This is a genomic window from Ignavibacteriota bacterium (assembly GCA_016713565.1).
Lineage (GTDB): Bacteria > Bacteroidota > Ignavibacteria > Ignavibacteriales > Melioribacteraceae.
Genome location: JADJOX010000003.1, coordinates 230,686 through 404,417, shown reverse-complemented (window position 1 = coordinate 404,417; position 173,732 = coordinate 230,686). Strand labels below are relative to the sequence as shown.

Annotated in this window: 140 protein-coding genes, 1 tRNA gene and 5 pseudogenes (1 of these 146 running past the window's edge); 116 read left to right on the top strand and 30 right to left on the bottom strand. The window is 33.0% G+C overall.

Annotated elements, in window-relative coordinates:
• Nucleotides 1–459: 459 nt before the first annotated feature.
• The 4 genes from IPK06_04515 (at nt 460) to IPK06_04500 (ending at nt 1,983) form a co-directional block, all read left to right on the top strand.
• Nucleotides 460–741 carry a hypothetical protein gene (locus IPK06_04515; protein ID MBK7979271.1) on the top strand — a complete coding sequence of 94 codons (282 nt, stop codon included), beginning with the start codon at nt 460–462 and terminating at the stop codon, nt 739–741.
• 31 nt (nt 742–772) lie between these two features.
• Nucleotides 773–958, top strand: a complete 186-nt coding sequence (locus IPK06_04510; GenBank protein ID MBK7979270.1) for a hypothetical protein — start codon at nt 773–775, stop codon at nt 956–958.
• Between the two features lie 181 nt (nt 959–1,139).
• Nucleotides 1,140–1,541: a hypothetical protein gene (locus IPK06_04505; GenBank protein MBK7979269.1), complete on the top strand. Its 402-nt coding sequence runs from the start codon at nt 1,140–1,142 to the stop codon at nt 1,539–1,541.
• Nucleotides 1,542–1,545: 4 nt separating this feature from the next.
• Nucleotides 1,546–1,983: a hypothetical protein gene (locus IPK06_04500; protein ID MBK7979268.1), complete on the top strand. Its 438-nt coding sequence runs from the start codon at nt 1,546–1,548 to the stop codon at nt 1,981–1,983.
• A gap of 34 nt (nt 1,984–2,017) precedes the next feature.
• Here the strand turns inward: IPK06_04500 and IPK06_04495 are convergent, their stop codons facing one another.
• From IPK06_04495 to IPK06_04455, 9 genes and pseudogenes are all read right to left on the bottom strand, one after another.
• A complete protein-coding gene (locus IPK06_04495; protein ID MBK7979267.1) occupies nt 2,018–2,206 on the bottom strand; it encodes a hypothetical protein in 189 nt (62 codons plus the stop codon).
• 133 nt (nt 2,207–2,339) lie between these two features.
• Entirely contained in the window at nt 2,340–2,699 is a 360-nt protein-coding gene (locus tag IPK06_04490) for a hypothetical protein (GenBank protein MBK7979266.1), read from the bottom strand.
• A 124-nt stretch (nt 2,700–2,823) separates the two neighbouring features.
• Nucleotides 2,824–3,108, bottom strand: coding sequence for a hypothetical protein (locus IPK06_04485; GenBank protein MBK7979265.1), 285 nt, complete (start codon nt 3,106–3,108; stop codon nt 2,824–2,826).
• A gap of 107 nt (nt 3,109–3,215) precedes the next feature.
• Entirely contained in the window at nt 3,216–3,602 is a 387-nt protein-coding gene (locus IPK06_04480; GenBank protein ID MBK7979264.1) for a hypothetical protein, read from the bottom strand.
• An 11-nt stretch (nt 3,603–3,613) separates the two neighbouring features.
• Nucleotides 3,614–3,763, bottom strand: a complete 150-nt coding sequence (locus IPK06_04475) for a hypothetical protein (protein MBK7979263.1) — start codon at nt 3,761–3,763, stop codon at nt 3,614–3,616.
• 284 nt (nt 3,764–4,047) lie between these two features.
• Nucleotides 4,048–5,081, bottom strand: a pseudogene (locus tag IPK06_04470) (DUF4917 family protein).
• A 435-nt stretch (nt 5,082–5,516) separates the two neighbouring features.
• Nucleotides 5,517–5,714, bottom strand: a complete 198-nt coding sequence (locus IPK06_04465; protein ID MBK7979262.1) for a hypothetical protein — start codon at nt 5,712–5,714, stop codon at nt 5,517–5,519.
• Nucleotides 5,715–5,933: 219 nt separating this feature from the next.
• Nucleotides 5,934–6,215, bottom strand: a complete 282-nt coding sequence (locus IPK06_04460) for a hypothetical protein (protein MBK7979261.1) — start codon at nt 6,213–6,215, stop codon at nt 5,934–5,936.
• Nucleotides 6,216–7,778: 1,563 nt separating this feature from the next.
• Entirely contained in the window at nt 7,779–7,952 is a 174-nt protein-coding gene (locus IPK06_04455) for a hypothetical protein (protein ID MBK7979260.1), read from the bottom strand.
• Between the two features lie 680 nt (nt 7,953–8,632).
• Here IPK06_04455 and IPK06_04450 point away from each other — a divergent pair.
• The 26 genes from IPK06_04450 to IPK06_04325 all read left to right on the top strand — a co-directional run bounded on the left by IPK06_04450 (nt 8,633) and on the right by IPK06_04325 (nt 23,851).
• The gene (locus tag IPK06_04450; GenBank protein MBK7979259.1) at nt 8,633–8,959 is read left to right on the top strand and encodes a hypothetical protein; all 327 of its coding nucleotides are present in this window, start codon (nt 8,633–8,635) and stop codon (nt 8,957–8,959) included.
• Complete coding sequence (locus IPK06_04445) at nt 8,914–9,342, top strand: hypothetical protein (protein ID MBK7979258.1); 429 nt, start codon at nt 8,914–8,916, stop codon at nt 9,340–9,342. The genes IPK06_04450 and IPK06_04445 overlap by 46 nt, the downstream gene beginning before the upstream one ends.
• 8 nt (nt 9,343–9,350) lie before the next feature.
• Nucleotides 9,351–9,995 (top strand): hypothetical protein, encoded by a 645-nt coding sequence (locus tag IPK06_04440; GenBank protein ID MBK7979257.1) that lies wholly within the window; start codon nt 9,351–9,353, stop codon nt 9,993–9,995.
• Nucleotides 9,967–10,518 carry a hypothetical protein gene (locus tag IPK06_04435; protein MBK7979256.1) on the top strand — a complete coding sequence of 184 codons (552 nt, stop codon included), beginning with the start codon at nt 9,967–9,969 and terminating at the stop codon, nt 10,516–10,518. The genes IPK06_04440 and IPK06_04435 overlap by 29 nt, the downstream gene beginning before the upstream one ends.
• Nucleotides 10,519–10,954: 436 nt before the next feature.
• Complete coding sequence (locus IPK06_04430) at nt 10,955–11,536, top strand: hypothetical protein (protein MBK7979255.1); 582 nt, start codon at nt 10,955–10,957, stop codon at nt 11,534–11,536.
• On the top strand, nt 11,527–11,844 hold the full coding sequence (locus tag IPK06_04425; GenBank protein MBK7979254.1) for a hypothetical protein: 318 nt from the start codon (nt 11,527–11,529) through the stop codon (nt 11,842–11,844). The genes IPK06_04430 and IPK06_04425 overlap by 10 nt, the downstream gene beginning before the upstream one ends.
• A gap of 19 nt (nt 11,845–11,863) precedes the next feature.
• Nucleotides 11,864–12,319, top strand: a complete 456-nt coding sequence (locus tag IPK06_04420) for a glucosaminidase domain-containing protein (GenBank protein MBK7979253.1) — start codon at nt 11,864–11,866, stop codon at nt 12,317–12,319.
• Entirely contained in the window at nt 12,320–12,664 is a 345-nt protein-coding gene (locus IPK06_04415; GenBank protein ID MBK7979252.1) for a hypothetical protein, read from the top strand.
• Complete coding sequence (locus tag IPK06_04410; protein MBK7979251.1) at nt 12,661–13,020, top strand: hypothetical protein; 360 nt, start codon at nt 12,661–12,663, stop codon at nt 13,018–13,020. The genes IPK06_04415 and IPK06_04410 overlap by 4 nt, the downstream gene beginning before the upstream one ends.
• Nucleotides 13,021–13,266, top strand: a complete 246-nt coding sequence (locus IPK06_04405) for a hypothetical protein (GenBank protein MBK7979250.1) — start codon at nt 13,021–13,023, stop codon at nt 13,264–13,266. It begins immediately after the preceding gene.
• 8 nt (nt 13,267–13,274) lie between these two features.
• Complete coding sequence (locus IPK06_04400) at nt 13,275–13,808, top strand: hypothetical protein (protein ID MBK7979249.1); 534 nt, start codon at nt 13,275–13,277, stop codon at nt 13,806–13,808.
• The gene (locus IPK06_04395; GenBank protein ID MBK7979248.1) at nt 13,798–14,220 is read left to right on the top strand and encodes a hypothetical protein; all 423 of its coding nucleotides are present in this window, start codon (nt 13,798–13,800) and stop codon (nt 14,218–14,220) included. Before IPK06_04400 ends, IPK06_04395 begins: the two co-directional genes overlap by 11 nt.
• 8 nt (nt 14,221–14,228) lie before the next feature.
• Complete coding sequence (locus IPK06_04390) at nt 14,229–14,405, top strand: hypothetical protein (GenBank protein MBK7979247.1); 177 nt, start codon at nt 14,229–14,231, stop codon at nt 14,403–14,405.
• A 23-nt stretch (nt 14,406–14,428) separates the two neighbouring features.
• The gene (locus IPK06_04385) at nt 14,429–15,184 is read left to right on the top strand and encodes a hypothetical protein (GenBank protein MBK7979246.1); all 756 of its coding nucleotides are present in this window, start codon (nt 14,429–14,431) and stop codon (nt 15,182–15,184) included.
• Between the two features lie 3 nt (nt 15,185–15,187).
• Nucleotides 15,188–15,637, top strand: coding sequence for a hypothetical protein (locus tag IPK06_04380; protein ID MBK7979245.1), 450 nt, complete (start codon nt 15,188–15,190; stop codon nt 15,635–15,637).
• A 23-nt stretch (nt 15,638–15,660) separates the two neighbouring features.
• Complete coding sequence (locus tag IPK06_04375; GenBank protein MBK7979244.1) at nt 15,661–15,822, top strand: hypothetical protein; 162 nt, start codon at nt 15,661–15,663, stop codon at nt 15,820–15,822.
• Nucleotides 15,815–15,952, top strand: coding sequence for a hypothetical protein (locus tag IPK06_04370; GenBank protein ID MBK7979243.1), 138 nt, complete (start codon nt 15,815–15,817; stop codon nt 15,950–15,952). The genes IPK06_04375 and IPK06_04370 overlap by 8 nt, the downstream gene beginning before the upstream one ends.
• Nucleotides 15,953–15,960: 8 nt before the next feature.
• Nucleotides 15,961–16,887 carry a hypothetical protein gene (locus IPK06_04365; protein MBK7979242.1) on the top strand — a complete coding sequence of 309 codons (927 nt, stop codon included), beginning with the start codon at nt 15,961–15,963 and terminating at the stop codon, nt 16,885–16,887.
• A gap of 18 nt (nt 16,888–16,905) precedes the next feature.
• Nucleotides 16,906–17,055: a hypothetical protein gene (locus IPK06_04360; GenBank protein ID MBK7979241.1), complete on the top strand. Its 150-nt coding sequence runs from the start codon at nt 16,906–16,908 to the stop codon at nt 17,053–17,055.
• The gene (locus IPK06_04355) at nt 17,036–17,689 is read left to right on the top strand and encodes a hypothetical protein (protein ID MBK7979240.1); all 654 of its coding nucleotides are present in this window, start codon (nt 17,036–17,038) and stop codon (nt 17,687–17,689) included. The genes IPK06_04360 and IPK06_04355 overlap by 20 nt, the downstream gene beginning before the upstream one ends.
• Nucleotides 17,689–18,216: a hypothetical protein gene (locus IPK06_04350; protein ID MBK7979239.1), complete on the top strand. Its 528-nt coding sequence runs from the start codon at nt 17,689–17,691 to the stop codon at nt 18,214–18,216. The genes IPK06_04355 and IPK06_04350 overlap by 1 nt, the downstream gene beginning before the upstream one ends.
• An 8-nt stretch (nt 18,217–18,224) precedes the next feature.
• Entirely contained in the window at nt 18,225–18,665 is a 441-nt protein-coding gene (locus tag IPK06_04345) for a hypothetical protein (GenBank protein ID MBK7979238.1), read from the top strand.
• 229 nt (nt 18,666–18,894) lie between these two features.
• On the top strand, nt 18,895–19,386 hold the full coding sequence (locus IPK06_04340; GenBank protein MBK7979237.1) for a hypothetical protein: 492 nt from the start codon (nt 18,895–18,897) through the stop codon (nt 19,384–19,386).
• Nucleotides 19,387–19,391: 5 nt separating this feature from the next.
• Nucleotides 19,392–19,592 carry a hypothetical protein gene (locus IPK06_04335; GenBank protein MBK7979236.1) on the top strand — a complete coding sequence of 67 codons (201 nt, stop codon included), beginning with the start codon at nt 19,392–19,394 and terminating at the stop codon, nt 19,590–19,592.
• Between the two features lie 148 nt (nt 19,593–19,740).
• On the top strand, nt 19,741–20,736 hold the full coding sequence (locus tag IPK06_04330) for a hypothetical protein (protein MBK7979235.1): 996 nt from the start codon (nt 19,741–19,743) through the stop codon (nt 20,734–20,736).
• Complete coding sequence (locus IPK06_04325; GenBank protein MBK7979234.1) at nt 20,699–23,851, top strand: hypothetical protein; 3,153 nt, start codon at nt 20,699–20,701, stop codon at nt 23,849–23,851. The genes IPK06_04330 and IPK06_04325 overlap by 38 nt, the downstream gene beginning before the upstream one ends.
• A gap of 33 nt (nt 23,852–23,884) precedes the next feature.
• Here IPK06_04325 and IPK06_04320 read toward each other — a convergent pair whose 3' ends face one another.
• Nucleotides 23,885–24,589, bottom strand: a complete 705-nt coding sequence (locus tag IPK06_04320; GenBank protein MBK7979233.1) for a hypothetical protein — start codon at nt 24,587–24,589, stop codon at nt 23,885–23,887.
• Nucleotides 24,590–24,986: 397 nt separating this feature from the next.
• Nucleotides 24,987–25,060, bottom strand: a tRNA-Ile gene (locus tag IPK06_04315).
• A 142-nt stretch (nt 25,061–25,202) separates the two neighbouring features.
• Here IPK06_04315 and IPK06_04310 point away from each other — a divergent pair.
• The 6 genes and pseudogenes from IPK06_04310 (at nt 25,203) to IPK06_04285 (ending at nt 32,492) form a co-directional block, all read left to right on the top strand.
• Nucleotides 25,203–27,139 (top strand): annotated as a pseudogene (locus tag IPK06_04310) (oligopeptide transporter, OPT family).
• 14 nt (nt 27,140–27,153) lie between these two features.
• A pseudogene (locus IPK06_04305) lies at nt 27,154–28,439 on the top strand (MFS transporter).
• 3 nt (nt 28,440–28,442) lie between these two features.
• A complete protein-coding gene (locus IPK06_04300) occupies nt 28,443–28,772 on the top strand; it encodes a PqqD family protein (protein MBK7979232.1) in 330 nt (109 codons plus the stop codon).
• Nucleotides 28,773–28,784: 12 nt separating this feature from the next.
• Nucleotides 28,785–29,747 carry an aminopeptidase gene (locus IPK06_04295; protein ID MBK7979231.1) on the top strand — a complete coding sequence of 321 codons (963 nt, stop codon included), beginning with the start codon at nt 28,785–28,787 and terminating at the stop codon, nt 29,745–29,747.
• Between the two features lie 38 nt (nt 29,748–29,785).
• Nucleotides 29,786–30,193 (top strand): ester cyclase, encoded by a 408-nt coding sequence (locus IPK06_04290; protein MBK7979230.1) that lies wholly within the window; start codon nt 29,786–29,788, stop codon nt 30,191–30,193.
• 123 nt (nt 30,194–30,316) lie between these two features.
• Nucleotides 30,317–32,492 (top strand): annotated as a pseudogene (locus IPK06_04285) (UvrD-helicase domain-containing protein).
• Between the two features lie 73 nt (nt 32,493–32,565).
• Here the strand turns inward: IPK06_04285 and IPK06_04280 are convergent.
• A complete protein-coding gene (locus tag IPK06_04280) occupies nt 32,566–33,771 on the bottom strand; it encodes an ATP-dependent 6-phosphofructokinase (GenBank protein ID MBK7979229.1) in 1,206 nt (401 codons plus the stop codon).
• Nucleotides 33,772–34,037: 266 nt separating this feature from the next.
• On the opposite strand from IPK06_04280, the gene sulP reads away from it, so the two are divergent.
• Complete coding sequence (sulP, locus tag IPK06_04275) at nt 34,038–35,693, top strand: sulfate permease (protein MBK7979228.1); 1,656 nt, start codon at nt 34,038–34,040, stop codon at nt 35,691–35,693.
• A gap of 46 nt (nt 35,694–35,739) precedes the next feature.
• Here the strand turns inward: sulP and IPK06_04270 are convergent, their stop codons facing one another.
• Together IPK06_04270 and IPK06_04265 are read right to left on the bottom strand one after the other, a co-directional pair.
• Nucleotides 35,740–36,012, bottom strand: a complete 273-nt coding sequence (locus IPK06_04270; GenBank protein MBK7979227.1) for a co-chaperone GroES — start codon at nt 36,010–36,012, stop codon at nt 35,740–35,742.
• 14 nt (nt 36,013–36,026) lie between these two features.
• The gene (locus IPK06_04265) at nt 36,027–36,278 is read right to left on the bottom strand and encodes an NrdH-redoxin (protein MBK7979226.1); all 252 of its coding nucleotides are present in this window, start codon (nt 36,276–36,278) and stop codon (nt 36,027–36,029) included.
• 231 nt (nt 36,279–36,509) lie between these two features.
• Between IPK06_04265 and IPK06_04260 the strand changes: the two genes are divergently transcribed.
• The 15 genes from IPK06_04260 (at nt 36,510) to IPK06_04190 (ending at nt 50,985) form a co-directional block, all read left to right on the top strand.
• The gene (locus IPK06_04260) at nt 36,510–37,622 is read left to right on the top strand and encodes a C40 family peptidase (protein MBK7979225.1); all 1,113 of its coding nucleotides are present in this window, start codon (nt 36,510–36,512) and stop codon (nt 37,620–37,622) included.
• 6 nt (nt 37,623–37,628) lie between these two features.
• Nucleotides 37,629–38,636 carry a dipeptide epimerase gene (locus IPK06_04255; protein ID MBK7979224.1) on the top strand — a complete coding sequence of 336 codons (1,008 nt, stop codon included), beginning with the start codon at nt 37,629–37,631 and terminating at the stop codon, nt 38,634–38,636.
• A 192-nt stretch (nt 38,637–38,828) separates the two neighbouring features.
• Entirely contained in the window at nt 38,829–39,905 is a 1,077-nt protein-coding gene (locus IPK06_04250; GenBank protein ID MBK7979223.1) for a hypothetical protein, read from the top strand.
• Nucleotides 39,906–39,907: 2 nt separating this feature from the next.
• Nucleotides 39,908–42,907, top strand: coding sequence for a response regulator (locus IPK06_04245; protein MBK7979222.1), 3,000 nt, complete (start codon nt 39,908–39,910; stop codon nt 42,905–42,907).
• Between the two features lie 240 nt (nt 42,908–43,147).
• Nucleotides 43,148–43,768, top strand: coding sequence for a repressor LexA (gene lexA, locus IPK06_04240; protein MBK7979221.1), 621 nt, complete (start codon nt 43,148–43,150; stop codon nt 43,766–43,768).
• Nucleotides 43,728–43,889: a hypothetical protein gene (locus tag IPK06_04235; protein ID MBK7979220.1), complete on the top strand. Its 162-nt coding sequence runs from the start codon at nt 43,728–43,730 to the stop codon at nt 43,887–43,889. The genes lexA and IPK06_04235 overlap by 41 nt, the downstream gene beginning before the upstream one ends.
• Before the next feature lie 157 nt (nt 43,890–44,046).
• Entirely contained in the window at nt 44,047–44,424 is a 378-nt protein-coding gene (locus IPK06_04230; GenBank protein MBK7979219.1) for a GxxExxY protein, read from the top strand.
• Between the two features lie 58 nt (nt 44,425–44,482).
• The gene (locus IPK06_04225; GenBank protein ID MBK7979218.1) at nt 44,483–44,977 is read left to right on the top strand and encodes a methylated-DNA--[protein]-cysteine S-methyltransferase; all 495 of its coding nucleotides are present in this window, start codon (nt 44,483–44,485) and stop codon (nt 44,975–44,977) included.
• Nucleotides 44,978–45,148: 171 nt separating this feature from the next.
• Nucleotides 45,149–45,568, top strand: coding sequence for a YjbQ family protein (locus IPK06_04220; protein MBK7979217.1), 420 nt, complete (start codon nt 45,149–45,151; stop codon nt 45,566–45,568).
• 115 nt (nt 45,569–45,683) lie between these two features.
• Nucleotides 45,684–46,151, top strand: a complete 468-nt coding sequence (locus IPK06_04215; protein MBK7979216.1) for a DinB family protein — start codon at nt 45,684–45,686, stop codon at nt 46,149–46,151.
• A gap of 178 nt (nt 46,152–46,329) precedes the next feature.
• On the top strand, nt 46,330–47,202 hold the full coding sequence (locus tag IPK06_04210; GenBank protein ID MBK7979215.1) for a DUF72 domain-containing protein: 873 nt from the start codon (nt 46,330–46,332) through the stop codon (nt 47,200–47,202).
• Nucleotides 47,203–47,291: 89 nt separating this feature from the next.
• Nucleotides 47,292–47,444, top strand: coding sequence for a DUF5131 family protein (locus IPK06_04205; GenBank protein ID MBK7979214.1), 153 nt, complete (start codon nt 47,292–47,294; stop codon nt 47,442–47,444).
• A 183-nt stretch (nt 47,445–47,627) separates the two neighbouring features.
• Nucleotides 47,628–47,879 carry a septation protein SpoVG family protein gene (locus IPK06_04200; protein ID MBK7979213.1) on the top strand — a complete coding sequence of 84 codons (252 nt, stop codon included), beginning with the start codon at nt 47,628–47,630 and terminating at the stop codon, nt 47,877–47,879.
• A 70-nt stretch (nt 47,880–47,949) separates the two neighbouring features.
• Complete coding sequence (gene dinB, locus IPK06_04195) at nt 47,950–49,209, top strand: DNA polymerase IV (GenBank protein MBK7979212.1); 1,260 nt, start codon at nt 47,950–47,952, stop codon at nt 49,207–49,209.
• A gap of 108 nt (nt 49,210–49,317) precedes the next feature.
• Entirely contained in the window at nt 49,318–50,985 is a 1,668-nt protein-coding gene (locus IPK06_04190; GenBank protein MBK7979211.1) for a DNA polymerase III subunit alpha, read from the top strand.
• Between the two features lie 31 nt (nt 50,986–51,016).
• Here the strand turns inward: IPK06_04190 and IPK06_04185 are convergent, their stop codons facing one another.
• Nucleotides 51,017–52,693, bottom strand: a complete 1,677-nt coding sequence (locus IPK06_04185) for a hypothetical protein (protein MBK7979210.1) — start codon at nt 52,691–52,693, stop codon at nt 51,017–51,019.
• Nucleotides 52,694–52,958: 265 nt separating this feature from the next.
• On the opposite strand from IPK06_04185, the gene IPK06_04180 reads away from it, so the two are divergent.
• Entirely contained in the window at nt 52,959–53,375 is a 417-nt protein-coding gene (locus tag IPK06_04180) for a hypothetical protein (GenBank protein MBK7979209.1), read from the top strand.
• A gap of 12 nt (nt 53,376–53,387) precedes the next feature.
• Nucleotides 53,388–53,969 carry a thioredoxin family protein gene (locus IPK06_04175; protein MBK7979208.1) on the top strand — a complete coding sequence of 194 codons (582 nt, stop codon included), beginning with the start codon at nt 53,388–53,390 and terminating at the stop codon, nt 53,967–53,969.
• A gap of 4 nt (nt 53,970–53,973) precedes the next feature.
• Here IPK06_04175 and IPK06_04170 read toward each other — a convergent pair whose 3' ends face one another.
• Nucleotides 53,974–54,243 (bottom strand): DUF4342 domain-containing protein, encoded by a 270-nt coding sequence (locus IPK06_04170; protein ID MBK7979207.1) that lies wholly within the window; start codon nt 54,241–54,243, stop codon nt 53,974–53,976.
• A 96-nt stretch (nt 54,244–54,339) separates the two neighbouring features.
• Between IPK06_04170 and IPK06_04165 the strand changes: the two genes are divergently transcribed.
• The 3 genes from IPK06_04165 (at nt 54,340) to IPK06_04155 (ending at nt 57,670) form a co-directional block, all read left to right on the top strand.
• The gene (locus IPK06_04165) at nt 54,340–54,726 is read left to right on the top strand and encodes a hypothetical protein (protein ID MBK7979206.1); all 387 of its coding nucleotides are present in this window, start codon (nt 54,340–54,342) and stop codon (nt 54,724–54,726) included.
• A 134-nt stretch (nt 54,727–54,860) separates the two neighbouring features.
• On the top strand, nt 54,861–56,720 hold the full coding sequence (locus IPK06_04160) for a hypothetical protein (GenBank protein MBK7979205.1): 1,860 nt from the start codon (nt 54,861–54,863) through the stop codon (nt 56,718–56,720).
• Between the two features lie 68 nt (nt 56,721–56,788).
• The gene (locus IPK06_04155) at nt 56,789–57,670 is read left to right on the top strand and encodes a cation transporter (GenBank protein ID MBK7979204.1); all 882 of its coding nucleotides are present in this window, start codon (nt 56,789–56,791) and stop codon (nt 57,668–57,670) included.
• 7 nt (nt 57,671–57,677) lie between these two features.
• Here IPK06_04155 and IPK06_04150 read toward each other — a convergent pair whose 3' ends face one another.
• Together IPK06_04150 and IPK06_04145 are read right to left on the bottom strand one after the other, a co-directional pair.
• The gene (locus IPK06_04150; protein ID MBK7979203.1) at nt 57,678–59,483 is read right to left on the bottom strand and encodes an L-fucose isomerase; all 1,806 of its coding nucleotides are present in this window, start codon (nt 59,481–59,483) and stop codon (nt 57,678–57,680) included.
• A 47-nt stretch (nt 59,484–59,530) separates the two neighbouring features.
• A complete protein-coding gene (locus tag IPK06_04145; GenBank protein MBK7979202.1) occupies nt 59,531–60,550 on the bottom strand; it encodes a LacI family DNA-binding transcriptional regulator in 1,020 nt (339 codons plus the stop codon).
• A gap of 248 nt (nt 60,551–60,798) precedes the next feature.
• On the opposite strand from IPK06_04145, the gene IPK06_04140 reads away from it, so the two are divergent.
• From IPK06_04140 to IPK06_04020, 25 genes are all read left to right on the top strand, one after another.
• A complete protein-coding gene (locus IPK06_04140; GenBank protein ID MBK7979201.1) occupies nt 60,799–61,368 on the top strand; it encodes a D-sedoheptulose 7-phosphate isomerase in 570 nt (189 codons plus the stop codon).
• Nucleotides 61,369–61,380: 12 nt separating this feature from the next.
• Nucleotides 61,381–63,273 (top strand): HAD hydrolase-like protein, encoded by a 1,893-nt coding sequence (locus IPK06_04135; GenBank protein MBK7979200.1) that lies wholly within the window; start codon nt 61,381–61,383, stop codon nt 63,271–63,273.
• A 6-nt stretch (nt 63,274–63,279) separates the two neighbouring features.
• On the top strand, nt 63,280–65,850 hold the full coding sequence (locus IPK06_04130; protein ID MBK7979199.1) for a glycoside hydrolase family 2: 2,571 nt from the start codon (nt 63,280–63,282) through the stop codon (nt 65,848–65,850).
• 13 nt (nt 65,851–65,863) lie between these two features.
• Entirely contained in the window at nt 65,864–67,144 is a 1,281-nt protein-coding gene (locus IPK06_04125) for a DegT/DnrJ/EryC1/StrS family aminotransferase (GenBank protein MBK7979198.1), read from the top strand.
• Between the two features lie 12 nt (nt 67,145–67,156).
• On the top strand, nt 67,157–68,152 hold the full coding sequence (locus IPK06_04120; protein MBK7979197.1) for a Gfo/Idh/MocA family oxidoreductase: 996 nt from the start codon (nt 67,157–67,159) through the stop codon (nt 68,150–68,152).
• Nucleotides 68,153–68,166: 14 nt separating this feature from the next.
• Complete coding sequence (locus IPK06_04115) at nt 68,167–69,009, top strand: ROK family protein (protein MBK7979196.1); 843 nt, start codon at nt 68,167–68,169, stop codon at nt 69,007–69,009.
• A gap of 207 nt (nt 69,010–69,216) precedes the next feature.
• Nucleotides 69,217–71,349 (top strand): T9SS type A sorting domain-containing protein, encoded by a 2,133-nt coding sequence (locus IPK06_04110; protein ID MBK7979195.1) that lies wholly within the window; start codon nt 69,217–69,219, stop codon nt 71,347–71,349.
• Between the two features lie 79 nt (nt 71,350–71,428).
• A complete protein-coding gene (locus IPK06_04105) occupies nt 71,429–72,817 on the top strand; it encodes a peptidylprolyl isomerase (protein ID MBK7979194.1) in 1,389 nt (462 codons plus the stop codon).
• Nucleotides 72,818–72,886: 69 nt separating this feature from the next.
• Nucleotides 72,887–75,799, top strand: coding sequence for a TonB-dependent receptor (locus tag IPK06_04100; GenBank protein ID MBK7979193.1), 2,913 nt, complete (start codon nt 72,887–72,889; stop codon nt 75,797–75,799).
• 22 nt (nt 75,800–75,821) lie between these two features.
• A complete protein-coding gene (locus IPK06_04095) occupies nt 75,822–76,883 on the top strand; it encodes a PorV/PorQ family protein (GenBank protein MBK7979192.1) in 1,062 nt (353 codons plus the stop codon).
• A gap of 40 nt (nt 76,884–76,923) precedes the next feature.
• The gene (locus IPK06_04090; protein MBK7979191.1) at nt 76,924–80,646 is read left to right on the top strand and encodes a hypothetical protein; all 3,723 of its coding nucleotides are present in this window, start codon (nt 76,924–76,926) and stop codon (nt 80,644–80,646) included.
• Between the two features lie 24 nt (nt 80,647–80,670).
• Nucleotides 80,671–82,236 carry a hypothetical protein gene (locus IPK06_04085; protein ID MBK7979190.1) on the top strand — a complete coding sequence of 522 codons (1,566 nt, stop codon included), beginning with the start codon at nt 80,671–80,673 and terminating at the stop codon, nt 82,234–82,236.
• A gap of 17 nt (nt 82,237–82,253) precedes the next feature.
• A complete protein-coding gene (locus IPK06_04080; protein MBK7979189.1) occupies nt 82,254–83,327 on the top strand; it encodes an exo-alpha-sialidase in 1,074 nt (357 codons plus the stop codon).
• Nucleotides 83,328–83,369: 42 nt separating this feature from the next.
• Nucleotides 83,370–84,608 (top strand): hypothetical protein, encoded by a 1,239-nt coding sequence (locus IPK06_04075; protein ID MBK7979188.1) that lies wholly within the window; start codon nt 83,370–83,372, stop codon nt 84,606–84,608.
• Between the two features lie 26 nt (nt 84,609–84,634).
• Entirely contained in the window at nt 84,635–85,846 is a 1,212-nt protein-coding gene (locus IPK06_04070; protein ID MBK7979187.1) for a T9SS type A sorting domain-containing protein, read from the top strand.
• A 249-nt stretch (nt 85,847–86,095) separates the two neighbouring features.
• Nucleotides 86,096–86,893, top strand: coding sequence for a hypothetical protein (locus IPK06_04065; GenBank protein ID MBK7979186.1), 798 nt, complete (start codon nt 86,096–86,098; stop codon nt 86,891–86,893).
• Between the two features lie 24 nt (nt 86,894–86,917).
• Entirely contained in the window at nt 86,918–87,682 is a 765-nt protein-coding gene (locus tag IPK06_04060) for a DUF1080 domain-containing protein (GenBank protein MBK7979185.1), read from the top strand.
• 29 nt (nt 87,683–87,711) lie between these two features.
• Entirely contained in the window at nt 87,712–90,234 is a 2,523-nt protein-coding gene (locus IPK06_04055) for a hypothetical protein (protein MBK7979184.1), read from the top strand.
• 200 nt (nt 90,235–90,434) lie between these two features.
• Nucleotides 90,435–91,034 (top strand): DUF1080 domain-containing protein, encoded by a 600-nt coding sequence (locus IPK06_04050; GenBank protein ID MBK7979183.1) that lies wholly within the window; start codon nt 90,435–90,437, stop codon nt 91,032–91,034.
• A gap of 31 nt (nt 91,035–91,065) precedes the next feature.
• A complete protein-coding gene (locus IPK06_04045) occupies nt 91,066–92,334 on the top strand; it encodes an AGE family epimerase/isomerase (protein MBK7979182.1) in 1,269 nt (422 codons plus the stop codon).
• A 32-nt stretch (nt 92,335–92,366) separates the two neighbouring features.
• Nucleotides 92,367–93,752: a Gfo/Idh/MocA family oxidoreductase gene (locus IPK06_04040; protein ID MBK7979181.1), complete on the top strand. Its 1,386-nt coding sequence runs from the start codon at nt 92,367–92,369 to the stop codon at nt 93,750–93,752.
• Between the two features lie 56 nt (nt 93,753–93,808).
• On the top strand, nt 93,809–94,990 hold the full coding sequence (locus IPK06_04035) for an MFS transporter (protein ID MBK7979180.1): 1,182 nt from the start codon (nt 93,809–93,811) through the stop codon (nt 94,988–94,990).
• A gap of 29 nt (nt 94,991–95,019) precedes the next feature.
• Entirely contained in the window at nt 95,020–96,183 is a 1,164-nt protein-coding gene (locus IPK06_04030; GenBank protein ID MBK7979179.1) for a Gfo/Idh/MocA family oxidoreductase, read from the top strand.
• A gap of 23 nt (nt 96,184–96,206) precedes the next feature.
• On the top strand, nt 96,207–97,202 hold the full coding sequence (locus IPK06_04025) for a sugar phosphate isomerase/epimerase (protein ID MBK7979178.1): 996 nt from the start codon (nt 96,207–96,209) through the stop codon (nt 97,200–97,202).
• An 86-nt stretch (nt 97,203–97,288) separates the two neighbouring features.
• The gene (locus IPK06_04020; protein ID MBK7979177.1) at nt 97,289–98,014 is read left to right on the top strand and encodes a glycosyltransferase; all 726 of its coding nucleotides are present in this window, start codon (nt 97,289–97,291) and stop codon (nt 98,012–98,014) included.
• Here IPK06_04020 and IPK06_04015 read toward each other — a convergent pair.
• The 7 genes from IPK06_04015 to IPK06_03985 form a co-directional block, all read right to left on the bottom strand.
• The gene (locus tag IPK06_04015) at nt 97,979–98,917 is read right to left on the bottom strand and encodes an FAD:protein FMN transferase (protein ID MBK7979176.1); all 939 of its coding nucleotides are present in this window, start codon (nt 98,915–98,917) and stop codon (nt 97,979–97,981) included. The genes IPK06_04020 and IPK06_04015 overlap by 36 nt on opposite strands.
• 6 nt (nt 98,918–98,923) lie before the next feature.
• Nucleotides 98,924–100,516: a TIGR03663 family protein gene (locus IPK06_04010; GenBank protein ID MBK7979175.1), complete on the bottom strand. Its 1,593-nt coding sequence runs from the start codon at nt 100,514–100,516 to the stop codon at nt 98,924–98,926.
• Nucleotides 100,497–101,147 carry a hypothetical protein gene (locus IPK06_04005; protein MBK7979174.1) on the bottom strand — a complete coding sequence of 217 codons (651 nt, stop codon included), beginning with the start codon at nt 101,145–101,147 and terminating at the stop codon, nt 100,497–100,499. Before IPK06_04005 ends, IPK06_04010 begins: the two co-directional genes overlap by 20 nt.
• Nucleotides 101,148–101,209: 62 nt before the next feature.
• Entirely contained in the window at nt 101,210–101,839 is a 630-nt protein-coding gene (locus IPK06_04000; protein MBK7979173.1) for a hypothetical protein, read from the bottom strand.
• A 16-nt stretch (nt 101,840–101,855) separates the two neighbouring features.
• The gene (locus IPK06_03995; GenBank protein ID MBK7979172.1) at nt 101,856–103,745 is read right to left on the bottom strand and encodes a hypothetical protein; all 1,890 of its coding nucleotides are present in this window, start codon (nt 103,743–103,745) and stop codon (nt 101,856–101,858) included.
• A 7-nt stretch (nt 103,746–103,752) separates the two neighbouring features.
• The gene (locus IPK06_03990; protein MBK7979171.1) at nt 103,753–105,093 is read right to left on the bottom strand and encodes a Gfo/Idh/MocA family oxidoreductase; all 1,341 of its coding nucleotides are present in this window, start codon (nt 105,091–105,093) and stop codon (nt 103,753–103,755) included.
• Nucleotides 105,094–105,126: 33 nt separating this feature from the next.
• A complete protein-coding gene (locus tag IPK06_03985) occupies nt 105,127–106,401 on the bottom strand; it encodes a Gfo/Idh/MocA family oxidoreductase (GenBank protein ID MBK7979170.1) in 1,275 nt (424 codons plus the stop codon).
• Between the two features lie 346 nt (nt 106,402–106,747).
• Here IPK06_03985 and IPK06_03980 point away from each other — a divergent pair, with 346 nt between their 5' ends.
• Genes IPK06_03980 through IPK06_03970 form a run of 3 tightly spaced genes read left to right on the top strand, consistent with a single transcriptional unit; the run spans nt 106,748 to nt 110,676 of the window.
• Nucleotides 106,748–107,944: an MFS transporter gene (locus tag IPK06_03980; protein MBK7979169.1), complete on the top strand. Its 1,197-nt coding sequence runs from the start codon at nt 106,748–106,750 to the stop codon at nt 107,942–107,944.
• A 15-nt stretch (nt 107,945–107,959) separates the two neighbouring features.
• Nucleotides 107,960–109,210, top strand: coding sequence for a Gfo/Idh/MocA family oxidoreductase (locus tag IPK06_03975; GenBank protein MBK7979168.1), 1,251 nt, complete (start codon nt 107,960–107,962; stop codon nt 109,208–109,210).
• An 11-nt stretch (nt 109,211–109,221) separates the two neighbouring features.
• Nucleotides 109,222–110,676, top strand: coding sequence for a DUF1080 domain-containing protein (locus tag IPK06_03970; protein ID MBK7979167.1), 1,455 nt, complete (start codon nt 109,222–109,224; stop codon nt 110,674–110,676).
• 50 nt (nt 110,677–110,726) lie between these two features.
• Here the strand turns inward: IPK06_03970 and IPK06_03965 are convergent, their stop codons facing one another.
• Nucleotides 110,727–113,237: a CotH kinase family protein gene (locus IPK06_03965; GenBank protein MBK7979166.1), complete on the bottom strand. Its 2,511-nt coding sequence runs from the start codon at nt 113,235–113,237 to the stop codon at nt 110,727–110,729.
• Between the two features lie 236 nt (nt 113,238–113,473).
• Here IPK06_03965 and IPK06_03960 point away from each other — a divergent pair, with 236 nt between their 5' ends.
• From IPK06_03960 to IPK06_03875, 18 genes and pseudogenes are all read left to right on the top strand, one after another.
• Nucleotides 113,474–114,292, top strand: coding sequence for an aldolase (locus tag IPK06_03960; GenBank protein MBK7979165.1), 819 nt, complete (start codon nt 113,474–113,476; stop codon nt 114,290–114,292).
• A gap of 8 nt (nt 114,293–114,300) precedes the next feature.
• Entirely contained in the window at nt 114,301–116,505 is a 2,205-nt protein-coding gene (locus tag IPK06_03955) for a hypothetical protein (GenBank protein MBK7979164.1), read from the top strand.
• Nucleotides 116,506–116,541: 36 nt separating this feature from the next.
• Complete coding sequence (locus IPK06_03950) at nt 116,542–118,392, top strand: right-handed parallel beta-helix repeat-containing protein (protein MBK7979163.1); 1,851 nt, start codon at nt 116,542–116,544, stop codon at nt 118,390–118,392.
• A gap of 44 nt (nt 118,393–118,436) precedes the next feature.
• Nucleotides 118,437–120,806: a glycoside hydrolase family 95 protein gene (locus IPK06_03945; GenBank protein ID MBK7979162.1), complete on the top strand. Its 2,370-nt coding sequence runs from the start codon at nt 118,437–118,439 to the stop codon at nt 120,804–120,806.
• A gap of 21 nt (nt 120,807–120,827) precedes the next feature.
• Nucleotides 120,828–121,982, top strand: a complete 1,155-nt coding sequence (locus IPK06_03940; GenBank protein MBK7979161.1) for an acetylxylan esterase — start codon at nt 120,828–120,830, stop codon at nt 121,980–121,982.
• Nucleotides 121,983–121,997: 15 nt separating this feature from the next.
• The gene (locus IPK06_03935) at nt 121,998–123,254 is read left to right on the top strand and encodes an acetylxylan esterase (GenBank protein MBK7979160.1); all 1,257 of its coding nucleotides are present in this window, start codon (nt 121,998–122,000) and stop codon (nt 123,252–123,254) included.
• A gap of 2 nt (nt 123,255–123,256) precedes the next feature.
• Nucleotides 123,257–126,661: a family 78 glycoside hydrolase catalytic domain gene (locus tag IPK06_03930; protein MBK7979159.1), complete on the top strand. Its 3,405-nt coding sequence runs from the start codon at nt 123,257–123,259 to the stop codon at nt 126,659–126,661.
• 1,810 nt (nt 126,662–128,471) lie between these two features.
• A complete protein-coding gene (locus tag IPK06_03925) occupies nt 128,472–129,005 on the top strand; it encodes a T9SS type A sorting domain-containing protein (protein MBK7979158.1) in 534 nt (177 codons plus the stop codon).
• A gap of 10 nt (nt 129,006–129,015) precedes the next feature.
• Nucleotides 129,016–130,008, top strand: a complete 993-nt coding sequence (locus IPK06_03920; protein MBK7979157.1) for a Gfo/Idh/MocA family oxidoreductase — start codon at nt 129,016–129,018, stop codon at nt 130,006–130,008.
• 19 nt (nt 130,009–130,027) lie between these two features.
• Entirely contained in the window at nt 130,028–132,235 is a 2,208-nt protein-coding gene (locus IPK06_03915; protein ID MBK7979156.1) for a regulator, read from the top strand.
• 18 nt (nt 132,236–132,253) lie between these two features.
• Nucleotides 132,254–133,405 (top strand): DUF2961 domain-containing protein, encoded by a 1,152-nt coding sequence (locus IPK06_03910; protein ID MBK7979155.1) that lies wholly within the window; start codon nt 132,254–132,256, stop codon nt 133,403–133,405.
• A 7-nt stretch (nt 133,406–133,412) separates the two neighbouring features.
• Nucleotides 133,413–134,789 (top strand): annotated as a pseudogene (locus IPK06_03905) (DUF1080 domain-containing protein).
• A 28-nt stretch (nt 134,790–134,817) separates the two neighbouring features.
• Nucleotides 134,818–135,750 (top strand): sugar phosphate isomerase/epimerase, encoded by a 933-nt coding sequence (locus tag IPK06_03900; protein MBK7979154.1) that lies wholly within the window; start codon nt 134,818–134,820, stop codon nt 135,748–135,750.
• A gap of 18 nt (nt 135,751–135,768) precedes the next feature.
• Nucleotides 135,769–137,772: a hypothetical protein gene (locus tag IPK06_03895; GenBank protein ID MBK7979153.1), complete on the top strand. Its 2,004-nt coding sequence runs from the start codon at nt 135,769–135,771 to the stop codon at nt 137,770–137,772.
• A gap of 2 nt (nt 137,773–137,774) precedes the next feature.
• Nucleotides 137,775–138,569 (top strand): glycerophosphodiester phosphodiesterase, encoded by a 795-nt coding sequence (locus tag IPK06_03890; GenBank protein MBK7979152.1) that lies wholly within the window; start codon nt 137,775–137,777, stop codon nt 138,567–138,569.
• 26 nt (nt 138,570–138,595) lie between these two features.
• Entirely contained in the window at nt 138,596–142,042 is a 3,447-nt protein-coding gene (locus IPK06_03885; protein MBK7979151.1) for a family 78 glycoside hydrolase catalytic domain, read from the top strand.
• Nucleotides 142,043–142,138: 96 nt separating this feature from the next.
• Nucleotides 142,139–144,175: a 9-O-acetylesterase gene (locus IPK06_03880; protein MBK7979150.1), complete on the top strand. Its 2,037-nt coding sequence runs from the start codon at nt 142,139–142,141 to the stop codon at nt 144,173–144,175.
• Nucleotides 144,176–144,211: 36 nt separating this feature from the next.
• Nucleotides 144,212–146,470, top strand: a complete 2,259-nt coding sequence (locus tag IPK06_03875; GenBank protein MBK7979149.1) for an alpha-L-rhamnosidase — start codon at nt 144,212–144,214, stop codon at nt 146,468–146,470.
• A 108-nt stretch (nt 146,471–146,578) separates the two neighbouring features.
• Here IPK06_03875 and IPK06_03870 read toward each other — a convergent pair whose 3' ends face one another.
• Genes IPK06_03870 through IPK06_03860 form a run of 3 tightly spaced genes read right to left on the bottom strand, consistent with a single transcriptional unit; the run spans nt 146,579 to nt 150,696 of the window.
• The gene (locus IPK06_03870) at nt 146,579–148,666 is read right to left on the bottom strand and encodes a HEAT repeat domain-containing protein (protein MBK7979148.1); all 2,088 of its coding nucleotides are present in this window, start codon (nt 148,664–148,666) and stop codon (nt 146,579–146,581) included.
• A gap of 29 nt (nt 148,667–148,695) precedes the next feature.
• On the bottom strand, nt 148,696–150,012 hold the full coding sequence (locus IPK06_03865; GenBank protein MBK7979147.1) for a Gfo/Idh/MocA family oxidoreductase: 1,317 nt from the start codon (nt 150,010–150,012) through the stop codon (nt 148,696–148,698).
• Between the two features lie 24 nt (nt 150,013–150,036).
• Entirely contained in the window at nt 150,037–150,696 is a 660-nt protein-coding gene (locus IPK06_03860) for a ThuA domain-containing protein (protein ID MBK7979146.1), read from the bottom strand.
• A gap of 253 nt (nt 150,697–150,949) precedes the next feature.
• Between IPK06_03860 and IPK06_03855 the strand changes: the two genes are divergently transcribed.
• From IPK06_03855 to IPK06_03810, 10 genes are read left to right on the top strand one after another with little or no spacing between them, the layout of a single operon-like run.
• Nucleotides 150,950–151,807 carry a glycerophosphodiester phosphodiesterase family protein gene (locus IPK06_03855; protein MBK7979145.1) on the top strand — a complete coding sequence of 286 codons (858 nt, stop codon included), beginning with the start codon at nt 150,950–150,952 and terminating at the stop codon, nt 151,805–151,807.
• A gap of 34 nt (nt 151,808–151,841) precedes the next feature.
• Nucleotides 151,842–154,022 carry a hypothetical protein gene (locus IPK06_03850; protein ID MBK7979144.1) on the top strand — a complete coding sequence of 727 codons (2,181 nt, stop codon included), beginning with the start codon at nt 151,842–151,844 and terminating at the stop codon, nt 154,020–154,022.
• Between the two features lie 8 nt (nt 154,023–154,030).
• On the top strand, nt 154,031–155,395 hold the full coding sequence (locus IPK06_03845) for a DUF3748 domain-containing protein (GenBank protein MBK7979143.1): 1,365 nt from the start codon (nt 154,031–154,033) through the stop codon (nt 155,393–155,395).
• 28 nt (nt 155,396–155,423) lie between these two features.
• A complete protein-coding gene (gene nagA / locus IPK06_03840) occupies nt 155,424–156,641 on the top strand; it encodes an N-acetylglucosamine-6-phosphate deacetylase (protein ID MBK7979142.1) in 1,218 nt (405 codons plus the stop codon).
• Nucleotides 156,638–157,891, top strand: coding sequence for a divalent metal cation transporter (locus IPK06_03835; GenBank protein ID MBK7979141.1), 1,254 nt, complete (start codon nt 156,638–156,640; stop codon nt 157,889–157,891). The genes nagA and IPK06_03835 overlap by 4 nt, the downstream gene beginning before the upstream one ends.
• Before the next feature lie 14 nt (nt 157,892–157,905).
• On the top strand, nt 157,906–158,655 hold the full coding sequence (locus IPK06_03830) for a glucosamine-6-phosphate deaminase (GenBank protein ID MBK7979140.1): 750 nt from the start codon (nt 157,906–157,908) through the stop codon (nt 158,653–158,655).
• Nucleotides 158,645–159,607 carry an alpha/beta hydrolase gene (locus IPK06_03825; protein MBK7979139.1) on the top strand — a complete coding sequence of 321 codons (963 nt, stop codon included), beginning with the start codon at nt 158,645–158,647 and terminating at the stop codon, nt 159,605–159,607. The genes IPK06_03830 and IPK06_03825 overlap by 11 nt, the downstream gene beginning before the upstream one ends.
• Before the next feature lie 44 nt (nt 159,608–159,651).
• Entirely contained in the window at nt 159,652–161,985 is a 2,334-nt protein-coding gene (locus IPK06_03820; GenBank protein ID MBK7979138.1) for a hypothetical protein, read from the top strand.
• 11 nt (nt 161,986–161,996) lie between these two features.
• Nucleotides 161,997–164,261, top strand: a complete 2,265-nt coding sequence (locus tag IPK06_03815) for a hypothetical protein (protein ID MBK7979137.1) — start codon at nt 161,997–161,999, stop codon at nt 164,259–164,261.
• Nucleotides 164,262–164,291: 30 nt separating this feature from the next.
• Nucleotides 164,292–165,266 (top strand): metallophosphoesterase, encoded by a 975-nt coding sequence (locus IPK06_03810; GenBank protein MBK7979136.1) that lies wholly within the window; start codon nt 164,292–164,294, stop codon nt 165,264–165,266.
• 8 nt (nt 165,267–165,274) lie between these two features.
• Here the strand turns inward: IPK06_03810 and IPK06_03805 are convergent, their stop codons facing one another.
• Nucleotides 165,275–167,887, bottom strand: coding sequence for a hypothetical protein (locus IPK06_03805; GenBank protein MBK7979135.1), 2,613 nt, complete (start codon nt 167,885–167,887; stop codon nt 165,275–165,277).
• A gap of 172 nt (nt 167,888–168,059) precedes the next feature.
• Here IPK06_03805 and IPK06_03800 point away from each other — a divergent pair, with 172 nt between their 5' ends.
• The 3 genes in view from IPK06_03800 to IPK06_03790 are tightly spaced (at most 21 nt apart) and all read left to right on the top strand, a layout consistent with a single transcriptional unit that may run on beyond the window.
• Nucleotides 168,060–171,092: a VCBS repeat-containing protein gene (locus tag IPK06_03800; protein ID MBK7979134.1), complete on the top strand. Its 3,033-nt coding sequence runs from the start codon at nt 168,060–168,062 to the stop codon at nt 171,090–171,092.
• A 3-nt stretch (nt 171,093–171,095) separates the two neighbouring features.
• Nucleotides 171,096–172,355 carry a family 16 glycosylhydrolase gene (locus tag IPK06_03795; protein MBK7979133.1) on the top strand — a complete coding sequence of 420 codons (1,260 nt, stop codon included), beginning with the start codon at nt 171,096–171,098 and terminating at the stop codon, nt 172,353–172,355.
• A gap of 21 nt (nt 172,356–172,376) precedes the next feature.
• A protein-coding gene (locus IPK06_03790) for a glycoside hydrolase family 3 C-terminal domain-containing protein (protein MBK7979132.1) crosses the window boundary here: on the top strand, nt 172,377–173,732 show its 5' portion. The gene runs 1,017 nt beyond the window's last position; 1,356 of the gene's 2,373 nt are visible here — the first part of the coding sequence; the start codon lies at nt 172,377–172,379; its stop codon lies beyond the right edge, outside the window.

Below are 173,732 nucleotides of genomic sequence, written 5' to 3'. Positions count from 1 at the left end.
TGAACCAAAGAAAATAAATGTTATATATGACGATTTGAATCACCCTACAATTTTGTTTACTAATACTTTAAAGTAGTAAAGGATTGCATTCTAAATTCTTATGATAAAAATATAACGTTTATGAACACAGTAACATTTCCTTATTTACAATTAAAATCCGGGAACCCACGTAGTTCCGGTTTGTCATTAAGGTATATGGTTGACCCAACAAATGGTAATGATGTTTATGATGGGCTAACCTGGAAAACGGCGAAGAAAAACTTTTACAAGGAGCCATTGATGCTATGCCGCATTTTAGATAAATATGATTGTGCTATATTATGTAAAGCCGGAGAATTGGGGGGGCATTTAATTACAAGAAAAGTGTGGAGGTGATGTTGAAATTGTTGAAATGATGCCTGAAGCCTCAAGTTTAGAATTTTATAATAATAATGAAAGTGTAACGTTTACAGCAGATTCATGCACAAGTACCGGTTTTCAACTATACAAGTAACTAATAATGGTTGGTTAAGATTTGGAGCGAGAACAAATGCCGGTTTAGCATGGGGAAAATTTGTATTCAAACCAAATTCATGGGATGGAATTTCAATAGGTAACAGCGCGAATGTTGATTTTATGAGTAAAATTTATAATGTCAATTCATCTGTTAACCATTCAGTTGTGGTTAGTTCTTTGGCTATGTCTATTTCGAAGATTGTTATTTTGGCGGTTACAGTGGAGCATCAAATAGAGCCGCAATAAGATTAAGTCAGCATGCTGATGGATTTTGTCTATGTCAAAACACATAACTTATCATGCGGCTTATCCATCAACTTTAAATAAATATTTTGCTGCGAACAACATTAGATACCCAATTTACGCAATAAGTTCAGCTATAAATAATCGAATGTCGATAGAGCTTGATCTCAATAATTTATCTTTACTGGTTCATACACAGTTCCAGATATTCCAAGTATAATAGCATATTCAAAATTTACCGGAAATTTAGCTAATGTAACTATTAGCGGAAGCTACCGATTAATTACCCGTGATATTGCAAACATATATCTTAAAATTTGCTCTACTTCCGCGCGCCCAATACAAGCGGAGCTTGTAGAGATGCCGCAAGCGGAAATGTAATTAAGGTTGTTCCATAAAAAATGCTTACCAATTCTAAACATGAAAAATCACTCAGACAAGTAAACAAGATCCTTAGTAAAAAAACTAAGGATTTTGAATATTCATTATTGCTGCAGTATAAAAGAGCACTTGAAAAAATCCGAAAAGCTTTGTTTGATATATATGTTAAGTACGGAGAGAATGTTGATTTTGCGGAGATGTCAACATATAATCGTTTGGCAAATTTTGAAAAACAAATAGCGGATGAAATAAAGAAAATTGCAGGAGTATCAATTGAGCTAATAGGTAAAGAAATTAAATATACTTTTAAGGACAGTTATAAAATTACAACCGAAGCCTTAAATGAAGTTCTTACGTTTGAAGTGCAATTCGCAAAATTAAATCCCGATGTAATTGCCGAAGCGGTAAAAGAATCCTTTTGACCGGGTGAAATGGCAGAAAAGGGGAATAGGACATCATGAAGCGGCAATTGACCAAGTTAAAACGGAAATAACGCAAGGATTGATTCAAGGAAAAGGTTACGCAAAAACCGCCGCAAATATTACCGATAAAGTGAACTCTCTCGCAAATAATATGACGCGCATAGTAAGAACGGAATCTCACCGGGTTCAGGTTTTGGGGAATAATACCGCTTTAGATAAATCAATTCAATCCGGGAAAAATTTGGGGATTGAGATGGTGAAAGCAATCCGTTCAATTATTGATGATAGAACACGTGAACAAAGCAGAATTATGGATGGACAAGAAGCTGACGAAAACGGTTTATTTACTTATCCCAATGGAGTAAAAGGATTGCCGGGTAATACAGGTGTTGCTGAATATGATATAAATGATCGGGAAGTTGTGATAATAAAAAGCGTTTAGTTTCTTAATAACATTCGGTTGGAAAGTTATGGTTCTATTTTTCTTTTTCAGATAATATCCTTTTTGCTTCCCTTAAATCTATTTTGGCATGATGACCATGTTTCTGGAGTAAATGCAAAAGATTTGAACCATTAAGTAAAGTTAAAGGTTTACCCTTGGCAAACCCATATGCATCTGGACCATAATCTGCAGTTGAAACTAAAATTCTTTGTAGCTCCCTCATTTACAACCGTGCCATACAAATCACGCACAGCAGAAACACCTCACAGTATTAGTATATCTTTTGCTTGAATTACAATTTTCCACCTCGGATAGGATCCGGATCGAAGGCAATAGCATCAACTCCACCATCTCTACTAGCTTGTGTTACTTTTAACCTCACCACCACTAGATTGAAATTCTTTTTCAAATAATTCTCTGATTAAATGCTCAAAATCTTCCCAATCCATTGCTGCAAGATTAGTTGTAGAGTCAATATTATCAACAACATCATAGCCTTCAACAAATCTTTTATCTGTCTTGCTAATTTGGAGAATAGGTTGAACAGCTGTTAAAGTACTTAATTTACTACTTGCAACGCCCTTTAAATTTTTAAAGCATGTTTTTGGTTCAACGTTTACCAAATCAATTTTGATAAACTCTTCTTTTTTTACTTGAATACTAAGAATACAATTGTTTTCCAATTTTCCCGTGGCTTTATTTATTGCTTGACCCAACCATTAAAAGAAATTGCATCAATTGCTTCAGCTTTATCTGCTTCAAATAGTTCATGAATTGATCTAAGTGCAATTTTGTATATTGCTTCATCGAAAATTTTATTTAATTGCACTTCAGAAATATTTATTTCAATAAGTTCATTTTTGAAGCATTAAATTTAACTTTTAATTTTTGGAAATACATCAATTGAGGAAGCTCATATTCAACAATAAGTATTTTATTATTATGATTATACTCTAATTCAAAATTCTTTGGGAAAGATTCTGGATATTCTGAATTATTTAAGACCATATCACAATATTCTGTGATTGAGTCTGAATTCTTTTCTAAATATTTTGCTTTCATATTATCAATTTTAGAATTGAACTTTTCTTGGTTTTTATAAAATTGTTCTTTTCTTTTTCCCATTCAATCATTTCATTTTATTTATACTTTAGTTTTTTCAACTTGATCTTCATATACTTTAACTGCATTTTTTATATTCTAACTCGGAAATCTGATTTTCTTTATCTATACTATTCCAATCTTTTTTCCCAGTTATTAAGTGATTGATTAAATAAATTTTTAGAATTATCCTCTTTTGCTTTTTTACGTGAAGAAATCATTTTATCAAAAAGAGTTATTTTGGGAATGTATTCTTTATCTGTACTTTGAGGTTTTCTTGGATATTCTTTTAATTCTTTTTTGTGTGGTTTTTTTATTTTAGAAATTAATAAATCCAAACTATTATTTGGATTTATTTCAGAAAATTTTTTTTTTGATTTTAATTTATTCCAATCGATTGTATCGTCAACATCAAGAGTGTGTCTTAATAAATTATCTATTATCTTTAATTCTTTTTGTGCTTGTTCAGTTTTTAAATTTGCGTCTTCTTGGTTTGATTGCCTTTCTTTATTTATCAACCGTTTATTCTCTAATTTTTCCCATTTTCAACCCATTTTTCAATTTGAAGATTAGCTTTATTTTGCATCATATCTAGTTCTGGAGCTGATAGAATTTTATGTTCATTTAAACCTTTATGAAACATTTCAAGAGTATATTTTAAAATTTGTATAATTAGCATTATGATGTGCTTCTGTTTTTCCAATTTTTATTAATTTATCATTCATAAAATCCTCACTTTTAATTTCTTGAAAGTATTTCAAACTAAATAATGGTTTTATTAATTTACTTTAGGTTTATTAAACAAACATTTGTTAATTCTCCTTTTGCATAAATGGAGACTTACTTTTCTGAATTGAATTTCACTTTAACAAAAAACTAAAATCTACTTTCAAACTTTATATTTACAAATCCCCAAGAATTGAACTTAGTGGGCAGTAGATTTGCTAGGTTATGTGCGTTTATTTATTGCCAAACATTTACTGTTTTCGCATCATAAATATTAACTTTACATTGGAATTTATTTCTAATTGATTCAATGTGTCTAAAATCATCTTCTGTATAAACTCCAATATAAATACTATGTAATTTTCTTTCATTCTTGCAATGTTTTGCAGCATTATTAATCGCTTTAATTATATGCTCATCATAAGGGCCAAAATTAAAACCAAAAGTAATTAAAGATCCTTGTATTTTAGAAAGTTTTTCATAACAATAAGACAAATATTTATTATGCATTATATGTGTCAATTTATCGTTACCATTACCAGCAGTTACAAATATGGGATATTCTTGCTGATCTAATCTCGATTTAATTTTTTTCTAAAAGATAATGTCCATCATATTCTTCTTTAATAATATCAATACCACAATCAAATAGTAATAGTGCACCATGCAAATAATGAATTGTCTGTTCTTCTTTACATTTTTCCCCATCGTAATTCTGAAAATTCCATTTCTTCTTCTTGAACATATTCATCTTTAATTTCAGCATCTCTTCCAAATCCATCAATTGCGTTTTTTAGATTATTGCGCATTAAAACCCAATAAAGTAATAAATCGTAATTTGTTGTGAAGATATTACCTTTATCATTTAAGTATTCTGATAAAAAATTAGCACAAGAAGAACTCTCATTTTCCTCTACAATAAAAACATGCTCTGGATGTAATTCTTTTATAGAATTAATAAGACTATTTTTTAATTCACTATTGGCTGCCTTAATTTTTTCAACTAATAATTTGTCCGAACTAAATGCAGCCGCAATTTCACAAAAATTTTCTAATTGTTACATAACAAATTCGAAATTTTTATTATTAATTATGGCAAATAATTTTTTAGAACATCATTTTTAGAATTTGCTATAAAAGTGTTTTAAACATTATAAGAAAAAATTTTGTTGCTATATGATATGCTAAAACCATTACCAAGCAATAAATGCTTAATACGTTTTTTTTCCTGACAAATATTTAAGGATTTCATTATAAGATTGCATTACCAAGCTCACTTTTTATGAATTGTATAAATGGCGACACAAAATAATTGCTACCTAAAAATAGTTTATTTAATTAATTAATACTTTTAAAAGTTTAAATAATTTTTCTTTATGTTCTTTCGAAGTTATAAACGGTAAACGTTTTTCATTTCTTGCTCTACATATAGCGATGCGGTGATTCCTCCAGTAATATTCAATTGATTAATTTTAGTGTCATATTCAATCAATGCTGAGTCATTTTATTACCTTCAACCCAAAATAATATTGCTTTTGCAAGTTTGGTGGGTGTCCTAATTTCAGGTTTTCTTTAATACTTCTTCTACTTTGTTGCGTTAAATTTGCATCAATTTCTGATAAATCAGCTTCTACAAGTATTACTCCGTTGGGAAATTGAACATTGAAAATTCTTTGCTCCGGTCATCCATTGAAAAATGATAATTTTCAAAACTGTAATCCCATTTGATAGTAAAATTCAGCCATTTCGGAAATAGGCAATTTAAAATATTTACTAGACTCCTCATAAATTCGATCTTGTTTTGCAAGTAGATCGCGATCAACTCCATACATTTCAGCACGTATACTTAATTTTTCAGAAGCTGTTAAACTTTCCCAATATTTATCAATTTCTTCAAGATTCATAATTTACATAACTGCACCTGTAACTACCCATAACCCTTATTGATTTATTAAATTACAGTTGATTTGTTAGTTATGGTTTTATTGCTTAAAAATAAATCATATTCTATCAATTCATTATTTTTTATAATACCTTTAATACTCTGATTCCATTTAATATTCTATCATTTTTGTATTCTTAAACTATCAAAAGATTTTATTATAATATTTTCTTCATTCAATTCAATTGCAATCTTTCTTTTTCATCTGGAATAAATAGAATAGTTTTTCTTCATCTATTCTTGGTGTTATATCAACTAAAACATTTCTTCTACTGTTCCACACTGAGTGAAACATTGCTTCAATAAAATTCTCATGTTGATTTTGCCAAATAATCCAACCAAAGACGATCTCGCCACCATCAATACTCTTTTTTATTAGATTATTAATGTGACAATTATTTATTTCTGCTTTAAATTTTTCGAGTATATTTAGAAAAACAGCATTATTTTTGTTTAAACCCAATAATTCAATTAGACTTAAAATTTTGTATCAATTTTTAGGAGGAGTGGATCTCATAATAAAAACTATAATGGCACTGCAAATTACGCGCCACCTAAAAAACAACAATACCGATTTTATTAAATAAATTTTAAAATTAGAAAAAATTTTCATACCAAGACTACATTATAAAATTGCTGAAACGGAAAACTAAATACTAAATTTTGTAAATGCCTAATGCGAATACGCTGTCGGGTTGAAGCCAGATTATAAAGCAATGCCATAAATTATTTTTAATCTTTGCATTAAACCGTGTTTAACTTTTTGGAAGGAAGAACAAAAGATATTCTGCAAGTGCAATAACGAATTCTAATGTTCTTTGCGCATCCGCATCATTTGGTAATGAAACACTTTCATCAGCATGTCTTTGATCATTAGCATCCAATCTTACATCGTGCCCATCTAGCCATTTTCTGATGTAATTAAATGATCCTCGGAAGCCTTATTAATACGTGAATAAAGAGATCCTTCTTTATAATTTTTAACTTTAACATTGAATCTACACTACTAGCACAAAGCATAATACAAACTGGCTGAAAGTGCTGACTATCAATGCTTGAGCCAAATAATCTTTTGCAGGTGATGGAATTGCTTCATTTACTTTTTTTGATTTGGGATAATATTCATAAACTTGACCAAGACTATTTACATTTGAAGCTGCTATTACAACACCACCACATTTTTGACACGCATAAGCTTTCCACCATCTTCTATTTGAATTATTAAGACTAACTGTTTCATTCCCATATCTTTGATAAATTTGGAGAAGCTACACTACAATAGGGACATCTATCTAATTCTAAATTATATTGAAGTTTTAGCATAAAATTTCTCCAATTTGCTTTATAACGACGTTGTCGATAACCCGCTGCCAAGAACAGCAATGCAGATTAAAATGACAAAGCCAAATATTTGGCAAACTGCACTTATCTTTCTTTGCAAGTGCAGTTTGCAACAATGTTAATTAATACAACTACTTAGAACAAAAAACTTAAAACGGAATAACCAAGCCAAAAATTTAAAAACTGCCGAGTGCGAAAAGGTGGTCGGGTTGATTGGCTGGTTAGGTGTTTTTCTTATTTTTATCTAAAATATCTTTTAATACTTGTTCTGAATTTGAATAAATCTGCTCAGTGAGATTCTTCCCATATATACGAATTATATTCATCTACCTTATTAATATCTATATCAACTTGGTTTATTCCATTGTATTCTTGATTTCTGCAATTAGCAATGCTATAGTTGGTGATACTGGATAATATAGTTCTAAGTCATCAACTGGATCTGAAATATTTTTGCAACAGCAAGGTATTTATAACTGGTTGATCACCAGTGATGAAAGGTAAAGTAGTTTTATTATTTAATAAAATTAATCGGTATTCTTCTCGCCTATTCAAATGAAAACCAGCATTTGTAGCATATATATGCCTTAAGACATTCCACATTTTCTCAACATTAAATTTTGTTTGATAACTAGTTGATTTAATTACATTCTGCTTTATTTTTTTGTTCGCATATATTGGGTATTTAAATAATATAAAAATTCCGGGTCTTCCATCTTCTTGATTCATAAAACGATAAATCTTTCTGTAAAATTTGGTCAATATATTTAGTAGAAATTCCTTCAATGTTAGAATGATAATCTTCTTCTAGGTTATTAATTTTCTCATCAACTTCTTTATTAATCACTTCATTGTTCAAACACTTTTTCTCAAGTTCGTTACGAAGCTGATATATTTCTGTAAAACCTTTCAGAAAATTTATATGTATTCGTTTAAGAATATCAGGTGAATTTTTATTGCTACATTTTCAATGAAATTTACTTCATTCTGTGTTAATTCTTGCAATCTATAAAAGTCTCTTTTCATTAGCTATCCCCATTAGATTTGAAGAAAATATTTTATCTTTTCGCAAACAATATAAGCTATCGTTGACTGTCCAAGCTTTCAAATAATAACGCCATACATAATGCTGTTTTCTTTTTTTTCAAATTAATCTCCTTTATTGAAACACCGAACTATTATTTAAGCTAAAGTCGAACATTTATTACAGAATTAAAGCTTAGGTTGGTTTACAGCTTCGCCAGTTAAGTTACATTAATTATAATTCTTTATATAACTAAACAATTTTTTATTTAAATATATAAGAATTTTATCTTATTGTAAATAAGTATAAATACTTACAGTAAGTATAAGTACGTACAAACGTATTTTGCTATCCTCACAAAAGTAGGATGACAAGCCTTTCTTAAAAACTTACTTTTTGGTCAAATAAAATTACCGCTCATTTCAAAGTTGGAGCAATAACTAACATAAGCTATCAGGACAAAGGTAAATGTCCCGTAAACAACCTAAGATAGAAACAAAAAACGGAGTATTTAAATGAAATTTACAGATGAACTAAAGAAAAAAATAGGTGACGAAAATTTTAAGCTGTTGGAAAATGAGCTAAAGGGGAAAGAGGTTTATCTTCTTGATCCTAAAGATTATTTACCGGCGGATAAAATATCCGAGTTAAGGAACGATCAGAAAAAGTTAAAAGCTGATAATGAAAAATTGACATCTGATCTTACAGCTTCAAAAACCGAAGTTGAAACTTTGAAGAAGGAAAAGGAAAACGGAACTCAAACAACCGATCAGCAAATTTCTTCTTTGAAAAAGAATTGGAAGATTTCAAAAAATCCAATTTGGAAAAGGATGAAGCGTTAAAGGTTGAAAGGAAACTCGGTGTTCTTAAATCACAGATTCTTGGTTCAAAAGGGAACGAAAAATACATTGATGTTCTTGTAAGTAAATTTCAAAAAGAAGGGAAGTATGACCACCTTGAAATTGAAAACGGAAAGATTAAAAATTTTGAGGAGCTTCATAAACCTATCTTTGAAGGATTTCCGGAAATGTACGGCGAGTTCAAAATTGAAGGGGCACAGCCGGGCGGAGGTAATGACAAGAATTTTAATTTGGGCGAAACCGAATCAATGAAAAAGTTCAAGGTACTAAATTCAAAAGAAAATTTATCTCCAATTGAGCTTCAGGAAATGAATGAACTCGCGATAAAAATTAAACAAGAAAAAGAATCTAAAGCCAAAACTTAGGAGAAATTATGTTTGTATTTGGTGTTCACACAATGTTTGACGATGCCGTAAGTATCGCGGATCCTACAATTCTTGCGGCAGCAAAGGCAATTAATTTGCCAAGAAATAAAGGGGCTTTTTTCCAAGCAATGGGAGCTCCTCCGGTAGCGATAAATACAGTTGATTTTGAAGTTTACTCAAGAAGCAAATCGGCAAGAGCCGGAACTGTTGGAACGGGAGGCTGGGACAATTCAGCAACCTCCGATTTACCGGTTGACGCTAATGTTGTTAAAGGTTTGACAATCGGTCACGTTATTGAAGTTGAAGCAGAGCAGGTAATTGTTTCGGCGGTTAACAGATCCGCAAATACAATTAATGTTTATGCCAGAGGCGCAGGCGAAACAACCGCGGCAGCACATTCAGCCGCAGTCGCATTTAAGGTTGTTGGTTTCGCGGGAAAAGATTCCACATTGAAAAATGTTGAGTCCGTAAGTGAAGAAACTTCGGCTTATAAAAATTACATTCAAACTATTTTTGAAACTATTGACTGGGAATTCCGTGGGGCGCAGTTAAAAAAGACAAGGTTTGCAGGACGCAAATATCATCTCTCTTTTAACTCAAGAAGCCTCATACCGTGTTGCCGAAATGTTGGCATCGATGGCGGTAAAAGGTAAAAAGCAGCTTGGCTCTAAAACAGGATCGCCTTATATGTCCGCCGGATTGATAGCTCAATTATTGGACAATAACGGCGGCGCACGTCCAACGCTTCAGTACAACGCAAACGGCGCATTAACAGAAACAAAATTGCGAGCCACCTTAGCAGATTTAGTTAAATACGGAAATCCAGATACAATTTGGTGTTCAAACACAATAAAGAGTGTAATCAACGGATTTAACGGTTCATTGACTACTACAATTGAGAGAACCGAACACACCACGGGACAATACATCAATCAATATGATTATGAAGGATTGATTTTAAACGTAAAAGTTGACGCGGATTTACCGGATAATGTACTTCCAATTTTAACTATGTCGAAATGTCAGAAAGGCTGGTCAGCGGGAGATTTCTTAACAAAGAAAGTTGAACCGGCTCAATCAAGCCGTGAATTCAGGGAATCGCTTCAAGGTTCCGTCGGATTCATTATTGAAGATGTTGGGTATGACCATTCAATTATGACGGGAATTACTCCATAATTAGCGAGTGCCTTAATTGGCACTCTTTTTAATTTAAACATAATTAAGGTAAGAAATGCTTAACATAATTTTAGTTTTTACATTATCCGGATGGTGCGAGAAATTACAGAAATCATATTTTGCGGGAAGATACCAGCCAAAAGATAAAAAGAATTTGAAGCGCTTAAAGAATTTGCTTCCGAAATAATTGAGCTGAAGCCGATTGAGGAAAAGAAATCAGAAAAAATTGGTGAAATTAAAACGGAAACAGTAAAAGCGGAACCAAACTCTGAATTAAAATCAACCGAAGAAAGTTCTCAAACTGCCGAATCAAATAAAGAATATACCGAAGAGCAAATAACGGATCTACGAGCGAAAGCAAAAGAAGCAAAATTCATAATTGGCATTCAAAGAATCCAAATACTTTAGCAAAAGAATTAGGGATTGATGAATAGCTATGCCGATTCTTACGCCATCTGAAGTAAAAGGAATTTTGGGGATCGCGGATAATGATTTATCGAAGGATAACATCATTGAAAAGCAATTGCCTTTGGTTGAAAGTTTTTTCTTTCGCGAAACTAATAATTATTGTGAGGTCGCAACCGAAAAAATTTTTCTCGAATCTGACACCATTTCTTTTGAAGGCGGAAATCCGTCACGAATAATTGACTCCTCAAATCAATTTGTTAATTCCGGTTTTAAAGACGGATTGGCGATAAGAATAAAAGGAAGTTATTACAATGACGGCGCAATTCCAATAAAGTCAGTTACGCCGGGTGAATTAATTCCAAAGGATGAAGTTGTTTTGGTTGATGAAGATTTTGGGTTAGATATTCGGATAACAATTATCAGACTACCAAAAGAAGCAAAACTTTTCATAGCAAAGTTAGTTGAGTTTTATTTTCCTAATCGAGCAAATACAAATGGAATTGAATCGGAACGGTTTGATGAATATTCGGTTAAGTACATAATCAAAGAAGATATTCCGGATTCAATAATGAAATTAATTGAAAATTTAAGGAATCTTTCATGGGCTTAGAAGAAACCGGATTTCTTAAAATTAAATACCGGATACTTGAGCGATCAATTGTTGATGACGGAATTGGGAGCAAAGTAAGTAACTGGCTGCCAATTTCAAATTCAAATTACGTTGGGCATCACAGAGGAATTAAATCAACAGAAAGAACTGTTGACGACCGGGAATCTTTTTCATCATCGCATAAGCATTGGTATCCGGCAAATGTTAATCTTAATGAAAATAACAGAATTGAAGTTCTATCAGGTAAAGATTCCGGAAAATATTTGACGTTGTTCCAATTAAGTCGGTTATGGATCATCACAAAGTAGCGGAGTTGAGTTTAGTAAAATGACACCCGAAGAATTTGTTAAAAAATATTTATTTGACGCGGTACAAAGTCAGGCAGCAACCGGAGTTCCGTTTATGGTTACTTTAGCTCAGGCTGCACTTGAAAGTGCTTGGGGAGAAAAAGCTCCGGGAAATAATTTTTTTGGAATAAAAGCCGGAACGTTATGGAAAGGTGAAACGCAATTTTTATGGACTCATGAATATAAGAACGGCAAACGTGAAAAGGTTTTGGATTCATTTAGGAAATATATCAGTCCCTCTCAAAGTTTTGCCGACCATGGTTTACTGTTAAAGAAACGCTGGCCGAAGGCATTCAATTTTTGTGATCCAACCGAGTTTATTAAAAGTGTACAAAATGATCATGATTATCAATACGCCACCGATCCGGATTATGTTATGAAGATTCAAACGTTAGTTAATCTATTAAGTAAAATTATAATAAAATTGGAGTTCTAAATGACACCAAAATTAATTTTTTCTCTAATCGCTCTCATTTTAGCATTTACATTTACTTTTTTTGCTCCGGGCTTACAATATGTAGATCAAATAGTTGTTGTTGTGGGAACTGTAGCGGGATTTTTGGGCGTAACAAATTGGAGAGCAACTTACCAAAACGCGGTTGATTTATTTAAATCAAAAACAATATGGGGAGCGGTAATTGTAGTTATTCCAATGCTGTTACTTGTAATTGTGCCGATATTTTTTCAATTGCCGCATGAAGTAAATGAAGTGTTAATGTGGGTTGTAACGGGCGGCGGCGGACTTACTCTTTATGGAATTTTTGACGCGACAAAAAAATGAACATCGATTTAGACAGAACAAAAATTAATAAAAATGATATTGACGGCGACGGAAAGCCGGACGGAAAACCTTTGGATGAACTTTTTGACGGAGTTGGTTATGAAAAAGAGACGATTCAAAACAAAATTTCCAACAAAGAATTAAAGTTTAAAAACAAAGAATTTCCCCAAAGTATAAATCTTCATTTGGGAAATGGTTTAAGATTGGTTGAAAGATTCATCAATAAATATTTTGGTTATTTGGTCGGGAACAATGAAAATCCGGTGCCGGACCTTAATTGGTTAAGCTCCTCAAGATTGAACATAGTTTATTTAATAATAATTGTTGTATTAATAATTTTCTTGTGGATTAAATAAATGACTTTGGAAGAGAAAAAAGAAAACGCGGAATGGATTAGATGGGTAATCCTTTTGGTTATCAACGTAATGATCATTGTATCATCTGTTATACTTGCATACGGATCATTAGATAAGCGTGTTACGGTACTTGAAACACGACAGGAAAAAAATATAGACGGTGAGGAACTGCAGAAGCAATTAAAAGCTTGGAAAAATGAAATCATTGAACAAATGAAAGAAGAAATTTCAAGACTTCAGAAATAAAAAAATAAATGAGTGAATATCTCGACATATCGAAATCGGAAAAATACACAAATAGTCTAATATTAGACTTTTTGAATTTTACAGGCGGAATAATTGTTTCGGAAATGGTCCAGAATGTTGTTGAGACTTTTGAAAATCAAACCGGAAATTTGGCAAACTCAATTTTCTTTGTTGTTGATGTAAATGAATTTAAAGTTATTGTTTACGCAAATACCGAATACGCGAGAATTCAAGAATTAGGCGGAGATATACTTCCAGTTAACGCAAAAGCACTCGCGATTCCGGTTCACCCGGAAGCAAAAAAAACGGCAATTCCAGACGGCAAAACAATAAGAGATATTTTCCCGGATTTAGTTTTAATTCCCAGAAAAAATGCTCCGGCATTATTGGTAAGAAAAAAGGGAAGAGGATTTAATCACGAGCGGTTTGATATAATGTATGTATTAGTTCAAAAAGCAACAATTCCTCCTCATCCTTACGCGGAACCGGCTTTACATACAGGATTACAAAAATCTTTGGATGCGTATAAAAATGCTGCTTAACGAAATAAAACAATCGGTATATAATTTTTTGATGGTGGATGAAAATCCATTTAAGAATGTTCTTTTAGGCGGATTGCATTATGTGCATAATGATCTTGATCCGGATGATGTTATTTATCCTTATGGAATATACAATTTCGCCGGAGGGAATTATGACGGCGACAGCTGTACTGATTTGGAATTTCCAATATTAAGAATAACGATGTATGATAATAATGACAGCAGTTACAGAATTTCCGATTGCGGCGAAAAGTTAGACACACGATTGAATAACTGCCAAATGAATTTAGTTTTTAACAGTTATTACTCATTATCGGTTAGGAGAGTTTCTCCGCCGATTGAAACAAAAACTGTGCTGAACAATTGGCAGCATTCAAGAAGCTACAAATTAAAATTACAGAGAAAAAATTAGGTGAGATTATGGGACTAATTGAAGTTACACTGAAGCAACCATATACGCAATATGGCGTTGAGTACAATGCAGGCGATAAAATAAAAATTAGAGAATCCAAAATTCCAAGTTTTGTAGAAAACGGATTGATTGACGCTCCCAACAAAATAAACGAGAAAAAGGGTTCATCAAAAACTAAGAATTGAATAGAAATTTTGAGGTAGAATAAATGGAAAAATTATCAGGATTATTATCAAGCTTTTCATTCAAAGGCACAGAAGTATGCGGCGCAAAAAATACAAGGTTCAGCGAAAGCTGGTCGGTTAAAGATGTTACAGATTTTTGCACTTCCGGAGACGGAAAAGAAACAATTAACGGTAGAGCCGAACGCACAATTGAAGTTACAGGGAATTTGAAATATAACAACGCTGTTATTGAAGGAAATTCGGGATTAATGAATCTTGCTTTTGATTCCGCGAATGTAATTCCCACCGATATGACTTTTGAAGAAACAGCAACCGAATTGAACTCTACAGACGGCGGGACAACGGGGAAAGGAACGGAAACGGTTGCCGGATTTAAGGAAAGAAAAAGTTCAATAACTTATTATATGAAAGATACTGAGGATGAACCCGTAAGAGCATCGACAAAAGCGGCAACACTAACATTCGCGACAAGTGTTAATGTCGCGGGAAATTTGAGATTTGATAATCTTGATATTGAAGATCCCAATGACGGTATGATTAAAGTTTCCTTAAACGGAACTTGGCAAGGCGCGCCAACACAAACAAATATGGGTTTACCGGCGGGCGATACCGGAGCAATCGCAATGACTTACAAACCCGGCGGAACAACGGCAAAAGCCATTACCGGAACAGGAATTTTATTATCAAAATCCGTCACTTTGAATTTTGACGGTGAAATGACTTTCACTTACAGATTTAAATTTAACGGCGCAATATTAACTCCAAAATATACTTCTTAAAAAATGAAATTTAACGGCGAATACATTGAGTTATTTGGAGAAAAATTACTTTTACACGAACGAACTTTCAAAGATGCACAAGACTTAGTTGAATGGATAAGCGAAAATAAAAATAAGCAAAGTGCATCTTTTGAAATTACCGTAAAACTTAATTTTCTTATAGACGCGTTGAAGTTCAATGTTATTAAACATCCTTACGCAAGCAAACATTTATTCGCTAAAAAATATTTGTACAGACCTTTCCGAAAAAGAAAATTGAAAAATATTAACTCCGGAATTTTTGAAAATAATTTATCCACAAGAATGGCGGATGAATTAATTCATAAAATAAGATTTGATTTAGAAAAACAAAAAAATACAACAAAAGAGGGAAGCGTTTTAAGCAGAACTCTTATGCTCCAAATGGTTTCTCAATATTCAGGAAATAACTTGGGAGGGAAGCGGAAAATTTAAGTATTTCAGATTTTGAAGCAAGATTGGAGCAGGCGTTTAACATATATAATTCTGAACGAGGCGGCGAGCTGAGAGTAAAATCAAGTGATCAGCTTGAAAGGGAATCTAAAAAGGAAATTGACTATGTAAAGCGGGTAATGAAAGAAAGAGAGGCAAAATTAAATAACGAGGCGACTAATGAATAATGAATTAGTTGCAGGAGCGCTCGCGGTTGTTGTACGCGCAAAACGCGATACTTTGAATGAAGATTTAAGAAAAGCCGAAGAAGATGTAAAAAAGGAAAGGAAAGGATTGAACGAAATTACGCGAACATAAAAGCGACTATGGATGACAGACTTTTAAAATTAAAATTGAATGATGTTGAAAAACTTCATACGAAATTAAAGCAAAGGTTAGAAGAAAAAATAAAATTAAATTATGATGTTTCATTAACCAAAAATACAATTTCAGATTTTGAATTAATGAGAAATGTACTTATCGGAATTGATCTTGGAGCAACAAATGAGCAGTTAAAAATATTCGCTGAATTCGCGCGGTTTGATTCGGTAAGAAAAGGCAACAGCACATTACAAACTTTCAATAACATTTTAAGCGGAGTTTTAAGAGGATCTACAGAGTTACTGGATAATTTTGGAATAAGCATTACTGAACTAAACGGTGAAATTGAAATACTCGCCGCCGAAAAATTGAATAAGACCGGAACCGAGCTTACCGCGGTTGAAAGAAGGATATTAAGCGTTGATGCCGCAACTAATATAATGAACCGAAGATTAAGTGAAACCGGAGATATTGCGTTAAAGAGTTCCGAAAAAATTGACCGGATGGCGGCCAGAGCGGAAAATTTAAAAGTGAAGTTAGGCAACGCATTAATTGAATTAAACGATAAAGCGACTGATGTAGCTGAAACTTGGTTGAACAGTATCGGCGGTTTATATAAGGTTCTGATTGATTTGGTTATTGACATTGATGAAGCAAAGATTGAGGAGGAAGTTAAAAAAGCAAAACAAACAACTCAAAAAACAATCGGTAAAAAGTGGCAGATTTTAGCCGATGGATCAAAAATTCAAGTACTTCCCGGCGGTGAGGAATTATTTAACGCGATCAACAGTTCGTTTGGTCAAATTGAAGAAAGAATAAAACAACTTAAGGAAAAAAGACTAACATTAAAACCAAGCGATATAATTGATGTAAGAAATATTGATACTGAAATTTCTCAGCTTGAGAAGTTTATCAATCCGGAAAAAAAATAAAATTGTAAAAAAGAAAAAGTGCAAGTTGATTTTAATGAGTTTGACGCTATTAAAGAAGATCAGGCTTGGTTAGATGAACAAATTGAACTTGAAAATGAGTTAGCGAAAATTAAGCAGGAGAATTTACAAGTTTATATTGAAGCACGAAATGAATTATCTGGAAGATGAAAAGAAAGAGTTAGAAGAAAGGTTAAAACGGGAAGAGGAAATTCATAATTTACAGATGAATTCTATAAGTGAATTCGGAAACGCACTTGAAGGATTGGGAGCTCACGGTAAAACATTCGTTTCTTATTTTAACGCGGCGCTTCAATCAGCATTAAGAATCGCGGACGCAATCAACTCATTAGAAACTGATCAGCTTTCGGGAATACTCGGAATCGCGACGGGCGGTTTCGGATTCCTCGCAAAATTTATTCCCGGTTTGGCCAAAGGCGGAACAGTAACAAACTTTGGCGGCGGTAATGTTTCTTTTCAACCTCATCAAAAATTCGCAACGGGCGTTTCAAATTTTACGGTCCCACCGGGATTTAACCGCGATGATTACTTAATCGGCGTTCAGTCAGGAGAAAAGGTTACAGTTACTCCGGCGAGCGGGAATAATAATCAAAATACGGACAGAATATTAACGGATGTTTATAACAGAATTGGAGCATTAACCGAAGTAATGCGAAGTCAAGTAAGATCTTCGGGTTCAAATACAATTGTGCTGAAAATTGGAGATAAAACTATCGGTACAATTGTTCAAGAAGCCAATAACAGATTTAACCGACAGAACACAATTCAAACAACGGATTTTTAATGTTATCGGCGCGATTAAAATATAAAAATGATTCTACTTGGTATAATGTTGATAATTTCATTATCAATAATTTGAATATTCCTTTTGTTCAAAGGGATCTTTCCTACAACTTAGATTCCGCGGGGCTTGATGTAGAATTTACTATCAATTATAATTTTGAGAATAAAACAGTAAATGATATTGAGAAAATAAAATTTACAGAAGGCTCAAATTATTTTCACGGCACTCCGGTTTCGATAAGCGAGAATAAAGATAACGACAGAATATCCGTAACATTTTTTAAGGAAATACATTTATTAAAAAGTAAAAAAATAAATAGAACTAATCTTTCATCAAGATTGGCAAACACAGCAAACAAAAGACTTTATAATAATCAAGACGCGAACGGCAATAATTCAACTTCGTTAATGTGGTTAATTAAAAATATGTTTGAGCATGCCGGCTTAGTTGATCCGACAATTACTCTCGGTCCTAAAATCGCGGTTACTCAAAATCCTCATTTACGAATATTTTATTTAGTGAATTAAAAGTTGATATGGATATTACTTACTGTATCAATCAGCAAGTGGCGGTTAAATCCGACAGTTCAATTTCGGAATTGTTTAATCCACAAGCCGAGATTACTTATTTTGATTTTGTGGACAAATTTTGTCAGCTTTTTGGCGTGAAGCTCAGCAATAATAATAACGGTTATTATTTAGATATTGCGAGCGAATATCATTTCGCAATTAGTGATGATTATAAATTCAGTTGTAAAAATTCATATTATGAAAAAGACGGAAATGTTCAGAAATTCGGATTTGCTTTTTTTAACGACAGATATAATTACACGATAAACACCGAATCAAATTTAAATAGCGGATGGTACAGCAATACAAAAAATGAAATTACATCAAATTGGTATGACAATTTAATTTTCGGTTATGAAAACAGAAGTCTAACGGATCTGTTAATGAAGGAAGTATTTATGAGTTAAATTCATTTATAGATTATATCACCGCCAATGATCCCACTTACTATGAAACAAAAATCGGAAATAAAATAAGAAATCGTTCCGAAAAAAATTATACAAAAGAATTTATTACAACTAGAAATCCTTCCTTATTCGTTATTGAAAATATTTTAAAAGGTGTTTGCAATTATTCCAAAAATACAATGGAGCTTCAGATTGAACAGATTACTATTCATAATTAAGGGAATGTAAAATGCAGTGGGGAACCGGAGCTCCTAAGTTTGAAGATCAGCAGGGAAATGTTATTCTTTTGGATAAATCCAAAGTTTTACAGAATGAACCAATTTATCATTATTTAGAACAGCCAAGTGTAATAAACGGATTTATAAATCATATTCATAAAGGCTATTGGTGGCTTTATGTTGTAAGAATTCACGTTTTCAAATATGATGATTCAATCAAAAAAACTAATGAGCTTTTACCATATTTAGGAAAAGACGTTTACTTATACCGACATCGTGAAGCGGATCCTTTTAAGAATTCCGCAGGAGAAAAATTATTGTTTAGAATTCAAGAGGTAACACCGGATCATTTGGACACACCGGATTTTAGGGACATTATCGATATAAAGTTTAAGTCAACAAATTATGTGGATGTTTCAAAATCCATTCTTCCGGAGAATGTGGCAATCGATTCAGATGGAATTATTCAAGTAGATTCAGACGGAAAATATCAATTAGGGTAAATAAAATGAAAAATATAGTATTAATAATTTTGCTTCTTTTTACAACAAATCTTATCGCACAAAGAGAGTACGGAGATCCGGCAAAGTATCCGTATTCAACAAATATACCGGACAATTCAACCGTTCAATTTAGAATTAACGGTACAACAATGATAGTAACTTGGCTAACTGTTAAGAATATTGTTGGGGCGAATTCCACTTATTAAATTCGCAAAACACTTGGACTCAGTTGAACTCGTTTAATCAAGCTGTTCAACTTGCGTCATCACCAACTGTTTCTTTGCAAAGAGGATTTTCTTTTCGGGGAACAAACCAGCTTATTCGATAAATGGTGAAACATTTGTTCTGGCCAATATGAATGATCTTGCAGATGCAGGACTTGGCAGCGGAGCCGGTTACGCACGAACGGACGCAACAAATAATTTTTCCGCAACTCAAAATTTTAACGCCGGCGCTTCAATCGCTGATGGACAAAAATTTAAATTAGGGCGTTCCACATCTCCATTAACAATCGGCAATTATGGTTTTGTTTTAAGCAATTTGGGAGGTTATGTAAATTATAGTTGGGTTGATGCCAACAACGATAAGGGTGTTGATACTTTAGCAACTTTGAGAAAATTAAGACAGTTGGGAGTTGGCACAACATCGGGTCAGTATGCATTGACGAACTCAACGCAGACCGGATTTCAATCGGCATGGACTTGGACGAGCGGTTCATCTTATGGTATTTTGTTTGGCGATGGCAATCAGCTTGGTATCCCTTACTTTTCAAATATCAATAATATTCAATCATATAGATTGGGTTGGACTGGAAGTGGCATTTTATATTTCGGTTATAATAAAATTATGAACGAAAGTGATGTTGATGATAAAGTTAGCGATGTTCTTAGTTATCAATATCCGGCTACGGTTACTGCCATAACTGATACTTTGACGTTTAGAGATAATAACTATATTGCCGCCCGATATACGGTTCCGGGAAATACAACAATTTACGTTTCAAATTCATCACCGGGATGGGTTAGTTTTTGTGTGAACGGAACATTGAATACTGTAACAATTTCAGCTAAAAACGGAAGCGGCGCAAGCACGTGGGGAACTATTAAATGGAGTAACGGGAATGCCCCAAACTTCTCTAATACATACGCGGTTTATCAAATAAATTTACAAAGATTGGATGCTACAACAATATTAGCATCGTGGGGTATTTCATCAATGAGAAAAATTATAATTTTATTTTTATTAGTATCCTCTTGCGCATTTGCGCAAGGCTTTAAAATGCTGATTAGCACTCAATTCGGAAACGAAAGAAGTGAAGAGCTTCTGTCGTCAAATTCAGATACAACCTGATTTAGGCATTTTAACAGCTAATTATATTGATTTTAATTTTACGGTTCATAACATAAATGCTTTAGATACATTAGACATGCACGCTTGGTTGAATCTACAAACTCCGTTTTATCTGACTTCGTTTCCTTCCGGTTGGTACATTTTTCCGGGTGATTCGGGTATTTTCGGAATGAGAATCGACCATCTTGGGGTTGATACTGTATACTCGGTAAATGTCGGATTTGTTGCTTCTAATATTGCCGATACATATAGAGATACTTTGTGGCATACTTTTGTTGTTGATATGCAAACAACAAGTAATACTTTATTAGCATTAAAAAATCTAACTGCAGAAAGCAATAATAGTGGTATCTATTTAAGTTGGCAAGATCCAAATGTTCAGGATACAACAGTTGTTTATGATTTAAATTTTCTCATTTCTTCTGATGTTAATTTATTCACTCCAAATTCGAGTGCGGCAATTTTAAGCTATGATGTGGGAAGAATGAAGATAACTAACAACAATGTATATTCAGCTTGGAATTCCGCAAAGATTGAGATTCCGGTTATTAGTGGTCAAAGATATGAAATTAAATCAGACTACGTTCAAGGAACAGCAAATACCGGCTGGCTTGTTGTTTACGATAAATTAAACTCGGCACTAAAATTAACAACTCAAAGCTCAATAAGTAATACAACTTTCACTTATTCTTTTACTTCCAATTTTACCGGAACAGCAGTAGTATTACTGCAAATTAATGCTGACGTTTTGGGAGAGTATGCATTCTTCGATAATTTCTCTATTCGACAAACTGAACCGAGCTATGATTACATCGCGATAGAAAGGCAACCATACTATTTAGGTTACCCGAACGGAAATTTCTCTGAAATTTTCAGAAGTTCGAATGCTATTACATCTTATTTGGATAATTCAGCAACTGTAAATGAACAATATAATTATCGATTAAAGATTAGTAAAAACGATTATGCGATTTATTCAAATAGTGATACCGCAACTTATAAAATTCTTGATGAAACTCCGGTTTCTGATTTGCATAATATTTATGCTGATGTTTATGTGAAAAATGGAGGATCAACTAATTGGGCTAATCGTTCGGACTCCACAACCGGAATTACTATTGAAACATTATTGAGTAATATTTCGTCGTTGGGAACAAATAAAATAATTGCATTTAAGTCGGGAGATTATTTCCTAAAAGCATTTAAACTAAATGGCTCCGCATATGACAATTTTACTTTTACTACGTATGGCGGCAGTAAAAGAGCTAAAATTGGATTGTATGCTGAATTGCCAGGATGGAATAATTCGGCAAATTGGGTTTCTCAAGGTGCGAAAGATGGCGGATATTTATGGAAATTTGATTTTACTGGTAAAGCTCAAGCTCCGTATTCATTGCAAAGACTATATCTTAATGATGTAGAATATTACTCTCGCGCAAACATAGAGAAATATTTAGTTTCACCGACTTATTATCAATCGCTTGGAACTGTTGATGCAACTGGTGGTCAAGCTCCGGAATTGTTACAAGATTCCGTTTGGGCTCACTATAGTGCTATTTACCCATGGACTAAGGATGTTTGGCAGAATAATCAAGCGTTGCAATTATTATTATGGACACCAACAAATACTAACCCGGCAAATTATTATTATTCGATCAAACAAGTTAGCTATAATAGTGCCGACCCCGAATGGAGCGGACTTATTGAATTCGAAAATATAGACAATTTAACATTGGACTTTTTGGAATTTGAAGGCGGAGAATTTGGTACTATATTTTTAATAAAGACAAATAATGTGTTGTTTAAAAATTGCATACTTAATAAACCGCAGTATGCCTCAATCCGATGTTATGAAGTGAGTGAATCGCATTTTTTGAATAATGATTTCATTGGTTACGATCAACTACCAGAAGGAACAATTATAGCCGATGAAGGTTCTGCAAGAGACGGTATTGGTTTATTTTATAATTCAGACAATAATGTTGTTAGAGGTAACAGATTTTATAATTACAGCACTCAGTCTATAAATGTAAGCGCTATTTTACCAACACAACAAGCTGCCAGCGGTTATGATACTGGAGTTCCAGAGAATAATATTATAGATAGCAACTTTGTTATAAATACAATCGGAAGAAGATACGCGAGACCTTTTCAGGTCAGTTGTAATGAGGTAGCTTTCCCGAATTGGGTAACAAATACATCTTATTCAGCAGGAACAATAGTAACAAATTCATCGGCAGCTTATAGATGCTTGGTAAGTCATACTTCAGGAACATTCTCAACAGATTTAGCGAATGGCAAATGGAATTATGAAGGGGCAAGTCTTTATAACCACACAAGAATGCCAATCAATACCTATGTAACCAGGAATTTGTTTATTAACATGAACGTTGGTGCTAAAGATATGGGTGCTGATTTGAAGTATATGTATAATGTTTATGTCGGAGATCCAGATCCATTCCCAAAATGGATTATTGATCATGGCAAAGTTTATGCAGCAAATAATAGCTCCGTTTTCGAAACAATCGGTGACACAACAAATTCATTGAGACTTTATTTGAATAATACATTTGTAAATGTTAGAAGCGGACTGAGTTATTCAGGTAGTGACTATGGGTTTATAACTTCAAACTATGCTTATGAAAATAATTTATTTCTAAACATGGCAACTTCGAGAAAGTTTAATATTCGTTCATATACTCCGACCATTTACGTAAACAGTGATTTGGATTTCAGATGGTATAGAAATAGAACCAAAGCATCAATTAAGAATAATCTAAGCTTCAATTCAAATTTAACAGATACTGGTGATAGATTAGGATATAAGCTTGATGAATCCTCTTCGAATACGTATACCTATGCTGAGTTTGCAACATTCTTAACTGGGGATGCGAATAGAACTGTAAGCGGAAACATCGTGCTAAGTAACGCAACTTATAATTTGAATTCTATTTTACCAAATTGGCAGAATAGTGATTATAAAATTAATACTTCTTCTCCGGCTCATAATGCCGGAATTGATATAACGAATTATTTGCCTAACTGGTTAACAAAAGATTATTTCGGAAATGTAATAAATAAAACCCAACCGAACATAGGGGCGGTAGATAATTAAAAATTTGCGGAGTAAAATACTCCGCATTTATTTTTAAAAGAATAAGGTTAAACCCATGCGAACGGGAGCGCCTTTTATTTCAAATCCTTTTTCTTTCGATTTATTCGATTCTGAACTTGAATTTGTCGAATAATCAAGAACGCTTGTTGTTTTTTTTGTATAATTATGATCTCTAATAAAATATTGCATCAATAATCCTACTTCAACAGATAATGAAAAATCTTCCGAAAATTTATATTCGGCACCTACTAATCCATCAACACCATATATTTGTATATCTTGTTTTGTAATTTCAGTTTCTCTAAATGTATAAGTTGAATTTGCGCTTTTGTTGACATTATCTAAATTTTCAAAATATACAAACGGACCAAAACCGACTAAAAAATTAACATTCTTTTTATTGAAAAGAAGTCTGTGATATTGTGCTGAGAATCCTAATCCAAACAGCGTTCTATCTCCATTTATAGAATTTTTATAAACAGGAGGTAATTGGTAGTTTTGAATTTGTGAGCCGTTCCTATCCGAGTTGGATATATTAAATAAAAATCCGAATCTAAAACCGCTATTTTTATCTAAAAAATACCTATATGAAACTGTGTAACCATCAAAATTGGTTAGTTGAAAATTTTCGCCAATTTGAAATTGAAGTCCGTGAGGATTTTCTACTTTGCAGCTGTCTTGAGCATAATTTGTAGCAATAATAATTGTAAAAATAAAAAAATAAATAAGAGGTTTCATCTCAACTCCATTTTAGTTTAAAGAAAATTCAGCCCCTCACGCCTCACTGAACTTTATACTAAATATAACTATCCAAGTATGAGTGAATTATAAATATCAGTTTAATACTTTATTTTTGAATTAAAAATAAGCAAATTTCTGATAATAAAATATCGTTTTTAAGATATGATTATTGCATGAATATATATTAATAAGATATATCATGATAAGTTAAAAATGCTTGGCTAGAGTTTTCTTTACGTTTGTTATTAATGGAAATTAAAAACTTTTTATTATTCATGATGTAATTTGAAAGGCGAAAAGTGTTACAAAGAGTGTTACAGCCGAAAAATAAAAATCAAATTCCTTTTAAAATAAAAAAGCCTAAGTTATTTATTTGCTTAGGCTTACAACTTTGTGGGCCCGGAGGGACTTGAACCCCCGACCCTCTGATTATGAGTCAGATGCTCTAACCAACTGAGCTACAGGCCCTAAAAATCTAGATTCAAAAAATAATATATTCATTTTTGTTAAGCAATAGATTTTTACAATTATCAAAAATTCCATTTCAAGTTTTTTTTAATCAGTTAATATTTTTATTTTAGTAAATCGTATCTATTCAAAAGGATGAATTATGGAAACAAATCAAACATCTTTCAAACCTTACATTTCTGCTAAAGATTTTATTCCCGAATTTACACCTAAAGCGGTTATGCTTGGTGCAATTTTGGAATTATTTTTGGAGCCGCAACAGTTTACCTTGGTTTAAAAGTTGGACTTACTGTAAGCGCTTCAATACCTATAGCAGTTCTTTCAATTTCGGTTTTTAAGTATATCGGAAAATCAACAATCTTAGAAAATAATATTGTTCAAACAATTGGCTCGGCAGGCGAATCTGTAGCGGCTGGTGTTGTATTTACTTTACCTGCACTTTTATTTTTACCTGGAGGACAGGAATATTTCAAATATTTTCAGATATTTGTTCTTGCATTGGCTGGGGGAATTCTAGGTGTTCTTTTTATGATTCCTTTGAGAAGATCGTTAATTGTTAAAGAACATGGGAATTTACCTTTTCCTGAAGGTACCGCGTGCGCAGATGTTCTTGTAGCAAGGAAAAAGGAGGATCACTTGCGCAAAAGTATTTTATGGGCTAGGTATCGCTTTTGCTTATAAATTTTTAATGTCGATTTTAGGTTTATGGAAAGATGTTCCAACTTATGTATTTGATAGAAAATCTTCACTTCCAAACGGAACTGTAACTGCCGAAATTACTCCTGAATTATTAGGTGTCGGTTATATAATTGGACCAAAGATTGCAGGAATAATGGTAGCCGGCGGTGTTTTATCTTGGTTGGTTTTAATTCCGCTCATTACTTTGTTAGGCGATAATTTAACTCAAGTTTTCCTCCTGCTCAAAAACTAATATCAGAAATGAGTGCCAGAGAAATTTGGAATAGTTATATCAGATATATTGGCGCCGGTGCGGTAACTTTCGGGGGAATAATTACGTTAATCAGATCTTTCCCAACTATTATAAGTGCGTTTAGCGATTCATTCAAAGATTTAAAAGAATCCAAAGAGAATAAAGCCAAGGAAGTATTAAGAACAGAAAAAGATATTCCTTTAGTTTTTGTCCTAATTGGCAGCGTAGTTTTAATAATTTTCATGGCTGTAATTCCAAATATTCCCACTAATCTTTTATCCGCAGTTATGATAGTAGTATTTGGTTTTTTCTTTGTAACTGTATCATCAAGGATTGTAGGTTTAATTGGTTCATCTTCAAATCCAATTTCGGGTATGACAATTGCAACACTAATGGCAACCGCTTTAATTTTTGTTGGAGTAGGCTGGACGGGAGATATTTATCAACCTATAGTTTTAATTGTCGGTTCTATTGTCTGTATTGCATCAGCAAATGCAGGCGCAACTTCACAAGATTTAAAGACCGGATATTTAGTAGGAGCAACTCCGATAAATCAGCAATTGGGTTTAATAATTGGAGTAACTGCTTCCTCATTTGCAATTGGCGGAACGGTTTTACTTTTAAATAATGCTTTAGGAATTGGAGCTATAACACCCGAACACCCAACTCCTTTGCCAGCGCCTCAAGCGACTTTAATGGCTACAGTTATTAAAGGTTTGTTAAGTCAAAATTTACCTTGGGGTTTAGTAATTGTTGGAATGGGAATTTCTGCGGTAATGGAATTGAGCGGAGTAAGATCTCTGCCTTTTGCGGTTGGCGCATATTTACCGCTTTCAACTACGTCGCCTATTTTCATTGGAGGATTGGTTAAATTAATCTCAGATAAAATGAAAAAAAGCAACAAAGAAGAATCTGAAATTGGTCCGGGAGCATTATTTAGTTCAGGATTAATTGCCGGAGGAGCGTTGACCGGAATTTTAATCGCAATTTTAATAGGTTCAAATTACAATGACAAACCGTTGATAGAATATCTTAATACAGGTGTGGCGGAAGGAATTGGCGCTACTGGCGATTTAATATCAATTATTATTTTTGCTGCTTTAGCGTTCGTTTTATTTAAATTTGCGTCAGAAAAAAACAACAATTAACTTTTGGATAATATATGAATGCGATTTCTGAACAAATAAATTTGGGAAAACCAGAGCCGTCTCCGCTTTTCAGATGGATTGTTTTAGTATTGATCAGTTTAGCAATGTTTGGTAACTATTATGTTTACGATAGTATTGCGCCGATTGCAGATCTTTGAAAAAGACTTAGGGTTCAGCGATGAAAATATTGGGCAGATGTATTCCATTTACAGTATTGCAGCTATTTTTATTCTAATTCTCGGCGGAATCTTTATTGATAAATACGGTACAAAAATTTCCGTTTTATTATTTGGTATTATATGCACTGTTGCTGCCGTTGTTCCAACATTGACATCTGATCTCTCGGTAATGCTGTTTGGAAGACTTCTTCTTGGAGTTGGAGCAGAGCCATTAATTGTAGCAATTACAACGGCATTAGCAAAATGGTTTAAGGGAAAAGAATTGAGTTTTGCATTTGGTATAAACTTAACTATTGCGAGATTAGGCTCTGTTGCTGCGGATAATTCTCCGACTTGGGCGAGCGGTTTCTATATAAATTGGCACGACCCGCTTGTGCTTTCCGCAATAATTTCATTGTCATGTGCCATTGGCGGTATCGCATATTGGCTTTTGGAAACATGGGCAGAAAAAAATTACTCAATGGGTCAGGCCGGCGCAACGGATAAATTTGTGCTATCCGACCTTTTCAAATTCAGTAAATCTTTTTGGTATATTGTCGCACTTTGTATTACTTTTTACTCGGCTATATTTCCCTTCAGAAGTTTTGCCATTAAATTTTTTATGGAATTCCATGGAGCAAGTAGGGAATTTGCCGGTTTCTTAAACAGCTTGCTCCCAATTTCCGCAATGATCGCGACACCACTTTTCGGTTTATTTGTTGATAAAGTTGGCAAACGTGCGTTTTTATGATGGTTGGGTCAATTCTTCTGCTTCCGGTTTATTTAATGTTTATTTATTCCGGAATTTCTCTTTACGTACCAATAACGATGATGGGAATAGCATTTTCATTAATCCCCGCAATTATGTGGCCATCGGTTGCTTACATTGTTGATCAAAAAAGATTAGGAACCGCATATTCAGTAATGACATTAATTCAGCAAATAGGATTAGCCGGATTTAATTGGTTAATTGGAGCGGCTAATGATTACGGCAGCGCGAGCGTTCAAAATCCGGTTGGATATAAATACGGAATGTGGATATTTTCAATCTTAGGATTTTTCGGATTACTTTTTCGTATCTATTAAGAAAATCAGAAACAGGTCCAAATGGCCATGGTTTGGAAAATCCGACAGTTCATTGATTTATGATTGAATTAAATTCATTATACCCAATTCGCGATTGTGATTTCGAAGAAATTGATAGTTTGGTGGTCGTATTCTATCTGAATAAAAAGCCAAGTTTCATTGAAAAAATATTCTTTAAAAAGCAGTTGAATAAACCTTATAAAATTGATCTTGATGAAATTGGAAGTTTTATTTGGCATTTGTGTGACGGTAAAAAAAATGTTGAGGAAATAATTAAGACTGCTCAATCACATTTTAACGAAAAAATTGAACCGGCAGAACAAAGAGTTCATCTTTTTGTTAACCAAATGAATAAAAATCATTTAATAAGACTTTACGAAAAGAAATAAAATAGAGTAACAATGAAATTAACAAATCTTGATAGAGCATCTGTAATTGCAATTAAAGATTGTATGGGAACTAAAAAAAATGAGAAAGTTCTGATAATTTCAGATGAAAATAAAAGAGAGATTGGAATATCATTATTTGAGAATTCTAAAAGATTGGGCTACAAATCTTTCTATTTGGAAATGCAACCGCTCGAGTATAACGGACAAGAACCGCCTAAGTTCATTGCCGAAGCGATGAAGTTGGTGGATGTAATTTTATGCCCGACTACAAAATCATTGACTCATACAAACGCAAGAAGGGAAGCTTCCGCATTAGGAAAAAGAATTGCAACTCTCCCCGGAATTACTAAGGAAGTAATGATCAGAGGGCTTAGCGCAGATTATAAAGAAATTGCAAACCTTTCAATAAAACTCGCAAAAATGATGGATAAAACCAATAATGTTAAAATTACAACCTCATTGGGAACAGATATTACAATGAACATTGAAGGGCGAAAAGCAATTGCAAGCAAAGGTTTATTTCATAAAAAAGGTGAAAGCGGAAATTTACCTACGGGCGAGGCTTTCGCTGCTCCCGTTGAAGGTACGACAAATGGAGTATTTGTTTCTGACGGATCATTTGCAGGTGTGGGCAAACTAAAAACTCCAATAAAAATTGTTGTAGAAAATGGTTATGCGTCAGAAATTTCCGGCGGCGAGGAAGCTCAGCAACTGATTAATATGTTATCGAAATTTGGTAAAAATGGAAGGAACATAGCCGAAATCGGAATCGGAACCAATGACAAGGCTAAGATTAGCGGAATATTATTGGAAGATGAAAAAGTTCTCGGAACGGTCCATATAGCCTTAGGAAATAATTTAAGTATGGGTGGAAAAATTGACGTTCCTATACATGTTGACGGAGTAATTTTAAAACCTACCGTTTACTTTGATAATAAAATAATTATGAAAAACGGTAAATTATTAATTAGCTGATAACTTTAATTAAAGTATCTAAATTATTATAGTATAATATGTTAGACAATCGATCTAAATTCGAATATCTTGCAAACCAATGGATTTCTTTGTGGAATTCACCCCTTGACTTAAACTTATTTGATGAATTGCATTCTGATGATTTTATAGATCTTTCATCTTCCGGAAGACCCAGCGATAAAAACGGTTTTAAAGAAGGCATTCTAAAACTATTAAACGCGTTCCCCGATTTACAAACCAATGTTGACGATATTTTAATTGATTTTGAAAAATCTCAAATTGCCGTTCGATGGCATTCAATTGGAATAAATAAACAGAAATATTTGGGTATTGGTCCAACTGAAAAGCTTACTAAAATAACCGGTATCGAGATTATTGAAATAAAAGAAGATAAAATTGTTAAACGGTGGGGCGAATGGGATATTTTAGACCACTTAAATAAATGATTTTATCCATAAAATTAACGCAAATCTCATCTCATATCTTATAATTATTATCAAAACAATTCTAATTTTTGAAATTGGCATTTAAAATTAGTAAATTTGCCATCTTGAAAAATCGAGGTAAAAGTGAAAATACTTAATGAATTGAACGAAAAACAAAGAGAAGCAGTCGAATTCAATAGTGCTCCCAACATGATTGTGGCAGGCGCCGGTTCGGGAAAAACAAGAGTATTGACGTATAAAATTGCATATCTATTAGAAAACGGTTATGAAGCATCTTCAATTCTTGCGTTAACATTTACCAATAAAGCTGCAAAGGAAATGAAAGAAAGAATTGCAAAACTTATTGGTCCAAAAGCTAATGAATTATGGATGGGAACTTTCCATTCAATTTTTGCAAGAGTATTAAGAGTTGAAGCAAATAAAATAGGTTATGAACCTAACTTTTCAATTTATGATAAAGAAGACTCAACATCTTTAGTAAGTAACTGTCTTCAAGCTTTAAATATTAATCTGGATAATTTAACGGCAAATTCAGTCCAGCATAAAATAAGTTTTTTAAAAAATCAAATGATCTCAGCAGATGAATATTTAAAACATATTGCGAATAATTTGATTGAAAAAAAGGTTGCTGAAGTTTACGTTGAATACAATAAAAGACTAAAACTAAATAATTCAATGGATTTTGATGATTTACTTCTTAAACCAATTGACTTGTTCAATGAAAACCAAAGAATATTAACAAAATATAAAAGTCAATTCAAGTATGTTCTTGTTGATGAATATCAAGATACCAATAAAGCCCAATACGAATTGCTGAAACTTATTACTTCACCCAAAATTAAGATTTGTGTGGTTGGAGATGATGCCCAAAGCATATATGGTTGGCGAGGCGCCGATATCAACAACATGCTGAATTTTGAAAAGGATTTTGCAAAAGCAAAAACTTTTAGATTAGAGCAAAATTACAGATCGACTGGAAAAATCTTAAAAGCAGCCGATTCAATTATCAAAAATAATCAGAATCAAATTAAAAAAACTCTTTGGACAGAAAACAAAGAAGGCGAAGATATTTCTATAATTAGAAGTACAGATGAAAAAGACGAAGCATATTTAATCGCAAAACAAATTAAAAAGGAAGTTACGAGTCGAAAAATTCCATTAAATGATATCGCGATTCTTTACAGAATTAATTCTCAATCAAGAGCTTTGGAAGAAGCTTTAAAAAGAAAAAGTTCCATATAAAATAATTGGCGGCGTAGAATTTTATAGAAGGAAAGAAGTAAAGGACGTTATTGGATATTTAAGAATTTTAGCAAATCAGGAAGATGAAGAAAGTTTGCTTAGAATTATGAATTTCCCTCAAAGAGGAATAGGAAATACCTCAATAAGCAAAATGATCGATTTTGCCAGAAAATTGAATATTTCACTTTTTACTACAATGTCCAGAGTATTTGAAGTTATTGAAGTAAAAGAGAGAATTCAGAAAAATGTTAAACAGTTCAAATTGCTTTTAGATAAATACATCAAACTCAAAAACGAACTTTCACTTTTGGAGTTAACATCCGCGTTGATTGATGATCTTGGAATTCTGAAAGTTTATAAGGAAGAAAATACTCAAGAATCGATGCAGAGATATGAAAATATTCAGGAGTTATTGAGCGGAATTGCCGAGTTTGTTAAGGGAAAACCAGATGCAACTATTGACGACTTTTTAGCTGAAGTTTCACTCATTGCCGGAATTGATCAGTATTCTGAAGAAAACAATTCAGTTACATTAATGACGATTCATAGTGCAAAAGGTTTGGAATTTCCGGTTGTTTTCATAACCGGATGCGAAGAAGATATTTTCCCGTTAAATCCAAAATTCGACAACGATTCTAAAATTGAAGAAGAAAGAAGACTTTTTTATGTTGCATTGACAAGAGCACAATTAAAAGTATTCATTTCGTACGCAAGATCAAGATATAGATTTGGCGAAGTTGCTTATCAAAGTAAGTCGCGGTTTTTGGATGAGCTTGATCCTGATACTGTTGATGACGATAACAAAGGCAGTTTAAGAAAAGGCGGAAGAAGAAGAAAGGCGTTTTATGATGAAATGTATCAGGAAGATTATGACGATTTTAACCAGGAAAGAAGGGCATTTAGAGTTGGCAGCAGAATATCCCATGAATTATTCGGAAATGGAAAAGTATTGAAAATTACCGGTGCTGGAGATATGACTAAAGTAACTATCGCTTTTGAAGAAAAAGGAACCAAAACTCTTTTATTAAAATTTGCGAATATACATTTGGCTTCCTAAACTTATTATAAAAATAAAAAGCCCAATTTCTAAATGAGATTGGGCTTTTTGTTTTAAACATAATGCTAAAATCCTAATCACTAGCCATAATAAATAATGGTTTTGATTCAAAGCTCTTATAATGAGGTCTTAATCGTTCAACATTATAATATTTATCAACGTCAACTACCTTTTTGAAACTCGTTACAATTTCAATCGGAGCATTGTCGTATCTTCCGTTTTTAAGAGTTACCAATCTTCCTGATGTTCCTTCGAGCACTAAATCCAAAGCTAAGTTTCCGTATGCCATAGGTACAATTGAATCAATCGCGTCAGGGTCGCCGCTTCTAACCATATAACCTAAACGTTGATTGATTACATTCACTCTATGTCCTTTATTGTATTTAACAGAAAGGTCTTTCATCTTTTTAGAAACCATGTCACCAATTCCGCCCAATTTCTTATGTCCGAACATATCTGTTTCCTGATCTTCAAATGTCATATCAGCACTTTCTTGCATCATTGCACCTTCAGAAACCAAACATACTGAATATTTGCTCGGATTATTCATGCGGTCGTAAACCATTAATTCTGTTAATCTTTCTACATCGAACTTGTGTTCAGGAATAACGCAGCGGTCTGCAGCTCCGGCCATAGTTGGCAGTAATGCTGAGAATCCTGCGTATCTTCCAAAAACTTCGATTATTAAAAATCTTTCGTGAGAACCGGCACTTGTTCTGAGCGCGTGTGTCAATTCAATTGTTCTTGTTACGCATGTGCTGAATCCAATGCAATAATCTGTTCCCGGAACATCATTATCCATTGTTTTTGGAATTGCAATAACTTTCATGCCTTGGTCATGAAGATGTTTCCCATAACTTAATGTATCATCACCGCCAATAGGAATTAAATAATCTAATCCCATAAAGTCGATATTTTGCATTACTTCAGGAGTTAAATCATTAATTTCATTGGTGTAGCTGTCTTTTAAGTGTTCGGGAACATTCGGTTTTGGAACGTGACTAGCTCGTGTTCTGGACGAATGCAAGAATGTACCGCCGGTTCTTCCAGCTTTATTTACTATCTTTTCTGAAAGTTCAATGAAATTTTCACTATTGTCATATTGCTTATCTCTAACAATATCAATCATTCCACCCCAACCACGGCGAATTCCAACAACACGGTATCCTTCACGTATTGCGCGAATTGTTACTGCACGGATTGCCGGATTTAATCCCGGAACATCTCCGCCTCCAGTAAGAATTCCAATTGTTCCTTTGATTTTGTTAATATTACTCATTCTTTCTCCATTTGGAATTTAATTGGTTTGTTTGCAACGTTAAATCTTAATTTTTCCGACCGTAAATATAACTTATAATTATTTTTTTGCGAAATATAAAATAACCCAATATTCTCTTTTTTAGTTATTGTGTATAATTATTCATATATAAATCAAAATTCTTATATATAGTTTGCATTTAAAAGGGTATTTGTATCTAAATTAAATTAAATTTAAATATAAAAAAAAATAAAAATTACACTCCCAAGAGCTGAACTATGTCGAATATGTCGTGGAAATCATTTTTTCTACCTATACAAAAATTATCATCAAAACAGTTATTATCCGAACTTACTTCAGGAGTAATAGTTGGGATTGTGGCATTGCCTCTTGCAATTGCTTTTGGTATTGCTTCTGGTGTAACTCCTGAAAAAGGCTTGATTACCGCCATAATTGGAGGATTTATTGTTTCCTATTTTGGCGGAAGCAAAGTTCAAATTGGAGGTCCGACCGGAGCATTTATTATAATTGTTTATGGTATTGTTCAGCAATTTGGCGTTAATGGATTGATTATCGCGACTTTAATGGCGGGCATTATTTTAATTGTTATGGGTGCCGCAAGATTTGGGGCTATGATCAAATTTATACCTTATCCTGTTGTGGTAGGATTTACAACCGGAATTGCTGTTGTAATATTTTCAAGCCAAATTAAAGATTTTTTTGGTCTGAAAATTGAAAATGTACCCGCTGATTTTTTGGAAAAATGGACAGTTTTTGTACATAATTTTTCTACTTTAAATCTTCAAACCCTTTTCATTTCTGTTTTGTCTTTAATAATTATAATTTTTTGGCCGAAAGTTTCCAGAAAAATTCCAGGTTCTTTACTTGCAATATTTGTAAGTGTTCTATTGGTCAAGTTTTTCAATCTTAATGTTGAAACTATTGAATCAAAATTCGGAGAAATTCCTTCGGTAATTCCACAGCCAATTTTTCCGGAATTCAGTTTTAAGATTATTAAGGAAATGATAATGCCAGCCACAACAATTGCAATTTTAGCCGCAATTGAAGCACTTCTTTCCGCTGTGGTTGCCGATGGTATGATCGGATCAAGACATAATTCAAATAAAGAACTTATTGCACAGGGAATAGCAAATGTTTTTTCTCCCATTTTTGGAGGAATTCCGGTAACGGGAGCAATTGCAAGAACAGCGACCAATATTAAAAACGGCGGCAGAACTCCGTTAGCGGGTATAATTCATGCATTAACTCTTTTATTAATTATGATTTTTTTGGGAAAATGGGCAAAGTTAATTCCAATGGCTACATTAGCCGCAATTTTAGTCGTAGTAGCTTATAATATGAGCGAATATAAAGTATTTTATCATCTTTTGAAAAGCCCAAAGAGCGATGTTGCTGTTCTGCTTACGACATTTTTCTTAACCGTAATTTTAGATTTAACAATTGCAATTGAAGTAGGAATGATTTTGGCCGGATTTTTATTTATGCGGCGAATGGCAGAAGTTTCTAATCTTGAGATTATAAAGAATGAATTTTCAGATTCTGAAAATATTAATGATCCAATGGCTATTCAAAATAAAGTTGTACCTGAAGGAGTTGAAATTTATGAAATTAACGGTCCTTTCTTTTTTGGCGCCGCAAATAAATTTCGTGAAGTTATGAATGAAATAGAAAACCCGCCGAAGATTAGAATAATTAGAATGAGAAACGTTCCGGCAGTAGATGCAACAGGATTAAAAATGCTTCGAGAAATATACAGAGACAGTAAGGATTTGGATATAATTGTGATTTTATCGGGAGTTAATACTCAACCAAGAAATGCAATTAAACAATTTGGACTTCTTGATGAAATAGGAGAAATGAATGTTTTTGATAATATTGATGACGCATTAAAACGAGCAAATGAAATTTTAAGCGGAAAATAAAAAAGTCCGGTTGAACCGGACTTTAGTATAAAATACAACTAAATTATTAACTTTCGATTATAGCTAAAATGTCGCTTCTTTGGATGATTTTATAATCTTTTCCATCAAAGGAAATTTCTTCGCCACCGTATTTTCCAAATAATACTTTATCGCCGACTTTTAACACTTTTTGTAGTTCTTCGTCTGTTCCTACTGCTTCAACTTTTCCCATAGTTGGTTTTTCTTTTGCTGTATCAGGAATAATGATTCCCGATGCAGTCTTTGTTTCTGCTTCAACTAAAGAAACAAGTACTCTGTCGTCCATTGGTTTAACTTTCATGGTATCTCCTTAATTTATTTTATGTTTAACAAACTATTAATTTTTGGTTTATCAAATCCTACTATTGGCTTATTGTTTATTAAGATAACCGGCACTCCGGTGGTTCCGGCACGCCTCTGCATATCTAAAGCTGCCTTTTGATCTTTTGAAACGTCTACCTCAGTAAACTTTATGTTCTTTTCCCTAAAATATCTTTTTGCGGAAACACAAAAACTACATGTCGGTGTTGTAAACATTATAACTTTTGGTTGTGCAGTTGTACTCATTTTTTTTCTCCGTCAATTATAAAAAATCAATATAATTTGATGAAGAATTCAGAAAAAAGTTTCAAAAAAAATAAAAAAATCCCAAACCAAAATTTAAGTAAAAAATTATAAAAAAATAGTTAAATTTAGTTTAAAAATTACGTTAAAACATTTATTATGAAAAACAGAAACTTTACATATATAATTGCATTTACCTCAATTTTTATTTTTAATTTTTGTCAAGAAAACCAAATGGAACAAATAGAAAACATCATTTTGGAGATTAAAAAAAATTATGCTCCGGATAAAAGAGTTGCCGTCTTTAATATTACCAGCGAAAATAAAAATGGAAATGTTTTATTGAGTGGAGAGACGGATAATTCAGAAGCATTAAATGAATTAGTTTACCAATTAAAATTAAATGAAATAAATTACGAACTGAACGTAAAAATGCTTCCTGATAAAAATCTTGGCGATAAAAAATTCGGAATAATTAATTTGTCGGTTGCAAATCTTAGAACTGAACTTGGACATTCTGCGGAAATGGCGACGCAAGCCTTACTTGGAACAGTTGTAAAAGTGTTAAAATCAGAAAATAATTGGTATATGATCCAAACACCCGATAAATATATTTCATGGGTGGATGAGGACGGAATTTTGTGCGTAACTGAAGATGAAATGAAAAATTGGAAGGAATCTGAAAAAGCAATAATAACAAAAAGTAATTCAGAAGTTTTTTATAATCCGAATGAAAAAAGTGAGAAAATTTCGGATTTGGTTTTGGGAGATATTTTAAAAATAGTTAAGATTGATAAAGAATTTACTAAAGTCGAATTTTCCGATTTGAGACAAGGTTTTGTAAAATCAGAAGATTTACAAAATTTCAAATTATGGCAGAGTGATACAACTGCTTCAGCTGAAAAAGTAATTGCTGATTCAAAAAATTTCATAGGAATTCCATATTTGTGGGGAGGAACTTCATCTAAAGGAGTTGACTGCAGCGGATTTACAAAAACCGTTTTTTATATGAACAGAATTATTTTACCGCGTGATGCTTCTCAACAAGTGAACGCCGGTGAAATGGTAAATACAGACTCAAATTTTGACAATCTTCAACCTGGTGATCTTTTATTTTTTGGAAAGAAAAAAAGTGAAAATCAAAATGAAAAAATTACACACGTTGCTATTTATCTAGGTGACGGGAAATATATTCATTCCTCGGGAAGAGTAAGATACAACAGTCTTTTCAAAGATTCGGATATTTTTAATGAATACAGATTTAATTCGTTTGTTAAAGCAAAACGAATTCTTGGAAATTTTGATAAAGGCGAAAATCTTGTTAAGAATAATTCATTCTACAATTAAAATATTATGAAACTATCATTCAAACCTTATACGCTTGAATTAAAACATACGTTTACAATTTCATCTAATTCAAGAACTACAACTCCGGTCGTGTTGACTCAAATAGAACACGAGGGAAATATCGGATACGGTGAAGCATCAATGCCGCCGTACTTAGGCGAATCGCATGAGTCTGTTTTAAGATTTTTATCTAAACTAAATTTAGAGCAATTTAATGATCCGTTTTTAATTGACGATATTCTTGATTACGTTGATAAAACAGATGAAAAAAATACCGCGGCAAAAGCTTCTGTTGATATTGCTCTCCATGATTTAGTTGGAAAGCTTTTAATGAAGCCTTGGTTTAAAATTTGGGGATATAATAAATCAAAAACGCCGTTTACAACTTTTACGATTGGAATTGACAAAGAAGAAATTCTAAAGCAAAAGATTACGGAAGCCGAACCATATAAAATTCTTAAGATAAAATTAGGCAGCGAAGACGATAAAAAACTTATCTCTACAATTAGAAAATTTACGAATAAACCACTTGCCGTTGATGCAAATCAAGGTTGGAAAGCAAAAGATTTTGCGCTTGATTTAATTTATTGGCTTCAAGAACAAAATGTTCAAATGATTGAACAGCCGATGCCGAAAGATAAATTTGATGAAACTGCTTGGCTGACGGAAAATAGTCCGCTTCCAATTTTTGCGGATGAAGCGGTTCAAAGATTAAGCGACGTTATTTCGGCAAAGGGAATTTATTCAGGAATAAATATAAAATTAATGAAATGTACCGGAATGAGAGAAGCCAATAAAATGCTGAATTTAGCAAAATCATTTGGAATGAAAGTAATGATTGGATGTATGACTGAAACTTCATGCGCAATTTCCGCCGCGGCTCAATTATCACCTCAAGTGGATTGGGCAGATTTAGACGGAAATCTTCTTATTAAAAATGATCCGTATAGAGGTATTGAAATAATTGAAGGAAGAATCGGACTTAATGAAAGTCCTGGAATTGGATTATTATAATTAACTAAATCAAAAAAAAATTAGTGTTTTGATTTCTTATTCCCGTTTAATTCCTTATTTTCTTAGAAATAACTCAAAATGAAATTTTTTTAACAAATTATGTGATAAGTAACACATAAAATCTGCTAATATTACCATTTCTTAGTGTTCGTAAAAATAATTTAAAGTTAATAACTACTGACTCAGCTCTTAATGCAAAAATTTTCCAAAATATTAACAGGGTTTTCATTCTTAGATCAAAAATGGGGCGGAATTTATCCCGGCGGCAATTATTTAATTATCGGTTCAAAAAATGCCGGCAAATTACTTCTTTCATTAAAAATGATCGAAAATTTTATTTCCATAGATTTGGTAACAATTTTAATAACTAATCAAAGATTTAAAAATTTAGAAATCCAGGCTTCTTCTTTAAATTTTAACATTGAATCCGCGATTACAAGTGAAAAGTTATTTTTATGTAATGATGAAGTTTTTCAGCCATTCGATTCTTTAATGGATTTTATCAATGAAAAAAATCCAAAGGTAATTTTTATAGATAATTTGTTGGAAAATTCTTTCTTTAAGTCAAAAGAAAATTATATTCAACTTTTGGAATTTCTTGAACAAAAAAACATTACACTATTATCAACTGCTTCTTTACCGAGCAATGAAATTTCGAAAAAATTATTAAAAGAAATATTTCAATTTTCAACGGGAATAATTTCTCTGCAGAGGAGTTCAGAAAAAAGAAATTATTCGGGACAAATATCCATTAAGCCCAATATCGGTCATATTGAAGGCGAGTTTGAAACAAATTATAAAATTGTTCCAAATAAAGGATTTGTGACCTTGGCGGATAACGAAAATGAACTTCTAAAAATGCTTTCCAAAGTAAATTCTGAATACGATATTCTTTCTCAAAATCAGAAATTTGATTATACAATTGTTTATGATTTTGAAGAATTTAAATTGTTGGTTGAAAGCAGAAAATCATATTCGGCAAAAACTAATTTACAGATAAATATTATTTCATATAAAATTAAAAATGAAGTAGTTGAATCAATTGAATTGAGCAGAATTATACAAAAAGCTTTGAACACCGGTGACAAAATAAGTTATAAAAACAATAATGTTTTTGTGCTTCCTCAAAGTAATGATGCCGAAGAAGTAGAAAAATTAATTAAAACACTTGATAAAAATATATCGGATTCCTTTAAAAATATTCCAGGCATAGAATTTCTAATTACAAAAAGAAAGGAATTCTTAACTCAATCATATAACTTAGAATAAAAATGACTATAACCGAACAAATATTGAATCTTCTTGAACTAAATGAAAATATTCCGGCATTGGTTTTAAATCATAATGCGGATGTTGTCGCTAAAAATGATGTTTGGTCAAAGTTTTTTGGAAAAGCAGAAGCTGGTAAAAGTTTCTATACAGTGTTCGATAAAAATACTTCTTTATTGGTTAAAAGCAGTTTGATTGACGTTAAAACTTTTTTAAAAGTTAAAACTCGCGAAATACGTTTCTTAATTTCTAATGAGATTAAAAATTACCAATTGATAATCTCGCCATTTAAAATTCAAAACAATTTATATTTTTATTTGCTGGTTTATAATGAAAGCCATAAAAACAATTTTATTGTTTATCCAACATTAGATGATTTCAGTTATACCAAAAAGTATGAATATATTTTTAATCTTCTTTCAAGCAGCAAAACTGAAGAACAAGTTTTGGAAGTTCTTAAAGATCACATAGATATTGCAAAAGAACCGATTGCATTAAAAGAAAAATCAGATTTAATTTTAATGAATTTGAGTTTCAAAGCATTTATGATGCCGGAAGAAACAAAAAGTATTGTCCCGTTAAACCATAGAATTAAAACCAGTGAACTTTTATTGCTGCTTTATTCATTAGAAAAAGAAATTTTCGGATCACAAAATTTTTATATAATAGAGAATACTTTTTCTAAATCTAAAAATTATGCCGAAAGCAATAAGATCTTGGTCTTTCCATTTATCAGAAATGAAAAAACATTAATAATCGGTAAAATAAATTTAGATTCCGATCAAGAAGAAACTCCCAAAAGTGAAGTACTGAGCACTGAAATATCGCAAATTAAAAGTGTTAACCCGACAATAATTTATGACGCAAATAATTTTGAAATTTTAGATGCGAACAATGAAAGTGCTAAAATTTACGGTTATAATTTAGATGAATTCAAATCAAAAAATTTGATTGAACTTTTTCCGCCCGAAGAAATGCAGAAATTATTGAGTCCTATTTTAACGCAAATAAATATTGAATATACACAGCTTAAAAAAGACGGAAGCAGAATAAAAGTTAAAGTTCAAAGAGAAAGTGCTGTTTGGAAAAGCAGAAATGCAATGATTGAAACGATACAGATGATTAATGAAAATGATAATATGAATGTTGATGAACAAATTCCAAATGAAATAAAGCAAGTTATTGATAAAAATGAAATTATTGAAATTGCTGAGACTGAAGAACATATTGCTCTTGATGAAGTTAAAGAATTTGATAATAGTATATTAGAAATATCTGAAAATGATAATGTTCAAAACAACGAAGAAATTTTAGAAGAAGAAAATATTGAAGATGAACCGATTGATGAACAGACATTTGAAGAAATTGATACCGAAGAAAAATTGGTTGAGGATATTTTTGAAGAAAAAAAATCAGATATTTTAGAAGTAGCGAATAACGAGTCGGAAGATACCGGACCGGAAGTAAAAGTTGAAGCAATTATTCCGGAAAATAAATCAAATTTATTGGAAGAAAAAAAGGTACGAAAAGAAATTTCCCCCTTTCTGTCATTGTTATTCCATGAATTACTTACTCCGGTAAATGTAATTTTGGGTTTTGTTCAAGAAATTATTGACAGTATTGAAAACCTTACAGAAGAACAGGAAGAATCGGCGAAGATAATCAAAGAAAATCAGCTGCTGCTTCTATCCACAATGAATTCTGCGGTGCAGTATGCAAAATTGGAAGAAAATTTAATCCCGATTAAAATCGAAGATTTCGATTTTAAGAACCATTTGATTGATATTCAAGATAATTTATTTAAAGTTTCCGAAAAGGAAAGCATTAAAGCTGAATTCTCCAAAACTTTTGAACAGCTTTCGCTTAAGAACGACAAACAAAAACTTTTAGTGGCAATAAATTATTTCATAAAATTTGCCGTTAATCTAACTGACACAAAAGAGATTTTCATTTCTTTAACTTCTGAATCTGATAATTTGATTATTTCAGCAAAGGATAAAGTTTCCGGAATTTCTGATAATTTCTTGAAAAATATTCTGGAGATTCTTAACGTTCAAAAAAATTATGAAAAAAATAATTTGGGCATATCTTCAATTGACGTTAAGCTTTCACAAAAACTAAACGAAATTGTTCACGCAAAAGTCATTAGTAAGACAATAGGAAATGAAAATGTTGCCGCGTTTGTTGTACCTGTTAATTATGAAAATTTTGCCAAAGGTGATATAGCTGAAACAATAACTTCAAATATCCCGGTTATTAAAAATGTTGACGTTGAAATTAAAGAAGAAATAATTACCGATCTTAATGAAGAGAATGTTGATAATGCGGTTGAAGTTGTTGAAACCATAAACGAAGAAATTATTGTTGAAAACGAACCAAGTGAAATTGCAACCGATGTTATATTAGATGAAAATTCCGAAGTTAAACTTGAAGATACAAATGTAACTTTAGATGATGCCGTTATTGAAGAAGAAAGTCATGAAATTATTTCTGATCAAATAAATGCCGATGATCAAGGACCGGAAACTGCGCAAGACCTGGAAGAAACAATTATTGAAGATTTCAGCGAAGAAGATAATTTAGGAAAAGAAATTGAAGTATATGATGAGTCCGCGTCTTTAAATAAATTTGATATTAGCAGTATTTCTTGCTTGTTTATTGATGATTCAATAGATTCTCAACTTTTACTTCAATCACAATTGTACGATTTGAAAAAATTAAGTTTAGCTTCTAACTTAATTGAAGCTTTACCGCTCTTGGAAAAATTTACATTTGATCTGATTATTGTTGATGTAAATCTTAACCATAAATTTAACGGATTTGACGCGTTAAAAATCATTCGTCAATTTAATGATTACAAAAATACCCCAATAGTTGCTCTTACCGCATATCCTTTTGAAAACGATAGGGAAAGATTTCTAAAATTCGGTTTTTCAGATTATTTTATTAAGCCTTTGTTGAGAGATAAACTGATGCAGTTTATTGAAAGAATTTTTTCTTAAAACTTAAACAAAGCATCTCCTCCAAGTTTATTCCATTATGAGTTAAATAAATATTTAAACTCAAGCACATTAATCTCATTTTTATTCTTGACAATCAATTATTGTATTCGTAAGTTATGCCATACAAATGTATGGTATTTACAAAACATTCCCATTTTCGTTCGGCGTTCACTGCCAACGAAACATGTACATGTTTTAAGTAGAAATCCTTAATGTAACTAACCAGCCGAAGGTGTGCTTATGCCTAAAGAATTAACAAAAACCCAGCAGAAAATTTTAGAATTTTTAGCTGAATCAAAAACTAATGGTTTTATGCCGACCTTAGCTGAAATTGCGAAAAAGTTTGGTTACAATAACAGATCAACTGCTCAGCAGCATTTGAATGCAATAGAGAAAAAGGGATATATTAAACGTAATTCCAAACTTTCCAGGGGAATTGAACTTTTGCTTGAAGATAAGTTCTTTATTCCCAAACCAATACTTGGTGAAGTTGCCGCGGGAAATCCGCTTACAATTTACCCGGACGCAATTGATACAATTGAACTTCCTACAATTGCGCACATGCCTAAAGATTCATTTCTGCTTCGCGTAAAAGGGGAAAGTTTAAAGGATGCATACATTTTTAGCGGAGATGTGGTAATTGTAAATCCAAATTTGGAACCGGTAAACGGAAAAATTGTTGTTGCAATTTTAGATGATGCCGCGGTTGTGAAGAGATTTTTTAAGAAAGCAAATTCAATTGAATTGCATTCGGAAAATCCGGAGTTTGAACCAATAATAATTAAAAAGAATTATGTTAACTTTAAAATAGTGGGAATAGTTGTCGGAATATACAGAAGTATGGAGACAATGGCTGGGTAAGAAAATTAACCAAAAAAAAAGAAGTAAAGAAAAGCGCGCTAAATTTACTAATGGAAAAATAATGGAAGACGAATTATCGGAAATTGTAATTGGGTTGACAATTAATTTACGCAAGAATTAAGTGCATAGATTATTAGTACCGGCTTATGGAGAATGTTTGTTGGGAAACAAAAAACAATGCTAGGATATAGGAAGGAGTATAATTAGATTTTAGGTGGAGCTCTTGTTTCACGCAGAGCTCGCTAAGAAATAATCGCAAAGAACGCAAAAGAAATAACATGACGGAAAATGAAATTTCTAAAAAGGTAATTGGTCTTGCAATTGAGCTTCATAAAAGAATAGGACCGGGCTTGTTAGAATCTGTATATGAAAATGCGTTAGCTTATGATTTAAAAGAAGAGGGATTAAAAGTTATACAACAAGTTCCAATGCCTTTTGAATATAAAGAAGTGAAATTAGATGTTAGTTATAGATTAGATTTATTAGTTGAAAATAAAGTCATAATTGAAATAAAATCAGTTGAGAATTTAGCTCCTGTACATTATTCACAATTACTTACATATCTCAAATTATCAAACTTAAAATTAGGGTTATTGATTAATTTCAATACTAAATTACTCAAAAATGGAATTCATAGAATTGTTAATAATTTATAAACTTTGCGCTCATTGCGGAGACTCTTTGCGTTACTTTGCGTGAACCAAGAGGACAATTATGCCTAAATACATTACTTCCCTCCGCTCTCCAATCGGTAAAATAAAACTAACCGGAGATGAAGACTCTGTTTCTTCAATACTTTTTGTTTTTGACGATACTGAAATGGAAGCTGAAAATCCAAGCTCGGTATTGCTTCACTGCAAAAAAGAATTGTCGGAATATTTTTCCGGAAAGAGAAATAACTTCACAGTTCCGGTCAAGCAAGAGGGAACGGAATTCCAGCAGAAAGTATGGAGCGAATTGCTTAAAATTCCTTACGGCAAAACGGTATCCTACAATTTTGTCGCGGAATCATTAGGCGATAAAAAAGCAATAAGGGCGGTGGGAGCCGCAAACGGCAGAAATCAAATTTCTATTATTGTTCCTTGTCACAGAGTAATTGGCAGCGACGGAAGTTTAACAGGTTATGCCGGAGGACTGTGGAGAAAGAAATGGCTGCTCGATCATGAAAAAGAATTTTCCGGCGGCGAAGCACAAATGGAGATGTTTTGAGCAACTCACTTATTCGGTAGTTAACAATAAGAATGTAGTAGAAATTAAATTTGATATATTTTAGCTTTGCGTACTCGGCGTATGAAAACTTAGCGATCTCTGCGTGAAACTTTCCCACGCAAAGGTCGCAATGAAATATTCGCAAAGAACGCAAAAAGTAAAAGAGGAGTTATGAATTACCAAACAGAAATAACTTTAAAGCAAGTAAGCCGCGGATTTCACATAGTTACTCGCGATATTGAGAATGCGATTCCCGAAATGAAAAATATAAAGGTTGGATTGGCTAACATTTTTATCAAGCATACATCGGCATCTTTAACAATAAATGAAAACGTTTCTTCCGATGTCCGCAGAGATATGGAAAAATATTTTAATAATATTGTTTCTGAAAAGATCACTTATTTTGAACATACATATGAAGGGCCGGATGACATGCCTGCTCACATAAAAGCTTCGCTGCTAGGACCATCACTAACAATTCCAATTAAAGATGGAAGATTAAACTTAGGCACTTGGCAGGGAATTTATCTTTGTGAACATAGAGATTACGGCGGCTCAAGAAGAATTGTAATTACCGTAATGGGTGAATAATTTTAGCGTAATTTTATAAATAAACACATTATCTTTTTTTTTACAAGCCTTACAAATTCACATAATTTTACTTAACAAACCAACTCACAACAAATTTCTAAAAGGAGAAAATTCCATGAAAGAAGGTTTAATTGAACAACTAAAAACACAAGAACTATTTTTTATGAACACAATTAGTTGTTTGGAAGAAACTGATTCAAGTTTTAAACCAAAAGAAGAAATGTATACAGTGGCTCAGCATATTGGTCATGCAGCAGAAACAATTGATTGGTTTTTAGAAGGAGCTTTTGGCAGCAAAGGTTTTGACATGAACTTTGAAGATTACGGTGAAAGAATGAAAAAGTATAAATCTTTTGATGAAAGCGTAAAATATTTTAAAGACGCAACCGCAAAAGGAATTGAAAATTTAAAAGCTATTCCCGATGCAGAATTAATGGCGCCGATTACCGGAGAAATAATGACCGGTGCGCCAAAAATGGCAGTAGTTGGAGCAATTGGAGATCACACTGCTCATCATAGAGGAGCTTTAGCCGTTTATGCAAGATTATTAAACAAAGTTCCGCAAATGCCATACGGCGGTTAATTTTAATTTATTGTAATTCTCAAGGTAGTCCGTTACTAAGGGGACTACTAATTTGTTTATAAAACATTCTTTTCAACTGTTTCGCTTTGATAGTTAGTCTCTCGAAGTAAAAGCGGGAAATTTTTTTGATATCTTTATATTCTCTATTTAGTTACATAATAAGAATATTTTCCAAATTATGCAAAATCCAAAACTTTACGTAGGCACGGCAGGCTGGTCATATAAAGACTGGGTGCCGAGCTTTTATCCGTGCGAACAATCCAAGGAACTTAGCTGGCTAACATATTATTCACGTTATTTTAATATGGTAGAAGTAAACTCTACTTACTACACATATTTGGCTCCGGGAATTGTAAAAGGCTGGCTGCGGCAAACAGAAGATACCAATGAATTTTTGTTTACCGTAAAACTTCATCAAGATTTTACGCATAAACGTCAATACGGCGATGAACAAATTGAAGCGGTTCACCAAAATCTTAATATTTTGAAAGAAGCTGAAAAACTTGGCGGGTTATTGCTGCAATTTCCTTATTCATTTGATTTTAATGAAGCTAATGTAGATTACTTGCGCGGACTTATAGAAAAATTTGAAGGTTATGAAAAATTTGTGGAAGTAAGACATAAATCATGGAACAACAAAAACGCGAAGACAATAACTTTCTGTACAATTGATCAGCCGCAAATAGGAGAAGCAATTGAGTTTAAGACAATAATAGGGAACAATGCCGCTTATATCAGGTTTCACGGTAGAAATGAAGAAGCGTGGAAAAAATCACTAAGTAATTTTGGTAAGAAGCAAACTTACGAAGAACAAAGCGCACGTTATGAATATCTATATTCTCCCGGAGAGTTAGCGGAGATTGATCAAAAGATTAAAGAAGTATATGATAAAGTTAAAAAAGTTTTTGTCGTTATGAACAACCACCCGCATGGAAATGCCGTTGCAAATGCGTTTGAGATTCTCCATCTTTTAAAAGAAAGAGCAAAAATTAAAATGCCGCCTACAATTATAAAAGCTTACCCGAGATTAAAAGAGTTTGCGAAGAATTAGAGAACAATAATGTCACCTCTTAGGCGGCTATTCTTTACATTCTTATCATGTAAAAGTTTCACACCTTTGGGGTTAAAGAAGAGTGGGCAATAAACATTAAAGATCAATGTGAAGAAGGGAATGTTCCCTTTTTCTTTAAGCAATGGGGAACTTGGGGAGCCGACGAAATCAAAAGGAATAAAAAAGCCAATGGGAGAAAACTTCAAGGCAGAATCTGGGAAAGTTTTCCTAAAGTTGCATAAGTTGCAAAAGAATATTCACAAAAATTAGTCTTCTTTTAAAAAATCAAAATGCAAAATAAAATCTTGTAAATTAATACAAATCTAATTAATTTAATTTTTATACAATATCACTTCGAAATATTGTTTAATAATGATTGTTAGTGCTATTGAATAGATTTATTTATAAACAAATGGAGAGATAAAATGAAAATAAATAGAATGAACCTTTATAACGGCAACAGTAAAACCGCGGCTTTTTTTGATGTAGAAACAGATGAAGGCATTATCATTAAAGGTTTTACTTTGGTGGAAAGTTCAAACGGACTTTTTGTAAGTTCGCCGAGCGAAAAAGGTAAAGACGGTAAATATTACGATAGAATTATAATGTCTGGCGAATTAAAAAATCAACTTAATGATATCGCGGTTTCTCATTTTAATAATCTGCAGAATAATTAAACTATTTTCTGGCTTCGGCTTTGCTTAGGTTTCAACTAAGTTTATATTGATCGCAGCTGAAAGGCTCGGCATGAATGTTTTTATCCCGGGCAGAGCCGATGAATGTATTTTCTTTTCACTTTTTAACTTTGACTTAATTATGCGTACAATATTTCATTTAGATCTCGATTCATTTTTTGTTTCAGTTGAAAGAATCCTTAATCCATCTTTAATTGGCAAACCGGTTATTGTTGGCGCCGATCCTCAATACGGAAGAGGCGTTGTCGCGGCGTGTTCTTATGAATCAAGAAAATTTGGGGTTCATTCCGGAATGCCTATTAAACAAGCTTATCAGCTTTGTCCAAAAGGAATTTATATTAATGGAAGTCATGGTGAGTATGGAAAATATTCAAAGTCGGTTAAACGGATTTTAGAAAATTACGCTCCGTTAATTGAGCAGGCTTCCGTTGATGAATTTTATATGGATTTTACCGGCACAAAAAATATTTATGGTTCAATGTATATGCTGGCGGTAAAAATTCAAAAAGAAATTGAAGCAAAACTTCTGCTGCCGAGTTCAATAGGAATAGGAAGCAATAAAACGATTGCAAAAATTTGTTCCGATTACGCAAAGCCGAAAGGTGTAACTTATATAATTCCGGGAATGGAAAAAGAATTTCTATCACCGCTTCCTATTGAAACAATTCCCGGCGTTGGCAAAAAAACTTTACCCGATCTGCACTTAAAAGGAATTTATAAAATCGGCGATATAACAAAACTTTCGGAAGATTATTTAATTGCCGCATTTGGCAAATACGGCTCGTCGCTTTGGAGAAAAGCAAACGGTGAAGGAAGCGAATATCTTAATCCACCTACCGAAAGAAAAAGTGTTTCAAAAGAAAGAACTTACGGAAAAGATGAAAATAATAGAGCGGAAGCTGAGCATACGCTTTTTAAGTTAACCGGACAAGTATGCCAACTGATACGAAATAAAAATTGGCAAACATCTACAATAAGTATAAAATTGCGCTATTCTGATTTTGTAACTTTAACTAGAGCAAAAACAATTAAGCCTACCGATGATGACAAAATAATTTTTGAAACGGCGGTAAAACTTTTGCGTAAAGCCGATACCAGAAGAGTAAGTATTCGTTTGATTGGAATTCATCTTACAAACTTTAATGAATTTACGGAACAAGAAGAAATTTTTGAAAATGATGAAGTTAAAAGAAAAAAAATGTTTAGAGCGGTTACAAAAATACGCGACAAATTTGGATATTCTTCAATTCAATTGGGCGGAATATTGACCAACAAAAGAAACGTAGACGCTCATTATTTTGGAATGAGATAAAAATTATATTCCCAAACAAATAATTTTATATTTGTCCCAATATCCTCATTTAAATCTAAATACTTTGCTAATTCACTTGATAAATTAATTCAAGCAAAATCGTAAAAAATGCTTTCGCTCCACCATCACTCAAATTATTCAATTCTTGAAGCAACAATCCCAATAGAAAAAATTATTGCTTCGGCAAAATTATACGGTGAAAGGTATGCCGTTCTTACAGATACAAACGGAATGTACGGAAGCATCAAATTTGCAAAAAAAGCAAGCGAAGAAAATATTAAACCAATTTTAGGAGTATTGATTGATGATCCTAATAACAAAAAATTATCTGCGATATTTATTGCGAAAAATCTCAAAGGATATTCCGATATTTCTCAAATTACTACAAGCAGAAAGATAAAAGAAGATTTTTCATTGGAAAGGGTTTTTGATGAAAATTTGGAAAATGTTTTTGTAATTACATCTTCGCTTGAATTGCTTCAACTCATTTATCAAAATAAAAAGTTAAAACAAAATTTATTTGTTGAACTGATAGCAACTAAAAAGCATAAAAGAAACACAAGAGAACTTTATGAGTTTGCAAAAAGTAAAGATTTGCAATTCGTTGCTTCAAATCCTGTTTACTTTTTCAATCCAGAAGATCATTTGCTGCAAAAAGTTGTAACTGCCATAAAGAAGAACACAACTTTGGAAAATTTAACAAACGAGGAAATTATTGATGATGAATATTATTTTAAATCGCCAAGCGAGCTGGAAAAAATTTGGCGGAATTTGCCGGAAGCAATCCTAAATACAAAAAAAATTGCAAACATGTGCAATGTGGATTTGGAATTCGGGAGAAATAAATTTCCAAAATTTGATTTGCCTAAAGGTGAAAATGCTCCGAATTATTTGAGGAAAATTTGCAATCTGGGATTAGCTGAAAGATATAAAAATATTACAGAACAAGCCTTAGCAAGATTGGATATGGAGTTGAACGTAATTGAAGAAATGGGCTTCTCGCATTATTTCCTCGTTGTGCATGATATTGTTAGAGAAGCAAAATTAAGGAGAATGAGAATTCTTGGCCGCGGTTCCGCCGCGAATAGTTTTGTTTCTTATTGTTTGGGATTTACAGATATAGATCCCATAAAATATAATTTATATTTTGAAAGATTTTTAAATAGAGCCAGAACCAGTCCGCCGGATATTGATCTGGATTTTTCATGGCGCGAACGCGATGAAATTGTTAAGTACGTTTATGAAAAATACGGTTATGATAAAGTTGCGATGATATCTACAACCGTCACATTTCGCGCGCGTTCGGCATTCCGCGAAACGGCAAAAGTATTTGGAATTTCCGAACGTGAAATTTCTCAATACAGTAAATTTATTCCTTGGACAAGCGCTCAAAATCTTGTTCAAATTGCGGAAAAATTTCCAGAATCAAAAAATCTTAATTTTAAAATTGAGCCTTGGAAAACCATAATACAAATTGCAAGTCAGCTTTCTTCATTTCCTCATCACTTAAGCATTCACCCAAGCGGAATTGTGGTAACAGAAAAGGCAATTACTAATTATGTTCCGCTTGAATACGCAAAAAACAAAGGACTTGGTTTAATTATTACTCAGCCGGATATGTATGGAATTGAGGATTTGGGACTTGTAAAAATTGATTTGTTAAGCCAACGTTCTCTTGAAGTTTTAAAGAATACAATGAGTGATTTGGAAGGAAAATATTTTCCGGATAAATCTATTGGCAAACTCAATATAATTAATATTGATGTTTCAAAATAAATAGAATAAGGATTTGATTCTCTAATATTAATTATCCTAAATTACCCACATAAGCTTTTTTAAGTTTTTCTCTATCTAAAGAATTTACAATTTCTAATTCTTCCTCAGAAACCTTTTCCACATCTCCGTAATATTTATTTTGAGAGCTGTCTTTTTGAACAAACTCCAATGCTTTCAAATTGGAAAGAACTTCAAGTTTTTCTACAATTATATTATTGCCGTTTTCAATATCCGCTTTTCCTTCAACCAAATACGGACCCATAGACATTGTCGCTTCCGCGTATATATTGTAAGTTTTGGGAAAAAGAACTGCATCAAAAGTTCCGCTTAAATCTTCAAGTGTTAGGAATTTCATAATATCGCCGTTCTTGGTTTTTATTCTTTTGGAAGTCATGAACCAGCCGAGCATTTTAATTTTCCTATTTTTATTTTTTCTCAGATCAGCCGCTTTTATTATTTGAGGAGAATCATAAATTTCTCTTATAAATTCAAGCGGGTGATACGTAACTGTAAATCCAAAGCATTCATACTCCAAAGTACAGATCTCTGCTGAATTGTATTGCAGTTTTGTTTCCACACTTTTTTCTAGCAGAGAAATTTCATTTTGAAAAAGCGGCAAGGAATTATCTTTAAGAAGTTCTTTTGAATGATAATAAATATCAGCCAAGCGTATTAGTGTGGGACGGGTTTTATTCAAACAGTCCATGGTTCCGCATTTGATAAGAAGTTTGGTACTTTCGTAAGTTAATTTCGTCCGTGAAATAAAATCGGCAAGCGATAAAAATTTTCCGTCATGTATTCTATCTTCAATAATTTTCATCAAAGATTCAGTTTCAATGTTTTTTATTGCCATTAATCCAATGCGTACTTCGGAATTGTTTCCTTTGTACCTGTATTCGCTTTCGTTTATTGAAGGAAGTAAAACTTTCAATCCCATTCTTTTGCATTCGTTAATATAAACTCCGGCAGCGTAAAATCCGCCGCCGTTATTAAGAACATTCGACATAAATTCCGCGGGATGATGAGCTTTTAAATACGCAACTTGAAAAGAGAGGAGAGCAAAAGACGCGCTGTGCGCCTTGCAAAACGAATAGCCGGCAAAAGATGAAATTTGATGCCAAAGCTCATTTGCTACTTTGTCGGAAAGATTTTTACTTTTGCACGAATCAAAAAAACGTTCGTATAATTTTTTCATCGCGTCGTGCGAGCGCATTTTTCCGCTCATTGCACGGCGCAAATAATCAGCTTCTTCCAAACTTAAACCAACAACATGATGAGCGATTTTTATTACGTCTTCCTGATAGACCATAACGCCGTAAGTTTCACCCAATATTTCTTCCATTTGCGGAACCAAATATTTCCGGAGATTTGGATTTTTATGACGGGCTATAAATTCATGCATCATTCCGCTTTCCGCAACTCCCGGGCGAATTATAGAGCTTGCCGCGGTAAGCATTTCAAAAGTATCGCAGTTCAATCTTTGCAGCAGCGATCTCATTCCCGGCGATTCAATATAAAAACAACCTATTGTTTTGCCTTCTCGAATCAGTTTTTTTGTTTCTTCATCTTGAAAAAGCATTTCGTAATCATAAATGTCGAAACCGGGCTTTGGGGTTGAACGATAAATTGTTGCGGCAATCTTTTTTGTCTTCGCCGTCTGAGGTAATTTATATTGTGCAAGATTAACTATGCTTGAATGATCAGTCATTTTTAAATATTAAATAGTAAACATACGTACACTATATAATTTATTTTTTACAAAGAAGCAAGAAATTTTATCGCAAAATTATAAAGGCGGATTTTGGGCTAAAAAATTAAAGAATTTATAAAATTACAAGAGCTGTGGATGGTAAAAAAGGTGTTAAAGTTACATGCAAATTTTTGCAAATAATATTATAGTTTTTTACATTTCAATAGGAACAAACTTTACTTAAATTTACACAAGACTATAACTCAATCAAAATGGAGATAAGTTGCAAATTTCAATTCTAGATAAAAGCAATTACTTTAGAGGCTTGTTGGTTTTAATAGGGCAGGACAGAATACTTCATGAAGAAGAAAAAAGAATAATACTTAAACTAGGTAAATTATTCAGTTTTGAAGAAAGTTTTGTTAGAGAATCGATAGAAAATTTATTGGAAAATAAATTCATTAATTTTGAACCGCCGAAATTTTCATCAAAAAGAATTGCGGAAAAATTTATTAAAGATGCGGTAAATATTGCGCTGATTGATAATGATCTGCATTTAAATGAATTGCAATGGCTGAAAGAAGCTGTACTGAAAAATGAAATTGAGCAGAAATTTTTTGACGAGCTATTGCAGAAGAACGAAAATACACGAGATAGTAATATTTTTGAAATTTCTGATTTAGTAGCTGAAAATTTATAGAAAGGAAAAGATTTGTCATTTACATTAGAAATAGGCCAAACAGCGCCAGCTTTTGATCTTCCCGCGACAAACGGAAAAAATTATTCATTATCTCAATTTAATGAAGATTATTTGGTGATTTTTTTTACGTGCAATCATTGTCCGTATGTTTTAAACTCCGATGATATTACGAGAAAGACAGCGGAAAAATTTGAAGTGAAAAATGTGAGATTTGTAGGCATTAATTCAAACAGTAAAAACACCTACGCAGAAGATAGCTTTGAGCATATGAAAATTAGGATGAATGAGAAAAAATTTCCGTGGATTTATCTTCGTGATGAAACTCAAGAAATTGCATTGAAATACGGAGCTTTAAGAACTCCACACTTTTTTGTTTTTGATAAAGAACGAAAATTAAAGTATACCGGTAGAGGAGTTGATAATCCAAGAAACCCTCAGTTAATTACGGTTAATGATTTGGATAATGCGCTTGAAGAATTGACAAACGGCAAAGAAATTACGGTTAACATCACAAACCCAATTGGCTGCAATATTAAATGGGATGGGAAAGATCCGCATTGGATGCCGCCTGACGCATGCGATTTAGTTTACTAAAATATCATTTTTTTACTTCGTAAAATTCTGCGGCTTGGTTTTCATCTTTCTTAATAATTTCAACAGAAAATTTTGAAGCAATTCCAGCTAATACACCAATCAAAGTTACATAAGGCGCGGCTAAAGAGCCGATTGCTCCGATCAAAAGAGGAATTTCTAAATACTTTTCGCCATTCTGATCTCTTACAATTATTCGTCTTAAATTTCCTTCTTTAATCAAATCTTCAATTTTATTTAAGAAGTCGTTAAAATTCATTTGAAATTTATTTGCCATTAATAGTTTCCTTTTTTTTGATTTAGATGCATAAAAAATACATTTTGTTCCATTTTCAAATAAAAATTTTTATATTTAAGAAAAATAAATTAATAAATGACAGCTTATCTTAAAATACTTAATTTAATTTTGCTCTTAGTTTATTCAAGTTATGTATTCAGAAGTGTTTTTCCTCTAGTGGATTATGTGATAAATTTCAATTTTATTGTAAGCGAACTTTGCGAACAAAAAGATAATCCGGAAAATATGTGTATGGGTAAATGCCATCTGCAGAAGGAAATGAAAAAGCAGGTGGATGAAGAAGGCAGTAAAAAACAATTGGTAGTTTTAGAAAATATAAAATTTGACCACATTGCTTATTCCAATGCACAAAGCGGTTCTCAACCCACATTTATAAAATTTTTTATTTCTGATTTCAAATCGGCAAATTTACTTACTTGTGAACCGTTATTGCCGCCGCCGAAAATTCTCTCAAACTCCTAATAATTTTAAAGCTCTTTGTAATTAAAACAAAATCCTTAATGTTTTATTGGAATGCATTTTAAATTCCGCTGGATTATTGTTTCATTAAATAACTTATGTAATAACGAGAATTATTAAACTCAGAGAGGATAAAAGTGTTTAAAAAAAATGTGCTTTTTCTGGTATTATTTGTTACAGCTCAAATATTACCGCAGGAAAATAAACAAGATAGTTTAAAGAATTATTGGCTAGATCAAGTTGAAATAAATTCAAAAAGATTGAACTTAGGTGAAGTTAACAATAGAATATCAAAAGATAATTTAGAAAATGTTTTAGGTAATAATGGATTTAGTTTAATTCGCAAAGGTGTATTTTTTGCGCAGGATATTTATGCCGATGGATTAAAAAGAGGAGATATCAATATAGTTGTTGACGGAGAACGTTATCATTCAGCTTGTCCAAATAGAATGGATTCTCCGCTTACACGAGTAAACCCATTGGATTTGGAATTTGTCCGTTTGAATAAAACAAGTGGCAATATTCAATCGGGATTAGGAGGTGTCGTAAAATTCAACAGATCATCTATTTCGGATGCAATGAGAATTCAGGCGGCAATTTCTGCTTTAGCCGGAGCGCAAAACGGCTTGGATATTGCAACTTCGGCAGATTATTCAGATCATAGAATTTCATTCAGGTATGCTAATGGAACTCCATTTGTTGATGGAAGTAAAAATTCTTTTTCAGATAATTACGGCTTTAAAGATAATTTTAATTTTAAATTAGCTGAAGCTTCCATAAGAGGAAATTTGAATTTAATATCTTACGGAGTATCGGCGGCGTATACAGAAAATGTTTCTTTCCCATATCTTCAAATGGATGAAAGATTTAACAGAGTATACAGCGCCTTTTTAAGGTATGATGATCATAAAATATATTTTAATTATACAAATCATGTTATGGATAATGATCTTCGTGTTAATACAATGTTAATGAGAACTTCGGCAAAAAACTTAACAATTGGCGCAATAGGAAGTTTCTATGAAGTTATTTTCAGAAATTGGGTTGCGAATAATTTTTTCCATAATGCTATGATGCATATTGATAATGATTTAATACCAAATGTTAATTCGTATAATGCTAATTTGTTCAAGTCAATTGATTTTGAGACAATTAGACTTTATGGTAAAATAGGATTTTCATACCAAACGGTAGGTGATAAATCACGAGAAGAATTTTATAAAAATTACTTTAGTGAGGTTCAGCTTTCAAGATTTTTCCCAATCTTCAGCTTGGGATTGTCGCATCTTTATGCTGTGAACAATCAATTGGCAATAGGCGGAATTGTTGAAGTAAATAGCGAAAGTCCTGAAACTGAAAGTTTATTTATTGCTGTTCAAAAACCGATGGCAAAACCATCCTGGTCGGGAAATTCGAATTTAAATCAGCCAATTAAAGGAACTTTACGAGGTTCCATAACTTATGAAAATATAAATTTGGAATTATTCGGATCAAAAGTGTGGAATTATAATAATTTGACGAAACAAAAAATAATGCAAACCTCTTTTTTGACTTACGCCAATGTAGATGCGTTTATGTTGGGTTCAAATTTAAATTTGAATTACAAATTTATTGTAATTGATGCTTCATATATTTGGGCAAAGAATACAACAAACAATTCGCCTTTGGCAGAAATTCCGCCATTGAAAATAAGTACAAAAATAATTTCGCCGGAATATTTCGGATTGGTTGCGTTTTTGAAACATACTTATAACGACGCACAACTAAGAGTGGATGATCTATTAAATGAAACAACATCGGGTGCTTGGAATAAATTAGACTTAGGTTTAATGTATAACTTAAGCGGGAATGAAATTTCACTTGATATTGAGAATCTTTTAAATGCAAATTATTATCAGCATTTATCGTTTATGAGAGATCCGTTTGCAGCAGGTATAAAAGTTTATGAACCGGGTCGGATTTTTAGAATTTCATTTAAAACAAATCAACTATTATAAAAAGAACAAAAATACTCACTCATCAAAAGTATTTTGTATTTTGGTGAGTGAGAAAAATATTAAAAAGAATGAGCCATAATCATCAGCATATTGACCATAACGAGTTTAATCAAAAATTTAAATTAGGGATAATATTAAATTCCGTTTTTATAATTATTGAAATAATTTTCGGATTAGCTTACAATTCATTGGCACTTATAGCGGATGCGGGTCATAATTTAAGCGATGTTTTGGGATTGCTTATTGCTTGGATAGCTAATTATTTAATTCTTAAAAAACCCACTAAAAATTTTACTTATGGTTATAAAAGAACATCCATTTTAGCCGCAATGCTTAACGCGCTGATTTTAATTTTTGCTTTGGGAATAATTTTGTGGGAAGCAATTGAAAGATTAAATTCAGAGAAAACTGTTGATGGATTTATTGTAATGATAGTTGCCGGAATTGGTGTAATTATTAATGGATTAACCGCGAAATTATTTATAGAAGGGAAGGATCATGATCTAAATATTAAAGGTGCTTATCTTCATATGTTTACAGATGCGATGATTTCCGCCAGCGTTGTATTTTCCGGTTTATTGATTAAACTTACCAATTATTATTGGTTGGATTCAGCAATCAGCATTATAATTGTATTTGTAATTTTTGGCGGCACCTGGAAATTATTAAAAGAATCAATGGTCTTGTCAATTGACGGCGTTCCGGCAAATATTAATATTGAAAATGTCAAAAAATATATAGTTGAAAAATTTGAAATCGAATCGCTGCATGATCTGCACATTTGGGCTTTAAGTACTTCGGAAACTGCGTTAACGGTACATCTAATACCAAAAACTAATACAGAAACAGATAAGCTTCTAAAAGATTTAAATGAAGGATTGCTGCATGAATTCGGAATAAACCATACAACAATCCAATTTGAAAATACTAACTGCGATAATAATTGCTAAACTTATTTTAACCGTAAAGCGGACCAAAATTCTTGCACGCCTCAAAATCGGCAGATTCTAAATTACTTGTTCCAAAGGCATTCCACGCACTTGGTCTAAAAATTCTATCTTCAGAAATATTGTGCATATTTACCGGAATTCTTAACATAGAAGCAAGAGTAATTAATTTATCTCCAATGTGTCCGTAACTTATTGCACCGTGATTTGCGCCCCAATTTTTCATAACGGAATAAACATCAACAAATGCGCCGTTACCTGTTAATATTGGTGCAAACCAAGTTGTAGGCCAAGTCGGGTCTGTTCTTCTATCTAAAATATTGTGAACTTCAATTGGAATATCAACAGTATAACCTTCGGCAATTTGTAAAACAGGTCCCAAACCTTTTATCATATTTATTCTACACATTGTAACCGGCATTTCTCCTGTTGTTAAGAATTGAGAAGAGTATCCGCCGCCTCTAAAATAACCCAAGTTAGCGGGGCACCATTTTGTAGCTTTTAAACATTCTTCAACATCAGTGTTTGTAATTTCCCAAAATGGTTTCATAATTGAAGTTCCATTTTGTTTTTGTCTTCCGGTACCGTCTAAAGTTGTTGATCCGGAATTTATTAAATGAATAATACCGTTTTTGGCTTTTCCGGTTAAATCATAATTCGAAACTCTTTTTACCGATTCTGGACTCCAAAAAGTTCTAACATCAGAAAAAATTTGAGCTGTATTTGTCAATAAATGGCCGAACAGCATAGATATTCCATTTAAACTGTCATTTTCGGTCGCGACCGTAAATGCTTCTCTAACTCCGTTCCAATCGAATGATGAATTTAAAATTGCTTCAGAAAAATCTCCGTTGGGGAAGTGATCTGTCCATTGCCTTTGACCTTGGAATCCCGATGCAATTGCGTTATTTCCCATTGATTCTTCTTCGAATCCAATTTCTTTCAGTTTAGGATTTCCAACCATCAAATCTCTCATAATTATCGTCATCATAACAACGGTTTCCCAATCTTTATCTTTTTGTTCTCGTGAAACCTGTTTTTCCTTTTTGTTTATATCTTCACCTTCAACGCAGTTTTCCTTGGTCCATTTCAGAGCTTTTTCAAATTCTGTTTTGTCAAAAATACCTTCTTCCATTCTTCTAATTAACTCAGTCATATCTACCGTGGAAGTTCTCATACCAAGGTAGTTTTGAAGAAAATCTTGATCGACAATTGAACCAACAATTCCCATAGAAACACCGCCGATTGCCAAATAAGATTTATTACGCATTTCAGCAACGGCTAATCCGGCTTTCGAAAACAACAAAAGTTTTTGTTTAACATCATCAGGAATTGATGTATCTGTTGAATCTTGGACATTTCTTCCGTAAATACTAAAAGTCGGCAACCCTTTTTGACTATAACCTGCGAGAGCCGCAGCCAAGTAAACAGCACCGGGTCTTTCCGTTCCGTTAAAACCCCAAATAGCTTTTGGTGTAAGCGGATCAAGATCCATTACTTCGGTGCCGTAACACCAGGCAGGAGTAACGGTAATTGAAACCCCAACTCCTTCTCTAGCAAATTTTTCTGCAGTCAAAGCAGCTTCAACAACGCCGCCGATAGTTGTGTCGGCGATAATGCATTCTACCGGCATTCCATTTGAATGTTTTAGATTTTTAGATAAAAATTCTGCGGCAGATTTTGCCATATTCATGGTTTGATCTTCTAAAGATTCTCTAACACCGTTTCTTCTGCCGTCAATAACCGGTCGAATTCCTATTTTAGGTAAAGATCCTTTTAATCTAATTTCTGCTTTGGAATTATTTTCAAATGTCATTTGTAATTTCCCAATATTTATCAATAAATTTAATTAATTTTTTCACATTATTGCACAGGTTTAGCAGTAGATTTTCTTATCTCAAATTTTGTATCAACACAAACAATTTTCGGATTGTTTTGTTTGTTCGTTTCAATTTGTTTCAACAACAATTTAAAGGCTTTTTCACCAATTTTTTGCCTATAATGTGTTATTGTTGTTAAAGGAGTTGATAAATAGGGAGAATAAAAACCGTCGAAAAAACCGACCAATGAAATATTCTCCGGTATTTTAAGTCCTTTCTCAATTATCGCTTTAATAGCTCCCAATGTAACCAAATCGCCGCCCGAAGATACAATTGCCGTAGGTAAATCTTGTAAATTTAATAATTGCAGCGTTGCTTCATACCCGTGTTCAAATTCAAAACCTTCACCAACAATATAGTTTTCATTAAAAGGCAAATTAAATTCCTTTAATGCCTGTTTATATCCTATTAATCTATTTTTAATTGTGTAAATATTTTTTTGTCCTCTAAGGAACGCAATTTTTGTATGACCTAATTTAACTAAATGGGCCATTGCTTTAACTACGGATTCAGCATTGTTGGTAATAACAGAATCGACATCAATTCCGTCAAATATTCTGTCAATTAAAACGAACGGAATTTTCTTTACAACTAAATCTTTTATATGATCATCGCTGTCTTGAACGGGTGCTAAAATTATTCCGTCAACACCTCGGGATATCAATTGATTGAGATATAAAATCTCTTTTTCCTGATCTTCATCTGTATTACAAACAATAACCGTATATCTTTTCTCAAAACCTAATTGTTCAATTCTTCTGGCAATTCTCGCAAAATACGGATTTAAAATATCGGGGACTACCAATCCGATTGTGAAACTTTTTTTCATTCTAAGAGCACGTGCGGTAAAATCCGGTATGTAATTCAGTTCTTTTACTGCTTTAATAATTTTTTCATGGGTTTTTGCAGAAATTTTTAAATTCTCTTTTCCGCGAAGCACTCTAGATACGGTTGAAGGGTGAACTCCAACATAAGCAGCTACATCCTTAAGAGTAGGTGCCATATAATAAATTCCCTAATAATTTAAGAGTAAATTTATGAAAAACTGTAAACATCTTCAGAACAATCGATTGTCGAATATCTAAAAATCAATATATAATTTTAAAATCAATAATCAAAATTGAATTATTTGTCTAAATGTATTTTATTTTTGAAGTAAGCGACAGATTTATTTATATTGAATTATTGAATCATTATGTCTAATTTTGAAATAAACAATCGTTTGCCTTTATAAAATACAAAAATAAAACTATGAAAAAAATAATTGAACAAGAATTGCTTTCTCATAAAATTGTTATTGAAGAAGTAATAGAGCTTTTACAACCTGATATAGAAAAAGCTTGTGAATTGGCGGTCAATACCTTGAAAACGAATAGTAAAATTATTCTTATGGGAAATGGAGGAAGTGCGGCTGATGCTCAGCATATTGCAGCCGAGTTTACCGGAAGATATAAAGTAGAGAGAAAAGGTCTGCCTGCAATTGCTATTACAACTGATACTTCGGCTTTAACTGCAATCGGAAATGATTACGGTTATGAGTTCGTTTTCCAAAGACAAATAGAAGCTTTAGCTCAGAAAAATGATCTTGTAATAGGAATTTCATCTACCGGAAACAGCGAAAATATAATAAGGGCGTTTTTGAAAGCCGGAGAAATAGGATGTAAAACTTTGGGTTTAAGCGGCAAAGGCGGCGGTAAGTTTAATAATAATTGCGATTTGAATATTGTTGTTCCGTCAAATGATACTCCAAGAGTTCAGGAAATGCATATTTTAATTGGACATATAATTTGCCAAGCAGTAGATGAAAATTTTAAAATGTAATTGGAAAAAAAAATGCAGATTGAAGAAATAAAAAATACGCTCAAAAATTTTGATAAAGTTTCAATTGGGGTAATAGGAGATTTTGCTTTAGATATCTATTATAATCTTAAACAAAATACCGGAGAAAATTCCATAGAAACGGGGAGACCGGTTGTTTACGGTTCTTCTATAAAATCACAGCTTGGAGCCGCGGGAAATATTGCAAATAATTTAGTTACTATTGGCGTTAAAAATATTTTTGCTTTTGGTTTACTTGGAAATGATATTTTAGGCAGAGAATTGAAATATCAATTAAATGACAAAAAAATTAATATTGAAAGTTTAATTTCATTGGATAAAGACTGGGAAACCTATACATACGTAAAACCTTTAGAAAATAAAGACGAAATTTCCCGTTTAGATTTTGGTTCGCAAAATTTTTCTAGTAATGAAAGCCTAAATATTTTATTAGAAAATTTGAAAAAAAATATAAAGATTTTAGATGCTTTAATAATAAACCAGCAGTTTAAAAACCCGCTTTTAAATAATTATGCATTAACAAAGCTAAATGATGTTTTGGCAGAAAACCCAAATTGTAAAGTTTTCTGCGATTTAAGAAATGAATTTGTACGAATTAATAATTCCATTTTGAAGGTTAATTCTTTTTCAATTTCTAAAGAACTTGGTATTGAATTATTTGACGAGAAAGATTCCGATTTATCGCAAAAGTATCTTAAATTACTATATGATAAAATTAAAACACCTCTTTTAATGATTAGAGGCGAAAGCGGATTAATTTATTTCGACGGTAATAATTTTCATTCAGTTCCCGGAATTTATTTAACGGGTGAAATAGATAAACTCGGCGCCGGCAATGCTTGTATAAGTACTTTTGCCGCTTGTATTGGAAGCGGCGCGTCTGTAAAAACCTCATTGGAAATTGCAAATTTAGCTTATGCAATTATTGCGAAAAGAATTAAACAGACCGGAACTGTTAGTCAAGAGGAAATTATAAAATTAGCCGAAGAAAGTTATTATAATTACGACCTTGCTTTGGCTTATGATCCGAGAAAAGCTAAATATTTCGAAAATTCTGAAATAGAGATCATAGGAGAACTTCCATGTAACTTAAACATTCAAAGTGTAATTTTAGATCATGACGGTACTATTTCTACATTACGAGAAGGTTGGGAAACTGTAATGCATAAAGTTATGATCGAAGAAATTTGCGGAGAAAAGTTACTGCAGATATCTTCCGACGAGTACAACCGCCTTTCAATTATTTGCGAAAAATTCATTAACGATACAACCGGAATCCAAACAATAATTCAAATGATGGGATTGAGAGATATTATATTGGAAGAAGGTTATGTACAAAAGGATAAAGTTAAAACCCCCGCAGAATACAAAGCAATTTATTTAGATAATTTGATGTACAGCGTAAATGATAGAATAAAAAAATATAATAATGGTGAACGTTCGATTCATGATTTTACAATTTTAGGTTCGGTAGAGATGCTTAAAAATTTTCATGGCAAAAACCTTAAATTATTTTTAGCAAGCGGTACCGATGAGGATAGCGTTGTTGCTGAAGCGCAAGCATTGGGTTATTCAAATTTATTCTCCGGAGGAATTAGAGGTTCCAAAGGAAATGAAATTGGCGACGCAAAGAAAATTGTTATAAATAGAATTATAGAAGAGGGAAATTGTAAAGGTGAAAACCTAATGGTTGTTGGCGACGGTCCCGTTGAAATTATTGAAGGCAGAAAAGTCGGTGCATTGTGCATCGGAATTGCTTCCGATGAAGTTAGAAGACACGGAATGAATTACAAAAAAAGAACGCGTTTAATTAGAGCCGGTGCGAATATTATTATACCTGATTTTTCTCAATTGAATCAATTATTAAAAATTATTTTTAAAAGTTAATATCATATGAATAAAATACTATTGCAGAATAATTGGAAATTAATTTCTTCGGAAAAAATTGAAAACAATAACGGCGAAGAAATTTCATCGAATAAATTTAATCCGGAAAATTGGTACAATGCAACAATTCCTTCAACTGTTTTAGCCTCATTAGTTGAGAATAAAGTTTATGAAAATCCATATTTTGGAACAAATTTAAAAAATATTCCAACCGAACAATTTAAAATTCCTTGGTGGTATAGAACAGAATTTGAATTGGACGAAGTTCAAACAAATCAAAATGTTGTTTTGAACTTTAATGGAATCAATTATAAAGCAAATGTGTGGCTTAATGGAAAATTAATTACAGATGAAAATCATTTTTTTGGATCATACAGACGTTTTGAATTTTGCATTAATAATTTTATAAAAGCCGGAAACAATATTTTGGCTATCGAAGTTATTCCGCCTAAACCCGGCGATTTTACTATTGGATTTGTTGATTGGAATCCAAGTCCACCCGATAATAACTTGGGTATTTTTAGAGAAGTTTCGCTTCAATTCAATAATGGAGCTGAGATAAAAAATCCATTTGTGGAATGCAAGTTAGATTTAGATTCTTTATCTAAAGCAGATCTTAAAATATCAGCTGAAATAGAAAATTATCTTAATAGAAAAATTTGCTGTGAATTGGTTGGACAAATTAATGATATAAATTTCCGGCAATTAATAAACTTGGAAGCCGAAGAAACCAAAACGGTAATTTTCGATTCAAAGAATTTCCCAAAATTAACGTTTAATAATCCCAAAATTTGGTGGCCAAATAATCTTGGCGAACCAAACATGTATCTACTCAATTTAAAATTAATTTCAGATGAAAAAATCATTGATGAAACTGATACAAAATTTGGAATTAGAAAAATTGAAGATTACATAAATGAAGGCGGTCATCGCGGATTTAAAATAAACGGTCATAAGTTATTAATTAGAGGAGCTGGCTGGGCTGATGATTTATTATTGCAGGATACACATGAATCACTAACAACTCAAATTCAATATGTAAAGGATATGAATTTAAATTGCGTTCGCTTGGAAGGATTTTGGGGCAAAGATCAAAAACTTTATGATTTATGTGATGAAAATGGGATTTTGGTTATGGTAGGTTGGAGCTGCCAATGGGAACATAAAGAGTATTTGGGAAAGGAAGTTCATCCTAAATACGGCGGAGTAATTGAAAAAGATGAAATTGATTTGATTGCGGAATCTTGGGAAGATCAATTGTTATGGCTAAGAAATCATCCGTCAATATTTGTCTGGACTGTTGGAAGTGATATGCTTCCGCATCCGGACCTGGAAAAAAAATATATTGAAACTTTCAATAAATATGATAGTACACGTCCTTATTTAAATTCTACCGGCGGTGTTGGCAGTGAACAGGGAATAATTACCTCAACAGAAATTATCAGCGATATCAGCGGATCTTCAAGAGTAAAAATGCTTGGTCCTTATGCATACACTCCGCCAATTTACTGGTATACGAATAAAAATTTAGGAGGAGCGTACGGATTTAATACGGAAACTTGTCCGGGCGCTAATGTCCCTCCAATAGAAAGTATTAGAAAGTTCATACCTGAAAAAAATCTTTGGCCGGTTGATGATGTTTGGAATTTTCATTGCGGAAAAAATTATTTTTCCAATATTGATAGAACTCAAAGCGCTATTGAGAAAAGATACGGCAAACCTAAAAATGCGGAGGATTTTGCCTATAAAACTCAAATGCTGAATTATGAATTAATGCGTCCGATGTTTGAGGCATTTCAAGTTAATCAAAAAAATGCAACGGGAATAATTCAATGGATGCTAAATTCAGCTTGGCCCGAATTATACTGGCAATTATATGACTCATTTTTAATGCCAAACGGAGCATATTTTGGTGCGAAAAAAGCAAACCAACCAATACAAATAATTTATAATTATGGCGATGAAAATGTTTATTTAGTAAATAATTCACTAAATGATCTTGAAAATCTTTCTGCCGAAATTCAAATTTTTGATATCGACTCAAATTTAATTTTAAGTGAAAAGATTAATTTAAACATCGAAAAAGAATCTTATAAGAAAATATTTGATATCCCCAAAACATTGGCTTTAACAAAGGTATATTTTGTTGACGCAAGAATTTACTGTAAATCAAATGATCTTATAGCAAATAATTTTTATTGGTTATCAACACAAAATGATGTGATGGATTATGAAGCAAAAGTTGAGGGATGGAATTATTATACGCCAAGCAAGCAATACGCGGATTTTAAAGAAATTGAAAATATGCCAAAGTGTGAAATAAAAATTGAATATGAAAAAACTGATAAAAATAATATTGCGATAAAAGCAACTAATATGAATAATAAAATTGCGTTTTTTATTGAAATATTATTGTTTGATAAAAACACAAATGAAGTAATATTGCCGGTGTTGTGGGATGATAACTATTTTAGTCTCTTGCCTAATGAAAACAAAACTATTGAAGCAAAAATATTGAAAAGAGAAATTCTTGACAATTTTGAAGTTAGATTAAAAGGTTGGAATATTATAAAATAAAGGAGAGAAAAAAATGTCAAAATTAGCGGTTAATGGCGGCACTCCGGTTAGAGATACAAAAACAAATCCTTGGCCGGCTTGGCCTGTTTGGGATAAAAATGATGAACAAGGACTGTTGGAAGTTTTGCACAGTGGAATTTGGTCATACAATGGTCCAAAAGAAGTTCAATTCAATAAAATGTTTTCGGAATTCACCGGAACAAAACACACAATATCCGCCGCGAACGGTACTGTTACATTACAATTAGCTCTAGAAGCTCTTGGTATTGGATTAGGAGATGAAGTAATTCTGCCCGGATTAACATGGCAGGCAACTGCCGCAACTGTATTAGATGTTAATGCTACGCCTATTTTGGTCGATATTTGCGAAGACACTTGGTGCATTGATCCAAAAGAAATAGAAAAAGCAATTACTCCAAAAACCAAGGCAATTATTCCAGTTCATCTTTACGGTAATTTTGCGGATATGGACGCGATTATGGAAATTGCAAAAAAACATAATCTTTATGTCTTGGAAGATTGCGCTCATAAACACGGCGGTGAATGGAATGGAAAAAAAGCAGGCAGTATTGGAGATATCGGAAGTTTTAGTTTTCAGCTATCAAAACATTTAACAGCTGGTGAAGGTGGCGCTTTAACTACTAATAATGATGAATTGGCAGAAAAATTAGATGGTTTAAGAAATTGCGGAAGACGACCTGAAAAGGAAGATTTGCAAAATGCTGATAAAGGCGCCGGTGTTTATTTTGATGAAGGAAATTTTATTCAATCGGGGAATTATAGAATTACGGAATTTCAGGCGGCAATTTTAGTCGAAGGGATGAAGAGACTACCTGATCAAAATAAAAATAGAGATGAAAATGGAATTTATGCAAATTCTAAATTGAAAGAAATTCCGGGAATTGTTCCGATGAGAAGAGATGAAAGAGAAACAAAAGTGGCGTATTTTAATTTTTCGTTCAGATATTATAAAGAAAAATTTAAAAACTTGCCCGTCGAAAAATTTAGAAATGCTCTCAGCGCGGAACTTGGTGTTTCAGTTGAAGCATGCTATGAACCTTTGAATAATGCGCCGCTTTATGTTCCGCTTACAAAACCCGCGCGGCATAAATTAAATGAAAAATATTGGAATGATATAAATCCCGCAAGATTTTCGCTTCCGGTTTGTGAAAAAATTTATAAAGAAATTTCCGTTTGTTTTCACCATAAAATACTTATGGGAACAAAGAAAGATATGGACCTTATAGTTGAAGCAATTAAAAAAATATATGACAACGCAGACGAACTAAATTAGAATTGAGGAATAATGAAGAAAATTAATATTGCTTTGATTGGTTGCGGATACATTTCGGAATATCACGCTAAAGGATTAAGCAAGTTGGACAACGTAGAAATTGCAGGTGTTGTAGGCTTGCCAATTGAATCAGCTAAAAATTTTGCGGAAAAATATAATATTAAAAAGTATTCCGATAATTATAAAGATTTTGTAAATGATGAAACAATAGATGCTGTATTAATAAGCACTCCAAATAAATTTCACGCGCCATTTGCTGTTGAATTTTTGCAGAACGGAAAGGATGTTTTTATAGAAAAACCTATGGCAATCAATCCCGATGAAGGTGAAAAAATAAAAAATGCCGCAATTGAAAATAATAAAATTGTTATGGTCGGTCATATGTGGCGCTTTGACGTTGAAGTAAATTTTATTAAAGATTATGTTCAATCTGGCAAACTCGGAAAAATTATAAAAACCAAAGGATACGGAATTCATGAAAATTGGGGTCCGGAAGGTTGGTTTGTGAAAAAAGAGTTAGCCGGCGGCGGAGCTTTGGCAGATATGGGTGTTCATGCAATTGATACAATAAGATTTATATTAGGCGATCCAAAAGCAAAAGAAGTTTACGCAAAAATCGGTACTTATTTTGGGAATTATAATGTAGATGACAGTGGAATAATTGTAATTACTTGGACCAATGGCACAACATCCATAATCGAAAGCGGTTGGTGGCATCCGCACATGGACGGACCCGAAGCAAGTACACAGATATTCGGAACAGAAGGCTACGCTTCGCTTTTTCCAACATTTATTAAATTGAAATCCGGCGAGATTATTGAAGGACCAAAACCGGAAAAAAGTGAACATTGCGATCAAACAATTTATTCGGAACAGATGAAAAACTTTGTTGAAAATATTACCAATAGAAATCAGCCCAATCCGGGGTTTGTAGAAGGACAAGAAGTAATAAAAATTGTTGATGCTGCTTATAATTCTTCAGAAAAAAACGTAATAGTATATTTATAATTTTCGGAGAAATTTTGAAAAAGAAACAAATTATCGGAATCGATTTAGGCGGAACGAATATTAGACTTGGTTTAGTTGAAGAAAGTAAAATTGTAAAAATGTCGGCTGATAAAATTTCTTCAAAAGCCACGCAAGATGTAATAATTAGCGAAATCCTTGAAGCGATATCAAAAATATTTACTAAAGATGTGATAGGCATTGGAATTGGAGTTCCAAGCATTGTTGACATAAAAAATGGTATTGTATATGAGGTTCATAACATTCCTTCATGGAGAGAAGTTCATTTAAAAAGAATTATAGAAGACAAATTTAAAGTTCCAACCTTTGTAAATAATGACGTAAACTGTTTTGTATTAGGCGAAAAACATTTCGGCAAAGGTAAACCCTACAATGATGTAATTGGCTTGGCAATGGGAACCGGCTTAGGAGGCGGAGTTATTATTAATGGAAAATTATATGCCGGGAAAAATTGCGGTGCTGGTGAATTCGGATTGATGAAATATTTGGATAAAAATTATGAATATTACTGTAGCGGACAATTCTTTAATTTCAAACACGGAGTAAAAGGCGAGGATGTTTTATCAAACGCGAAGAACGGAGATATAAATTCGCTTAAAATTTTTGAAGAGTTCGGCGAGCATATGGGAAATCTTATTAATTCAATTATGTATGCGTTAAATCCAGAAATAATAGTTTTAGGTGGTTCAGTCAGTAAAGCTTATAGTTATTTTAAAAATTCGATGTTTAATAAAATTGACGAATACGAATTTAAAACGCAGTTAACCGAGTTAAAAATAGAAAAATCAACACTAAAAAATTCGGCAATTTTAGGTGCTTCTTCACTTATAGAAAATTAAAACTTTTTGATAATTATTTATTAACTTATTCATAATAATAGGTTAATAATGGTTAAGTAATGTTGTGCGGCAGTTAATTATACTGAAGCTTTTTCACTTGACAATCTATATAAATATTGTTAACATTGAATAGCGCAATCGTTTGCACTAATTTAGATCGATTAAAAGTAATTCCAAGAAAAATTTAAAAAAAATCTTTACAGTAATATGAATGGAAAGCTATATTCAAATAATAATCTAAAACACTTAACGGGAGGCAGTATGAAAAAACCTTTGCTGTTTTTATTTATGTTGGTTGTGCTATTTTCTTATTCTAACGGTTATTCACAAATATTCATGGATGGAGACGATACGGATTGGGTTTCTGAACCGGTTTTATTCTCAGCTCCAAACAATGAAGATGGTGTGTTTCCGGCAGAAGTTGGTGCTTGTGTTAGTGATATCGTAGATATCAAAGAAGCAAAAGTTAAAGTAGTTGGTAACGTAATGTTTGGTCTTATAAGATTTTGGGGCGGTCCGGCTTGGCCAAATAATGCTTATCAAAATGATCACGGCGGCGTAATTTATACCGAATCAAGAGGTTATTATCACTTTTTGATTGATCTTGATAATGATGCAACAACTGGCTGGAACACTGCTTGGTATGAAGCACATTATACTCCTGTTGGATATTTGATTTCTCAAGCCGTTGCAGGTCAAGAAGCTCTTGGCGCAGAAGTAATGCAGGAATGGGGTTCCAGAACAAACGATGCTTGGAAAGTCGCAAACGAAGGTGCGGTTCCTGTTAGAGGAATTGATCATTGGTTTGCTGATTATTCTGAATATAATGGTGAAACAGACCTAGGTTCTGATTATGAAATGTTGAATATTTCCGTTCCAAATGCAGATTCTGCAAAAATGATGGGATGGCAAGGATCAGCAAAAATAAACAGCAGCGATGACCCAACATTAGTTAGCGATAAAATGTCATATTGGGTAGGTCATGCTTGGGGTAATGATTTCTTGGAATTTGGATTTGAATTAACTCCTTTAAAGCAATATTTTGCTAATAAAGGAATCAGCTATTTTAATCCCGGTGATGTAATTGGAATTTGCGGTATGACAGAAACTCCAATCGATGATTGGGGTGTAGATATGACAACGAGAGGCGAATATACTTTACCAACTGAAATGACAACTCGTCCAAATGTATTTACCTTTGACGGTGATGATTCTGACTGGGCTGGTTTACCTGTTATTTTAAGCGCTCCAAATAACGAAGACGGTGTTTTTCCTGCAGAAGTTGGCGCCGTTGTAAGTGATATTGTTGATATTAAAGAAGTAAAAGCTAAAATTGACGGTGAAAACGTTTACTGGTTATTAAGAATGTGGGGCGGACCTTGCTGGCCAAATAATGCTTATCAAAATGACCACGGCGGCGTTATCTATCCGGAATCAAGAGGTTACTACCATATTTTAATGGATATAGATAATGATGTTACAACCGGATGGGATGTTGCTTGGTACGAAGCTCATTATACTCCTGTTGGTTATTTGATTTCACAAGCTGTTGAAGGACAAGCAGCATTAGGCGCAGAGGTTATGTTGGAATGGGGCGGCAGAACAAATGATGATTGGAAAGTCGCTAATGAAGGCGCTGCGCCAATTAGAGGATTAGATTATTGGATTGCTGACTATTCAGAATACCAAAGTCAAACAGACCTTGGCTCAGATTATGAAATTTCCAATTTTGAAGTTATGGATAAAGACAGTACAACCATTCTTCAACATGACGGTTTATTGTTATGTAATTCAAGCGATGATGAAACAATAATTGACGGAAATCCAGATTGGATGGCACACGCTTGGGGAAATGATTTCATCGAAGTTGGTATGTCATTGCGTTCAATTAAAACATACTATAAAAACAAAACCGGTGTGGATTATTTCAATGCTGGTGATGTAATTGCTATTTGCGGTATGAATGAAACTCCAATTGATGATTGGGGTGTTGATATTACAACTCGCGGTGAAATAACCGTATTAACAGATGTTAAACAAGATTCTAAAAATATAATTTCAGATAATTTTGTACTAAGCAATAACTACCCGAATCCTTTCAACCCAGAAACAAATATTAGTTTTTCAGTTCCAAAAGTTTCAGAAATTTCTTTGGTAGTTTATAATTCATTAGGACAAAAAGTAAAAACACTTGTAAGTGGTAAAATGATCTCCGGTTATCATTCAGTTGTATGGAATGGTAAAAATGAATTTGGAAACAGCGTTCCAAGCGGTATCTATTATTACAGATTGGAAGCAGGTTCAAACTCAATTACCAAAAGAATGGTACTATTGAAGTAATTTCATCTTTTGCTGTGAATGGGGATAATTCTCCATTCACAGTTTTATCTTTTAAATTCATTATAAATTATAAAACTCTATGTTGAGAAAACTACTGTTAAAGAATATATTAATTTTGATCATTTCCGTGTTTTCTTTTTGGAGCTGTTTATCAAAAAATGAAAACCCCCAGCTTGCGGAATTTGAGAACGGAAATGTTTTACAAAGTGAATACATTGAACACTTTTTGCTAAGCACAAAATTTAAACCTGATCAGCAGCCGACAATAGAAAATCTACAAGAAATAGTTTCAAATAAAGCGCTTGAAAAAATTTCAGTAATCGAAGCTCTTTCCAAAAACATCGATAAGGATTCAACTTATCTCAGCATTATTGAAAATAATCAGCGTCGCTTGTATTATCAAAATTATATTCAAAAGCAGATTAGTGAGAAAATGATTACCGATAGTGTGGTAAATAAATTTTATTCTGAATTTACACCTCAATATAGAATGAGTTATATAATGCGACCTTTTCTCGATTCATCCTCTGATGAATTTCATGTATCTCAGTTGAAAGAAATAAATTCGGCATATTCAGAATTGCAAAAAGGTAAAAAATTTGAAGAAGTAGCAGCTAATTTTTCACAGGATATTTCTACAAATAAAAAAGGTGGTGATTTAGGATGGATAATAAGAGAATCTATTGGCGATGAAGAAATTAGAAAAGTGATGGATACGCTCAAAGATTTTACGTATTCTAAACCATTCAAAGGAATTGGTGGCTATTATATTTTATATAAAGGTGATAAAAGAGAAGTACAAGTTCCTCCATTGGATGAAATAAAGCAAAAAATTTGGCAAACACTTTTTCATAGCAGAAGAATATATATTCAAAAGTATGTTGATAATAAAGTTGAAGAATTATCTCAACAATATAATTTGGTAGTTTACAATGATAAAATTGAAAACTTTTTAAAAAAATTGGAAAGTTCAAATTCTGCTGACCTAAATTTTGAAGAAATTTTAAAAACTAATCCTAATTTGGTATTGGCGGAATATAACGGCGGTAAAATATTACTATCAAATATATTTGCCGATAGAAAAAAATCACCTACAAACAGAAGCGAATTTTGGCAGAGATTTACAACAATTAAAGAGCAGCATATTATTGCAAAATTTGTCAGCGAATCTAATGATACTGTTGACAGCGAATTGCAGAATCAAATTGAAATAATGAAGTCTTCATTATTGAGATCGCTACTTTATCAAAAAGAAGTAAAAGATAAAGTTGAAGAAGCAATGAAAAATGCAGCCGATTTGCAGAATTTAGAAAAAGTTAAATATAGAGCGGAAAAAGAAAAATCACTGCGCTCTGAATTTGAAAATTATCTTAAAAATAAATATAAATTTAAGTTTATTGATTCTAATTTTGATGAGTCAATTAAAAAGGCAAGTGAACAAAAAAATAAGCAAAATTTAACGAAGTAAAACATAACTGAAATAATTATTTTTTGATTAAACATTTTACAAATTTATTTTAACAATAGTGAGTTTAGAATGATATTGTTCAATAACAAATCAATATTTTCATTCATACTATCAATTATATTTCTATCACACTTAACATTGTTTGCCGGCTCAACCGGAAAGATTGGCGGAAAAGTAATAGATGCAAGAACGGGCGAACCTTTATTCGGTGTAAACGTAGTTGTATTAAATGCCGGAGGAATAGGTTCGGCAACTGATGTTAATGGTGAATATATAATAATAAACCTTCAGCCCAATACATATACTTTGAGATTTTCAATGATCGGCTATAAAACATTGGAAATTTCAGACGTTCGCGTTTATATCGATAGAACTGTGGATGTGGATATTAAATTGGAAGAAGCGGTAATTGAAGGTGAAGTCGTTTTGGTTGAAGCAAAAAGAGAAGCCGTTGAATTGGACAGAACCAATTCGGCTTCATATGTAAACAGCGATGAGATTGAATCTCTGCCGGTTTCCACATTGGATGAAGTAATTCAGCTGCAAGCCGGCGTAATTAAAGATGCCAGCGGTAATTTGCACATTAGAGGCGGCAGATCTAGAGAAATTTCATATATGATTGATGGTGTTCCGGTTACTAATACTTTTAGTCAAAGCGGCGGTTCAAATGTTAATGTGGAAAATAATTTTATTCAGGAACTCCAAGTTATTACCGGAACGTTTAACGCTGAATACGGATCAGCACAATCCGGTGTAATTAATGTGGTTACAAAAGTACCGGATCAGTTTTACTCTGGTACAATTGAAGCATTATCAGGCGGATATTACTCGCCAAATTCTCCTATGTACATTGGCGGTTTGACAGATTTCGATCCTTTTAATGAAAGTGAAGTAAAATTTTCAGTTTCTGCTCCATTCAAATTTTTACCTGAAAGTTTGGGAAAATTAGGTTTATTGGTAAATGGAAGAATTGAAAATTCAAAAGGATATTTAAATGGTCAAAGAAGATTTATGCCTGAAGACGGTTGGGAAATTGCAGTTTACAGAGAATGGTATAGAGCAAGATTCGATCCTCCCGATCCATTGGTAATTCCATTACCCGATTCTTTGCATACAGGTAATGGCGACATTGTTCATATGGAAACTTACAAGAACTACAATTTTAACACTAAATTGGTTTACCAGCCGTTTGGCGGACTGACAACATCATATAGCATATTTTACAGCAATATCGAATCAAAAGATTTCAGTAATAGTTGGAAATTTGCCCCTGACGCTTTGCCGACTACTTATACAAATAACATGACACATATGTTTGTTATTACACATACACCTACTGATAATATTTATTACAATTTGCGTTATTCATTCCAAATGAATGATGAAAAAGAATATATGTATGAAAACGCGCAAGATCCAAGATACCAATTAAATGCAGTTAATCAATGGGATCCGGGAGCAAGCACGGGATTTGATTACGGCGGTCTCGCAAGCTGGGATAGAAATTGGTTCGAACAAAAAATTCATTTGGTAAACGGTGATCTTACATGGCAGATAAACAAGGTTTTAGAAGTTAAACTTGGTTTTGAAGGTAAATCATACAACATTCATTATAAAAATGCTCCAATGAAAGAAGTTCTTGGTCACGAAATTATGCAGTTCCCTTATACTCAAAGTGAAATTAGAGCATTTGAGCTGCCATATAATGAATTTAAAGAAGCTACAAGAAATTATTTATACGGTACAATTCTCTTAAGAGAGGCAAGTCCCGATAGTTCTGCCGATGATTTATTTTATGTAGATTATTCGAGGAAACCTATAGAAGGCGCTGCATTTGCACAAACAACTTTGAATATGGGTGAAATTGTATTGAATGCGGGATTCAGATTTGATTATTTTGATTCCAGAGATAGATATGCGCCGACTTACTCAAATGTTTTGCCGGAACTAGTTGGTGATGATAGATATTATGTAGATGTTAAAAGTAAATATCAGTTTAGTCCTAGATTGGGATTATCGTTCCCAATTTCAGATGGCGGAGCTTTGAGACTTTCGTACGGACATTTTTTCCAAACTCCAAGTTATGAGAAAATGTTTGACAATCCGGTTCTTCCTCACTACAATCAATTCAGCATTGCAAATAGAACAATTGGAAATCCGAATTTAAAACCTGAAAAAACTGTTCAATATGAAATTGGCGTTCAGCAAACTCTTACGCAAGAGCTTTCGATGGAAATGAGCGTATATTATAAAGATATTCGCGATTTATTGGGTATTGAATTATTGACACTCAGCAATGCGACTGCTTTTAGCCGATATATAAATAAAGAATATGGTCATTCTTCAGGTGTTACGTTCGCGTTAAACTACAGATCAGCAGATAATAGATTTTCCGGCGGATTGGATTATACTTATATGGTTGCAAAAGGCTCATCTTCATCATCTGATGCTTTATTAGCCGTACAAATACTTTCCGGACCAAGTCAAGGAGCTTATACTTTAGCAACAAGAAATATTGAATTTTTAGATTGGGATCAAACACATTCTTTGAATGCTACTTTCAGTATGAGACCTTGGGACAGAACAGTACTGAGTATTTTGGGCAGATTAGGTTCTGCATTGCCGTATACGCCTTCAACTATAGATTATGCTTTGGAGCTTCCAAGTGGTTGGTGGGCTAATATTGATCGTAGACCAATTAGATGGAACGTTGACATGAAACTTTCTAACGGTTTTACATTATTTAATTTAGATTTCATTGCAAGTATTAATGTTTATAACATATTTAATCATCTTGAACAAAATGTTGTTAATTCAATTACCGGAGAAGCTGGTCCAAACGCATATATTCCGGAAATTGGAAAAAGACGATACGAAAGAATTGATGAAGTTGGAGCTTTTACACATGAAGAAGCTGATTATAATCCGTCTTGGTATTCTCGACCAAGATTTATTCAAGTTGGGTTAGGCATTCAATTTTAGAAAAAAAATTAAAAGACGATATATGAAAACACAAAAATTACTATTATTATTTCTCATTTTTTGCTTAGCGGTAAATGTTAATGCACAAGTTGATTCTAAAGATTTGGGCTACAATACAGATGCAAATAAACGCGGTTCAAGCGCTGCGGCAATGTTGGGAATTGGAATAGGTGCAAGAGCGGAAGCAATTGGTGGTGCCTTTGTTGCAATTGCGGATGATCCCTCGGCACTGTATTGGAATCCTGCTGGGATTACTCAGCTTTCATCTATCTCCGTACAGGTTACAAAAACGGATTGGTTCGTAGACACTGATTTAAGTTCTTTAGGTTTTGTAGTTCCGCTGCAGTCTTTAGGCGGAGCGTTAGGCTTTCACTTAGCAATGTTGAATTATGGTGAAAATCCTGTTAGAACTGTTTTTCGTCCGGAAGGTAACGGTGAAACATATTCTGCGTCTGATTTTGTCGCCGGTTTGTATTATGCAATGAATATAACGGACAGAGTTTCTGCAAGCGTTGGAGCTAAATATTTTAGACAAAGTATTTGGCATGTAAGCGGATCGGCAATTGGTTTTGATATGGCTATTTTATTTCAAACGCCAATTGAAGGATTAAAGTTAGGCGGAACAATTAGTAATTTGGGTGCTGAATTCGGATTATCCGGCAGAGATTTAACAGGCATTATTGATGTTGACGGTAGAAAAACAATTTATCTAAATAATGATAATGTGCCAATAAATCTTGCGACAGAAACTTATGCGCTTCCATTATTATTCAGATTTGGAATTGCGTATCAATATAATCTAAATGAAAGTAATGCCATAACCATTGCAAGTAATCTTAACCACCCGAGCAATAATGTTGAAACTGTTGATTTGGGAATGGAAGCCAAAGTATTAAACGCATTTTACTTACGCGCCGGATACCAATCGTTATTCGCAGAAAGCGCCCAAAACGGTTTAACTTTAGGCGCCGGATTAAATTATAAAATTCTTGATATGGCAACTATAATTGTAGACTATTCTTGGTCTGATTGGGGCGTATTAAGTTCGGTAAATAGATTTTCAATTGGAATTAGTGCATATTAAAAAATAAAATTTTATAGAATTAGTAAACAGGAGATTTTAAGTGTTATTACTTATAAAATTTAGAGATACTTTAAAATTATATTTAACAATATTTCTAACAATTTTAACTTTTGTATCTTCATCAAGCGTAATATATGCCCAGGTTTCCGGATCAACATCCGATTCACATCCAATGCATTGGGCAAGATATTGGGCAAGAGGACTATTTGACAGAAACTTAATTTATACATCAGCTTGGAATGTTGGAAATATTACCGATGCCGGAATGCAGGGCGGAGTAGGTATGAGATGGCCAGGAAGCGAAGGATTGAATTATGTCTCGGCAGCTAATTTTTTGGTTGCAGCCTACGTAACTGATATGTCTGCTTTGGAAGGCAAGGTAGTTCCTGAAACATGGGATGGCGAACAGTTTGGAATTTTAAGCGATGCCTATTTGCCTCACGTTAGCAATGCAACGGTTGCACAGTTGTCATCCGATAGAACACACCAGCAAATTTGGCAGCCGATACCAGGCTGGTTTAATGATGGATTTTACGGTTACATTTGGGGAATAAATGAAGATGTTAACGGTGACGGTGAACTTGCTCCAAGTGAAGATGTTAATTTCAACGGCATTCTTGATCTAAATCTTGATCCGCCTTCAGGTATTTTGAAAAGTATGGCGATTAGTACAGATAAAAGAACTTGGCCGCAATATTGGCCGGGTGGATCTTATATTGGTGATCCTAGACCGCCGGCAGGCAGACCGCCAAGAACAATTACAGCAGGACCCAGAGCCGGAAAATGGAATGGCGAGTATAAAGCCGGCACAATTGCTGATCAAGAAACGGTTTATATGATGGACGATCATGAAAATGATTATTGGGAAGATTATACTACTTTAAGATATTGGCCAATGAAGAACTCTGACGGAACACCAAATACAACTAAATGGAAAGACCCCGACGTAAATAAATTAAGTATAAGAGGAATGGGTGTTGAAGTAGAATCAAGATCATATGCATGGTTTCATCCATTGGCTGAAGATATTTTGGTTTCGGTTTACAGAATTAGAAATTACAGCGATTATACTTTGAGTAGAGTTGTTACTGGTATGTGGGCAGACGCTAGTATTGTTCAGGGTACCTTTAACGCTACAGATTATGTTGTTGCCGAATTTGGAACAGGAGATGAAGGTAGATTGGCTTTTGATATTTTATATCAATGGCATAAATTCCCTGATCAGTTAAATACTTACCAAAAAGTTGGCGTATTTGGATTTGCTTTCTTGGAAAGTCCGGGAATTGAAGATAATGCTGTTGATGATGATAAAGACGGTTTAGTAGATGAAAGTATGTTTGATAAAATTGATAATGATGGCGATTGGCGGCCATTCAGTGATACAGGATTATTAAACATTGCCGGTACGGAGGGAAATAGCAAATGGGATACAGAAGATAAAAATCTTAATGGAGCTCTTGATCCGGGCGAAGATCTAAATAAAAATGATAAACTTGATTTTGAACCCGTAAATGATGATAGAGGAACCGATGGTATTGGACCTGATGAAAACGGATGGCCCGGACCGGATGCAGACGGTTCCGAAACAAACGGAAGAATAGATATTGGAGAACCTAATTACGATATTACTGATATTGACGAAGCTGATCAAGCTGGTTTAGGTCATATTTATGTTTATGAATCAAATAAGGAATTAAGAAATCAAAAGGGATTTTGGGAAAAATATTTAAGCAAAGTTGAAGATCCTGAAATTGAAGAAACAGATGATGACATAGTTTTTATATTTGGCGCAAAAGATGTAAAATTGGAAACAACAGACGCACTTGAGCAAGCCCAAAGACCGGTTTGGAAAAGATTTACTATTGCGCTTTTAATGGGTGAAGATCAAGAAGATATTGTCAGAAATAAATCTACAATGCAAAGTATTTATAATGATAATTATAAGTTCTTGACTCCGCCATTGCAGCCAACATTAATATCCAACGTATCTGATAGAAAAGTACAATTATACTGGGATACAGAAGCCGAATATTCGAAAGATCCGTTTTTTGGTTTGGATTTTAACGGATATAGATTATACAAAAGTACAGATCCGGATTTTCTTGATATCAAGACAGTTACAGATGCATTTGGAAATGTCTTGCTGTTTGAACCATTAGAAATTTTTGACAGATCAGATGACGGTTTAAGAGGGGCTCATCCAATTCCATTCCCCAATTTAGGTGTTCATTATGATATGGGAAATAACAGTGGATTAAAACATTCTTATGTAGATACTTTAGTTGATAATGGACGAACTTATTATTATGCGGTTACTTCAATTGATGCAGGTAATGATTTTGATTTCTATGATAGAGGAATTGTTTCTGAATATTACCCGCTTCAGGCAATGCCGAGTGAATGCGCATTTAATATTACAGTAAACGAATTAGGCGACGTTGTATATCGTGATCGAAATACCGCTGTTTGCAAACCTATGGAATCAGCAGCTGGTTATACCGAACCGTTTGTTGATTCTTTAAAGATTAATCATGCAAGCGGATATGCAAGGGGTGGTACCTTTAATATTGATGTCTACAATAAAAATCATGCTTCAGATCATTTAGGTGAAACTTATCGATTAACTTTCAAGGATGATGGATGGTTAACAAATAAAACACCGCTTTATAAATGGGGAAGTACTCGAGGTATAACCTGTATAAACATTTCTACTGGTGATACAATGTTTAACTATATTTACCCGGGTCCATCAGCATTCCATGATAATGCTTATAAAGAAATGGAAAAAGGTGTGTACCAAGGAATTAAATATGATTTTGATTTTCCATCTGAAGATATCGTAGATAATGATAATGATACTGAAAGAGAAATAAAAGTTATTACTTGGGACAAATATGGCAAAGCAACAACAGCATGGAAACAATGGGCAACAGATACAAAATCCAATTTACGCTGTAATGCAATAGAACTGCCACCGGGAAGTTATGCATTGCCAAGGGATTTTGACGTTGTAGTTTATGATCACGTTGTTGATACTTCCTATGCTCCGTTAAATTCTCTAGTTTTTACAAGTTATCCAATTAACTTTGCGGTTTGGGATGTAACAGATCCAAACAATAAATTTAAAATGAAAATTAGCGTGGCTTATGAGAAAAATCGTACAAATGGAAATTATCTGCCACCTGAAATGTATGGTCAAATTTGGGACAGTACAAGAATTGTAATCAGATTTCCAAGACCGGCTACATATACGGGCAATGATAAACAGTATGCTTCTTATAATTTAAGATTTTTGAAACCTGATTTTGCGAGAAAAGACCCAGCTGTTATTCCGCCTGCCGCTGGAGATGTTTATAGTTTTAGAACAATAAGGAATCCAACCGAGCAGGATACATTCTACTATACTATTGATGGTGGAGAATGGAAAGCTACTGATGTTAAATATACAGAAGATAAAAAAGTATATGTTGTACCAGATCCTTATGTTGCAGCAAATACACTTGAGGCAATATATGAGCTGGCAGGTAATTCTCAAAGACGTGTTGACTTTGTAAATCTGCCGCCTAAATGCACAATTTATATATTTACCGCAAGCGGTGAATTAGTTAAAAAGATTGAACACGAAGACGCGTATGATGTTGGAAGACACGCTTGGGATTTAACAACAGAAGACGGACCGGAAGTTGCTTTCGGAATGTATTTCTTTGTTGTTGAATCAAAAGGATTGAAAACACAAAGAGGAAAATTTGCTATTATTAAGTAGTAAAAATCAGAGGTAAGTGTAATTTTGAAAATTCTTATTCACAAAATTTTTAACCCGGTCATTCTGTTAGTGATCGGGTTATTTTTTTTATCATGCTCCAGTGATAAAATTCCCGAAGATCAAATTATCGCTAAAGTCGGCGATAAAATTATAACTGCCGATGAATTTAAATCAAGTTATGAATTCAGCTTAAAGACTTTAAGACTGGGACCAAACCCAAGAAAACAATATTTGGATTATATGATTAATGAACTCCTAATCTCAAATGAAGGATACGCGCAAGGTTTTAATAAAAGCAAATATGTTTCCGATAGAATGAAAAATAGAACCGAAAATAATTTGCTTGAATCATTTTATCTTAAACATGTACACGCTAAAGTTAAAGTTCCTGATGAAAAAGTTGAAGACGCGTTAAAAAAAGCGAGTGTGAAATTCAGACTGCTCATCTATCCAACTCCATCATTACAAAAAGCTGCCGAAGTCTATGATCAAGCTTCTTTATCAAATTTAGGTGATTATATTGACAAGCAGATCAAAAAATTGGAAGTTAAAAATGTAAAAAGGGAAAATTTTGAAAGCGATTGGATGGATTATATGGAGATGCCTCCGGAAATGTTTGCTTATATTCAAAATTTAGAAATGGGAAAACCATCCGAACCCGTTCCGTTCAATAATGGATACGCTATTTTTCAAGTAATTGAAATAAAAAGAGAAGCAATCAAAACCGATGAATTAAAATACGGCGCTAAACGAAAAAAAATGTATGTTCGACTTTATAATGTTGAATCTGATAAAATTGTTCATAAAGTAATGGATTCACTGCTTACACCATTGGATATAAGATTGAGCAATTCAACAATTGATCAAATGCTTAAGCCCATGATGGAATGGATTGACGCCGGCGTCACAAAGAAAGGTTCAATAGTTAAAAATTTGCAGCAGACTTCCGATACTTCCAAAAATTATTTGAAACAGCTTAAAAAATTATTGCCGCAAAAATTGTATTCTTCGGTTGATGGAACAACAACTGTTGAAGACTATTTAAACTATATGAATTATCATAGGAAAAATATTATTGAAAGTAAGGATTTGAATGATCTAAAAAATAGGCTTATTACTGAAATTGGAACAATGATAAAAAACAAAAAGTTTATTGACATTGCTAAAAATGAAGGTTTTTTAGATTCTTCAAAAGTCAAAAATGATCTGGAGATTTGGGAAGAAAAATGGACCTATGATGTTTTCAGAGATCATTTAGTACAAAGCATAAATGTTACGGATGAAGAAATGAAAAGCTACTTCAAACATAGATGGAAAGAACTGCCAATATCTGATGTTGATACGACAAAATTTTATAAATACAAAGATGATGTCTATAACGCGATTTTGTTCGAAAAGCATAAAGCCATTATAGATAAAGACCTTGAAGAATTTAAGAAAAAATATGATGTTTGGATTAATTATGACCTTTTAAATAAACTGCAGTTGAACGATACAAATAAGTCTAATGAAACATCGGTTTTGGTTATTAAGAATTTTACGGGAGAATTTTTAGTCCCTACCGTTGATACAAAATGGTTATATTATTAAAATAATTAAGTTTAGTTATGAAAATAAAAAATAAAATACAAAAAAAGATTTTCTTTGTTATTGGAATTTTAACCGCGTTTTCATGTTCAAATAATATTGAAAGTTATAATTCCGCAATCATCAAATCAGAATTTATTTATGAAATATCTGATGCGCAAACTCCGCAATGCCATGCCTCAACAATTGCCGTAAGCGGAAAAAACATTGTCGCGTCTTGGTTTGGCGGAACACATGAAAAAAATCCCGATGTTGGAATATGGGTAGCAATAAAGGAAAATGACAATTGGTCAAAACCTGTTGAAGTTGTAAACGGAGTTCAAAAAGACGGAAGCAGATTTCCTTGTTGGAATCCGGTTTTATTTCAACCAAAAAATGGACCTTTATTTTTATTTTACAAAGTTGGTCCAAGTCCCAGAGAATGGTGGGGACTTTATTTAACATCAACCGATAATGGAAAACATTGGTCCGAACCTGTTTTACTCCCAAAAGAAATTTACGGTCCAATTAAAAACAAGCCTGTGCAATTGGAAAATGGTTTGATTCTTTCACCCACAAGCACGGAACATGATGGCTGGAAAATTCAAATTGAAAAAAGTTCAGACTTGGGCAAAACTTGGAGCACTTCGGGCGATCTAAACGACGGAAAAGAATTTGGCGCAATTCAACCAACGATTTTAATTCATCAAAATAATAAAATACAATTATTATGTAGAACTGAAAATGAAGTAATTTCACAAGTTTGGTCGAATGATAATGGCAAAACATGGGATAAAATGAGATCGTTAAATTTACCCAATCCTAATTCCGGTATTGACGCTGTTACTTTAAAGGACGGTCGTCATTTATTGGTTTATAATCCAACTACAAAAAATTGGGGAGACAGAGTTCCATTATCAATTGCCATTTCCAATGACGGAATTACATGGAATAAAATTTTAGATTTGGAAAAAGTTTCGGATGCAAAAAATACAGATAAAGAAGAATATTCATATCCTTCGGTAATTCAGGCAAACGACGGTAAAGTTCATATAGTTTATACATGGAACAGAAAAACGGTTAAATATGTTTTATTAGACCCGGAAAAAATTTAAATAATTCGGAAAGATAAAATGAAAAATCAAAAATTAATTGTAATGTTTTTATTGCTGTCATTTATTATTGTACAGAATTATTCCGCACAAAATTTTCAAGTTGGTGCTTCGGTTAAAAATATTACGCCCGATCCGCTGCTTCCGGTTTCCGGCGGAGTTGGAATACCCAATACTGCGGAAATAAAAAAAGGTGAATTAACAACTCGCGCATTGGTTATAATTAAAGGCGAAGTAAAAATTGCTATTGTCTCAATTGATAATTTAGGAGTTCCCAAAATAATTGGAGATAGAATTAGGGAAAAAATTCCATCAATTAAACCGGAAAATATTTTAATTGGCGCGACTCATACGCACAGCGCTCCCGATTTATATGGTTTTGCCGATGAACAAGGAAACAGCGGCGCCGATTTAAATTACATCCAATTTGTTGTAGATAAAACTGCTGAAGCCATAAACGAGGCTTTAAATAATATAAAACCCGCAGAACTTAAAATTTCAGTTAATGAAATAAAAGGGAAAATTGCCTATAATTCTTATGCCCCTAAGTTATACGATCCAAGATGCGGTATAATGCAGTTCATTTCTACAAAGGATAATAATGTAATTTCAACACTTATTAATTATGCAATTCATCCTGAAGTTATTGGAAGTGAACGTGGAATTTGTACGCCTGATCTTATTGGACCTTTATATAATAAAATAGAATCTAAAGAAGGCGGAGTCGCAATATTTCTAAATAGCGCGCAAGGTGGAATGGTTACGGCAGATAACAGACTTGATGATGGTAAAGAAGCAAATGATTGGAATGAATGCATTAGAATTGGTGAATTATTAGCTGATGAATCATTAAGAATTATTTCAGACGCGCAAATTCAAACAGATCCGGTTATTAATATTGCTTCAAAGGAAGTAACCTTTCCAATTGAAACAGATTTGATGAAATTTATTCTCAAACACTCAATAATTGATTACAAAATTCCAAACGCAGAACAAATATCGACAACAATAAATTTGATTAATATCGGAACCGCACAAATCATTACAATTCCAGGAGAGGCACTTCCGAATATCGGCTTTTACATCAAAAGAAAAATGAAAACAAAAAATCCATTTTTGTTTGGTCTAACAAATGATGCTTACGGTTACATTTTAACTAAAGAAGATTTCAACAGTTTTAATACCTATAATTATATTTCCAGAACAAGTTTGGGTGAAAGAACCGGTGAAATTTTGGTAAACGAAATTATGGATTTAATTAAAAATAATAAAGGATCTGAATAATCCTTACTAAAATAGAATTTAATATTATGAAGAAAATTACTGTTGTTTTATTGCTTACTTTCAGCGCATTCTTAAATGCACAAAATACTATTAGCATTGACGGAAATTTTGACGATTGGCAAAATATACCAATTGCCGTTAGTGATACTTCAAATAATGTTCATGATACAGATGGATACTCGGAAGGCGGCGTTCCGTCACAGTTTATAAACTATTCGGACGTTGACTTATTAGAAGTAAAATTTACTAACGACGACAAAGCTTTATACGGTTACATGAAATCCGCAGGTAAAATTGGAAAAACATCTTCAACAAATGACGGACATACAAAAGCAGGAAGATATTATTTTATATTTACAATTGATGTAGATGATAACGAAATTACCGGTTATCCGCTGCGTGAAGGAGGATATTATCCGGATAGTAAAGGTTTTGATATGAATATGGAAGTAGAATTTTACAATGGTACATTTAATACAGGCCATTATCTTAATCATGAATATATTTCAGAACAAGACTATAACGCAAATTGGGAAAATGATTTGTCCCAAGGAATAGTCAGATTAGCTCCGGGAACTTACGAATGGTATTCGCAATGGGTAATGTTTGAAGATTCCAGTTATGTTGTCGTTGAAGACAAGGGTCCTGTGTACCAAGGAATTATTAAAATAGCAGTTTCTGAAGATGGACACGAGGCAGAAATTTGCGCTCCATTTTGGGGATTTCTAAAAACTCCGGAAGGAAAAAATATTATTGATGTTGGTCAGAACATAATTGTTTCTGCCTCTCTTGAAGCAAGCGGCGAATTATCTGAAGAGGCAATTAAATTGGGCTATGTTCCAGGGAGCAAATCTGTGTGGGGATCGAATACGGCAGAACCTTTTAAATATTTTGTAAAGTCTAACACCGTTGGTGTTAAGGATGAAATGGTATCTTCGGATTATAATCTTTATCAAAATTATCCTAATCCGTTTAATCCAATTACAAAAATTGAATATGTAATTCCTTCAATTAAGAAAATTGAAAAGTTAAGTATTGATATGAATGAGCAGGCATCCGTTCAATTAATTATTTATGATGCTTTAGGCAATGCAGTTAAAACTCTTGTTAATCAAAATCAGCTTCCCGGGAAATATAAAGTTGAGTTTGACGGAAGCTTGCTTTCAAGCGGAGTTTACTTTTACCAATTAAAAAGTGATCAGTTCATTCAAACAAAAAAGATGTTATTATTAAAATAAATTAACAATGAAAAAATATTTTTTTTCTTTGTATTAACACTTTTCATTTATACATCAAGTATATTATTCTCTCAGACTGAAATTCCGCGGCAAACCGATTTTACAATATGTGAGCAATTTCTTGAAATTTCTAAAAAATTCAACAAATATAAAGTTATACTAAAACCTGATAAAGATTCATCAGAATATTGGGCAGGAGCTCCGAGTGTTGTTAAGGATGACAATGGAATTTTTTGGCTTGCCGCAAGAATGAGAAGTCCTTTATATCCAAGAGGTTTGCGCGGTTATGAAATTAGAATATTGAAAAGTCACGACGGTGAAAACTTTGAATACTATCACTCAATCTTTAAAGATGATGTTCCAATAAAAGGATTTGAAAGGCCTTCATTATTAATTGATCCGATTACAAAAAAATTTAAGTTATATGTCTGCGGACCATGGGAAAATGATAATTGGAGTATTTTGAAATTTAACGACACAGATGATCTTAAATTAATTGACTTAAAATCTATTCACCCTGTCATTGCTCCAAAAAATAAAAATTACGAACGCGAAATAATTGTTAGAGAATATAAAGATCCTTTCATAATTTATGTGAATAAAAAATTTCATTGTTATGTTACGGGTTATGTAAGAGAAAATGAAAGGATTTTTCATTTTGAAAGTTTAGATGGTGAAATTTGGAAACCCTCAGGAAATGAAAAAGAACCGGTAATGGAATTAAGCAAATGGCATAATTTTTTTGTAAGACCTTCATCCGTACTGACTTTAGGCATTGGTTACTTATTTATTTATGAAGGCTCAAATATTAATTGGTATGATCCGGTTTATAATATAGCGACCGGAATTGGCTTTACGTTTGATCTGCATAAAATTATAGACCTTACCGAAACATCTCCATTAATTACAAACTTTTCAAATGGTGATTTTCATACATTTAGATACTCACATTGGCTTTGGGAAAAAAATGAAATTTGGATTTATGCCGAAGTCTCAAATACAAATAATACAAATGAAATTAGGCTTTATAAAATTCAATTAAATTAACAATTCAATTATGAGGGAAAAAGAATGAAACCGCAAAATCACAAAAAGTTTTTAAGTTATATTCAGATTTTAGCATTAGTATTTTTTATATCAAATTTATTATTTGCTCAGGAAGAAGGAAATCCAAAATTAACTGAAGTTTGGGATCCGGTTCCTCCGATTATAACACCTGGTGAAAAAAACTGCATGCCGCCATCCGACGCAATTGTATTATTTGACGGAACAAATTTAGATGAATGGGAAAATGTAAAAGGTGGTGAAGCCAAGTGGCTTTTAGGCGATGGTGCAATGACAGCTGTAAAGAAAACCGGAAGCATAAAGACAAAAAAAGTTTTCGGCGATTGTCAATTACATATTGAATGGAGAACACCTGAAAAAGTTGAAGGAGACGGACAAGGAAGAGGAAACAGCGGAATATTTTTGCAGGACAGATATGAAGTACAGGTTTTGGATTCTTACAATAATGTTACTTATTCCAATGGTCAAGCCGCCAGCATTTATAAACAGCATATTCCTTTGGTAAATGTCTGTAAACGTCCCGGCGAATGGCAGACTTATGATATTTTTTACAACGCACCAATTTTTAAAGATAACGGCGATGTAGAAAAACCGGCTTACATAACTGTTGTACAAAATGGCGTTCTAGTACAAAATCATGTAGAGATAAAAGGAACAACTGTTTATATTGGTCAGCCAAAGTACGAAAAACACAATGCCAAAGAACCAATTTCACTGCAGGATCATGGAAATCCTACTAGTTACAGAAATATTTGGATTAGAGAATTATAATTTTTATCATTTATTAAATGAGGTTCAATATGAATTATTTAAAAATAACATTTTTACTTCTAATATTGGTTGCTGTTTCATGTTCGAAAAAAGAAGTGTCAATAAAAAATATTGGACCTCAATCCGATGGAAGTTTTCTTGTTCCAAGCAATCAGATTTTAAGACCGGAAGGAGTACAAATCTATTTTCCTGGAAGACCCGTTGATCTTGATCTAAGCAAGGATGGAAAAACGCTGGCTGTTTTAAATATCAGCTCATTGGAAATAATAAATGTTGATTCGCAAAAAATTAGTCAAACACTGCATATCGGCGGCGGTGCGTCTTTTAACGGAGTGAAATTTTCCTCGGATCAAAATTACATTTACGCAAGTCAGGCAAGAGACAGAATTTTAATCGCAAAAAAAAATGCGGACAATCAATGGCAATGGGATAATTCCATACAATTCAAAGAATTAAAAATTGGCGGGTTTGCTGTTCCGGGCGGCTTCGAATTATCATCTGATGAAACAAAACTTTACGTTCCGCTAAGCCGAAGTAATTCAATAGCAATTGTTGAACTTAAGGATAATTCTATTAAAGAAATTGGCGTAGGAATTTCTCCTTTTCAAATTAAAATGATTTCTGATGAAAAAGCTTATGTAAGTAATTGGGGCGGAAGAGTCCCGACTAAAATTGATTCTACATATGAATCATCTGGAAGTAAAGTTGCGGTTGATTCCAAAACCGGCATTGCAAAAAGCGGAACAATTTCTGTCATAAATTTAAAGACAAATATTCAAGAAAAAGTAATTGAAGTAGGACTGCATCCAACTGAAATGGTCTATAATTCTATAAATCAATTATTATATGTTGCTTGTGCTAACAGCGATTTGATTTCTGTAATCGATACGAAAATTGATAAAGTTGTAAATGAAATAAATGTTAAGTTAAACAAAGATTTGCCGTTTGGAAGCGCTCCAAATTCTCTTTCAATTTCAGACGATGGGAAAATGCTTTATGTCGCCAATGGTACTGACAACGCTGTTTGCATTATCAATATAGAAAGTGGAAATAAAATTATAGGTTTTATTCCAACCGGATGGTATCCGGGTTCGGTTGTTCTTGATAGTAAGTTAAATAAATTGTTTGTCGCAAATACAAAAGGAATTGGCTCTAGAAATATTGCAAAGGACGCAAAAGGTTATAATTCGCATGACCATCTTGGATCAATATCCATAATTAAAATACCAAGCGCAGAAAAACTTGCCGGCTTAACCAGAATTGTTAAAGAAAATAATTCGTATTCAAAAATGTTGGATCAAATAAACGCGAAAGAACAAAGTAAAAAGACTGTTGCCGTTCCAACTTTACCCGGGCAAAAATCATTTATCAAACATGTAATATATATTATTAAAGAAAACAGAACATACTATCAAGTTTTTGGTGATATGCAGCAGGGAAACGGCGATACTTCATTGGTTATGTTTGGTAAAAATGTAACTCCTAATCATCATGCGCTTGCGGAAGATTTTATTTTGCTTGATAATTATTACTGCAGCGGAATTTTAAGTGCCGATGGTCATCAATGGACGGATGAAGCTTATGTTACCGATTATATTGAAAAATTCTTCGGTGATTTTCCAAGAAGCTATCCATATAATGGCGGGGATCCAATTGCATATTCACCAACCGGATTTATTTGGGATAATGTTTTAAACAACGGATTAACCTTTAGAAATTACGGTGAATTTGTAGACGCTATAATTGAACCGAATACCGCTACCTTTACCGATATTTATAATGATTATAAAAACGGAACAAAAAATGTAAAAATTCGTTCATTTGTAAATCTGCCACAAATTAAGAAATATACCTCCGTTAATTATGTCGGTTTTCCGGAAACAATTCCTGATGTATATCGTGCTCAAGAGTTTATAAATGACTTTAAAGAATTTGAAAAGAATAATAATCTGCCCAACTTTATTATTATGCTTCTGCCTAATGATCATACTTCAGGCACTAGACCAGGTATGCCGACTCCGAGAGCTGCGGTAGCAGATAACGATCTTGCTCTTGGTCAAATTGTAGAAGCAGTTTCCAACAGTAAATATTGGAAAGAAACATGTATTTTTGTAACTGAAGATGATCCGCAAGACGGCCTGGATCATGTTGACGGACATAGAACAGTCGGATTAGTAATAAGTCCTTACACAAAAAGAGGACAAGTTGTTTCTACAAACTATACTCAAATTAATATGTTTAGAACAATTGAAAATATTCTAGGAATTCCTCCGTTAAATCAATTTGATTTAGCGGCGGAACCAATGACGGATTGCTTTAACAATGAACCCGATCTTACGCCTTATAAAGCAAGGAAGAATAATATTTCTTTAGATGAATTAAATCCTTCGCTTTCACAGATAACCGGAAAACAGTTATATTGGGCGCAAAAATCATTGGAGCAGAATTTGGAAGATTATGACAGAATTGATGAAGATACATTTAATAAAATAATTTGGCATTCAGTAAAAGGATATAACACTCCATATCCGGATAACGAGCGAGAGGATTAAAATATTATTTAATGGTAAATTATATTTATGGATAAAAAAATCTTAATCTAACTCTATTAAAAATTTGCCAATATAGAAAAAATTACATAATTTACTTTAATAATTAGGCAAACGATTGTCTTTTTAATTAATAGTTCTTTTCAAAGAAAATATAAATGAATTTCACATTATTTCACTTCTAAAAATTTAAGGGGTTACGAATGAAAAAGTTTCTTCTTTTATCTACATTATTTATTATGTCATGCAGTTCAAATTGCGTTAAAGATTGTGATGCCGGCTGGGTTTCACTTTTTAACGGCAAAGACTTAACCGGTTTTTTTGTTAAAGGTAAAGCTACTTGGGAAGTTAAAGACGGTATCCTTATTGGCGACGGCGGAATGGGTCATATTTATACAGACGCGGCAGCGACCGATTTTGAAGTAAAAGGTACATTTAAAATTAGCGATAACGGAAACAGCGGTTTATATTTTAGAGCAAATACCCCGGTTGATAATCCTGATAGCTGGCCTGCCGGTTATGAAGCTCAAATAGATAATCACCAAGACGCGCATACCGGTTGGATTTGGAAACCCGGAAAACCATCAGCAAAGGCTAAAAAATTAATTACAAAAGATAACGAATGGTTTACCATGAAAGTTAGAATGGTTGGTACACAAGCTCAAGTTTGGGTTAACGATGAATTAATGACAGAATATACGGATACTGATTATACATCCGGTCATTTTGCAATTCAAGGACATAATCCCGGACAAACAATACAGATAAAAGAATTATCATACAGAGATTTAGGTAAAAAATAATTTTACCTAAATAAACTTCGGAGAAATTTTTATGGATGCAGTTCTAAACGAAAAATTAAATAAGTACTTAGTAAAAACTTCTGAATATCTAAATGAAAATTTAATTCCTTTCTGGGTAGAAAGAGCCGTTGAACCAAAGTACGGCGGGTTTCAGACTAACTATGACAGAAATGGAAATAGAACTGATGTAACCGAAAAATCATTTCTTTCACAATGCAGGTGTATATTTACAATATCGCACGCAATGCGTTTAGGTTTCTCTTGGTCGGGGGGAATTGAATCTGTAAAACAAGGAATTGATTTTTTATTCAAAAATTTTTATGATCAAGAAAACGGCGGCTTTTATTGGATAGTTGAGGAAGATGGTTCTCCAAAAGACGTTAATAAAATTATTTACGGACATTCGTTTTTAATTTACGGACTTTCTGAATACGCGCTTTTAACCGGAGATGAATTTGCAAAAAATGAAGCAATTAAAGCTTTTGACTTATTACAGGAAAAAGTTGCAGATAAAATTAACAAAGGATATTTTGAACATTTTGACCGCTACTTCAAATTAAAAAGTTCAAGAGGTGATATTAGTGTACATAAATCGTTAGATGTTCATATGCATTTGATGGAAGCTTTTACAGTTTTATATGAATTGACAAAAGATCAAAAACATAAAGAAGCATTAGAAGACGTAATACAATTGATTTTTGATAAAATGGTTCATCCGGAGACCGGCACCGGAATTTCAATGTTCACACAGGATTGGAAACCAATTGCAAATGTTGAGCTTGATACAGTTTGGGGCAGAGACAGGTTTGATGAAAATGGAAAATCAACTGACATTACATCCTATGGTCATAATATTGAACTTACTTGGCTTTATCTATTATCTCAAGATATTTTAGGCATTCCGAGAGAGAAAAGTTTAAATAGGGTTATGCCAATTTATGAACATACTTATAATAATGGAATTGACTGGAAATATGGAGGCATTTACGTAGAAGGAAAAAGAGTAGGAAATGTAACTGAAGCGACAAAAGAATTTTGGCAGCAAGCTGAGGCTATGGTTGGATTTTTGGATGCGTATTTACTTACAAAAGATGAAAAATATTTGGATGCTTTTTTTAATGTTCATGATTTTGTATTTACCAAAATGATCAATTGGGAAAAAGGCGAATGGTTTGCGCTGCTTGCTGAAAATGGAGATTTAATTTGGGATTATATGGGCACAAGTTGGAAAGTATTTTATCATACGGTTAGAGGAACTTGTCAAGTGGTAAAAAAATTGGAAAAATGTATTAAAAAATAAATTTTATCATTTTTAAAATTCGGGAGTAGATAATGGGTGAAAATAATTCAAATGGTATAAGTAGAAGACAGTTTATTGGTAATGTAACTTTGGCAACTACCGCTTTTTCAATTATTCCTCGTCATGTACTTGGCGGAAAGGGATATGTTGCCCCGAGCGATAAACTTAATATTGGAGTTATCGGTGTCGGAGGAAAAGGACAATCCGATATGTGGACAGTTGCCGCTACAGAAAATATTGTAGCATTGTGCGATGTTGACGATAGAAAAGTTCAAGATACTTTTAAGAAAACAAGAGAAAAAGAAGATAAAAAAGACCTTGCCGATAAATTAGAAAAATTACCAAGGTATAAAGATTTTAGAGAAATGTTGGATAAACAAAAAGATATTGATGCTGTTACGGTAAGTACTCCTGATCACACTCATGCCGTTGCAGCCGCTTACGCAATGCGTAGAGGGAAACACGTTTTTGTTCAAAAACCATTGACTTATTCGGTTAAAGAAGCAAGAATCCTAAATCAAATCGCAAAAGAAACCGGCGTTGTTACGCAAATGGGAAACCAAGGACATTCTCAAGAAGGAATAAGACTTATTGCCGAATGGTTAGCCGATGACGCTATTGGAGCAGTAAATAAAGTTGATTGCTGGACGAACAGACCTGTTTGGGAAACCGGCATGGAACGCCCAACTGAAATTCCATCTGTCCCAAGAGATGTTGATTGGAATCTTTGGATTGGTCCAGCTGAATTTCGTCCTTATCATCCATTATATATGCCTTGGAGCTGGAGAGCTTGGTGTGAATTTGGTACCGGAGCATTGGGCGATATGGGCGCGCATATATTTGATATTCCTTATGAAACTTTAAAACTTGGGTATCCGACTGTAATTGAAGCAAGTTCTAGTAAATTTAACGGCGAATCATGGCCTGTAGCCGAAGTATTTCATTATCATTTTCCTGAAAGGGGAAATTTACCTGCAGTTGAATTAGGTTGGTATGATGGTGGAATTATGCCTCCAAGACCTGAAGAATTAGAACCGGGCAGAAGAATGGGTGATGAAGACGGCGGAGTTTTATTTTATGGAACAAAAGGTAAAATTATGTGCGGCTGCTATGGAAGCAGTCCTCGTTTAATTCCAGAAACAAGAATGCAAGATTACAAACAGCCTCCAAAGACTATTCCTCGTTCACCTGGTATCCATGAAGAATGGATTGCTGCTATTAAAAATAATACTCAAGCAACTTCCAATTTTGATTATGCGTCAAGACTAGTTGAAACAATGATGCTTGGTAATATTGCGATTAGAATGGCTGCAAAATTTGATAAACTATATTGGGATGGAGAAAAAGGGGAAATTACTAACATTCCTGAAGCAAATGAATTTTTAATCAGAAAATATGCCGAAGGATGGGAATTATAAAATTTCGTGAACAATTATCTTGAAAAAAAATAATTATATAGGAGTGTAAATCTTTTATGGATACACAAAATATAAACACAAAAAAATTGTTTCTCATGAGTTGTGTCGCGCTTATTGTTACTGCAATAAGTTTTGCTTTGAGAGCCAGACTTGAACCCATTTTCATGACAGACTATGGTCTATCGGCAACAGATATCGGCTTTGCGTTTGGTCCGGCATTTTATGGCTTTACAATTTCCATGATTCTTTTTGGTTCATTTGTTGACTCCTGGGGAATGAAAAAAGTACTGACAATGGCATTTATATTACACGCAATTGGAATAACCGGAACAATATTTTCCACAGGAATGTGGAGTTTATTTTTCTCAACAGCCGCAATCGGTGTTGGTAACGGCGCGATCGAAGCTGCTTGTAATCCGCTCGTTGCTTCCTTGTACCCGCAAAATAAAGCTACAATGTTAAACAGATTTCATGTTTGGTTCCCAGGCGGAATTGTTATCGGAAGTTTGATCGCATATTTTATGCTGGATGTTTCAAATATGGATTGGAGACTATACGTTGCCGTATTATATATTCCATTGGTAATTTACGGCATAATGTTTTTAAAAGAAAATTTTCCGCAAACAGAAAGAGTTACATCCGGAGTTACAACCGCGGAAATGTGGAAATCTTTGTCAAAACCGATTTTCATATTTATGTCATTTTGCATGCTGCTTACTGCGGTAACAGAATTGGCAACTCAGCAAAGAATAAGTACGCTATTAGCTGACGCAAACGCGATACCAATGCTTGTGCTTGCTTTAACTACAGGTTTAATGGCTCTTGGCAGAGCGTTTGCTGGACCTGTTGTTCACAAACTCAGCACTTCAGGTATGCTTTTATTTTCAGCTGTTATGGCATTTATAGGTTTGCAGTTATTAAGCCATTCATCGGGCGCGATGGTTTATTTTTCAGCGGCAATTTTCGCTGCGGGAGTTTGTTTCTTTTGGCCTACCATGCTTGGATTTGTCGCCGAAGAAATTCCTCAAAGCGGTGCATTAGGTTTATCGGTAATTGGCGGATTAGGAATGTTTTCTGTTTCTATTGTACTTCCGATAATGGGTGTTTTTATGGATACGGGAACACAAGGATCTGAAACATTGAGATATATGTCCGTTCTGCCTGCAATTTTAATTGTATTATTCGGAATGCTATATTTCAAATATGGAAAAAAGAAAAAAGCTGAAGTACACGCGTAATTAATCAAAAATTAATTTAGAGTTTTTTTATGAAAAGAAATTTAAAAATGGGTATGGTTGGCGGCGGTCCCGGCGCTTTCATTGGTGAAGTTCACAGAAAAGCTGCAAGAATGGACGGTTATGTTGAATTTGCGGCAGGAGCATTTGATATTGATCCTGTTAAATCTCAACAGATGGGACAAATATTAAATTTGAATCCGAACCGCGTTTATGATAATTATCAAAAAATGATAGAAGGTGAATTAAAATTACCCAAAAATGAAAGAATCGATTTTGTTTCAATTACCACTCCCAACAATTGGCATTTTCCAATGGCAAAGGATTTTTTAAATTCCGGATTTAATGTAATGTGTGAAAAACCAATGACAATTTCTGTTGAACAAGCATTGGAATTGGAAGATATTGTTAATAAAACCGGAAAAGTATTTGGCTTGATGCATACTTATACCGGATATCCAATGGCAAAACTTGGAAAAGATTTAATTAAAAACGGTGAATTAGGTGAAATAAGAAAAGTTGTTGTAAGATATCCGCAAGGTTGGCTTACAAATGCAATTGAAAAAACCGGACAAATGCAGGCATCATGGCGAACCGATCCTAAGCAAACCGGAGCCGGCGGAAGTATCGGTGATATTGGAATTCATGCAGCAAACCTGGCGGAATATATGACTGGTTTGAGAATTACTGAAATAAATGCCGATATTACTTGTTTCGTTGAGGGAAGACCGGTTGATGACGACGCAAATGTTTTGCTTCATTTTAATAATGGTGCGAAAGGAGTTTTATTCTGCAGTCAAATCTCGGTCGGCGAAGAAAATGATTTGGCAATTTGGATTTACGGTAAAAAGAAAAGTCTTGAATGGCATCAGGAAGAACCCAATTTTCTTTATGTTAAAGATGGTGACAGTCCGGTTCAAATATGGAAAAGAGGCAATCAATACGTAAATGATTACAGCAAAGCTGCCGCAAGAGGGACCAGATTACCTTCAGGACATCCGGAAGCGCTGCTTGAAGCTATTGCTAATATTTATAATAATTTTGGCGATACCATAAGAAATAAAGAAGACGGCTACGAAGCTGATACAGAATTAATTTCTGATTTTCCAAATGTTGATGACGGTGTTAGAGGAATGAAATTTATTGATGCCGTAATTAAAAGCGCAAATGGAAATGAAAGATGGACTTCAATTTAATTTTTGTTAAGGAGCAATAAAAAATGGCAAGACCAATAACTTTATGTACTGCGCAATGGGCAGATATTCCGTTGGAAGTTTTGGCGAAAAAGGTTAAAGGCTGGGGTTACGATGGAATTGAATTGGCGTGTTGGGGTGATCATATGGATGTATTTAAAGCCGCATCCGATAAAAATTACTGCGAAAAACAATTAGATATACTCAAAAAAAATGATTTAAAATTATTCTCCATCAGCAATCATTTAGCAGGCCAATTGGTTTGTGATTTAAACAATGATTCGCGATCGGACGGTTTTGCACCTGCTGATTGCGCAGGCAACGCAGAGAAAAAAAGAAGCTGGGCTGTTGAAGCAATGAAAAATTCGGCAATAGCAGCAAAAAATTTAGGGATTAATGTTGTTAACGGTTTTACGGGATCATCTATTTGGCATATGCTTTATAGTTTTCCTCCGGTAGCTCCCAAAACAATTGAAGAAGGATTTGAGTATTTCGCAAAAATGTGGAATCCAATACTTGATGTTTATGACGAATGCGGAGTAAAATTTGCGTTGGAAGTACATCCAACAGAAATCGCTTTTGATATTGTTACAACACAAAGAGCGATTGATGCTGTAGGCGGCAGAAAAACATTTGGATTTAATTTTGATCCAAGCCATCTTCACTGGCAAATGATTGATCCGGTTGTTTTTATTTATGAATTCGCCGATAGAATTTATCATGTTCATATGAAAGACGCAGCCAGACAATTAAACGGCAGAAATGGAATTTTGTCATCTCATTTGGATTTTGGTCATAAGGACAGAGGCTGGGATTTTAGATCGCTTGGACATGGAGGCGTTAATTTTGAGGAAATTATAAGAGCGTTAAATCATATAGGTTACAACGGACCGCTTTCAGTTGAGTGGGAAGACAGCGGCATGGAACGCGAACATGGAGTTAAAGAAGCTTTAGAATTTGTTAAGAAGATTGATTTCAGTCCTTCCAATATAAAATTCGACGCTGCCTTTGATGAGAAATAATATTTAATTTATTACCTTTAAAAAGCTATTTAGTCAGTTTAATTTTTGATTAAATAGCTTTTTTATTTATTATAAAATTTTTGCCAATGGATATTTCAATAATTATTCCCGCATATAATGAAAATAAAAAGATTGCCGCGGATATTTTTGCCGCCGATAATTTTTTAAAAAGTCAGAATTTTAATGGCGAAATTATTTTAGTTGACGATGGAAGCAAGGATGATACTGCAAAAATTGCCGAAGCATGTAAAACTAATTATCAACTTAAAGTTATTAAGTTAAAAAATAATTTAGGGAAAGGCGGAGCAGTAATCGAGGGAGTTAAACAATCAGTTGGCGATATTATTTTATATGCTGATTCGGGACTGACAGTTCCTTTTGATAATTCACTTATTGGAATAAATTTTATTAAATCAAATAAATGTGAAATTGCAAATGGATCGCGAAAAATTACCGGTGCAAAGATCATAAAACCTCAGGATATTGATAGAAAAATTATTTCGCGTATATTTGGAATAATATCAAAACTTTTATTAAAAATTCCCAAAAATCTTACGGATACTCAATGCGGATTTAAAGTTTATAAAGGTGATGTCGCAAGAAAATTATTTCCTCAAATAACAACCACAGGATTTTTGTTTGAAATAGAAATTGTTTTGCTAGCTAAAAAAGAGAATTATAAAATTCTGGAATTTCCCGTAATTTGGACTTGTGACAGAGACAGTCGAATTAGTATTAGGAAAAGTTCAAAAAAAGTAGTTACTGATTTTATTTATCTATACAAAAAATTCAGCGCCGCCGAAATTATCTGAAATTATCAGGTCATGCTTTTTCAATTCCGCATTGTCGTTCAAGATTATCATTGCATTTATATAATCATTAATTTTACAGAATTCGAGAATTTCGTTTTTATCCATTAACATAAATGCCGTTGAAACCGCGTCGGAAATTGCCGCCGATTCTGTTAAAACCCAAGCCGCAGTTCTGTTATAATTCGGTAAAAGTGTTTTCGGATTAATAATATGATTATGCTTTTGCTTTCCGGAGCCGCTTAAAGATAAATTACTTAAATTCAATCGCGCGATTATTTGTTCATAATTTATTGGATTACTAATAGTAACCGGCCAACCATTTTTATCGTCTAATTTTCCTATTGTCTTAACGCTGCTTCCGCCGCCGTGAATTAAAGCGTTTTCTAAATCCCATTCCAATAAAAGTTTTGCCGCGAGATCCACAGCATAGCCTTTTCCTATTCCGCCTAAATCAAAACTTACCTTATCATTTAAGATTCTTATCGTATAATCATTTTCATTTAAAATGAATTTATCATTCCCAAAATCAGAATAAATTCCATTAGAACTTTGTGAAGCTTCGGACTTGTTTTTCCATTTATCAATAATGTTTCCGGTAGTAATATCAAATAAACCGTTTGTCATTTCATAAATATTTTTTGCTATCCAAATACACTCAAACGTTTCAAAACTCAAAATTATTTCTTCTTCGATTTTTGAGTTGTTAATTTTAGCAATGTCCGTATTGCTTCTGAATCTGCTGAATTTATCTTCCAAATTGTCAATTTCGGCAAATACATTTTGAGCAGCTTGCTCAGCATAATTTTTATTTTCTGATTGAATCAATACTTCAAATATTGTAGCCATTGCCTCATGCGCAAAATGATGCAAATTATTGGAATTTATATTTGATAATTTTATCATAAAATATTATTCCGCTGAATTTTTCATTGAGGAATGTAAATATTTATCATACAAACTGTTTTGAATGTAGCCGACAATTTCAACATTTGGTCTAATTGCAACATAATCATCAAAGAGGGGAACGTATAAATTTACTTGTCCGGGTTTTGGAAGTGAATATAACTTTTCAGTTATTTCGTTTTCAAATTCCGGAGAGGTGATGATTATATTATACACGTAAACATTATTCTTAACCTCATTATTCCAAGCGATATTTTTTATTTTTCGCAAATACCAAGGCAGCGGCCAATAATCATTATCCTTTGCAATAACGTTAATGAAAATTTCATTTTTCATAGAATCGAATTCGGCTATTTTATTTATTTTTTCTGAAGCAGAAATTATATCCGGTGTAGGCTGTGAATAAGTAAACGGATTTTCCGGCTGATACGGCTTGGCAAAATTTATTATTAATGATTGATAAAAAGAATGGAGGAAAATTAAAACAAATAAAGTAAGTAAAAAATTCTTTATAAAAGTTTTTTCGAATTTTCTCAATAAAGATTCCATTCCGAACGATGCAATAAACAAAAATCCTATCCAAAAATTAAGCGCTAGCCAAGGAGTTTTATATGGAATTAAAGCATAAACAATTGCCTGTATTATGCAGAACAGCGCAATAAGTTTAAGTAAATAATTTTTCTTTGATAAAAATAAAAAGCCAAAACCAAATATTGCTAAGATGAATATTGGTATTTCAGTATAAAATATCAAATCATTATTTGTGAAAAGTAAAAATTCAAAGTAATAATACCAAGGTTGAATATGTTCGTTACTGCTTCCGGCTTTGTTAAAGTAATTTGTAAAAGTCTTTAATGAATCTAAAATGCCTGACGGATTTGAAAAAAATGAGGAATAAAAGATTATTGAAATTCCGAAAAAAATGATTGAAAAAATTAAAGCATGATTTTTCACAAAAAATATTCTTTTACGTATTTCTTTGTCAAACAAATAGATTAAAATCGTAGCGGAAATTGCGGAAAAATATATAATGATACTTGTTTCTTTTGTACAAAATACAAGCGCTGAAAAAACACTTGTTAAAACTATCCAAGTTAATTTTCTCGTTGTTAAATATTTATAAAACGTTAAAAGCGAAGAATACGCGAATGTAACAAGCAATGTTTCTTGTATGTAATATCTTCCATAAAAAACAAAAATAGGAGAGATTGAAATTAAAATCGTAATTATAAATTTTAGATTTTTATTATAATTATCAAAAATAAAATACGTCATCAAAATTAAAATCAGCGATATTACTGCCGGGACAATCCTTAACGTTATTTCATTGAGTTCGCTTAAAGTATTTTCACCCGAAAGCTTTGCGGTAATTAAAGAAAAATAATTTAACGTTGGTCCGTGATATTCAATGGGATCATAAATGTATTTCCCGTTTTCTAATAGGTCGGCAAATTTTATTGCGTGAACCGCTTCATCTGTATGAAACGGACGATTATTTAGATCAAATAATCTTAATGACAGGGCAAAAAAAATGACGATTACAAAAAAGTAACCGTCATTAATTTTAGCAAATATTTTTTTACTTTCCGTAAACCGCAACTTCAATGTAATGATTTAAATCGTTACTGTTATTTCCTTTGCTGTATAATCTAACGTATCTGGCTTTTTCACCTTTTGCGTCAATTAATTTTCCTTCGGCAGTTTCAACATAATGCCAGTCGGTTCCTTTTCCTTGTTTACTGGAATTATCCAAATCGTTGTTAAAAATAGTTTTAACATCTTTCTTAAAATCTTTATCGTTTGATAGTTGAACAATAACGTCAAAATAAACTCGCGGTTGTTTGTGGAAATGCCATAAAACAAGTGCGTATATATTATATTCTTTTTCAAGGTCAATTGTAATATTTTGAGTGAAAGGTCCTAATTCAACAAAATATCCTTCGTCGCCGTTTTTATCGCCGTCAGTTATATAATCAACTTCACCTATAATAGGCATATCATCTGTACTTGTAACTTTTTTGTGTAAAGCAACGTTTTTTGTTCCTTCGGGTGCCAAAAATGGAGGTCTTGGTTTTCCTAATGGTTTTTCTAATTTATCTATAGTCATATTTGTTGGTGTACCGACAAACATTGCTTTCGGGAGGTCAATTTGAATCGGAACCATTTTTTGAGCTAAAGAATTGGAAACAAAAATTCCCAAAAATACTCCAATGAAGATTAACATTTTCATAACACGTTTTTTGTTTTGCATTTTTTTACTCCAAAGATTTTTTTTCAAAATTATATTTAAAATCAATTAGACTTCAAATTCAATAATCCACTGTGTAAAACTAATAAAATAAATAAGATCAATGTGGAATATCTATGAATTTCTAACAAAATATTTTGACCTTCAGTTCCAAATAAGGGGAACATACTTAGAATTATTGAAACAATGGCAGGAAGCGAAAAGAATGTAAATAGCCAAAATATTAACTTTTGGTTACCGGAATTATTCAATTTTAATGAATTGAGATTATTAAAATCCGTTTGATTCTTAAAATCTTTGGTTCCAAATTTATTTTGCTGTGCGTAGATTACAATTGTTAATGCCAATGAAACCGCGAAGAAAGGAGCAGCGGTTACATGAATTAGTAAAAATACTCCGCTTAGACTTCCGCCAAAAATTATAGCGGGAATGAATGCGGAAATTGCCATTATTAAAAATAACGCTACTGTTACAACGTACAATAATTTTTTAATTGAATTGATTTTTTCGGAGAGCGCTTGATTTTTGAACTCCGAAATTTTCTTTACAGAATTTATGACCGCTGAAATTAAATTATTCAAAAGAGTTTTAATTGAAAAACCATTCTTTTTTCCAAAATTAAATAGCCAATAAATTGCTGCTGCAATGATCAATAAAGATAATATTCTAAACATAAAAATCTATGATCTCCTAAGAATTATTATTGGAAAAAAAGAATTTTGATAAATATTTAAATCCGCTGAAAGTAAATCCGATAAAAACAATAAGTATAACTAAAGCTGAAAAAATTATAATATATTTCAAAAGCGGTCTGAAGAAAAACGTTAGTGAAAAAAATGATTGATAGATTTCACTGTTATTTTGAAAATCACTCATTGAAATATTTTTATTATTAAAATTAATAAGCGAACTTTCGACTTCAACATTATTGGTAAAAAACGGTGAACCGATAGAATGACAATCTCCGCATCCGTTTATACCGAGTGCTTGAGAGGCAGGACGAACTGTATGTGCAATTCTCCATGTATAACCAAGTTCATTATAATCATCATCTATTAAAGAATTATTTTCAACTTCGAAAACTTTTCCGCCCGTTACTAAAACCGGAGTACCGTTAAATAATTTTAAGTTTTTGATTGAATCCAAAATAGAAATAACAACGCTGTCCTTAACGCTTGGCCATTTTCCAAAATTAAAGATAGAATCCAAAGCAAGCATTGGTCTTATATTTTGTTCAACAAAATCAATAGGCAGCGGACTAACATTGTTGGTACTGTCTTTATTTCCCCAAAAAGAAGGGAAGACTAAATTTCTTGGCTCAATTTTATCGGAATTATTTTCAGCATAAATACTTGTTAAAATATGAGGAAAAACATCCGGAGCTTTGTTTGTTCCATGCATACCCAAGAAATGAGAACGTGATGTTTTTATCATATTCGGTTTTTCGCCGGGCCATTTACCCGAGTGACAAACTGTACAGCTTAGTTTTTCAAAATGAACTGCCGGAATTCCTAAATGTTTTGGAATTGGGGCGCCTAAATTACCATTTACAGGTATTCCATCTTTCAAATTTGGTATGTGGCATCCTTCACATGTAAATGAGCTTGAGTTATCAATATTTTTATCTGCAATTCCTCTCGTCATATTATGGTCTAAACCATTTCTGTGGCAATCCACGCATTTTAATCCCGCTTTAATATGAACGTCTTCATCATTTTTCCAGTTTGCATGTAAGTTATTATCAGAAATTATTGAGGAATGACAGTAATAACAGTTATCATTGGGAATCTTTTTAGATACATTAAAGTAAATTTTATTTGAGGAATTAAATTTTGTTGTATCATATTTTAAGGTAGGAGGAACGGAAGATCTTACATCAATTGTTTGAATTGTTGTTTGGTTATACATGTCATAATTATCGGGCATTTTTGAAGCGTTGCCTTTAAACTCTACAAAGCTTGTACTAGCGGCGGCGGCCCATTTAAAGTTTTGCTTTCTCATATTGGATGCATATTCAGCTTGATCGTAATTTGGATCGGCATCATGACAAATCAAACAATTTACATTAAGCTTTCCCGAAACATTCCATCGTAAAAAATCTTTAGGATTTTCCAAACTGTCCAATTCGCTGATATCGCCTCCGGCGTAATAAGGTCCGAATCTAAATAAGAACTGCATGGGTGACATATTAATATCATCGGGTGAAAATGTACCTTTTTGTTTTTTATATGATAAAGGTAAAAGTGTTAGCGTTGTCGGATCAGTATAAATCCAAGGTTCGCTATTTTCATGTACATTTTTATTTGTATCATTATAGTTAAAATGAAATCCATCGCTAATAATTTCATAATTATGACATTCGTTGCCGCACGTTTTATTAGTAGAGAATGGAATTCCATATTTGTATTTGGGATCAATTACATTGCCGTCATCATCCAATAAATTCAAATGATGAACTGGAAGCATTTTACTTCCGTCGTTTACATCACCAACTTTTCTATCTTGTGCAGATATAAAATTTGGGAAAATAAATAATAGGACGACAATTAATTTTATTAAAATTCTAAAGTAGGATTTCATAAATATTCTATATTTTAAATTCAGAAGGGTTAAAATTAATTTCTCTCTTTGCCTGAATTGCTTCATTTACTTTCAAAACGGCAACCGCGGTTTCATAACCTACTTCAACCGGGCAGTTCAATGTATCTTTACCTCTAATAGTGTTAAAAAAGTTTTCTAAATGAGGCTTATGATACGGATCGTTAAACTTAATTGGCAATGTAAATTTAGGAGGCGCGGCTGTTTCTCTTACATCCAAAACTGCCGAAGTATTTTCTTTTTTCGGTTCTTCCTTAGGTGCCTCTAAATATCTTTTTGTTACCCATTGGTCCCAAAGCGGTGCATTAGCTTCTTTATAAACACCAACTCTTCCGGCTGATTCGGAAATTGTTAAAGCGCCTTGATCACCCATAAATGTTTCAAAATATCCTTGGTTGCTATTTGTCGTTATTGTTTGATAAAATGCTCTCACTATTCCGGTTGGCGTGTTATATTTGAAAGTCGTTAAAACTGTATCGTACCATTCATGAGTTGATTTATCGTAATAATCGGTTCCGCCGCTTGCCATTACAGAACTTGGAGGAACACCGAGGAACCATGTATATATATCTATTTGGTGCGAACCTAAATCAACAATTGGTCCGCCGCCGAGATTTTTATACCAGCGCCAATTTCTATGTTCCTGCATATTTTTGTAACCGAATTTGCTTAAAATATTATTTGGAATAGAAAATTTTTGCGGCCAGCCGTTATCAGGCTGAACCGCTCTGTTCCATTGTCCGTTTACAGTAGTAATTTTACCAAGTAAATTTGCTTCTTTAATTAAATTATTGTATGAATGTAAATAATATGGATTACTTCTTCTTTGATGACCAACCTGAACAATTTTTCCGGTTCGTTTTTGAGTCTGCACAATTTGACGCGCTCCTTCCAAAGTGTTAGCCATTTCTTTCTCTAGATAAACATGTAAACCCGCTTCCATTGCGGCAATTGCGTGACGCGCATGCCAGAAATCAGGAGTCGCAACAATTACAGCGTCAAGATCTTTTTCTTTTGCAAGCATATCTTTATAATCAATATAACCGTTAGCGTCATGCCCGAATTTTTTTAGGAGTCTAACCGCGCGCGTTAAATGATAATTTTCCCAAATATCACATACGGCTTTGAATTTTATATTTGGAATTTTTAAACACGCGTCCATTAACACTTGTCCTTCCGCACCCGCGCCAATTAAGCCAACGTTAATATCGCCGGATAAAGCACTTTTAGCGGAAGTTTTCAGATATGGTGCGGCAAACAATCCAATTCCAACAGCAGCGGAAGTTTTAATAAAATCTCTACGAGAGAATCCAGAATTTTTTTGATCCATATTATTATCTTGTTTTAATTATAAAATCAATAATTACATTTCCCAGCCTTGGGGATATTTTTTTGTTAAAAGCTCATTAGCTTCATCCATATTAGTAAATTTACCGTCTTTACCGTCATATTCTAAAATGGTGTTTTTATCTTTCAATTTGATTGCTATATTGCCCAACAGCATTGTCTCAGTCAGTTTTGCGCTGTATTCAAAATCTGTTGTGCTTTTTGTTCCATTCTTAATTGCTTGAATCCATTCTTCATATATACCTGGTGATCTTGGTATAGTTTTCTTTGGAGGTGTAAATTTCTGCATTGCTGTTTCAGGAATTAATCTTGGACTTTCACCATAGCTATCGTGCATTAATTTTCCTTTTGAACCATAATAAATACAAACTCCTAATTTTCTTCCTGGTTCCAAATCAACAGGTCTTGGAGGCAACAAACCGCCATCGTACCAAATAATTTTAACAGGAGCTCTTTTACCTTTTTTAGGAAATGTCCATGTAACAATTGAAGAAACAGGATAAGTCTGATCGTTGAATTCTGATGAGGAGGCTTGTATTGTGTCTGGGAAGTCTAAATCAAGAGCCCAGAAAGGCTGATCCAAAATATGAGCACCCATATCGCCAAGAGCACCGGTTCCAAAATCCCACCATCCTCTCCAGCTAAATGGATGATATGCAGGATGATAATCTCTGTATGGTGCCGGTCCAATCCATAAATTCCAATCTAAATAATTTGGAAGAGACGGAACTTCTTCAGGTTTCTTAATGCCTTGAGGCCAAATTGGTCTGTTTGTCCAGCAGTGAACTTCATGAACATCACCAATTGCACCGCCGCTTATCCATTCATTAATTAATCTTGCGCCATCGCTGGCGTGTCCCTGATTTCCCATTTGAGAAACTATGTTATGTTCTTTAGCCGCTTTTGCCAAGGTTCTTGCTTCATAAACAGTATGTGTAAGCGGTTTTTGTACATAAACATGTTTGCCTAAGTTAATTGCAGTATAAGCAATTATTGCATGTGTATGATCCGGAGTACTTACAGTTATTGCATCAATGCTTTTTTCTTTTTCTAGCATTATTCTAAAATCTTTGTAATACCTTGCGTTTGGATATTTCATTCTTGTTTCAGAACCTCTAATTTCATCAACGTCGCATAGTGCAACAACATTTTCATTTTGCATAGCTTCAGAATCTTCAACACCTTTGCCGCCAATTCCAACACAAGCTACATTTAATTTGTCACTCGGTGCCATAAATCCTTTGCCGCCCAGTACATGTCTTGGAATAATTGTAAATGCAGCAGTAGCCATTGCGGTCCTTCCAATAAAACTTCTTCTGGAAATGCCGCCTTTTGAATCGGTAAAATTCAAATCTTTGTTATCCATATTAAACTCCTATGTGAAGAGGAATAATTTATTTAGTTTGAAAAATTATACTATAGATTTTCTTATACCTTTAAAAAGTATAAAAAATGTTTCAAATTTGTCTATGGAATAATAAAAAAAATTAGTTTATTTTAAGAACAATCGTTTTACTTGCAATATAATATTTTTTTTTTTGTACCTCAACTTTTTTAAGTTTTATTTTTGTCTTATTATAAACTTAGTTTATTTTATCGAAGTAATTTTACATATTATTCAAATTCTGGAGCTTATCATGAACGTTAAAATCAGATTAGGTTTAATGATGTTTTTGCAATACGCGATATGGGGTGCTTGGTATGTAACGGTTGGAAATTATATGAATGCGAATGGGATGTCCTCAGTTATCCATTGGGCTTATACCGTTAGTCCAATTTCATCAATTGTTTCGCCGTTCTTTTTAGGAATGATTGCCGACAGATTTTTTGCAACAGAAAAGGTATTAGGTGTTTTACATTTCATTGGCGGAATTTCGATTTTGTTAACGCCTTTAGTTGCATTAACTTCACCTACACTTTTTATTATTCTTTTATTAATTCACATGCTTGCTTATATGCCAACTGTTGGATTAACAAATACATTAGCCTTTTCCAATTTAAGCAATCAAGAAAAAGAATTTCCTGTTATTAGAGTTTTTGGTACTATTGGCTGGATTATTGCCGGTATTATTGTAAGCAAAATTTTGGGCGCTGACGAATCATCGCTTCCATTAACTATAGCTGGAATTGCTGGAATATTAATGGGAGTTTTCAGTTTTACTTTGCCCCACACACCTCCTCCGGCAAAAGGTGAAAAGGCATCATTTAGAAAAATTATAGGCATTGACGCAATTAAAAAATTAAATACAAAATCATTCATGATTTTTATTATAAGTTCATTTTTGATCAGCATACCTTTGGCAGTTTATTATGCTTACGCTCCTGTTTATATTAATTCAACCGGAATTGAAAATCCCGCATTTGTAATGTCATTCGGTCAAATGTCCGAAGTTGTATTTATTTTGATCATGCCGTTACTTTTCCCAATATTGGGTGTAAAGAAAATGCTTTTAACCGGAATGGGCGCATGGGCTTTGCGTTATTTTCTATTTGCGATGGGCGCTGATGATTCGGTTTCCTGGATGATAATTTCCGGTGTAATTTTGCATGGAATATGTTACGATTTCTTTTTTGTCGCAGGTTTCATTTACGTAGATAAAACCGCAACTGCCGATATTAGAAACCAGGCACAAGGTTTTATTATTTTAGCAACGTATGGTTTGGGAATGTTAATCGGTTCTCAAATTGCAGGATTATTGTTTAATTATTTAATCACGAGTAATAATCTAATTGAATGGCAAAATTTCTGGTACATACCTGCGGTATTTGCCGTGCTGGTCATGATATTTTTTGGGATTATGTTTAAAGAAAATAAAGTTTTGAAAAATTCATAAATTAAAGGAATATTTATGGCTAAAAAAAGATTAGGCGTTGGACTAATTGGTACCGGTTTTATTGGAAGATTTCACATTCGTTCGTGGGTTTCTGTGAGAGACGGCGATATAAATGGAATTTTTGATAAAAATATTAATTCCGCTAATGAAGCTGCTTCTTTGGTAAAACAATTAAATGTTGGCGATCCGAAAGTTCACAAATCAATAGCTGATTTAGTTGCCGATCCGAATATTGACGCAATATGGATTTTAACTCCGAACTTTACAAGATTGGAAGTGATGGAAGAAATTGTAAATGCGGTTGAAACAGGCAAAGGTGAACTTATTGGCGTGGCTTGCGAAAAACCGCTTGGCAGAAATGTGAGTGAAGCTAAAAAAATGTTAGACCTTGCAAAAAGAGCCAAACTACTTGACGGCTATTTAGAAGATCAAATTTTCGCGCCGACATCAATTAGAGGAAAACAGTTATTGTGGTCTCGCGGCGCAAATGCGGGTAGACCATATTTAGCAAGAGCCGCAGAAGAACACAGCGGTCCGCATATGCCGTGGTTTTGGGAAGGATCACTGCAAGGCGGTGGAGTTTTAAATGACATGATGTGTCATTCGGTTGAAGTTGCCCGGTATCTTTTAACAGAACCCGGAAAACCGAGAGAAAGCTTAACTCCCGTAAAAATTACCGCGCATACAGAATGCTTGAAATGGCAAAACCCAAAATATTCACAGATATTATCAAAAAACAGCAACGGTAAAGTTGATTACAATAACAGACCAGCTGAAGATTATGCTAGATCGGTGATTGAGTATAAAGATGAGAATAATCAAAAGGTAATAGTAGAAACAACAACTTCTTGGTGTTATGTTGGAGCTGGCTTAAGGTTAAGTATGGAAGTTTTAGGTCCGGAGTATTCGCTGGCGATAAATTCTTTAGATACGGATATGAAAATTTTCCTCAGCAGAGATATTTTAGGAAAACAAGGCGAAGATCTTGTCGAAAAACAAAATGCAGAAACCGGATTAATGCCAATTGTTAGTAATGAGGAAAATGCTTACGGCTATGACGTTGAAAATAGACATATGGTTCAGTCATTTTTAAACGGAAAACGTCCGGAAGAAAATTTTAGCGACGGTGTGAATGTAACCGAGTTATTAATGACGGCTTACAAAAGTGCCGAAGAAGAGAAAACAATTAATTTCCCACCCGCCGATTTAGATACTTTTATACCAAAAGTCGCTAAAGGCGAGTGGAATCCAAAATTAAAAAAATAGATGGAGTGTGTATGAAAAAATTAAAATTTTTCGTTTTTTTTCTAATTATTGTTTCTTTCACAAATGGGTTTGCCCAAAAAAAATTAAAGGATGTTAAAAAGGAAGTAATGAAAACTAATTATGCGGAAGTCAACATTAAAGAAATTCCGGCAGCGTTACAATGCTGGACATTCAGAAAACTTTCTTTTATGGAAACTTTGGATAAAGCCAAAGCTTTGGGAATAAAATATATCGAAGCGTTTCCCGGTCAAAAATTATATCCCAATAATGATGAGAAAACAATGGGACCCGGAATGAGCGAAGCGGATATGAAAGCGGTTAAAGATAAACTCGCGGAATATGGAATGACTCTAAGAGCTTTCGGTGTTACCAATTTTGAAAATAATGAAGCCGACGCAAGAAAAACTTTTGACTTTGCAAAAAGTATGGGAATAAAAGTTATTATGCTTGAACCTAGTTATGATGATTATTCATTAATTGACAAAATGGTAAAAGAATATAACATCAAAGTTGGTATTCATAATCATCCGCAGCCTTCAAAATATTGGAATCCTGAATTAGTATTAAAAAATATTTCCAAATTTGATAACAGAATTGGAATATGCGGAGATACTGGACATTGGTTAAGAAGCGGGATTAATCCTCTTGAAGCTTTAAGATTATTAAAAGGCAGAATTACAAACATTCACCTAAAAGATCTTGATAAAGCAGGCGTAAAAGAAGCTGAAGACGTTCCTTTCGGCAGTGGTAAAGTAAATATACACGATATACTTGCTGAATTGACATTACAGAATTACAAAGGAACTTTCTCTATTGAACATGAAAGAGAAGACGAACAACCGGATCCAAGCGCTTCAATTAAGAAAGGATTAGATTACATTAACAGCATTACTTATTACAAAGGATTTACCGAAGTTTTAGGTTCAAATGAAAATGGAATATATAACAAACACGGTTGGAATCATTACGGACCCGGTTATTTTGAATTGGACGAAAATACCGGCGTTTTAACTTCCAGCGGCGGAATGGGATTGCTATGGTATAGTGTAAGAAAATATTCAAATTTTGTTCTTGATTTAGAATATAAATGTCTGGCTCCAAAAACTAACTCCGGTGTATTTTTAAGAGTTCCTGATATGTTAACGAGTGATGATTATATATATCATTCTTTTGAAATTCAAATTGATGATGCTTCTGATCCAGCTCACAGAACAGGCGCTGTTTATGATGCCGAACCGGCTAAGGTAAACGCCGCTAAAAAAACCGGCGAATGGAATCATTATAGAATTACTTTTAACGGCGATAATATTAAAGTAGAATTAAACGGCGTTTTAATTAATGATTGGAATGCCGAACCAAGAGGAAAAGTAAAAGATTTTGCAAATTCTGGATATTTTGGTTTGCAAAACCACGACAGCGGCGCAAAAGTATGTTTCAGAAATATTTTTGTAAAAGAATTAAATTAGTTAAGTATTGTGAAACAGTTTTAGAACCCAACTATGCATAGTTGGGTTTTTTATTTTAAAAGCATCAATTTTTTTGTTTGAACAAAGCTCCCGGTATTTAATTGATAAAAATAAATTCCGCTTGCTAAGTTGGCTGCATTGAATTCGATTTTATATTCACCCGGAGTTTGTTTTTGATTTACCAAAGTTCTAACTTTTTCACCTAATGAATTATAAATTATAAGCTGCACAGAATTATTGGCGTCAATATTTTCATTTGAAATTTTACCTTTTGCATTTGCCGGAATATTATATTTAATTGTAGTTATTGGATTAAAAGGATTAGGGTAATTTTGATAAAGATTGAAATCAGAATTTAACTCTAAATTTTCAACTGAAGTTAAATTTTCCAAATGCTGCTTCATATATGCCGGTCGCTGAAAATTAAATTCCCTAATTTTTAAAAGTGAATTTTCCCAACCGTCATCCATTTCTCCAATATAAGGACATCTGTTTTTATATTCATCCATATATGGTCTAATTTCATCCGCCATTTGATCCAATAATATGTTCATCGAATCAGGATGAAACTCATGCTGCATATGATATTCAAACCAATTTTTCAGTGAATCTTGAAACTCGGTATTATTAAAAATTTTAGCTACAATTGGATGAGGACCATACACGCCAAATCCCGGAATAAACTCGCCGACTGTTACGGCTTTAATCATATTTAGTTGCGGACCCAAACCGGAAAACTGTGTCCCTAAACTTGTTGCAGCGCCAAAACTTGTTTCCATATCATATTGTATCCATCTCCATTTTGCGTCAGTTGTTCTTGGTCGCCAGCTTCCTTCATTATTATTTGGCCAATCCCATTTGCCCAAGTAAACGCAATGACCAATGTAATTGATGAAATTATTCATGTCAATTTTTGATTTTAAATATTCATAATTTTCGGGTAAGGTCATATCGTGAGAATTTATATAAGCCATTAATAAATTCCAGTTATTCGCATCGCCTTCATCAGCATAAGCAAACGGAAGATTATTCTTTCTCGAATTATTTAGAATATCAAATCCCGGGTTATTTCTATCAATATTGTAATGTGATTGATAATACCATGAATTCTTGTTTGATTCTCTAATTGAATGCAAACCCCAATATTCGCCATTTATGAAAACCACAGCCGGCTGATATGCTTGAATATCCAAATCATTTTTTGCCATTAATCTTTGTGCATAAGCATCGCTAAATAATGAACCGCTTATTGTGCTTCCCCAAGATCTTAGAATAAAACGTTTAAATTCTTCTAACTTATTGGCATTTGTCGGATCGTTTTTAAATAGCGCATAATTAATTGAATTAGAGCCGTATTCTTTTCTCGCGATTATATTTAATCCTTTTTGTGGACTTGCCGGAGAAGTGCCTCCATGCACGGAAATTCCAAGGTCATACGAAAAAGCCAATTTTTTATCAGCTTCAAAATATTCAATGTGAGCGGGTTTTTCCCAGTCCTTAAAATAATTTCCACTTCCGCTGTTACCGGATTCATGAAAGATTCCGGGGACATAAATTCCTGTTTCTTCATCAAATAAATTTTTATAATCAGAGACCAAAGAAATGACGGGAAGCGTAGAATATTTTTGAAAAATATTTTCATCAACAAAAAATGTTTTAGTAACAACAACACTTGGAATGTAACCGACTTTAAATACTTTTGCTCTAATAACGGTTGATTTAAAAATTTCACTATTTGGCGGCTGCCAGTCGGGAAGCCAAAGAAAAGGATCTTTATTTGTCCTTATTTCCGAAAAAATATTTTGATCGCCGGTTCTTGATTTAATTATTATCGGCGCTGAGTAAATCTGTGAATTTTCCGTCGGCTCATTTCCGTTTGTTGTATATCTAATTATTACCTGCGGATCATTATGCGAAATAATTAATGTCTGTTCATTTGTATAAAATCCGGCATCAACAGAAAAATAAGGACTTTCTAATTTTAAGCTATCCGATAAATTATTTGAATTTCCGGGAGTCGGATTTATAAATAAATTCCATAAATCATTTCCATCAGGTTTTCGACCGTAAGATATATCAACATTTTGATTTGAATAAATAACACTATCAACAAAAATCAAATTAGAATCGAATAAGCCAATTTCTTCACCATCCGCGGAAAAATTAAAATTTGTATGAACATTATTTATAACGGTATCTTTTCCATCAGCCCAAATTACTAAAAATTTTCCGGGTGGAATTTTAACGCCAAAGGGAATTTGCCATTTATCGGGTTTGCTCAAATTATCGGTCAAATACCAATTACTGATGTCTACTGTATCATCAAGTGAATTGTAAAGTTCAACCCAATCGGAGTTTTGTTCGAAATCTCTATCTTCATTAACAGATTCATTTGAAGCTAGAAATTCATTTATAAAAATTCTTTTTGTCTGGGCAATTGCTGAAATTGAAAAAAGTAGTATAAAAATAATAAGGCTAAAAATATTTTTTATATTTAAATCAATCATATAAATCAATTTTAAATAATTAGAATTTTTTTTTGCAGTTAAATTTGAATCCATCAATATATCCAAAGTGAACTATACATTGTGTATTATTTGCTCTATAAATAATAAATGTAATTTTGTTGTAAAAACAAAATCTATTTCCTAATTTAATAAAAGGAAATCGATTTACTAATCTAAAAATGAAGATTTTAAAATTCTAAATTTTCATTGAATTTTTGGATAATTATAAAATTTCCGTAGTAAATTTTTAATTCCGGCAACATTTTCAATCATCAAAATTAAAACATAAAATGAAAAAAAATCCATTATTAGAGAAACTAAATTCGGGGCAGAGAATTTACGGAAGCGCAATTATCTCCGCGTCAAAAATATGGAGCAACGCGGTAAAAAGCGCAAACTTAGATTTTGTTTTCATTGATACTGAACATATTCCATTAGGAAGAGAAACAGTTTCCGAAATGTGCGTTTTGTACTCTGCGCTTAATTTAAATCCAATTGTTAGAATTCCATCGCCTGATCCATATGCCGCATGCACAATGTTAGATGGCGGCGCCGTTGGAATTTTAGTCCCTTATATAGAAACAAAAGAGCAAGTAAAAGAATTAGTTGGAGCCACAAAATATCGACCGATAAAAGGCAAAAGACTCAATGAGTTTTTAACGGATAATTCAAAAATTAAACCGAATTTAAAAGAATATATTGATAATAGGTGCAAAAACAATTTACTTTTTATAAACATAGAAAGCGAGCCTGCGGTTAAGGATTTATCAAAAATATTATCAGTTGATGGAATTGACGGAGTAATTATTGGTCCGCATGATTTATCATGCAGTTTAGGAATTCCTGAAGAATATGATAATCCCGAATTTGATAAATATGTGAAACAAATAATTAAGATTGCGTCAAAGAAAAATATTCCGGTTGGAATTCATTTATCCGAAGATCCGCAGTACCAAATAAAATGGGGAAATCTTGGTATTAAAATTATACTTCACAGTTCTGATTTCGCAATTTATTCTAAAAGTTTAGTTTCTGATATTAATAAAATCAGGCAAGGTTTAGAGAATTATCAAAATGGAGAGATGCAAAATAAATCAATAATAATTTAGGGTTGTTAATGAAAAAAACATTATTAATATTTTTAATTGCGGCCATAAACATATGCGCGCAAATAAAAAGTTCAGATAAATTTATACAAGAAGTGGCAACTTTTTTTACTGTTAAAGATGGAATTCCCAATACCGAATTTACTAAAATAGAAATTGAGAATAATAATGTTTACGCGGTTTCTAAGGAAAGTAAATTTATTTATAACGGTAAATCATGGTTAAAGTTAAAAAATAATACGAAAATAACCGAATCCAAAAAAGAACAAAATACTGAAATTTTAAATGATCAAATTTTATCACAAGTTACAATTAATAACATTCAATTTGCCGGGACAAAAAATGGACTCTACATTAAATCCGCGCCAGAATCAAAATGGGAAGAAATTTTTCCAAAAGACATAAATTACAGTTGGAAATTAACAAATGTAAAAGTACTAATAGTAGATTCAAAAAATAGATTATGGTTTGGGTCCAATGAAGGCGCGGGCTATTTGTTAGATAATAAATGGAAATTATTTACCGGTAAAGAGGGATTGCCTTATAAAAATTTTACTTGTATTGAAAAATCAAGCAGCGGTGATGTTTGGTTCGGTACAGAAAAAGGCGCGATTAGAACCGACGGGAATAAATTTTATTACAGATTCAGCAGAAGATGGCTGGCAGACGATTTTGTAAATGATATTAAAATTCAAAACGACAGCATTGTTTGGTTTGCGACACAAAAGGGTATAAGCAATATTGTGTTAAAAAAAATGACTTTGGAAGAGAAGGCAAATTACTTTGTAAGGCAAGTAGAAGAACGGCACAATAGAGACGGATTTATCGCGCAAAACAAACTTAAAGAAAGATTTAACCCAAATTCATGGCAGTATGATATTTCCGATAACGATGGAATGTACACCGCTATGTACGGATCTTCTCAAGCATTTAAGTATGCGGTTACAAAAAGTGCCGAAGCGAAAAAATTGGCAAAGCGAAGTTTTGAAGCCTGCAAATGGCTGGTTGATATTTCCCATGAAAAAGGTTTTCCAGCCAGACTTATTATTCCAATTGATTGGTATGAAGATGTAAATTCTCAATATGATCATGCCTATAATATTAAGAAACAGGCCGAAGATCCTTTCTGGAAAGACATTTTCCCAAGATTCCCAAAAAGCAAAGACGGAAAATATTTATGGAAATGCGATACTAGTTCTGATGAATTGACCGGACATTATTTTTTCTATGCTGTTTATTTTGATTTGGTCGCGGAGACTGAAGACGAAAAAAATGCAGTGAAAGAAGTTGTTGGCGCAATAACTGATCATTTAATCAGGCATGGTTTTAAATTAGTAGACTATGATGGTAAGCCGACAAGATGGGGAAATTTTTCACCAGAATATTTTGATTCAATTTGGGGTTGGGATCAGAGAGGATTAAATTCAATGATGATGCTTTCATTTTTAAATGTTGCTTATCACGTTACCGGCGATCAAAAATATTTAGATACCGCAAAAATGTTGAGAGATAAATATCATTATCACATAAACGCAATGCAGTCTAAAATGTTTTTCCCTCCTGAAGATGTTGTCCCCTGGGATAATAATCTTTGCTTAATGAGCATGTACGGATTATTAAATTATGAAACTGATCCGGAATTAATTTTAATGTATAGAGAAAGCTTGGAAAATTCATGGCTTCATGTTAGCAAGCAAAAAAGCGCTTACTGGAATATACTGTATTACGCGATGGCAAATAAATTCAACAATTTAGTAAATACGGGTATTTATAAGACAGGAAAAATATTTCCGGAAGCGGAAGGTTATGCGGAATATACTTCAAGTCGTTTTTTTATGAATGAATTCGCGATGGATGACATTTTTGAAACTTTACAAAGACTGCCGCTTGATTTGATTGGATATCAGATGGATAATAAACATCGGCTCGACATACAATTTGACTTAACGCCGGGACAATTGGTAAATGAAGGCTGGCGTCCGGTTGATCCTATAAGAAAAGAGAATGTTTTTGAATACGCAAAGGAAAATGACCTTAAAGTTGGATGGAGCGCAGTAGACGGCAAAGCTTTGCCAATTGACGAACGTTGTCATGTAAGGTTAGACAGAGACGGATTTGTAATTGATTCAAGTGAAGGAAACGGATATTCGGAAAATGAAGGAACAATTTACTTGCTGCCGTATTACATGGCAAGATTTCATGGAGTTGTAAAATAAACTAAATCTGAAAATCATAAAATTTTAAGAATTGCCATGAATAAGAATATTTTAAAGATTGCATTATTCTTTTTGCTTTATTTTAATATACAAATTTTTCCGGGGGATGAATTAAAGATATATGTTTCCGTTAATGGCAATGATAATTCCAACGGAAATTTCGATTCCCCATTGAAAACTATTCAGAAAGCGATTGAAAACGTAAAACCCAGCATAGGCAAATTACCTATTTCAATTATTATTTCAGAAGGGAATTATCGAATTGAGATGCCGTTGGAATTTAACGCCGATGAACTTGGAAGTGTTGATAATCCATTAAAAATAATTTCTCGCAACACTGACAGCGTTGTAATCTCAGGCGGAATTAAACTTAAAAATTGGAAGAAAGAATCCAATGGAATTTGGTCTGTAACTTTGCCGGAAAATTATTCATGTAAATTTAATACGCTTTATGTTAACGATAGAAGAGCCATTAGAGCGCGGTTTCCTGATAAAGATTATTTACACGTTAAAAAAGCCGGAGAAGATAATAGAACTAATTTCTTTTTTGAGAAAAATGATTTTCCTAATGTAAATAAAGTAAGCAATCTTGAATTAGTATTATTACACGATTGGTCAATTACAAGAATTTGCGTTAAAGAAATTGATTGGGAAAATCTTAGTTTGAAAACAGTTGATTCAATTGGCGCAAGGAGTCCGGCGTTTTTTAATATTTCAAATTGGGAACCAAATCCAAGATACTTCTTAGAAAATGCGATTGAGTTTTGCAATTCGCCTGGTGAATGGTATTGCGATTTTGAACAAAGAAAAATTTATTACGTTCCTTTTCCCAATGAAGATATAAATGAATTAAATGCCGTAATACCAATTTCTCCTCAGCTTGTTAAAATCAATGGCGACAGACTACAAAACCGTGGATATATAAATTTTGAAGGAATAACTTTTGAGCATACAAATTGGGTTATTCCAGAAAGAGGTTACTGCGGAATTCAAGCTTGTATGTATGATAATCGTGAGTCAAATACCAAACAATGGAATCAAGTACCCGCGGCAATTGAAGTTAATTGTGCTGAAAATATTTTGTTTAAAAATTGTACTGTAAAACATACCGATGGTTCAGGGATTTGGTTTAAAGAAAGCTGTGTTAATTGTGAAATTGCCGACTGTAAAATTTATGACATTGCAGGAAATGGAATTTCAATCGGAGAAGGACAAGACAGGCAGATTAATTCCAACGCTTGGTGGAAAATGGAACCAACCCAAATTTCAAGCGAAAATAAAATTAAAAATTCTATGGTAGAAAATTGCGGTGTAAGGTTTTTCGGAGCGTGCGGAATTTGGTGCGGATTAGTGTCAAATACTTTGATAGAAAAAAATGTTGTAAAAAATTTACCATATACAGGTATTTCTGTCGGTTGGATGTGGGATACGATTTCAACCCCATGTGCAAATAATACTGTTACGTCAAATCATATCTATAATATTATGAATATTTTAAGCGATGGCGGCGGTTTATATTTTTTAGGAAAACAGCCAGGCAGCAAAATAATTAATAACATAATTCACGATGTAAAAATAAACGCGGGCAAAGCGGAGAGTAACGGAATGTTTTTGGACGAGGGAAGCACAGAATTACTTATTTCCGAAAACATTGTTTATAATATCGCTCGTTCACCTTTAAGATTTCACAAAGCTACAAAAAATATTGTGAGAAATAATATTTTAATGTGTGATGAAAATAACCCTGAAATAAGATATAACCGAACCGAAGAAAATGATATCGTAAAAACTGATAATTTGATATTATTGAAAAATAATGAAGAACATCAAAAAATGTTGAAAGAAAAAATTGATGAAAAATTCAATTCAAATTATTTTGTAAAATAAATTTTGTAAAAAAAGTTTCATCATTAAGTATGGAAAGGAATAACATGAATAAGAAAATACAGCTATTGATTTTATTCGTTTTGATACTTGTAAGTTGTAATACAAAAGAACATGAATCACAAACAAATAAATTTCAACTTTGGTTTGATAGACCCGCAAAAGTATGGACAGAAGCATTACCAATCGGTAACGGACGTTTAGGCGCAATGATCTATGGAGATGTTAATAATGAATTATTACAGCTAAATGAAGAAAGTTTATGGGCGGGAACAAGAATAAACAACAATAACCCTGAAGCCTTAAAAAATTTAAAACAAATTCAAGAACTTTTACTTGAAGGAAATAGTACGGAAGCGGAAAAGATTGCGGTAAAAACAATGCTTGGCACGCCGCCAAGAATTCGTTCTTATCAAACTCTTGGTAATTTGAATATTGAAAGAATTGACAAGATTAATTCATCAAATGATTTTAGAAGAGAATTAAATTTAAATGACGGTATCCACACTGTTAAATTTAAATCAAATAATATTGAATTTATTGAAGAAGCATTAATTTCGGCGGTTGATAATATTCTTGTAGTACATTTAGCTTCATCCCAAAAGGGCAAATTGAATTATAATATTTCACTTACAAGAAAAATAGACGCAGAAATTAAAATTCAAAATGAAAATAAAATAATTCTTACCGGTCAAATAGATGATAAGGATAAGCCTGAAACCGGACCAATCGGTAAGCACATGAAATTTTCCGCAATTCTCGAAATAAAAAATGAAGGCGGAGAAAAATCAAAGAATGACAGCTCAATAATTATTAAAAATGCAGATGAAATTACAATCTTACTAACCGCGGCAACCGACTATAATTTAAATAAGTTAAATTTCGATAGGACAATAAATCCATTACACATTTGCGAGAATATTCTTTCACATTCCGATTCAAAAAGTTATAACACTATTAAGCAAGACCATATATTGGAACACCGATCAATATTTAATAGAGTTAATATAAGTCTTGGCGATAGTTTAAAATCAAATTTACCTACCGATTTAAGACTTGAAAAGCTAAAGTCAGGAGAAAAAGATCCAGAACTTGCGGCAACATATTTTCAATACGGCAGATATCTGCTTATGAACAGTTCAAGGTCGCCCGGAATTCTTCCAGCAAATTTGCAGGGAATTTGGAATGAGCATTTCGAAGCTCCTTGGAATTCGGATTTTCATACAAACATAAATTTGCAGATGAATTATTGGCCGGCGGAAGTTTGCAATTTACCGGAAACCGTAATTCCTTTAACAAAATTTTTTGAAAAAGTTAAAGAGCCGGGAAGTGTAACCGCCAAAGAAATGTATAACGCGAAAGGCTGGATGATGCATCATCTGACCGATCCGTTTGGAAGAACCGGATTAATGGATGGCGTGCAATGGGGAACTTCACCTCTTGCCGGAGCTTGGATGGCGCTTACATTTTGGGAACATTATCAATTTACAAAAGATAAAGATTATCTTACTAAGGACGCGTATCCTTTAATGAAAGGCGCCGCAGAATTTATTCTGGATTTTTTAATTGTAGATAAAAATGGACGCTTAGTAACCGCGCCTTCGGTTTCTCCGGAAAATTCATTCATATCTCTTTACGATGGTAAGCGAAATCAAATAACATTTGCCGCTACAATTGATTTGCAAATTATTCATGAACTTTTTAATGCTTGTATAGAATCTGCCAAAATCTTAAATGATGACCCAGCATTTATTGAAAAATTATCTGAAACACAAAAAAAACTTCCTCCAATTTTAATTGGGAAAGATGGCACAATAAGAGAGTGGATAGAAGATTATGAAGAAGTTGAACCCGGACATAGGCATATGTCGCATTTATTTGGTTTACATCCGGGATCTCAAATAACAACAGATACGCCTGAATTATTTGAAGCCGCTAAAAAGACTATTGAAAAAAGACTATCCAATGGAGGCGGACATACGGGATGGAGCAGAGCTTGGATAATAAATTTTTATGACAGACTTTTAGACAGTGAAAATGCTTATAATCATTTTATTGCTCTTTTACAGAAATCCACATTGCCGAATTTGTTTGATACGCATCCGCCATTTCAAATTGACGGTAATTTCGGCGGAACGGCGGGTATTGCCGAAATGTTTCTTCAAAGCCAAAATAATATAATCAGAATTCTGCCTGCTTTACCGAAAGAATGGCAAGATGGATTTATTACCGGATTGAAAGCACGAGGAAATTTTACAATAGATATATTTTGGAAAAGTGGAAAGTTGGAAAAAGTAAAAGTAATTTCAAATGTAGGCGGGTTGTGTAAAATGAAATATAAAGATAAAGACATTTCATTCAGCACGGCTCCAAAAAATGATTATTTACTTGATCAAAATTTTGAACTTATAAATTAAATTTAATCGGAAAAAATTATTATGAAAAAAATGATCTTTGGTTTCTTATTATTTGCTCAATTGATTTCTCATTGTCAGAGTTCAATGTTATGCGTGGGAAAATACTGGAGTGAAGATGAAGCGAATTTAAAGATGAAAGAATTTGCTGCTCAGTGGAATAACTTAGAAACATGGAATAAACGAGCAGATAGAATTCGTAGTGGGATAATTGAAGGAATGAAGTTAGAACAAATGCCCAAAATAGTTGGAAACTTTAATCCAATTATTAGAAATAAAAAATTAATGGACGGCTATACAGTTGAAAATATTGCTATTGAAAGTTTCCCGGGATTTTACATTACCGGCAATTTATATAAACCGATTAATCTGAAAGATAAAAACCCCGCAGTTTTGTGCACGCATGGTCACACAAAAGACAAAAGATTCAAAGAAGATGTTCAATATCGATCCGCGGTGCTAGCAAAAATGGGAGCTATTGTTTTTGCTTATGACATGATCGGCTATGGAGAATCGACGCAAGTAAATCACTTAATTCCAATTGCGCTTCCTATACAAACCTTTAATAGCCGAAGAGTTTTAGAATATCTAATTTCACTCCCTGAAGTTGATACAAGCAGAATTGGAATGACTGGTGAATCGGGCGGCGGAACGCAGACATTTATGTTAACTGCTTTGGATAATCGAATTAAAGTTTCTGTACCGGTTGTTCAGGTTTCAGCTCATTTTTTTGGAGGATGCATTTGCGAAAGCGGAATGCCGATTCACAAAAGTAACAATTTTCAAACAAATAATGTTGAAATAGCCGCTCTTGCCGCTCCAAGACCAATGCTTTTAATATCCGATGGAATGGATTGGACAAGAAACACACCTAGAATTGAATATCCATATATTCAAAAGGTATACTCACTTTATAACGCTGAACACAAAGTTGAAAATGTGCATTTCCCGGCGGAGAAGCACGATTATGGATATTCTAAAAGAGCCGCAGCTTATATTTTCCTTGCTTATCATCTTAAGTTGAATGAAAGTGCCGTAAATTTTAACGGAACAGTAAATGAAAATTTCGTTAAAATTTTACCCATGGAACAACTGCAGGTTTTCAATGACAAAAATCCAAGACCAAAAAATGCACTTATTGGTGATGAAGCGGTAATTAAATATCTGAATTTACATTAAACGAGATGCGCAAAAATGAAAAAAATAATTTGGGTTAACTTAATTCTATTTTATTTTTTTAATCAAATCATTTCTCAGCAAAATGATTCGTTAAAATTTGATTTACCGGAATTACTTGTCTCAAATGACGGAACTAAAATTATAACTGCTAATGATTGGGAAAACAAAAGAAGGAATGAAGTTTTAGAACTTTTTGAAAATTATGAATATGGTAAAGTTCCAGCAAATAATATTAAAGTAAAATTTAATATTAAAAAGGAAATAAAAAACGCGTTGTGCGGTAAGGCGGTATTGAAGGAAGTTGAAGCAGTTTTTTTTAATGATTCTGATTCCTTGGAAATGACGATTTTAATTTTTCTGCCGAAATTAAATAAGCCGGTTCCAATATTTCTTGGAATGAATTTTTACGGAAATCATACAATACATTGCGACACAAATATTTCCATTACAGATAGTTATGTGCCGAACAATATTGAATTTTGTATTTTCAACAATAAAGCTGATCATTTATCAAGAGGAGTAAGATCAAGCAGATGGCCTGTTGAAAGAATTTTAGAAAGAGGCTACGGATTAGCAACTATTTATTATGGTGATGTAGATCCGGATTTTGACGACGGATTTCAAAATGGGATTCATAAATTATTTTATTCTTATAAAGATAAATCATTAAAGGAAAATGAATGGGGATCCATTTCAGCTTGGGCTTACGGACTTTCAAAAGCGATGGATTATATTGAAACCGATAAAAACATTGACAAGAATAAAGTAATTGTTTTCGGTCATTCCCGACTTGGTAAAACTGTGCTTTGGGCAGGAGCAAAAGATCAAAGATTTGCTATGGTAATTTCAAATAATTCAGGATGCGGCGGAGCGGCGCTTTCCAAAAGAATATTCGGTGAAAAATTATCCGATATAAACTCTAATTTTCCTCATTGGTTTTGCAAAACATTTCATAATTACAATGGCAAAGAGGAAAACTTACCGTTCGATCAAAATATGCTTATTGCGCTTATTGCGCCTCGTCCAATTTATGTAGCAAGCGCGGAAAAAGATCTTTGGGCAGATCCTTACGGCGAATATTTATCTTTGTATTATTCCGCACCGGTATATAAACTTTATAAAGAAGAAGTATTTGATTCGATAAAAATACCGGAATTAAATGAACCAAAACTTACCGGTAAATTTGCTTATCATATTCGCGGCGGCGGACATGATATAACTAAATATGATTGGGAACAGTATCTAAATTTTGCCGATAAACACTTAAAATGAAAATGAAAAAATTACACTTAAGTTTTTCCAAATTTATAGTAATTGGAATTTTTCTGTCAAGCATTTTATCTTGTTCGAAAATTGATGATAATGTATCAATTGAAAATTTAAAATGCGAATATCTTGAAAATCCCATTGGGATTGATAGGACAGAGCCAAGGTTAAGCTGGGAATTAATATCTAATAAAAATAACTTTGAACAGAAAGCTTATCAAATTATAGCATCAAGCAGTTTAGAAAATCTTAATAAAAATATTGGCGATCTGTGGGATTCGAAAAAAGTAATTTCTTCGACATCAAATCAAATTAAATATATTGGTAAAGAACTTACATCCAGACAAAGAGTTTTTTGGAAAGTAAAAGTTTGGGATAATTATAATATAGAATCAAAATGGAGTAAACAAGGCTTTTTTGAAATGGGATTGCTAAAACAAAGTGATTGGTCGGCAAAATGGATCGGGAAAGATGAACTAAAAAATGTAATTGCAGGACAACGAAACCCCGCGATATATCTTAGAAAAAAATTTAATATTTATAGAACGGTTAAAGAGGCAAGGATTTATATTACCGGATTAGGTTATTACGAAAATTATTTAAATGGTAAAAAAGTAGGTGATTATTTACTTTCACCAAACCAGACGAATTATGACAAAAGACAAAATGAAAATTATGAAGGCGGAAGAATTGCGAACATGTCAAGCCGAATTCTCTATAATACATTTGATGTTAAAAACGAATTGACAGTTGGTGAAAATGTAATTTCTGTTATTCTCGGAAACGGCTGGTATTTTCAAAACGAAAGAGATGAATATTTGCCAATCTCTTTTAACACACCGCGGCTGCTTGCCCAATTGGAAATTGAATATGATGATGGAACAAGATCAACTGTAATTAGTGACGATAGTTGGAAAATAGGTACAGGTCCTATTGTTGATAATAATTTATACCACGGTGAAATTTATGATTCGAGGTTGGAAGAAGATAATTGGAATTTGGTCAATTTCGATGACACTAAATGGATAAACGCAAAATATTTAAGAACGCCGGAAGGCAAATTAAATGCGCAAATGTCACCGCCTGATAGAATTATTAAAACTATTAAACCTTCATCATTTTCAAAAATAAAAAAAGATAATTTCAAATATGATTTTGGGACAATGTTTTCAGGCTGGGTCAAACTTAAAGTAAAAGGCAATAAAGGAGATACGCTTAAATTAAATTTTTATGAAGACAGCGGAAATTCATTTGAACAATCAGATACTTATATTCTTAAAGGCAGTGAGCTTGAAATATGGGAACCAAAATTTACTTGGCATGCGTTCCGATATGTTGAAATTGAAAGTAACAATATTGAATTAAACATTGATAATATTGAAGGAAGAATTGTAAATACAGATGTAAGTTCAGCTGGTAATTTTGAATGTTCAAATGATCTTTTTACTAGAATTGAAAATGATTACAAAAAAACGCAGACAGGAAATATGCACGGAGGCGTGCCGAGTGATTGTCCTCATCGAGAACGTAGAGGTTATACCGGCGATGGTCAGATATCCGCGCAAGCCGCGATTTATAATTTTGAAATGCAAAGCTTTTATACAAAATGGCTAAACGATATTTCAGATGCTCAAAATAAGATTACGGGTTATGTTCCAAATACAGTTCCGTATCACGGCGGCGGCGGAGGAACACCTTGGGGCTCTGCGTATATCATAATTCCATGGTACATGTATTTATATTACGGCGATAAACAAATTCTTGCGGATCATTACGATGGAATGAAAAAATATTTGGGTTACTTAAATTCAATTACGGATAAAGAAGGCTTAGTAGTTGAAAAAGAATTGGGTGAATGGGTTCCGCCAACAGAGACAGAAATACCTCCGTCTTTAGTTAGCTCAGCATATTACTATTATGATTTAACATTAATAACAAAAATCGCGGCAGTATTGGGTAAACCTGCCGATTCAAAAAAATTTACTGAAAAAGCCGAAAAAGTTAAATCAGCATTTAATAAAAGATATTTTAACACATCCACAAATAATTACTCGATTGGAAGACAGGGAGCAAATGTATTTCCTTTGGCATTTGGTTTAGTCCCAAATGAAATTGAAAAAAAAGTATTTGATAATCTCGCGCAAAATATTGAAATGAAGACCATTGGACATTTTGATACCGGAATGATGGCAACTCCGTATTTACTTGAAGTATTGACAAAATATGGCAGACCGGATTTAGCTTATACAATTATGAATAGAAGAGATTTTCCAAGTTTTGGTTACAATATTGAAAGAGGCGCTACATCAATTTGGGAGACTTGGCTTGGTCATGATTCTCATAGTCATCCAATGTTCGGAAGTGTTTGCGCGTGGTTTTTTCAAGCTTTGGGCGGTATCCTTCCTGATCCCGAAAACCCCGGATTTAAGCATATAATAATTAAGCCAGTTTTGGTAAGCGATCTTGATTTTGTAAGCGCATCATACCATTCTATTTATGGTGAGATTAAAAGTGATTGGGTTTACAGTAATGGCAATTTGAATTTCAATGTTTCAATTCCGCCGAATACAAAAGCCGAAATTTATCTTCCCGGTGATAAAAGTACTGAATATTTAACTGAAGATTCAAACATAAAATTTTACGGCTCATCTAATAACACATTACAATTTTCTATTCCATCAGGCAATTATAAAATTATTGTTAAGAATATAAGTAAATTTATTAAATCACCGATGGTTTCAATTCCTGTTATTGATCCCGCTGATACAATATTGTTCGCGCCGGATTCCGTCAAAATTAATATTCGTCAATACTCAAAAGATTCTGAGATACATTACACGCTTGATGGAAGCGAGCCGAATTTCAATTCAAAACTATTTACCAAACCTTTTTCATTGAATAAAAGTACAGTCGTAAAAGCAAAAGTATTTAGAACTCCAAATGATTTCGGCAATACAAAAACAAATAGAATTATATTTTTAGATTCAATCCAAAACGGTATAAATTATAATTATTATGTTGGCGCTTGGCATAAACTTCCGGATTTTACAAAATTAAAGCCGCAAAAAACGGGAAACATTTTTGATATAAATCTAAATCAGTTTAAAGTTTTAGACGATAAATTTGGAATAATTTTTACCGGTTTCATTGAGATTCATCACAAAGGAAAATACACATTTTATCTGACATCAAATGACGGAAGTAAATTATGGATCGACAATAAATTAGTTGTAAACGCTGATGATTTGCACGGATTTTCTGGCAGTTCAGGCAGTGTTGATCTTGATATCGGAAAACACCTGATTCAAGTAAATTATTTTCAAGCTGGCGGCGGTAAAGGTTTGCAGCTTGAATATGAAGGACCGAATACCGAAAAACAAATTGTGCCGGCAGACTGTTATTTCAAAAAATAATTTTAGGGAAAAAATGATTTATAAAAGCACTATCCATACAATTATAATATTCAACATATTCTTGATCTTCTCGTTTGCTGATATAAATGCGCAAGTAATTGGAAAGTCTTGGGAATTTAATCAAAATGGAGATTTTGAGGGAATTTTATTAAGCAAAGCCTTAAAAGATTCTGTTGTTGAAAATGGTTTTTTAAGCGCGACTGTTGCTAGTGATTTTCCATCGTTAAGCAGTGATGTTTTTGAATTGGAGTCTAAGGATTACGGATTTATTTATGTTAGGTTGAAAATCCCCGGGGCAAGTTCAGGAAAGATTATGTGGAATAATGATTCCGGCAATTGGGGATTTATGCAGTTTTTTTCTAATGGTGATACTACTTTTCAAGAATTTAAAATTCCCGTCTATCAAAACAAACAATGGACAGGAAAAATAACAAAAATAATGCGGCTCGATTTTAATCCGTCAATTGGGAGTAAAATTGAAATTGACTATATACGAATTGTTAGAATCGGGGCAGTTCCCAAAATAAATAACTTTGCCTCATACAGAACAATTTATAAACCTGATCAAGCAGTAAAATTATACGCGTCTGTAAGTAATGCCGGGGACGTTGAATCTTCGTTAAAAAGCAAATTGATATTGCCGAACGGCGTTGATTTATTGAATGGAAATATTGATAATGAACATGGAACATTGTATAGAGAATCTGCTGACTCTGTCGGTTGGGCAATTTCATTTAGAAATTTCGGAATATATAATTTAACTCTTCAATTGTTCAATGATATTGATACAACGGAGCGGACTTTAACTTTTAATGTAAATGATAAATATTGGAAGCAAGATGTATTTTTACTTAGCGCTTGGTCGCCGCCTTACGCGTGGTACGGACTTCCATATGAAGATGAAGTATTTCAGTATTATAAAGACGCTCACTTTAAAAATGTTTTGTGGGTAAGACCTGAAGATGAATTGGTCTCCATGGTGAAAAAATACAATTTAAAATATTTTGTACTTGTAACGGGCATTTTAGGCGGAGATCAATATTTACGAAGTGAAGACAATGTTGAAGCACCGGATTTGACTGAAGATATGCTGCTCAACCTTGATGCCGTGATTGATAAATATAAAGATGATCCGAACTTGATTGGTTATCATATTTGCGATGAACCGCATGAAGGAGCATTTAAAAATATTGGAAAAGTTGTTGAACGAATTCGAACAAAAGATCCTTCACGATTGAGCTTTGTAAATATTTGGCCAAGCGGAACAGGTTATGGAGAATATATCGATGCATTATTGCAAACCGCAAAACTCGAATTACTCAGCTATGACAGATATCATTTTTATAATGGATACGACGGCGGAGAATATTTTACTAATATTGATATCATTAGGAAATATGCTTTAAAATATGATATTCCGTTCTGCAACATAATTCAAGCTATTGGAACAAATGGAACGGTTGAAAGCGGTTTGAACTGGAGAACGCCTTCTGAAGCAGAACATAGATGGCTGGTTTATTCTTCTTTGACTTACGGAGTTCATGCGTTGATTTGGTTTCATTGGCACGGAGATTGGGGATTAACAGGAAACCCAGATAGAGAATTAATTTATCCTTCAATTCAAAAAATAAACGCGGAAATAGATTCACTTTCTCAAATTATGGTTCAGCTGCAAACTACCGGTGTTTACCATTCAATTATTTCGGATCCGAAATGGAAATTACCAGTTGATGGAATTATTAGTTCAATTTCTGAAAATGCAAATTTTGTTATAGGTTATTTCAGTGACAGTGATTCAAATAAATATTTTATGCTCATGAATAAAAGTTATAAGGATGCGGTGAATGCGACTGTTTCACTAAACGGAATTTCGGAAAACTTAATTTATTTTAATGTGCAGAATAATACATGGGAAACGGTTAATACAATTGACGTTAATGGTAAATCAAACTTTGAAATTAATTTAGCTGCAGGCGGTGGAAAACTTTTTACTTTCTCAAGTTTAACTGATGCCGGAAATATTGAAAGTGATAAATTGCCTTTTAAATTTAAACTTATGCAGAATTATCCAAATCCGTTTAATCCCGCCACTATAATTGAATACAGTATTGCCGCAAAAGAAAATAGTGAAACTGCTAATGCTGTTATTCATTCTAATGATTTGGTACAGCTGAAAGTATACAGTGTATTAGGCGAAGAAGTTACAACTCTTGTAAACAGAAAACAAAAACCCGGTAATTATAAAATTGAATTCAACGCTTCAGATTTATCAAGCGGAATATATTTTTATAAGCTTGTCTCGGGTGATTTTATTCAAACAAAAAAAATGTTGTTTTTAAAATAAAAGTCAAAATATGAGTAAAAAAATTAACTGGGGTATTCTTGGAACCGCTGCAATAGCCAAAGATCAATTAATCCCGGCAATTAAACAAAGTGAAAATTCAAATTTAGCAGCATTGGCTTCCAGAGAAATTGAGAAGGCAAAAGTAATTGCCGAAGCTAATAATATTCCCAAATGTTACGGATGTTATAATGAACTAATTAATGATCCGCAGATTGATGCAGTATATATTCCGCTGCCGAATCATATGCATTTGGAATACACAATTAAATCAATTCAAAAAGGTAAACACGTGTTGGTTGAGAAACCTATTTGTTTAAAGAGCGCTGATGTTGAAGAACTTATTAAAGTTATGAGAGATTATCCTCAAGTGAAAGTGATGGAAGCTTTTATGTATAAACTTCATCCACAATGGATTAAAGTAAAAGAATTAATTCAAAATGGAGCGATTGGAAAATTAAAATTTATTCAATCTTCGTTTTCATTTTTTGATGATAATCCTAATAGCATTGTAAACACCAAAGAATATGGCGGAGGCAGTTTATACGATATTGGCTGTTACCCGGTTTCGGTGAGCAGATTTATTTTTGATGATGAACCAAATTTGATTTACGCGAATATGCATAGAGATCCAAAAATGGAAATTGACATTACAGCAAATTGCATTTTGGAATTTAAAAATGGAAGTTCTCAATTCTTCAGTTCAATTAGGATGAAAGATAATCAAAATGTAAAAATTTACGGAACAGATGGAATAATTGAATTAAAGCTGCCTTTCAATCCAGCGCTTAATAAACCGGCGGAAATTATTTTAACAAAAAATGAAACAAATGAAATAATTAAAGTTGATATGTGCAATCAATATGAATTAGAAGTTAGTTTATTTTCTAAATCAATTATTGAAAATATCGAACCGCCAATTTCAATTCAAGATTCGTTGAATAATATGTTAGTTATTGACAAAATTTTTGAAAGCGCTAAAATTGGTAAAAAAATAATTTTATAAATTAACAATAAGCAATATTATGATACATAATTTTATACGGATATCCTTAATAATTTTATTCTCAAATCTTTGTTCATCGGCTCAAATAAAAGATACTCTTTTCACACAAGAATATCATGACAGTTATCCATTTGAAGATAATCATTCTGTAAAAGTCCAAACTATTTTGGCAGACAATTTAAATAATATTTGGATTGGCACTGAAGAAGGACTATTTATCTTAAATGAAAGTTCAAGAACATGGATTCCAAAATTAAGCGAGGAAAATCAAGGTCCAATAAATGATTTATTTTTAGATAATGATGTAATATGGATTTCCGCTTGGAACGGATTATATCGCGGCAATATTAATGAAATTAATAAAGTAAAGGAAATTGATGAAACGGCGATAGTTGTAAATAAAATTGATGATCAAATAACCGCAATTTCATTAACCAAAATATTTACGTTAAAAAATAATAGTTGGACAAGTGAAAAAATAAAGACTTCAAAACAAATTAGGGCTTTATTACCGGATGAAAATGGCGGTTACTACTTAGCCACAGGAAAAGGATTATATCATAAATTAAATAATACTTTCAAAATATTTCAAAATGTTGATGAAATTGTTAGCGACAATGTTTACGGTTTAAGTAAGTCATTTGGAAATGAATTATGGGTTTGCGGACTTGGCGGAGTTACGGTTTACAAAAACGATAAAATGATAAAAAGTTTTATTCCCAATGACGGAATACCAAACGCTTGGGTTAGAGCAATTAATATAGCGCCTGACGGAACTATTTGGATTGGGACAGATTTTGGAGCAGCTAAATTTAATGGTAAAGAATGGAAAGTTCGGAACAGTAAAAGATGGCTAATCAATGATAAAGTAAATGATATTACTTTTGACAAGAATGAAAATGTTTGGTTTGCGACAGATGGTGGAGTCAGCGCTATTAAAAACAGAAAAATGACGTTAGAGCAAAAGGAAAAGTATTTCAAAAATATAACTGATAAAAGACATATTCGCGAACCTTACTTAGTTGAGAAATGCCGATTTACAACTCCGGGCGATACAAATAATTATTTTCCAAAAGATGATGATAACGACGGTCAATATACAAGCATGTATCTGGCAATGGAATCGTTGAGGTACGCTGTTACAAAAGATCCGGAAGCAAAGCAAAACGCTAAGAAAGCATTTGAGGCTTTAAAATTTTTGCAAACTGTAACTGAAACTCAAGGGTTTTTTGCGCGAACCGTAATTCCTTCAACTTGGAATGAAATGGCCGATCCTAATGAAACAATTGACGATAGAGAATGGGCGAAAAGAATGGTTGAAGAACCAAGATCAACAAGGTTAGAACAACATTGGGTTTTATCAAAAGATAAAAAGTGGTTTTGGAAACGCGGTACAAGCAGCGATGAAGTTACCGGACACATGTACGGTTATTTATATTATTACGATTTGGCAGCGGATGAATCAGAAAAGAAAGTAGTAAAAGATCATGTTACAAAAATTGTAAATTATATAATTGACAATGGCTATGTCTTTAATGATATTGACGGAAAACATACTGAGTGGGGAGTTTGGTCTCCTGAAATTATTAATAATGATCAAGACTGGATTATTGAACGCGGTACAAACTCAATTGAAATTTTATCATTTCTAAAACTCGCATATCATGTTTCGGGTGATGAATATTACCAGAAAGAATATTATAAATTGTGGAATGATTATAATTACAAAGAAAATGTAATCAACGCTAAATCAATTTTGCCTGCGCGCAGAACTTATATTGATGATGAATTATTGGCTTTAGTTTATCCCGTATTACTAAATCATGAGGATAATCCTGAAGTATTAAAATACTATAAACAAAGTTTGGATAATTGGTATGATGCTTTAAAATATGATGATAATCCATATTTTTACTTCACGTACAACGCGTTCGCTAATAACAAGTTGAATCTGAACAGATCAATATTCCTTCTTCAAGATAATCCGTTAGATTTAATAAGATGGCGGGTTGATAACAGCAAAAGAGAAGATATTACAATTACACGCGAACCCATACTTGAACATCTGCAGACAAATAAATTATTGCCCCCAAGTGAGAGAGGAATTATGAGATGGGATAATAATCCATGGACTGCTGTTCAAGGTGATGGCGGAATGACTGAAAGCGACGGTGTTTATTGGAGATTGGCTTATTGGCTTGGCAGATACTATAATTTAATTCAATAAAAAATCATTGAGGAATTTATGCGAAGAAAACTGATAATGGTTTTAATGTTTGTCTTATCTATTTCATTTTTAACAAATGCACAAACGACGAGTCTCAAAAATTTATTCAATTTAAAAGATTCAAAAACAAGGTCGATCAGCCCTGAGAATTTTACAGGTGAAAAAGGCAAAGGTGGAATGGCTACATTAGAAGAAGGTAATGCGGCTGAAGCGGCAAGAAAACTCGGACAAGGGTGGAAAGTAAATCCGTATATTCATATTGAGCCGGGACAAACATTTACTCTTGGTGAAATAAATGAATCGGGAGTTATAAACCATATTTGGATGACACCGGTAGGCGATTACAGATTAATGATTCTCAGATTTTATTGGGATGGAGAAACCGAGCCTTCTATTGAAGTTCCTGTCGGCGATTTTTTTGCGTCAGGATGGGGAATGATGAATGAACCGATTATCAGTTCACTTGCAATTTGTGTTAATCCGAGAAGCGGATTCAACTCATATTGGCAAATGCCTTTTAGAAAAAATTGTAAAGTTACGATGGAAAATTTAGGCGATAAAAGAGCTACAGTTTATTATCAAATAAATTATACATTACAACAAGTTGAACAAAACACACCTTATTTTCACGCGCAATTCAGAAGGGTTAACCCTCTTCCATTTAAGGATGTTTTTACAATATTGGATGGTGTAAACGGAAATGGTCAGTATGTTGGTACTTATTTGGCTCACGGCGCAAGAAGTAAGGGCTGGTGGGGTGAAGGCGAAATTAAATTTTATATTGACGGTGATAATAAATTTCCGACAATTTGCGGAACTGGTGAAGAAGATTACTTTTGCGGATCGTATGGATATAATGATCATGAAGTTAATGGAAAAACTTTTTACACAGAATTTTCAAGCTTATATACCGGATTTTACAAAGCTAAAGATTCAACAATTGCTGATTATTTAGGAGCGTTTGGTCAGTATCGCTGGCATATTGAAGATCCTATTAGATTTAATGAAAATTTAAAGATTACAATTCAAAGCTTAGGCTGGGGTCCTGATGGATATCTTCCGTTGCAGGATGATTTGGCATCGGTCGCATATTGGTATCAAGAAGAACCTCATGCTAAATTTCCGCAATTGCCTACAAAAGATAAATTAGTAATTATGAGAAATAAATGAGACAGCAATGAATAAAATAATTTTATTATCAATCATTGCGGTATTTTTATTAATAAATTGTAATGAAAAAAATCACTCAGTTGAAAAATCTGAAAATAAAAACAATAATTTAACTGATTCAGAAAAGAATGATGGATGGATTTTATTATTCGATGGAAATACGTTAAACGGCTGGCACGAGTTCGGTGAAAAGATAGTTGGTCATGGCTGGATTGTTGATAACGGCGAAATTTCATGTATTATGAATGAGAAGGAGCACACCGGTGATCTTGTTACTAATAATACTTTTGCTAATTTTGATTTTATCTGTGAATGGAAAATTTCAGCAGGCGGAAACAGCGGTTTATTTTATCATATTATCGACGATGGAAAATACACAAGTACAATTCAAACAGCGCCAGAATATCAATTAATAGATGATATCGGATTTCCAGCGAAATTAGAAGAGTGGCAAAAAACCGGCGCAAATTACGCAATGCATAATGTTGAGGTAAATAAGAAATTAAAACCAGTCGGCGAATGGAACTTAAGCAGGATTGTTGTTCAAGATTCGATTGTAAGTCATTACTTGAATGGTGAAAAGATTTTGGAATTTAAGCAATGGACGAAGGATTGGTTTGAAAAAGTTAAAAATTCAAAATGGAAAGAATATCCTGATTATGGAATCCATAAAGACGGGCATATAGGTCTTCAAAGTCATGGCAGCAGTATTTGGTTCAGAAATATTAAAATTAAATCATTATAAATTTGAGAGTGTTATATGAAAATCCTTACTCAAGCAGCGGCATTTATCATAGTTATTACTTTTTTGAATTCATGCTGCTGTAATTATGCCGAAAAAAAAACTGAATATGAATCAATATTTAACGGTAAAGATTTAACCGGCTGGACAATTCACGGTACTGAAAAATGGTATGTGGAAAATGATGAATTAATTTGCGAAAGCGGTCCTGATAAAGAATATGGATATTTAAGTACGGATGAAAAGTACAAGAATTTTGAATTAAGTTTGGACTTTAAGCAAAACGCTGAAGGAAACAGCGGTGTGTTTTTCAGATCATCAATTGAAGGAGTAAAAATAAGCGGATGGCAAGTTGAAGTTGCTCCACCTAATCACGATACCGGCGGAATTTACGAATCCTATGGAAGAGGCTGGCTTGTGAAAATTCCCGATGAAAAAGAAAACATATTAAAAATGGGCGAATGGAATAATATGAAAATAAGAGTGGTTGATGATAATGTTAAAACATATTTAAATGGAGTTCAAATGGTTGATTTTACAGATGAGAAGATTGGCGAAGGTTACGGATTTATCGCGTTGCAAATTCATAGCGGCGGAGGTATAAAAATCAATTGGCGTAATATTGAGATAATTAGATTATAATAAAATTCACTAACATTTCGGGCAATTTATGAAACGAAGGAAATTCATAGAGTTAGCGGCATTAAGCGGAACCGCGCTTACATCTGGATTTAAATCATTTAATAACGACGTTGATAGTAAAAGTAAGTTTAAATCGCCATGGCCAATTTGTTTGAACACGAGTACAATTAGACCCGCAACATTAGAACAAAAAATTAATGCAGCAAGTAAAGCCGGATATGACGGAATTGAAATATGGATTAATGAATTGGAAGAGTATGAAAAAAATGGCGGAAGCTTAATAGAACTTGGTAAGCAAATTTTAGAAAAGAATTTATATGTCCCAAATATAATAGGACTTTGGGATTGTATGCCGATGGATGAAAAAGATTTTAAGAATTCGTTACCAGCTACTAAAGAAAGAATGAGAAGATCTAGCGATGTTGGTTCAAGATATGTCGCCGCAATTCCAGCGCCGGATAGAGAGGATATAGATTACCAAACAATTTTGAAAAGATATTCTGAACTTTTAAAAATCGGAAAAGAAGAATACGGATTAATTGTGGCATTTGAATTTGTCGGTTTCTTTAAAGGTATTTATCAATTCGGGCATGCTGCCGGAGTTGCTCTTGATACTAATAATTCTGATGCGTGTTTAATAATGGATACTTTTCATTTATTTAGAGGTAATTCGGGATTTAACAACATAAGCAAAATCAACGGAAATTTAATAGCAAATTTTCACATAAATGATGTTTCTGATAAAACACCAAGAGAAGAGCAGGGTGATAAAGATAGAATTTATCCGGGAGATGGAATTTTACCATTAGTTCAGCTTATAAAGGATTTGAAAAAAATAAATTATAAAGGAGCGCTTTCTTTAGAAATGTTTAATCGTGAACATTGGGAAAAAGAACCTTATGAGGTTGCGAAAACCGGAATTGAAAAAATTAAAAGAATTATTCAGCTCGCGGAAGTTTAATTAAAAATTAAAGGTAAAATGAAACTTATAATAAAAATTATTTTTTGGTTAACATCATCTATAATAATATTTGGTCAAAGTACTGATATTAAAAATGCAAAAGTAAACGGAATTTATAAATTGCCAAATGTGTTGCCCGCTTTAAATTATGATGATGATTTAAAATATAATACAAATGCCTCGCAATATATTCCGGTTAAAGATGAAGTGTTTATTGAGCAAATTAGAGAAAGTTTAACGAATGAAGAAAATGAAAATTTAGTTAAAGAATTTGCGGTAAAGCAAAAGGAATTAAGTAAAAATGATTTTACCAAAAAGATCACTACAGAAATTACCGCATTATTAAACCATAATGGCGAAGTCTGGATCGGCACAGGAAAGGGTCTTTACATTTATGATGAAAATAAAAAAGAATTAAGACAACAAGTTGATTATGGAGTAAACGGTCCGTTATCGACAAGTATTACCGATATTGAAGTTGATAGTAAAGGTACAATATGGATAGGTACGCCAATTGGTCTTAGTTATTTCACATCCGACAATAAGTGGAATTCAATTCAAGGGAAAGATGGATTGCCGATTGAAAATATTACTGCAGTTGAAATTGACAAAGACGATAAAATTTGGCTTGGGACAAATCATGGAGCGATATTATTTACTCCATATGAAGATGGAAGGAAATGGTATTACAGAGCCGGCAAAAGATATCTTATAAACAATGAAATTTCGGATATAATTATTTCTGCAAAGGGAATGCCGGTTTACTTTGAAACAAAAGATGGAATCAGTAAGCTTTCAGGCATTCAGCGTTCATTATCTCAAAAAGCCGAAATTATTGAGGAACTTATTAATATTCGGCACAGAAGATTAGGATTGGTCGCAAGCTGTATTTTAAATGATTCTGAAAATCCAACATCGTATAAAATTAAATATGGTGAAAATGACGGATTATGGACTTCCTATCACGTTACCGCAATGTCTTTGGCTTATGCCGCAACAGGAAATAAGAAATATTTGGAATCGGCAAAAAAAAGTATGCACGCGATTATTATGCTGCAAAATGCTTCCGGAGTGCCGGGACTAATTGCGAGAAGTGTTGTTCCAATAAATGACGAATATACTGAAAATGATGAATGGAGAAAAACTTCTGATGGCAAATTTCTTTGGAAAAGTGACGCGTCAAGTGATGAAATGGACGGACACTTTTTTGCATTCTATTCTTATTGGGAACATATAGCAAAATATGATAAAGCTGAAAATAAACTAATTAAAAAACAAATTTCCGAAATTATTAATTACTTGCTAGATAATGATTTACAATTAATTGACTGGGATGGAAAAAGAACTTATTGGGGTTTTTGGAATCCGGAAATGTTGAATGACGATCCCGATCATTATTTGGAAAATGGATTAAACTCCGCACAAATTTTATCATTTCTTAAAGTTGCGTATTACATTACGGGAAATGAAAAATACAAAAATCATTTTGATGAACTTATCGTTAAACATAATTATTTGGCAAATGTTTTATTAGAAAAAAAAGTATTTCCGGATGAGAACAATCATTCTGATAATCAATTGGCTTTTTGTGCTCTTTACCCTTGGCTGCAATTGGAACATGATCCAATTGTACGCAATGCTTTGCAGCAAACAGTTAGAAGGCATTATAAAACTTTAAGTAGAGACGGCTCGGCATTTTTTTATTTCGCCGCCGCTTCAATTGATCCGGACTTTGTTGATATTAAATCAGCTGTAAAAAATCTAATTGAAATTCCTACAGATAGACGACAATGGCTTACGATAAACAGCATCAGAAAAGATATTCAATGGTCGCCATATAAAACCAGATTTAACAAATCCCAACTTATAAGCGTATTGCCTCCGGATGAAATGAATTGGGATAAATGGAACGATGATCCGTATGTTCCTGACGGCGGCGGCAACGGTACTTTGGAAGATGACGGCGCATCGTGGCTTCTCGCATATTGGATGGGTAGATATTATGGATTCATTGGAGAATAAATATGACTTTATTAAAAGTAATAATTTTAATTGCGTTAATTGTATCCTTAAATAATTGTCAATCAGATAAATTAATAATTATTGCTCATAGAGGCGGTTCAAAATTAGCACCGGAAAATACTTTAGCGGCTTTTAAAAATGCAATGACGCTTGGCGTTAATATGATAGAGATTGATGTTATTCTATCAAAAGATAAAGAAGTTGTTGTAATTCATGATGACCGTATTGACAGAACGACTAATGGTTCGGGAATTGTAAAAGAAATGAATTTAATTGAAATTCAAAAATACAGCGCCGGAGATTGGTTTGACAGCAAGTATAAAGATGAAAAGATACCGACACTAAATCAAGTGATGAATTTAATAAATGGGAAAGTGAAGTTGCTTATTGAAATAAAAGGCGGCGATGAAGAATATCCTGGATTGGAAAATAAAGTTGTAGAAATCATTGAGAAATATAATGCATACAATTGGGTAATTGTGCAGTCGTTTAATGAACAAACTGTTTTAAGAGTTAAAAAGGGAAATAAAAAAATTATTACATTTTATTTGCTTGGCAAAAATGGAGTTCAATATTTAGAAGAATTGCAAAAAATCGATCGAATTGAAAATAAGTATGATGGACTTGCGCCAAACTACAATTTAGTAAATAAAACAAATTTAGAAATGATTAAAAACCATGGATTAAAATGTTTTGTTTGGACCGTAAACGAATTGGATATTATGAAAGAAATGATAAAGTTAAAAGTGGATGGAATTATAACTGATTCACCAAACCAGTTAAAAGAACTTTTATAGTTAAAATACTTTTCATAGGAGAAACCATGAGATCAAAAATATTATTAATAGTAATTTTAATGTTCACAAGTTTTATTCAAGCGGAACCTATGGAAGTTAAAAATTTGAAATGCGAGTATAAAATTAATCCGATTGGAATTGATATTGAAATACCAAGATTCAGCTGGGAATTGGAATCCAATAAAAGAGGCGCAAAACAAACAGCTTACCAGATAATTGTTTCACAGAATTATAAAAAATTAAATACCGATGAATCTGAAATATGGAACAGCGGAAAGATCAATTCTGATAATACAATTCAGATAAAATATGAAGGTAAAAAGCTTAATAGTAATCAAAAATACTATTGGAAAGTTTTTGTTTGGGATGAAGAAGGTGAAAAACATGAAAGTGATATTAACCATTATTCAACTGGGTTGTTAACTGAAAATGATTGGCAAGCAAAATGGATTGGATTGGATAAGGCAGTCGGCAGTGATGAACCAGATGCTGCTCACCGAATATTATCTGCTAGAATGTTGAGACATGAATTTGATATTGATAAAAAAGTAAAAAAGGCAACTGCCTTTATTTCCGGACTGGGTTTGTTTGAATTTTATCTCAATGGCAAAAAAGTAAGCGACGATGTCTTTGTTCCTGCCGCAACCGAATATAACAAAACCACTTTTTATTTGACTTATGATATTACTAATAATATTAACCGAAATAAAAATGCGTTGGGAATTATTTTAGGTAACGGAAGATATTTTGCTATGAGAAGTGAAGTTCCGGCGGTTATGAGAACATACGGATTTCCGAAAGCAATTTGTCAAATTGAAATTGAATATGAAGACGGATCAAAGAAAATTGTTGCCTCGGATAACACATGGAAAATTACGGCAAACGGACCAATAAGAAAAAATAACGAATACGATGGTGAATATTACGACGCGACAATGGAAATGGATGGATGGAATGAAGTTTATTTTAACGATTCTAAATGGCTGAACGCGGAAGTGGTTGAAAAACCCGGAGAGAGATTAATTTCTCAGCCAAACGCTCCAATTAAAATTATGGAAAAAGTAACACCAATAGATGTAAATGAAATAAAGCCCGGAGTTTTTATTTTTGATATGGGACAGAATATGGTTGGCTGGACTGAACTCTTTGTAAACGGAAAGAAAGGCGATAAAGTTGCTTTAAGATTTGCGGAAACTTTAAATGAAGATGGTAGTTTGTTTTTGGATAATATAAGAACAGCGGAAGTAACCGATACTTACATTTTAAAAGGCGACGGCGATGAAAGATGGGAACCAAAATTCACTTATCATGGATTTAGATATGTTGAAATGATCGGTTATCCCGGCAAACCAAATTTAAAATCAATAGTTGGAAAAGTCGTTTATGATTCACTCAAAGTAGTTGGAAAATTTGAGAGCTCGAATCAGCTTATCAATAATATTTATAAAAATGCTTTTTGGGGAATAAGAGGAAATTACAGAAGCATGCCAACAGATTGTCCGCAAAGAGATGAAAGACACGGTTGGCTTGGTGACAGATCTTCGGAATGTACCGGAGAGAGTTTTGTTTTTGACCTTTCGCTTCTTTATAATAAATGGGCTTGCGACATCAGAGACGCGCAAAATGAAAAAGGCAGTATTCCCGATGTTTGTCCTTCCTATTGGCCATTTTATAACGACAATACTACATGGGCTGGTACATATTTATTTGTTTCTGAAATGCTGTATGAACAATACGGCGATTTAAAAACAATAGAAATACATTATCCAAATATGCAGAAATGGATAAATCATATGAATCAATATATTCAAGATGGAATAATGTATAAAGATACTTACGGCGATTGGTGTGTTCCTCCTGAAGATGTAAAATTAATTCATTCGAGTGATCCTCTTAGAACAACCAGTTCGGAATTTATTGGTACAGCTTACTTTAATTATGAATTAAGACTCATGGCAAAATTTGCAAAATTACTCGGGAAGGATAATGACGCAAAAAATTATTCGGCAAAAGCTGAAATTATGAAAAACGCATTTAATAGAAAGTTTTTAGATAAAGAACTTTTACAGTACAGCAACAATACGCAAACCGCAAATATTTTGGCTATTGCTTTTGATCTTGTTCCAATTGAAAATAAAGAAAAGATAATTGGGAATTTACTTCAGAAAATTTTGGGTGAAGCTAACGGACATGTAGGAAACGGAATTATCGGCGGACAATGGCTTATGAGAACGCTGACCAATAACGGTTATGCGGATGTTGCTTATAAACTTGCTTCTAATTCTACTTATCCAAGCTGGGGTTATATGGTTAAGCAGGGAGCTACAACAATATGGGAATTATGGAACGGAGATCATGGGGATCCGGGAATGAATTCCGGAAATCATGTTATGCTTTTGGGTGATTTAATAATTTGGTTTTATGAAGATTTAGCCGGAATTAAAACCGATCCGTTAATTCCGGCATTTAAACATATTATTATGGAACCGCAGGTCTTAGGCGATCTAAAATATGTAAAAGGCGCTTATCATTCATTAAGAGGAGAAATTCAAAGCAATTGGAAATTAACCGATAGAAACTTTGAATGGAATATTCAAATTCCCGCAAATACAACTGCGACAGTGTTTGTGCCGACGTTGAACAAAGAAGATGTTTTTGAAAAAGGAATTTTAGCCAAAGATGCTGAAGGTGTAAAATTTATGGGATGGAAAGGTAATTCGGCAATATATGAAATTCAATCGGGCTCTTATTCATTTATATCTAAAGGTGTAACAAAAAAAATAACAAAATCTTATACTTCAAATGCCGTTATCAATCCGCGAGATGTAACTAAAATGATTGGTGAAAAAATAATCACAGACATATCTTGTTCAGATAAAAACGCGGTTATATATTATACTTTGGACGGTAGTGAACCAAACAAAAATTCATTTATTTATAAAGATCCAATAGAAATTACAAACAATACAATATTAAGAGCGCAGGCAATAGATAAAGATTTGAATCCAAGCATGATAATGCAGGCGGTTTATAATTTTGTTGATCCAAAAATTAATGGAATTTCTTGGAAGTTATATGAAGGCGAGTTTAAAAAAGTCCCCGATTTTACAAAATTAAAACACACTAAAGAAGGTAAGGTTTATCAATTTGGACTGGAAGGAATCGATATACCAAAATATAACTTTGCACTTCAACTTGAATCTAAAATTAAAATTGAGGAAGACGGTGAATATGAGTTTTATACTTCATCTAATGACGGCAGTAATTTATATATTGATGATAAATTAGTTGTAGATAATGACGGAGAGCACGCGGTTAAACAATCAAGCGGTAGAGTAAATTTGAAAAAAGGCTTACACAAAATTATGGTTGGTTATTTTCAAACCGGTGGTAGCAAAGGATTGCAGGCAATGTATAGTTTTAAAGAAATAAGATTTCTCCCTATTCCGGGACAAATATTGTTCTTTAAGTAAAATAATAAATTTATGAAATGAAAATAATTGGACTTATATCTTGCATTTAACTTTAATTCAAAATTTAATTAATTATTTAAATCCACTAAGCATAATATGAAAAGTACAAATTACGTATTCCAATTTTCATTTATTAAGTTCATTAAGTATCTAATAATATTTTTATTTTATTTACAGATAAACGTAGTTTGCCAAAGCAGCAATCCTCCGGCAAAAAATATTAAGCTAAATCCTTTGTTCACTGACAATATGATTTTACAACAAAATAAAACAATTACAATTTGGGGCAAAGCTGAGCCGGGCGGAAAAATAATTATTAAATTGTTAAATCAAGAGAAACAAACAATTTCTGATGTAACAGGAAATTGGAAAGTAAATTTAGAACCGATAAATGCGGGCGGACCATACGAAATAAAAATTATAGGCGAACAAACTATTGTAATTAAAAATGTTATGATTGGTGAGGTTTGGATATGTTCCGGACAATCAAATATGGAAATGCAGGTTGGCGGATCTGGAAAAGTTCTGAATTATAAAGATGAAATTGCAAACGCAAAATATCCTAATATTCGACTTCTAACAGTAGAAAAGAAAATGGCAGAAACGCCGCAGGATACTTTTTCAAGTGAAGGATGGAAACAATGTTCACCTGAAACTATTTCCGACTTTTCCGCTGTAGCATATTTCTTTGGAAGAGAATTGTATAAAAATTTAAATGTTCCAATAGGTTTAATTAATACATCTTGGGGCGGAACAGTTGTTGAAGCTTGGATAAGCGGAAATTCACTTAAAAAAAATCCAGACTTTTTAGAAACGGTTAAAATTATTGAATCAGATACAACGAGTGATTCTGAAAAAGCTGAAATTGAAAGGAAAAAAATTAACGAATGGCCGGATAAAATTGAAAAAATTCTAAATGAAAAAGGAATATTTTCTCATGACTTTCAAAATTTGTCTTATAATTCAGATAGTTGGCAGGAAATGAGTCTGCCGAAACTTTGGGAAGATGATGATTTAACTTATGATGGAGTTGTATGGTTTATCAAGGAAATTAATTTAAATGATGCATGGAAGGGGAATAAATTATTATTATCATTAGGTAAAATTAATGACTATGACGTTACTTGGTTTAATGGCTATAAAGTAGGCAGAGGTGTCGACGTTCAAGATCTAAGAAAATATGACATCCCCGATTCAATTGTTAATCACGGTAAAAATATTATTGCTGTTGCAGTTTTGGATATTGGAAATGTCGGTGGAATATACGGTCCGGCTAAAGAATTAAAATTAGAAAAACACAATGAGTCAATTTCTCTCTCGGGTAATTGGAAATTTAAAATTGATCCAATTACAATTGATGTAAGCAAATTACCAGAAAAACCGACAAGCAATGTTGGTCCAAATAGACCAACTGTTCTTTTTAACGGAATGATAAATCCTTTAATTCCTTTTAATTTTCAAGGTGTCATTTGGTATCAAGGAGAATCTAACGCTGAAAGAGCTTATCAATACAGAGAATTATTTAAAACGCAAATTAATGATTGGCGTGAAAATTGGGGCGGATTTAATTTCCCGTTTTTATTTGTGCAGTTGGCAAATTTTAAAAAGGTTAATTCTAATCCATCTGATGATTCTTGGGCGGAATTACGAGAAGCACAACTTTTGAATTTAAATTTAGATAATACCGGAATGGCAGTTACTATTGATATAGGCGAAGAGAAAGATATTCATCCAAAAAATAAACAAGAAGTTGGAAAAAGATTGGCATTAAACGCGTTGGCTAAAGTCTATAAACAAGAAGTAACTTATTCCGGCCCAATATATGATTCAATGAAAATTGAAGACGGTAAAATAATTATTAAATTTTCAAATACTGACGGCGGACTTATTTCAAAAGGGAATAACAAATTATTGGGATTCCAAATTGCCGGCGAAGATAAAAAATTTGTTTGGGCAGAAGCAGAAATTTCCGGTAATGAAGTTAATGTGTCAAATCAATTAATTAAAAAGCCTGTTGCGGTTAGATATGCTTGGGCTTCCAATCCTATCTGCAATTTATATAATGGCGCGGGTTTGCCTGCCTCGCCGTTTAGAACTGATGATTGGCCTGGAATAACTTACGGGAAAAAATAAGCTGATATAATCAATTAAATATTTGAAAAAATTTATATGAAAAAATACACATATTTAATTGCGTGTTATTTTCTGATTTCGGCTGAAATTATGAATCTACCTCCGCCGACCGGCTTGATGGTTGAACTGTTGCGCTTTCCGGAAAAAGCCGTTATAACCGATGCTATTCCAGAATTTAGTTGGATAGTTCCAAATTGGGTTACCAAACAAATAGCATTTCAAATCTTAGTTGCCTCAGATATAGATTTATTAATAAACGGAAACGCAGATTATTGGAATTCGGGTAAAATTAATTCGGAAGAATCAATAAGTATTAGCTATTCGGGAAAAGACCTTAAACCAAATCAATCATATTGGTGGAAAGTAAAATTTTGGGATGAAGCAGGAAATGAAAGTTATTTCAGCGATCCGCAAAAATTTATTACTTCAAATTTTTCATCTGCGACTGAATCTAAATGGAAAAGTGAATATTTACAATTAGGTGATTCAACTTGGGTTTCGGAAAATAGGCAAACAGCAGTTTTTCAGAAAATTGAACCGGTTGAAATTATTACAATTGATTCTATGAATTACTTTATCGATTTTGGAAAGGCGGCATTTGGAACTCTTGAGCTGAGATTAAATTCCACAATTGAAGATTCGGCAATAGTTTACTTGGGTGAAAGAAAAAATGAAAATTTTACAGTAAATAAAAATCCGGGTAAATCTAATATCGGTTGCAGTAAATTTAAAATAAATTTAAATAAAGGTATCACAGATTATAAAATTGTAATTCCGAGACATCATTCAAATTCTCCAAACCATCAGGAGTTAGCGCCTTTTTATCCAGAAGTTATGCCGTTTCGATTCGTTGAAATAAACAGCGGTCATAAAATTATTATTAAAAATATCAGACAGAATGCATTATTTTATCCGTTTAATGAGTCGAGTTCTAATTTCATTAGTTCTAATAAAAATCTTAATGAAGTTTGGAATTTGTGCAAATATACTTTAAAGGTGACTCCTTTTCTTGGTGTTTATGCCGATGGAAACAGAGAACGAATGCCTTACGAAGCGGATTCGTATATTCAGCAGTTGGGGCATTATTCCGTTGACATGGAATATTCAATCGCGAGGTATACAACAAATTTTTTACTCAACAATCCTTCTTGGCCTACAGAATGGCATATGCACACAATATTCATGGCATGGGAGGATTACCTTTATACAGGCGATAAAGAATTTCTTGAGGAAAATTATGAACTTCTTAAAATGAAAACTTTTTTTAGCCTTGAAAGGGAAGACGGATTAATTAGTACCGCGCCCGGAAAAGTTACTGAAGAATTTTTAAAGAAAATAAATTTTCAAGGAAAGAAATTAAGCGATATTGTTGATTGGCCTAAGGGAACACCTTTAGGTGAAATACAAGCCGGTAATGCAGGACCAACACCCGAAGGAGAGAGAGATGGTTTTGTATTTACAAACATAAATACGGTTGTAAATGTTTTTCACTATAAAAGTTTAGAAGTAATGTCAAAGATTGCAGATGTGCTAGGGAATGACCAAGATAAATTATTTTTCGAAACTAGGGCGGAAAAAGTTAGGTTAAGTATATTAGAAAAATTATATGATAGAAAAAGCGGATTATTTATAGACGGAGAAGGAACATCACATAGCAGTTTACACGCCAATATGTTTGCGTTGGCTTTTAATATTCAGCCAGAAACAAATTTAACGAACGTTATTAAATTCATTAAAAGTAAAGGCATGGCTTGCAGCGTATATGGAGCTCAATATTTACTTGATGCCCTATTTAACGTTGGTGAATCTGATTATGCTATATCTTTGATGTCATCCGAAAATAAAAGAAGCTGGATGAATATGATAAACTCAGGATCAACAATGACAACAGAAGCTTGGGATGAATACTTTAAACCCAATTTAACTTGGAATCATGCTTGGGGTTCCGCTCCGGCAAATGTAATTGTAAGGCGAATGGTAGGAATTCTGCCGCTGGAATCGGGATTTAAATCTTTCGCGATTATTCCGCAGCCGGGATATTTAAATTTTATTAAACTTAAAACGCCCACAATTAGAGGAACAATTGAATATAATTTATTTATTGATAAATTAGATTGGAAAATGGAAGTCTCGGTTCCTGGTAATTCAACGGCGTTTTTATATCTTCCATCAAAATTTAAAAATGTTATGATAGATGATGAAAACGTATTGCCGAGTAAAACGAAAAATATTTTTCATGAAGATAGAAATATTTATATTCTTAAGAGCGGATTCCACAACATAACCGCAAATTGATTCAATTGAAAATAAGTTTTAAAGTTTGGTTTATTATTGGCGGCGGTATTTATAACAAAAAAATATCGTCCCGTTTAAGCGGGACGATTAAAATTAATACTTAAAAATTTATTTGTTTCTTTCTACATATCTATCAATTGCATTCAATAATTCTTTATTCTTAGTCTGAAATTTTTCATCCTTAACTTTAGATAAAAAATAATTTAAATATTCTTTAACTTTTGCGGGATCAGAAGGGAATAAGTGCCATGAAATTCTATTTATTCCATCATCTACAATTTCTTTAATATCATCTTGATTTAAGAATGATTTTAATACTTCCAATGATTCGAATGAATCAAGATGTCCAATTCCATCCAAAGCAATATTTTTTTCATTACTCGATTTTGATAGTTCCAATGATTTTTTGTAAAGTTCAACCTTTTGATCTACAGTTAGATTTTTATCCATTTCAATAAAATTAGTGAATCCTTTTAATGCGGCGCTTTGGACATCATCAGCTGAAGTTTGTGCGGTTTTAAGCAATATATCTCTCGGTTTTGGATTTTGCCATAATGAAAGTCCGTTTATTGCCGCAGTCTTAATTTCATTATTTGAATTACCAAGTTCCTTTACTAAAATACCATAAGCATTTTCATCATCTGTTTGACCCAGTAATCTTAAGAAAGATGTTTTATCATTTACGTTTTTGGTATTATTCAATTCCTTAATTAGTAATACGGAAATATCTTTTGATACTTCGGATTTTTTCATAATAGTTGAAATTGTAAATTCTGCTTTTCTTTTATCCGAGTTATCCTGCAGTTTTTTAAGTATGTCAATTACTTTGCCGATATCCTTTGATTCTCCAATTTCACCGATGGTTTTAAATGCCTCATTTTTAATCAAACGGTTATCAGAATTTGTTAATTCTAAAATGGTATTTAATGCGGCGGAATAACCTCTGTTGCCGATGGATTTAATAAGTACGATTTTTAAATCATCGTTTGATGAATTTAGATTTGTGATAATTTCTTTATCAACATCCGTATTGCTTAGTAAATCTAAAGAATTTTGAGCTGCTTCGGCTTCTATGCCGGATTTTTCCACTGCAATTTTTGCCAGTTTAATTACATCTGTTTTATCTCCAATTTTGGAAAGAGTTTTAATTGCCGCTGTTCTTACCAATTCAACATCGGAGTTTAATAAACTCATTACCGAAGGCTTAACTTGAGCATTACTTGTTTCACTAAATATTCCCAATAATTGAATTTGATTCGCCGGATTTAAATTGCCGAGTAAAGATGAAAATTTGTTAATATCACTTATATTTTTTAAATCCCTAATTTTTGAAATTGGCACTATTTTTAATTCATCGGGTGAAGATTTTATTCTATCTAATATTTCTTGTTCTTTGTTTGGAGCTGAATTTAAAATGCCTGTTAAAGCTGCTTTCTTAATAGACATTGGCGCATTTTGAAGCTGATAAATTTTACTGTAATTGTTGTAAGCTTCAATTTGTTTTTTCTTAAGAAGTAAATTATCAGCACATCTTAAATAAGAATTTAATATAACATTTCTTAGAGATTCATTTTTAACATTTAGGTTTTTATCTAAAACTGTAATACATTTTTCATTTGCTATTTTTCCTAAAGCGGAAATAGCCGCGAATGAAAGATTTATATTTTTATCATTAATATATTTTGCAATTGCATCAACGGCATTTTGTGATTTTCTGAATCCTAAGGAATTTATTATTCCGATTTTAATTCTATCCGAACCTTGTGGGAGCGCTTCAATAAGAACTTTATCAACTTCGGGAGATTGAATATCTTCAATCGCGTATCTTACCAAATCACTAAGCTTTTCATCGTTTAAAAATATTTTTAATTCTTTTGCAGAACTTTCACCTCCAACAATTCTTAATTCTCTGCTTACAAATTGTTTCGCATCGAATGAGGCGTCAGATTTGAAAAAACTCAATAATTCTTTTTCGACTTCTGCATTTTTGTTTTGGTTATTTTTTGCGTCAATAACAATTTTATATATTTCTGATAGATTACTTCTGTCATCGCCAATTTTATAATTCTTGATCGAATCCAATAACTCACTTGGAATAACCTGTGCGTTTAGTTGAATTGATAGAAAAAGCATTAGAACAAATGAAAAGCAAGAAATAATTCCAATTGTTCTTTCAATATAATTTGATCTCTGCATTTGATTTCCTCAAAATTTCATAAAACAATTTAAATGTGATACGGACTTCTCATTGGTCTGCCGAGAAGTCTTGAAGCAACCGGATCGTCAATAATTTCTTCAGTTTCCGGATTGAATTTAATTGTTCTTCCCAATAACATTGCTATTTGTCCCAAATGCCCTGGTGTAGCAGATCGATGAGCGTTTTCACAAGGAGCAATAGTTTCTTGCCTGCTTCTTACCGAATCTAAAAAATTCCTCACGTGTCCGGGCGATTTTATTAAGTGTATTTCGTTTGGTTTAATAGTATCATTTAAAATAAGTTTATTACTTGCATCCAAACTATTGCCGCGGTCCACCCAAATCCAACCTTCATCTCCAATCCATTTTGTACCGGATCTTCCGTTGCAAACATCATTGTGTCCGCCGGCCAGAATCATTTTCAAACCATCTGCATATTTGGTTTCAACTCTATATCTCGTTGCTGTATTCCATAATCCGGTTTTCGGATATTCACCAACGCCCGAAATTTCTACGGGTCCTGTATTATCAATTCCCAATCCCCAATGAGCAATATCGCCGTGATGTCCTATCCAATCTAATAATTGTCCGCCGCCGTAATCTAAATTCCATCTCCAGCTTTTATGTACGCGTGCTGAAGCATAAGGAGCTAACGGCGCAGGTCCAAGCCAGCGTTCATAATCCAATTCTTTCGGAGGGTCGGTAATAATATCATTCCCTCCAAAGTCGGAATTTCCTGAAGGTAATCCGACTTCAACAGTATGAACCTTTCCGATTCTTCCATTTCTAACGAGCTCGCAGGCAAATCTAAAATGATTCTGTGATCTTTGCCAGCTTCCGGTCTGCCAAATTCTATTATATTCTTTAACGGTATCGCAAATTGCTCTGCCTTCCATTAAATTATGTGAAAGCGGTTTTTCACCATAAACATCTTTACCGGCTTTAAGCGCGGCAATCGCAATTATTGCGTGCCAATGATCAGGTACCGCAATAGAAAGAACATCAATATCATTTCTTGCTATTATTTCTTCATAACTATGGTAGGTAGCGCAGTCGTTATTTCCATAATAAGTATCTACTTGATTTTTACCTTCCATCAAATGATTTTTATCAATATCACAAACTGCAACGACAACCGCGTCGGATTCATTAAGGAACATATCCATATTCCAAGGTCCTTGCCAGCCAAGCCCGATACAGCCAATTCTTATTTTATCGCTTGGCGCTATTAATTTATCTTTGCCAATAATTTTGGATGGAATTATGTAAGGGAATGCTGTTAAAGCTGCAATAGTTCCAGTACTTTTTTTTATAAATTTTCTTCTGTTATATTTTTGATCGCTCATTCTGTTTACCTTAAAATTTAATATTTATTTTACAGCCCAGAGAATTCCTCTTTCTAAAATCTCCAAAACTTCCGGAGTTTCAAAATCCTTCATTGAATGACCTACTGATGAATAGAAAACTTTGCCTTTGCCGAATGACTTTTTCCAAACAACAGGCATTACAACTCCTTTTGTCCAGTTTGCGTGCTCGCCTGAAAAAGTTGTAGTTGCCAAAACTTCAACACCTGGATCAACAAGCATATAATACTGTTCTGAATGAACAGTAAAGTCAGAAATACCTTTTGTTATTGGATCGTCATGATTTTTTATATTAACGGTAAAATCAATTTGACCGCCGGGATGAGCCGCGAATTGGCCGCCAACCATAAATAAATAATTTGTATTTGATCGGAACGAATCGCCTAAGCCGCCGTGATAACCGGCAATTCCGGCACCATTTTGGACTGCTGTTGTCAAGCCTTTTTCTTGTTCGCCCGTTAATTGTCCCATTGTCCAAGCTTGAACAATTAAATCGAACTGATTCATTTTTGCCGAATCAGCGTATATATCTAATGAATTTGAAACAGTTACGTCAAATCCTTGTTCTTTCAGCCAGGGAAGAATCAGATCTTTAAATTCTTTTGGCTGATGACCTTCCCATCCTCCATATACTAGAAGTACTTTTTTAGCATTGGAATTTGCCATAGATTCAGCAGAAGCATTGAAGGCAGTTAATAAAGTGATTGTAAATGTTAAAAGTAAGAGAATTGTAATAGTTTTCATAACACCACCGAAATTTTTATTCGAAAATAGATAATAATATTCAAAAAAACCGAGTAAATATTTTTTCAAAAAAAATACTTGATTAAGTTACATAATTTTTATGATATTAGGCAAACGATTGTCTAACTTTATATCAATATTATTTTACATGTTGAAAGAAATCAAAATTTACAAAATGAAATATATTTACGTACTCGCTATACTATTAAACTTTATTTTTTCCGCTTGCAGCAATTTATTTATTCCTGAAATTTCTTCTCAACTTGAACAAACACTTAAAGAATTTCATAATCCAAATTCTAATGTTATATTGATTGCCGCACATAGATCAATGCATACCAAATTCCCGGAAAATTCTTTGGCTGCCATTAAACATTCAATTGAAAATGGAGTTGATATAATTGAAATGGATGTAAGGAGAACCAAAGATGGAAAATTGGTTCTTATGCATGACAGCAAAATTGACAGAACCACAAACGGGAGTGGAAAGTTAGAAGAATTAACATTTGATGAAACTCAAAAATTTAATTTAATTACAGAAAATGTCAATGACGAAACTTATAGAATTCCTCTTTTTGAGGATGCTCTAAATTTAGCAAAAGGTAAAATTATGATCGATATTGATATAAAAGGAGCTCCGGTAAAAGAGTTACTAAAATTTGTAAACAAAACGGAAACAAAATCACAGGTAATATTCTTTGACAGTGAATTTGAAGTCTTGGATAGTTTGCTATATATTGATTCGACTTTAATTGTAATGCCTAGAGCGCATTCTATGGATGAAGTTAATTTTATAATTGAAAAATATAGCCCGGAAGTTATTCACATTGATGATAGTTTTTTTACACATGAAGTTATAAATAAAATTAAAGATAACGGAGCACGTGTTTGGATAAATGCTTTAGGCAAGCCGGATGAACAAGCATTAAAAAAAGATTTTACCGGCTACAAGAGTTTAATAGAAGGCGGAGCTAATATTATACAAACCGATCTTCCCGTTGAACTCAAAAATTATGTTAACGGCTCAAATTAAAAAATATTTTATTTCAAGTAAAAAAGGAAACTTAATGAAAATATCAACAACTCTTATGCTGTTTTTTCTATTATTAAATTTACTTAACGCTCAGCAATATATTGATAAACCGTATTTACAGGATCACGCGGAAAAATATGAACTTGCCAAGGATCAAATTTCTTCGGAACTGTTTAAGGTTAAAAGTGATAGGAATAATGTAGTAAATATTTTATCGAATAACGGATTGTTAATGCCATTTGAAAAACAGATATTAAAAGACTTTAGATACAGCCCGCTTCAAGATGTGAATATAATTTCATTGGATATTTTGCAAAATCAATTTGTTTACTTGACCGATAAAGCTGTTTTCAGCAATGCATGGGCCGGTAAAAAATATTTTGAACATGGAATTAAAAATCCTTTGAAATTTGCGCTTGCCGAAAATTTTAATGTTTTAATCGGAGCGGAAAATAAATTAGTATTCTTTGAAGATGGAAAAAAAATATGGGAAAATGAAATTTCAGACTTCAAACCAATCGATATAAAATATGATAGAATTGGAAATAAGTTTTTTATACTGTCGAATGAGTCTATTTATCAAGTTCAGAATAATGATAAAAAACTTACAAAAGTTTATTCCGGAAAAAATCTTACGGCATTCGCGCTAAATAATAATCAAATTATTGTTGGAACAAATGATGGAATTTTGAATTTGGATAATATGAAATTCAACCCATCTCCAATAAATAAAAAGCTGCCTTTTACTAATATAACTTGCGTTGAAAATATAAATGGTCAAATTTGGTTCGGTTCGGCAAAAGGCGCGTTCAAACTTAGAGAAGATGGGAAGTATGATTATTACGCGTCAAAGCGCTGGCTGGTTGATGATGACGTTGTTGATATTTCAAGCGGACCGGAAAGCAGTGTTCTTATTTTGACTAAAACCGGACTGAGTAAAATTTTATTTACTGAAATGACATTGGCCGATAAAGCAGAATATTTTCAAAAGATTCAAAGATTAAGGCATATTAGATATGGTTTTAGTTCCGAAACATATTTAAAAACTCCCGGTGATCTTTCAACAGCAGTATTGCATGATACCGATAATGACGGTCTTTGGACATCGATGTACTTAGCGGGAGAATTATTTAGATATGCGGTAACCAAATCTGAAGACGCGAAACAAAACGCATATGAAGCATTTGAAGCAATGGAAAGGCTGACCGAAATAAGTGGAGTTGAAGGCTTTCCTGCTCGTACTTATGAAATTGATTCATATCAGTCAAGTGACACTGATCCAAATAAACCTGAAAAAGATAAAATATGGCAATTGGCAAAAGATAAAAGATGGAGATGGAAATCAACAACAAGCAGTGATGAATCTTGCGGACACTTTTTTGTTTATGCATTATTCGCTGAATTGGCACCCGATAAGGAATGGCGTGACAGAGCAATTCATCAATTGAAAATTGAGATGGATCATATTATCCGAAATGATTGGTATTTAAGAACATGGAATGGCGAAATTACTCAATGGGGAAGATGGCATCCTGATTATGTAAATAAATTTTCAATACATACCGGTGACAGAAGATTAAACTCATCTTTAATATTAGCGTTTCTTCAGGCTACATATCACTTTACAGGAGATGAAATTTACAAGAAAAAAGCATATGAACTTATCAATGAATATGGTTACGCCGATAACGCCGCATTGCCCGCTACGGTAATCGGTTTCGTAGAAGGTGAAAATTTAAGCGATTCTTGGAATCATTCAGATGATGAGATGTATTTTTTGACAATTCCTAATTTAGTTAAATACGCGTTTACCCCTGAATTAAAAGAAAAATTTTTTGAAGCGTCAAAAAGTCATTGGGAAATTGAAAGAAGTGAAAGAAATCCTTTATGGAATTATTTGTTTGCGTTTTCAGGTGGAAAAAATATTGATATCCAAGAATCGGCATGGTGGTTAAGAGAATATCCTCTGGATCTTATAACTTGGGGAGTAGAAAACCGACATCGTCAAGATATTGATAAAATTGCGCCAAATTTTAGAGAGCAGGAATATAGCGAAGTCCTTCCTCAAGATGAAAGACCTTTGCATTTGCATAACGGCGCATATAGAAACAACGGCAGAGATAACGGAAGTGAAGAATTACCGCCTTATGTTTATTTGCTTCCTTATTGGGCTGGAAGATATGTAAATGCAATCAGTGAGCCAGTAAATAAATAGGAACAATAATGTCGAAAAAAATATTTGCGGTATTCTTAATTTTATTAACAATAGTGAGTTGTAACAAAATGGAAAAAGTAAACGAAGTAATTTATATTCAAATGCATGAAACGCAACTGACATTTAGTACTAAAAACCATGCGTTAGATAACAACGATAACTTTTCCCCTGACGGTAAATATTTATGCTACGATACAAGAGCAACGGTTTACAATGAAAATCTAGCTAATTGTAAATCCATTGAAAAAGTTGAAATTTCTACCGGAAAAGAAACTATACTTTGGGAACCTCCATTTGTTACAGGTGAAAAAGCTGCGCCCGGCGTTGCAGCGGTTTCTTTTCATCCTAAAGAAAATAAAGTGATTTTTATCCATGGACCTTTTCTAGACGAAGTAAATGAACGAGGATATTATGATATAAGAAACAGAAACGGAGTTGAAGTTGACGGAGAAGGAAAGGGAATTATTACAAAAATAGATTTAAGAGATATAAAAAAACAAAATACAATACCTGGTGCGCAAAGAGGCGGAACACATAGACATGAATATTCAAGAAGCGGCAATAGAATAGGATTTACATATGACGATTTCATATTGCAAAATTATGATAGAACAATCGGTTATATGGAACAGAATGATAAAGCTCCCAAAGGCTACACTCATTATTTTTCAGTAATACTTAAACCGGCTGAAAAAGGGAAATCAAAACCGGGTGAAATAGAAAAAGCTAATGATGATTCTTGGGTTGATTCTCTTGGAACAATGAGAACATTTATTGGAAAAGTTAGAGCGGAAAATGGAATTGATTATTTTACGGATCTGTTCGTCGCCGATATTCCGCTTGACGTTGATATAACAACTTGTTTTTCAGGTAATGAAAAGGAATACCCGACTCCGCCCAAAGGCTTATCAATAAGAAGATTAACACATGGCTTTAACGCCAGCGGAATTGTAAGAGGTTCTCAAGATGGTGAACTGATAGTATTTACGGCACAGGATAAAAACGGAACGAAACAATTATTTATTATTGAATCCAAAGGAAATTCAAAGGAGCCGATAAAAGTAACAAACAGCGAATCTGATATTTCAAATGTTAGATGGTATTTAAACGAATGGATATTTTATTTAAGTGATGGAAACGTTTTTGTTTCAAATGTAAGCAAGAAAAATTTTGGAAAAACCTTTCAGTTAACGAAGGATAAAAAAGAGAGAACGCAATTAGTAATATCTCAAGATGGAAAGAGAGCGGCTTTTGATATTCCGACTGAAACTAGAGATGCTGAAACAAAGCTTGTAAAGGATGCCGCAGGAAACGATATGAAGCAAATTTATATTATGGATCTAGATTGGAATAAGATTAAAGCTAATTTATAAATCAAAATAATTTTTTAAATTGGATGAAATGAAAAAATATTTAAATATTTTTTTAATTCTTATTTTTAATTATACATTTGTTTCTCCGCAAACAAATCAAATTTTTATTAAAGGTATATCGCCGGATAATAATGTACCAATACAAATTTATTTTCAAAATGGAGTAATTCAGAAAATAGATACAATAGAATTTTCTGATGTTAAAGAAAAATATTTCATTGCGCCGGGACTAATAGATATACAAATCAATGGATATCTTGGCGTTGATTTTACCGGACCGAATTTAAACCCAAATGAAATAAAAAATGTAGTTAATGCATTGTACAAAGACGGTATCACTTCATTTTTACCTACAATAATAACCAGCGATAATGCAAGAATTATTGAAAACTTTAAAGTATTAAATGAAGCTCTAAAAAATCATGAAGTCTCAAGATCAATTCCCGGTTTTCATCTCGAAGGTCCGTTTATTTCTCCATTAAAAGGATTTAGAGGAGCGCATCTCGAAAAATATATACAAAAACCTGATTGGGATGTATTTCTTAAATATCAAAACGCCGCTGATAATAGAATTAAATTAGTTACGGTTGCGCCCGAAATTTCCGGCGCGGTTGATTTCATAAAAAAGCTTTCGGAAAATAATATCACAGTAGCATTAGGTCATCATAATGGAAATGCCGAACAGATTGAAGCTGCCGTAAATGCTGGCGCGGTATTATCAACTCATCTTGGAAACGGTTGTGCGAATGAAATAGATAGACATAATAATCCAATTTGGCCGCAGTTATCAAATGATAAATTAAACATATCAATTATTGCCGACGGCTATCATTTGACAAAAGATGAAGTAAGGACATTTTATAAAGTAAAAGGAAAAGAAAAAACTATTTTAATTTCTGATGAACTTGATTTAGCCGGACTTGAACCGGGCGAATATATCAGAGGAGAAAGGAAAGTACTGCTGACTGAAAACGTTATAAAATTTCCTGAAGAAGATGTATTGGCTGGCGCGGCTTCTTCAATTAAAAAAGGGATTGAGAATATGATAAAATTTACCGGCTGTACTTTAAGCGACGCGGTTAAACTTGCGACTGAAAATCCTGCTGAATTGTTGAAGCTAAATTCTATTGGAAAAATTGAAGTCGGTAAAAGAGCCAATATTATATTATTTGATTTTATAGATGGAAAATTAGTAATCCAAAAAACCTTTGTTGATGGCGAATTGGTATTTGATAAAAAATTATGAGTAAGTTGAAAACAAATCCAGCAATTAGAAATTTGATTTCAGCACTATTGGCTGTTGGTCCGGGTTTATTTTTAATAGGCTACAATATTGGAACCGGTAGTGTTACAACAATGGCAAAAGTTGGCGCGGAACATGGAATGAGTTTGTCATGGGCATTGGTTTTATCATCAGTTTTTACGTATATCCTAATGGTGGCATATGGAAAAACGACTATTGTTACTGGCAATACCGCATTGTATAATATTAAAACTCACTTTAAGCATGGAAAGTTATTGGCGGTTTACATAATGGTTTCTTTAGTTATTGGCGAGCTATTAGCATTAATGGGAATAATGGGAATTGTTTCGGATTTATTAAATGAAGCGGTTGTGATTTTGTTTGGCGGTAAAGGAATAGGGACTTTTGTAATCACAATTTTTCTAATAGTTTGTTTATATGCACTTCTTTGGTTCGGGCAGTATAAGTTATTTGAAAAAATTTTAATTGTATTTGTAATGTTAATGGGACTTTCATTTCTATTAGTATTCTTTTTAGTCAAACCAAGTATAAGTGAAATTTTAATTGGACTTATTCCATCAATCCCAAATAAATCCGGCGCTTATTCACTGATTGCTGCTATTGCGGGAACTACATGTTCTGCGGCAGTATTTATAATGAGAAGTACTGTTGTCGCCGAAAAAGGATGGAAAATTGAAGATCTCAAAATTGAAAAAAAAGATTCGGCGGTTTCAGCTTCAATTATGTTTTTATTAAGTTTTGTAATTATGGCAGTATCAGCGGGAACTGTACACGTTATGGGCATTAGCTTAAATAACACAGTTGATATGATTCAACTTTTCGAACCGATTGGCGGGAAAATCGCGGCTCTAATTTTAATACTTGGTATTGTCTCAGCAGGAATATCTACAATATTTCCAATAATACTTATAGCGCCTTGGTTAATTAGTGATTATGCCGGAAAAGAAAGAAATATAAAATCGCCAATGTACAGAATACTTGGACTTATTGGAATATTGTTTGGGATAATTACTCAGTTTATGAACGCACGACCGCCAATAATAATGATATTTTCTCAGGCATTTCAAGCTTTAATTCTTCCGGCGGTTGCAATTCCAATTTACATTTTAATTACAAATAAAGATTTAATGCAAAAGTATAAAGCCGGAACAAAAATGAAATTAGGAATAATTGCGGTAATCATATTCGGATTTGTAACAAGCTATTTTGCCATAGCGGATTTATTTAATTAATAAGTTGAAAATTTATGAATATCGATATTTCACGAACAAAAATTGAATTGGGCAAAAAAGCGGCTGAACTTGGCGCTAAAAAAATTAATGATGCGGTAAACTCAAACGGATCAGCAAATATAATTTTGGCAACCGGAGCTTCACAATTTGAAATGCTTAACGAACTTGTAAAAATGCAAATTGATTGGACGAAAGTTAATGCGTTCCATCTTGATGAATACATTGGAATATCAGAATCTCACAACGCTTCCTTCCGAAAATATTTAAAGGAAAGGTTTTATGATTTCGTTAAAATAAAATCATTCGAATTTATTAATGGAGAAAATGAACCGCAAATAGAATGTGATAGAATAAGCAGAATAATTGAACGGCATCCAATTGATGTAGCGTTTATAGGTATTGGTGAAAACGCGCATATAGCTTTTAATGATCCGCCGGCGGATTTTGAAACAACAGAACCATATATTATTGTAAATTTGAATGAAGCTTGCAAATTGCAGCAGATGGGCGAAGGCTGGTTTGAAAAAATTGAGGATGTTCCGGAAAAAGCAATCAGCATGTCTGTTAATCAAATTTTAAAATCTAATACAATTATTTGCTGCGTACCCGATTTCAGAAAAGCCGAAGCAGTTAAAATGACATTCGAGAAAATTATTTCGCCGCAAATACCGTCTTCTATTCTCAAAATGCATAAGGATATTTATTTTTATTTAGATATAAATTCCGCGTCAAAATTGAATGCTGAGAAAAAATATGAAAACTAGTTTATCAGTAATTTTTCTATTCGTTTTTTTTATTGAATTATATTCTCAAAATGAACCTGAACCTCCGGCAGGTTACTGCGGTGATTTCACATTAAAGCTTTCCTATTTTTTAGGCTTAATTGACTTTATTGAAAAGATGCCGCCGGTTCCTGAATCATTACGTGAATATAATGAAATAATTTACAAGGAAATTGATTCTACAAAACTTAAACTTGATATTTATCATTTAAAGGAGTTAAATGAATTACGACCGGCAATTGTCTTTATACACGGCGGGACTTGGAAAAGCGGAGATAAAAAAGATTATAGAAAATATTTAGTTGACTTTGCGTTAAAAGGATACGTAACCGTTACAATTCAGTATAGACTTGCCGGAGTTGCTAAATTTCCAGCAGCAGTTAATGATGTTAAATGCGCCGTTAAATGGATAAAAGAAAATGGTAATAAATATTTTATAGATACTAATAATATTGCGGTTGTTGGCGGATCTGCCGGAGGACATTTAGCCATGATGATCGGCTACTCGCAAGACGCGGAAATATTTAACGAATGTTCAATCAATAATGTAAACACAAAAGTTAACGCAATTGTTAATTTATACGGACCATGCGATTTAACAACCGAGTACGGAAGAAATCATCCCGGCGTAATTAATTTTTTAGGTAAAAAATATGAAGATGAACCGGAAATATTCAGAGCAGCTTCACCATTATTTTTTATTACAAAAGATGACACTCCAACATTAATATTTCAAGGTACAATTGATGACGTTGTTCCTGTTAGTCAATCTGATACTCTTAAAAACGCATTAGATAGAATTGGAGTTTACGCTGAATATCATAGATTGGAAGGATGGCCTCATACAATGGATCTTGAAGAAAACGTAAATAAATATTGTGAATTTTATATGGAGAAATTTTTCAAAAGATTTATTCCATTTTCCAAAAATTAGATTTTTGATAAATAAAAATTCTCATTACAAAATCCGAGTTTATTATGAAAAACTATTTGAAATCATTGTTGTTGATTATATTAATTACAAATTTGTACTTCGGTCAAAAATTAGACATCTCCAAATCGCAAATAACTATCGCGGATAATATTGATAAAAAAATTCAGGTGACGGCATTTAAAATGCTGAATGAAGAAATATTAAAAAGAACAAACATTGACTTAAAAAAAGAAATTAAATGGGATTCTAACAATAACATCATAGCCGTTTGTCTTTCTAATTCAAAAAAAATATACGGCAAAGATATTCCGCAAAGTAAAAACATTAATAGTTCTGAAAATAATAAAGAAGGATTTAGATTAATTTCTTCAACAATTGATTCAAAAAATATTATTTGGATTATTGGCGCGGACTCAAGAGGAATTTTATTCGGAATTGGTGAATTCTTACGCAGAGCAGAATTAGTTGATAATAAAATTTTAATTGAATCTAATATTGATTTTTCATCCTCACCGGAATATCCAATTCGCGGACATCAATTGGGTTATAGAAATACTGCAAATTCATGGGACGTATGGAGTGTAGAACAATTTGAACAATATATTAGAGACTTGGTTATATTCGGGACAAACGCGATTGAAAATATTCCAATTGGCGATAAAGGTGATGACAGTCCGCATTTTAAATTAACACGAAAGGAAATGAATGTTGAGCTGAGTAAAATTTGTGATAATTATGACGTTGATTATTGGGTATGGACTCCAGCCACGATTGATCTATCAAATGAAGAATTATTTAAAAGCGAAGTTGCCAAACACGAAGCTTATTATAAAGAAACACCTAGATTAAATGATGTCTTTTTCCCAGGCGGTGACCCGGGCAATAATCATCCAAAATATGTAATGCCTTTCTTAAAAGAACTTCACGCAAAATTAATTAAGTATCATCCAAATGCGGGAATATGGATTTCTCTTCAGGGTTTCAGTGAAGAACAAATTGATTATTTCTATAATTACTTAAATGAAGAAAAACCAACTTGGTTAAAAGGTGTAGTGTCGGGTCCAAGCAGTCCGCCAATTGCCGAAACAAGATTTAGACTTCCCAAACAATATTTACACAGACAATATCCGGATGTCACTCATTCGGTTAGATGCGAGTTCCCGGCATTAAATTTTGACCAGGCATTTGCCTTAACAATTGGAAGAGAAGGAATTAATCCGCAGCCGGAATATTACGCGAAAATTCACGGTGACTACGCGCAGTTCACCAATGGATTTGTAACTTATTCTGACGGTTGTCATGACGATGTTAACAAAATTATTTGGAGTCAAAGAGGATGGAACACAAAGAAAAGTGTGAATGAAATATTAAAAGAATACGGCAGATTTTTCTTCGGAAATAATTTAGCTCAGGAAACAGCAAATGGTATATTAGCTTTAGAAAAAAATTGGCTGGGGCCATTAAAAGCAAACGGCAGCGTTGAAACGACTTTTTCATTCTGGAAAAATCTCGAAAAAAATAATCCCCAATTAAACAATAATTGGCGCTGGCTTATGCTGCAGCTAAGAGCAGAATATGATACATACATTAGACGTCGACAAATATATGAAAAAGATTTGGAACTAAAGGCAAACGCTATGTTGGCTGATCTAAATGAAAATAATTATTCTGAAAAAATGAATTCCGCTTTAATGAAAATTAATGAAGCGGATTCAAATCCAATTTCACAAGATTTAAAAAAGGATATTGAAAAATATTGCGATGAACTTTTCAAAATAATTGGACTTCAAACAAGCGTAAAATTATATCAAGCAAGCGGTTTACAGCGGGGCTGCATTTTGGATTTTGTAGATTATCCGCTGAACAACAGATGGTGGTATCAAGATGAGTTTAAGAAAATTAATGAAATGAATTCAAGCCTTGAAAAAATTGAGCGATTGAAAACAATTAGAGATTGGGAAAATCCCGGTGCCGGAAGTTATTATGATGATATTTCAAATATCGCAAATAGCGAACATGTAAAAACAACTGTATTCGACGCTGTTGATTTTGGCTGGTGGGATGAAGGATACAGCCGAATGAGATTGTCTTCTCAAGTATATCAGAACGATCCTGTATTAGAATATGAAAATCTTGATCCCAACGCTAGATATCTAATCAGAATAACAGGTTATGGGGACGCGCTATTAAGAATTGATAGCGAAAGAATGGAACCGGTACTTTATAACAAAGAACTTGAAAAGTTTAAGGAATTTGTTGTACCTAAAAGTTTAGTTGGTGACGGCAAAATTAAAATCACATTTGATAGACCAGAAGAATCACATTTGAATTGGAGAGATTATTCGAGAATATCTGATGTTTGGTTAATTAAAAGATAATGGAAATTGAAATGAATAAATTGTATGTAATTTTTCTTTTCGCTTTGTTAATTTTATTTGGATGTTCGGAAAATAAAAAAAAATCAAATCAACCAGTTTATTTGGATAAACCTTTTCTTCAGGATTTTTCAGTAAAATATTATTTTAACAATAATACCTTCTCACCTAAAAAAGTTAGAATTGATAGAAATACTAATATTCAAATTCTTGCCTTAAATAAAATTTATAAACCGTCGAACGGACATTTCCAATATCCGGGCAAAATCGTAATTGATAAAAATTATTTGCCCATGCTGGATATGAACATTCTTGATTTTATCACATATAAAGACAAATTTGTTTATCTGACCGATGAAGCAATTTTAAGCAACGCGTGGGCAGGAAAGTTATATATTCCTTATGAACTAAGTAATGCAAACATTATTGCCGGCGGAAATAATTTTGATTTTATGATTTCCGGCGGTGGAAAAATATCATATTTAAATAAATCTGAAAAGATTTGGGATAAAGAATTAGAAGGAGAAAAAATAATTGATATTAAATTCAGTTTTACTCAAAATGAATTTTTTATCCTTACTTCAAATAATTTGTACGTTTATTCGGTTTCAAATAAAGAGTTTAAAAATATCATAAACAATGATTCTATTACTTGCTTTGATATATCTGACAAAGATAAGAATATAGTAGTTGGGACCAACAATGGTTATTTCGAAACTGATTATACGGGGAAGATAATAAACGAAATAAATAAAAAATTACCATGGACGGAATTAACAAACATTAAAATAATAGATGGTCATAAATGGTTCGGCACTACAAAAGGCGCTTTTATGCTTAAAGATGACGGGAAATTTAATTATTATTTTGGTGAAAGGTGGCTTCCCGGAAATATCGTAACAGATATTTACCAAGGAGAAAATAAAAATGTTTTAATACTTACTGATAAAGGACTCGGTGAAATTTGTTTTGAAGAAATGACACTATACGATAAAGCCATGAAGTTTGAAAGGCAGGTTAGAGAAAGACATATCCGTTACGGTATTAATGTTGATATTTCGAGCATGGAAAATAATGATGTTTCTACAAATACTTTAAAAAAAGCGGATAGTGACAATCTTTGGACTTCGATGTATTTAGTAAGCCAGTTATTCAGATACTTAGTTACAAAATCCGATGAAGCTAAACAAAATTGTTTCGAATCATTTGAAGCAATGGAAAGACTTCATACTTTAAGCGGAGTTAAAGGATTATTCGGAAGAACTTTTGAAAGAAAAGGCTATCAGGAGTTTGATAAAGAATATAGAGATTTTGTTGAAGATTATTGGTATCCTGGTTATAATGATATGGTTTCTTGGTATCATGTAAATGATCAATGGGATTGGAGAAGCACCGCGAGCAGTGATCAAACCGTAGGACAGGTTTTCGCGTTAACATTGATAGCAGAATACATTGATGATCCTGAATGGAAAAAAAGAGCAGTGACATTGCTCGATAATTTAATGACGTATATTGTTGAAAATGATTTTTATTTAATTGATAAAAACGGCAAACCTTCACTTTGGGGAAGATGGAATCCAGAATACGTGAATAGATTTCAGCCAATGATCGGCGATAGAAAAATTTGTTCTTCCAATTTTATCGCGTTTTTACAAAGCGCTTATAAACATACAGGAAAGGAAATCTATAAAGAAAAGGCGAATTACCTGATCAAAGAGCATGGTTATTTAGAAAATTTAATGCGGCCGTTCAGTGAAATTGGCCCCGCGCCTAAAGACGCTGATAATTGGAGCAAAATGCTTTCGGAAGAATGGAATCATTCAGATGATGAAATGTATTTCCTTACTTATTGGTCGCTTTATCCTTACGCTTTTACGGATTCGCTTAAAACACTTTACAAAGAAGCAATCAAAGATCATTGGAATTATATTCGACCTGAAAAAAATTCTTTGTGGAATTTCTGCTACGCGATGACTGGTGCCGAAGATTTTGATTTGAAAGAGTCAATTTGGCATTTAAAAGAATGGCCTCTTGATATGGTTCAATATGAAACTTTCAATAGTCATAGAAAAGATATTGAATTTGTTGCTCCCGGATTTATGGGACATAAAACAAAAGAGGTTTTGCCTCCCGATGAAAGACCAACGTTAAAACATAATATGTGTCAATTTAATTTGGATAATACTTCAAGAAGCGGGGAAGTAAGCGCTGGACATACATTTTTGCTGCCTTATTGGATGGGAAGATTTTTGGGGGTTATTAGTGAGCCAAAAAAATAGTTAATTTATTTTAAAGTGAGAATTACGTAAATGAAAAAAATAATTATTACTGTATTTGTGATTTTATCTACTTTTCACTTAGTTATTGCACAGAATTCAAACACAAAAAAAATAAAAATTGGAATGTGCTCGGACGTTCATCTGCCTACTATGCATGATTCGGAAATGAGAATATCAAAATTTATTGACAGCATGAAAATAGCAAAACCGGATTTCATTATTGAGCTTGGCGATTTTATTATTCCTAAACAAGAATACCAGCATTTATATGAGATATGGAAATCATATACCGGATTAAAGTATCATGTAATTGGAAATCATGAAATGGATGGAGGAACAACTTTAGAAAAAGCTTTAGAGTACAGAAATATGGAAAGTTCATATTATTCATTTAGTATGAATGGTTTTAAATTCATTGTACTTGACGGAAATGAAAAAAAGGATCCTAACAAAAAAGGTTACAGTTCATATATTGGCGTTAAACAAATTGATTGGCTTAAAAATGAATTAACTAATTCTGAAGAGCCGATAATTATATTTTCGCACCAAGGTATTGGAAGCGATCCAAACACTCCCGGCGAAAGATATTCAATTGAAAACGCGGACAGTGTACGAGAAATATTTGAGCATCACAACGAAGCAAACAGAAAAAGTAAGATTATATGCTGTTTTAATGGGCATACTCATCATGATTTTGCAGAAGACATAAATGGAATTTGGTATGTGACCATAAATTCAATGTCATATAAATGGCTTGGTGAAGAATACGAATGCTTAAGATACAGTAAAGAAATTGACGCAAATTTCAAATGGATCAAATATACCGCGCCTTATAAAGATCCTTTATTTACAGTTATTGAAATTTCTTCGGAAGGATATATAAAAATATCCGGAAAAAAATCAAAATATGTAGGTCCGTCTCCATGGGAATTAGGATATCCAGAACATTTAAAGAAATTTGTGAAGCCCGAAATAACAGAAAGAATGTTAAAATTTTCTTTATAATAACTTAGTTAATCTTTCATTAACCAGACTTCAGAAACAATTGTGCCCCAGCCGCCTGAGTTTCTCCATTGTTCAATTGAAACTCTGTCGCCGATTGCTGTATCATGGGCTTTTTCCAATCTTATAATTAATTTTCCGTCTTTAGTCGCGTGTCGTGGAACTTTAAACGTAAAAAAATCACTCATTTTAAACGGTACTTCCAGTTCCTTTGCAAGAACTATTTCGTCGGCATAAATTGTCTGTGATTTTTGATTCATTCGATGATTGTATCTTGGCTGATACCAAGGACGAACAAAGGTAAATCTAACAGTGTAATTAGCATTTGTATCTAAATCTCTATATTCTAAAGTAACACCTTTTTCTTCATCCTGAGTAAAATGCATTGAACGTTGAGAAGGTCGGTTTCCCTCATCTAACATATCATTTAAATAAGGCTGACCGTGATCATACGGATATCCGACAACAACATTCGGCGCTTTGTTAAATGTCCCAAGATTATCATAAAATCCGCTGTCACCCGGATTTTCATAATCCGCAATCATTTTTAAAAGACTTACTTTTTCAATTTTATCTTTAGATTTCACTGCTCTTTCCAATTGTCTTTTTAGCCAGCCTAACCCAATATAATCATGATCCAAATTATAAAATCCTTCATTCCTTTCGCCAAAAGTTTTGTTGCTTAATTCGCCTAATTCTTTTGCTTCTTGCTTTAGTGAAAGCATTTCCTTCGTATCGTGTAAATCATCAAATAATTTCAGCTGTTTATCAATTTCTTTCAAATTTAAGTCGGATATAATTTCGATCACATTATTTTCTATTTGTGTTTCTAATTCTTTTTGTTGAGCTACTTTTAACTTGATGTATTTATCAAGTGCGGCTTTCTGCATATACATTTGCCAAAGCCAATTATTGTTTAATTCGCTCTGCGGAATTTTTACTCCGGCATTTTTTACCAAATCATAATAATTATCTATTCCTTCTTTTTTATCTAATGGAATTTCGGGATTTTCTTCTAAGTTTTCTTCCAGCTGAAAAATCGCTTTTGCCATGAATGGTGCAGCTTCTTCGCCAAACCAGTTTTTGCAATATTCATTTACAACATCTTCGACAGACATTCTTGGCGACCATAAAAGTCTTTGCCACATCCATTGATTAAAATGATCGTGATGACCGCTTGAATGAGTGATATCTCCAATTCCGTAACGCATAAGATCATTAAATACACGATGATAATATTTTGGCCAGGCATAAAAAGTTAAACGATTATATACCATAGTTAAATATTGATCAGGTCTTCGTTCATAAATGTCTTCACTCCAGTGCGGAGGTTGATCTCCGTTTTTATCCGCTCTGGGATACATTTGAACATAACCGTGCTGGGCGTATTTCCAATGAGTTATTTCATTATAGAAAACTAGTTTTTGTTGAGGCGGAAGCTGATGCAAAATTTCTTGCGGATACAAACCATAAGGTCCAAATCCCGGATATTTAAATAAATCCATTCTATGCGTTTGTCGGTGTCCCGGCTGCCAGCTGGTCGCGTCAGAACCCGGACCGTAACCCCAAGCCCATAGCCAAGTTCGCGGTTTTTCCTGAAGATAATTAAATATTGCAAAATCATCTTCATTATCAAATTTTTGATTAGTAAAATATATTCTTGAAGTTGGGTGATATTTATGAATAATATTCGCCATATCTTCAACCAACTTTATAAACGTTAAACCGTAGGGATTGCATTTGTCGCATTCACAGCCGCCGCCGTCGCCGCCGTGAAATTTCACAAGATCAAAAGTTGGAGAATTTTTAAAATAATCTTCACATTTTTTTAACATAAATTCTCTTGCTTCATGAACCGAAGGGCAGATATACCCTAATCTTCCAATTGATTCGGACGCATTCCATTCTGCAGGGACTTCTTCACCTGCTGTATTTGCACCGAATCCGCCTTGTGTCATTAACCCAAATGATTTGATAAAATTAAACATTGGACCTGGATCAACATTGAAAATATTAGCGCCTGCCAAAGCATAATCTAAAATTACTCTTTTGGTTTCTTCTTCTGTCCAATCTCTTACTTTTGCCAAGTTTTTCGCAACATAACTTTGACCAAATTGTGTCCCTCTTATTTCAAACGCGGGTGCTGTTCTTATACTTAGATTTTTATCATAAATAAACGCTCCGTTTATAACTTGAATTTTTCTTAAAAACTCACCAACGCCGTATAAACAGCCTCTTTCGTCAACACCGGCAATTATAATTATATTTGGATTGCTTGAAATTGATTTTAATAAAAATCCTTCAGAACCCGGCTCAAGTTCTGATAATTCTTTTAATCTATTCGAATAAAATATTTGCTTTAAAATTTTATGACTTTTAGGTATTCCTAAAATTAAATTTGTTGATGAAATTTCACTATTATTTTCAGTAGTAATTTCAACATTTTGCAGACCTTTTTCATTCAGCCTTTGCTCAAGTAAATAGGCAATATTTTTCTCAATCGATGAAGCTGATTCACTGATAACAATTTCGAATAAATCCGTTTCAGCTAATGAGGCTGAGACATTTATCGTAAAAATTAGTTGAACAATAAAAATCAAATTGAGTAACTTCTTATTTTTCATATTTTCCCGCAAATAATTAAGATGAAATAAAGCAATAATAATTTAATCAATAATAAAAACACTTTGCTTATGTATTAAGTTTATTTATCTTTATATATATCGAAACAAACGATTGCCTAATAAGATAATCATTAAAATATTATATCCCAATTTTAAAATTGAGGGCAGTATCGTGATTGAAAATTCTTCAATTAAAAAAATAATTCTTTCTAAAATAAATTTTACTATTCTATTCAGTTTTTCATTTATCGCAATATGTAACGCGCAAAATTCATCAGAAAAATTTCAGAGAATAAAAAATAATAATATTAAGCTGAAAGCCGATCTTGGAGTTGGACTATGGGCTTGGCCTTTACCGCTTGATTTTGATAATGACGGTGATTACGATTTATTGGTAAACTGCCATGATGTGCCGTATAATGGAATTTACTTTTTTGAAAATACTGATGGAAATATTAAAATGCCTGTCTTTAAACCAGGTAAAAAAATTGGTCCGGCTCATAAAAATATTCAGATTTCTTATGTCGACAATTCTCCTAAATATCTTATTCCTGGGAAAGAAATTATAAACTTGATTTCAGGAAAAACTGAAAATATTTACCCGCATGAAAATATTTATGACGATGGTAAAAAGATAAGAGCAAATCAATGGAAATATAGTGATTATAATAACGATGGAGCGGTTGATTTAATTGTCAGTATTGGTGATTGGTCTGATTACGGATGGGATAACGCGTTCGATAGAAATGGGAAATGGTTAAATGGTCCTTTGCATGGATTTGTTTATTTAATTAAAAATATTGGATCTACGGAAAATCCAAAATATATTGAACCAAAAAAAATTCTTGCTGATAATAAACCAATTGATGTCTACGGCATGCCTTCAGCAAATTTATCGGACTTTGATAACGATGGCGATCTTGATATTCTTTGCGGTGAATTTTTGGATAAGTTTACATATTTTCAAAATATTGGAACAAAAGAAAATCCAGAATATTCTGAAGGTAAAATTCTTTCAATAGAAAATAAACCTATAACAATGGATTTGGAAATGATCGTTCCGGTTTCAATAGATTGGGATAAAGATGGCGATATTGATTTGATTGTTGGACAAGAAGATGGAAGAGTAGCTTTTGTTGAAAATACAGGAAAAATTACAGATGGAATTCCTCAATTTAATAAACCGATTTTCTTTAAGCAGGAAGCAGATGAGTTAAAATTCGGAGCTTTGGTTACGCCTTTCAGCGTCGATTGGGATAATGATGGAGATGAAGATTTAATTTGTGGAAATACCGCGGGTTATATAGGCTTTATTGAAAATCTTAGTGGCGCGAATCCGCCCAAATGGGCAGAGCCGGTTTATCTAAAATCAGATGAAAATGTAATTAGAATTCAAGCGGGAGAAAACGGATCTATTCAAGGCCCTTGCGAAGCAAAATGGGGCTATACAACTTTAAACGTTGCGGATTGGGATGGTGATAATCTAAAAGATATTATTATTAATTCAATATGGGGAAAAATGCTTTGGTATAAAAATATTGGAACTATGAACAATCCAAAACTAGCGGCACCAAAACCTATTGAAGTAGATTATGAAATTATAAATCCAAAACCGGCGTGGAATTGGTGGAATCCAGAAGGGAAAAATTTGGTTACTCAATGGCGGACAAATCCGTTTATTATTGATTGGAATAAGGATGGTTTAAATGATATTATTATGCTTGATTATGAAGGTTATTTAGCGTTTTACGAACGAAAAAAGATTGGTCATGAATTAAAATTATTACCGGGTAAAAGAATATTTTTCGATGAAAACAATAATTTGCTTAGGCTGAATGAAAAGGAAGCTGGAAAAAGCGGAAGACGTAAAATTGCAATTACTGATTGGGATCTTGATGGTAACCTTGATTTATTGATCAATAGCAAAAATGTGAATTTTCTAAAGAACATAAGTGCTGATGATTCAAAAATAGTTTTTAAAGATATGGGAATGTTAGGAAAAGATACACTTGCCGGTCATTCTACTTGTCCAACAATTGTAGATTGGAATAAAAATAATATTCCTGATCTTTTAGTCGGCGCTGAAGACGGATACTTTTATTATTTAAAAAACTCTAACGATACAAACGTAACAGAAAATACTTTTTTTGAAAATTCAAAATGTGTAAAATCATTAGAGACCAAAGTTATTTGTAAAGAAGAAGGAAAATATATTGGCTGGCCGACAATTTCAAAAACAAATACCGGTGACTTACTCTGTGTGTTTTCAGGTAATAGAGCAGATCATGTTTGTCCATTTGGAATTACGCAAATAATAAAAAGCAAAAATAATGGGAAAGATTGGACTGAACCTAAAATAATAAATGATACGCCATTAGATGATAGAGACGCTGGAATTATGGAAACATCAAAAGGAACATGGCTAGTAAATTGGTTTACTTCAATGGCTTTTGATAAAGAAAGGTATTATGAAAAATATCCTAAATGGCAAAAAATTAGAAGTGAATTAAATGATTCAACCATAAATTTCTGGTTAGGTAATTGGACACGAAGATCGCCGGATAAAGGTAAAACTTGGCTTAAACCGGTAAAACAATTAGTCTCATCACCGCATGGACCCATAGAACTAAAAAACGCAAAATTATTGTATGTTGGAACTTCATCGCTTAATAGCAATAAGATCTTAGGCGTTGAAATTTCTGAAGATGATGGAATAAGCTGGAATTTATTTTCACAAATTGAAATTGGGGATCAAGATACAATCGAATATTATCATGAACCTCATGCAGTAGAATTAAGCAATGGTAAAATAATTGCTATGTTCCGTTATCAGCCAAAAGATAAATCGGATTCATACTTAAGGCAGTCCGAAAGTTATGACGGCGGAATGACGTGGACGAAAACACACAGAACAAATATTTTTGGGTACCCTCCGCATTTGATAGAATTAAAAAATGGATGGATTCTTGTCGTATATGGCGTGCGCAAATATCCTTTCGGAGAATATGCGTGCATTAGTAAAGACGGCGGTGAAACCTGGGATGTGGAAAATGAAATTTACTTAAGTAAAAGTGACAATGGAGATTTAGGTTATCCCGCATCTGTTCAACTTGAAGACGGTTCTATAATTACAGTCTTCTACCAAATTGATAAAAAAGATGAAAAAACAAGTTTGTTTCAAACTCATTGGAAAATAAACGAGTAAAATATGAATAATCATAAAGCACTATTTTATGCTGTTTTTGTTACAATATTTCTTTCATTTAACACAACAATTTTACATTCTCAAGTTCCTTCAAAAATAAATTTGGATGTGCTTTGGCTTTTTAAGCCTGATGAACAAAATGTTGGCATTTCAGAAAAATGGTATACTGGAAATTACAATGATAAAAATTGGGATACGCTTGACGCGGGAAATAGGTGGGAAAATCAAGGTTATCCTAATTTAGATGGATTTGCATGGTATAGAAAAAAAGTAAATATTCCAATTGAATGGAAATCCAAAAAAGTTTGGATAAAATTCAGCGGTGTGAATGATGCTTATAAATTATTTATCAATGATAAAGAAGTTGCTTATGCCGGCGAGGCAAAAATTAGTTATGCCAGTAAACCGTCTTTTTCCAATATTACAAAATTTGTAAAATTCGGCGAGGTAAATTTAATTGCTATTCAGGTAAATGACTGGGGCAACAGCGGCGGTTTATGGCAAGTACCTATAATTTTAACCAATGATAAAACTGAAATTGATAACATGTTCAAACCGTTAACTCAAATTCAATTTGATCCGTTAAAAGAAGGATATAAATTAGAATGGGAAGATGAATTTAACGGCAATTCGCTTGATACCTCAAAATGGTCAGTCAGAGGTATTGGTCCGCGAGCGGCAGGTTTTGTATCGGAAAAAGCCGTTAAAGTTAATGATGGTAATTTAGAATTATATTCAACTAAATCTGGTGATTCTCTTTTAATTGGCGCGGTAGGAACACAGAATAAATTTATGGTTAAGTATGGTTATTTTGAGTGCAGAGCACAACTTCAAAAATCAAAAGGGAATTGGGCAGCATTTTGGATACAGTCACCCGGTATTTCCAGTGGAGAAGATCCTGGTGAATTTGGTACAGAGATCGACATTTTTGAATATTTTAAAAAGAATGGAGAAAACATAATTTCGCATAATCTTCACTGGGCTTACGGTCCAAATCAACAGTCAATAGGAGGCTTACAAAGCGTTGTTGATGGGGTAAACAATGGCTTTCACACATTCGGGCTTGAATGGACTCCGGAAAAATATTCATTCTTCGTAGATGGATTAAAATATTATGAAGTTTCAAAAGCCGTTTCGCATACGGAAGAGTACATAATTTTAAGTATGGAACTTCCCGCAAAATTAGAAGAATTGGTCGAAGCAATTTTTCCAGACGTATTTATTGTTGATTATGTAAAAGTTTATAAAAAATCTTCACATTAAAATTTAATTGGGAAAATAAATATGAAAAAATTGTTTTTAAAAAATTTCACCTTACTTATTACTGCTCTTTTAATACTTTTTGCAAATCGTATTGATGCTCAGGTGGATAAATCAATTGAGCAAAAAGCCAAAGAATTAGTTTCGCAATTAACGTTAGAAGAAAAAATTGGTTTAACCGTTGGCGACGGCAGATTTTTACCGGAAGTTGACTCTAATATGGAAAAAATTGAAGATGTTTACGTCGCGAACCGAAACTCAAAATTATTGATACCGCGATTAAAGATACGATCGACTTCACTTACAGACGGTCCGACCGGAATAAATAAACCCGAAGCGCCGGACGGAGCAAAAGATTATACTTATACAACAGCGTTTCCAACTTCAACATGTCTAGCCGCAACATGGAATACAGAACTTGTGCAAAAAATTGGCGAAGCATTGGGAAATGAGTTACTTGAATATGATTACGATTTAATTTTAATGCCTGCTTTGAATTTACATCGTGATCCTAATTGCGGACGAAATTTTGAATATTATTCTGAAGATCCATTATTATCAGGTAAAATGTCCGCGGCAATGGTAAGAGGAATTCAATCAAAAGGAGTTGGCGCAACGCTTAAACATTTTCTAGCCAACAATCAGGAAACCAACCGAAGAAAATATAATGCGGTAATCAGTCAAAGAGCTTTGCGTGAAATTTATTTAAAGGGATTTGAAATTGCCGTTAAAGAAAGTCATCCTAAATCAATTATGACTTCATACAATAGATTAAACGGTTTTTATACGGCAGAAAACCCTGAACTGTTAAAAGATATTGTTAGAAATGAATGGAAATTTGACGGTTTGTACATGACAGATTTCGACGGATATTATGGTGACGCACTCGCAAAAGTGCGTGCCGGAAATAATCTTTTAATGAGCGGAAATACCGATGAACTAAATGAATTGAAACTCGCAGTAAAAAATAAATATTTGGATGAAAGCACATTGGACGAAAATTTATACTACAATATGAAATTAAAATTAAACTCTCCAAGTATGCAAGGCTATAAACCTAGTTTCAAGCCGGATTTACAAAAACACGAAAAATTAGCCAAAGAAGCCGCATCTGAAGGAATTGTGTTATTGAAAAATGATAATCACACGCTTCCGTTAAAATCGAGAATTAAAGTTTCACTATTTGGCAAAATTGGATATTATCTTATTGAAGCCGGAACCGGAAGCGGAGGAATAAGAAGCAACAGACATTCAATTACAGTTAATGACGGTTTAAAATCAGCGGGATTTAAAGTATTGCCGGAAATTGAAAAAATGTACAAAGATTATATTGAGCAGATTAAAAGAGAAAACCTCGTGCCGGATTATTTTAACAATCCT

Coding starts and splice junctions, on each gene's coding strand:
- IPK06_03820 (MBK7979138.1), top strand. CDS start 159,652: ATGAAAAACTATTTGAAATCATTGTTGTTGATTATATTAATTACAAAT.
- IPK06_03945 (MBK7979162.1), top strand. CDS start 118,437: ATGAATAAGAAAATACAGCTATTGATTTTATTCGTTTTGATACTTGTA.
- IPK06_04230 (MBK7979219.1), top strand. CDS start 44,047: ATGACGGAAAATGAAATTTCTAAAAAGGTAATTGGTCTTGCAATTGAG.
- IPK06_03850 (MBK7979144.1), top strand. CDS start 151,842: ATGAAAATATCAACAACTCTTATGCTGTTTTTTCTATTATTAAATTTA.
- IPK06_04145 (MBK7979202.1), bottom strand. CDS start 60,550: ATGGCACCTACTCTTAAGGATGTAGCTGCTTATGTTGGAGTTCACCCT.
- IPK06_03815 (MBK7979137.1), top strand. CDS start 161,997: ATGAATAAATTGTATGTAATTTTTCTTTTCGCTTTGTTAATTTTATTT.
- IPK06_04320 (MBK7979233.1), bottom strand. CDS start 24,589: ATGAAACCTCTTATTTATTTTTTTATTTTTACAATTATTATTGCTACA.
- IPK06_04155 (MBK7979204.1), top strand. CDS start 56,789: ATGAGCCATAATCATCAGCATATTGACCATAACGAGTTTAATCAAAAA.
- IPK06_04095 (MBK7979192.1), top strand. CDS start 75,822: ATGAAAACACAAAAATTACTATTATTATTTCTCATTTTTTGCTTAGCG.
- IPK06_04020 (MBK7979177.1), top strand. CDS start 97,289: ATGGATATTTCAATAATTATTCCCGCATATAATGAAAATAAAAAGATT.
- IPK06_04185 (MBK7979210.1), bottom strand. CDS start 52,693: ATGACTGATCATTCAAGCATAGTTAATCTTGCACAATATAAATTACCT.
- IPK06_04200 (MBK7979213.1), top strand. CDS start 47,628: ATGAAAATAAATAGAATGAACCTTTATAACGGCAACAGTAAAACCGCG.
- IPK06_04495 (MBK7979267.1), bottom strand. CDS start 2,206: ATGAGGGAGCTACAAAGAATTTTAGTTTCAACTGCAGATTATGGTCCA.
- IPK06_03985 (MBK7979170.1), bottom strand. CDS start 106,401: ATGGCTACTGCTGCATTTACAATTATTCCAAGACATGTACTGGGCGGC.
- IPK06_04390 (MBK7979247.1), top strand. CDS start 14,229: ATGGGACTAATTGAAGTTACACTGAAGCAACCATATACGCAATATGGC.
- IPK06_04220 (MBK7979217.1), top strand. CDS start 45,149: ATGAATTACCAAACAGAAATAACTTTAAAGCAAGTAAGCCGCGGATTT.
- IPK06_04130 (MBK7979199.1), top strand. CDS start 63,280: ATGAATAAAATACTATTGCAGAATAATTGGAAATTAATTTCTTCGGAA.
- IPK06_04350 (MBK7979239.1), top strand. CDS start 17,689: ATGTTATCGGCGCGATTAAAATATAAAAATGATTCTACTTGGTATAAT.
- IPK06_03980 (MBK7979169.1), top strand. CDS start 106,748: ATGAACGTTAAAATCAGATTAGGTTTAATGATGTTTTTGCAATACGCG.
- nagA (MBK7979142.1), top strand. CDS start 155,424: ATGAAAAAATATTTAAATATTTTTTTAATTCTTATTTTTAATTATACA.
- IPK06_03970 (MBK7979167.1), top strand. CDS start 109,222: ATGAAAAAATTAAAATTTTTCGTTTTTTTTCTAATTATTGTTTCTTTC.
- IPK06_04395 (MBK7979248.1), top strand. CDS start 13,798: ATGCTGCTTAACGAAATAAAACAATCGGTATATAATTTTTTGATGGTG.
- IPK06_04100 (MBK7979193.1), top strand. CDS start 72,887: ATGATATTGTTCAATAACAAATCAATATTTTCATTCATACTATCAATT.
- IPK06_04485 (MBK7979265.1), bottom strand. CDS start 3,108: ATGGGAAAAAGAAAAGAACAATTTTATAAAAACCAAGAAAAGTTCAAT.
- IPK06_04250 (MBK7979223.1), top strand. CDS start 38,829: ATGCAAAAATTTTCCAAAATATTAACAGGGTTTTCATTCTTAGATCAA.
- IPK06_04265 (MBK7979226.1), bottom strand. CDS start 36,278: ATGAGTACAACTGCACAACCAAAAGTTATAATGTTTACAACACCGACA.
- IPK06_04505 (MBK7979269.1), top strand. CDS start 1,140: ATGCTTACCAATTCTAAACATGAAAAATCACTCAGACAAGTAAACAAG.
- IPK06_03940 (MBK7979161.1), top strand. CDS start 120,828: ATGAAAAAAATGATCTTTGGTTTCTTATTATTTGCTCAATTGATTTCT.
- IPK06_04120 (MBK7979197.1), top strand. CDS start 67,157: ATGAAGAAAATTAATATTGCTTTGATTGGTTGCGGATACATTTCGGAA.
- IPK06_03830 (MBK7979140.1), top strand. CDS start 157,906: ATGAATATCGATATTTCACGAACAAAAATTGAATTGGGCAAAAAAGCG.
- IPK06_04190 (MBK7979211.1), top strand. CDS start 49,318: ATGCTTTCGCTCCACCATCACTCAAATTATTCAATTCTTGAAGCAACA.
- IPK06_04510 (MBK7979270.1), top strand. CDS start 773: ATGTCAAAACACATAACTTATCATGCGGCTTATCCATCAACTTTAAAT.
- IPK06_04295 (MBK7979231.1), top strand. CDS start 28,785: ATGAAATTAACAAATCTTGATAGAGCATCTGTAATTGCAATTAAAGAT.
- IPK06_04140 (MBK7979201.1), top strand. CDS start 60,799: ATGAAAAAAATAATTGAACAAGAATTGCTTTCTCATAAAATTGTTATT.
- IPK06_04260 (MBK7979225.1), top strand. CDS start 36,510: ATGGAACAAATAGAAAACATCATTTTGGAGATTAAAAAAAATTATGCT.
- IPK06_04170 (MBK7979207.1), bottom strand. CDS start 54,243: ATGGCAAATAAATTTCAAATGAATTTTAACGACTTCTTAAATAAAATT.
- IPK06_03880 (MBK7979150.1), top strand. CDS start 142,139: ATGAAAAGTACAAATTACGTATTCCAATTTTCATTTATTAAGTTCATT.
- IPK06_03935 (MBK7979160.1), top strand. CDS start 121,998: ATGAAAAAAATAATTTGGGTTAACTTAATTCTATTTTATTTTTTTAAT.
- IPK06_03835 (MBK7979141.1), top strand. CDS start 156,638: ATGAGTAAGTTGAAAACAAATCCAGCAATTAGAAATTTGATTTCAGCA.
- IPK06_04345 (MBK7979238.1), top strand. CDS start 18,225: ATGGATATTACTTACTGTATCAATCAGCAAGTGGCGGTTAAATCCGAC.
- IPK06_03925 (MBK7979158.1), top strand. CDS start 128,472: ATGCTCATGAATAAAAGTTATAAGGATGCGGTGAATGCGACTGTTTCA.
- IPK06_04255 (MBK7979224.1), top strand. CDS start 37,629: ATGAAACTATCATTCAAACCTTATACGCTTGAATTAAAACATACGTTT.
- IPK06_04380 (MBK7979245.1), top strand. CDS start 15,188: ATGAAATTTAACGGCGAATACATTGAGTTATTTGGAGAAAAATTACTT.
- IPK06_03915 (MBK7979156.1), top strand. CDS start 130,028: ATGATACATAATTTTATACGGATATCCTTAATAATTTTATTCTCAAAT.
- IPK06_04005 (MBK7979174.1), bottom strand. CDS start 101,147: ATGAAAATGTTAATCTTCATTGGAGTATTTTTGGGAATTTTTGTTTCC.
- IPK06_03960 (MBK7979165.1), top strand. CDS start 113,474: ATGAAAAAAAATCCATTATTAGAGAAACTAAATTCGGGGCAGAGAATT.
- IPK06_03900 (MBK7979154.1), top strand. CDS start 134,818: ATGAAACGAAGGAAATTCATAGAGTTAGCGGCATTAAGCGGAACCGCG.
- IPK06_04105 (MBK7979194.1), top strand. CDS start 71,429: ATGTTGAGAAAACTACTGTTAAAGAATATATTAATTTTGATCATTTCC.
- IPK06_03885 (MBK7979151.1), top strand. CDS start 138,596: ATGAGATCAAAAATATTATTAATAGTAATTTTAATGTTCACAAGTTTT.
- IPK06_03825 (MBK7979139.1), top strand. CDS start 158,645: ATGAAAACTAGTTTATCAGTAATTTTTCTATTCGTTTTTTTTATTGAA.
- IPK06_04370 (MBK7979243.1), top strand. CDS start 15,815: ATGAATAATGAATTAGTTGCAGGAGCGCTCGCGGTTGTTGTACGCGCA.
- IPK06_04465 (MBK7979262.1), bottom strand. CDS start 5,714: ATGAATCTTGAAGAAATTGATAAATATTGGGAAAGTTTAACAGCTTCT.
- IPK06_04165 (MBK7979206.1), top strand. CDS start 54,340: ATGACAGCTTATCTTAAAATACTTAATTTAATTTTGCTCTTAGTTTAT.
- IPK06_04335 (MBK7979236.1), top strand. CDS start 19,392: ATGAAAAATATAGTATTAATAATTTTGCTTCTTTTTACAACAAATCTT.
- IPK06_04135 (MBK7979200.1), top strand. CDS start 61,381: ATGCAGATTGAAGAAATAAAAAATACGCTCAAAAATTTTGATAAAGTT.
- IPK06_03910 (MBK7979155.1), top strand. CDS start 132,254: ATGCGAAGAAAACTGATAATGGTTTTAATGTTTGTCTTATCTATTTCA.
- IPK06_03865 (MBK7979147.1), bottom strand. CDS start 150,012: ATGAGCGATCAAAAATATAACAGAAGAAAATTTATAAAAAAAAGTACT.
- IPK06_04225 (MBK7979218.1), top strand. CDS start 44,483: ATGCCTAAATACATTACTTCCCTCCGCTCTCCAATCGGTAAAATAAAA.
- IPK06_04080 (MBK7979189.1), top strand. CDS start 82,254: ATGAAAATAAAAAATAAAATACAAAAAAAGATTTTCTTTGTTATTGGA.
- IPK06_03890 (MBK7979152.1), top strand. CDS start 137,775: ATGACTTTATTAAAAGTAATAATTTTAATTGCGTTAATTGTATCCTTA.
- IPK06_04355 (MBK7979240.1), top strand. CDS start 17,036: ATGAATTATCTGGAAGATGAAAAGAAAGAGTTAGAAGAAAGGTTAAAA.
- IPK06_04060 (MBK7979185.1), top strand. CDS start 86,918: ATGAAACCGCAAAATCACAAAAAGTTTTTAAGTTATATTCAGATTTTA.
- IPK06_04430 (MBK7979255.1), top strand. CDS start 10,955: ATGCCGATTCTTACGCCATCTGAAGTAAAAGGAATTTTGGGGATCGCG.
- IPK06_03920 (MBK7979157.1), top strand. CDS start 129,016: ATGAGTAAAAAAATTAACTGGGGTATTCTTGGAACCGCTGCAATAGCC.
- IPK06_04000 (MBK7979173.1), bottom strand. CDS start 101,839: ATGTTTAGAATATTATCTTTATTGATCATTGCAGCAGCAATTTATTGG.
- IPK06_04440 (MBK7979257.1), top strand. CDS start 9,351: ATGTTTGTATTTGGTGTTCACACAATGTTTGACGATGCCGTAAGTATC.
- IPK06_04340 (MBK7979237.1), top strand. CDS start 18,895: ATGCAGTGGGGAACCGGAGCTCCTAAGTTTGAAGATCAGCAGGGAAAT.
- IPK06_03975 (MBK7979168.1), top strand. CDS start 107,960: ATGGCTAAAAAAAGATTAGGCGTTGGACTAATTGGTACCGGTTTTATT.
- IPK06_04270 (MBK7979227.1), bottom strand. CDS start 36,012: ATGAAAGTTAAACCAATGGACGACAGAGTACTTGTTTCTTTAGTTGAA.
- IPK06_04030 (MBK7979179.1), top strand. CDS start 95,020: ATGAAAAGAAATTTAAAAATGGGTATGGTTGGCGGCGGTCCCGGCGCT.
- IPK06_04245 (MBK7979222.1), top strand. CDS start 39,908: ATGACTATAACCGAACAAATATTGAATCTTCTTGAACTAAATGAAAAT.
- IPK06_03870 (MBK7979148.1), bottom strand. CDS start 148,666: ATGCAGAGATCAAATTATATTGAAAGAACAATTGGAATTATTTCTTGC.
- IPK06_04365 (MBK7979242.1), top strand. CDS start 15,961: ATGGATGACAGACTTTTAAAATTAAAATTGAATGATGTTGAAAAACTT.
- IPK06_04070 (MBK7979187.1), top strand. CDS start 84,635: ATGAAGAAAATTACTGTTGTTTTATTGCTTACTTTCAGCGCATTCTTA.
- IPK06_03795 (MBK7979133.1), top strand. CDS start 171,096: ATGAATAATCATAAAGCACTATTTTATGCTGTTTTTGTTACAATATTT.
- IPK06_04015 (MBK7979176.1), bottom strand. CDS start 98,917: ATGATAAAATTATCAAATATAAATTCCAATAATTTGCATCATTTTGCG.
- IPK06_04040 (MBK7979181.1), top strand. CDS start 92,367: ATGGGTGAAAATAATTCAAATGGTATAAGTAGAAGACAGTTTATTGGT.
- IPK06_03860 (MBK7979146.1), bottom strand. CDS start 150,696: ATGGCAAATTCCAATGCTAAAAAAGTACTTCTAGTATATGGAGGATGG.
- IPK06_03955 (MBK7979164.1), top strand. CDS start 114,301: ATGAAAAAAACATTATTAATATTTTTAATTGCGGCCATAAACATATGC.
- IPK06_03895 (MBK7979153.1), top strand. CDS start 135,769: ATGAAACTTATAATAAAAATTATTTTTTGGTTAACATCATCTATAATA.
- IPK06_04290 (MBK7979230.1), top strand. CDS start 29,786: ATGTTAGACAATCGATCTAAATTCGAATATCTTGCAAACCAATGGATT.
- IPK06_04110 (MBK7979195.1), top strand. CDS start 69,217: ATGAATGGAAAGCTATATTCAAATAATAATCTAAAACACTTAACGGGA.
- IPK06_04055 (MBK7979184.1), top strand. CDS start 87,712: ATGAATTATTTAAAAATAACATTTTTACTTCTAATATTGGTTGCTGTT.
- IPK06_04330 (MBK7979235.1), top strand. CDS start 19,741: ATGAATGATCTTGCAGATGCAGGACTTGGCAGCGGAGCCGGTTACGCA.
- IPK06_03995 (MBK7979172.1), bottom strand. CDS start 103,745: ATGAAATCCTACTTTAGAATTTTAATAAAATTAATTGTCGTCCTATTA.
- lexA (MBK7979221.1), top strand. CDS start 43,148: ATGCCTAAAGAATTAACAAAAACCCAGCAGAAAATTTTAGAATTTTTA.
- IPK06_04450 (MBK7979259.1), top strand. CDS start 8,633: ATGAAATTTACAGATGAACTAAAGAAAAAAATAGGTGACGAAAATTTT.
- IPK06_03930 (MBK7979159.1), top strand. CDS start 123,257: ATGAAAAAATTACACTTAAGTTTTTCCAAATTTATAGTAATTGGAATT.
- IPK06_04475 (MBK7979263.1), bottom strand. CDS start 3,763: ATGCTAATTATACAAATTTTAAAATATACTCTTGAAATGTTTCATAAA.
- sulP (MBK7979228.1), top strand. CDS start 34,038: ATGTCGTGGAAATCATTTTTTCTACCTATACAAAAATTATCATCAAAA.
- IPK06_04045 (MBK7979182.1), top strand. CDS start 91,066: ATGGATGCAGTTCTAAACGAAAAATTAAATAAGTACTTAGTAAAAACT.
- IPK06_03875 (MBK7979149.1), top strand. CDS start 144,212: ATGAAAAAATACACATATTTAATTGCGTGTTATTTTCTGATTTCGGCT.
- IPK06_04405 (MBK7979250.1), top strand. CDS start 13,021: ATGACTTTGGAAGAGAAAAAAGAAAACGCGGAATGGATTAGATGGGTA.
- IPK06_03845 (MBK7979143.1), top strand. CDS start 154,031: ATGTCGAAAAAAATATTTGCGGTATTCTTAATTTTATTAACAATAGTG.
- IPK06_04075 (MBK7979188.1), top strand. CDS start 83,370: ATGTTTTTATTGCTGTCATTTATTATTGTACAGAATTATTCCGCACAA.
- IPK06_04400 (MBK7979249.1), top strand. CDS start 13,275: ATGAGTGAATATCTCGACATATCGAAATCGGAAAAATACACAAATAGT.
- IPK06_04025 (MBK7979178.1), top strand. CDS start 96,207: ATGGCAAGACCAATAACTTTATGTACTGCGCAATGGGCAGATATTCCG.
- IPK06_04425 (MBK7979254.1), top strand. CDS start 11,527: ATGGGCTTAGAAGAAACCGGATTTCTTAAAATTAAATACCGGATACTT.
- IPK06_03805 (MBK7979135.1), bottom strand. CDS start 167,887: ATGAAAAATAAGAAGTTACTCAATTTGATTTTTATTGTTCAACTAATT.
- IPK06_03990 (MBK7979171.1), bottom strand. CDS start 105,093: ATGGATCAAAAAAATTCTGGATTCTCTCGTAGAGATTTTATTAAAACT.
- IPK06_04210 (MBK7979215.1), top strand. CDS start 46,330: ATGCAAAATCCAAAACTTTACGTAGGCACGGCAGGCTGGTCATATAAA.
- IPK06_03950 (MBK7979163.1), top strand. CDS start 116,542: ATGAATAAGAATATTTTAAAGATTGCATTATTCTTTTTGCTTTATTTT.
- IPK06_04435 (MBK7979256.1), top strand. CDS start 9,967: ATGTTGGCATCGATGGCGGTAAAAGGTAAAAAGCAGCTTGGCTCTAAA.
- IPK06_04415 (MBK7979252.1), top strand. CDS start 12,320: ATGACACCAAAATTAATTTTTTCTCTAATCGCTCTCATTTTAGCATTT.
- IPK06_04215 (MBK7979216.1), top strand. CDS start 45,684: ATGAAAGAAGGTTTAATTGAACAACTAAAAACACAAGAACTATTTTTT.
- IPK06_04300 (MBK7979232.1), top strand. CDS start 28,443: ATGATTGAATTAAATTCATTATACCCAATTCGCGATTGTGATTTCGAA.
- IPK06_04515 (MBK7979271.1), top strand. CDS start 460: ATGCACAAGTACCGGTTTTCAACTATACAAGTAACTAATAATGGTTGG.
- IPK06_04385 (MBK7979246.1), top strand. CDS start 14,429: ATGGAAAAATTATCAGGATTATTATCAAGCTTTTCATTCAAAGGCACA.
- IPK06_04065 (MBK7979186.1), top strand. CDS start 86,096: ATGAGAAGTCCTTTATATCCAAGAGGTTTGCGCGGTTATGAAATTAGA.
- IPK06_04150 (MBK7979203.1), bottom strand. CDS start 59,483: ATGACATTTGAAAATAATTCCAAAGCAGAAATTAGATTAAAAGGATCT.
- IPK06_04050 (MBK7979183.1), top strand. CDS start 90,435: ATGAAAAAGTTTCTTCTTTTATCTACATTATTTATTATGTCATGCAGT.
- IPK06_04410 (MBK7979251.1), top strand. CDS start 12,661: ATGAACATCGATTTAGACAGAACAAAAATTAATAAAAATGATATTGAC.
- IPK06_03855 (MBK7979145.1), top strand. CDS start 150,950: ATGAAATATATTTACGTACTCGCTATACTATTAAACTTTATTTTTTCC.
- IPK06_03965 (MBK7979166.1), bottom strand. CDS start 113,237: ATGGATTCAAATTTAACTGCAAAAAAAAATTCTAATTATTTAAAATTG.
- IPK06_04420 (MBK7979253.1), top strand. CDS start 11,864: ATGACACCCGAAGAATTTGTTAAAAAATATTTATTTGACGCGGTACAA.
- IPK06_04035 (MBK7979180.1), top strand. CDS start 93,809: ATGGATACACAAAATATAAACACAAAAAAATTGTTTCTCATGAGTTGT.
- IPK06_04280 (MBK7979229.1), bottom strand. CDS start 33,771: ATGAGTAATATTAACAAAATCAAAGGAACAATTGGAATTCTTACTGGA.
- IPK06_04125 (MBK7979198.1), top strand. CDS start 65,864: ATGTCAAAATTAGCGGTTAATGGCGGCACTCCGGTTAGAGATACAAAA.
- dinB (MBK7979212.1), top strand. CDS start 47,950: ATGAATGTTTTTATCCCGGGCAGAGCCGATGAATGTATTTTCTTTTCA.
- IPK06_03810 (MBK7979136.1), top strand. CDS start 164,292: ATGAAAAAAATAATTATTACTGTATTTGTGATTTTATCTACTTTTCAC.